The organism is Pseudomonas sp. NFACC13-1 (assembly GCF_900104425.1).
In the GTDB taxonomy this organism is placed as follows: domain Bacteria; phylum Pseudomonadota; class Gammaproteobacteria; order Pseudomonadales; family Pseudomonadaceae; genus Aquipseudomonas; species Aquipseudomonas fluorescens_AA.
In genome coordinates this window covers 57,672-286,180 of record NZ_FMXV01000003.1, presented here as the reverse complement: position 1 = coordinate 286,180, position 228,509 = coordinate 57,672, and the positions used below count along the sequence as shown (strand labels likewise).

The 228,509-nt window shown below is 61.6% G+C and carries 203 protein-coding genes and 1 other RNA gene (2 of these 204 cut by a window edge); 112 read left to right on the top strand and 92 right to left on the bottom strand.

From position 1 onward, the window contains the following. On the bottom strand, window positions 1-1,040 hold the 5' portion of the coding sequence (locus tag BLQ55_RS05985; RefSeq protein ID WP_256326539.1) for an acyltransferase family protein. It extends 64 nt beyond the left edge of the window; the window shows 1,040 of its 1,104 coding nt (coding positions 1-1,040); its start codon is at window positions 1,038-1,040; its stop codon lies beyond the left edge, outside the window. A gap of 387 nt (window positions 1,041-1,427) precedes the next feature. Between BLQ55_RS05985 and BLQ55_RS05980 the strand changes: the two genes are divergently transcribed. Continuing rightward, window positions 1,428-2,279, top strand: a complete 852-nt coding sequence (locus BLQ55_RS05980; RefSeq protein WP_092252900.1) for an urea carboxylase-associated family protein — start codon at window positions 1,428-1,430, stop codon at window positions 2,277-2,279. Window positions 2,280-2,486: 207 nt separating this feature from the next. On the opposite strand, the gene BLQ55_RS05975 is transcribed toward BLQ55_RS05980, so the two are convergent. Together BLQ55_RS05975 and eat are read right to left on the bottom strand one after the other, a co-directional pair. Beyond that, entirely contained in the window at window positions 2,487-2,654 is a 168-nt protein-coding gene (locus BLQ55_RS05975; RefSeq protein ID WP_092252898.1) for a DUF2897 family protein, read from the bottom strand. 120 nt (window positions 2,655-2,774) lie between these two features. Beyond that, entirely contained in the window at window positions 2,775-4,139 is a 1,365-nt protein-coding gene (gene eat / locus BLQ55_RS05970; protein WP_092252896.1) for an ethanolamine permease, read from the bottom strand. A gap of 385 nt (window positions 4,140-4,524) precedes the next feature. Between eat and kdpF the strand changes: the two genes are divergently transcribed. From kdpF to BLQ55_RS05940, 6 genes are all read left to right on the top strand, one after another. Next, on the top strand, window positions 4,525-4,614 hold the full coding sequence (gene kdpF, locus BLQ55_RS05965) for a K(+)-transporting ATPase subunit F (protein WP_003218754.1): 90 nt from the start codon (window positions 4,525-4,527) through the stop codon (window positions 4,612-4,614). Between the two features lie 8 nt (window positions 4,615-4,622). After that, window positions 4,623-6,317, top strand: coding sequence for a potassium-transporting ATPase subunit KdpA (kdpA, locus tag BLQ55_RS05960; protein WP_092252894.1), 1,695 nt, complete (start codon window positions 4,623-4,625; stop codon window positions 6,315-6,317). A gap of 10 nt (window positions 6,318-6,327) precedes the next feature. Further along, window positions 6,328-8,382 carry a potassium-transporting ATPase subunit KdpB gene (kdpB, locus tag BLQ55_RS05955; protein WP_092252892.1) on the top strand — a complete coding sequence of 685 codons (2,055 nt, stop codon included), beginning with the start codon at window positions 6,328-6,330 and terminating at the stop codon, window positions 8,380-8,382. 138 nt (window positions 8,383-8,520) lie between these two features. Continuing rightward, window positions 8,521-9,066, top strand: coding sequence for a potassium-transporting ATPase subunit KdpC (gene kdpC / locus BLQ55_RS05950; RefSeq protein WP_092252890.1), 546 nt, complete (start codon window positions 8,521-8,523; stop codon window positions 9,064-9,066). 131 nt (window positions 9,067-9,197) lie between these two features. Beyond that, a complete protein-coding gene (locus BLQ55_RS05945) occupies window positions 9,198-11,849 on the top strand; it encodes a sensor histidine kinase (protein ID WP_092252888.1) in 2,652 nt (883 codons plus the stop codon). A gap of 64 nt (window positions 11,850-11,913) precedes the next feature. Beyond that, complete coding sequence (locus tag BLQ55_RS05940; RefSeq protein ID WP_060738564.1) at window positions 11,914-12,612, top strand: response regulator; 699 nt, start codon at window positions 11,914-11,916, stop codon at window positions 12,610-12,612. A 104-nt stretch (window positions 12,613-12,716) separates the two neighbouring features. Here the strand turns inward: BLQ55_RS05940 and BLQ55_RS05935 are convergent, their stop codons facing one another. Further along, window positions 12,717-13,754, bottom strand: coding sequence for a patatin-like phospholipase family protein (locus BLQ55_RS05935; RefSeq protein WP_092167582.1), 1,038 nt, complete (start codon window positions 13,752-13,754; stop codon window positions 12,717-12,719). Window positions 13,755-13,961: 207 nt separating this feature from the next. Between BLQ55_RS05935 and BLQ55_RS05930 the strand changes: the two genes are divergently transcribed. The 3 genes from BLQ55_RS05930 to BLQ55_RS05920 all read left to right on the top strand — a co-directional run bounded on the left by BLQ55_RS05930 (window position 13,962) and on the right by BLQ55_RS05920 (window position 16,089). Then, complete coding sequence (locus BLQ55_RS05930) at window positions 13,962-14,252, top strand: hypothetical protein (RefSeq protein WP_060738562.1); 291 nt, start codon at window positions 13,962-13,964, stop codon at window positions 14,250-14,252. Between the two features lie 105 nt (window positions 14,253-14,357). After that, the gene (locus tag BLQ55_RS05925; protein ID WP_092197651.1) at window positions 14,358-15,119 is read left to right on the top strand and encodes a CHAD domain-containing protein; all 762 of its coding nucleotides are present in this window, start codon (window positions 14,358-14,360) and stop codon (window positions 15,117-15,119) included. 172 nt (window positions 15,120-15,291) lie between these two features. After that, window positions 15,292-16,089: an acyl-CoA thioesterase gene (locus BLQ55_RS05920; RefSeq protein ID WP_092252886.1), complete on the top strand. Its 798-nt coding sequence runs from the start codon at window positions 15,292-15,294 to the stop codon at window positions 16,087-16,089. An 11-nt stretch (window positions 16,090-16,100) separates the two neighbouring features. On the opposite strand, the gene BLQ55_RS05915 is transcribed toward BLQ55_RS05920, so the two are convergent. The 3 genes from BLQ55_RS05915 to BLQ55_RS05905 form a co-directional block, all read right to left on the bottom strand. Next, window positions 16,101-16,475: a terminase gene (locus tag BLQ55_RS05915; protein ID WP_092252884.1), complete on the bottom strand. Its 375-nt coding sequence runs from the start codon at window positions 16,473-16,475 to the stop codon at window positions 16,101-16,103. A 232-nt stretch (window positions 16,476-16,707) separates the two neighbouring features. Continuing rightward, entirely contained in the window at window positions 16,708-18,189 is a 1,482-nt protein-coding gene (locus tag BLQ55_RS05910) for a methyl-accepting chemotaxis protein (RefSeq protein ID WP_092252882.1), read from the bottom strand. Between the two features lie 221 nt (window positions 18,190-18,410). After that, window positions 18,411-19,217, bottom strand: a complete 807-nt coding sequence (locus BLQ55_RS05905) for a TatD family hydrolase (RefSeq protein ID WP_092252880.1) — start codon at window positions 19,215-19,217, stop codon at window positions 18,411-18,413. Window positions 19,218-19,452: 235 nt separating this feature from the next. On the opposite strand from BLQ55_RS05905, the gene BLQ55_RS05900 reads away from it, so the two are divergent. The 3 genes from BLQ55_RS05900 to BLQ55_RS05890 all read left to right on the top strand — a co-directional run bounded on the left by BLQ55_RS05900 (window position 19,453) and on the right by BLQ55_RS05890 (window position 21,968). After that, window positions 19,453-20,874, top strand: coding sequence for an MltF family protein (locus tag BLQ55_RS05900; RefSeq protein WP_092252878.1), 1,422 nt, complete (start codon window positions 19,453-19,455; stop codon window positions 20,872-20,874). A 100-nt stretch (window positions 20,875-20,974) separates the two neighbouring features. Beyond that, on the top strand, window positions 20,975-21,409 hold the full coding sequence (locus BLQ55_RS05895; RefSeq protein WP_092167599.1) for a DoxX family protein: 435 nt from the start codon (window positions 20,975-20,977) through the stop codon (window positions 21,407-21,409). A 250-nt stretch (window positions 21,410-21,659) separates the two neighbouring features. Further along, window positions 21,660-21,968: a hypothetical protein gene (locus BLQ55_RS05890; RefSeq protein ID WP_092197641.1), complete on the top strand. Its 309-nt coding sequence runs from the start codon at window positions 21,660-21,662 to the stop codon at window positions 21,966-21,968. 8 nt (window positions 21,969-21,976) lie between these two features. Here BLQ55_RS05890 and greB read toward each other — a convergent pair whose 3' ends face one another. From greB to BLQ55_RS05875, 3 genes are read right to left on the bottom strand one after another with little or no spacing between them, the layout of a single operon-like run. Continuing rightward, the gene (gene greB / locus BLQ55_RS05885) at window positions 21,977-22,474 is read right to left on the bottom strand and encodes a transcription elongation factor GreB (protein WP_003199337.1); all 498 of its coding nucleotides are present in this window, start codon (window positions 22,472-22,474) and stop codon (window positions 21,977-21,979) included. A gap of 34 nt (window positions 22,475-22,508) precedes the next feature. Beyond that, complete coding sequence (locus tag BLQ55_RS05880; RefSeq protein WP_092252876.1) at window positions 22,509-25,013, bottom strand: ABC transporter permease; 2,505 nt, start codon at window positions 25,011-25,013, stop codon at window positions 22,509-22,511. Beyond that, window positions 25,013-25,696: an ABC transporter ATP-binding protein gene (locus tag BLQ55_RS05875; RefSeq protein WP_060738553.1), complete on the bottom strand. Its 684-nt coding sequence runs from the start codon at window positions 25,694-25,696 to the stop codon at window positions 25,013-25,015. Before BLQ55_RS05875 ends, BLQ55_RS05880 begins: the two co-directional genes overlap by 1 nt. Window positions 25,697-25,706: 10 nt before the next feature. Between BLQ55_RS05875 and BLQ55_RS05870 the strand changes: the two genes are divergently transcribed. From BLQ55_RS05870 to BLQ55_RS05860, 3 genes are all read left to right on the top strand, one after another. After that, a complete protein-coding gene (locus tag BLQ55_RS05870) occupies window positions 25,707-26,312 on the top strand; it encodes an arylesterase (RefSeq protein WP_092197638.1) in 606 nt (201 codons plus the stop codon). Window positions 26,313-26,368: 56 nt separating this feature from the next. Further along, complete coding sequence (locus BLQ55_RS05865; RefSeq protein ID WP_003199347.1) at window positions 26,369-26,662, top strand: hypothetical protein; 294 nt, start codon at window positions 26,369-26,371, stop codon at window positions 26,660-26,662. Between the two features lie 252 nt (window positions 26,663-26,914). After that, entirely contained in the window at window positions 26,915-27,886 is a 972-nt protein-coding gene (locus tag BLQ55_RS05860; RefSeq protein ID WP_092197634.1) for a L,D-transpeptidase family protein, read from the top strand. Between the two features lie 123 nt (window positions 27,887-28,009). Here the strand turns inward: BLQ55_RS05860 and oprI are convergent, their stop codons facing one another. Then, entirely contained in the window at window positions 28,010-28,261 is a 252-nt protein-coding gene (gene oprI / locus BLQ55_RS05855) for an outer membrane lipoprotei OprI (RefSeq protein ID WP_003183784.1), read from the bottom strand. Between the two features lie 634 nt (window positions 28,262-28,895). Here oprI and BLQ55_RS05850 point away from each other — a divergent pair. Continuing rightward, on the top strand, window positions 28,896-29,177 hold the full coding sequence (locus BLQ55_RS05850; protein WP_053120470.1) for a GNAT family N-acetyltransferase: 282 nt from the start codon (window positions 28,896-28,898) through the stop codon (window positions 29,175-29,177). Between the two features lie 156 nt (window positions 29,178-29,333). Here the strand turns inward: BLQ55_RS05850 and BLQ55_RS05845 are convergent, their stop codons facing one another. After that, a complete protein-coding gene (locus BLQ55_RS05845; RefSeq protein ID WP_092197632.1) occupies window positions 29,334-30,410 on the bottom strand; it encodes a 3-deoxy-7-phosphoheptulonate synthase in 1,077 nt (358 codons plus the stop codon). Window positions 30,411-30,726: 316 nt separating this feature from the next. Here BLQ55_RS05845 and BLQ55_RS05840 point away from each other — a divergent pair, with 316 nt between their 5' ends. The 4 genes from BLQ55_RS05840 to cysB all read left to right on the top strand — a co-directional run bounded on the left by BLQ55_RS05840 (window position 30,727) and on the right by cysB (window position 34,289). Continuing rightward, complete coding sequence (locus BLQ55_RS05840) at window positions 30,727-31,680, top strand: putative 2-dehydropantoate 2-reductase (protein WP_092197630.1); 954 nt, start codon at window positions 30,727-30,729, stop codon at window positions 31,678-31,680. Between the two features lie 21 nt (window positions 31,681-31,701). Continuing rightward, complete coding sequence (locus BLQ55_RS05835) at window positions 31,702-32,607, top strand: 5'-nucleotidase (protein WP_072408345.1); 906 nt, start codon at window positions 31,702-31,704, stop codon at window positions 32,605-32,607. A gap of 96 nt (window positions 32,608-32,703) precedes the next feature. Next, on the top strand, window positions 32,704-33,204 hold the full coding sequence (locus tag BLQ55_RS05830) for a universal stress protein (RefSeq protein ID WP_060738547.1): 501 nt from the start codon (window positions 32,704-32,706) through the stop codon (window positions 33,202-33,204). A gap of 110 nt (window positions 33,205-33,314) precedes the next feature. Then, window positions 33,315-34,289 (top strand): HTH-type transcriptional regulator CysB, encoded by a 975-nt coding sequence (gene cysB / locus BLQ55_RS05825; RefSeq protein WP_003199376.1) that lies wholly within the window; start codon window positions 33,315-33,317, stop codon window positions 34,287-34,289. 13 nt (window positions 34,290-34,302) lie between these two features. On the opposite strand, the gene BLQ55_RS05820 is transcribed toward cysB, so the two are convergent. Then, window positions 34,303-34,785 (bottom strand): GreA/GreB family elongation factor, encoded by a 483-nt coding sequence (locus BLQ55_RS05820; protein WP_092197628.1) that lies wholly within the window; start codon window positions 34,783-34,785, stop codon window positions 34,303-34,305. A gap of 1 nt (window position 34,786) precedes the next feature. Then, the gene (locus BLQ55_RS05815; protein WP_092252874.1) at window positions 34,787-35,173 is read right to left on the bottom strand and encodes a hypothetical protein; all 387 of its coding nucleotides are present in this window, start codon (window positions 35,171-35,173) and stop codon (window positions 34,787-34,789) included. Between the two features lie 121 nt (window positions 35,174-35,294). Between BLQ55_RS05815 and earP the strand changes: the two genes are divergently transcribed. Continuing rightward, window positions 35,295-36,428: an elongation factor P maturation arginine rhamnosyltransferase EarP gene (earP, locus tag BLQ55_RS05810; RefSeq protein WP_092252872.1), complete on the top strand. Its 1,134-nt coding sequence runs from the start codon at window positions 35,295-35,297 to the stop codon at window positions 36,426-36,428. Window positions 36,429-36,476: 48 nt separating this feature from the next. Then, the gene (locus tag BLQ55_RS05805; RefSeq protein ID WP_003199385.1) at window positions 36,477-37,046 is read left to right on the top strand and encodes an elongation factor P; all 570 of its coding nucleotides are present in this window, start codon (window positions 36,477-36,479) and stop codon (window positions 37,044-37,046) included. A 179-nt stretch (window positions 37,047-37,225) separates the two neighbouring features. Here BLQ55_RS05805 and BLQ55_RS05800 read toward each other — a convergent pair whose 3' ends face one another. The 3 genes from BLQ55_RS05800 to BLQ55_RS05790 form a co-directional block, all read right to left on the bottom strand. Continuing rightward, window positions 37,226-38,236, bottom strand: coding sequence for an alpha/beta hydrolase (locus BLQ55_RS05800; RefSeq protein WP_092197622.1), 1,011 nt, complete (start codon window positions 38,234-38,236; stop codon window positions 37,226-37,228). Window positions 38,237-38,271: 35 nt separating this feature from the next. Beyond that, window positions 38,272-38,691: an organic hydroperoxide resistance protein gene (locus tag BLQ55_RS05795; RefSeq protein WP_092197620.1), complete on the bottom strand. Its 420-nt coding sequence runs from the start codon at window positions 38,689-38,691 to the stop codon at window positions 38,272-38,274. Between the two features lie 357 nt (window positions 38,692-39,048). Beyond that, complete coding sequence (locus BLQ55_RS05790) at window positions 39,049-39,510, bottom strand: MarR family winged helix-turn-helix transcriptional regulator (protein WP_060738541.1); 462 nt, start codon at window positions 39,508-39,510, stop codon at window positions 39,049-39,051. A 146-nt stretch (window positions 39,511-39,656) separates the two neighbouring features. Here BLQ55_RS05790 and BLQ55_RS05785 point away from each other — a divergent pair, with 146 nt between their 5' ends. Beyond that, window positions 39,657-40,406, top strand: a complete 750-nt coding sequence (locus BLQ55_RS05785) for a sulfite exporter TauE/SafE family protein (RefSeq protein WP_092197618.1) — start codon at window positions 39,657-39,659, stop codon at window positions 40,404-40,406. Here BLQ55_RS05785 and BLQ55_RS05780 read toward each other — a convergent pair. Further along, the gene (locus BLQ55_RS05780) at window positions 40,396-41,250 is read right to left on the bottom strand and encodes a LysR substrate-binding domain-containing protein (protein WP_027912697.1); all 855 of its coding nucleotides are present in this window, start codon (window positions 41,248-41,250) and stop codon (window positions 40,396-40,398) included. The genes BLQ55_RS05785 and BLQ55_RS05780 overlap by 11 nt on opposite strands. A gap of 97 nt (window positions 41,251-41,347) precedes the next feature. Here BLQ55_RS05780 and BLQ55_RS05775 point away from each other — a divergent pair, with 97 nt between their 5' ends. Together BLQ55_RS05775 and BLQ55_RS05770 are read left to right on the top strand one after the other, a co-directional pair. Next, window positions 41,348-41,566 carry a DUF1127 domain-containing protein gene (locus tag BLQ55_RS05775; RefSeq protein ID WP_053120494.1) on the top strand — a complete coding sequence of 73 codons (219 nt, stop codon included), beginning with the start codon at window positions 41,348-41,350 and terminating at the stop codon, window positions 41,564-41,566. Between the two features lie 64 nt (window positions 41,567-41,630). Further along, complete coding sequence (locus BLQ55_RS05770; RefSeq protein ID WP_092197616.1) at window positions 41,631-42,860, top strand: winged helix-turn-helix domain-containing protein; 1,230 nt, start codon at window positions 41,631-41,633, stop codon at window positions 42,858-42,860. A 127-nt stretch (window positions 42,861-42,987) separates the two neighbouring features. Here BLQ55_RS05770 and BLQ55_RS05765 read toward each other — a convergent pair whose 3' ends face one another. Next, window positions 42,988-44,334: a class II 3-deoxy-7-phosphoheptulonate synthase gene (locus BLQ55_RS05765; protein ID WP_092252870.1), complete on the bottom strand. Its 1,347-nt coding sequence runs from the start codon at window positions 44,332-44,334 to the stop codon at window positions 42,988-42,990. Between the two features lie 142 nt (window positions 44,335-44,476). Here BLQ55_RS05765 and BLQ55_RS05760 point away from each other — a divergent pair, with 142 nt between their 5' ends. Further along, entirely contained in the window at window positions 44,477-45,232 is a 756-nt protein-coding gene (locus tag BLQ55_RS05760) for a spermidine synthase (protein ID WP_092166839.1), read from the top strand. A gap of 490 nt (window positions 45,233-45,722) precedes the next feature. Further along, window positions 45,723-47,396 (top strand): DEAD/DEAH box helicase, encoded by a 1,674-nt coding sequence (locus BLQ55_RS05750; protein ID WP_014337279.1) that lies wholly within the window; start codon window positions 45,723-45,725, stop codon window positions 47,394-47,396. A 197-nt stretch (window positions 47,397-47,593) separates the two neighbouring features. Here the strand turns inward: BLQ55_RS05750 and BLQ55_RS05745 are convergent, their stop codons facing one another. Next, complete coding sequence (locus BLQ55_RS05745) at window positions 47,594-48,361, bottom strand: DODA-type extradiol aromatic ring-opening family dioxygenase (RefSeq protein ID WP_092197612.1); 768 nt, start codon at window positions 48,359-48,361, stop codon at window positions 47,594-47,596. A gap of 103 nt (window positions 48,362-48,464) precedes the next feature. Between BLQ55_RS05745 and BLQ55_RS05740 the strand changes: the two genes are divergently transcribed. Next, on the top strand, window positions 48,465-49,118 hold the full coding sequence (locus BLQ55_RS05740; protein ID WP_092252868.1) for a thiopurine S-methyltransferase: 654 nt from the start codon (window positions 48,465-48,467) through the stop codon (window positions 49,116-49,118). Window positions 49,119-49,312: 194 nt separating this feature from the next. Here BLQ55_RS05740 and htpX read toward each other — a convergent pair whose 3' ends face one another. Beyond that, on the bottom strand, window positions 49,313-50,200 hold the full coding sequence (gene htpX / locus BLQ55_RS05735; protein ID WP_092197608.1) for a protease HtpX: 888 nt from the start codon (window positions 50,198-50,200) through the stop codon (window positions 49,313-49,315). Between the two features lie 302 nt (window positions 50,201-50,502). Then, entirely contained in the window at window positions 50,503-51,714 is a 1,212-nt protein-coding gene (locus BLQ55_RS05730; RefSeq protein ID WP_018603142.1) for a pyridoxal phosphate-dependent aminotransferase, read from the bottom strand. A 221-nt stretch (window positions 51,715-51,935) separates the two neighbouring features. Here BLQ55_RS05730 and msrB point away from each other — a divergent pair, with 221 nt between their 5' ends. The 3 genes from msrB (at window position 51,936) to BLQ55_RS05715 (ending at window position 53,534) form a co-directional block, all read left to right on the top strand. Continuing rightward, window positions 51,936-52,331: a peptide-methionine (R)-S-oxide reductase MsrB gene (gene msrB, locus BLQ55_RS05725; RefSeq protein WP_060738535.1), complete on the top strand. Its 396-nt coding sequence runs from the start codon at window positions 51,936-51,938 to the stop codon at window positions 52,329-52,331. 259 nt (window positions 52,332-52,590) lie between these two features. Continuing rightward, window positions 52,591-53,076 carry a glutathione peroxidase gene (locus tag BLQ55_RS05720; RefSeq protein WP_092197604.1) on the top strand — a complete coding sequence of 162 codons (486 nt, stop codon included), beginning with the start codon at window positions 52,591-52,593 and terminating at the stop codon, window positions 53,074-53,076. After that, window positions 53,073-53,534, top strand: coding sequence for a MarR family winged helix-turn-helix transcriptional regulator (locus tag BLQ55_RS05715; RefSeq protein WP_072408019.1), 462 nt, complete (start codon window positions 53,073-53,075; stop codon window positions 53,532-53,534). Before BLQ55_RS05720 ends, BLQ55_RS05715 begins: the two co-directional genes overlap by 4 nt. Here the strand turns inward: BLQ55_RS05715 and BLQ55_RS05710 are convergent. Continuing rightward, a complete protein-coding gene (locus tag BLQ55_RS05710; protein WP_092252866.1) occupies window positions 53,518-55,839 on the bottom strand; it encodes a hybrid sensor histidine kinase/response regulator in 2,322 nt (773 codons plus the stop codon). The two genes, BLQ55_RS05715 and BLQ55_RS05710, sit on opposite strands and share 17 nt — an antisense overlap. A 163-nt stretch (window positions 55,840-56,002) precedes the next feature. Here BLQ55_RS05710 and BLQ55_RS05705 point away from each other — a divergent pair, with 163 nt between their 5' ends. Together BLQ55_RS05705 and BLQ55_RS05700 are read left to right on the top strand one after the other, a co-directional pair. After that, window positions 56,003-56,893 carry an ATP-binding protein gene (locus BLQ55_RS05705; protein ID WP_058543216.1) on the top strand — a complete coding sequence of 297 codons (891 nt, stop codon included), beginning with the start codon at window positions 56,003-56,005 and terminating at the stop codon, window positions 56,891-56,893. Continuing rightward, window positions 56,890-57,372, top strand: a complete 483-nt coding sequence (locus BLQ55_RS05700) for a GAF domain-containing protein (RefSeq protein WP_060738531.1) — start codon at window positions 56,890-56,892, stop codon at window positions 57,370-57,372. Before BLQ55_RS05705 ends, BLQ55_RS05700 begins: the two co-directional genes overlap by 4 nt. Before the next feature lie 125 nt (window positions 57,373-57,497). Here the strand turns inward: BLQ55_RS05700 and BLQ55_RS05695 are convergent, their stop codons facing one another. From BLQ55_RS05695 to BLQ55_RS05665, 7 genes are all read right to left on the bottom strand, one after another. Then, the gene (locus BLQ55_RS05695; RefSeq protein ID WP_092252864.1) at window positions 57,498-60,446 is read right to left on the bottom strand and encodes an HD domain-containing phosphohydrolase; all 2,949 of its coding nucleotides are present in this window, start codon (window positions 60,444-60,446) and stop codon (window positions 57,498-57,500) included. A 113-nt stretch (window positions 60,447-60,559) separates the two neighbouring features. Then, window positions 60,560-64,180, bottom strand: coding sequence for a transporter substrate-binding domain-containing protein (locus BLQ55_RS05690; RefSeq protein ID WP_092252863.1), 3,621 nt, complete (start codon window positions 64,178-64,180; stop codon window positions 60,560-60,562). A gap of 9 nt (window positions 64,181-64,189) precedes the next feature. Continuing rightward, window positions 64,190-64,816, bottom strand: a complete 627-nt coding sequence (locus tag BLQ55_RS05685) for a response regulator transcription factor (protein ID WP_014337291.1) — start codon at window positions 64,814-64,816, stop codon at window positions 64,190-64,192. Window positions 64,817-65,307: 491 nt separating this feature from the next. Next, window positions 65,308-66,636: a deoxyguanosinetriphosphate triphosphohydrolase gene (locus BLQ55_RS05680; RefSeq protein WP_053183171.1), complete on the bottom strand. Its 1,329-nt coding sequence runs from the start codon at window positions 66,634-66,636 to the stop codon at window positions 65,308-65,310. Between the two features lie 126 nt (window positions 66,637-66,762). After that, the gene (locus BLQ55_RS05675; RefSeq protein ID WP_092252861.1) at window positions 66,763-67,098 is read right to left on the bottom strand and encodes a hypothetical protein; all 336 of its coding nucleotides are present in this window, start codon (window positions 67,096-67,098) and stop codon (window positions 66,763-66,765) included. Then, window positions 67,095-67,484, bottom strand: a complete 390-nt coding sequence (locus BLQ55_RS05670; RefSeq protein ID WP_092252859.1) for a phage holin family protein — start codon at window positions 67,482-67,484, stop codon at window positions 67,095-67,097. Before BLQ55_RS05670 ends, BLQ55_RS05675 begins: the two co-directional genes overlap by 4 nt. Window positions 67,485-67,486: 2 nt before the next feature. Further along, entirely contained in the window at window positions 67,487-67,801 is a 315-nt protein-coding gene (locus tag BLQ55_RS05665) for an ElaB/YgaM/YqjD family protein (RefSeq protein WP_060738526.1), read from the bottom strand. A 338-nt stretch (window positions 67,802-68,139) separates the two neighbouring features. Here BLQ55_RS05665 and BLQ55_RS05660 point away from each other — a divergent pair, with 338 nt between their 5' ends. Then, the gene (locus BLQ55_RS05660) at window positions 68,140-69,348 is read left to right on the top strand and encodes an ammonium transporter (RefSeq protein WP_092197795.1); all 1,209 of its coding nucleotides are present in this window, start codon (window positions 68,140-68,142) and stop codon (window positions 69,346-69,348) included. 29 nt (window positions 69,349-69,377) lie between these two features. Here BLQ55_RS05660 and BLQ55_RS05655 read toward each other — a convergent pair whose 3' ends face one another. Then, window positions 69,378-71,090, bottom strand: a complete 1,713-nt coding sequence (locus BLQ55_RS05655) for a cation:proton antiporter (protein WP_092197596.1) — start codon at window positions 71,088-71,090, stop codon at window positions 69,378-69,380. Between the two features lie 189 nt (window positions 71,091-71,279). Between BLQ55_RS05655 and BLQ55_RS05650 the strand changes: the two genes are divergently transcribed. From BLQ55_RS05650 to BLQ55_RS05640, 3 genes are all read left to right on the top strand, one after another. Beyond that, complete coding sequence (locus BLQ55_RS05650) at window positions 71,280-71,516, top strand: glutaredoxin family protein (RefSeq protein WP_060738523.1); 237 nt, start codon at window positions 71,280-71,282, stop codon at window positions 71,514-71,516. A gap of 92 nt (window positions 71,517-71,608) precedes the next feature. Further along, window positions 71,609-71,929, top strand: a complete 321-nt coding sequence (locus tag BLQ55_RS05645; RefSeq protein ID WP_060738522.1) for a hypothetical protein — start codon at window positions 71,609-71,611, stop codon at window positions 71,927-71,929. A 72-nt stretch (window positions 71,930-72,001) separates the two neighbouring features. Continuing rightward, window positions 72,002-72,892 carry a pseudouridine synthase gene (locus BLQ55_RS05640; RefSeq protein ID WP_092197594.1) on the top strand — a complete coding sequence of 297 codons (891 nt, stop codon included), beginning with the start codon at window positions 72,002-72,004 and terminating at the stop codon, window positions 72,890-72,892. Window positions 72,893-72,969: 77 nt separating this feature from the next. Here the strand turns inward: BLQ55_RS05640 and BLQ55_RS05635 are convergent, their stop codons facing one another. Both BLQ55_RS05635 and mobA read right to left on the bottom strand, forming a co-directional pair. Further along, entirely contained in the window at window positions 72,970-73,191 is a 222-nt protein-coding gene (locus BLQ55_RS05635) for a YgdI/YgdR family lipoprotein (protein ID WP_092197592.1), read from the bottom strand. A 74-nt stretch (window positions 73,192-73,265) separates the two neighbouring features. Beyond that, the gene (gene mobA, locus BLQ55_RS05630; RefSeq protein WP_092252857.1) at window positions 73,266-73,868 is read right to left on the bottom strand and encodes a molybdenum cofactor guanylyltransferase MobA; all 603 of its coding nucleotides are present in this window, start codon (window positions 73,866-73,868) and stop codon (window positions 73,266-73,268) included. Window positions 73,869-73,946: 78 nt separating this feature from the next. Here mobA and moaB point away from each other — a divergent pair, with 78 nt between their 5' ends. Together moaB and glp are read left to right on the top strand one after the other, a co-directional pair. Continuing rightward, window positions 73,947-74,486, top strand: a complete 540-nt coding sequence (gene moaB / locus BLQ55_RS05625) for a molybdenum cofactor biosynthesis protein B (protein ID WP_053120541.1) — start codon at window positions 73,947-73,949, stop codon at window positions 74,484-74,486. 22 nt (window positions 74,487-74,508) lie between these two features. Next, on the top strand, window positions 74,509-75,696 hold the full coding sequence (gene glp, locus BLQ55_RS05620; protein WP_176814186.1) for a molybdopterin molybdotransferase MoeA: 1,188 nt from the start codon (window positions 74,509-74,511) through the stop codon (window positions 75,694-75,696). A gap of 58 nt (window positions 75,697-75,754) precedes the next feature. On the opposite strand, the gene BLQ55_RS32420 is transcribed toward glp, so the two are convergent. Next, entirely contained in the window at window positions 75,755-76,063 is a 309-nt protein-coding gene (locus tag BLQ55_RS32420) for a hypothetical protein (protein ID WP_256326538.1), read from the bottom strand. A 316-nt stretch (window positions 76,064-76,379) separates the two neighbouring features. On the opposite strand from BLQ55_RS32420, the gene yegS reads away from it, so the two are divergent. Next, a complete protein-coding gene (gene yegS / locus BLQ55_RS05610; protein WP_092252853.1) occupies window positions 76,380-77,297 on the top strand; it encodes a lipid kinase YegS in 918 nt (305 codons plus the stop codon). Here yegS and BLQ55_RS05605 read toward each other — a convergent pair. The 3 genes from BLQ55_RS05605 to BLQ55_RS05595 form a co-directional block, all read right to left on the bottom strand. Further along, on the bottom strand, window positions 77,281-77,940 hold the full coding sequence (locus BLQ55_RS05605; RefSeq protein WP_092252851.1) for a response regulator: 660 nt from the start codon (window positions 77,938-77,940) through the stop codon (window positions 77,281-77,283). The two genes, yegS and BLQ55_RS05605, sit on opposite strands and share 17 nt — an antisense overlap. After that, window positions 77,937-78,830: a sensor histidine kinase gene (locus tag BLQ55_RS05600; RefSeq protein WP_092252849.1), complete on the bottom strand. Its 894-nt coding sequence runs from the start codon at window positions 78,828-78,830 to the stop codon at window positions 77,937-77,939. The genes BLQ55_RS05605 and BLQ55_RS05600 overlap by 4 nt, the downstream gene beginning before the upstream one ends. A gap of 220 nt (window positions 78,831-79,050) precedes the next feature. Beyond that, a complete protein-coding gene (locus BLQ55_RS05595) occupies window positions 79,051-79,521 on the bottom strand; it encodes a hypothetical protein (protein ID WP_072407983.1) in 471 nt (156 codons plus the stop codon). 478 nt (window positions 79,522-79,999) lie between these two features. Here BLQ55_RS05595 and BLQ55_RS05585 point away from each other — a divergent pair, with 478 nt between their 5' ends. After that, a complete protein-coding gene (locus tag BLQ55_RS05585; RefSeq protein WP_053120553.1) occupies window positions 80,000-80,923 on the top strand; it encodes a chemotaxis protein CheV in 924 nt (307 codons plus the stop codon). Between the two features lie 71 nt (window positions 80,924-80,994). After that, window positions 80,995-81,804, top strand: a complete 810-nt coding sequence (locus BLQ55_RS05580) for an MOSC domain-containing protein (protein ID WP_092197578.1) — start codon at window positions 80,995-80,997, stop codon at window positions 81,802-81,804. A 78-nt stretch (window positions 81,805-81,882) separates the two neighbouring features. Here the strand turns inward: BLQ55_RS05580 and BLQ55_RS05575 are convergent, their stop codons facing one another. The 6 genes from BLQ55_RS05575 to BLQ55_RS05550 all read right to left on the bottom strand — a co-directional run bounded on the left by BLQ55_RS05575 (window position 81,883) and on the right by BLQ55_RS05550 (window position 89,773). Next, window positions 81,883-82,167 carry a pyrimidine/purine nucleoside phosphorylase gene (locus tag BLQ55_RS05575; RefSeq protein WP_003183665.1) on the bottom strand — a complete coding sequence of 95 codons (285 nt, stop codon included), beginning with the start codon at window positions 82,165-82,167 and terminating at the stop codon, window positions 81,883-81,885. 91 nt (window positions 82,168-82,258) lie between these two features. Then, window positions 82,259-82,801, bottom strand: coding sequence for a 3'-5' exonuclease (locus BLQ55_RS05570; protein WP_092252847.1), 543 nt, complete (start codon window positions 82,799-82,801; stop codon window positions 82,259-82,261). A gap of 62 nt (window positions 82,802-82,863) precedes the next feature. Beyond that, on the bottom strand, window positions 82,864-84,834 hold the full coding sequence (locus BLQ55_RS05565; protein WP_092252845.1) for an acetyl/propionyl/methylcrotonyl-CoA carboxylase subunit alpha: 1,971 nt from the start codon (window positions 84,832-84,834) through the stop codon (window positions 82,864-82,866). Window positions 84,835-84,959: 125 nt separating this feature from the next. Next, window positions 84,960-86,117, bottom strand: coding sequence for a citronellyl-CoA dehydrogenase (gene atuD, locus BLQ55_RS05560; protein ID WP_092252843.1), 1,158 nt, complete (start codon window positions 86,115-86,117; stop codon window positions 84,960-84,962). 33 nt (window positions 86,118-86,150) lie between these two features. Continuing rightward, window positions 86,151-87,767: a geranyl-CoA carboxylase subunit beta gene (gene atuC, locus BLQ55_RS05555; RefSeq protein WP_092252841.1), complete on the bottom strand. Its 1,617-nt coding sequence runs from the start codon at window positions 87,765-87,767 to the stop codon at window positions 86,151-86,153. Between the two features lie 191 nt (window positions 87,768-87,958). Continuing rightward, window positions 87,959-89,773, bottom strand: a complete 1,815-nt coding sequence (locus tag BLQ55_RS05550; protein WP_092252839.1) for an acyclic terpene utilization AtuA family protein — start codon at window positions 89,771-89,773, stop codon at window positions 87,959-87,961. 180 nt (window positions 89,774-89,953) lie between these two features. Between BLQ55_RS05550 and BLQ55_RS05545 the strand changes: the two genes are divergently transcribed. The 3 genes from BLQ55_RS05545 (at window position 89,954) to BLQ55_RS05535 (ending at window position 92,556) form a co-directional block, all read left to right on the top strand. Further along, on the top strand, window positions 89,954-90,580 hold the full coding sequence (locus BLQ55_RS05545; protein ID WP_092252837.1) for a TetR/AcrR family transcriptional regulator: 627 nt from the start codon (window positions 89,954-89,956) through the stop codon (window positions 90,578-90,580). A 115-nt stretch (window positions 90,581-90,695) separates the two neighbouring features. Next, complete coding sequence (locus BLQ55_RS05540) at window positions 90,696-91,472, top strand: substrate-binding periplasmic protein (protein ID WP_170847548.1); 777 nt, start codon at window positions 90,696-90,698, stop codon at window positions 91,470-91,472. Between the two features lie 70 nt (window positions 91,473-91,542). Continuing rightward, window positions 91,543-92,556 carry a GNAT family N-acetyltransferase gene (locus BLQ55_RS05535; RefSeq protein WP_092252835.1) on the top strand — a complete coding sequence of 338 codons (1,014 nt, stop codon included), beginning with the start codon at window positions 91,543-91,545 and terminating at the stop codon, window positions 92,554-92,556. Window positions 92,557-92,665: 109 nt separating this feature from the next. Here BLQ55_RS05535 and BLQ55_RS05530 read toward each other — a convergent pair whose 3' ends face one another. After that, on the bottom strand, window positions 92,666-93,214 hold the full coding sequence (locus BLQ55_RS05530; protein ID WP_024619408.1) for an RNA polymerase factor sigma-70: 549 nt from the start codon (window positions 93,212-93,214) through the stop codon (window positions 92,666-92,668). Window positions 93,215-93,495: 281 nt separating this feature from the next. Between BLQ55_RS05530 and BLQ55_RS05525 the strand changes: the two genes are divergently transcribed. Further along, a complete protein-coding gene (locus BLQ55_RS05525) occupies window positions 93,496-106,482 on the top strand; it encodes a non-ribosomal peptide synthetase (protein ID WP_092252833.1) in 12,987 nt (4,328 codons plus the stop codon). Between the two features lie 197 nt (window positions 106,483-106,679). Beyond that, a complete protein-coding gene (locus BLQ55_RS05520; RefSeq protein WP_092252831.1) occupies window positions 106,680-107,486 on the top strand; it encodes an alpha/beta fold hydrolase in 807 nt (268 codons plus the stop codon). 168 nt (window positions 107,487-107,654) lie between these two features. On the opposite strand, the gene dsbG is transcribed toward BLQ55_RS05520, so the two are convergent. The 3 genes from dsbG to dsbD are packed head-to-tail and all read right to left on the bottom strand — an operon-like array spanning window position 107,655 to window position 110,994. Then, window positions 107,655-108,422 carry a thiol:disulfide interchange protein DsbG gene (dsbG, locus tag BLQ55_RS05515; RefSeq protein WP_092252830.1) on the bottom strand — a complete coding sequence of 256 codons (768 nt, stop codon included), beginning with the start codon at window positions 108,420-108,422 and terminating at the stop codon, window positions 107,655-107,657. Beyond that, window positions 108,398-109,267, bottom strand: coding sequence for a TlpA family protein disulfide reductase (locus tag BLQ55_RS05510; protein WP_092252828.1), 870 nt, complete (start codon window positions 109,265-109,267; stop codon window positions 108,398-108,400). The genes dsbG and BLQ55_RS05510 overlap by 25 nt, the downstream gene beginning before the upstream one ends. Beyond that, window positions 109,267-110,994, bottom strand: coding sequence for a protein-disulfide reductase DsbD (gene dsbD / locus BLQ55_RS05505; RefSeq protein WP_092252826.1), 1,728 nt, complete (start codon window positions 110,992-110,994; stop codon window positions 109,267-109,269). Before dsbD ends, BLQ55_RS05510 begins: the two co-directional genes overlap by 1 nt. A gap of 174 nt (window positions 110,995-111,168) precedes the next feature. On the opposite strand from dsbD, the gene BLQ55_RS05500 reads away from it, so the two are divergent. The 5 genes from BLQ55_RS05500 to BLQ55_RS05480 all read left to right on the top strand — a co-directional run bounded on the left by BLQ55_RS05500 (window position 111,169) and on the right by BLQ55_RS05480 (window position 115,778). Next, the gene (locus tag BLQ55_RS05500) at window positions 111,169-111,849 is read left to right on the top strand and encodes a response regulator (protein WP_092197548.1); all 681 of its coding nucleotides are present in this window, start codon (window positions 111,169-111,171) and stop codon (window positions 111,847-111,849) included. Next, window positions 111,846-113,171: an ATP-binding protein gene (locus tag BLQ55_RS05495; protein WP_092197546.1), complete on the top strand. Its 1,326-nt coding sequence runs from the start codon at window positions 111,846-111,848 to the stop codon at window positions 113,169-113,171. The genes BLQ55_RS05500 and BLQ55_RS05495 overlap by 4 nt, the downstream gene beginning before the upstream one ends. A 266-nt stretch (window positions 113,172-113,437) precedes the next feature. Next, window positions 113,438-113,959 carry a GNAT family N-acetyltransferase gene (locus tag BLQ55_RS05490; RefSeq protein ID WP_092252824.1) on the top strand — a complete coding sequence of 174 codons (522 nt, stop codon included), beginning with the start codon at window positions 113,438-113,440 and terminating at the stop codon, window positions 113,957-113,959. A gap of 94 nt (window positions 113,960-114,053) precedes the next feature. Further along, window positions 114,054-115,466, top strand: a complete 1,413-nt coding sequence (locus tag BLQ55_RS05485) for an aspartate aminotransferase family protein (RefSeq protein WP_092252823.1) — start codon at window positions 114,054-114,056, stop codon at window positions 115,464-115,466. Window positions 115,467-115,550: 84 nt separating this feature from the next. Then, window positions 115,551-115,778 (top strand): MbtH family protein, encoded by a 228-nt coding sequence (locus BLQ55_RS05480; RefSeq protein WP_092197540.1) that lies wholly within the window; start codon window positions 115,551-115,553, stop codon window positions 115,776-115,778. A 56-nt stretch (window positions 115,779-115,834) separates the two neighbouring features. On the opposite strand, the gene BLQ55_RS05475 is transcribed toward BLQ55_RS05480, so the two are convergent. Next, window positions 115,835-116,779, bottom strand: coding sequence for a LysR family transcriptional regulator (locus tag BLQ55_RS05475; RefSeq protein ID WP_092197538.1), 945 nt, complete (start codon window positions 116,777-116,779; stop codon window positions 115,835-115,837). A gap of 103 nt (window positions 116,780-116,882) precedes the next feature. On the opposite strand from BLQ55_RS05475, the gene BLQ55_RS05470 reads away from it, so the two are divergent. Continuing rightward, window positions 116,883-117,728 (top strand): type 1 glutamine amidotransferase domain-containing protein, encoded by an 846-nt coding sequence (locus BLQ55_RS05470; protein ID WP_092252821.1) that lies wholly within the window; start codon window positions 116,883-116,885, stop codon window positions 117,726-117,728. A gap of 114 nt (window positions 117,729-117,842) precedes the next feature. Here the strand turns inward: BLQ55_RS05470 and BLQ55_RS05465 are convergent, their stop codons facing one another. Further along, on the bottom strand, window positions 117,843-118,661 hold the full coding sequence (locus tag BLQ55_RS05465) for a posphoenolpyruvate synthetase regulatory kinase/phosphorylase PpsR (RefSeq protein ID WP_072407939.1): 819 nt from the start codon (window positions 118,659-118,661) through the stop codon (window positions 117,843-117,845). A gap of 184 nt (window positions 118,662-118,845) precedes the next feature. On the opposite strand from BLQ55_RS05465, the gene ppsA reads away from it, so the two are divergent. From ppsA to BLQ55_RS05420, 8 genes are all read left to right on the top strand, one after another. Then, a complete protein-coding gene (ppsA, locus tag BLQ55_RS05455; protein WP_092197532.1) occupies window positions 118,846-121,221 on the top strand; it encodes a phosphoenolpyruvate synthase in 2,376 nt (791 codons plus the stop codon). Between the two features lie 157 nt (window positions 121,222-121,378). After that, entirely contained in the window at window positions 121,379-122,368 is a 990-nt protein-coding gene (locus BLQ55_RS05450) for an alpha/beta fold hydrolase (RefSeq protein WP_092252819.1), read from the top strand. A gap of 126 nt (window positions 122,369-122,494) precedes the next feature. Beyond that, window positions 122,495-122,986, top strand: a complete 492-nt coding sequence (rraA, locus tag BLQ55_RS05445) for a ribonuclease E activity regulator RraA (RefSeq protein WP_092166765.1) — start codon at window positions 122,495-122,497, stop codon at window positions 122,984-122,986. 25 nt (window positions 122,987-123,011) lie between these two features. Continuing rightward, window positions 123,012-124,007, top strand: a complete 996-nt coding sequence (locus BLQ55_RS05440) for a zinc transporter ZntB (protein ID WP_092197528.1) — start codon at window positions 123,012-123,014, stop codon at window positions 124,005-124,007. 64 nt (window positions 124,008-124,071) lie between these two features. Continuing rightward, complete coding sequence (locus tag BLQ55_RS05435) at window positions 124,072-124,317, top strand: hypothetical protein (protein ID WP_014337331.1); 246 nt, start codon at window positions 124,072-124,074, stop codon at window positions 124,315-124,317. Between the two features lie 2 nt (window positions 124,318-124,319). Next, on the top strand, window positions 124,320-125,144 hold the full coding sequence (locus tag BLQ55_RS05430) for a mechanosensitive ion channel family protein (protein ID WP_003199523.1): 825 nt from the start codon (window positions 124,320-124,322) through the stop codon (window positions 125,142-125,144). A gap of 91 nt (window positions 125,145-125,235) precedes the next feature. Beyond that, entirely contained in the window at window positions 125,236-125,826 is a 591-nt protein-coding gene (sigX, locus tag BLQ55_RS05425; protein WP_092197526.1) for an RNA polymerase sigma factor SigX, read from the top strand. Window positions 125,827-125,933: 107 nt separating this feature from the next. Beyond that, the gene (locus BLQ55_RS05420) at window positions 125,934-126,968 is read left to right on the top strand and encodes an OmpA family protein (protein ID WP_092166763.1); all 1,035 of its coding nucleotides are present in this window, start codon (window positions 125,934-125,936) and stop codon (window positions 126,966-126,968) included. A 212-nt stretch (window positions 126,969-127,180) separates the two neighbouring features. Here BLQ55_RS05420 and cobA read toward each other — a convergent pair whose 3' ends face one another. The 8 genes from cobA to BLQ55_RS05380 all read right to left on the bottom strand — a co-directional run bounded on the left by cobA (window position 127,181) and on the right by BLQ55_RS05380 (window position 139,038). Beyond that, window positions 127,181-127,936: a uroporphyrinogen-III C-methyltransferase gene (cobA, locus tag BLQ55_RS05415; RefSeq protein ID WP_092197524.1), complete on the bottom strand. Its 756-nt coding sequence runs from the start codon at window positions 127,934-127,936 to the stop codon at window positions 127,181-127,183. A 10-nt stretch (window positions 127,937-127,946) separates the two neighbouring features. Beyond that, window positions 127,947-130,664 (bottom strand): nitrate reductase, encoded by a 2,718-nt coding sequence (locus BLQ55_RS05410; protein WP_092252817.1) that lies wholly within the window; start codon window positions 130,662-130,664, stop codon window positions 127,947-127,949. After that, window positions 130,664-130,981, bottom strand: coding sequence for a nitrite reductase small subunit NirD (gene nirD, locus BLQ55_RS05405; RefSeq protein WP_018605256.1), 318 nt, complete (start codon window positions 130,979-130,981; stop codon window positions 130,664-130,666). Before nirD ends, BLQ55_RS05410 begins: the two co-directional genes overlap by 1 nt. Then, window positions 130,978-133,431, bottom strand: coding sequence for a nitrite reductase large subunit NirB (nirB, locus tag BLQ55_RS05400; protein ID WP_092252815.1), 2,454 nt, complete (start codon window positions 133,429-133,431; stop codon window positions 130,978-130,980). The genes nirD and nirB overlap by 4 nt, the downstream gene beginning before the upstream one ends. A gap of 425 nt (window positions 133,432-133,856) precedes the next feature. Beyond that, on the bottom strand, window positions 133,857-135,527 hold the full coding sequence (locus BLQ55_RS05395; protein ID WP_092252813.1) for a bifunctional protein-serine/threonine kinase/phosphatase: 1,671 nt from the start codon (window positions 135,525-135,527) through the stop codon (window positions 133,857-133,859). Window positions 135,528-135,536: 9 nt separating this feature from the next. Then, window positions 135,537-136,748 (bottom strand): nitrate/nitrite transporter, encoded by a 1,212-nt coding sequence (locus BLQ55_RS05390; RefSeq protein WP_092252811.1) that lies wholly within the window; start codon window positions 136,746-136,748, stop codon window positions 135,537-135,539. A gap of 488 nt (window positions 136,749-137,236) precedes the next feature. After that, on the bottom strand, window positions 137,237-137,812 hold the full coding sequence (locus tag BLQ55_RS05385) for an ANTAR domain-containing response regulator (RefSeq protein ID WP_060738484.1): 576 nt from the start codon (window positions 137,810-137,812) through the stop codon (window positions 137,237-137,239). A 14-nt stretch (window positions 137,813-137,826) separates the two neighbouring features. After that, a complete protein-coding gene (locus BLQ55_RS05380) occupies window positions 137,827-139,038 on the bottom strand; it encodes a CmpA/NrtA family ABC transporter substrate-binding protein (protein WP_092252809.1) in 1,212 nt (403 codons plus the stop codon). Between the two features lie 245 nt (window positions 139,039-139,283). On the opposite strand from BLQ55_RS05380, the gene BLQ55_RS05375 reads away from it, so the two are divergent. From BLQ55_RS05375 to BLQ55_RS05240, 28 genes are all read left to right on the top strand, one after another. Continuing rightward, window positions 139,284-140,021, top strand: coding sequence for a helix-turn-helix domain-containing protein (locus BLQ55_RS05375; protein WP_092252807.1), 738 nt, complete (start codon window positions 139,284-139,286; stop codon window positions 140,019-140,021). Between the two features lie 4 nt (window positions 140,022-140,025). Next, window positions 140,026-141,681, top strand: a complete 1,656-nt coding sequence (gene sctC, locus BLQ55_RS05370; RefSeq protein ID WP_092252805.1) for a type III secretion system outer membrane ring subunit SctC — start codon at window positions 140,026-140,028, stop codon at window positions 141,679-141,681. Next, window positions 141,678-142,784, top strand: a complete 1,107-nt coding sequence (gene sctW, locus BLQ55_RS05365) for a type III secretion system gatekeeper subunit SctW (protein ID WP_092252803.1) — start codon at window positions 141,678-141,680, stop codon at window positions 142,782-142,784. The genes sctC and sctW overlap by 4 nt, the downstream gene beginning before the upstream one ends. A 23-nt stretch (window positions 142,785-142,807) precedes the next feature. After that, window positions 142,808-144,859, top strand: coding sequence for an EscV/YscV/HrcV family type III secretion system export apparatus protein (locus BLQ55_RS05360; RefSeq protein ID WP_092252801.1), 2,052 nt, complete (start codon window positions 142,808-142,810; stop codon window positions 144,857-144,859). A 66-nt stretch (window positions 144,860-144,925) separates the two neighbouring features. Continuing rightward, a complete protein-coding gene (gene sctN, locus BLQ55_RS05355) occupies window positions 144,926-146,212 on the top strand; it encodes a type III secretion system ATPase SctN (RefSeq protein ID WP_092252799.1) in 1,287 nt (428 codons plus the stop codon). Beyond that, complete coding sequence (locus tag BLQ55_RS05350) at window positions 146,196-146,651, top strand: type III secretion protein (RefSeq protein ID WP_092252797.1); 456 nt, start codon at window positions 146,196-146,198, stop codon at window positions 146,649-146,651. Before sctN ends, BLQ55_RS05350 begins: the two co-directional genes overlap by 17 nt. Further along, window positions 146,648-147,517 carry a SpaN/EivJ family type III secretion system needle length determinant gene (locus BLQ55_RS05345; RefSeq protein ID WP_092252795.1) on the top strand — a complete coding sequence of 290 codons (870 nt, stop codon included), beginning with the start codon at window positions 146,648-146,650 and terminating at the stop codon, window positions 147,515-147,517. The genes BLQ55_RS05350 and BLQ55_RS05345 overlap by 4 nt, the downstream gene beginning before the upstream one ends. Continuing rightward, window positions 147,514-148,437, top strand: a complete 924-nt coding sequence (locus tag BLQ55_RS05340) for a FliM/FliN family flagellar motor switch protein (RefSeq protein WP_092252793.1) — start codon at window positions 147,514-147,516, stop codon at window positions 148,435-148,437. Before BLQ55_RS05345 ends, BLQ55_RS05340 begins: the two co-directional genes overlap by 4 nt. Continuing rightward, window positions 148,430-149,089, top strand: coding sequence for an EscR/YscR/HrcR family type III secretion system export apparatus protein (locus tag BLQ55_RS05335; protein ID WP_092252791.1), 660 nt, complete (start codon window positions 148,430-148,432; stop codon window positions 149,087-149,089). The genes BLQ55_RS05340 and BLQ55_RS05335 overlap by 8 nt, the downstream gene beginning before the upstream one ends. Window positions 149,090-149,097: 8 nt before the next feature. Beyond that, a complete protein-coding gene (locus tag BLQ55_RS05330) occupies window positions 149,098-149,352 on the top strand; it encodes an EscS/YscS/HrcS family type III secretion system export apparatus protein (protein WP_014337351.1) in 255 nt (84 codons plus the stop codon). A 3-nt stretch (window positions 149,353-149,355) separates the two neighbouring features. Further along, on the top strand, window positions 149,356-150,159 hold the full coding sequence (gene sctT / locus BLQ55_RS05325; protein ID WP_092252789.1) for a type III secretion system export apparatus subunit SctT: 804 nt from the start codon (window positions 149,356-149,358) through the stop codon (window positions 150,157-150,159). Further along, window positions 150,134-151,168: an EscU/YscU/HrcU family type III secretion system export apparatus switch protein gene (locus tag BLQ55_RS05320; protein ID WP_092252787.1), complete on the top strand. Its 1,035-nt coding sequence runs from the start codon at window positions 150,134-150,136 to the stop codon at window positions 151,166-151,168. The genes sctT and BLQ55_RS05320 overlap by 26 nt, the downstream gene beginning before the upstream one ends. 273 nt (window positions 151,169-151,441) lie before the next feature. Beyond that, window positions 151,442-151,924 (top strand): type III secretion system translocator chaperone SicA, encoded by a 483-nt coding sequence (gene sicA, locus BLQ55_RS05315; RefSeq protein WP_092252785.1) that lies wholly within the window; start codon window positions 151,442-151,444, stop codon window positions 151,922-151,924. A 2-nt stretch (window positions 151,925-151,926) separates the two neighbouring features. Further along, on the top strand, window positions 151,927-153,696 hold the full coding sequence (gene sctE, locus BLQ55_RS05310) for a type III secretion system translocon subunit SseC family protein (protein WP_092252783.1): 1,770 nt from the start codon (window positions 151,927-151,929) through the stop codon (window positions 153,694-153,696). Between the two features lie 25 nt (window positions 153,697-153,721). Further along, the gene (locus BLQ55_RS05305; protein WP_092252781.1) at window positions 153,722-154,822 is read left to right on the top strand and encodes a cell invasion protein; all 1,101 of its coding nucleotides are present in this window, start codon (window positions 153,722-153,724) and stop codon (window positions 154,820-154,822) included. 14 nt (window positions 154,823-154,836) lie between these two features. Further along, a complete protein-coding gene (locus tag BLQ55_RS05300) occupies window positions 154,837-155,940 on the top strand; it encodes an IpaD/SipD/SspD family type III secretion system needle tip protein (RefSeq protein ID WP_092252779.1) in 1,104 nt (367 codons plus the stop codon). A 78-nt stretch (window positions 155,941-156,018) separates the two neighbouring features. Further along, complete coding sequence (locus BLQ55_RS05295; protein ID WP_092197480.1) at window positions 156,019-156,276, top strand: acyl carrier protein; 258 nt, start codon at window positions 156,019-156,021, stop codon at window positions 156,274-156,276. 339 nt (window positions 156,277-156,615) lie between these two features. Further along, window positions 156,616-157,797 (top strand): winged helix-turn-helix domain-containing protein, encoded by a 1,182-nt coding sequence (locus BLQ55_RS05290; RefSeq protein WP_256326537.1) that lies wholly within the window; start codon window positions 156,616-156,618, stop codon window positions 157,795-157,797. Further along, on the top strand, window positions 157,794-158,288 hold the full coding sequence (locus BLQ55_RS05285; RefSeq protein ID WP_092252775.1) for a transglycosylase SLT domain-containing protein: 495 nt from the start codon (window positions 157,794-157,796) through the stop codon (window positions 158,286-158,288). The genes BLQ55_RS05290 and BLQ55_RS05285 overlap by 4 nt, the downstream gene beginning before the upstream one ends. A 249-nt stretch (window positions 158,289-158,537) precedes the next feature. Then, window positions 158,538-159,713: a PrgH/EprH family type III secretion apparatus protein gene (locus BLQ55_RS05280; protein ID WP_092252773.1), complete on the top strand. Its 1,176-nt coding sequence runs from the start codon at window positions 158,538-158,540 to the stop codon at window positions 159,711-159,713. Between the two features lie 7 nt (window positions 159,714-159,720). After that, the gene (sctF, locus tag BLQ55_RS05275; protein ID WP_092252771.1) at window positions 159,721-159,981 is read left to right on the top strand and encodes a type III secretion system needle filament subunit SctF; all 261 of its coding nucleotides are present in this window, start codon (window positions 159,721-159,723) and stop codon (window positions 159,979-159,981) included. A 60-nt stretch (window positions 159,982-160,041) separates the two neighbouring features. Continuing rightward, the gene (gene sctI, locus BLQ55_RS05270; RefSeq protein ID WP_092166692.1) at window positions 160,042-160,347 is read left to right on the top strand and encodes a type III secretion system inner rod subunit SctI; all 306 of its coding nucleotides are present in this window, start codon (window positions 160,042-160,044) and stop codon (window positions 160,345-160,347) included. After that, complete coding sequence (locus BLQ55_RS05265; RefSeq protein WP_092252769.1) at window positions 160,344-161,066, top strand: EscJ/YscJ/HrcJ family type III secretion inner membrane ring protein; 723 nt, start codon at window positions 160,344-160,346, stop codon at window positions 161,064-161,066. Before sctI ends, BLQ55_RS05265 begins: the two co-directional genes overlap by 4 nt. Beyond that, window positions 161,053-161,619 (top strand): secretion system protein, encoded by a 567-nt coding sequence (locus BLQ55_RS05260; RefSeq protein ID WP_092252767.1) that lies wholly within the window; start codon window positions 161,053-161,055, stop codon window positions 161,617-161,619. Before BLQ55_RS05265 ends, BLQ55_RS05260 begins: the two co-directional genes overlap by 14 nt. Beyond that, window positions 161,591-162,292, top strand: a complete 702-nt coding sequence (locus tag BLQ55_RS05255; protein ID WP_092252765.1) for an oxygen-regulated invasion protein OrgB — start codon at window positions 161,591-161,593, stop codon at window positions 162,290-162,292. Before BLQ55_RS05260 ends, BLQ55_RS05255 begins: the two co-directional genes overlap by 29 nt. Next, complete coding sequence (locus BLQ55_RS05250; protein WP_092252763.1) at window positions 162,282-162,719, top strand: hypothetical protein; 438 nt, start codon at window positions 162,282-162,284, stop codon at window positions 162,717-162,719. Before BLQ55_RS05255 ends, BLQ55_RS05250 begins: the two co-directional genes overlap by 11 nt. Window positions 162,720-162,760: 41 nt before the next feature. Continuing rightward, window positions 162,761-164,131 (top strand): hypothetical protein, encoded by a 1,371-nt coding sequence (locus BLQ55_RS05245; protein WP_256326536.1) that lies wholly within the window; start codon window positions 162,761-162,763, stop codon window positions 164,129-164,131. 96 nt (window positions 164,132-164,227) lie between these two features. Beyond that, the gene (locus tag BLQ55_RS05240; protein WP_060738457.1) at window positions 164,228-165,247 is read left to right on the top strand and encodes a quinone-dependent dihydroorotate dehydrogenase; all 1,020 of its coding nucleotides are present in this window, start codon (window positions 164,228-164,230) and stop codon (window positions 165,245-165,247) included. Between the two features lie 348 nt (window positions 165,248-165,595). Here BLQ55_RS05240 and rmf read toward each other — a convergent pair whose 3' ends face one another. After that, window positions 165,596-165,811, bottom strand: coding sequence for a ribosome modulation factor (rmf, locus tag BLQ55_RS05235; protein WP_003223300.1), 216 nt, complete (start codon window positions 165,809-165,811; stop codon window positions 165,596-165,598). Window positions 165,812-166,343: 532 nt separating this feature from the next. On the opposite strand from rmf, the gene rlmKL reads away from it, so the two are divergent. Then, complete coding sequence (rlmKL, locus tag BLQ55_RS05230; RefSeq protein ID WP_092252761.1) at window positions 166,344-168,614, top strand: bifunctional 23S rRNA (guanine(2069)-N(7))-methyltransferase RlmK/23S rRNA (guanine(2445)-N(2))-methyltransferase RlmL; 2,271 nt, start codon at window positions 166,344-166,346, stop codon at window positions 168,612-168,614. A gap of 143 nt (window positions 168,615-168,757) precedes the next feature. Continuing rightward, window positions 168,758-171,142, top strand: a complete 2,385-nt coding sequence (locus tag BLQ55_RS05225; RefSeq protein ID WP_092252759.1) for a sensor domain-containing diguanylate cyclase — start codon at window positions 168,758-168,760, stop codon at window positions 171,140-171,142. Window positions 171,143-171,306: 164 nt separating this feature from the next. Here the strand turns inward: BLQ55_RS05225 and dacB are convergent, their stop codons facing one another. After that, window positions 171,307-172,773: a D-alanyl-D-alanine carboxypeptidase/D-alanyl-D-alanine endopeptidase gene (gene dacB / locus BLQ55_RS05220; RefSeq protein WP_092252757.1), complete on the bottom strand. Its 1,467-nt coding sequence runs from the start codon at window positions 172,771-172,773 to the stop codon at window positions 171,307-171,309. A 47-nt stretch (window positions 172,774-172,820) separates the two neighbouring features. On the opposite strand from dacB, the gene BLQ55_RS32130 reads away from it, so the two are divergent. Next, the gene (locus BLQ55_RS32130; protein ID WP_139236193.1) at window positions 172,821-173,015 is read left to right on the top strand and encodes a hypothetical protein; all 195 of its coding nucleotides are present in this window, start codon (window positions 172,821-172,823) and stop codon (window positions 173,013-173,015) included. Next, window positions 173,005-173,349 (top strand): YggL family protein, encoded by a 345-nt coding sequence (locus BLQ55_RS05215; RefSeq protein WP_092197450.1) that lies wholly within the window; start codon window positions 173,005-173,007, stop codon window positions 173,347-173,349. Before BLQ55_RS32130 ends, BLQ55_RS05215 begins: the two co-directional genes overlap by 11 nt. A gap of 169 nt (window positions 173,350-173,518) precedes the next feature. Here BLQ55_RS05215 and BLQ55_RS05210 read toward each other — a convergent pair whose 3' ends face one another. Next, entirely contained in the window at window positions 173,519-174,709 is a 1,191-nt protein-coding gene (locus BLQ55_RS05210) for a benzoate/H(+) symporter BenE family transporter (protein WP_092197448.1), read from the bottom strand. A gap of 355 nt (window positions 174,710-175,064) precedes the next feature. On the opposite strand from BLQ55_RS05210, the gene BLQ55_RS05205 reads away from it, so the two are divergent. Continuing rightward, a complete protein-coding gene (locus tag BLQ55_RS05205; RefSeq protein WP_003183531.1) occupies window positions 175,065-175,829 on the top strand; it encodes a GntR family transcriptional regulator in 765 nt (254 codons plus the stop codon). A gap of 131 nt (window positions 175,830-175,960) precedes the next feature. On the opposite strand, the gene guaD is transcribed toward BLQ55_RS05205, so the two are convergent. The 4 genes from guaD to xdhA form a co-directional block, all read right to left on the bottom strand. Further along, the gene (guaD, locus tag BLQ55_RS05200) at window positions 175,961-177,265 is read right to left on the bottom strand and encodes a guanine deaminase (RefSeq protein WP_092197446.1); all 1,305 of its coding nucleotides are present in this window, start codon (window positions 177,263-177,265) and stop codon (window positions 175,961-175,963) included. Between the two features lie 19 nt (window positions 177,266-177,284). After that, on the bottom strand, window positions 177,285-178,127 hold the full coding sequence (xdhC, locus tag BLQ55_RS05195; RefSeq protein WP_092252755.1) for a xanthine dehydrogenase accessory protein XdhC: 843 nt from the start codon (window positions 178,125-178,127) through the stop codon (window positions 177,285-177,287). 124 nt (window positions 178,128-178,251) lie between these two features. Beyond that, window positions 178,252-180,651 (bottom strand): xanthine dehydrogenase molybdopterin binding subunit, encoded by a 2,400-nt coding sequence (gene xdhB / locus BLQ55_RS05190; protein WP_092197442.1) that lies wholly within the window; start codon window positions 180,649-180,651, stop codon window positions 178,252-178,254. After that, window positions 180,644-182,098 (bottom strand): xanthine dehydrogenase small subunit, encoded by a 1,455-nt coding sequence (xdhA, locus tag BLQ55_RS05185; RefSeq protein ID WP_092252753.1) that lies wholly within the window; start codon window positions 182,096-182,098, stop codon window positions 180,644-180,646. Before xdhA ends, xdhB begins: the two co-directional genes overlap by 8 nt. A 370-nt stretch (window positions 182,099-182,468) precedes the next feature. On the opposite strand from xdhA, the gene BLQ55_RS05180 reads away from it, so the two are divergent. The 8 genes from BLQ55_RS05180 (at window position 182,469) to BLQ55_RS05145 (ending at window position 194,637) form a co-directional block, all read left to right on the top strand. Continuing rightward, window positions 182,469-183,128, top strand: coding sequence for a GntR family transcriptional regulator (locus BLQ55_RS05180; protein ID WP_092252751.1), 660 nt, complete (start codon window positions 182,469-182,471; stop codon window positions 183,126-183,128). 1 nt (window position 183,129) lies between these two features. Continuing rightward, window positions 183,130-186,618, top strand: a complete 3,489-nt coding sequence (gene smc, locus BLQ55_RS05175) for a chromosome segregation protein SMC (protein WP_092197436.1) — start codon at window positions 183,130-183,132, stop codon at window positions 186,616-186,618. 258 nt (window positions 186,619-186,876) lie between these two features. Further along, on the top strand, window positions 186,877-187,722 hold the full coding sequence (gene zipA, locus BLQ55_RS05170; RefSeq protein ID WP_092197434.1) for a cell division protein ZipA: 846 nt from the start codon (window positions 186,877-186,879) through the stop codon (window positions 187,720-187,722). A gap of 186 nt (window positions 187,723-187,908) precedes the next feature. After that, a complete protein-coding gene (ligA, locus tag BLQ55_RS05165; RefSeq protein WP_092197432.1) occupies window positions 187,909-190,272 on the top strand; it encodes an NAD-dependent DNA ligase LigA in 2,364 nt (787 codons plus the stop codon). Window positions 190,273-190,397: 125 nt separating this feature from the next. Next, a complete protein-coding gene (locus BLQ55_RS05160) occupies window positions 190,398-191,558 on the top strand; it encodes a zinc-binding metallopeptidase family protein (protein WP_092197430.1) in 1,161 nt (386 codons plus the stop codon). A 248-nt stretch (window positions 191,559-191,806) separates the two neighbouring features. Then, window positions 191,807-191,903: signal recognition particle sRNA small type (ffs, locus tag BLQ55_RS05155), an RNA gene on the top strand. A 407-nt stretch (window positions 191,904-192,310) separates the two neighbouring features. Further along, entirely contained in the window at window positions 192,311-193,717 is a 1,407-nt protein-coding gene (locus BLQ55_RS05150) for an AAA family ATPase (protein WP_092252749.1), read from the top strand. Next, the gene (locus BLQ55_RS05145; RefSeq protein ID WP_092252747.1) at window positions 193,711-194,637 is read left to right on the top strand and encodes a DUF4435 domain-containing protein; all 927 of its coding nucleotides are present in this window, start codon (window positions 193,711-193,713) and stop codon (window positions 194,635-194,637) included. Before BLQ55_RS05150 ends, BLQ55_RS05145 begins: the two co-directional genes overlap by 7 nt. A 194-nt stretch (window positions 194,638-194,831) precedes the next feature. Here the strand turns inward: BLQ55_RS05145 and BLQ55_RS05140 are convergent, their stop codons facing one another. After that, complete coding sequence (locus tag BLQ55_RS05140) at window positions 194,832-195,299, bottom strand: hypothetical protein (protein WP_143011695.1); 468 nt, start codon at window positions 195,297-195,299, stop codon at window positions 194,832-194,834. A gap of 330 nt (window positions 195,300-195,629) precedes the next feature. Between BLQ55_RS05140 and BLQ55_RS05130 the strand changes: the two genes are divergently transcribed. Beyond that, complete coding sequence (locus BLQ55_RS05130) at window positions 195,630-195,947, top strand: hypothetical protein (RefSeq protein ID WP_092253025.1); 318 nt, start codon at window positions 195,630-195,632, stop codon at window positions 195,945-195,947. Between the two features lie 670 nt (window positions 195,948-196,617). Here BLQ55_RS05130 and BLQ55_RS05120 read toward each other — a convergent pair. From BLQ55_RS05120 to BLQ55_RS05110, 3 genes are all read right to left on the bottom strand, one after another. Next, a complete protein-coding gene (locus BLQ55_RS05120) occupies window positions 196,618-197,244 on the bottom strand; it encodes a recombinase family protein (protein ID WP_092252739.1) in 627 nt (208 codons plus the stop codon). 143 nt (window positions 197,245-197,387) lie between these two features. Beyond that, entirely contained in the window at window positions 197,388-197,603 is a 216-nt protein-coding gene (locus tag BLQ55_RS05115; protein ID WP_092252737.1) for a hypothetical protein, read from the bottom strand. Window positions 197,604-197,891: 288 nt separating this feature from the next. Then, on the bottom strand, window positions 197,892-198,140 hold the full coding sequence (locus BLQ55_RS05110; protein ID WP_092252735.1) for a helix-turn-helix domain-containing protein: 249 nt from the start codon (window positions 198,138-198,140) through the stop codon (window positions 197,892-197,894). 104 nt (window positions 198,141-198,244) lie between these two features. Between BLQ55_RS05110 and BLQ55_RS05105 the strand changes: the two genes are divergently transcribed. Next, complete coding sequence (locus BLQ55_RS05105) at window positions 198,245-198,562, top strand: hypothetical protein (protein ID WP_092252733.1); 318 nt, start codon at window positions 198,245-198,247, stop codon at window positions 198,560-198,562. 20 nt (window positions 198,563-198,582) lie between these two features. Further along, the gene (locus tag BLQ55_RS05100) at window positions 198,583-199,047 is read left to right on the top strand and encodes a hypothetical protein (RefSeq protein ID WP_092252732.1); all 465 of its coding nucleotides are present in this window, start codon (window positions 198,583-198,585) and stop codon (window positions 199,045-199,047) included. A gap of 539 nt (window positions 199,048-199,586) precedes the next feature. Here BLQ55_RS05100 and BLQ55_RS05095 read toward each other — a convergent pair. The 4 genes from BLQ55_RS05095 to BLQ55_RS05080 all read right to left on the bottom strand — a co-directional run bounded on the left by BLQ55_RS05095 (window position 199,587) and on the right by BLQ55_RS05080 (window position 203,386). Further along, window positions 199,587-200,228 (bottom strand): hypothetical protein, encoded by a 642-nt coding sequence (locus BLQ55_RS05095; RefSeq protein WP_092252730.1) that lies wholly within the window; start codon window positions 200,226-200,228, stop codon window positions 199,587-199,589. A 432-nt stretch (window positions 200,229-200,660) separates the two neighbouring features. Beyond that, complete coding sequence (locus BLQ55_RS05090) at window positions 200,661-201,953, bottom strand: site-specific integrase (protein ID WP_092252728.1); 1,293 nt, start codon at window positions 201,951-201,953, stop codon at window positions 200,661-200,663. 412 nt (window positions 201,954-202,365) lie between these two features. After that, complete coding sequence (locus BLQ55_RS05085) at window positions 202,366-202,872, bottom strand: DUF4823 domain-containing protein (protein ID WP_092252726.1); 507 nt, start codon at window positions 202,870-202,872, stop codon at window positions 202,366-202,368. A 199-nt stretch (window positions 202,873-203,071) separates the two neighbouring features. After that, the gene (locus tag BLQ55_RS05080; protein ID WP_092197411.1) at window positions 203,072-203,386 is read right to left on the bottom strand and encodes a helix-turn-helix domain-containing protein; all 315 of its coding nucleotides are present in this window, start codon (window positions 203,384-203,386) and stop codon (window positions 203,072-203,074) included. Window positions 203,387-203,724: 338 nt separating this feature from the next. Between BLQ55_RS05080 and BLQ55_RS05075 the strand changes: the two genes are divergently transcribed. Then, entirely contained in the window at window positions 203,725-205,473 is a 1,749-nt protein-coding gene (locus BLQ55_RS05075; protein WP_092197409.1) for a putative bifunctional diguanylate cyclase/phosphodiesterase, read from the top strand. Here the strand turns inward: BLQ55_RS05075 and BLQ55_RS05070 are convergent. Continuing rightward, window positions 205,419-206,189 carry a substrate-binding periplasmic protein gene (locus BLQ55_RS05070; RefSeq protein ID WP_092252724.1) on the bottom strand — a complete coding sequence of 257 codons (771 nt, stop codon included), beginning with the start codon at window positions 206,187-206,189 and terminating at the stop codon, window positions 205,419-205,421. The genes BLQ55_RS05075 and BLQ55_RS05070 overlap by 55 nt on opposite strands. Window positions 206,190-206,331: 142 nt before the next feature. On the opposite strand from BLQ55_RS05070, the gene dnaX reads away from it, so the two are divergent. From dnaX to recR, 4 genes are all read left to right on the top strand, one after another. Next, window positions 206,332-208,389, top strand: coding sequence for a DNA polymerase III subunit gamma/tau (dnaX, locus tag BLQ55_RS05065; RefSeq protein WP_092197405.1), 2,058 nt, complete (start codon window positions 206,332-206,334; stop codon window positions 208,387-208,389). A 64-nt stretch (window positions 208,390-208,453) separates the two neighbouring features. Continuing rightward, a complete protein-coding gene (locus tag BLQ55_RS05060; RefSeq protein ID WP_003183512.1) occupies window positions 208,454-208,792 on the top strand; it encodes a YbaB/EbfC family nucleoid-associated protein in 339 nt (112 codons plus the stop codon). Between the two features lie 288 nt (window positions 208,793-209,080). After that, the gene (locus BLQ55_RS05055) at window positions 209,081-210,115 is read left to right on the top strand and encodes an NADP-dependent oxidoreductase (protein ID WP_092252722.1); all 1,035 of its coding nucleotides are present in this window, start codon (window positions 209,081-209,083) and stop codon (window positions 210,113-210,115) included. Between the two features lie 66 nt (window positions 210,116-210,181). Beyond that, complete coding sequence (recR, locus tag BLQ55_RS05050; RefSeq protein ID WP_060743061.1) at window positions 210,182-210,784, top strand: recombination mediator RecR; 603 nt, start codon at window positions 210,182-210,184, stop codon at window positions 210,782-210,784. Window positions 210,785-210,816: 32 nt separating this feature from the next. On the opposite strand, the gene BLQ55_RS05045 is transcribed toward recR, so the two are convergent. The 18 genes from BLQ55_RS05045 to ccoN (BLQ55_RS04960) form a co-directional block, all read right to left on the bottom strand. After that, window positions 210,817-211,365: an adenine phosphoribosyltransferase gene (locus BLQ55_RS05045; protein ID WP_003183509.1), complete on the bottom strand. Its 549-nt coding sequence runs from the start codon at window positions 211,363-211,365 to the stop codon at window positions 210,817-210,819. 76 nt (window positions 211,366-211,441) lie between these two features. After that, window positions 211,442-212,176: a fumarate/nitrate reduction transcriptional regulator Fnr gene (fnr, locus tag BLQ55_RS05040; protein ID WP_092252720.1), complete on the bottom strand. Its 735-nt coding sequence runs from the start codon at window positions 212,174-212,176 to the stop codon at window positions 211,442-211,444. Between the two features lie 94 nt (window positions 212,177-212,270). After that, window positions 212,271-213,653 carry an oxygen-independent coproporphyrinogen III oxidase gene (gene hemN / locus BLQ55_RS05035; RefSeq protein ID WP_092252718.1) on the bottom strand — a complete coding sequence of 461 codons (1,383 nt, stop codon included), beginning with the start codon at window positions 213,651-213,653 and terminating at the stop codon, window positions 212,271-212,273. Between the two features lie 220 nt (window positions 213,654-213,873). Further along, complete coding sequence (locus tag BLQ55_RS05030; RefSeq protein ID WP_060738435.1) at window positions 213,874-214,557, bottom strand: sulfite exporter TauE/SafE family protein; 684 nt, start codon at window positions 214,555-214,557, stop codon at window positions 213,874-213,876. Beyond that, window positions 214,550-214,768: a cbb3-type cytochrome oxidase assembly protein CcoS gene (gene ccoS, locus BLQ55_RS05025; RefSeq protein ID WP_003183505.1), complete on the bottom strand. Its 219-nt coding sequence runs from the start codon at window positions 214,766-214,768 to the stop codon at window positions 214,550-214,552. The genes BLQ55_RS05030 and ccoS overlap by 8 nt, the downstream gene beginning before the upstream one ends. Before the next feature lie 24 nt (window positions 214,769-214,792). Continuing rightward, complete coding sequence (locus BLQ55_RS05020) at window positions 214,793-217,243, bottom strand: heavy metal translocating P-type ATPase (protein WP_092252716.1); 2,451 nt, start codon at window positions 217,241-217,243, stop codon at window positions 214,793-214,795. Between the two features lie 161 nt (window positions 217,244-217,404). Then, window positions 217,405-217,944: a FixH family protein gene (locus BLQ55_RS05015; protein WP_092253024.1), complete on the bottom strand. Its 540-nt coding sequence runs from the start codon at window positions 217,942-217,944 to the stop codon at window positions 217,405-217,407. Window positions 217,945-217,955: 11 nt separating this feature from the next. Next, complete coding sequence (gene ccoG, locus BLQ55_RS05010; protein ID WP_092252714.1) at window positions 217,956-219,371, bottom strand: cytochrome c oxidase accessory protein CcoG; 1,416 nt, start codon at window positions 219,369-219,371, stop codon at window positions 217,956-217,958. Window positions 219,372-219,576: 205 nt separating this feature from the next. After that, complete coding sequence (locus BLQ55_RS05005) at window positions 219,577-219,999, bottom strand: type II toxin-antitoxin system VapC family toxin (RefSeq protein ID WP_092252712.1); 423 nt, start codon at window positions 219,997-219,999, stop codon at window positions 219,577-219,579. Beyond that, window positions 219,999-220,253, bottom strand: coding sequence for a type II toxin-antitoxin system Phd/YefM family antitoxin (locus BLQ55_RS05000; RefSeq protein WP_092197389.1), 255 nt, complete (start codon window positions 220,251-220,253; stop codon window positions 219,999-220,001). The genes BLQ55_RS05005 and BLQ55_RS05000 overlap by 1 nt, the downstream gene beginning before the upstream one ends. Before the next feature lie 149 nt (window positions 220,254-220,402). After that, entirely contained in the window at window positions 220,403-221,386 is a 984-nt protein-coding gene (gene ccoP, locus BLQ55_RS04995; protein WP_092197387.1) for a cytochrome-c oxidase, cbb3-type subunit III, read from the bottom strand. Further along, window positions 221,383-221,568 (bottom strand): CcoQ/FixQ family Cbb3-type cytochrome c oxidase assembly chaperone, encoded by a 186-nt coding sequence (locus BLQ55_RS04990; RefSeq protein ID WP_003183474.1) that lies wholly within the window; start codon window positions 221,566-221,568, stop codon window positions 221,383-221,385. Before BLQ55_RS04990 ends, ccoP (BLQ55_RS04995) begins: the two co-directional genes overlap by 4 nt. Before the next feature lie 5 nt (window positions 221,569-221,573). After that, on the bottom strand, window positions 221,574-222,182 hold the full coding sequence (ccoO, locus tag BLQ55_RS04985; protein WP_092197385.1) for a cytochrome-c oxidase, cbb3-type subunit II: 609 nt from the start codon (window positions 222,180-222,182) through the stop codon (window positions 221,574-221,576). Next, the gene (ccoN, locus tag BLQ55_RS04980) at window positions 222,182-223,624 is read right to left on the bottom strand and encodes a cytochrome-c oxidase, cbb3-type subunit I (protein WP_092197383.1); all 1,443 of its coding nucleotides are present in this window, start codon (window positions 223,622-223,624) and stop codon (window positions 222,182-222,184) included. The genes ccoO (BLQ55_RS04985) and ccoN (BLQ55_RS04980) overlap by 1 nt, the downstream gene beginning before the upstream one ends. Before the next feature lie 481 nt (window positions 223,625-224,105). Then, on the bottom strand, window positions 224,106-225,059 hold the full coding sequence (ccoP, locus tag BLQ55_RS04975) for a cytochrome-c oxidase, cbb3-type subunit III (protein ID WP_092197381.1): 954 nt from the start codon (window positions 225,057-225,059) through the stop codon (window positions 224,106-224,108). After that, window positions 225,056-225,256: a cbb3-type cytochrome oxidase subunit 3 gene (locus tag BLQ55_RS04970; protein WP_060743060.1), complete on the bottom strand. Its 201-nt coding sequence runs from the start codon at window positions 225,254-225,256 to the stop codon at window positions 225,056-225,058. The genes ccoP (BLQ55_RS04975) and BLQ55_RS04970 overlap by 4 nt, the downstream gene beginning before the upstream one ends. Window positions 225,257-225,261: 5 nt before the next feature. After that, on the bottom strand, window positions 225,262-225,870 hold the full coding sequence (ccoO, locus tag BLQ55_RS04965; protein WP_053120686.1) for a cytochrome-c oxidase, cbb3-type subunit II: 609 nt from the start codon (window positions 225,868-225,870) through the stop codon (window positions 225,262-225,264). 10 nt (window positions 225,871-225,880) lie between these two features. Further along, window positions 225,881-227,305: a cytochrome-c oxidase, cbb3-type subunit I gene (gene ccoN, locus BLQ55_RS04960; RefSeq protein ID WP_092197379.1), complete on the bottom strand. Its 1,425-nt coding sequence runs from the start codon at window positions 227,303-227,305 to the stop codon at window positions 225,881-225,883. A gap of 96 nt (window positions 227,306-227,401) precedes the next feature. Between ccoN (BLQ55_RS04960) and BLQ55_RS04955 the strand changes: the two genes are divergently transcribed. Continuing rightward, window positions 227,402-228,088, top strand: a complete 687-nt coding sequence (locus tag BLQ55_RS04955) for an alpha/beta family hydrolase (protein WP_092252710.1) — start codon at window positions 227,402-227,404, stop codon at window positions 228,086-228,088. A 153-nt stretch (window positions 228,089-228,241) separates the two neighbouring features. On the opposite strand, the gene BLQ55_RS04950 is transcribed toward BLQ55_RS04955, so the two are convergent. Then, window positions 228,242-228,509, bottom strand: partial view of a methyl-accepting chemotaxis protein gene (locus BLQ55_RS04950; RefSeq protein ID WP_092252708.1) — the 3' end only. It continues 1,298 nt past the right edge of the window; the window shows 268 of its 1,566 coding nt (coding positions 1,299-1,566); the start codon falls outside the window, past its right edge; its stop codon occupies window positions 228,242-228,244.

The window sequence follows — 228,509 nt, the reverse complement described above, 5'->3', positions numbered from 1 at the left end:
CCAAAATTAATGAAGGGCTTTTCGATAAAGTTGTAAACAAAATAACTTAAGATGATCGTGATCGGTAAAGTAATTACGCAGAAAAATTGTAATTTTTCATGCGGTGATGGAGTGCTGTAAACCAAAGGGAGAAAATATTTTGAAGTATAGAAAAAAGCTGCGCCATGGAGCAGGTATGCTGAATATGAAATGTCACCCATAAATTTCAAGATGGGTGTGATGTATTTTTTTGGTTTTATATTAATATTCAAAACGGCCCAGCAAGCAATTCCGCATATGAATGTGAAAAATACTCTATTAAATCCTGTGACGATGTTTATCTGGTTGCCATCGACAGGCCAGTATGTAAAGGCTGTGCATGTGAAAATGAGTGCGATTGTGGGGTGGAGGTTGTTTGTACTTTTATACGACTGTCTCATAAAACCGATGCCCACGCCCATGGAGAAAAGAAATGCTTGGTTAAATGGACTTATATATGTGGTCCATTGCTGTGCTAGAGTCTGGGTGGGCGTTAACAGGTAGCTTGAGAAGTAAAAATATACGGAGCCAAGGGCTAGGCTCGCACAGAGATATGTCCATTTTTTTTTTGCCAATACGATGAGGAATGGAAACAGAGCATAAAAAACCATCTCATTTCCAATTGACCAACCGCCGACTGGTACATAGTTTCTAGGTTGGTAATATCCAAAAGTGAGGGTGAGGTTGGATATGTATTTTTCCCAGTCGATGGTGAAATTTGGAGTCGCGAGATACAGGTACAGTCCTGTTGAAAGCGTGGCGATCCAGTAGAGTGGAGCAATTCTGAAAAATCGCTTTGTGAAGTAGTTGAGTAGATTCTGGCTAGAAAGCTTTAAATCGGAGTATGCGAGGTAGAGTGATATGCCGCTAATGATATAAAATATCGATACTGCATACACTCCCAGTCTTCCTAGTGTAGTGCTGCTGTCGGGAGTTCCTGTACTCCAACTCATAAAATGATAAATAATTACGCATAGGGCAAGAAGGCCTCTCATGTAGTCAATGGAGTGTATTCGATGCATTAGTTTTTTTGTCCGAAAGTTGATCATTCTGACGTTAGGGTGAAAGCTGTTGTGGCGCGTAGTATCGCAGATTCCTAGCTTTCAACCTACATTGATCAGTGTGTGAGGGCGGTATTTGAAAATGTGACGTATAGTCCCATGGACATTAAGTGGTCCAGCTAGCACAAGGTGCGGTTATCTATGCGAAGGACCGACGATTGAACAATTTTAAGGCTTTGAGCATGAATAGCGGACCTTTCTTATCCGCTGAACAATAAGCTACGGGCAGGTATCATCGTTGAGCGCTTGCAGTGTTTTTGCTCGCGTCGGTCTAGGGCGACGAAGTGCTAGCAACTGCTTTTGCAATTGCTGGCTCCCACCCATCACCAATGATCAAGGACCTGCGCCATGTACAAAGACTACCCAGCCGCCTACCAGGTCAGCAAAGGTTCTGCCCTGCAGGTGGATAAACCTTTCTACGAACGAATTCGCGCGCAGCAGGACAAGCGGACCCTGATCGAACAGTTCGAGGTGCCGATCCGTACCGGTCGCGCCTGGCACGTACCGGCCGGTCATGTGTTCCGAGTCACGACCCCGGTGGGCCCGCAGGTGGGAGACTTCAACGTCTGGAACGCCCACGACCCACGGGAACGCCTGTGGGCGGCGCGCACGCGCCAGCTCCAGGGCGCCCACGTCAGTACCCATGATCGGTTGTGGTCGAACCTGCCATTCCTGCGACCGTTAGTGACCATCACTGATGACAGCCTGGCCGGTTATGGCATCGATGAGCATGGTGGACGACTGCATGATCTGTTGGGGACGCGCTGCGATCCGTATGTAAACAGGATGCTGACAGGGGAGGATTTCCACCATCACTGCCATTCGAATCTGACCCGTGCCGTGTTGCCCCACGGCCTGACGGAGTTCGACGTGCACGACGTACTGAATATTTTCCAGTGCACCGGGCTCAACCATGACGACATGTACTTCATGAAGGCCTGTCCGGCGCAGAAAGGGGATTACCTGGAATTCTTTGCCGAGATCGATCTGTTGTGTGCACTGTCCACCTGCCCGGGGGGTGACCTGTCGCTGGCCATGTGGGGGCCGGATGCGCAGGATCCCCTTAGCGTCTGTCGTCCGCTGGGGGTTGAGATCTATCGGTTGGAGGATTCATTGCTGGAGGGCTGGAGCCAACCTGAGCGGGCGGCGTACAACGGGTTGCATGGGTTGCATATTGCCAAGGCGGATTGGGAGAAGTAACTCAGTAGGCGGACAGGACGTGGCCTTCTGTGGCGAGGGATTTATCCCCGCTGGGGCGCGCAGCGGCCCCTTTTAAAACCCACCCAGTCGATCAGATAGACCCGCGTGACAGGTTTTGGGGCTGCTGCGCAGCCCAACGGGGATAAATCCCCTCACCACAAAAGTGTTGTGTCAGGCAATACTCCACAGTGTTGTGCTAGCCAGCACTCAACGATCCTTGGCTTCTTTCGCATCCATTTCCGCGTTGCGCTCGGCAACACGCTTGCGCTGTTCGTCCGTCAATTCGACCTTGTTGGCGGTGTCGCGCAGCATCATCAGACCACCAACGATCGAGCCGATTGCAGCAATCAGAATCAACCAGGCATACCAGGGCATAGGGCTCTCCTTGAGGGTGCGAGGGACGAACGAGTATTTCGCCGTTCCATCGCACCTACCACTTATGAGCGAAGGTTGTTCGCAGTGGTTCCATACTACGCCCGTTCGGCCGGCTTCACCTCAAAGCCCGGTCAGCATCGCATCGGCGGGCGCGTCTGCGCGCAATTGTGCGGTGAGGATGAAGTAGACGAAGCCTGCCGCCATGAAGCCGAGGAAGATCAGCCCGATCAGTGCGTTGAACCAGGCCATCGCCACCAGGCACACCAGCGCCAGCAACAGGGCGATCCCCGGCACGATCGGATAACCCGGTGCGCGGAAAGTACGTTCCAGGTTGGGCTCGGTTTTACGTAGCTTGAACAGGCTGAGCATGCTCATGATGTACATGACGATGGCACCGAACACGGCCATGGTGATCATCGCCGCGGTCAGGGTCATGCCGCCGAGGTTGATCAGACCGTCGCTGTAGATCGCGGCAATGCCGATCAGTCCACCGGCGATGATTGCCCGGTGCGGGGTCTGGAAGCGTGACAGTTTGGCCAGGGAGGCGGGCAGGTAGCCGGCGCGGGCCAGGGCGAAGAACTGCCGCGAGTAGCCCAGGATGATCCCGTGGAAACTCGCCACCAGGCCGAACAGGCCGATCCACACCAGCATGTGCAGCCAGCCGGAGCTTTCGCCGACCACGGTTTTCATGGCTTGGGGCAGGGGATCGTTGATGTTCGACAGGGTGCGCCAATCGCCGACGCCGCCGGCCAGGAACATCACGCCCATCGCCAGGAACACCAGGGTCAGGATGCCGCTGATGTAAGCCTTGGGAATCGTGCGTTTCGGGTCCTTGGCTTCTTCGGCGGCCATGGCCGCACCTTCGATGGCCAGGAAGAACCAGATGGCGAAGGGAATCGCGGCGAACATGCCGGCAATGGCCGGTGCGCCGAACACATCCGAACCGGCCCAGCCGTTCAGGGCGAAGCTGCTGAAACTGAACGCCGGGGCCACGACGCCCATGAACACCAGCAGTTCGGCCACCGCCAGGACACAGACAATCAACTCGAACGTCGCCGCCAATTTGACCCCGAGGATGTTCAGGCCCATGAACACGATATAGGCGCCGACTGCGGCGTGTTTCGGGTCCAGCGCCGGGAACTGCACGTTCAGGTAGGCGCCGATGGCCAGGGCAATGGCTGGCGGCGCGAAGACGAATTCGATCAGCGTCGCCAGCCCTGCAATCAATCCGCCTTTCTCGCCGAAGGCGCGACGGCTGTAGGCAAACGGCCCACCAGCATGGGGAATGGCGGTGGTCAGCTCGGTGAAACTGAAAATGAAGCAGGTGTACATGGCCGCCACCATAAAGGACGTCATCAGGAAACCTAGCGTCCCGGCCACGCCCCAGCCATAGCTCCAGCCGAAATACTCGCCGGAAATCACCAGGCCGACGGCAATGCCCCATAAATGCAGGGTGCCCAGGGTGGGTTTGAGTTGTGTGTTCATCAGTGGCTCCCCTCGATCCATAGCAAAAGCGCTGGGAGGGGCAGTGCAGTGGGCGTGCCAGTGTGGCGGGGGCGGTCGTAATGGGTGAAATCGTGTCGTATCGGGGATGTTCGCTGCCGGATGGCCTGGTTTTGTGCCCCAGTTCAGAGCGTCGGCACCTGTCCAGGCCTCATCGCGAGCAAGCTCGCTCCCACAGGAGGTACAGTGGACAACAGATCAAAATGTGCGAGCGAGCTTGCTCGCGATAGGGCCAGCCCAGCCAACCAACCCCTCATTTTTTACACTTTCTTTATCCCCCACGCCCTCTCTCGATCTCGTTCCTTTACAGCCTCCCTGCCGACAATCACCCCACACACGGCACGACGCCGTACCACGGAGAAATCCCATGAGTGTTCTGGACGGGGTGTCGCTGCTGCTGGCAGTGGCGCTGTTCATTTATCTGCTGGTTGCGCTGTTGCGCGCCGATCGGAACTAGGAGCGGCTATGCACGGTTATGACTACGGGCTGATCCTCGCCTTTTTCGCCCTGGTGCTGATTCCGGCACCGTTTCTGGGGCGTTTTTACTACCGGGTGATGGAAGGCCAGCGCACCTGGCTTTCCCCGATCCTCGGCCCGGTGGAGCGCGGTTGCTATAGCCTGGCCGGTGTCGATTCCAGCGCTGAGCAGAGCTGGCAGAAATACACCCTGGCCATGTTCGCGTTCAACCTGGCGGGTTTTGTGTTGCTGTTTGCGATTCTGCTGCTGCAGGGACATCTGCCCCTCAATACCGAGCAACTGCCCGGCATGGAGTGGACCCAGGCCTTCAACACGGCCGTGAGTTTCATGACCAACACCAACTGGCAGTCCTACAGCGGCGAAGCGTCCCTGAGCTACCTGAGCCAGATGGCCGGCCTGACCGTGCAGAACTTCGTCAGCGCCGCCACCGGACTGGCCGTGCTGGTGGCGCTGTGTCGCGGGATCGGGCGCAAGTCCGCCACGACGCTGGGCAACTTCTGGGTCGACATGACCCGTGCCACCCTCTACGGATTGTTGCCGCTGTGCCTGCTGCTGGCGTTGTTCCTGGTCTGGCAGGGCGTGCCGCAGACCTTCGCGCACTATGTGCACGGGGTCACGATGCAGGGCGCCGACCAGGTCATCCCGCTGGGGCCGGCCGCCAGCCAGATCGCGATCAAGCAATTGGGTACCAACGGCGGCGGTTTCTTCGGCGTCAACTCGGCCCACCCGTTCGAAAACCCGACGGCCTGGAGCAATCTGTTCGAGCTCGCGTCGATCATCCTGATTCCCGCCGCGCTGGTGTTCACGTTCGGTCATTACGTCAAGGACCTGCGTCAGAGCCGCGCGATCATCGCCTGCATGCTGGCGCTGTTCCTGATCGGTGGCGCGACGTCGTTGTGGGCCGAATACCAGCCCAACCCGGCCCTGAACGACCCAGCCGTCGAACAGACCGCGCCGCTGGAAGGCAAGGAAACGCGCTTCGGCACCACCGCCACGGTGCTCTGGTCGGTGACGACCACGGCAGCGTCCAACGGCTCGGTCAACGCCATGCATGACAGTCTCAACCCGCTCAGTGGCATGGTGGCCCTGGTGAACATGATGGTCGGCGAGGTGATCTTCGGCGGCGTCGGGGCCGGGCTCTACGGGATGCTGTTAAACGTGTTGATCGCTGTGTTCCTGGCTGGCTTGATGATCGGTCGCACCCCGGAATACTTGGGCAAGAAGCTGGGCGCCCGAGAGGTGCAACTGTTGGTGGCAACCCTGCTGGTGATGCCCGTCAGTGTGTTGGTGCTGGGGGCCGTCGCCGCGAGCCTGCCCGGGCCTGCCGCAGCGGTGAGCAACCCGGGTGCCCACGGGTTCAGCCAGTTGTTGTACGCCTACACCTCGGCGGGAGCGAACAACGGTTCGGCATTCGGCGGGTTCGGCGCCAACACACCTTTCCACAACCTGATGCTGGGCCTGGGCATGTTGATCGGCCGGTTCGGCTACATCCTGCCGGTGCTGGCATTGGCCGGCAGCCTGGCCTTGAAGAAAACCGCGCCGATTGGCCAGAACAGCTTTCCCACCCACGGCCCGCTGTTCGTGACCTTGTTGACCGTGACCATCCTGCTGGTGGGTGGCTTGACCTTCCTGCCGACCCTGGCGCTGGGGCCGATTGCCGAACACTTGAGCATGGGCTTCTGAGGATCTGATGATGAATATGCCGATGAGCAAAACCGTCGCCGTCAAGGCGCCGGAACAACCGAAGACCCACCTGTCGGCCCTCTGGCGGCCGGCGCTGGTGCAGGCTTTCGTCAAGCTCGATCCCCGCCAGTTGCACCGTGCCCCGGTGATGCTGGTGGTGGAACTGACCGCGATCCTCACCACCGTGTTGTGCTTCATTCCGGACACTACGGTGCCGACCTTCGTCGCCGCGCAGATTGCGCTGTGGCTTTGGTTCACCGTGCTGTTCGCCAACTTCGCCGAAGCCTTGGCCGAAGGGCGCGGCAAGGCCCGGGCCGACAGCCTCAAGGCCGGCAGCGAAGGCCTCAACGCACATCGCCAGACTGCCGGCGGGTTCGAAACAGTCCCCGCCACTCGTCTGCGCAAAGGCGATGTGGTACGCGTCGAGGCCGGCGACATGATCCCCGGCGACGGTGAGGTGATCGAAGGCATCGCTGCGGTCAACGAGGCGGCGATCACCGGCGAATCGGCACCGGTCATCCGCGAGTCCGGCGGCGACCGCTCGGCCGTCACCGGCAATACGCGGCTGGTCTCTGACTGGCTGCTGATACGCATCACCAGCAATCCCGGCGAATCCACCCTGGACCGCATGATCGCTTTGGTGGAAGGCGCCAAGCGCCAGAAAACGCCGAACGAGGTGGCGTTGGATATCCTGCTGATCGGCCTGACGCTGATCTTCCTGTTGGTGGTGGTGACGCTGCAACCGTTCGCCCATTTCGCCAACGCCAGCCTGCCGCTGGTGTTTCTGGTGGCGCTGTTGGTCACCTTGATTCCCACCACCATCGGCGGGCTGCTGTCGGCCATCGGCATCGCCGGGATGGACCGGTTGGTGCGCCTGAACGTGATCGCCAAATCCGGCCGTGCGGTCGAGGCGGCGGGAGACGTGCATGTGTTGATGCTGGACAAGACCGGCACCATCACCTTTGGCAATCGGCGTTGTACGGCGGTCTATGCCGCCCCTGGTGTGAGTGCCAAGGAACTGGCCGAAGGCGCGTTGTTCGCCTCGTTGGCTGACGACACGGCCGAGGGCAAGTCCATCGTCGAGTACCTGCGAGGTTTGCACCCACAGCCCGAGCCAGGCGTCGAGGCACTCACGGCCGTACCGTTCAGTGCCGAAACCCGTCTGTCCGGGGTCGACTATCAGGGGCGCATCTACCGCAAGGGCGCCGTGGATTCGTTGCTGGATTTCATCGGCCTTGCACGCAATGAATTGCCGCCGGCCCTGGCGCGGGAAGTCGACAAGATCGCCCAGAGCGGCGGTACGCCGTTGCTGGTGTGCGCGGACGGCATGCTGCTCGGCGCTATCCATCTCAAGGACGTGGTCAAGCCCGGCATCCGCGAGCGTTTTGCCGAGCTGCGCAAGCTGGGGATTCGCACGGTGATGGTCACCGGTGACAACCCGCTGACTGCCGCCGCGATTGCCGCCGAAGCCGGTGTCGACGACGTGTTGGCGGAGGCCACGCCGGAGAAAAAACTGGCGCGTATCCGTCACGAGCAAAATGACGGTCGGCTGGTGGCCATGTGCGGCGACGGCGCGAACGACGCCCCGGCCCTGGCCCAGGCCGATGTCGGCATGGCAATGAACGACGGCACCCAGGCCGCGCGGGAAGCGGCCAACATGGTCGACCTCGACAGCGACCCGACCAAACTGCTCGACGTGGTGCAGATCGGCAAGGAGCTGTTGGTGACCCGTGGGGCGCTGACCACCTTTTCCATCGCCAACGACATCGCCAAGTATTTCGCCATCCTGCCGGCCCTGTTCGCGTCGATTTATCCACAGCTCGGCGTGCTGAACGTGATGCACCTGAGCAGCCCGCAGAGCGCGATTTTGTCGGCCATTGTCTTCAACGCCTTGATCATCGTCGTGCTCATCCCTCTGGCCCTGCGCGGCGTGCGCGTGCAAGCCGCAAGCGCGGCGGCGCTGTTGCGGCGCAATCTGTTGATCTATGGCCTGGGCGGGATCGTGGTGCCGTTCGTGGGGATCAAGGCGATCGATATGTTGCTGACGGCGTTGCACCTGGTTTGAGTTCACCATTTGTGGGAGCAAGGCTTGCCCGCGATGAACGATGACGCGGCCTTGCTTGGGATCGAAGTGTCTGCATCGCGAGCAAGCTTTGCTCCCACAAGGCGATTCCCAGGATTTACTTCAATCGAGGATTTTGAAATGTCCACTCTGATTCGCCCGGCCTTGAGCCTGTTATTGCTGATGAGCCTGATCACCGGTGTCGCCTACCCACTGGTGGTCACCGGCGTGGCGCAAGTCGCCTTTCCCACCCAAGCCAACGGCAGCCTGATCGTCGATGCCGCCGGCAAGGTCCGTGGCTCGACGCTGATCGCCCAGGACTTCACCGGCGATGCCTGGTTTCATCCACGGCCATCGGCCGGTGCCTTCGCCACGGTCGCCAGCGGTGCCAGCAATTTCTCCCCGAGCAATCCGGCCCTGGCCACACGAGTGATCGATGACGCCCGCAAGCTTCAGGTGCCTGGTCAGGGCCCGGTGCCGCTGGCATCGCTGACCACCTCCGGCAGCGGGCTGGATCCGCACTTGCCTCCGGCGGCAATTGCCTATCAACTGGCGCGTGTCGCCGCCGCGCGCAACCTGCCGGCCTCGACCTTGCAGCAATTGCTCGACGACAACACCGAGCAACCCCTGGTGGGCCCACCGGTGGTGAATGTGCTGGCGCTGAACCTGGCCCTGGAAAAACTGTAGAACTTGTGGGAGCGAGCTTGCTCGCGATGAGGGTGTATCAGTCACCATCAATGTTCGCTGAGCTGCCGCTATCGCGAGCAAGCTCGCTCCCACAGGGGGGCTGAACCATTCGAAACAAGAGAATCCCCAGCATGAGCGACTCCGGCCGCGCCGACGCACTGTTAGCCAATCTGCCCCGTAACGGCCGTGGCCGGCTCAAGGTCTTTCTTGGCGCGGCCCCCGGTGTCGGCAAGACCTACGCCATGCTGCAAGCGGCTCACACCCAACTGCGCCAAGGCGTGACGGTCATCGCCGGGGTGGTGGAGACCCACGGCCGAAGCGAAACCGAAGCGCTGCTCGGCGGCCTGGCGCAGCAGCCGTTGGTGCGCTCGGAATATCGCGGCGTGATACTCGAGGAAATGGATCTCGACGGCTTGCTCGCCGCCCGGCCGCACCTGGTCCTGGTGGACGAACTGGCCCACAGCAACGCCCCCGGCAGCCGCCATGCCAAGCGCTGGCAGGACATTCAGGAACTGCTCGCAGCGGGCATCGACGTCTATACCACGGTCAATGTCCAGCATCTGGAAAGCCTCAACGACCAAGTACGCGGCATCACCGGCGTGCAGGTACGCGAGACGTTGCCGGACTGGGTCCTGCAGGAAGCCGATGAACTGCTGCTGATCGACCTGCCACCCCGTGAGCTGCTGGAGCGTCTGCGCGATGGCAAGGTCTACGTGCCGGAACAGGCCCGGGCGGCGATCGATGCGTTTTTCTCCCAGACCAACCTGACCGCGTTGCGTGAGCTGGCGATGCAGACCGCCGCCGCCCAGGTCGACAATGATCTGGCCCTGGGCTATCGACAACTGGGCCAGGCCGCGCCGGCGGTGCGCGGGCGCTTGCTGGTGGGGGTGGACGGTGATGTGCAGGCTGAACGCCTGGTGCGCCATGCCAGCCGCGTCGCCCAGCGTCGGCATTTGCCGTGGAGCCTGGTGCACGTGGACAACGGCAGCGCCCGTGACGAGGCCTCGCGCCAGCGCCTGCAGAATGCCCAGCAACTGGCTGAACGCCTCGGCGGCGAAGTGGTGCTGCTGCGGGCCGGCGAAGTGGCCAGGACGCTGATCCAGCACGCCAGCGAACGTCGCGCCACGCTGGTGCTGGTGGGCCAGTCCCGGCCGCGCCTGCGCCGACGGCTGTTTGGCGGCGGCCTCGCTTCGCGCCTGCTGCGCGATGCCCGGGGCCTGGAAATCAATGTGTTGGACAGCGATGAGCAACCGCGTCCCGCCCGCGTGCACTCAGACGCCGTCCAGACCAGATTCGATTATGTGCTGGCGTTGCTGGCGACCGTGGTGGCCAGCGCATTGGCCTGGGGAATCTCGGGATTGCTGGCCTTGCCCAATATCTCCCTGGTGTTCCTGATGGCGGTGTTGCTGGTGGCCGTACGCAGCAGCCTCGGCCCGGCGCTGGCCTGCGCGGCGCTGTCGTTCCTGGCCTATGATTTCCTGTTCATACCGCCGAATTTTTCCCTGACCATCCAGCGCGAAGAAGACGTGCTGACGCTGGTGTTTTTCCTGCTCATGGCGGCCCTGACCGGCAACCTGGCCGCTCGCCAGCGCCGCCAGTTGCAGGCCCTGCGCGACACCCAACAGGAAACCGGCGAACTGCTGGACCTGTCCCGCAAGCTCACTGCCGCCACCGACCGCCAGGCCGTGATCAGCGCCGCCGCGCAGCACCTCAACGGTTGGCACGATTTGCAGCTATGCCTGCTCGACCGCGACAGCCAGGGCGGTTGGAAAGTCGAAAGCGGCGAGCCGTTGACCCTCACCGAGGCCGAGCGCGCGGCGGCCGACTGGTCCTGGCAGCACGATCAGTCGGCCGGCGCCGGCACCGGGACACTGCCTTCCGGGCGTTGGTGGTGGTGGCCGTTGTCGGCGGAGGGCGGGCCGCTGGCCTTGCTGGGTGTCTGTCCGAAAGAAGGCCAGCCCCTGAGTGGTCAGCGTCGCCGTTTGCTGGCGGCCCTCAGCCAGCCATTGGCCCAGGCGCTGGCTCGGGCGCAACTGGCCCAGGACCTGGAAGCGGCGCGCCTGCATGGTGAAACCGAGCAACTGCGCAGCGCTTTGCTGGCGTCCGTGTCCCACGATCTGCGCACACCGCTGACCGCCATGCGCGGCAGCATCGACAGCCTGTTGGCGCTGGGGGAGGCGATCCCGCTGGCCGATCGTCGCGAGCTGCTCGAAGGCACCCGCGATGAAGCCGAGCGGTTGGATCGCTACATCCAGAACTTGCTGGACATGACTCGTCTCGGCCACGGCGCCCTGAAGCTGGCGCGGGACTGGGTGGCGCCGGCTGACATCGTTGGCAGTGCGCTGAATCGCCTGCGAGCGGTGTTGGCGCCCCTGGCGCTCACGGTCGAGGTGCCGGCTGAATTGCCCTTGCTGTATGTTCACGCGGCGTTGATCGAACAGGCCCTGGTGAACGTGCTGGAGAACGCGGCGCGGTTCTCGCCAGCCCAAGGACGCCTGCTGCTGTGTGCCGGGGCGACCGCCAATGAGGTGTTTTTTGCCGTGGCCGATGAAGGCCCCGGGATTCCTGAAGAGGAGCGGGAGAAAATCTTCGATATGTTCTACACCGCCGCGCGCGGTGATCGGGGCGGGCAGGGCACAGGCTTGGGATTGGCGATCTGCCAGGGCATGGTCGGTGCCCACGGCGGGCGAATCAGCGTGGCCGATGGCCTCGACGGACGCGGCACCTGCATCACGTTGCACTTGCCGTTGCAGGCGCAACCGGGCATGGACGATGAAGCTTGAGCCTGGCTGAGATACTCTCTTGTCACTTGCGTGCCTTTCCACTGGATTGCAACGAACGAACCCCATGAGCCAGACCGCGACCCTTTTGGTCATCGATGACGAACCGCAGATCCGCAAATTCTTGCGCATCAGCTTGAGCTCCCAGGGCTACAAGGTGCTGGAAGCCGGCACCGGCGCCGAAGGGCTGGCCCAAGCGGCGCTGAACAAGCCCGATCTGCTGGTGCTCGACCTGGGCCTGCCGGACATGGACGGCCAACAGGTGTTGCGCGAATTTCGCCAATGGTCGACGGTGCCGGTGCTCGTGCTCTCGGTGCGGGCCAGCGAAGCGCAGAAAGTCGAGGCGTTGGACAACGGCGCCAACGATTACGTGACCAAGCCGTTCGGCATCCAGGAATTCCTCGCCCGTATCCGCGCGTTGTTGCGCCAGGCCCCGGCCGGCGAGCCACAGGAGGCCGCGCTGAAATTCGGCCCGCTGACGGTGGACCTGGCCTATCGACGGGTGCTGCTGGACGGCACCGAAGTGGCCCTGACCCGTAAGGAATACGCCGTCCTGGCGCAACTGGCGCGGCACCCGGGGCGGGTCATCACCCAGCAGCAATTGCTCAAGGACATCTGGGGCCCGACCCACACCGAAGACAGTCACTACCTGCGGATCGTGGTCGGTCACCTGCGCCAGAAGCTGGCCGACGACCCGACCCGGCCGCGGTTCATCGTGACCGAGGCGGGGGTGGGGTATCGGTTGTTGGGGGAGGGTGGGCTTTAGTTCTGTGTTGTCCGGGCTGCCGTCATCGCGAGCAAGCTCGCTCCCACAGGGTTCAGTGGGAGCGAGCTTGCTCGCGATGAGGCCCCCACAGCCAGCGCAAATGCCTAGTTCTGTTCACGCTCATAGCGATCCAGGGTATCGCTGGCAATCTCCCGCCCCAGGGCGATCAACTCCGGCGCCTTGTAGAACTCGAAAAAACGGCACACCCGTTTCGGCACGTTGATCAGCACATCCGGCGGGTAACCGGCGATCTTGTACTGGGCCAGCGAGGTCTGCATCACTTCGAAACTCTGGTTGATCAAGTCCAGCAACGAAGCCGGGCCGACGTTATCGATGATGAATGAACCGGTGGCGGATTTCGGTGCGCCTTCGTTCTCTGGCGCGGCAGCCGGTTGTTGGCCCTCGGGCTCGGCCGAGTCGATCCACGGGTTGATCTCGGCGGCCTCGGCCTTCAAGGCTTCTTGCTCCAGCAGCAACAACTGCTCGGCCTGCTTGCGGCGAAACGGCAGGCGCGAGCCCAGGGAACTGACCAGGGTGTCGAAGCGGCGCCTGAACGCGGCGGGGCGCGGGATCACCGGTAATCGGTACTGTTTCTGGTTGGTGGCGTTGAGGTTGACCGCGATGATCAAGTCGCAGTGGCTCGACACCACCGGCACGATCGGCAACGGATTGAGCAGGCCGCCATCCACCAGCATGCGATTGCCTTGCATCACGGGTGTGAACAGGCTGGGAATCGCCGCTGAGGCGCGCATCGCCTGGTGCAGGCAGCCTTCCTGGAACCAGATTTCCTGCTGGTTGGTCAGGTCGGTCGCGACGGCGGTGTAGGGGATGCGCAGCTCTTCGATGTTGAGCTCGCCGACGATCTTGCGGATCTGCCCAAAGACCTTCTCGCCACGAATCGCCCCCAGGCGAAAACTGACGTCCACCAGGCGCAGGACATCCAGGTAATCCAGGCTTTCGATCCAGTTGCGATACTCATCGAGCTTGCCCGCCGCATAGATCCCACCCACGACAGCCCCCATGGAACAGCCAGCGATGCAGGCAATGTCGTAGCCACGTCGTTCGATTTCTTCGATCACCCCGATATGGGCATAGCCCCGGGCGCCACCCGAGCCCAATACCAATGCGACACGTTTTGTCATGACCCGGCCTCTTGTCGAACAGACTTCAACAATGCACTCATCGACGGCTCGGCTCAATCGTTGTGGCGCGGACGTCGTTTTTTGACACGCTGCGACGGCATTTGCGTATGCTCGGCCACACTTGAATTTACGCGGTCAAGCAAGGCACTTTTCGCCGTTGCCACCGTCTTAACAGCACGACTGTTGACCTGACCTGAGGTGTTATTGATGAAAGCCCGGATCCGCCTGCCTTTGGTGGCATCTTTGATGATTTTGGCCCTGGCCGGTTGCGCAGGTAAAACCGCTTACCGCGACAGTTGCGGCAGCCAGCTCGACAGCGCCTGGCGTGAACTGGACCTGGCCAAGGCCGAAGGCTTTGCCGGCACCGTCAGCTACTCCAAGGCCTTGTCCCTGCTGACGGGCGCCAAGACCCAGCAGCAATTCGAAGCGTTCGAAGGCTGCTCCAAGAAAGCCGAGAAGGCGCGTTTCTACATCCGCGAATCCCGCGCGGGACGATAAAGGCAGCGACAAGCAATCGGCTGCAAGCTACAAGGGAAGGGGGCAGAATCTTTTTTCACGGGTAGCTTGCGGCTTGACGCTCAACGCTGTGTACGGAGTACGTCCATGATCGATCGGCTGGTGGCCCGCATATTGGGCCTGGAAGTCCGCCTGTTGGCCTGTCAGGCCCGCTTGAATGCCCACACCGACAGCGAAGCGCTGCATGACCTGCGGACCACGGTGCGCCGTTTGCGCAGCCTGCTTCGTCCGCTGCGTGGGTTGCCCGGTGTCGAACAACTGGAAACGGCGGCTTCGGCGGTGGGCACCCTGACCACGCCCCTGCGCGACCGGGAGGTGTTGGCGGCCTACCTTGAACAACATGGCCTGGCCGAGGCGGCGCGGCGACGCCAGATACAAATGGCCGATGCCTATCCCGCCGTGGCCGCGAGTGTTGAGCTGGCCCAGTTGCTTATGATGCTCGATGCCTTTCCGCGCTTCGTTCGCGCCGCCCAGCGTGAGGGGCTGCTGAAGGGCTTGCGCAAACGCATCGAAAAGCGCCTGGACAAACAGTGGAAGAAACTCGGCGAAGCCCTGCGTGATCCCGCCCATGATCGCCACCGGTTGCGCCTGCTGATCAAGCGCGTGCGCTACGCCATCGAAGCTTACCCTGAGCTCGACCGCTTGCCCGAAGCCGCCATGCCACGGCTCAAGTCCGCCCAGGGTGCGCTGGGTGACTGGCACGATTGCTGGCAATGGCTGGCCAGGGCCAAGGAAGAAACCGATCTGCAAGCTTGCGTGCCCACCTGGCACGCCACGATGGAAAAGGCCGAGGCCAAGTCCGACAAGGTGCTCGACAAGCTGATTGCCAGTTGCTTCGAAAAGTCCTGAATCCACCTCATTTCCACTTGTGGGAGCGAGCAAGCTCGCTCCCACAAGTGGGGTGGGGGTGATTCGAGATCCTCGGCTTTTCTGCCAGCCTCTTTGGCCGGAATGAGCCCTGTGCCACCTGCCTGGGCTGGTTAAGATGCCGTCATCCCCTCCCCCTGTTTTCGAGGTCGTCATGCGCTTTTCCGAGTTGATCGATGCCGTGCGCCGGCAGCCAGGTGCGGTGACTATCGCGCCAGAGTGGGGCCAGGGCCGTGCCAGTTTTGGCGGGTTGGTGGCGGCGCTGCAATATGAGGCGATGCGTGCCCAGGTGCCGGCGGATCGCCCGGTGCGTTCCCTGGCGATTACCTTCGTCGGCCCGGTCGAGCCCGACGTGCCGGTCAGTTTCGAAGTCGACGTGTTGCGAGAAGGCAAGGCGGTAAGCCAAGTGCTGGGGCGCGCGGTGCAGAACGGTCAGGTGGTGACCGTGGTGCAAGGCAGCTTTGGTGCCTCGCGCTCGTCCGTGGTGGCGGTGCAGGCCGATCCCGCGCCGGAATTCAAGAGCGTGGAGCAGTCCCAGGAGCTGCCTTACGTCAAGGACATGACCCCGGAGTTCATGCGGCACCTGGCGATGCGCTGGAGCGTCGGCGGCGTGCCATTCAGCGGTAATAAATCCCGAAGCATGGGCGGCTGGGTGCGCTTGCGTGGCGATGTGCAGGAGGAGCCGCTGAACGAAAGCCATATCCTGGCCTTGGTGGACGCCTGGCCTCCGGCGTTGTTGCCTCACCTCTCGCAAATGGCCCCGGGCAGCACGCTCACGTGGACCATCGAGTTCGTCCAGCCGCTGCTGGACCTCACGACGCTGGACTGGTGCAAGTACCTGGCCGAGATCGAACATGCCCAGGACGGCTACGGCCATGTTGCCGCGAAGTTCTGGAGCGCCGATGGCCGCTTGATCGCCCTGAGCCGGCAGACGGTAACGATCTTTGGTTAAGGCCGCTTCGGCTAAGGTTTACGGTTGTGACGGTGGCGATCACGCCAGGCGCGCCACCAGCCACCGCTGAGAAAGAACCGCGGAAAAGTCAGGAACTGTTCCACCAACAGGCGTGACACGGCATCCTTGCGATCGCTGAACGGCTCGGAGGCCTGGGCCTCGAGGCTGTGTCCGTGACGCTGCAGGCCGAGTGCCGCGAGCAGGCCGATGACGCCGATGGCGATGTCCCCCAGGCTCAAGCTGAACACGCCCGTCACAATCAGCAGAAAGGCGATGATGAACAGTGGCACGGCAATCAGGTGCAACACCAGGTTGGTGGGGTGACGATGATTGTCGGGGTAGGCGCGCCATTGCCAGGCTGGAAGATTGGGGTGACGTTTGCCCATGATGCTATTCCCTCGATTCGTGTGCGCTGATGCTTGAAGAATAGGTGCCTGCAAGGGCGACTGCGAATCGAGGTTGGTTATCGAGGCGATAGCGTTTCAAAGGTTACATTTGAGTTGACTGTACTGGCCTCTTCGCGAGCGAGCTCGCTCCCACATGAGGGGCTGTCGGGCTCACAAACTTTTGTGTCCGACTCGATCCCATGTGGGAGCGAGCTTGCTCGCGAAGGCGTCCTCAAAGTTTGAGCTGCCCGATCGCCTTGCTCAACTCGCCCGCCAACGTTGCCAATTCATCGCTGGTGGTGGCTGAATCGACGGTCTGGCGCACGGTGTTTTCGGTCACATCGCGAATGCTCACCACCGCCCGGTTCATTTCCTCGGCGACGTGGCTTTGTTGCTCGGCCGCGACCGCGATCTGGGTGTTGCTCTCGCGCATTTGGGCCACCGCTGCGGTGATCTGTGCCAGCGCGTCGCCGGCCTCGCGGGCCTGTTGCACGCAATCGTCGGCCTTGAGCGAACTCTCCTGCATGAAGTCCACCGCGTCCCGGGTGCCGGCTTGCAGGGCCGCGACCATGAGGGTGATTTCATCCGTGGAGGCCTGTACCCGCTTGGCCAGGTTGCGCACCTCGTCGGCCACCACGGCAAAACCTCGGCCCATTTCCCCGGCCCGCGCCGCTTCGATGGCCGCGTTCAGGGCCAGCAGGTTGGTTTGCTCGGCGATGCTGTGGATCACATTGACCACGCCGTTGATCTTCTGACTGTCTTCGGCCAGGCGCTGGATCATTTCGGCAGTCTGCTGCACGCCCGACGACAATCCGGTGATCGACAGTTGCACCCGACCAACCACTTCGTGACCGTTGCCAGCCAGGGTGTCGGCGGTTTTCGACAGGTCGCGGGTGGCGCCGGCGTGCTGGGCGATGTGATAAACCGTGGCGGACATTTCGTTGATCGCCGTGGCTGCCTGATCGGTTTCGCTTTGCTGGCCGAGCATGCCGTGGCGAACATCGTTCATGCTCGACGCCAGGCGCGCCGCACCACTGTCCAGCTGTCGGGCAGTACTGGCTACGGTGTCGACCACCCGTTGATAGCCGGCCTGCATGGCGTTGAACGCCGCCGCCATCTGGCCCACTTCGTCCTTGCAGGCCAGAGGCACGCGGGCGGACAGGTCGCCGGTTTTTTCCACATGCAGCATCACGTCTTTGAGCGTGTTGAGTTGGCTGAGCAAAAAGCGGATCAACAGCTGCGACGCGCCCAACATTGCCAGCATCAACACGAACACGGCCATGGCGTATTGGCTGAAGCGTTCCCCGAACACTTGGCTCAGGCTTACACCTCGGGCCAACACCGCGAGTGACTGTCCGTCATCTCGACGGATCACTTGGGCACCCAGCAACGGATCGTCGCCAAGCAGCGGCCCGGCATCGAGTTCGACCCAGCCATCGGCCTGAGCCAGCGAAGGCAACGGTCGTTCGTTGAACACCGGGACCTGGTCGCGCCGGAAGGCCAAGAGACCGTCAGCTCTGGGCAAGGGTTGCCCGGCAGGCCAGGCCTTGAGCACCTGTGCCTGTGCCTGGGCGTTCGCCAGGGCGGCGTGGTTGCGCGCCTGCTGTTCAAGGTGCACCGCGTAGAGCACCAGCAGCAAGGTGGTGATGAAGGCGACCGCATTGACCGCCCAGAATTTGTATTTCAACGAGATATTGCTAAGCCAGGCACCCATGGAAGGTCTTCTCTGATAGCGGAAACAGCATTGGCAAGGTGCCATTATTCTGCCGCTATTCAGGTGCCGGGATTTTGATGTGGGTCAACAGAGGGCTGACAGACAACGAAGTCCTCTTGTGGGAGGGAGCTTGCTCGCGATAGCGGTGTGCCAGTCAGCCAATGTGCAGGCTGATACGCCGCTATCGCGAGCAAGCTCGCTCCCACAGGGATTTGCAGGGGTCAGGAGATCGTGGGTAGTCCAAAGAACGCCCGGGCGCAGGCGCTGCTGTGGGCTGCCAGGTCTTCCTGGGTTTCGCCCCGGTGCAAGGCCACTTCGCGCAGGACTTCCGTCAGGTAGGCCGGCTCGTTGCGCCCGTTCTTGGGTTTGGGCCGCAGCGTGCGGGGTAGCAGGTAGGGCGCGTCGCTTTCGAGCATCAGTCGGCCACGGGGTATTTCGCGCACCAATGGGTGCAGGTGCGTGCCGCGGCGTTCGTCGCAGATCCAGCCAGTGATACCAATATGCAGGTCGAGATCGAGGTAGCTGAACAACGCCTTTTTTTCCCCGGTGAAGCAGTGCACCACGGCCGCCGGCAATTGATCGCGAAACTCCCGGAGGATGTCCAGCAAGCGCTGGTCGGCGTCGCGCTCATGCAGGAAGACCGGTAATTGCAACCGGACCGCCAGGGCGAGGTGTTCCTCCAGGACCTTTTCCTGCTGGGGGCGGGGCGAGAAGTCTCGGTTGAAATCCAGCCCGCATTCACCCACCGCGCGCACGCGGCTGTGCGTCAGCAGGTCCTCGAGGTGCCGGGCGCTGTCGGCGGTCCACTCGCTGGCGCTGTGGGGGTGAATGCCAGCGGTGGAAAACAGTCGTTCCCCGGTCTCGTCGAGGTGTTGGCACAATTCCAGGGCCTGTTCGCTGCCCTCGATACTGGTGCCGGTCAAGACCAGTTGGCAGACCCCGGATGCATAGGCGCGCTCGAGCACCGCCTGGTGTTTGTCGGTGAAACTGGGGTTGGTCAGGTTGACGCCGATATCGATGAGTTGCATGGTGCTACCTCGGCCCAAAGGCCGGAAAGCATATCAGAGCTGTAGATTTATAAGAAAAGCCAAGAACTACAACGAGTTGAGGCTGTCTGTTAAGGTCGCGAGACACATAGAATTGGTATAAAAGCCATCACTGTGCCAGTCTTCCGCACTTTTTCAGCGTCCAAGGCGCTCTGTTTCTGTCGACTCAGCCTCGTTTTTCACGGAGGCGGTCCGCAGTATTCCTTCCGGAGAGTGGATGACACGTCCCCAGGTATTGTTACTGTTGTGTTGTTCGCTGCTGTTGCCGATACCGGCCGAAGCACGGCTGCCCGGGCCGGTGCAGGCGGCGGCACCGGGTACGGTGCGCGACCTGGCGCAGATCCGCAGCAGTCGTGTGTTGAAGGTTTTGGTCAACCAGAGCCGCAACAGTTCCGGTGAAGTCCAGGGGCAGCCCATTGGCGTCGAATACCATCGGCTGCGCGCCTTCGAGCAATACCTCAATGGCCACGCCCGGGACGGCCAGGAAATTACCCTCAAGATCATTCCCAAGGCCAAGGACCAACTGCTCGGTGCCTTGCAGCGCGGGGAGGGCGACCTCGTCGCGCCGGGTGAGCTGCTTGAGCCTCAGGCCGGCCATGCCGTCAGCGCCAGCAACCCGATCCGTACCGACGTGCCTTTGCTGTTGGTGGGCATCAAGGGAGAGAAGCGTTACACGCGCGTGGAACAGCTTTCCGGCAAGACCCTGGCCCTGCCCAACGGCAGTGCGGCGGGGGATGCCGTGAGCCAGATCAATCAGAAACTGGCGCTGCTCAAGCTGCCGCCGGTGAAGATCGAATGGGTCGATCCTACCCTGGCTGTGGAAGATGTCCTGGAGATGGTCCAGGGCGGGATTTTCCATCTGACCATCGTCGAGCAACCCATTGCCGAGCGCTGGAGCAAGATCCTGCCTAAGCTGCGCTTCGACCGCCAGGTGCTGATCGGCGAGCCGAGTGACGAGTATTGGTTCGTTCGTCGTGACGCCGCCATGCTGCGGGCGAGCATCGACCGATTCCTGGTGACCTACAAGGTGCCCTCCAACCAGGACGCGGCATTCCTGCGCATCTACCGGCGTTTGTACCAGGTCCACTATCCGCTGGCCCGGGCCAACCGCCAACGCTTGGAAAACCTGCGTCCGGTGCTGCAAAAACATGCCGATGCCCAGGGCATGGACTGGCTTAACCTCGCGGCCCTGGCTTTCAAGGAGTCCGCTCTGCAACCCAACGCCCGCAGTGGTGCAGGCCCCACCGGCCTGATGCAGATCACCCCGGCGGCAGCCCAGCGGGTCGGGGTCGATAACATCCAGAACCTGGATGCCAACGTGCAGGCCGGCGCCAAGTACCTGGCCCTTATCCGCCGCAAGTTCTTTGCCAGCCCCAAGCTCAACGAGCGTGAACGCATGGCCTTCGTCCTGGCGGCCTACAACATGGGCCCGGAGCGCGTCCAAGGCATGCGAGCCGAGGCCCGGCGGCGGGGGCTGAACCCCAACCAATGGTTTTTCCAGGTCGAACGCATTGCCATGGAGCAGGTAGGAATGGGCGCCGTCAGCTATGTTAATAGTGTGAATAAGTACTACCTGGCGTTTGATCGTGAACGGGAGTCCTTGGAACCGAAGGAGCAAAAGGTTGCATTGCGTAAGTGATCGAATAAACTGATTGGTATTACGGATTTTTTCCGCTTTTAGCATGAATTTTATTGATTAATATAGCGGCCACTCTCTACTACTCCCAAGGAATGACTTCATGAGCACTCTCATCAACAAAGTTCTGTTCACCCGCGCCGGCTATGGCTTGACTGTCCTGCGCATCGCCGTCGGTGTCATATTTGCCGCCCATGGCTCGCAGAAACTCTTTGGCCTGTTCGGTGGCTACGGCCTGGCAGGTACGGCGCAGTGGATGGAAAGCATCGGCCTGACCCCGGGCTATGTGATGGCGACACTGGCGGGCGGTACGGAGTTTTTCGCCGGGCTGGCGCTGATCGTCGGCCTGCTGGCGCGTCCTGCGGCACTGGGCCTGGCCTTCCTGTCGCTGGTGGCGATTTTCTCCGTGCACATCGGTAACGGCTTGTTCATGGCCAACAACGGTTATGAGTTCGCCCTGGCGTTGCTGGCAGGCAGTATCGCCGTGCTGATCGAAGGTGCGGGCAAGCTGTCGGTCGATCGCGCCATCGCGGGTTGAGTGCACCGTTGGAACCCGAGGCCCGTCTTGTACGGGCCTTTTTTATGGGGAGTGATTCTTGACACTGGCCGGTCAGCTTCTCTAGGATGCCGCTCATGCGCCGATTTAAACAGCTACTTGCGGGGCGCCAGGTGACTCCTCCCGTTGCCGATAGAAGCCGGAAAGACACGGCTTCGAAATACCGCTAAAGCGCTGGTTCGGTGTTGCCTCTCACCTGCCATGCAGACTTTCGAGGCAGAGACACGACACGATGAACGCACCCAGTCCCCTTGTACGTCTTGCGCCGATCACGGCGAACCTTGTGCAACGCAACCCGAAAATTCTCCTGGGTGGCACTCACCAGCCAACACTCCTGCGTTACCTCGACGGCTGGCCGCGTCGCAACCACGGGCCTGCCGCTTTCCTGATCCAGTTTGTCGAAGACGGTGAGTCACTGGCGCGTTTTGCCAATGACAGCTTCGACCTGGCTGTCATCCAGTCCCCCAGCGCAGCGCACGCTCCTGAAATGATCCGGCAACTGACCCGTGTCGCACGGCAGGGCTTGATCACGCGCCGTTGAGGTGAGGGTCACGGATAAGCGATGTCCACGATGTAGACCCGTTTCTCGCCTGTGGGCGTCTGGACGCTGACTTCGGCGTCCAGGGCCTTGCCGATCAGCGCCCGTGCCAACGGCGAGTCGATGCTGATCAGGTTCTGTTTCAGGTCCAGCTCGTCCGGGCCGACGATGCGGTAGCGTGATTCCTTGCCATCCTCATCTTCAACCGTGACCCAGGCGCCAAAATATACCTTGTTCGGATCGCTGGGTTTTTCGCTGACCACTTTGAGCGCTTCGAGGCGCTTGGTGAGGAAGCGCACGCGACTGTCGATTTCCCGCAGCATTTTCTTGCCGTAGGTGTATTCGGCATTTTCCGAACGATCACCCTGGGCCGCCGCCTCGCTGACAGCCTGGGTCACCTGGGGACGGCGCACATGCCACAGCTCATGGAATTCAGCGCGCATCCGCGCCTCACCCTCGGGGGTGATCAGCGCGGTGCCGGCGGTGCGGGGTGGGCGATAACGGCTCATGGCAACTTCTTGTGATAGCGAAGCCGGGAGTCTATCAACCCTCGCGCAATACTGTCAGCGGGCTGGCGTTGAGCGCCCGACGGGTGCCGAACACCCCGGCCGCGCCGATCAGCAAAGCCCCCAGCAACGGCAATACCAACAGCCAGGGATGCGGATGCCAGGGCAGGTCGAAGGCGTACCGGTAAAGCACCAGGCTCACCAGTTCCGAACCCAGGGCCGCCAGCAGGCCACTGACGGCGCCCAGTAGGCCGAACTCGATGCGCCGGGCCTTGACCAGCAGGGGCCGTTCGGCGCCCAGTGCGCGCAACAGCGCGCCTTGGCGAATCCGTTCGTCGAGGGTCGCCTGCAGGCCGGAGAACAACACCGCCATTCCCGCCGCCAGCACGAACAGCAACACGTACTCCACGGCCAGGGTCACTTGGGCCAGGATGCTTCGCAGTTGTTCGAGCAGGGCCTCGACCTGCAGGATCGTCACCGCCGGAAAGGCCCGGGAAAGGTCGACGATCTGTGGGTCGTGGCCCGGTGCCAGGTAGAAACTGGTGAGGTAGGTCGCCGGCAGGTCTTTCAATGTACCGGGCTGGAAGATCATGAAGAAGTTGGGTTGGAAATTGTCCCAGTTGATTTCCCGCAGGCTGGTGACCTTGGCTTCACGGTTGACCCCGCCCACGCTGAAGACCAGGCGGTCGCCCAACTTGATCTTGAGGTTCTCGGCCACTTTGCCTTCCACCGAAACCCCCGGGACATCGTCCGCAGGTTGCTGCGACCACCAGGTCCCTGCGGTGACGACGTTGCCCGCCGGCAGGTCCGCGGCCCAGGTCAGGCTCAGGTCGCGCTGCAGCGCCCGGTCACCCGCCGAGTCCTTGGTGACGAACTCCGTGGCCGGTTCGCCGTTGATGCTGATCAGGCGCCCGGGGACTACGGGATAGAGCGGGGCCGATTGTGCGGACAATTCCAGCAGTTTGTCGGTGAAGGCCTGCTTGTCGTTGGGCAGGATGTTCAGGGCGAAGTAATTCGGCGCGTTTTTGGGCAACTGGTTTTGCCAGGTGTCCAGCAGTTCGCCGCGCAGTAGCGCGATCAACGCCATGGACAACAGGATCAGGCCGAACGCCAAGGCCTGGCCGGCGGCTGCCAAGGGATGACGCAGCAATTGGCCGAGGCCCAGTCGCCAGGGCAGGGCGGCGCGGGCCAGCAGGCGACGCAGGCTCTGGAGCAGTAGCAACAACAAGCCGCCGAGCACCAGCGCGGCAACGACGCCACCGCCCAGCAGGGCGAAGGTCAGGACCAGGTCCAGGCTCAGGCGCCACATGATCAGGCCCAGGGCACCCAGTGCGGCACCGTAGATCACCCAGGAGCTGGAGGGGATCGGCAGCATGTCCCTGCGCAGCACGCGCAACGGAGGTACTCGCCCCAGCGCAGCCAGTGGCGGCAGGGCGAACCCCGCCAGGGCCACCAGCCCGGTGCCGATCCCGGCGATCGCCGGCAGCAGTCCGCCCGGCGGAACGGTGGTGGGCAGCAGGTCATGCAGCAGGGCGAACAGGCCCAGTTGGGCGACCCAGCCGAGCAGGGCGCCGCTGATGCTGGCGAGCAGGCCCAGCACCGTCAATTGCAGGCTGAACAGCGCCATGGTTTCCCGGCGTGAAAGGCCCAGGCAGCGCAGCAGCGCGCTGGCATCGAAGCGTCGGGTGGCAAAGCGGTTGGCCGAGAGCGCGACGGCGACCCCGGACAGCAACACCGCCACCAGGCTGGCCATGTTCAGGTAGCGCTCGGCCTTGCCCAGGGCGCCGCCGATCTGACGGTTGCCGTCGCGGGCATCCTGCAGGCGCTGGTTGGCTTCAAGGCCAGGCTTGACCAGGTCTCGGTAGGTTTGCAAGGCCGGTGCCGGACCGCGCCACAGGTCGCGATAGCTGACACGGCTGCCCGGTTGCACCACGCCGGTGGCCTCCAGGTCCTTGAGGTTGATCAGCACGCGCGGGGTGAGGCTGTAGAAATTGCCGGCACGATCCGGTTCATAGGTCAGCACTCGGGCCAACCGCAGGGTTTGGTTGCCAACGTCGATGCTGTCGCCGATCTTCAGGTCCAGTGCCGTCAGCAGTCGTGCCTCGACCCAGGCCTCGCCGGGGTTCGGACGTCCGCCGGTTTCTTCCGGCGCGAACGGGGCGGGGCTGCTTTTCAGCTCGCCGCGCAATGGGTAACGGTCATCGGCCGCCTTGACGCTGGACAGCTGGATGCCATTGTCGGTGGCCACGACACTGGAGAACTCCACCACCTGGGCGTGCTCCAAACCCAGTTCGGTGCCGCTGCGGATCTGCTCGGGGCGGGCCGGCGAGCTGCCTTCGAGCAGCAGGTCGGCGCCGAGGAATTCGGTGGCGCGCATCATCATCGCGCCGTTGAGGCGGGCACCGAAGTAACCGATGGCGGTACTCGCCGCCACCGCCACCAGCAGGGCGAAGAACAACACCCGCAACTCACCGGCGCGGGCATCGCGAAGCAATTGGCGGACAGCGAGACTGAACAGGCGCAACAGCGGCAAGCGTGCCATCAAGGCTCCAGAGGGGCGACCATCTCGCCAGCTTCAAGTCGGATCAGGCGCCGGCAGCGATGGGCCAGGCGTTCATCGTGGGTGACCAGCACCAGGGTCGTGCCGCGTTCCTTGTTCAGTTCGAACAGCAGGTCGCTGATGCGCTCGCCGGTGTGGCTGTCGAGGTTGCCGGTGGGCTCGTCGGCAAACAATACGTCGGGCTCGGCGGCAAAGGCGCGGGCAATCGCCACACGTTGCTGTTCGCCGCCGGAGAGCTGGCGCGGTGAATGGGTCAGGCGCTGGCCCAGGCCGACGCGCTGCAACAGCTGCGTGGCGCGTTCACGGGCATCCTTGCGGCCGTCCAGTTCCAGCGGCAGCATGACGTTTTCCAGTGCATTGAGGCTGTCGAGCAACTGGAACGATTGGAAAACGAAACCGACATGCTCGGCGCGTATCCGCGCACGCTGGTCTTCATCCAATGCGCTGAGGGCCTGGCCGGCGAGTGTGACCTCGCCGCTGCTGGGCAGGTCGAGGCCGGCCAGCAGGCCCAGGAGGGTGGATTTGCCGGAACCGGATGCGCCGACGATGGCCAGGCTGTCGCCTTTGTTCAGTTCCAGGCTGAGTTCGTGCAGGATGGTCAGTTCACCTTCCGCGCTGGCGACCACTTTGCTAAGGTCCGTCGCGGTGAGAATGCTTGAGCCCATGGAGAATCCGATGCGTGTGTGGTTTTTGAGTGCCGGCCTGGCCTTGATGTGCATGGCCCAGAACGCAGCGGCGGGTACAGTCCTGATCGTTGGCGATAGTATCAGCGCGGCTTTCGGCCTGGATACCCGGCAAGGGTGGGTGTCGTTGCTCGAACAACGGCTCAAGGCCGAGGGTTTTGACGATAAAGTAGTCAATGCTTCCATCAGCGGCGACACCAGCGCCGGAGGCCAGGCGCGGCTGCCGGCGCTGCTTGCAGCCCATAAACCGGATCTGGTGATCCTGGAGCTGGGCGGCAACGATGGCTTGCGCGGACAACCACCAACACAATTGCAACAAAACCTTGCAGCGATGATCGACAGTTCCCGCGCAAGCGGTGCCAAGGTGCTGTTGCTGGGCATGCAACTGCCGCCCAATTACGGGCGCCGATATACCGATGCCTTCGCCCGGGTCTACAGCTCCTTGGCCGAGGAGAAAAAAGTGCCGCTGGTGCCGTTTTTCCTCAAGGACATCGGAGGTGTTCCCGGAATGATGCAAGGCGACGGATTGCACCCGTCCGTCGCGGCCCAGGGCAAGTTGCTGGAAAATGTCTGGCCTACGCTAAAACCGCTGCTTTGACGCTTTTCTACAGGCGGGCTTTCGGCTAATGTGGCGCCCCCGATTTGGAGCCCTCGATGCCGCGTCCCGCCTGGTCCCTGTTTGCCTACCAACTGATCGAGCCTGACGAGCAGCTGGATCTGTTCGCCTGCCAGGAAGTGCGGGTGCATCTGGTGACCCGGCAGCTGGAACTCGGTGGCTCGGCCGACCGGACCCTCTGCGGTAGCCTGCTGCCGGCCCAACCGCGCTGGTCGAGCGTCGATCGCAAGATCTTCCAGGATCATCGCCTGTGCTCGCTGTGCCGGGCGATCCTGGAATCCCAGAAGCGCGGCACCTCGCCGATCTGGCCGGAACTGCGGTTCGAGTTGTAATCCCTCAGCGCGTGCCATGACCCGCGCCCCTGAGGGAGCCGAGCCTGCTCGCGATAGCGGTGGCACTGCTTGCATCGAGGGTGAATGTACCGCCGTCATCGCGAGCAAGCTCGGCTCCCGCAGGGCGCGGGGTGAATGCCCGAAAAAATGCTGTGCATCGGACGCCGCCTTGCCGCTCTCCCCGAAATAACGGGTGGCAGTGTACAATCGCCGTTTTAATACCCCTTGTTCGATCTGCGAAGGATTTCCCGGATGTTGCCGCGCTTGCCTGCCGTCGCCCGCTGCTTGTCTCTTGCCGCCCTGTGTATGGCGGGCCCCGTTGCCGCACTCGAGCTGCCTCTGCCACCGCCGGGTGAAGACATCGTTGGCCAGGTGCAAGTCATCAAGGCCAAATACGAAGACACTTTCGCCGACCTGGGCACCACCTATGACCTGGGCTACAGCGAGATGGTCGCCGCCAACCCTGGAGTCGATCCCTGGTTGCCGGGCGCTGGCACCGAGATCGTGCTGCCCACTCGCTTCATCCTGCCGCCGGGCCCGCGCGAGGGCATCGTGATCAACCTGGCCGAGTACCGTCTCTACTATTTCCCCAAGGGGCGGAACGTGGTGTACACCTTCCCGCTGGGGATTGGCCGTGAGGGCTGGGGCTCGCCGATCGCCCACACCAGCATCATCGCCAAGACACCGAACCCGACCTGGACTCCGCCTGCGTCGATCAAGGCCGAACACGCTGCCGACGGCGACCCGTTGCCGAATGTCGTGCCCGCCGGCCCGGATAACCCGCTGGGCCCTTTCAAGTTCACCCTGGGCACCCCGGGCTACCTGATCCATGGTTCGAACAAGAAGTTCGGTATCGGCATGCGGACCAGCCACGGTTGCTTCCGGATGTTCAACAACAACGTACTGGAAATGGCCAGCATGGTGCCGGTGGGCACGTCGGTGCGGATCATCAACGATCCCTACAAGCTGGGCTTGAGCGGTGGCAAGGTGTACCTGGAAGCGCATACGCCACTGGACGACAAGGGCAACCCCTCGGTGGTGGACAAGCACACCGCGGTGATCAATGCGATGCTCAAGCGCGAAGACATCACCAGTAACCTGCGCATGAACTGGGACGTGGTGCGGGACGTGGTAGCGGCCGAAGATGGCCTGCCGGTGGAGATTGCCGTTCCCAATACCTCGGCACCGATGGTCTCGAGCGCGCCGATCGACTTGCAGCAGTAAAACTCGAAAGCAACCCGCCGACGCTTTGCGATGTCGGCGGGTTTTTTATCGCCTGCTAAAACACCAGACAATAAAAAAGCCGACCCAAAAATGGGTCGGCTCGATAACAATCCCGAAGGACTATTACTTGCGGCTAGCTTTTTCCAGCATGCGCAGAGCACGCTCGTTAGCTTCGTCAGCAGTCTGTTGTGCTTTTTGAGCAGCAGCCAGAGCTTCATCAGCTTTACGGTAAGCTTCGTCTGCACGAGCCTGAGAGCGAGCTGCTGCGTCTTCGGTAGCAGTCAGACGTGCTTCGGTTTCTTTCGATGCGCTGCTGCAACCGGTAGCCAGAACTGCGGCCAGGGCCAGAGCAGAGAATTTCAGAACGTTGTTCATCGTGTTCCCCTTCAAGGACTTTCTATTAGTGACTGTCTCCCCAGACTGAGGAGTTAGCCGGCGTATATACTACCCATTACTTGTAGTAAGTAAACTGACGTAGCGCAAGAAGCAAAAAAATTGTAGGCGGTGATTCTTTTTCGAGCAACTTTTCCAGGAGCGGTTGAAGAAATATGCAGCTTCAGGCCTTGTCCGGAGCGCGTCAACGAAGAAAAGTTCCGTTCAGGGATGAACTCTTGCAGCCTGGGCTAACGTCGTTGTTTATTGATTCGTCTAAACTTTTGTTCATTTTTTGTGCAGCGACTCAGGTATCTTTATTGGTAATTGGCGGTGACTTTAACTACGCACGCTCGTCTCAAGACTCAACAACTGGCGATGTTCAGCTATTGCACCGTGACCGACTACCGCTTGACGATGGCGCTCAATCGATAAACCCGACCAGGTTTACCGCTTCGATGACAGGCGTGCCTTGAGCATTTGCGTCATTGGTGCCTACTATTCACGACGTGCTCGGGTTTGAGCGGATCGGTTTTGGTGCTCGGTGACCGGGAAGGCACGGGGTGGCGTAGATGTTCCTTCGCCGGAAAAACATCGGTAAGGTAGGGGTCGGCATTCAGACCCGCGAGGAGTAGTGATGAGCGAGGCGGTTACCATCCACCATGACCAGGCTGGTCATCAGTTCGAGACCAATGTGGACGGTCATCGTGCCTATCTGACCTATATGGACCTGGGCAAGCAGACCCTGGATATCTATCGCACCTTCGTGCCCAACGCCTTGCGCGGGCGGGGCATCGCGGCAGCGCTGACCGAAAGGGCGCTGCAGTACGCTGAAGAGATGGGCTACACGGTGATCCCCTCCTGCTCCTACGTGGAGCGTTACATGGAGCGCCACCAGCGGCACGCGGCGAAGCTCTGAGAAAACGGATTCCCCAATAAAAAACGCCGGACTGAAAAGTCCGGCGTTTTTTTATGCCTTAAAGATCGCAGGCTTCGCCAGCTCCTACATCCCCACTCAAATACGTGTAGGAGAGCTGTGTAGGAGCTGTCGAGTGAAACGAGGCTGCGATCTTTATTAACTACGCTGCCGCTTCGGCAACACGTCCTTGAGTTTGGCGTGCATGCTGCGCAGGGTATTCTCGGTCGCGCTCCAGTCGATGCAGGCATCGGTGATGGAGACGCCGTACTGCAAGTCGGCGAGGTCTTTCGGGATTGCCTGGCAGCCCCAGTTCAAGTGGCTTTCGACCATCAGGCCAATAATCGACTGGTTGCCCTCCAGGATCTGGTTGGCCACGTTCTCCATCACCAACGGTTGCAGTGCCGGGTCCTTGTTGGAGTTGGCGTGGCTGCAATCGACCATGATGTTCGGCTTGATCCCGGCTTTGTTCAACGCCTGCTCACACAGCGCGACGCTGACCGAATCGTAGTTCGGCTTGCCGTTGCCACCGCGCAGCACCACGTGACCGTAGGCGTTGCCCTTGGTGGTGACGATCGACACGCCACCTTCCTGGTTGATGCCCAGGAAACGGTGCGGGCTGGAAACCGACTGCAAGGCGTTGATCGCTACGGTGAGACCGCCGTCGGTGCCGTTCTTGAAGCCCACCGCCGACGACAGGCCGGAGGCCATTTCGCGGTGGGTCTGGGATTCGGTGGTGCGCGCGCCGATGGCCGACCAGCTGATCAGGTCCTGCAAGTACTGCGGCGAGATCGGGTCCAGGGCTTCGGTGGCGGTGGGCAGGCCCATTTCCGCCAGGTCCAGCAGCAGCTGGCGACCGATGTGCAGGCCGTCCTGGATCTTGAAGGAGTCATCCAGGTACGGGTCGTTGATCAGGCCTTTCCAGCCGACGGTGGTCCGCGGTTTCTCGAAATACACGCGCATGACCAGGTACAAGGTGTCGGAGACTTCCGCCGCCAGCACTTTCAGGCGCTCGGCGTATTCGTGGGCAGCCTTGATGTCATGGATCGAGCAGGGGCCGATGACCACGAACAGGCGATGGTCGGTGCCGTCCAGGATGTTGCGAATGACCTCCCGGCCCTTGGTCACGGTGCGCAGGGCAGCGTCGCTCAGGGGGATATCGCGCTTGAGCTGGTCAGGCGTGATGAGGGTCTCGTTGGAGGCGACGTTAAGGTCATTGATCGGTAAATCAGCCATCGTGTTACTCGTCAGGTCACGGGTGCCGGCCGCCAGCGATCCCCGCGCGGCGGTGCACAGCGGATTTTAAGCGCGTCGGGGAGCCGAACCTTATCGCGTTACGAGGTGGCTCGACAATGGGCAGGGCTCGGTTTAATTGTGGCAAGGGCTTGCTCCTATTGGTCTCGTAGGAGCTGTCGAGCGAAGCGAGGCTGCGATCTTTCCACAGCCGATTGAGTCGAGAGCGAAAGATCAAAAGATCGCAGGCTTCGCCAGCTCCTACAGAACCAGGCTGTGTAATGATGTGCAGGGGCTTTTTACCAGGGGAGTTGCAACGATGCAGGCAGGGGTTAAACCGCGGATCGGGATGATCGGCACCGGGGCGATTGGCGGGTTTTATGGCGTGATGCTGGCGCGTGCCGGTTTTGACGTGCACTTTTTACTGCGCAGCGAGTTTGCTGCCGTGGCCGAAGCCGGTTTGCGAATCGACAGCGCGGTCCATGGCGCGCTGGCCCTCGACCCCGTCCAGGCCTATCGCTCGGCAGCCGATATGCCGCCCTGTGACTGGCTGCTGGTCGGCGCCAAGACCACCAGCAATGCCGACCTGGCGCCGGCCATTGCCCAGGCTGCCGCTGACGGGGCAAGAGTCCTGTTGCTGCAGAACGGCCTGGACGTGGAGGACGATCTTCGACCGTTGTTGCCCGATTCGCTGCATCTGCTGGGTGGCCTGTGCCTGATCTGCGTGCATCGCATCGGTCCTGGCGTCATCGCCCACCAGGCACTTGGCGCGGTCAACGTCGGTTATCACAGCGGTCCCTGTACCGATCAGGCGCAACGCATGGCGATCGTCGAAGAGGCGGCGACGTTGTTCCGCAGCGCCGGTATCGAGGCCCAGGCCATGCCTGGCTTGCAACAGGCCCGCTGGCAGAAGCTGGTGTGGAATGTGCCCTACAACGGTCTTTCGGTTTTGTTGGGCGCCAGTACCACGCCGTTGATGGCCAACGATCATAGCCGCGAACTGATCCAGGCGCTGATGGCGGAGGTGGTCCGCGGTGCGCAAGCCTGCGGGCATCACATCGTGCCGGGTTATGCCGAGTATCTGTTCACGATGACCGAGAAGATGCCCGATTACTGGCCGAGCATGTACCACGATTATTCCCACAAGCGAGCGCTGGAACTGGATGCGATCTACGGCCGGCCATTGGCGGCGGCGAAAGCGGCAGGGTGTGAGCTGCCGAAAATAGAAGCTTTGTATCAGGCGTTGGCGTTCATGGATCGCTGTAACCGCTGAGCGGGGCGAAAGGGGAGTGGCATGGCAAACAACATCGACGACAAACTGGTGCTGGCGATTTCGTCGCGGGCGTTGTTCGACCTCAGGGAAAGCCACAAGGTATACCTGTCGAGTGGCGTCGAGGCCTATCGGCAATACCAGATCGAGCATGAAGACGAAGTCCTGGCACCCGGTGACGCGTTCGCCCTTGTGCAGAAACTGCTGGACCTCAACGAACACCTGGGGCGTGCCCGGGTCGAGGTGATCCTGGTGTCGCGCAACAGTGCCGACACCGGCCTTAGGGTGTTCAACTCGATCCATCATTATGGGCTGGCGATTTCGCGTGCGGCCTTCGTTGGCGGCCGCAGCCCTTACCCGTACCTCAAGGCATTCGGCTGCGACCTGTTCTTGTCCACCCACGCTGAAGACGTGCGCAGCGCCCTGGACGCCGGATTTGCCGCGGCCACCATCCTGTCGGGTGGGGCCAGTCGCGCCGCCAGCGCAGAACTGCGCATTGCCTTCGATGGCGATGCCGTGCTGTTTTCCGATGAGTCGGAGCGTGTCTATCAGGCCGGTGGCCTGGAAGCTTTCCAGGCCAGCGAGCGACAGGCTGCCCGTGAGCCGCTGCGAGGCGGGCCGTTCAAGGGCTTCCTGGCGGCGCTCAACGCGCTGCAGCGCGAGTTCCCCGAGGATGCCTGCCCCATCCGCACGGCCTTGGTGACCGCCCGTTCGGCACCGGCCCATGAGCGGGTCATCCGGACTTTGCGTGAGTGGGATATCCGCTTGGACGAGTCGCTGTTTCTCGGTGGCCTGACCAAATCGGCTTTCCTGGAGGCCTTTGCCGCCGATGTGTTTTTCGATGACCAGACCGGCCACTGCGAATTGGCCCGGGAGGTGGTCGCCACCGGTCACGTGCCCCATGGCATCAGTAACGAAATAAAGCCCTGACTGCCGCTGAGTCGGGACGTCAGGCCGCACGTCGCAGTCTCCGAGGCGCTGCTAAGCTGAATCAATCTCCGCCATTCTGGCACGTGAGGAGGTCACATGATTCGTTCGATGCTGTACGCCACAGACCTGGGCCTTTATGCCCCTTATGTGATGCAGCATGCCTTGGCGCTGGCACGGACGTTTGAAGCCGAGTTGTATGTGGTGCATGCGGTGGAACCGATGGGGCTGTTCGCCGAATCGGTGTTGCAAAGCTATCTCGATGAGCAGGCGCTGAACGAATTCCATCGCCAAGGTCTGAATACGGTGATGGCCAATATCGAACAGCGGGTGCTCGACAGTTTCCGTGAGGAATTGGGGGAGGGGCAACAGGACTTGAAACTGATCAGGTCGGTCAGGGTGTACCAGGGCGATCCTTCCCAGGTCATTCTGGAGCAGGCTGCGAAACTCTCCGTTGATTTGCTGATCGTAGGCAGTCATTGCCAAGGGGCGAACGGTGAAACCCCCTTGGGCAGGACCGCTGCCCGGGTATTGCAGTTATCCCGGGTACCGGTCTACCTGGTTCCGCTGGTCCAGCGTCGACGTCAGGGCGAAGCTTGAGGCTAAATGATGGCGTTTTATAAAAAGTTCTAGATTTATTGTCGTGACCTTCCATATAGTTATATACCGTCGCTGATGCCCGTGGCGTCCAACTGCTTTGAGGGATACATATGAAGCTTCAACAACTGCGCTACATCTGGGAAGTGGCGCACCACGACCTCAACGTTTCCGCTACTGCCCAAAGCCTCTACACGTCGCAACCCGGCATCAGCAAGCAGATCCGCCTGTTGGAAGACGAACTGGGCGTCGAAGTCTTCGCCCGCAGCGGCAAGCACCTGACCCGCGTGACCCCGGCCGGTGAGCGCATCATCACCACGGCTGGCGAGATCCTGCGCAAGGTCGAAAGCATCAAGCAGATCGCCCAGGAATTCTCCAACGAGAAAAAAGGCACCTTGTCGATCGCTACCACGCACACCCAGGCCCGCTATGCGCTGCCGCCGGTGATCAGCAATTTCATCAAGCAATACCCCGACGTGGCGCTACACATGCACCAGGGTTCGCCGATGCAGATCGCCGAGATGGCTGCCGATGGCACGGTGGATTTCGCCATTGCCACCGAGGCCCTGGAGCTGTTCGGGGACCTGGTGATGATGCCGTGCTATCGCTGGAATCGCTGCGTGGTCGTGCCCCAGGGCCACCCGTTGACCAAGCTGCCGAAGCTGACTCTCGAAGCCCTGGCCGAATACCCGATCGTCACCTACGTATTCGGTTTCACCGGTCGTTCCAAGCTCGACGAAGCCTTCAGTCATCGTGGCCTGACACCGAAAGTGGTGTTCACCGCCGCCGACGCCGACGTGATCAAGACTTACGTCCGCCTGGGCCTGGGCGTGGGCATCGTCGCGAAGATGGCCGTCGATACCAAGCTCGACAGTGACCTGGTGGTGTTGGATGCCAGCGAATTGTTCGAATCCAGCGTGACCAAGATCGGTTTCCGTCGTGGCACTTTCCTGCGCGGTTTCATGTGCGATTTCATCGAGAAATTCGCGCCGCACCTGACCCGGGAAGTGATGGCCAAGGCCATCCAGTGCCACAACAAGCAGGAACTCGAAGAGTTGTTCGACGGCGTCGAACTGCCGGTGCACTAAAAACGTTACCTGCCTAGATCGCCTCGGTGACAGTGAACTGTTGCCGGGCGCCCGCGACCACGATCTCCACCTCATCCCCTTCGAACTTGCCCAGCAGGCCTCGGCCCAGCGGTGAGCGAGGGGTGATGACGGTGATCGGCTGGCCTACCAGCGAGACCTTCAAGCCTGCCGCATCCGGCCCGAGGAAGAGCCATTGCTGGCGGCCGTGCTCATCCTCCAGTCCGATCAATGTGCCGACCTGAACGCCGCGCTGCTGATCGTAAGGCCTCAACGTCAGGTTTTGACAAAGGGTGAGCGCCTGGCGGATTTCTTCCACGCGCCTGGCTTGTCCGGCGGCGAGGTAGGACGCCTCGAGGCCCAGGGTGTCGTATTTGTTCTCGGCGATGTTTTCTTCGTGGGTCGCGGTTTCGTAGGCGGTTTGCGCGGCGCGTTCGGCGATATCGAGATCAATCTCGAGCTTGGCGAGAATCAACTGGTGGACGGTCTGTTTGTTCATGTCATTCGCAGAATTGCAGCACGTTGGCGCGGCTTTTTTCACTGGGTGCATTCTGGTCCTGTTGCAGCCAGAACTGGCACTTGGGGTTGGACAGGTTGCGAGGATTGCTGCGAGCCTGATCAAGCGCCTGACGTTGTTCGTTTCTTTGCAGGTTCTGCTGATACTGCTCGAACATCGGCGTAGGCGGCTCGGGGGCCGGTTGCACCGCCGGTGGTTGCGCCAGTTGATGGACGGCGGCGGCCACCGGTGCCAGTTGTTCGTTGAACAGTAATCTGGACAGTAGCCAGCCCGTCAACACGATGGCGAGGAACCCCAGCCACAGGCCCAGGGCGATGCTGAAGGTCAATTGCAAAGCCGTAAGGCGCGAGGATGTCGAGTGATCGGGCATGGCTGCTTCCTGGCAGGGTCATGGGCAGGCGCTGATTGTCGCATGAAGATTAATCGCCGTCGGCTCTTCTGCGCGATCGGTTTATTCGGGACAATCGGGCCTTTATCACAGGGAGTCGGGAATGGCTGTGCGCTGGGATATTTTTTGCACCGTCGTCGATAACTATGGCGACATCGGTGTCACTTGGCGCCTGGCTCGGCAATTGGTGGCCGAGCACCAATGCGCGGTGCGGCTGTGGGTCGACGACCTGCGTGCTTTCGAACGGCTGTGTCCGCAAATCGATATCACCCTGTCCGAGCAATGGCAGCAGGGCGTGCAAGTGTGCCACTGGCCTGCGCACTGGCAGCCCACTGAGGCCGCCGAGGTGGTGATCGCCGCGTTTGCCTGCCGGTTGCCGAGCGCCTACATGGACGCGATGGCCGAGCGCCAGACGACTCCCTTGTGGATGAACCTCGATTATTTGAGCGCCGAAGACTGGGTGATCGGTTGCCATGGCTTACCGTCGGTCAAATTCAAACACGTGCAGAAATATTTCTTTTTCCCGGGCTTTCGGGAGGGAACGGGTGGCTTGCTGCGGGAGGCCGGTCTGCTGGAGCGCTGTCGGCAATTCCAGCAGGATGCCGAAGCGCAACGCAGTTTCCTGCAAGGATTGGGCGTCGAGCGGGCGCCGCAAACCTGCCTGATCTCGCTGTTTGCCTACGAGAACGCCGGGCTGGCGAGCTGGTTCGATGCGATGGCAGCCGATACCCAGGCATTTCATGTGCTGGTTCCCGAAGGGCGAGTGTTGGGCGACGTCGAGCGTTGGCTCGGTGTCGAAGGCCTGGAGGTCGGTGCGCTGCATCGACGTGGCGCACTGACGGTGCAGGTGCTGCCGTTCGTTCGCCAGGATCAGTACGACCAGTTGCTGTGGTGCTGTGATTTCAACGCCGTGCGTGGCGAAGACTCCTTCGTGCGTGCGCAATGGGCCGGTCGGCCGCTGCTCTGGCATATCTACCAGCAGGAAGAAGACGTCCACCTGGAAAAGCTCGAGGCATTTCTCAGGCTCTACAATCAGGGGCTTTCACCGGCCGCGCAAAAAGCGACCAGTGGTCTCTGGCGGGCCTGGAATGCCGGCCAGGACATGGCCGAGCATTGGAAAACCAGCCGCGAACACCAGCGGGAACTGGCCGAACATGCCCAGGCGTGGTGTCTGGAACAGGCCTCGCGACCCGATCTTGCCGCAGCGCTGGTGAAGTTTTATGTAAATTGGATATGATACGCGGCCTAGATTTTTGTAAATCCCATCCAAATTCGGATATTCGCAATGAAAACTGGTAAAGAACTGAAACCCGGGACCGTGATCCGTCTCGAAAACGATCCTTGGCTGGTTCAGAAAGCTGAGTTCACCAAGTCGGGTCGTAACAGCGCGATCATGAAGACCAAGCTGAAGAACCTGCTGACCGGTTACAAGACCGAGATCGTCTACAGCGCCGACGACAAACTGGACGACGTGATCCTCGACCGCAAAGAAGCGACCCTGTCCTTCATCAGCGGTGACACCTACACGTTCATGGACACCACTGACTACACCATGTACGAACTGAACGCCGAAGACATCGAAAGCGTTCTGCCGTTCATCGAAGAAGGCATGACCGACGTCTGCGAAGCCGTGTTCTTCGAAGAGCGCCTGGTTTCCGTAGAACTGCCGACCACCATCGTGCGTCAGGTTGACTACACCGAAGGTTCCGCTCGCGGTGACACTTCCGGCAAGGTCATGAAGCCTGCCAAACTGAAGAACGGTACCGAACTGTCGGTCGCTGACTTCATCGAAATCGGTGACATGATCGAGATCGATACCCGCGAAGGCGGTTCCTACAAAGGTCGCGCCAAGTAAGCGAAGCCTTCTGTATGAAAAAGCCCGACCATTGAGTCGGGCTTTTTTATTTCAGGACTGAATACCAGCTCCCGCTGGTCTGCGCTGTAGGAACTGCCGAAGGCTGCGATCTTTTGACCTTTCGCTTGAGACTCAAGTGCCTGGGGAAAAGATCGCAGCCTCGCTTCGCTCGACAGCTCCTACAGGTGCTTCTTGAGCTCTTCGGACACCTGCAACATCGCCGAACGCACTGCTGGCACCTGGCTGACCACGTTGAGCAAACCATAGTCGTGGATCATGCCGTTGTAGCGCACGGCCGTGACGGGCACACCGGCCGCGTCCAGTTTGCGGGCATAGGCTTCGCCTTCATCGCGCAAGACATCGGCCTCGGCGGTCTGCACCAGCGCTGGCGGCAGACCCTTGAGTTGTGCGGTGCTGGCCCGCAGCGGCGAGGCATAGATCTCGCCGCGTTGCCCGGCATCGGTGGTGTAATTGTCCCAGAACCACTTCATCATGTTTTTACTGAGGAAGTGCCCTTCGGCGAACTGGTTGTAGGACGCCGTCTCGAAGCTGGCATCAGTCACCGGCCACAGCAATGCCTGGAAACGGATCGCCGGCGTGCCTTTGTCCTTCGCCATCAAGGCCACGACCGCTGCCATGTTGCCGCCGACGCTGTTGCCCACCACGGCCAGGCGCTTGCCATCGACGTTGATTTGCTTGCCGTGCTCGGCCACCCACTTCGTCGCGGCGTAAGCCTGGTTGATCGCCACCGGGTAATGCGCCTCGGGTGAGGGCGTGTAGTTGACGAACACCGCGACGGCACCGGACCCCGCCACCAGATCCCGGACCAGTCGTTCGTGGGTCGGGAAGTCGCCCAGTACCCAGCCACCGCCGTGGAAGAACATGAACACCGGCAACTCACCCTTGACCCCGGCGGGGCGAACGATGGTCAGGTTGATCGGCTGGCCATCGACCTGGATGGTTTTCTCGCTGACGTCGGCCTTGGGCAAGCTCAACTTTACTCCCGCCTGGGCGCCCACCAGGACGGCGCGGGCGTCCTTGGGCGACAGCTGCTCCAGTGGCTTGCCGGTGCCGGCATTGAGCACGTCGAGAAACGCTTGGGTGTTGTGTTCGACAATGCCATCGGCGAAGGCGCTGCTGACGCTGAGGGCGAGAAGGGTGCCGGTCAGGGCTTTGCTGAATGTGTTCATGTGCATCTCCTTAAATTCGGGGCCAGGGTTGGTGGTCAGACGGTCACGTGCAGGCGCACATCCACGTTGCCGCGGGTGGCGTTGGAGTACGGGCAGACGTGGTGAGCCGCGTCCACCAGGCTTTGCGCGTCGGCCTGGTCCAGGCCTGGCAGGCTGATGTGCAGGTCGATGTCGAGGCCGAAACCACCGGGGATCTGGCCGATGCCGACGTGGGCGGTAATCGAGGCGTCGTCCGGGATCTTGCGTTTGCTCTGGCCGGCCACGAATTTCAGGGCGCCGATGAAGCAGGCCGAGTAGCCGGCTGCGAACAATTGCTCAGGGTTGGTCGCCGCACCGCCCGCGCCGCCGAGTTCCTTGGGCGTAGCGAGTTTGACGTCGAGGACGTTGTCACTGGAAATCGCACGACCGTCACGGCCGCCGGTGGAAGTTGCGATTGCGGTGTAGAGCGTTTGCATGATGGGAGCCTCGTTTCAGGGTTATTTATTTGCGCTAAATGTTTGTGCGCTAAGTAGGTGTGAGGAGAATGTATAGCGCTAATATTTTGTGCGCAAGATAAATTTTCGAGGCGAGTAAAAAATCAAACTGAAAGGGTTTGAAACTATTGATCTAGAGCGGTTACTTGATGTTAAAAATTTTTTAGCTGTGGGCTGGTAGGGAGGCCGCTATCGCGAGCAAGCTCGCTCCCACAGGGGGCTGTGTGAGCACTGCAAATCCAATGTGGGAGCGAGCTTGCTCGCGATAGCGGTGGGTCAGTAGGCGGGGATATCGGGTGTACCGGCGCCTTCGCGAGCGAGCCCGTTCCCACGGGGGAGTCAGAGGCTGTCTTGCAAATGGCCGCGTAGCGCTTGCAGGTCATGTTGCAGCTTCTTCAGCTGTTCCAGGGTCTGGCCGCTGGCGGCGAGGATGCATTGGGGGATGTCGAGGGCTTTTTCCCGCAGGGCGCGGCCCTGTTCGGTGAGTTCGACAATGACCACACGTTCGTCCTCACGGCTGCGGGTGCGGCTCAACAGGCCTTCGGCCTCCAGGCGCTTGAGCAATGGGGTCAGCGAGCCGGGGTCGGTAAGCAGGCGTGTGCTGATTTCACCGACGGTCAATCCGTCCTTTTCCCACAGCACCATCATCGCCAGGTATTGCGGATAGGTCAGGCCCAGGGCCTGTAGCAGCGGCTTATAGACCTTGGTCATCAGCAGCGACGTGGAGTGCAGGGCGAAACAGACCTGGTTGTCGAGCAGCAGGGCTTCGCAGGCTTCGGGGGTGTCGCGCAGGGTGTTCATGGCAAAACCTTCAATCAATGATCGTTACGAATCTAGCGGGCGAATCTTTAATGCGCCAGATAATTCTGACATTTCGGATAGATGTGACGTTTCCCCGCTGGCGCCGACTGCGTAGGATAAGCGCCTGAGGAAAAGGGGAGTCTTCTGTGTTCGAATTTGCACTGTTCTTGGTGTTTGGTGCCTTGTTGGGCACCTTGGGGGGATTGTTCGGGATCGGTGGCGGCCTGATTGCCATTCCGGTGCTGGGTGTCTGGTTCGGCCTCGACCAGCAAATGGCCCAAGGGACGGCGCTGGTCATGGTGGTGCCCAATGTCATGCTTGCGTTGTGGCGCTACCACCAGCGCAATCGCATCGAATTGCGCCATGTCCTGCCGTTGGCTTCCATGGGATTCTGCTTTGCCTGGCTTGGCTCGATCTGGGCCGTGGGGATCGATGCCGATAGCATGCGGATCGGCTTCGTGGCGTTCCTGATCGCGCTGACGCTCTACAACCTGGTTCGCATGTTCGCCGCCACCGCACCTGCTTCGGCGCAAATGCGGTATGGCTGGCCGTGGCTCGGCGTGCTGGGAGCCGCATCCGGCACCATGGGCGGTCTGTTCGGTGTCGGTGGGGCCGTTGTCGCCACCCCGATCCTGACCAGCATTTTTGGCACCAGCCAGGTGGTTGCCCAAGGCTTGTCCCTGGCACTGGCCTTGCCCAGTACCGGCGTGACCCTCGCCACGTATGCGTTTCACCACGAAGTGGACTGGAGCATCGGCCTGCCGCTGGCGGTCGGAGGCCTGCTGAGCATCAGTTGGGGAGTGAAAGTCGCCCACGCCTTGCCGGAGCGGCTGTTGCGCGGGCTGTTCTGCGGTTTCCTGGTGCTGTGCGCGGTGTTGCTCGCCTTTAAAGTTTGAAACCTTCGACGATGTGTTCGGCCAGGCACTCGGTGATCGGCGACGGGTTATGCAGGTTGCGGATCAGCATGATGCTGGCCTCGGGCAGTTCCGGCAGGTCTTCGGCCTCGCCCAGTACGCGCATATCCGGGGTCAGCAGGCTTTCCAGTTGTGCCGTGATTGCCAGTCCGGCGCCCACCACCGCCATGAGCGCCGACAGGCTCGAGCTGTTGTACGCCACGCGATAATCGCGGCCCATGGCATCCAGCGCATTGCAGGCCCATTGCCGGCAGAAACAATCGCTGTTGAACATTGCCAGCGGCAGCGGCGTTTGTTCATGGACATTGAAGCAGGCGGCTTCGGCCCAGACAAAACGCTCCTTGCGCAGCAACTGGCCGATTTCGTCCCCCGGTTTGCGGGTGACGATGGACAGGTCCAGGTCCTGGCGCAGCAGCAACTGCTTGGACGACTCGCAGTGCACTTCGATTTCGATCAGCGGATAGAACTGGGCGAAGCGTTGCAGGATGCCCGGCAGGAAGCGCATCACGTAATCGTCCGGTGTGCCGATGCGCACCGTGCCGACCATGTGCGGTTCGCGCAGGGTATTGAACACCTCGCTGTGCAGCTTGAGGATCCGCCGGGCGTAACCCAGCAGCACCTGGCCTTCGGCAGTGAGCTTGACCTGGCGTCCGTCGCGTTCGAACAACCGTCGCTGCAAGACGTCTTCTTCCAGCCGTTTCATCTGCATGCTGACGGCAGACTGGGTGCGATTGACCAATTCCCCGGCCCGAGTGAAACCGCCCTGGTCGGCGATGGCGACAAAGGTACGCAGCACTTCCGTATCGATGCTCGGGTAACTCGACAATTGATCAATCTCCGAGATGTATTGCATAAGAAACATTCGTTGGATTGATCTTAGCGTTAGCGCGAGACTTGAGCCATCCCCAACGGAGGACATCACGATGAAAGGTCAAAAAGGTTATCTACTGATAGACAAACTCTCCCACGGCTTTTCCATCAGCGCCTTGCTGCACAAGTTTAGCCGCTGGTATGAATTGCACCACGAACGCGAACTGCTGGCCGGAATGAGCGACGAGGCGCTCAAGGACATCGGCGTGAGTCGTGCCGACGTGGAGCAGGAAGTGGTTCGGCCATTCTGGGATGACCCAATGCACAAATGAGCCATCCTTTCCTACACAAACCCCTTATTGGTGAGGTAGGTTGCGAGCAGACAAGGAGATCTCCATGCCCGCGACTGTGTCCTTTACCCTCAAACAGGCCCGGCGTCTGGCGTTGGCCGCCCAAGGATTCGATGGGCGGTCGCCGCCAGCTTCGGTGCAACCCTCGCGCCTCAACCGTCTGATCGAACGCCTTGGCGTCCTGCAGATCGACTCCGTCAATGCGCTGGTGCGCTCGCATTATCTCCCGTTGTTCTCCCGCCTCGGCCACTACCCTCGCGATTTGCTCGATCAAGCCGCCTGGAGCCAGGGCCGACGCCGCACGCTGTTCGAATATTGGGGCCATGAAGCGTCGCTGCTGCCGCTGTCCATGTATCCGCTGATGCGTTGGCGCATGGATCGGGCGTCCCGTGGCGAGGGCATCTACCAGCAATTGGCGCGTTTCGGTCATGAACGCCAGGATGTCATCCGTCGCGTTCTGGCGTCGGTCCAGGAGCAGGGCGCCCTGGGCGCCGGTAGCCTGTCCACGCGCCAGGAGAAGGCCGGGCCGTGGTGGGACTGGAGCGCAGAGAAGCATGCGCTGGAATGGCTATTCGCGGCGGGCGAAGTCACGGTGGCGGGGCGGCGTGGGTTCGAGCGGCTCTACGACTTGCCGGAGCGGGTGTTCCCGGCTTCGGTCCTGCAACAGCCTCGGCCGGACGAGGCCCAGGCCCAGCGCGCCTTGTTGCTGCATGCCGCCGAGGCCTTGGGTGTCGCTACCGAGAAGGACCTGCGCGACTACTTTCGTCTGGGGCCGGCCGACAGTCGCGGGCGACTGGCCGAGTTGGAAGAGGCCGGCGAACTGTTGCGCTGTGAGGTGCAAGGCTGGAAGCAACCGGCCTGGTGCCGACCCGCGGCGAAGATCCCTCGCAAAGTAGCGACCAGTGCCTTGTTGTCGCCGTTCGATTCGCTGGTCTGGGAGCGCGACCGTACCGAACGACTGTTCGATTTCCGCTACCGGCTGGAGATCTACACCCCTGTCCACAAGCGGATGTACGGCTATTACGTATTGCCGTTCTTGCACAATGAACGCATCGCGGCTCGGGTGGACCTGCGGGCGGAGCGTGCCCTGGGGCGATTGGCGGTGCATGCGGTGCACGAGGAAGAGCCGGGGCTGGACGAGGAGGGCGTGCAGGCCTTGGCGATCAACCTGCGGCGCATGGCCGATTGGCTGGGGTTGGAGCAGGTTCAGCTTAACTGCCAGCGGGTGGGTGGGGTTCGGTTGGCGGTGGCGTTGGCCCAGTTAAGTGGTGACTGACCCGATGTTATCGCGAGCAAGCTCGCTCCCACATTGGATCTGTTGTGAACACAAAACCTGTGGTCACCCGGGACCCCTTGTGGGAGCGAGCTTGCTCGCGATAGCCGTCCAACTGGCGAAGAAGAACCTACCGCCGAACCTGTTTCAACGTCTCCGCAATCAGGAACGCCAGCTCCAGCGATTGATCGGCATTCATCCGCGGGTCGCAATGGGTGTGGTAGCGGTCCGACAGCCCGTCCTCGGTGATCGGTCGTGCACCGCCGATGCATTCGGTGACGTTTTGCCCGGTCATTTCGATGTGAATCCCGCCGGCATAGGTGCCTTCGGCTTCGTGGACCTGGAAGAACTGCTTCACTTCACCGAGGATCTGTGCGAAGTCCCGGGTCTTGTAGCCGCTGCTGGCCTTGATGGTGTTGCCGTGCATCGGGTCGGAACTCCACAGCACCTGCTTGCCTTCACGTTGCACGGCGCGCAACAGCGGCGGCAAGTGTTCGCCGACCTTGTTGGCGCCCATCCGGGCGATCAGGTTCAGCCGGCCGGGGTCGTTGTCCGGGTTGAGCACGTCGATCAGGCGGATCAGGTCGTCCGGGTCCATGCTCGGGCCGACCTTGACCCCGATCGGGTTGTTCACCCCACGCAGGAATTCGACATGGGCACCGTCCAACTGACGGGTGCGGTCGCCGATCCAGAGCATGTGGGCCGAGCAGTCGTAATAGTCGTTGGTCAGGCTGTCACGGCGCACGAAGGCTTCTTCGTAATTGAGCAGCAGCGCTTCGTGGGCGGTGAAGAAACTGGTTTCGCGCAATTGCGGCGAGCTGTCCATGCCGCAGGCGCGCATGAATGCCAGGGTTTCGTCGATGCGGTCGGCCAGGTGGCTGTATTTTTCCGCCAGGGCCGAGTTGGCGATGAAGTCCAAGTTCCACTTGTGCACCTGGTGCAGATCGGCGAACCCGCCCTGGGCGAAGGCGCGCAGCAGGTTCAAGGTGGCGGTGGACTGGTGGTAGGACTGCAACAACCGCTCCGGGGCCGGTACGCGGCTTTTTTCGTCGAAACCGATGCCGTTGACGATGTCACCCCGGTACGCCGGCAGGGTCACGCCGTCGATGGTTTCGTCGTTGGCCGAGCGTGGCTTGGCGAACTGCCCGGCCATGCGCCCGACCTTGACCACCGGGCAGCCGGCGGCAAAGGTCATGACGATCGCCATCTGCAAGAGCACCTTGAAGGTGTCGCGGATCTTGGCCGCCGAGAACTCGGCAAAGCTTTCGGCGCAGTCGCCGCCTTGCAGCAGGAACGCCCGGCCCTGGGTCACTTCGGCGAACTGACGGCGCAACTCCCGGGCTTCACCGGCAAACACCAATGGCGGATAACTGGCCAGGGTCTGCTCCACCTGCAACAGGTGCGTGGCGTCGGGGTAACGGGGTTGCTGCTGGATCGGCAGGGCGCGCCAGCTGTCAGGGCTCCAGGGTTGGCTCATCATGATCTCTAGGTGATTTACGCTCGGACGGCCATGTTATCAGCAAATTAGTACGTGACCTGTTCCGGTTGCTTCGCGGACAATCGCGTCCTTGTCCCGTATCCGCAGGCTCATGCCGGCACGGCAACCATCAGGAGATGAAATGACAGAGGAGCGCGTCGAGCATTTGCTCGCCGAGGTGCACGACGAGTTCGGCATGATCCGCGTATTCGAAGTGGCCGATTACCGGTTTCTGGAGTTTGGCGACGCCATCGAGCAAAGCTGTGTGTTCACAGCGGATCCGAGCTGGCTCGAATATGACTACACCCGTGCCATGCTCATCGGTGCGTTGTGTCACGAGCAGCCGGAAAGCGCGCTGTTCCTGGGGCTGGGTGCCGGTACGCTGACCCAGGCCTGCCTCAAGTTCCTGCCGCTGGAAGACGTCGAGGCCATCGAGCTGCGTCCCGACGTGCCGCGCCTGGCCATCGAATACCTGGGGCTGGACGACGATCCGCGACTGTACATCCGCGTTGGCGATGCCTTGCAATTGCTTGAAACGGCGGAGCCGGCGGACCTGATTTTCGTCGACCTCTATACCGATGTCGGCCCAGGCGTCGGGCATCTTGCCTGGGGGTTCCTGGAAAACTGCCAGAAACGCCTCAACCCGGGCGGCTGGCTGGTGATCAACCAATGGGCCACCGACGATGGCAAGCCATTGGGCGCGGCGCTCTTGCGCGGTTTGTACCACCGGCATTATTGGGAACTGCCGGTGAAGGAGGGCAATGTAATCCTGATTGTGCCGGCGGACCTCGATCAGGAGCTGGACATGCAAGGACTGGTCGCCAGGGCCGAAGGGCTGGCGCCACGCTTGGGGTATTCGTTGCAGTCACTGATCAAGGCGATCCGGCCGGCGACCTGATCAAAGGCCCCCAAAACCTTTTTACAAGTGAGTTCCCCTGTGGCGAGGGAGCTTGCTCCCGCTGGGTCGCGAAGCGGCCCCCTTCGATTTCAGCTATCAACCCAGGCGTCTGCTTCGCAGCCGAGCGGGAGCAAGCTCCCTCGCCACAAGGGCAAAGTCGTCTGGAGATGAACCGTTTTAGCTGGCTGCCCCAAGGCCTTCTGACGGCGAGCCCCATAACGGGGTTTGGCAATAAAAAAAGCTCCCTTTTCGGGCGAATTCCGGTATAGTGCGCGCCGGCCTTTAGCCGGGCCGCGTCAAGGTAGCGCAATTCTCCGAAGTCAGCTTCGGTTGCATGTCCGCACAACGGATGCTTCCGCGACGTTCTTTTTCCATTCATTCGTTTTCGCAAATCCCCGCCGACAAAGCAGCCAGGGCGACTCTTGAGTCTCAACACGGCATGCGCAGCTTTGGAGCATGGGTCTTTGCGGATGCACTTAGAGGCAGACCCATGACCCAGGAAACCGGCGGCTTCGCCGCTTTTAATCTCAACCCGAACATTCTTGCTGCCGTCACCGCGACCGGCTACGAAGAACCTTCGGCGATTCAGCAGCAATCGATCCCGATCATCATGGCCGGCCACGACATGATTGGCCAGGCGCAAACCGGTACGGGTAAAACCGCTGCGTTCGCCCTGCCGATCCTGCATCGCATCGATCCTGCCAAGCGCGAACCGCAAGCCCTGATCCTGGCGCCAACCCGTGAGTTGGCGCTGCAAGTAGCCACCGCTTTCGAAACCTACTCCAAGCAAATGCCTGGCGTTACTGTTGTGGCCGTTTACGGCGGCGCCCCGATGGGCCCACAACTGAAAGCCATCCGTAATGGCGCGCAGATCGTTGTCGCCACTCCGGGGCGTCTGTGCGACCACCTGCGTCGTGACGAAAAAGTCCTGGCTACCGTGAACCACCTGGTTCTCGACGAAGCCGACGAGATGCTCAAGCTGGGCTTCATGGATGACCTGGAAGTCATCTTCAAGGCTCTGCCAGCGACCCGCCAGACTGTCTTGTTCTCGGCCACCCTGCCGCAATCGATCCGTGCCATTGCCGAGCGCCACCTGCGCGATCCGCAACACGTGAAGATCCAGACCAAGACTCAGACCGTCACCGCGATCGAACAAGCTCACCTGCTGGTTCACGCCGACCAGAAGACTTCCGCCGTTCTCAGCTTGCTGGAAGTGGAAGACTTCGACGCCCTGATCATGTTCGTGCGCACCAAGCAAGCGACCCTGGACCTGGCCAGCGCCCTGGAAGCCAAAGGCTACAAAGCCGCCGCGCTGAACGGTGACATTGCCCAGAACCAGCGTGAGCGCGTGATCGACTCCCTCAAGGATGGCCGCCTGGACATCGTTGTGGCGACCGACGTCGCTGCCCGTGGCCTGGACGTTCCGCGTATCACCCACGTGTTCAACGTGGACATGCCGTACGATCCGGAATCCTACGTTCACCGTATCGGCCGTACCGGCCGTGCCGGTCGCGAAGGCCGCGCGCTGCTGCTGGTCACTCCCCGTGAGCGCCGCATGCTGCAAGTGATCGAGCGTGTGACTGGCCAGAAGGTGGCTGAAGTTCGCCTGCCGGACGCCCAGGCCGTTCTCGATGCCCGCATCAAGAAACTGACCAACAGCCTGTCGCCCCTGGTGGCTGACGCCGAATCGACCCACGGTGATCTGCTCGATCGCCTGACCGCCGATATTGGTTGCACCCCACGTGCCCTGGCCGCGGCACTGCTGCGCAAGGCCACCAATGGCCAGGCGCTGAACCTGGCTGCGATCGAGAAGGAACGTCCCCTGGTGCCGAACAACGCACCGCGTGGCGATCGTCCCGAGCGCACCGGTGATCGTCCGGACCGTGGTGATCGCGAGCGTCGTGCACCGATCCCGCTGGCCGAAGGTCGTGCGCGCTGCCGTACTGCGCTGGGTGCCCGTGACGGCATCGCCGCCAAGAACCTGCTGGGTGCCATCCTCAACGAAGGCGGCCTGGCCCGCGAAGCGATCGGCCGCATCCAGGTGCGTGACAGCTTCAGCCTGGTCGAGCTGCCGGAAGATGGTCTGGAGAAGTTGCTGACCAAGCTGAAAGACACCCGCGTCGCTGGTAAGCAGCTCAAGCTGCGTCGCTATCGCGAGGATTGATCGGCTCTTGGGCTGATTGATCGAACATGAAAAATCCCCGACTGGTTCGGGGATTTTTTTGCCTGTTGTTTGGTGTGTCTTCAGGGGAATGGGTGGAGGCCAATCGCGAGCAAGCTCGCTCCCACATTGGGCTTGCGGCGTTCACAAAACCCTGTGGGAGCGGGCTTGCTCGCGATTGAAGCGACGCGGTCCATTGGTCAATCGAACCGATAAATGTCCATCCCCAGCGTCCCCATCGTGAACCCCGCATGGGCAACACTGAATGTCCCGCCGGCACCTCGGGCAAAATACAGTGGCAACAAATGTTCGTCGCTGGGGTGGCTGCGCACGGCGTTGGGTGCCTGGCGACGGTAATCGTGCAGCGCGGGCTCGTCGTCGGCCGCCAGTTGCTCGACCATCCAATCACGAAAGGCCTTGGCCCAGGGTTCGATGCTGTCAGGGCCGGCGTTCCAGTCCAGGTCGCGCAGGTTATGGGTGATGCTGCCGGAGCCGATCAGCAAGACGCCCTCTTGGCGCAGGCTCGCCAGGGCCTGGCCGACCTGTGTCTGCAACACCGGTCCCTGGTGGCTGGGCAGGGAAACCTGCACCACCGGAATATCGGCCTCGGGGTACATCAACGACAACGGCACCCAGACGCCATGGTCGGACGGCCGTTGAGGGTCGAGGCGGGCCGGCAGGTGCGCGGCGTTGAGCATGTTCGCTACTTGCGTCGCCAGTCGCGGATCGCCAGGTGCGGGGTACTGCACCTCATACAGCGCCGGTGGAAAGCCGCCGAAGTCATGCCAGGTGCGCGGCTGCGGATTGGCGCTGACCAGCAGTTCGTCGCTTTCCCAATGGGCGGACACGATGACGATGGCCTTGGGCTTGGGCAACTGACCGGCCAGGCGAGCCAGTGCCGGGCCACTGGCGCCGGGTTCCAGGGCGAGCATCGGTGAGCCATGGGAGATAAACAGGCTGGGCAGCATGGACGGACTCCTGAGCGTTAAGATGGGCTCATCTTCCGTCAGGTCTATGATCTAAATCTAATATAAGTTTTAGCGCGTTTTGATCGATTTTTTGGAGCGAATCATGGAGCCCGAGTTTTGGCACAAGCGCTGGTCAGCGAACCAGATCGGTTTTCATTTGCCGGAGGTGAACCCCTACCTGCAACATTTCTGGCCGCAACTGGGGGTGGAGCGGGGTAGTCGAGTGCTGGTGCCGTTGTGTGGCAAAAGCCTGGATCTGCTGTGGCTTGCCCATCAGGGGTATTCGGTGTTGGGCGTGGAATTGTCGGAAAAAGCCGCCACCGATTTTTTCCTTGAGCATCAGCTTGAGCCGAGCGTGAGCGAGGAGGGCGTATTCAAGGTCTTTCGTGCGGCTGATGTCGAGATTCGCTGCGGTGATTTCTTTGCCCTGGATCGGGAGGATGTGGCCGATTGCACGGCGTTGTACGACCGCGCGGCGCTGATCGCCTTGCCAGCACCGATGCGAGAGCGGTACGCGGCTCATCTGCAGAGGATCTTGCCCAACAGCGTCGGGTTGTTGATTACCCTGGATTACAACCAGGATGAAATGCCTGGCCCGCCTTTCTCCGTGGGAAACGATGAGGTGCAGCGGCTGCTGGGGGATGCCTGGCGGCTGGAGATCCTGCAGGAGCAGGATGTGCTGGGGGAAAGCTGGAAGTTCTTGCAGGCCGGGGTGACACGGCTGGATGAGCGGGTGTATCGGATTTCCAGTCGTTGATGCTGTGCGTCTATGCTGGCGCCATCGCGAGCAAGCTCGCTCCCACAGGAATCTTCGGTGGACGCAGGCTTTTTATTCACTGCCGATCAACTGTGGGAGCGAGCTTGCTCGCGATGGCGCCAGCCTAGTCGCCCCATGGACCCCAGGATAAAAAAAGCCCGCATTGCTGCGGGCTTTTTTACAAGGCTTAGCGGTTAGCCGCGACGACGCAGTGCGTCGATACGCTCTTCCAGCGGCGGGTGGCTCATGAACATGCGTGCCAGGCCCTGCTTGATGCCACCGTTGATGCCAAAGGCATTCAGGGTATCGGGCATGTGCACCGGCAGGCCTTGCTCGGCGCGCAGGCGTTGCAGGGCGCCGATCATGGCGCCGGTACCGGCCAGGCGTGCACCGGCGTCGTCGGCGCGGAACTCGCGTTTGCGCGAGAACCACATGACGATGGCGCTGGCGAGGATGCCCAGTACCAGCTCGGCGAAGATCGTCGCCACGTAGTAGGCGATACCCTGGCCTTCTTCGTTCTTGAAGATCACCTTGTCGACGAAATTGCCGATGATCCGGGCGAAGAACATCACGAAGGTGTTCACCACACCCTGGATCAACGCCAGGGTCACCATGTCGCCGTTGGCGACGTGGCCGATCTCGTGGGCCAGCACAGCCTTGACTTCATCGGGCGAGAACCGTTCGAGCAGGCCCTGGCTGACGGCGACCAGGGCGTCGTTCTTGTTCCAGCCGGTGGCGAAGGCGTTGGCCTCGTAGGCCGGGAAGATACCGACCTCCGGCATCTTGATACCGGCTTCGCGGGACAACTGCTCGACGGTCTGCAGCAGCCATTGTTCGTGACGCGTGCGCGGCTGGCTGATGATCTGGGTACCGGTGCTCATCTTCGCCATCCACTTGGAGATGAACAGCGAGAACAGGGAACCGGCGAAACCGAACACCGCACAGAAGATCAGCAGCTGATTGAGGTTGAGGTCAACCCCATTGGCCGCCATGAACCCGTTGAAGCCAAAGAGGCTCAGGGTGATGCTGGCAATCAGCACGACCGCCAGGTTAGTGGCCAAGAACAGCAGGATGCGCATCATGGTTGTGAAAATCTCCTCATGCTAAAGATGTAGCGTTATGCGGGGTATATAAGGTGCTGCCGCAGGCTATTCAACTCGCCGACTATTTCAAACTGTGTCCTACAGGCGTCCTAAATGTTTGAAAGACTTTTCTGAAAGTGACCAGGGAAAAGAAATGCGCTGCCTGCCCCCCGTGAACGTTGAGCCCAGATGCATGGTGACCGTCCAATTCCCAGTGTAGAAGGCCCGACGGAGTCGGCGGAACGGATATGTTGCTGAATCAAACAGCGTGCGAGGTGAGGGCGCCTCGCACGCTGCCCGGCTTATTGACGGTAGGACTTGAGGAAGTTGCCGATCCGGCCAATGGCCTGATCGAGGTCATCGACCCGCGGCAGGGTCACGACGCGGAAGTGGTCCGGCCATGGCCAGTTGAACGCGGTACCCTGGACCACCAGCAGCTTCTCGGACAGCAGCAGGTCGAGGACGAACTTTTCATCGTTGTGGATCGGGCAGACCTTCGGGTCGATCCGTGGGAAGGCATACAGCGCGCCCATCGGCTTGACGCAACTGACGCCGGGAATGTCGTTGAGCAATTCCCAGGTGCGATTGCGCTGTTCCAGCAGTCGGCCCTGGGGCAGGACCAGGTCGTTGATGCTCTGGTAACCGCCCAGCGCCGTCTGGATCGCATGCTGGCTCGGCACGTTGGCACACAGGCGCATGTTGGCCAGCATGTCGATGCCTTCGATGTAGCTCTGGGCATGGTGCTTGGGCCCGGAGATGGCGATCCAGCCGGAGCGGAAACCGGCGACTCGATAGGACTTGGACAGGCCGTTGAAGGTCAGGCACAGCAGGTCCGGCGCCAGGGAAGCGGTGCAGACGTGCACGGCGTCGTCGTAGAGGATCTTGTCGTAGATCTCGTCGGAGAACACCACCAGGTTATGCTGGCGGGCCAGTTCCAGCATGCCCAGCAGTACTTCCCGGGAATACACGGCGCCGGTCGGGTTGTTCGGGTTGATGATCACCAGTGCCTTGGTATTGGGCGTGATCTTGGCCTTGATGTCCGCCAGGTCGGGAAACCAGTTGGCCTGTTCGTCGCACAGGTAATGCACCGGGTTACCGCCGGACAGGCTCACGGCGGCGGTCCACAGCGGGTAGTCCGGCGCTGGCACCAGCACTTCGTCACCATTGTTGAGCAGGGCCTGCATGGACATCACGATCAACTCGGACACGCCATTGCCCAGGTAGATGTCCTCGATGCCGATCCCTTCGACCTGCTTCTGCTGGTAATACTGCATCACGGCCTTGCGCGCACTGAACAGGCCCTTGGAGTCACTGTAGCCCTGGGCGGTCGGCAGGTTGCGGATGACGTCCTGGAGAATTTCATCGGGCGCTTCGAAACCAAAGGGGGCCGGGTTGCCGATGTTCAGCTTGAGGATGCGATGACCTTCCTCTTCCAGGCGCTTGGCGTGCTTGAGCACTGGGCCGCGAATGTCGTAGCAGACGTTGGCGAGCTTGTTCGATTTGCTGACCTGCATGGCGATGTGTTCCCGAAAATGAACGATCCAGGCGGCGTATGAACTACCGTAACTGGGAATCCTGCGTCTGTGCCCAGGCCTGACGCGGTATAGGCGCCACAATCCGTTTGAATGCGCATGACGTGACTGCCAGACTGGCGTCTGACGAGGCGCAATCATACGTGCCGCCCGATCTGCGGAAAAGCGTCGGATCGGGCTTTTTCAATTGCCGAGGTAGGACGATGGAAAAGTTGGAAAAAACCCTTGAGGAATGGCGTGCCATGCTCGACCCGGAGCAGTACAACGTCTGTCGGTTGAAGGGCACCGAGCGGCCTTTCTCCGGCAAATACAACGCCACCAAGACCGACGGTGTGTATCACTGCATCTGCTGCAACGAGCCGTTGTTCGATTCGCAGACCAAATTCGATTCGGGCTGTGGCTGGCCGAGTTTCTACGCGCCGATCGAAGGCAGCGCGGTGGTGGAGGTGCGGGACGTCAGCCACGGCATGATTCGCACCGAGGTGGTCTGCGCCAAATGCGATGCCCACCTGGGCCACGTCTTCCCCGATGGCCCGCCGCCCACGGGGTTGCGGTACTGCATCAACTCGGTGTGCCTGGATCTCGTGCCCCGCGATTAAATTGGCCGCCGCTCCTGTGGCGAGGGGATTTATCCCCGCTGGGCTGCGCAGCAGCCCCAAGAACGGCAACTTCGGTGTCTCAGGTTGATCGCATTCAGCCTTTTGGGGTCGCTGCGCAACCCAGCGGGGATAAATCCCCTCGCCACAGGTCTGTTCGGTTGGAGCATCATCGATGCCCGTACCGATCTCCCTAATTAAATTGCACGCAATTCAATTGATCGCTATCTTCAAGCCTCCAACCTTTAACCGGAGCCTTGCCATGAGCGACAACCTGCTGAGCATCCCGTGCACCACCATCAAGGGTGAGCAAAAGACCCTCGCCGATTTCGCCGGCAAGGCCGTGCTGGTGGTCAACACGGCCAGCAAGTGCGGGTTCACCCCGCAATACAAGGGACTTGAGGCGTTGTGGCAGACCTACAAGGACCAGGGCCTGGTGGTGCTGGGCTTTCCCTGCAATCAGTTCGGCAAGCAGGAGCCGGGCAATGAAGGGGCGATCACCGAGTTCTGCGAGCTGAACTTCGGCGTGAGCTTTCCGCTGTTCAAGAAAATCGAAGTCAACGGCGCCAACGCCCATCCGCTGTTCGTCCAGCTTAAACAGCGTGCACCCGGCGTGCTGGGGTCCAAAGGCATCAAGTGGAATTTCACCAAGTTCCTGATCGGCAAGGACGGTCAGGTGGTCAAGCGGTTTGCCCCGACCACCAAGCCCCAGGACCTGACCGGCGAGATCGAAGCGCTGCTCAAATGAATGACCTGTCAGCCGATTCGCTGAAGCTCGACAGCCAGTTGTGCTTCAAGCTGTACGCCGCTTCACGTGCGGTGATTCGTGGCTACAAGCCGATGCTCGATCAGCTTGGCCTGACCTATCCGCAATACCTGGCAATGCTGGTGTTGTGGGAATGGCAGGACACGGCGCCGCCACAGCCGACGGTCAAGGCCCTGGGTGAACGTTTGCTGTTGGATTCCGGCACACTGACGCCGCTGCTCAAGCGCCTGGAACAGTTGGACCTGGTCCAACGCCAGCGTTCGGCCCGGGACGAGCGGGAGGTACACTTGAGCCTGTCGGCTGCGGGGCGGGCTTTGCGCGAACAGGTCGGCCCGCTCAAGGCGCGCCTGTTATGCGACAGCGGGGTCGATCTGGACCGCCTGGGCGCGTTGCGAGACGGTCTCGATCATCTGCTGGGCCAGATCAAAGCGCTGACGTAGTGCGCACCCACTGGTCCAGCACGGCTGCCAGCTCTTCGCGGCGGAACGGCTTGGACAGGTAATCGTTCATGCCAGAGGCCCGGCAGCGCTCGCGTTCTTCGGGCATCGCGTTGGCCGTCAGCGCAACGATCGGCAGGTCCGACCAACGCCCGCTGCGGCGAATCTGCCGGCTGGCTTCGTAACCGTCCATCACCGGCATGTTGCAGTCCATCAACACCAGGTCGAACACCCGCTGTTCCAGTTGATCCAGGGCTTCGACGCCATGGGCCGCGACGGTGACCTCGCAGCCCAGTTTCACCAGCATGCCCTTGGCCACCAGTTGGTTGACCGGATTGTCTTCCACCAGCAGCACCCGTCCACGCTTGGACGGCGTCGGGGTTTCGATCTGTGCGTCGTTGATGGTGGTCGCCTCGCTTTGCATGGCGCGCCGCACAATCTGGTACAGCGCATGGCGCGCCAGCGGTCGAGCCTGTTGTATCAGCGGGGCGAGGGCGGCGGCCTCTTCGCCGGGCATGAAACTGCCATAGGCGGTCACCAGCAGGATCGGTGCGTCAAAGGTCGGCCGCAGGTTGAACAGGCATTCCGGACAGTCGGTGATCAGCACGTCAGGCTTGAGTCCCAGCAGCCCGTCATCGATGGAGCGCTGCACATAATCCAGGCCCCAGCCCGGCAACAACATGCCCAGCAATTCGGCCAGGCCGCTGCTGCTGGCGGTGATGGCGACGACGTTGCCGCGCAACGGTTCGACAGGCGTGGCAGGCAGATGGCAGGGCAGGGGCAGGTCTGCGCAGAACTGGCTGCCGAAGCCGGCTTCGGAACTGATCGTCAATCGGCCCTGCATGGCTTCGCAGAGGTTGTAGGTCAGTGCCAGGCCCAACCCGGTGCCGCCAAACTGACGGGTAATACCGGCGCCGGCCTGGGTGAACGGCTGCAGGATTCTCGCCTGGGCTTCCTGGGGAATGCCGATACCGGTGTCGCAGACTTCGATTCGCACGCCGCCTTCGTAATGGCTCAACTTCACGTCGACCCGGCCAAAACGTGTGAACTTCAGAGCGTTGGACAGCAGGTTGCTGACGATCTGGCGTACCCGGGTCGGGTCGCCGAGTACCTGCGCCGGGAACCGGGGATCGATCAGGCAGGCCAGCTCGACACTGGGGGCCGCGTTCTGGGAAAGCAGGTTGGCGGTATCCTCCACCAGGGCGCCGAGGTCGAACGGGATGCGTTCGAGCTCCAGTTGCCCGGCGTCGAATTTCGACAGGTCGAGGATGTCGTTGAGCAACTCGACCAAGACCTTGCCCGAGTCATGGGCGATCGAGAGCTGCTGCTGTTGCTCGGCCGTCAGGGGACCGTCCAGGGACAGGGCGATCATTCCCAGCAGGCCGTTGAGTGGCGTGCGGATCTCGTGGCTCATGTTGGCGAGGAACACGGAGCGGGCTTCGGCCATATCCAGGGCCGTGCGCCTGGCCACCTCCAGCTCTTCGTTGGACTGACTGAGGCGGGCGTTGATGGCCTTGAGTTCGGCGGTGCGTGCCGAGACGATGTTTTCCAGTTGCGCCAGGTATTCGGTGAGGCGATTTTCGGCGGTGCGCCGCTGTTGGATTTCCATGGAGATATTTTCGAACTGCTGGTTGGCGACGGACACCAGCACGCCGATTTCATCGGACTGGTGGCCGGAAGGGCATTCCAGGCGGTTCTGTTCGTTGCTGCTTGGGTCGCGGCTGCTCAGTTCGCGGATGACCCGCACCAGGGGCTTGGTCAGCATCACGTAGAACAGTGCCAGCAACAGGCCGGTCAGGATCAGGCTGCGGGCGAAGCCGTTGAGCAAGGTGACCTCGGCGCGGCGCAGGAAACGACTGCCGAACGCATAGGTGTCGACGTCCAGTCGCAGCAGGCCCAGGGATTCGCCGGGCAAATGGTCCAGGTAGAGCCGGTCCTCGAACTGGCGCTGGGCACCGAACAGGAAGTCGCTGATGAACCGGTAGCTGCTTTGCAGCTCGGGCCGCTTGACGCTGGCCAGCACGGTATTGTTGTTGTCGAGCAGCTCGGCGCCGACGATGGCCGGTGAGCGCAACAGGCCCATGGCCAGTTCCTGGGCGAGTTCGGCGTCGATGTTGTAGGCGATGCGCGAGGCCGGGTTGTGGCTGATTTCCAGCAGCGACAGGATTTCACGGTTGATCGACGCGTCTTCGCTGGCATAATCGATGCCGATCTGCATCAGGCTGAGCAAAGTGCCCAACACGAAGCCCACGAGGACAGTCAGGCGGGCCTGCTTGTAGGAAAGCCGTTGGGTGAATCTGATGTCCATTGAGTGATGAACCACTTACGTTTCCCTTCGCCGGTCAAGCATAGCTGATCATCTCTGAATTCCGGTGCGGCCGGTGTGTATTGTGTGAAGTAGACCCGCCATTGGATAAGGCGTTTCGTTGTTGGAGCGCCATCATTACTGTGAACCTGTCCGAGGAAAAGACGTGGACTCGCGATTGAATGCTTTTCTTGAGCGTGCCGATGCGGTGCTGGCCCGGATCGAGCCTTTGCTGCCGGCGCCCCGGCCCGCCATCGATTGGACCCAGACCCTGGCCGCCCGCTGGCAGCGTGATGGGCGCAGTGGCTACCTGTTGCCACTGCAGGTCAGTCTCGACATGCGCTTGTCGGACCTGATCGGCGTGGATCGCCAGGTCGAACAGTTGGGCCGCAACACCCGGCAGTTCATCGATGGCATGCCCGCCAACCATGCCTTGCTCTGGGGCTCGCGTGGCACCGGCAAGTCGTCCCTGGTGCGCGCCCTGCTGGCCGAACATGCCCCGCATGGCCTGCGGTTGATCGAGATCGAACGCGATCACCTGGCCGATCTGCCCCGGGTGGTCGAGCAGGTTGCGAAACTGCCGCAGCGCTTCGTGTTGTTCTGCGATGACTTGTCGTTCGAGTCCGGCGAAGGCGATTACCGCGTGCTCAAGAGTGTGTTGGATGGCTCCTTGGAGCAGGCACCGGACAACGTGTTGCTGTATGCCACCTCCAACCGTCGCCACCTGGTGCCGGAAAAGGAGAGCGACAACGAGAATTGGAAACGGGTCGACGGCGAACTTCACCCCAGCGAAGCGGTGGAGGACAAGATCGCCTTGTCCGACCGCTTCGGCTTGTGGCTGTCGTTTTATCCGTTTACCCAGGAGCATTTCCTCAACGTCGTGGAGCACTGGATCGGCGAACTGGCAGCCAAGGCCGGGCTGGCCTGGCAGCGCGACGAAGCGCTGGATGTGCTGGCGGTGCGTTGGGCAACCGGTCGCGGCAACCGCAACGGACGTTGCGCTTATCAGTTTGCCCGTTATTGGGTAGGCCTGAAATTGTTGGAGCACAAGGCATGATCGATTTGAAGGGCAGCGGTGTTGGCCTCGATGGCTACGACTTGTTATCGGCACAGTTGGAATCCTTGCTGGCCGATGAGCGTGACTTCATCGCCAACGCCGCGCAGTTCTCGGCCTTCCTGTCCAGTCAGTTGGACGACCTGAACTGGGCCGGCTTCTACCTCAATCGCAACGAAGAGCTGGTCCTGGGGCCGTTCCAGGGCCAGATCGCCTGTGTGCGGATTCCCTTTGGCCGTGGCGTGTGTGGCACGGCGGCAGCGACCCGGCAGACCCAGCGCGTCGAAGATGTCCATGCCTTCGCCGGGCACATCGCCTGCGACAGCGCGTCGAACAGTGAACTGGTGGTGCCGCTGGTCAAGGACGGGCGCCTGATCGGCGTGCTTGACCTGGACAGTCCGAAACTGGCGCGTTTTACCGAGCATGATCAAGCCGGCATTGAAGCATTGGCTGCGATATTCCTGCGCCTGACGGATTGCTGACTCGCTTTCCGTAGGAGCTGTCGAGCGAAGCGAGGCTGCGATCTTTCCCCAGACAATTGAGCCTCGAGTGAATAACCAACAGATCAAAAGATCGCAGGCTTCGCCAGCTCCTACGGGGATAGCATTCATGCCTTCAGCCCGGCCTTGACCAGCAGGCTGTCGGGGTCGACCTCATCGATCTGGCGCGGGTCGAGGAACTGCTCGGCGTAGCTCAGGTAGATCTTTTCTTCGATGAACAGCCAGAACAGCTCGGGATCGATATGGGCATCACGGCACATGGTGGCCATGATGCCCAGGGCCTCGCTCAGCGTCTTGGCTTTCTTGTAGGGGCGGTCGGCCGCCGTCAGTGCTTCGAAAATGTCGGCGATGGCCATCATCCGTGCCGGCAGGCTCATCTCCTCGCGCTTGAGGCGCTTGGGGTAACCGCTGCCGTCCATTTTCTCGTGATGGCCGCCGGCGATCTCCGCCACGTTGTTCAGGTGGCTGGGGAAGGGCAACTGACTGAGCATCAGGATCGTCTGCACCATGTGATGATTGATGACGTAGCGTTCCTCGCGCGTCAGCGTGCCTCGCGTGATACTCAGGTTGTAGAGCTCGCCGCGGTTGTATTTCCAGGCCGGCACATCGAGCTGGAAGCCCCACGGGTTGTCCGCCGGGATCAGTTCGGCCGCGTGGCGCTCGAACAGGTGTTCGGGCTTGTCCGCCAACAGCGGCTCGGTGACCGGCAGTGTCGGCCTGGGCGTGCGGGCCTGGCGCCGGTTTTCTTCCCAGGAAACCCCCAGGCGATCATCGAGGGTCCGGGTCCACGGGCGTTGCGCGATGTGTCGCAGGCGTTGCAGATCGGCCTCGGCCATGGCTTCGGAGCCCAGGTTGCAGCGGGCGACGAACGCAAAGTCGTCATCCAGTGCCGTCAATGTCGCATCACGCTGTCGTGCCAGGGATGACGACTCGCCGCCGTTTGCCACGGCCTGCCAGTAATCGACCCAGGCGTCGCGCTTGAGTACTTCGAAACGGGTGCGTATCTCGTGGATCCGGTCGTTCAGGGTTTCCAGCTTGGTGGCTTTGTCGACGACGTACTCGGGGGTGGTGACCTTGCCGCAATCGTGCAGCCAGGCGGCGATGTGCAGGGCTTCCCATTCATCCTCCGTGGGCCGGTAGGCGCTGAACGCCGGGGCCTGGCTGGCAGCTGCGGCCTGGGCGAGCATCAGGGTCAGGACCGGGACCCGCTGGCAATGGCCGCCGGTGTAGGGGCTCTTGGCATCGATCGCGCCGGCCAGCAGTTGGATGAAGGCGTCCAGCAGTTGCTTTTGCTTGGCTTGCAGGCGCTGACCCTCGATGCTTACGGTGGCGGCGCCGGACACGGCTTGCAGGAAGGCGATGCGGTCGGGCTGGAGTTTTTCCAGGTCGGCTTCGGTGCCGCTGTCGGTGATCAGCAACACCAATACGCCGACGGTTTCCTGGTGGCGATTGCGCAGGCGGATGCCGATCAGGTGGACCCGAGGCGAGTCCAGTGCCTGCAGGATGCCTTGCAGGTCCGCCGCCTGCTCGAAGCCCAGGGAGGTCACGAGATTGTCCGAGACGGCCAGTTGCTGGAGCCATTGCGGGCTGTCGCCCGCCTGCAACTCATGACTGCGCAGCTTGAAGGCGTCGAGGTCCCTGGGGGTTCCATCGATCACCAGCCCATGGGGCTTGAGCCGGTTTTCGTCGTTCTCGCGCAGGTAGATCAGGCCGGCCTGGGCCTGGCCGATTTTCACGGTTTCGAACAACACCCGCTCCAGCAACGGGGCGAAGCGGGTTTCGGCGCGCAGGCTGGCGGTGATTTCAAAGAAACTTGCCAGGGTCTCTTTCATGCGTGCCATCGAGACGCTCAACTGATCGACCTCCAGCACCGGGGAGCGACGGGACACCGGGTAGTTGAAGTCAAAGCTGCGAATGGCGTCGGCTTCCCGCACCAGTTCGCGCAAGGGCTTGACCAGGATCCTGGACGTCAGCCAGCCCAGGGGCAGGCACAGCAACAGGGTGGCAAGGGTGATGAGCGCGCCTTGCCAACGCATGCGATAAGCGTTGTCCAGCAGCTCGTCCTCAGGCACCAGCAACGCCAGTTCCAGGCCTTGGGGCCCGCCTTCCTGCATGTGGCTGCGCGAAACGATCCATTGGCGCCCGGCCGCTTCCAGGCGGGTCGTGTCAGTGTTGTCGTCGAGGACGGCGGCGATGGCCGGGCTGAGGTCGCGGGCCTTGATCAGGCGCGCCGACTGGGCGTCGGCGAGCAGCCGGTCGCTGTCGGGATACCCCACCGCGTTGCCCTTGGGATCGAGTAGCACGATCTCGGTGCCGGTGGTCACCTTGTGCTTGGCCAGCGTCTGGGACAGGGCCGCCAGGGTCAGGTCGGCGCCGATGACCGCCTGCTCGCCGCTGCGCCGGGCGAGGGTGGTGCCGACGTTGTGCGTGGAGAAGAAAACGTACGGCTCGGTGGTGATCTGCTCGGCGCTGCCGGCGGCGCTGCGAAACCAGCCGCGGCTGCGCGGATCGTAGGTTTCGTCGGCCATGTTCCGGCGATCGATGAGTGTCAGGGTCTCGTCGTAGAACAGCGACTGGGAATGGACCGGGCCTTGCTCGCTGGCCCGCTCGACGGTCCAGACTTGATAGGCCGCCTCGGCGGGGGCCCGCAGGGCGGTTTTCAGGGCCGGGGTGCGCAATGGCCGGACCATCAGGAAATTGCCGCGCTGATCGCCCAGGTACAACGACGCCAGGTTCGGGTTGTCCCGCAACGCCTGGCTGAAGGGCACGAGCAGGGCCATGCGTTGCGCCATCTGCGGCGTGCGTGTCGCCGGGTAGTCGGCCAGCAGGCTCAGCAGGTGGCGGATGGGTTCGTAGGTGTCATACAAGTCCAGGCGCACCTCCTGTTCAATGCGGTTGAACAGTTTTTCACTGCTGGACAGGATGATTTGCGTGGTTTGCCGGTAGTTGAAAATACCCAGCACCACCCCGGTCAACAACAGAAGCAGGGTAAACATCACGCTGATGTGGACATGCAGGGGGAAGCGGCGTTTGTCCGGACGCGGTGCGCTGGGCATTGCAGTCACTCCAAGTGTCAGGGGGGCTCGATGGGTGTTCCCGCGTGCAAGGGAAACCGATCGAGAACCCCCCAGGTACGCACTGCTGAGCGAACAGCATAGTAAACGCTGGATTATTTTGCCTTGGCGATCTCCGTTTCCAGAGCCCGCTCCAGTTCGGTCATGGCGCGGTCGAGGGCGTCGATGCAGGCGCTGATTCGTTCAGGAGCCTGTGCCAGATGACACGCCTGCTCCAGCGCCTCGCACCGCTGGATCAGCGTGCTCGCCTGGACGATGCGGGCGACGCCTTTTATCTTGTGCGCCGTTTCGGTGAGCGCCTGTCGGTTCGCGCCTTGGGCGACGTGGAGCAACTCCTGGCGGTCCGCGCGGCTGCTGCTGAGTAACTCCGCCAACAGGCGCCGGTTGGACGAAGGGTCGCCGCCGGTCAACGCCTGGAGACTGTGCACGCTGAAAGCCGCTGGGTGACCGACGGGTTTGACCGTCTTGATCCACTGGCTCAAGGCGCTCAGGCTGATGGGTTTGAACAGGCAGTCATCCATTCCGGCGTCCAGGCAGCGTTGTTTTTCCTCCGGTTGAGCATTGGCGGTGAACCCCAGGAGGGTGCAGGGCGGACGTCGCTGTTCGGACTCATCGCGACGAATCGAGCGGGCCAGTTCGTAACCGCTCATGATGGGCATGTTGCAATCGGCAATGACCAGGTCGAAATGGCCTTTGCGCCAGACCTCGAGCCCGTGGGCGCCATCGTGGGCGACCTGGTAGTGATGGCCGAGGTATTCCAATTGCTGGGACATCAGCAGGCGATTGGCGGGATGATCGTCCACGATCAGGACGTTCAAGGCGGTCCGCGCCGTTTCGATGACCGGTTCGAGTGGAACGTCAACCGGCGCCGTCGCCAGGACGGTCAGTTGCAGATGGACCTGGACCTGGGTGCCGACGCCGGGTTGGCTGCTCATGTGCAGGTCGCCGCCCATCATCCGGCACAGGTTGCGACTGATCACCAGCCCCAGTCCCGCGCCTTTGCGGGCCATTCGGCTGGTGTTATCGACCTGGGCAAACGGCTCGAACAAGCGTTGCAGGTCTGCCGGGCCGATGCCGATGCCGCTGTCGTTGACCTCCAGATGCATGTGCAGGACGTCGTCCCGCTCGGTTGGCGATAGCCGGACCTTGACCACGACCTGGCCCTGCTCGGTAAATTTGAGGGCATTGCTGATCAGGTTCGACAGCACCTGCTTGAATCGCAAGGGGTCTATCAACACGTCAGGGTTGCCCTCGGCCGCATCGAACCGCAGCGACAATGCCAGGTTCTTCTGTCGGGCCACGCCCTCGAAGACCCGTATGACCGATTGCAGCAGGGTCCTGAGATTGACGCGTTCGGGAGCCAGGCTCAGATGGCCGGATTCGATACGGGCGATGTCCAGGATATCGCCGATCAGTTCGAGCATGCCGGAGGCCGATTCGTAGGCGACTTCGATGGTCGAGCGGTCCACGTGGCCCTTGTCGGCGTGTTTCAGGGCCAGCTCGAGCATGCCGATCACCGCGTTCATCGGGGTGCGGATTTCATGGCTCATGGTGGCCAGGAACGTGCTTTTGGCGCGGTTCGCGTCATCGGCTCGTTGCTTGGATGCACGCAGTTCCTCGAACAGCTGCCGTCGTTCACTGATGTCGATCCAACCGCCGATGATGCCTTGCACTTGCGCGGCGGAGTTTCGGTAGGGAAGGATCCAGTGATAGATCGTCAGCTTCCGGTTACCGATGTGCAGGGGACGGTCCACGATCAGGGCAGTACCTTCGGCCATGACGCGCTGGTAGTCCGCCTGGTACTCCTGCGCTTCGAAGGCGTTGCTCATGGAACCTGGCATCAAGTCCTTGCCAATGACGTCTTCGCGCCTGGCGTTGAACGCTTCCAGGTAACTGTCGTTGCAGCTCTGCAGGATGCCGTTGCGATCCCTCACGTAGATGGGGTGGGGAGTGCCATTGAGCAGCGCATGCATGAATTCGAGTTGATCGTTGAGGGCCAGTTCCGCTCGTTGACGTTGCCTGATCTGGCGCTGCATGTAGGCGTTCCACGCCAGGGAAAGCAGCAGTAACAGGCCGACGCCCGCGACGATTTGGAAGAACAGGCGGTTATAAGTGCGCCAGGTATGTTCCGAGGGCGAGACGTAACCGCGCCAGCGGTTGTTGATGATGCCCAGTTCGTCGGGGTCGATGCTGATCAGGGCCTTGTCGAGGATGGCGTTCAACTCGCTGGCGTGTTTGGCCGTGGCCAGCGCGAACAGCGCCTGTTGGGTGCCCACCGTGCTGCTGATCTGCAATCTGTCCCGCCACGCATGGGAGGAGATGAAGTAGTTGGCCATCACCTGCGAGTTCACGCTGCCGTCGACCTGGCCATGGGCGAGCATTTCCACGGCGCGCAAGGGGCCGTCCGTTTCGATGATCCGGATGCTCGGGTACTGGCTGCGTAGCCATTCAATGAGCGGATTGCCCGTGGCGATCGCCAGGCTGGCGTGGCCGAACTGATCGAGCGTGGTGGGCGTGTCGGACGACTTGCGGGTCAGCAGGACGAACGCACTGTCGACGTAGGGGCGGCTGAATTTCAACTGGCGTTGCCGTTCACTGCTGGGTAACAGCGCGGCAATCATGTCGGCTTGATCGTTCAGGACCGCGGCAATCATTTCACTGTCGTTCTGGCGGCGTTGGATGTCCAGGCGCAGGCCGGTGCGTAGCCGGATCAGCTCCAGCAGGTCGGCGCTGATGCCGCGAAAATCGCCGTCCGGATCGAAGAAGGTGAAGGGGGCCGAGGTTTCGTTCACCACCACCCTGACCACCGGATGCCTGGCCAGCCAGCGTTGCTCGCGGTCGGTCAGTTGTACCCGGTGGTCCGCGAGGTACAGGTCGCTGCCTGCACTCCAGCGCTTGGCAATCGCCGTCTGTTCGGCGATGGGGACTTGGTTCAGCGTCGCGTTGATGACCTCCAGCAAGCGGGTATCGCCACGGCGTACGGCGAAACCGAATCCATAGGATTCATGTTTGCCGAAGCTGGCCATGCGGATATTGCTCAAGTAGCCCTTGCTGATCATGTAGTGGGTGGACAGGGTATCGCCGAGAAATACATCGGCCTGGCCAAAGGCGACGGCGTTGATGGCGTTCTGGTAGGACGGGTAGGTGGTGATGATTGCTTTGGGGTAGAGTTTTTCAATTTCCCGCAGCGGCAGGTAGTGATAGACCATGCTCAGCCGCAAACCCTCCAGGTCTTCATTCAGGGATCGGCTTTCATTCGTTCGGGTGACGAGAACGGGTTGGTCCACTGCGTACGGCGTCGAAAGGGCAATGTCGGGGTCGCGGGCCTCGAAACCGTTGGCGGTGCCAAGCATGTCGATCTGCCCGTCCTTGAGCGCCGCCATGGCTGCCTCACGGGAGGCGAAACGCAGGACTCTCATGGGCAAGCCGGTGGACTTGGCGAGGATGTCGGCATAGTCGGCGGTCAGGCCTTCGTAGTCGCGTCCGCTGGCGGAGAGATCGAAGGGCGGGTAATCCGGTGCGGAAGTGCCCAGGACCAGTTCCTGCCGGCTTCTTAGCCAGGCGCGGTGAACATCATCGAGCTTGATCTCGGCCTGAGCCATGGACGAGCGCCCCAGCAGCGTGTATTGCCCGGGCGCATCCGGTGTCGCCGCGAGCACTCCTGTATATAACACTGCGCTGATCAGCAGGAGACATTCGGTTATGCGTCTGAGCATCCTGTCTTCTCACACCAGCGCGTTGCGCTTCGCCATTTCAATCAGCTCGACCAAGGACTTGACCTTGAGTTTCTGCATCAGGCGTTTTTTATAAGTACTGACGGTTTTATTGCTGAGAAACATCCCCTTGGCTATTTCCTTGTTGGTTCGGCCCTGGGCAAAAAGTTGCAGTACCATCAGTTCCCGATCATTGACGCTTTTGAACAGGTCCAGCTCTATACTGCGTGGATCATCCGGGCGTACCGGGTTCAGCGCCTGGCTGGGGAAATAGTTATAGCCGGACAATACCGCTTTGATCGCGCTGACAAGTTCGCTGAGGTCTTCCTGTTTGCAAACGTAGCCGGAGGCACCGGATTGCATGCATCGGATACCGAAGAGCGTCGGCGACTGTGCCGTGAGCACCAGTGTCTTGAGCGGCGTGGTCATGGCGTTGAAGCGTGACAGAATTTCCAGCCCGTCAAGTTTGGGGATGCTGATGTCCAGGATAACCAGGTCTGGCATGCATTCGCGCACCATTTGCATCGCGTCGACGCCGTTGTCAGTTTCTCCTACGACCTTATAGCCCTCATGTTCCAGGAGCATGCGAACGGCGAGGCGGATGACCGGATGATCGTCGACAATGAAAACGGAGTTCATGAATAAATTACCCTGCGAACTTGAATAAAGCGCGCACCTTAGCCCACTTACAGCCAGGGTCGTACGAAGAGACGGGCATGCAACTTCAATTTCAGAAGTTTCCTACAAAAAAAGAGGCAAGATATTACGATGCAATCGGTTTTTTAGTAGGTGGATGACAATAAGAGGGAGGAAGAGTTAGCCGTGTGTGAAGGGATATTTCTTTGATTGCGTTGTTTGTGCAAACAAAGGAAACGTTTTAATCGAGGTTGGTGTGAGCCATACATTTATTTATCTACTTCAAACTCCTTGTGGGGTGGCGCTACAAAATCCACATGCACCGCCAGTCCCCGGTGGGAGCGAGGTGGCTGCACGATCCATGTCCACCGCACCCTGTGGGGGCGAGCTTGCTCGCGATGACGGTGGATCTGTGCGCATCGATGCTGGATGTGCCTGCGTCATCGCGAGCAAGCTCGCTCCCACATTTTTTCGAGGTGCTGCAAAGGGGCCTTTTATTGGCGCGTGCGGCCTGTCATCTCCTGGGCCATTTCGCTGGCGTAGCTGTCGGTCATGCCAGCGATGAAGTCGATCATTCGTAGGAACGCGCCATGCAAAGGGCCATTGGGATCCGGCGCATTGTTCCCCAGCAGGTCGAGAATGCGGCGATTCTTGAACGAAGGCGTGCGGCCGCCGTGCTGTTCGAGGGCTGCGCCGCAAAAGCCGTTGAGCAGGATTTCCAGCGTGGTGTAGGCGCCGATTTCATGCAGGGTCTTGCGCTTGTCCTGGAAGATTTTCCGGCGCGCCATGTCCTTGGCATTCAACACGCAGCGTTTGGCCGGGCCGTGCATATGTTCCACCAGGTCCCCTGGCAGCGTGCCGGCAAGCAACGCTTCCTGCTGCTCGACAAACGCCCGGGCGGCGGCGTTGGTCAGGTGTTCGATGGCCTTGCCTCGCAGGATCGCCAGTTTGCGCCGCCGCGAGTCCAGTGGCCCCAGTTGCCGGTAGGTGTCCGGAAGATCGTCGCCCACCAGGTCCAGGAGCAGCGATTCCACCTGTGGGTATTCCAGAAGATCCATCTCCACGCCGTCTTCAAGGTCGATCAGCGCGTAGCAGATGTCATCGGCGGCCTCCATCAGGTACACCAGTGGATGTCGTGCCCAACGTTGATCCTCGATCTGTGGCAAACCGAGCTTGTGGGCAATCTGCTCCAGCAGTGGCAGTTCGCTCTGGTAGCAACCGAACTTGTGTTTCTTGTAGCCCAGGGAATCGGCATGGCGGGCGGTCCAGGGGTATTTCAGATACGTACCGAGGGTGGCATAGGTCAGCCGGGTTCCGCCGTCGAACTGATGGTATTCAAGCTGGGTGAGGACGCGGAAGCCTTGGGCGTTGCCTTCGAAATTGAGGAAGTCGTTGCGCTCGGCCTCGCTCATCGCATCAAGCCAACCCCGTCCGGCTGCCTGCTGGAACCAATAGCGAATGGCGTCCTCGCCGGAATGACCGAACGGCGGGTTGCCAATGTCGTGGGCCAGGCAAGCCGATTGCACCACCATGCCCAGGTCGCTGGGCTCGCACCAGTCGGGCAGGGCATTGCGGATGGTTTCTCCCACGCGCATGCCCAGGGAGCGCCCGACGCAACTGACTTCCAGGGAATGAGTCAGGCGCGTGTGGATGTGGTCGTTGCTGGAAACCGGATGCACTTGCGTCTTGCGCCCCAGGCGGCGGAAGGCACCGGAAAAGATGATGCGGTCGTGGTCCTTGTGGAAGGGACTACGGCCCAGTTCCTGCGGGCTGTGCAGCGGTTTTCCGAGACGTTCGCGAGTCAGCAGGGTATGCCAATCCAAGGCCGGTTGCTCCGTTCGATGATGTCGATGCCCTAGCTTCCCGGTTCGTGGGACGCCCTGCAAGGCCTATGGGCTTGCACGGACCGGATACATAACCCTGTGGCGCTCGCCACAGGGTGTCGGTCGTCAGGGTTTGCGCAGGCCCTTGGCCAGCTTGACCAACGGCAGCAATGTCGTTGCCAGACGGATCAGGCCTGTCAAGCCACCGCCACCGCCATGGCGGGTCCGCTTGCCGGTAAGGAAGCCGAGCAGGGACACTGCCGCCACGCCCCACAGTGGCGCATGCTTGATGCCGAAACCTTCGTGCCAGCTTTGCGTCAAGCCGCGCACCCGATGCAAGGGTTGCAGCAATTGGCGTGTCTCCTGACGGATTTCCTGGCGATGCATTTCCATGCGCAGGCGCACCAGTGCCTTGCGCATTTCCTGTCGTGTCCGGGCTTGAGGAATATCAGGCAGGCTCATGGCAGCAGGCGCTCCCGGTCATTGGCCAGTTCTTCGAGGGTGGCGTTGAAAGGAGAGGACTCGTCGTAGATCGCTGCCTTGAGCCGCAGACCGCAGAACAGGGCCGCCAGCAGGTAGAACAGGCACAGGCCGATAATGCCCGACAGACGATAGGTGTCCCATACCAGGATCAGCACCAGCGCCGAAAGCCCGACCAACAGCAGCAGGCCGAACACCAGCGCAAGGCCGGCGAACAGCAGGAGGCTCACGGTGCGTGCCTTCTGTTCCTGCAACTCCATGCCGAACAGTTCGACGTGGCTGTGCAGCAAGCCAAGAAACGCGGCGCCCAGGCGGCGCGCTGTGGGTTGTGTGCCCGCTTCGGACGAGCCGGATTCGTCGATAGCCATGATCAGCGCCGTGTCGCCAACAGACCGATCAGAAAACCGACGCCCGCGGCAATGCCCACCGATTGCCAAGGGTTGGCCTGTACGTATTCCTCGGTGGCGACTACGGCAGCCTGGCCGCGTTCGCGCATGGAGTCTTCGGTCAGCTTGAGCGTTTCGCGGGCGCGCAGGAGGGTTTCGTGGATCTGGCCGCGCAGCGCATCGGCCTGATCGCCTGCCAGCGTCGCGGTGTGATCGAGCAAACGCTCCGTGTCGCTGACCAGCGTCTGAAAATCTTCCATCAGGATTTCTTGAGCAGTCTTTGCCTGGGTTCTGGCCATGGGTGAATCTCCGTAAGTGACGTCTGAAGCGTTCGAGTATGAGCCTTGCCGGAAGGTTCAGTGCAAGTGGCTGGTACAACTTTTGCTCAGGCTTCTGCCATGTACTGGTGCGTCAGCCTGTGCCAGTGCGCTGAAGCTGGGCGAAAGCCCGTAAAACCTTAACCAATAAATCAAAACCCGCGAAGCACCTCGAAACGGGACTTCGTTCTTGCCCGATCTACGCACCAAAGCAGTTCATTGGCCTGCTCGCGGCCAATGAGTCGTTTCAACTTGGTGCGCTCATGGGGCAGGCGAACCGGTTTGGTGCTTTTTTCAACTTTTTCAGGTCTGCCAACACCATGGAAAATATGCAAAGTGCCGTGGACAGTCTCGTCCACAGCTCCAACACCCTGTTCATCCTGATCGGCGCGGTCATGGTCCTGGCCATGCATGCCGGCTTCGCGTTCCTTGAAGTGGGAACGGTCCGTCAGAAGAACCAGGTCAATGCGCTGTCGAAAATCCTCAGCGATTTCGCGGTCTCGACCCTGGCCTACTTCTTTGTCGGATATTGGATTTCCTACGGTGTGACCTTCCTGCAGCCAGCGTCGGTACTCAGCGCCGATCATGGCTACAGCCTGGTGAAGTTCTTCTTCCTGTTGACCTTTGCCGCCGCGATCCCGGCCATCATTTCCGGCGGTATCGCCGAGCGTGCGCGGTTCGCGCCGCAGTTGTGCGCCACGGTGTTGATCGTGGCGTTTGTCTACCCGTTTTTCGAAGGCTTGGTCTGGAACGGCAATTTTGGCTTGCAGGCTTGGTTGCAAGCTCGGTTCGGTGCTGGTTTCCATGACTTCGCCGGTTCCGTGGTGGTGCATGCCATGGGCGGCTGGCTGGCGTTGGCCGCGGTGCTTTTGCTCGGCCCGCGTAATGGCCGCTACCGGGACGGTCGCCTGGTGGCGTTCGCGCCTTCGAGCATTCCATTCCTGGCCTTGGGCTCGTGGATCCTGATTGTCGGCTGGTTCGGTTTCAACGTGATGAGTGCCCAGACCCTGCCTGGGGTGAGCGGGCTGGTGGCGGTCAATTCGTTGATGGCCATGGTGGGCGGTACCGTGGCGGCATTGATTGTCGGGCGCAATGACCCAGGCTTCCTGCACAACGGCCCGCTGGCCGGGTTGGTGGCGGTCTGTGCCGGTTCCGACCTGATGCACCCGGTGGGCGCGCTGGCCACCGGTGCCATTGCCGGTGCCTTGTTCGTCTGGTGCTTCACGGCGGCCCAAGGCAAGTGGAAAATCGACGATGTGCTCGGCGTCTGGCCGCTGCACGGGTTGTGCGGGGTCTGGGGTGGAATTGCCTGTGGCGTCTTTGGCCAGGGTGCCTTGGGCGGCCTGGGTGGGGTCAGCCTGATCAGCCAGTTGATCGGCACGGCGCTGGGCGTTGTCGTCGCCTTGGCCGGTGGGTTCGCGGTCTATGGCGTGATCAGGGCCGTGCTGGGGCTGCGCCTGACCCAGGAAGAAGAGTATTACGGCGCCGACCTGTCGATCCACAAGATCGGCGCGGTCAGCCAGGACTGATCGTTGCACAGTATTTGTGATACAGGACACTAGGGCTCCTTGTCCTGGTTGCCAGGGTAAAAACCGTGGAGCAGGCGATAGCGATCATGACGGACCTGATCCACATGATGCCGGACCTGTTGTTCGGGCAGGCCGAGCATGATCAGGGCGTGGGACGCCAGCATCAGGCTCGACTCCAACAGTTCCGGGACCACTTCGCTGGCCCCGGCTGCCTGCAACTCGGCCAATTGGCTGTCGTCTCGGGTGCGCACCAGGATCGGCACCTGTTGGTTGACCCTCCGAGCCGCCTTGAGCACGGTGATGGCGATGTCGGTCTTGTCCACCGCGATCACCAATAGCCTGGCGCGGCTCAAGCCAACGGCCGCGAGCAGGTCACCCCGTCGCGAATCGCCGTAATGCACGCAGTTTTCCCCGACGGTGGCTTCCCGGATGATCACCGGGTCGTCATCCAGGGCAACGAACGCCTGGCCTTCGCGGCGCAGGAAGCGCCCGATGGACTGGCCGACGCGCCCGTAGCCGCAAATCACCACGTGATCCGACAGGCCGGCATTGAGTGCGCTGATCTGGTCCAGTTGCGCCTCTTCGTTGGGTTTGCGATGCAGGCGCGCGGCGATGCGTGGCGCCGCACGCAGCAACAGTGGGGTCAGCAGCATCGAGCAGAATGTCGCGGCCAGCAGCAGGCCGCTGATGTCGGCGGGCATGAGACTGTTCTGTTGCATCTGTGCCATCAAGGCAAAACAGAATTCGCCGCCCTGGGCCAGGGCCAGGCCACTGCGCCAGGCGGTTTCCCCGTCACTGCCGCGCCATTTCACCAGGGCGGCGACCACGCAGCCCTTGAGGAGCATCAAGGCGAGGGTCAATCCCAGGATCAAAAGGCCATCGTCGCGGAACAGTTGCAGATCGATCAGCATGCCGATGCTGACGAAAAACAGCCCCAGCAGGATGTCGCGGAACGGGCGTATGTCGGCTTCGATCTGATGCCGGTAGTGGCTTTCCCCCAGCAACATGCCCGCCAGGAAAGCCCCCAGGGCCGGCGACAAGCCGAGCAAGTGGGTCAGCCACGCCGTCAGCAGCACGATCACTAGGGCCAGCAGCACGAACAGTTCCGCGGACCGGGACGCCGCCACCTCATGGAACAGCCGGGGCAACAGCAGCCGGCTGGCCAGCAGCAGGCCGCCGAACAACACCAGGGTCTTGCCCAGGGTCAGCGGCAGCGCCCAGTACCACGGATGCTCGCTGCTGCCGGCGAAGACCGGCACCAGGGTCAACAGCAGCACCGCGACGACGTCCTGGAACAACAACACGCCAATGGCGTTCTGGCCGTGGCTGCTGAAGATCTCGCCCAGGCTGGTCAACTCCTTGCTGACAATGGCGGTGGAGGACAAGGCCAGCCCCGCACCGAGCAGCAGCGCCGCGCTCACCGGCGCGCCGCACACGGCCAGCAATCCCGCCAGCAGCGTCCCGGAACACAACACCTGCAGGCTGCCGAGGCCGAACACGACCCGACGCAGTTCGAGCATTTTCGACAGGGAAAACTCCAGCCCCAACGAGAACAACAGGAACACCACCCCAAGCTCGGCCAGGTCTGGCAGTTCTTCGCTGTCGTTGACCCAGTCCAGCGCGGTAGGCCCGACCGCCAGCCCGACGCAGAGATAACCCAGCACGGGCGGCAGGCGCAGCCGCCTGAAGAGGGCGATGACCACCAGGGACGAGGCAAGGATGATCAGCAGGTTGGCAAACAAGGGGAACTCCGTTTCAAGGCTACAACGCACAGCGTAGAGGGGAAAACGTGATCAGCGTCGCTGGAAAAGCATTTATGTTCAGTGATTTGCATCAGCGTTTTACCGAAACACCCGGAAGCGAGCCAGCGACTCGACGGTTTTCCGAGGCGGGCCTAGAATGACCGTCTATGTTTTTTGGGTCTACCTGCCATGCTTCCTGAATGCCAGTTGTTCGGCACCCTGGGGTGTCATCTTTGCGAGGTCGCCGAAGCTGAACTGATACCTTTCGTCGAACATGGATTGTTGGTGGAGCTGGTGGACATTTCGGAACGTCAAGCCTGGGTGGACGATTATGGCCTGCGTATCCCCGTGCTGCGCAGGCTGGATACCGGTGCCGAGCTGGACTGGCCCTTCGAGGCTGAACAGATCGTGACCTTCCTCCGTTGAGCGGTTCGTCCTTCGGTTCCCAAGACAGCGGTTGGCGAAAGTAGCGAGCTTCGGTTACTGTATGTTCATACAGCTATCTGGAGTGCACCCCCTTGGTCAATGTCGAACAACTGAAAAGCAGCGTAAACAGGATGTCCGCGGACGTTGTGCGTGAGGCGGTCCTGGAGCTGCGCCTGGATGGCCTGGTGACCGAAGGCAAGACGCCCTTCAATAAACTGCATTTCAACACCTGTTTCGCCGAGATCGAAGCGTTGTTCCAGCGTGCCGGCTATCACAAACAGTTGGATGTGGTGGGTTACCAGGGTTTGCTGTACGCACTGTACGATCCAGGCCGCTGGGAGGCGGTGGACGTGCTGCGCTGGTTGAAGGAGTTCACCGAAGCGGCGGCCAAATCGACGTCGGTCACGGCGTAAAGCAATCATCGCTGGGCTGACCGGTGCGACTGTCGGATAATGCCGCCCTGCAAAAACGCCTGAGAGTTTTCAATGTCCGGTTCATCGTTTTCCGCCGCTCATCATCAGGCCAGTACGCTGTATCTGCCGCCCGGGTCTTGGCCGACGGTGCTGGAGTGCCTGTGCGAGCATTTCAGCGCCATCAGTCGCGAGCAGTGGCTGGACCGGATCGCCCGGGGCCGGGTATTGGACGGGGAGGGCAAGGCCATCCATGTCGACTTGCCGTACCGCGAAGGCCTGCGCATCCACTACTTCCGTGAAGTACCCGACGAGAAGCCGATCCCGGTGGTGGAGTCGATCCTGTATGCCGACGAGCATCTGGTGGTGGCAGACAAACCGCATTTTCTGCCTGTCACTCCGGCGGGCGAATACGTCGAGCAAACCTTGTTGCGGCGGCTGATCCGGCGGCTGGACAACCCGCATCTGGTGCCCCTGCACCGCATCGACCGGCACACGGCCGGGCTGGTGTTGTTTTCTGCCAATCCGCACACCCGTTCGGCGTATCAGTCGTTATTCCCGACGCGGCAGATCGAGAAGCGCTACCAGGCCATCGCCCGTGCGTTGCCTGGAGTGACCTTTCCCCGGGTGCATAGAAGTCGGATGATCGATGGTGAGCCGTTCTTTCGGATGCAGGAAGGGCCGGGCGAGCCCAATACCGAAACGACCATCGAAGTCCTGGAAAGACACGGTGACCTGTGGCGCTACGGGTTGTCTCCGGTCACGGGTAAGAAACACCAGTTGCGGGTGCATATGAATGCCCTGGGAGCGGGTATCTGCAACGATCCGTTTTACCCTGACGTGCTTCGGGACGCCGAGGATGACTACGCCAACCCGCTCAAGCTGCTGGCGCAAGGGCTGCGTTTCATCGACCCGGTCACTGGCCAGGAGCGTGTATTCCAGAGCGAGATTACATTGCAGTGGTAGCGCCCATGATTTTTGACCAGGCATAAAAAAGCCCGCAAATGTTGCGGGCTTTTCGTATCTGGCGGTAGCGCTGAAGATTACAGGTCTTTAACGGTACGAACCTGATCCTTGTTCACGCGAGTCTGCTTGCCATCCAGTTGCTCGAACTCGTAGAAGCCGCTTTCTTCATCGTAATGGGGGGTATCGACGGCCTGGATTTCGCGACCGTCATTCAAGGTGATCACTGTTGGCGAAGCGCACCCGGCAAGGGTGGCGAGGCCCAGAGCGAGCATGAACGTGGCGAGGGTCCGTTGTATCATGGTGTTTCTCCGAATGGATTCTTCAAGTTACTGACCTTCAGACGTATACATTGCGCGCAAGTTCCTGGCTAGTGTCAATCTGACACGCCTTTATGTCGGGCCAGTAACTCCGGGGTGTTCAGATTGGCCAGCCGCGGATCGTCGGCAGGGCATTGCAAGGCAACGGCGTGCAGCGCGCGCATGATTCGACCGGGGCTGCGTTCGCCTTCGCTCCAGGCTTTTTCGAAGCTCGCTGCCAGGGCCAACGGGATGACACACAGCAGCGGTTCCCAATGCTCGCCGTGCCGCACCATCAATGGCTGATCGGGGTGCTGGCTGGCCGTCCTGCGCATGTTATCGAGCAGGCTGGCGTCGACCTGCGGCACGTCGCACGGCAGCACCAGCAAATATGGGTGCCTCGCAGCCTTGAGACCCGCCCGGATGCCCGCCAATGGCCCGGGAAAGTCGCTTTCCTCGTCATGCACCAACTGATCGGCATACGCTGCATATCGTTGCGCATTACGGTTGCAGGAAATGATCAGGTCATCGCTCAGGGCGCGGGTCTGGCGATGGATATGGGCAATCAGCGGTTCGCCTTGCCACTGCACCAGGCCTTTGTCCTGGCCGCCCATGCGTTGCCCACGGCCACCCGCCAAGAGCAGAATGGAGCAGGATGGCAGCGGCGTAATCGAGGTCATGGCGTGTCTCCGCACGGGCGAAAAAATAAGGCGCTGTGATATAACACCGGGCTGTTTCCTCCACAACTGGACGAGCCTATGAAAGCCAAGGCTGATGTACCTTTCGTGCCGCTCAATATCGCGGTGCTGACAGTCAGTGACACCCGTACCCTGGAAACCGATACGTCCGGGCAGGTCTTCGTCGATCGGCTCACGGCGGCCGGTCACAACCTGGCGGCGCGGGTCCTGCTCAAAGATGATTTGTACAAGATCCGGGCGCAAGTCGCGACCTGGATTGCCGAAGACGTGGTGCAAGTGGTGCTGATCACCGGCGGCACCGGTTTCACGGGGCGTGACAGCACGCCGGAAGCCGTCACGTGTCTGCTGGACAAGCAGGTCGATGGGTTTGGCGAGTTGTTCCGCCAGATCTCAGTGGCCGACATCGGCACTTCCACTGTGCAGTCCCGCGCGCTGGCGGGCCTGGCCAATGGCACGCTGGTCTGTTGCCTGCCGGGATCGACCAACGCGGTGCGTACCGGATGGGATGGGATCCTGGCCGAACAATTGGATGTGCGGCATCGTCCGTGCAACTTCGTGGCCCATTTGAAACAGGCAGCCCCTTGTGAATCCCGTGGGTAAACCGGGCAAGGCCGGCGCCTTGATGGCTGTTGAAGTGGCGTTGGAGCGGCTGCTCGAGATGGCGGCGGCCGCGCCGATCGTTCAGCGCGAACATTTGCCTTTGGCCGCGGCGTCAGGGCGAGTGCTCGCCGAGGATCTGGTATCGACCCTTGATTTGCCGCCATGGCCCAACAGCGCCATGGATGGCTATGCCTTGCGGCTGGCGGACTGGAATGGCGAGCCGTTGGTGGTCAGCCAGCGGATTTTCGCCGGCCAGGCTCCGGAGCCGTTGGCCGCTGGTACCTGCGCGCGGATCTTCACGGGGGCGCCAGTCCCTGCCGGCGCCGATTGCGTCGAGATGCAGGAACACGCCGTGGTGGAAAGCGACCAGCGGGTGCGGTTTACCGAGCTCATGGTCAGTGGGCAGAACATTCGTCCCCAGGGGCAGGAGACCACCGTTGGCGAGCAAGTCCTTTCTGCCGGGACTCGTCTGGGGCCGATCGAGCTGGGCTTGGCGGCGTCCTTGGGCTGTGCATCGCTGGAGGTGGTGCGCAAGGCCCGCGTCGCCGTCCTGTCCACGGGCGATGAACTGGTCGAGCCCGGTCAGGCGTTGGGGCCTGGCCAGATCTATAACAGCAACCGCGTGCTGCTGTGTGGCTGGCTGCAACGCATGGGCTGCGAGGTGGTTGACGCGGGTATCCTGCCCGACGATTTGTCGGCCACCCGTGAGCGCCTGGCACAGTTGTCGGATGTCGATCTGATCCTGTCCACTGGTGGGGTATCGGTGGGAGAGGCGGACTTCCTGGGTATCGCCTTGCGCGAGGAGGGCGAGCTGGCGCTGTGGAAACTCGCCATCAAACCGGGTAAGCCGTTGACGTTCGGGCATTACCGTGGCGTGCCGGTCATAGGCCTGCCTGGAAACCCCGCTTCGACCCTCGTGACGTTCGCCCTGCTGGCAAGGCCTTACCTATTGCGACGCCAAGGCGTTCAATCGGTGGCGCCACTCAAGTTCAAGGTGCCGGCCGGTTTCGCCTGGCCAAAGGCGGGCGGTCGCCGAGAGTACCTGCGAGGCCGTATGGAGAATGGTCGAGCGATCATCTACCGAAACCAGAGCTCGGGTGTCCTGCGCAGCGCGGCCTGGGCCGACGGGTTGGTCGAGGTGCTCGAGGGACAGACGCTGGTGGAGGGCGACGAAGTGGGCTTCATTCCCTTGAGCGAAGTCCTGGGCTAGCACCTGGCAGCTGTTCTCCGGCCCGAGTTGGACGCCCGGGCCTTTGCGCGTCTCACCGCTATCGCGTGAGCAGCATCACCAACTGGTCGAATCGATTGTTGGCGATCCAGCCCAGCAGACCGAGCACCACCGCCGCGGCGCCAGCCGAATAGGCCAGCCTGTGGCGGATCACCTTGACGTCGGTGCGTATTTCATCCATGTCTTTGCGGATGTATTTGAGGTGGGTTTCCAGTTCAACGACGCGCGGTTCCAAATCAATTCCTCCAACGGGATTACTGCAACTTTTGCATTCGTTTCGAGTATCGGCGCGCCCGCTTCCAAAGGACGCGAGCTGCCGGGGCGACAGCTTGTATTCACGGTTATGCATGGGACGGTCCATCCCCTTGGCCATAACTGTTCGAGCGACTGATCCGGCCCCTGCGGGCCGTGACGTATCCATCCATGGGAGAATGCTTCCTTGTCTGATGAGGGTTTAAGCGATCCAGCAAAACATGAAGCCAAGGTGTCTCAATACCGCTAGAGGGTCAATTGAGCTGATTCGCCAGATCTTGTAAGAAAACTCTTCGAATCGGGGCATGTCGATCGGGCCATCCATCCTGCTCGTCTAATAAATTGAGACGCGCCGGGCTTTTTCGCGCCAATGAGAGGTCCCATGCCTGAACCTTCCAATGACGGAGACCACGATGAGCAAAGGCAAGGCGCTGTTGATTCTGCATGGCAAGCAAGCGCTCAACGAAGAGGTGCGCTCGGCAGTGATGCTCAAGCGCGAACAGGGATGGGAGCTGGCGGTGCGGTTGACCTGGGAAGCCGGTGATGCCCAGCGATGCGTCGATGAAGCCCTGGATGCCGGTTATACGCGACTGATCGCCGGCGGCGGTGATGGAACCTTGCGTGATATCGCCGAAGCGATCGCCCAGAGGTCCAGCGATGCCAGCCTGGTATTGCTGCCGCTGGGCACGGCCAATGATTTCGCCCGGGCGGCGGGTGTTCCGTTGGAACCCGCGCAGGCCCTGGATCTATTGGACGTTGCGCCGCAGGCCGTTGATGTGGGTGAAGTCGGCGGGCGGATTTTCCTGAACATGGCCACCGGCGGTTTTGGCAGCCAGGTGACCGCGAACACCTCCGAAGATCTCAAGAAGGTCTTGGGCGGCGCCGCCTACCTGTTCACGGGCCTGTCTCGATTCAGTGAACTGAGTACCGCCTATGGTGAGTTGCAGGGCCCCGATTTTTACTGGCAGGGCGATTTGCTCGCGCTGGGCATCGGTAATGGCCGGCAGGCGGGGGGAGGTCATGTGCTGTGCCCGCAAGCGTTGGCTGATGATGGGTTGCTGGACATCAGCATCCTGCCGGCGCCCCAGGAAGTGGTCAGTACGTTGAAGGACTTGCTGGCGGGCGGCCTGGGCATCGACAACATGTTTGTCCGCGCGCGCTTGCCATGGGTGGAAATCAAGGTCGCGCAAGGCCTGGACATCAATCTCGATGGCGAACCGTTGCAGGTCGACACCCTGCGCTTCACTGTCCGCCCGAAGGCGTTGCGGCTGCACCTGCCGTCCGATTCGCCGCTGTTGGGCGGCGCGACGGCGGTCAGTCATCCAGGCTGATGATTTGCTCACGCACCGCGAACAGCACAAGGCCGGCCACGTCATGGATCTGCAAGCGCTTCATGACTTGCGCCCGGTGGGTTTCCACGGTCTTGACGCTCAGGTTCAGCCCATTGGCAATTTCCCGGGTGGATTTGCCGCGTACGATCAGCCGCAGGATTTCCAGCTGGCGTGCCGTCAGGTTATGGGCCTGGGCAGGGTCCGGCTGATGTCTCTGGACGCGGGTCAGCGCCTGGTTGATCACCGTGTGGGCGATGGCCGGGCTCAGGTAGCGTTCGTCATTGCGCAGCGCTTCCAGGGCGTGTTTCAGCTCGGTGGCGGTGGTGTCCTTGAGCAGGTAGCCATGGGCGCCTGATTCCAGCGCCTGCATGATCAGCGCAGGATCCGTATGCATCGACAGGATCAGTACCTTGCTGTGGGGGCGCACCCGCTTGAGCTGTTGCAAGGCATCCAGGCCGCTGGTGTCCTTCATGGAAATGTCCAGCAGCACGATGTCGGGGTTCAGCCGTTCCACCAGCTCCAACAATTGTGTGCCGTCATTGGCTTCGCCGATCACGGCATAGTCCGGGATATCCATGACCAGGGCGCGTACGCCGGCCCTGATCAGGGAGTGGTCATCGACCAGAAGTAAATTACAAATCAAAGGAGAACCTTATTCTTGCTGGCTCGCTCCAGGGCACGCGGTGCCCAGGGAAAGCGTGCTTCGATGTGCGTGCCCTTGCCGGCTTCGCTCACGACCTTGAGGGTGCCGCCCAGTTGTTCGACCCGTTCCGACATGCCGGCCATGCCCCGTTGACCTTCGCGAGCGGGGTGGCTGGCCGGGACAAATCCCTGGCCGTCGTCGCTGATCAGCAGGGTCAGGCCGTCGGGCAGGCGTTGCAGGCGTACCAGCAGATTCGTCGCCCGGGCATGGCGCAAGATATTGGTGACCGCTTCCTGGGTGATCCGGAACACCGCGACCGACATCTCCTCCGGGATACCCGTCATGCGCTGCTGGCAATCGAGGCTCCACTTCACCGGGACGTTGGCCAGGGTCTTGAGCAGGTGCGCCCGCAGGCTGGCCTCAAGCCCGAGGCTGGTCAGTTCCCTGGGGTTGAGGATCGCCGATACGTCGCGGACCTTGTTGAGGGTTTCGTCCAGGGTCTCGCACAGGAGCGCGCACTGACCTTGCAATTCTTCCGGCATCCGCCGCTTGAGCCATTCGCCTTGCAGTTTCGCCGCGGTCAGCAATTGGCCAATGTCGTCGTGCAATTCGCGGCTGAGCCGATGGCGCTCATTCTCCTGGACCTCGAGCAACCGGTCGGCCAACTCCTGGGGCTGGAACTTGATGGACTTGCGCGACAATCGATGGTGGATCCAGACACAGCTCAAGGCCGCGACATTCAGGGCCAGCAGGCCCAGCGGCACCGTATGGGCGTACAGGTAGGTCAGCAGGCAGCCGAGGGTCGAGCACATGCACAATAATAATGTGAAGCGACGGGCGTTTTCTCGGGAGGGAGGCCAGGTGATGAATGACTTGAGGCTGGCGTGCATAGCGGATGGAGCCAATGAATGTTCGCTGCGGGCAGGCCGGTCAGCTCATCTGACAGGCCGGGTCGGGTAAACGTCTCAGGTCGAAGGCAGCTTCGGTTGGCGGCTATTACGGCGCTGCCTGGAAGTGGCTGACGCGGGAGATAGTACCACTTCGCCTATCGTTGGTCGCGCTCGGCATGGTGCCGTGAAAGCACTAGGGAGCAGGCGCATTGCCATCGTATCAGGCTTGTTTCTGGGGATAGGAAACCAACGCCAGCGGACGTGACGCTGCCAATGCCTGGTCGGGGCTCTGGCCAACCTGGAAAGCGAACGCCTCGATCAAGGACGTTTGTTCGCTGTTGTCCAGGCTCAACTGGCCGGTGGTGTGATCGACCAGTTCCAATTGCCAGGCCATCAGGGTGAAGCAATCCTTCAAGGCATCCAGGGCCTGGTCATGCAATTCCATGTGGTTTTGCGCGTGGCTGAGCAAGCCATGGATATGCAGGGAAAACTCCGAAACGGCTTCCAGCGCCAGGGCATTGGCCTTGTTTGCCAGTTTCAGCAAGGTGCTGAGCATGCAATCGATGGCGTCCTTGTCATTGTTGATCAATTGCAGATGACTCAGGCATTCCTCCGATTTGGCCAGCAGTGTCTCGGCCTCGATCAGAAATTCGGGAAGACGTTGATTCCAGTTCCTACGATCGTTCGGCATGCTTATCTCCACAACATCATGTCAGGCGAAAGGAAACCGCGTATGGCGAACGGCTGGATCTCAAGGTCGACCGCGGACGGACGCGCGACGACACTCCCGTGCCGTTTAACGAAGGTGAATTCGTAAACGATTACACGGGTGGGATCGGCCGAAAGGCTGCAGGTCCGATGTCCTGTGGTCGCGTACAAAGGCCTGACTCCGTTCAGCAATGAGAATGGCGTCACATTAATGGCTATTGGATAACGGGAATATCAGGTTGGACCTGATTGTGCCTAGGGGAATCCCTTAGACAGGGGAACTTAGTGCGCAAACCGGAGTCGCGCAGCGGGGTAAATGCCAGATGAAATCGTGAAGCCAGTAAAACATGATGTTAATGTGATATCAATTCCCTGTGTGTATTTTATCCGGGGTCAAGATTCGGTTCATACGGCCGATATCGGTTTTATTGGATTCATCCGAACAAGCCCAGGAGTCATCGATGGCCGGCATTCTCGACACAGTAGATCAACGAACCCAACTGGTGGGTGAGAATCGCCTGGAAATTCTCATGTTTCGCCTGGCGGGTCGGCAGTTGTTTGCCATTAACGTGTTCAAGGTCCAGGAAGTCCTGCAACTGCCGAAGTTGACCCTGATGCCGCAACGCCACCCGTTCGTGTGCGGCGTGGTCAATCTGCGAGGCCAGACGCTGCCGGTGATCGACCTGTCCCAGGCCATCGGCATGCGTCCGCTGGTGCCGGGCGCCAACAGCACCATTATCGTGACCGAGTACAACCGTTCGGTTCAGGCGTTCCTGGTGGGCGGCGTCGACCGCATCGTCAACATGAACTGGGAAGCCATCCTGCCACCGCCGACCAGCGCCGGCCGTGAGCACTACCTGACCGCCATCAGCAAGGTGGACGATCAGTTGGTGGAAATCATCGACGTGGAAAAAGTCCTGGCCGAAATCGTGCCTTACAACGCCAAGGTCTCTCGGGACAAACTCGAAGACCCGGTGCTGGAGCGCGCCCGTGGACGCGAAGTGCTGCTGGTGGACGACTCCAACGTCGCGCTCTCGCAATTGCGCGACACCCTGGGCCAACTGGGTGTGAAAATGCACATCGCCAGCGACGGCCTGAAGGCCCTGAACATGCTCAAGGCCTGGGCCGATACCGGCGAGGTCATGACCGACAAATTGCTGATGATCTTCACCGATGCGGAAATGCCGGAAATGGACGGCTACCGCTTGACCACCGAAATCCGCAACGACCCGCGTTTGCGTGGGCTCTATGTCGTACTGCACACCTCGCTGTCCGGCAGCTTCAACGATTCGATGGTCAAGAAGGTCGGTTGCGACAACTTCCTCTCCAAATTCCAGCCGGACAAGCTGGTCGACGTGGTGCGCCAGCGGTTGATGCTCGACTGAAACCGATGGTGGTTTGCTTCAATGGCCGGCTCGTATAAGGTGGCATTTTTTTGCCACCGGGGAAGTTGACCATGTTGCGGCTGAGCGCGCTGTATCGGTATCCGTTGAAGTCCGGCAAGGGCCAGCCCCTGCAGCAGATTGGCCTGGACAAGCTGGGACTGGACGGTGATCGGCGCTGGATGCTGGTGGATGAGGGCACGGGGCGGTTCCTGACCCAGCGCGCCGTGGCGAAGATGAGCCAGCTTTCGGCCTTGTGGAACGAGGCGGGTGGCCTGACGCTCAGTGCGCCGGGCCATGGCGCCATCGATGTGCCGCTGCCACCCACCCAGCAAGAGCAACGGCGCGGCGTGATCATCTGGCGTGACACCTTGCGTGTGCCGGATGCCGGTGATGAGGCTGCGGCCTGGGTCAGCGAATTCATCGGCAACCCCACGCGGCTGGTGCATGTGCCGGTGGAACTGGCGCGTACCACTGCCGCCGGTTATGGCAAGGATGACGACAAGGTCGCCTTTGCCGACGGTTTCCCCCTGTTGCTGATTGGCCAGGCCTCATTGCAGGACCTGTCGAGCCGGGTCGGCCGCTCGCTGGAGATGTTGCGCTTTCGTCCCAACCTGGTGGTGGAGGGCGGCGAGGCGTTTGCCGAGGACGGTTGGAAGCGTATTCGTATCGGCGAGGTGGAGTTCCGGCTGGTCAAGCCCTGCTCGCGTTGCATCATGACCACGGTCGATCCGCACACCGGCGAACGCGATCCTGGTCGCGAACCCTTCGCCACGTTGCAGCAATACCGTTCGACGCCGGACGGTGCGATGTTCGGCCAGAACCTGGTCAACGACAGCAACGGTCGACTTGAAGTCGGCATGCCGGTTGAAGTGCTCGAATAAAAGGAACCGTGAACAAAAATCTGTGGCGAGGGGATAAATCCCCTCGCCACAGATGAGCGGCATATCTATGCCACAGAATCAGCCGCGGTATTCACACAGGTAAGCGGTGTCGACGGCCACTTTGAGCTGGAACTTGCTGTTGGCCGGCACATTGAACTGGCTGCCGGCCGCGAAGGTTTCCCAATCGGTGCTGTCGGGCAGTTTCACGGTCAGGGCACCGGAGACGACGTGCATGATTTCCCGCTGGGCCGTGCCGAATTCATATTCGCCCGGTGCCATGACGCCGATGGTCGCGGGGCCTTCGGCAGTGCCAAAAGCGATCGACTTGACGGTGCCGTCGAAGTACTCGTTGACTTTAAACATGGCGATTCCTCGAAAAAGGGGCTGAAAAAGGCCGGCCAGTATGCACAAGGCTGCAACATTCGTCATCTGCCGCGCCGGGAGGCGAGCCCGCTCAACCCGGAAGCACCAGGGGCAACAACCGCGCGGTATTGCGGGCATCTTCCAGGGCGCGGTGCTGTTGCCCGTAAAATTGCAGGCCCGCCAGTTGCAACGCGCCATTGAGCCCCAGCGGCCGTTCCAGCCGGCGGGCCTTGGCGAAGCGTTGCTTGAGGTTCATGTGCGGCACCTGGGCGAGGACACTGTGCAACTGCTGGCGTTGCCATTCCTGAAGCAGTTGCTTGCGGTCGTAATCGCCCCAACTGACCCAGCTTTCCAGCCTCGGCTGATACGGCGCCAGCCAGCGCTCGAACGCCGGCCAGACCTCGGTCAAGTGCGCGGCGCCGTCGATATTGGCCTGGGTGATGTGGGTCAGTTCGCGACAGAAAGGCGTGAGCAGCGGTCGTCTCAGGGGCCGCACGAAGCGCTGGAAATGATCCACTTCGCGGCCGTCACGACTCACCAGCGTGGCGCCGATCTCGATAATTTCCATTTCGGTTACCGGCCAGCCACCTTCATCGGTAGTGGCCTCCAGATCAATCACCAGCCAGTGAGGCATCGCAGTGTTCCCGGTATCGGCGTGCTGATGGGTTTGAGCGTAGTCAAACCCCAGGCATCCGACTAGTGGGCTGTTTCAACGCATAACAAAACCTGGCGTTTTCTCACCTGATCACCCTGCGTGACCTGCAATTGCCTGACCACTCCGTCGACGCCTGCCTTGAGTGGGTGCTCCATTTTCATCGCTTCGAGCACCATCAGCAGTTGGCCTTGGCGCACCGGGCAGCCTTCGCTGACCAGTACCTCGACAATGGCACCGTCCATGGGCGCCAGGAGCGTACTGGCACTGGCACTGGCCTTGCTGGCGACGGGGGCCAGGGTCCGATCTTGCAGGTGCAGGCCGCCGGGGCGGGTGGACAGCCAGAGATCATGGCCTTCGAGGCGCCAGGCATGGCGCTGGCCAATCCCGTCGATGACCAGCGTTGCGCCCTGCGCATCAATGTCGAGCAGCCTCAGTTCGATCAAGCGCCCGGCACTGCGGATGTGCAGTGTCCCGTCGGTTTCGGTTTCAAGGCTCAGCACCCAGTCGCGCTCCCCGACGCCGATCCGATAATGCAGCGCCGTGCCGATGCTGTTGCGCCATCCGCCCAGGCCGGGTGCATGCCGTGCCTGCGATGCCTGATAAAACGCCGCCGTGGCGATGGCCAGTTGTTCGGCCGAGGGCTCAAGGGGCAGAAGCGCCGCATGATTGGCGAAATGCTGGCCGATGAAGCCGGTGTGGAAGTCGCCGTCGATGAACTGCGGATGCGCCAGCAAGCCGGCGAGCAAGCGCTGGTTGCTCTGGACCCCAAGCAGTACGCAATCCTCCACCGCTCGCAACAGTTTGCGGCGTGCTTCGTCGCGGGTGGCGCCGTGGACGATGAGTTTGCCCAGCATCGAGTCGTAGAACGGCGTGATGGCCTGGCCCTGCAGCAGACCATGGTCGATTCGAACACCGTCGCGGATAGGGGGCTCCCAGCCAATCAAGCGCCCGGTCTGGGGCAGGAAATCCGCCGCTGGGTCCTCGGCGTACAACCGCACTTGCAGGGCATGGCCGCTGAGCGTCACCTGCTCCTGGCGCAGGGGCAGCGGCCTGCCGGCGGCGACGTCCAATTGCCAGGCCACCAGGTCCAGGCCGGTGATCGACTCTGTGACCGGGTGTTCGACCTGCAGGCGCGTGTTCATCTCCAGGAAGTAAAACCGACCGTCGGTCGCGAGCAGGAATTCCACGGTCCCGGCACCGACGTAATTCACTGCGCGCCCCGCCTCGAGTGCCGCCTCGCCCATGGCCCGGCGCAGGTCGGCGGTCATGACCGGGCAGGGCGCTTCCTCGATGATTTTCTGGTGGCGCCGCTGGATCGAGCAGTCCCGTTCGCCCAGATGGATCAACTGGCCGTGGTGGTCGCCGAAGATCTGCACTTCCACATGCCGCGGATCGATCAAGGCTTGTTCGAGGATCAACTCGTCGCTGCCGAAGCCGTGCAGGGCTTCCGAGCGTGCGCTGCGCAACTGCTCCAGCAGCTCCTCGGCGCGCTGGACCAGGCGCATGCCGCGGCCGCCGCCACCGGCGCTGGCCTTGATCATCAGCGGGTAGCCGATGCGCCTGGCTTCGCGCCGCAGCGTGTCGTCGTCCTGGGCAGTGCCCTGGTAACCGGAGATGCAGGGAACACCGGCTTGGATCATGGTGATTTTTGCGCGGCGCTTGCTGCCCATCAACTCGATGGCCTCGGGGCTGGGGCCGATGAAAACCAGGCCGGCCTGTGCGCAGGCGCGGGCGAACCCTGCATTTTCCGAAAGGAAGCCGTAGCCGGGGTGGATCGCATCAGCGCCGCTGCGCCGGGCCGCCTCGAGAATGGCCAAGGGGTCGAGATAGGACTGCTGCACCGGGGCCGGGCCGATCAGTACGGCTTCATCGGCCATGCGCACATGCAGCGCATCGGCGTCGGCCTCGCTGAACACCGCCACCGTGCGATAACCCAGGGCCTGGGCGGTGCGCTGGATGCGACAGGCGATTTCGCCGCGGTTGGCGATGAGGATTTTGCTGAAGGCGGGCATGGGGGTATTCCTGGTTTTTTTGTGATGTCCGTTCGGGCCTCATCGCGAGCGAGCTCGCTCCCACAGTGAACGGTGAAAATGTGGGAGCGAGCTTGCTCGCGATAGCGGCCTGTCAGGCAAACCGCTCATTTGTTCTTCCCCGGCAAAATGCCCATGAGCTTGCAGATGATGCCCAGCATGATTTCGTCCGCGCCGGCGCCGATGGACACCAGCCGTACGTCGCGATAGGCGCGGGTGACCGGGTTGTCCCACATGAAGCCCATGCCGCCCCAGTATTGCAGGCAACTGTCGGTGGTTTCCCGGGCCAGGCGTCCGGCCTTGAGCTTGGCAATCGAAGCCAGTCGCGTGACATCCTGGCCGTGGATGTACTGTTCGGTGGCCTGGTAGACCAGCGCCCGCAGGCATTCGATTTCGCTGGCCAGTTCCGCCAGGCGGAAGTGAATCACTTGGTTGTCGATCAGGGCCGCGCCGAAGGTCTTGCGCTCCTTGCAGTACTCGATGGTGCTGTCGATGCAATGTTCCAGGCCCTTAAGCATGTTGGCCGCGCCGAACAGGCGTTCTTCCTGGAATTGCAGCATCTGCATCATGAACCCCGCGCCTTCCTGGCCGATGCGATTGCGTTGTGGCACCCGCACGTCGTCGAAAAACACCTGGGCGGTTTCCGAGCTGCGCATGCCGAGTTTGTCCAGGGGCTGGCCGAGGCTGATGCCGGCGCTGCGCATCGGCACCATGATCAGCGATTTGTTGACGTGGGGCTTGTCGTCCGAGGTATTCGCCAACAGGCAGATGAAGTCAGCGCTCGGCGCATTGGTGATCCACATCTTGCTGCCGTTGATGACGTAGTCGTCGCCGTCCTTGCGCGCCGTGGTCTTGAGGCCCGCGACGTCGGAGCCGGCACCGACTTCCGAGACGCCAATGCAGCCCACCTGTTCGCCGCGAATGGCCGGGCGCAGGAACGCTTCACGCAACTCATCGGAGCCGAAACGGGCCAGGGCCGGGGTGCACATATCGGTCTGCACGCCGATGGACATCGGCACGCCGCCGCAATGAATCGTGCCGAATTCCTCGGCCGCGACGATCGAATAGCTGTAGTCCAGGCCCATGCCGCCGAAGGCCTGCGGCTTGGAAATACCCAGCAGGCCCAGCTCGCCGGCCTTGCGGAAAATCTCGTGGATGGGGAAGCGCCCGGCCCGCTCCCATTCGTCGACGTAAGGATTGATGTCATGGTCGACAAACTGGCGGACGGTGCGCCGCAGTGCTTCGTGTTCCTGGGTGAAGATCATTTTTATTGTTCTCCTGTGAGCCGTGGAGCGTCCTCAGAAACGGGCCACGCCGAAGCTGTTGGCTTGCAAGGGGCGCTGCTCGGCTTCGTGACAGATGTCCAGCAGATAACCCAGCAGTGTGCGGGTGTCACGCGGGTCGATAAGCCCGTCGTCCCACAGGCTGGCGCTGCCGTAGAGGGCGGTGGATTGGCTGTCGAGTTTCTGCGCGGTGGTTTGCTCAAGCAGATCCAGCATATTCGGGTCGGGGTTCAGGCCGTTCTTGAGTTGCGTGGCCTCGGTGACCATTCGCAGGACCTTGCCGGCCTGGGCGCCGCCCATCACGGCGGTGTGGCTGTTGGGCCAGGCGAAGATGAAGCGCGGGTCAAGCCCGCGGCCGCACATGGCGTAGTTGCCGGCACCATAGGAGCCGCCCACCACGACGGTCAGCTTGGGCACCCGGGCATTGGCCACGGCCTGGATCATCTTGGCGCCATGCTTGATCACCCCTTGTCGCTCCGACTCGGTGCCGACCATGAATCCGGTGGTGTTGTGCAAGAACAGCAGCGGCGTGCGGCTCTGATCGCACAACTGGATGAATTGCGCGGCCTTGGCCGCACCCTGTGGCGTGATGGGGCCGTTGTTGCCGATCAGGCCGCAGGCATGGCCGCGAATGTGCAGGTGGCCGCAAATCGTCTGGGTGTCGAATTCGCTTTTGAAGGCCAGGAAATGTGAGCCGTCGGCGATGCGGGCGATGATTTCCACCACGTCATAGGGTTTCTTCGGGTCGTCGGGCACCAGTCCCAATAATTCCTCGGCGGGGTAGAGCGGCTCCGTCCAGGTCCGTTCGGGCTGGGGCGGCAATTGTGCGTTCCAGGGCAGCGAGGCGAGGATTTCCCGGGCCAGGCGAATGCCATCGGTGTCGTTCTCCGCCAGGTATTCGGCGGTGCCGGCCACCTGCACGTGCATCAGTGCACCGCCCAGTTCCTCCTCGCTGGCCACTTCGCCGGTCGCGGCCTTGAGCAACGGCGGCCCGGCCAGGAACAGTCGCGCCTTGTCGCGCACCACCACCACGTAATCCGACAAACCCGGCTGATAAGCGCCACCGGCCGTGGCCGAGCCATGCACTACGGTAATCTGCGGCAGGCCCATGGCTGACATGCGTGCCTGATTGGCGAAGCAGCGCGCGCCTTCGACGAAAATCTGCGCCGCGTAATTGAGATTGGCGCCGCCACTTTCGGCGAGGGTAATGACCGGCAGTTTGTTTTCCATGGCGATCTGTTGCAGGCGCAGGGTCTTGTGCAAACCACTGGGGGAGATCGTGCCGCCCTTGATCGCGCTGTTGTTGGCCACCACCAGCGCCCGCACCCCGGACACGTAGCCGATCCCGGCGATCAGGCCGCCGCCGGCCTGGCTGCCGTCCTTGTCGTCATGGAGTTTGTAGCCGGCCAGGCTCGCCAGCTCGAGGAACGGTGCGCCGGGGTCAAGCAGCAGGTTCAGGCGCTGGCGTGGCAACAGTTGGCCGCGCTGGTCGAACTTGTCCTGGGCCTGGGCGGCTTTCGCCAGCACGGCCCGTTCGAGTTGGCGCAGTTGCTCGACACCGGCCAGCATCGCCGCGTGGTTGCGTGCGAAGTCAGCGCTGTGGGGATCCAGGTGCGATTCGATGACCGGCATGCAGACTCCTCGTGTTGGAGCGGATTGGCGAAAAACCTTGGGGCAAGGTTGTGTAGGAGCTGCCGAAGGCTGCGATCTTTTGATCTTGATCTTGATCTTGATCTTGATCTTGATCTTGATCTTTCGCTTGAGATCTAACTGTCTGGGACAAGATCGCAGCCTCGTTGCACTCGTCAGCTCCTACGGGTTGGTCATGCGTCAGGGTGGTGTGGGGATGAATTGACCTGATCGGCAATGTGTTGCGGCACCGGGATCTGAATCTCCAGCAGTTGCTGGGCGAACGCCTTGCCCTGGGGATCGATGCGCAGGCTGGCGACACCGCCGCCAGCGAGGGCGTTTTCCAACAGGAAATTCAAACTGTGGGTGCCCGGCAGGTACCAGCGTTCGACCCGGCCCAGCAGCGGGTCGAGCACATGGTTCATCCAGTCGACCATCACCTCCGGGGTCAGCGCCTCGGCGATCCAGGGCAGGTATTCGGGTTCCCGGGCGATCACGCCAATGTTGCTGTGGTTGCCCTTGTCGCCGGAGCGCGCCACCGCCAGTTTGATCAGCGGCACGCTGGCGTCGGCCCGGCCCTGGGGTTTGGGCGGGACCGGGGCGACCGGCAGATCGGTGGTGTGCAGCGGTTCGAAAGCGGGCAGGGGGCAAGGGTGGCGCTGGCCGTCGAGTTCGATGGCCAGCCGGCAGGTGGTTTTGTCGATCAGGAACGAGAACAGGCGAATCAACGGCGACACCGTCGGCCGGCCACCGACCAGGCCGGTCAGTCCCGGCGCCATGCCAGTGGCGGCCTGGGCGATTTCCCTGGAAAACAGCACCAGCGGTTGTTTATCCGGGTGCCGTACCGCCAGCTTGATCACCACCTCACGGCTGTCCCGGCGCCGGCCGTGCTGGCCATAGGTGGCTTCGCTGCCCAGCAGTTCGACGTTCACGTCGCTGTAGGGCGCCCAGCCACGTTGGCGCAACAGTTGCGAAGTCTTGGCGATGATCGCCTGGCTGACCCGTTCAGCCTTGGCCACCGCATCGATGCCGGCGATCAGGCAGGTGGCGGTGCAGCGCCAGCCGTCCAGCCAGGTGGCGCAGACCTTGTACCGGTCGTCGGGCGGCAGGCCCCTGGCCCCATGGACGCGCACGGCGTGCTTGCCTTGTTGGGTCAATCTGACCTGGCTGAAATCGCAGATCACGTCGGGCAGCAGGTAACCTTGCGGGTCGCCGATTTCGTAGAGCAACTGCTCGCCGACCGTCAGCGGCGTGACCAGCCCGCCGCTGCCTTCGGTCTTGGTGACAATGAACTGGCCATCGGCGCTGACTTCGACGACGGGAAAGCCGATGTGCTCGTAATCCGGCACTGCCTGCCAGTCGGTAAAATTACCGCCCGTGCACTGGGCGCCACACTCGATGAGATGCCCCGCGAGTGCGGCCTGGGCCAACCTGTCGTAATCGTCCCAGGCCCAGCCGAACTCATGCACCAGGGCCGCGCTGACCACGGCACTGTCCACCACGCGGCCGGTGATCACCACATCGGCGCCCAGGCGCAGCGCCTCGACGATGCCGGGGGCGCCGAGGTAGGCGTTGATGGACACACACGTGGGAGGCAGGGGCTCGCCGCTGAACATCTCGCCGATGCCCTGGGCGGCGAGCCGTTCGTGTTGCGGTTGCAGGTCATCACCCAGCAGCACGGCAATCTTCAGCGCTATGCCGGCCTGATCGCAGGCTGCTTGCAAAGCCCTTGCACAGGCCTGGGGATTGACCCCGCCGGCGTTGCTGATGACGCGGATCCCATCGTCGTGCAAACGCTGAAGCAGTGGGGTGAGGACCTCGATGAAGTCCGTGGCATAGCCGCTCGAAGCGTCTTTCAGGCGCGCCCCGGCCATGATCGACATCGTGACTTCGGCCAGATAGTCGAACACCAGGTAATCCAGCGCACCGCCCTCGACCAGTTGCGCCGCCGCCGTGCAGGTATCGCCCCAAAAGGCGCTGGCGCAACCGATTCGGATCGTTTTGGGCATGGCGTTCCCTCCGGCAAAGGTGATTCGAGACTACCAAGCAAGCGCTTGGTTTGTAAACGGCCGCCGGTTCTTCTGGCCGAGCGCTTGCTTGGCTGCTTCGCTCGGCTTAAATTGCCCGCGCCACCGATGGTTTGCTGTGCAGTGGCGGCGCGTTGGTTGATCGACTGTAGGAGAGAATGGGTGGACGAGCAAAAAGCCCTGGGCGTGATGCGTGAGCTGGTCGACAACGGGCAACTGACCGACCCGGACAGTGCGCGCGGCAAACTGCTCCAGACCGCCGCCCACCTGTTTCGCAACAAGGGCTTCGAGCGCACCACGGTACGCGACCTGGCCAGTGCCGTGGGCATCCAGTCGGGCAGCATCTTTCACCATTTCAAGAGCAAGGACGACATCCTGCGGGCGGTGATGGAAGAAACCATCCGCTACAACACCGCGTTGATGCGTGCGGCCCTGGCCGAGGCCGACAGCGTGCGCGAGCGGGTGCTGGCGCTGATTCGCTGCGAATTGCAGTCGATCATGGGCGGCACTGGCGAGGCCATGGCGGTGCTGGTCTATGAATGGCGTTCGCTCTCGCCGGACGGACAGCGGCACGTGCTGGCCCTGCGTGATACGTATGAAGACTTGTGGCTCGAGGTCCTGGGCCAGGCCAAGGAGGCCGGGTATATTCGCGGGGACGTGCCCATTACCCGGCGGTTCCTCACGGGGGCGTTGTCCTGGACCACCACCTGGTTTCGCGCCGAAGGCAGCCTGAGTCTCGATGAACTGGCCGAGCAGGCCCTGATCCTGGTGCTTGAAGAAAAACAATAATCGAACGGCGCTTTAAATGGCCGCATGGCTGGCTAAGCGGCTGAAACCGCCTAGCTTGATTGTAGTGATGGGGACTTTTGGGGAGTGGGTTATCTTGACGTTTTCGCCGATGGGGATGACCTCCCGTGTGCTGCTGGCCACTCTGGCCGTTTTCCTGGCGTTGCCGATCGAGGCGGCGCAACTGGTACGGATCGGCGCGGCACATTTTCCACCCTATACCGTTCGTCCCGAGAACGGTGCCGACACCGGCCTGCTGCCGCAGATGGTGGAGGCCTTGAACCAGTCGCAAAACGACTACCAGTTCGTCCTGGTGCCGACGTCGATCCCGCGCCGGTTCAATGATTTCAAGCAGGGCCGGGTCGACATGGCGATTTTCGAGAACCCCGAATGGGGTTGGCAGGATGTGCCGCACACGTCGGTGGACATGGGCCTGGAAGATGCCGAAGTCTTCGTCGCCCAGCGCCAGCCGGAGCGCCAGCAGAGTTATTTCGCCGACCTGAGGGGCAAGCGCCTGGCGCTGTTCAGCGGTTATCACTACGCCTTTGCCGAATTCAACGCCGACCCCAAGTTTCTCGCCGGTCAATACAACGCCACGCTGACGTATTCCCACGACAGCAATCTGCTGATGGTGCTGCGCGGGCGGGCGGATATCGCCCTGGTGACCCGTTCGTACCTCAACGATTACGTGCTGCGCAATCCCGAAGTCGGCCCGCAATTGCTGGTGTCTGAACGCATCGATCAGGTTTACCACCATTACGCGCTGATCCGGCCACAGGCGCCCATTTCCAGCGAAGCGTTCGCACAGTTGCTGCAAACCCTGCGGGATAACGGTCAGATGCTGAAGATTTTCCAGCCCTATCAGATCCAACTGGTCTCCATGCATTCCCGTTGAAGGCGACCCTAAATTTCCCGCCCCGGCTCACGTCACAGGTTGACTACCGACAAATACGCGAGCCGCTCCCATGTCCAACCTCAATCACCCGACGACGCTGCCCTTGCCCGGTGGCCGTCGCCTTGGCGCCGATGAAACCGAACGCCACCTGAGCCTGATGCTCGAAGGCGCGCCGCTGATCCGGTTGCGCCTTTTGCGCGGTCCCGAGTTGCATGTGCATTTGCAGGAAATCAACGATCGCCCGGTGGGGCCGGCGCTGTGGGCGGCCTGCTATTGGCTGTTTGCCCGGGATCCCGAGTGTCAGCACCTGACCTGGCACCTCGACGAGCGCCCCGGCGAAGCCTTGCTCAGCGGTTTATTGACGGTCACGGAGCGTGCCGGTGAATACCGCTGCGAGCGCACGATGTTCTGGCAATTGCCACAGCCCTGGCTGGGGGAATCGTTCAGCGGCAGTTACCCGCGACAGATGGTCATCACCGATGGCCGCCGCCATCCACGCCGGCCCATGAAACCGCATGGCGAGGTGTATCGACGTTTCGATGCGCGGCTGGGGGCCTGGGTGTCCTTGCGTACCCTGGAAATCGAGCAAGACCTGGAGCGTTTCAACCGCTGGCAGAACAGCCCGCGGGTGGCGAGCTTCTGGCAGGAGGAGGGCAGCCTGGAACAGCATCGCGAGTACCTGGGCAAGCTGCAGGCCGATCCCCGGGTCTTGACCCTGATCGGTTGCTTCGATGACCAGCCGTTCGCTTACTTCGAAGCCTATTGGGCCAAGGAGGATCGGATCGCGCCGTTCTATGAGGCCGACCACTATGATCGCGGCATCCACATGCTGGTGGGCGAAGAACAGCACCGCGGGCCGCACAAGGTGGCGAGCTGGTTGTCGGCGCTGGTGCATTACCTGTTCCTGGATGATCCGCGCACTCAACGCGTGGTCGCCGAGCCCCGGGCCGACAATGCGCGGATGATCGGGCACCTGCACAACCAGTGCTTCCATTGTGAAAAGGAATTCGATTTCCCCCACAAGCGCGCGGCGCTGATGATCCTGGGGCGTGAACGGTTCTTTGATCGGTGTGGGTTGATGTAAGGCCTTATGGCCTCATCGCGAGCAAGCTCGCTCCCACAGTTTTGTGGTCACTGAAGATCCACTGTGGGAGCGAGCTTGCTCGCGATGAGGCCGGCAAAACCACCGCAAGTTACCGCCGGGCGAAAGTATCCCCCCGAACCCCCGACACCTTGCGGCAATGCACCAGGGCGTCGCGGATCATGAAGTTCACCAGGGTCGGCGAGACCCCCAGTTCCTTGGCGATGTCCTTCTGTGGCACGCCGTGCAGGCGGTACATCTCGAAGGCATAGCGGGTGCGGCTGGGCAGTTCGGTCAGCGCGTCGGCGATGTGCTCCAGCGTGGAGAAGTTGATATGGGAGGTTTCTGGCGAAGCCCCCTGGATCACCACGTTCAACCCTTCCTCCTCCGGCCCCGAGTATTTCTGTTCCAGCGCCTGCTTGCGGTAGTGGTCGATCGCCAGGTTGCGCACGATCTGGAACAGATAACTGAGTTGCGCCTTGAACGAGGAGGTGATCTGTGGGGCCGATTGCAGCCGGAAAAAAGCGTCCTGCACCACATCTTCCGCGCGGGACCGGCAACCGGTAATACGCGCCGCGATCTTGACCAGGATCAGTCGGTTATCGACGAACGCCTGGAGTAACGGTGAGTCGCACCTGCTTGTGGATACTTGTTCCGTCATGGAATTCACCTTGCTGCAAAAAGTTAGCGGGACGTCCGGATGCCGGACCCGTCCTACACATCGAGCGCCAAATTAGGCTTAATGATAATGATTGTCAATTGAGAAGAAGAATTATTGATGTGAGAAAGTCCAGCCTCGGCGCGGCGACCCATTGCCGCGGTGCCTGGCCGCTGGCTGCTTGGCTGCATGCCTCGGTGGGTCGGCTGCCCGACTAATTATTTGCCGCGGCTATCCGTTCCATGGGGGACAACTTGCAAGCCGAATTCAGGCAGGAAACCCCCATGACCGACGCGTTCGAACTCCCCAGCACCCTGGCTCATGCCCTCCAGCGCCGCGCCGCGTTGACGCCGGACCGGGTGGCCCTGCGCTTCCTTGCCGACACCCCTGGGCAGAGTGTGGTGTTGAGTTATCGCGACCTGGACCTGCGCGCCCGGACCATCGCCGGCGCCTTGCAGGCCGAAGCGGCGCAGGGCGATCGCGCCGTGCTGTTGTTTCCCAGTGGCCCGGATTACGTCGCGGCGTTCTTTGGCTGCCTCTACGCCGGGGTGATCGCGGTGCCGGCCTATCCGCCGGAATCCGCCCGTCGGCACCATCAGGAGCGCCTGCTGTCGATCATCGCCGACGCCGAACCGCGCCTACTGCTCACCAGCAGCGATCTGCGCGAGCCGTTGCAAGCCATCGAGTCGGCGCCGCCGGTGTTGTGCGTCGATACCCTCGACCCGGCCCACGCCGGGCAATGGCGGATGCCGACGCTGCAGGACGATGACATTGCCTTCCTGCAATACACCTCCGGCTCCACCGCGCTGCCCAAGGGGGTGCAGGTCAGCCACGGCAACCTGGTGGCCAACGAACTGCTGATTCGCCATGGCTTCGGCATCGACCTGAACCCCGACGACGTCATCGTCAGCTGGCTGCCGCTGTACCACGACATGGGCCTGATCGGCGGTCTGTTGCAGCCGGTGTTCAGCGGCGTCCCCTGCGTATTGATGTCCCCGGCTTACTTCCTGGCCCGACCCCTGCGTTGGCTCGAAGCGATCAGCGAGTACGGCGGCACCATCAGCGGCGGCCCGGATTTCGCCTATCGGTTGTGCAGCGAACGGGTCAGTGATTCGGCCCTGGAACGTCTCGACCTGAGCGGCTGGCGCGTGGCCTATTCCGGCTCCGAGCCGATCCGCCTCGATACCCTGGAGCGTTTTGCCGGGAAATTCGCTCCGAGCGGTTTCACGCCGGACAATTTCATGGCCTCCTATGGCCTGGCCGAAGCGACCTTGTTCGTCGCCGGCACGCCGCGCCGCCACGGCATTCCTTCGTTGCAAGTGGATGACGCGGCGTTGGCGCAGAACCGGGCCGAGCCGGGGCAGGGCAGCGCGGTGATGAGTTGCGGTGTCAGCCAGCCCGGGCACGCGGTGCTGATCGTCGAGCCCGCCACGTTGCAGCCGTTGGCCGACAATCAGGTCGGTGAAGTCTGGGCCGCCGGGCCGAGCATCGCCCTGGGTTACTGGCGCAACCCTGAAGCCAGCGCCAAAACCTTTGTCCAGCACGACGGCCGGACCTGGCTGCGCACTGGCGACCTGGGTTTCCGGCGCGGCGGCGAACTGTTCATCACCGGTCGCCTGAAAGACCTGCTGATCGTGCGCGGGCACAATCTCTATCCCCAGGACATCGAGCAAACCATCGAGCGCGAAGTGGAGGTGGTGCGCAAGGGCCGGGTGGCGGCGTTCGCGGTCAACGACAACGGCGAGGAGGGCATCGGCATCGCTGCGGAAATCAGCCGCAGCGTGCAGAAAATCCTGCCGCCCGAAGCCTTGATCAACGCCATTCGCCAGGCCGTGGCCGAGGCCTGCCAGCAAGCCCCGAGCGTGGTGGTGCTGCTCAATCCCGGCGCGCTGCCCAAGACCTCCAGCGGCAAGTTGCAGCGCTCGGCCTGCCGCATCCGGTTGGCCGACGGCAGTTTGGACAGTTACGCACAGTTCCCGTCAGCCACAGCAGATGTGGTTGACGAACCCGCGCCGGCCTCCGGGTTGCAAGCCCTCATCGGTCAGGTCTGGCGGGAGCAGTTGCAGGTCGAGCAAGTCCGGGCCGACGATCATTTCTTCCTGCTGGGCGGCAACTCCATCGCCGCCACTCAGGTGATCGCACGCCTGAGCGAAACCCTCGGGCTGGCGCTCAACCTGCGCCTGCTGTTCGAAGCGCCGACCCTGGCTGCGTTCGCGGCGGCGGTGGCGAACCAGCAGCAGGATGGCGGCCAGGCCCAGGGCGCGATCAGCCCATTGTCGCGCCATGCGCCACTGCCGCAATCCCTGGCGCAGAACCGTTTGTGGATCACCTGGCAGCTCGACCCGGCGAGCCGTGCCTACAACATTCCCGGCGCCTTGCACCTGCGCGGCGAGCTGGACGAAGACGCGCTGCGGGCCAGTTTCCAGCAACTGATCGAGCGTCACGAGTCCTTGCGCACGCGGTTCCTGGAGCGGGATGGGGTGGCCTTGCAACAGGTCGATCCGGCCGGCGAATTCAAGCTGCAGGTGATCGATCTCAGTGACGAACCTGCCAACCGGCGCGAAGCCCGGGCGCGGCAGCTTCGAGAAGACGAAGCGGCCACGCTGTTCGATCTGGAGAAGGGGCCGCTGCTGCGGGTCACCCTGTTGCGCCTCGACGAGGACGACCATCAACTGCTGGTGACGCTGCACCACATCATCGCCGACGGCTGGTCGATGAATGTATTGATCGAAGAATTCTCCCGCATGTACGCCGCCGCGTCCCAAGGCCAGGTTGCTGAACTGGCGCCATTGCCTTTGCAATACGCCGACTACGGCAGTTGGCAACGCCAGTGGCTCGCCCAGGGCGAGGCCGAGCGCCAACTGAGCTACTGGAAGCAACAACTGGGCGCTGAACAATCGGCCCTGGTGCTGGGCACGGATCATCCACGCAGCGCTCAACGCCAGCGTAGCGCCGCGCGGCACAGCCTGCGCCTGGACAAGGACCTCGGCGAGGCCCTGCGCCACGTGGCCCAGGCCCATGACGCGACGCCGTTCATGCTGTTGCTGGCAGCCTTCCAGGCGCTGTTGCAGCGTTACACCGGGCAATCCGACATCCGCGTCGGTGTGCCCAACGCCAATCGTCCGCGCCTGGACACCCAGGGGTTGATCGGCTTCTTCATCAACACCCAGGTGCTGCGCGGGCAGGTCGATTCCCGTCAACCGTTCGCCGCGCTGCTGGCCCAGGCCCGGGAAGCCACGCTGGGGGCCCAGGCTCACCAGGACTTGCCATTCGAGCAACTGCTCGAAGCGTTTCCCGAGGCGCGCGAGCAAGGCCTGTTCCAGGTGATGTTCAACCACCAGCAGCGTGACCTGAGTGCCTTGCGCCGTCTGCCGGGGCTGCTGGCCGAGGAGTTGCCGTGGCACAGCCGCGAAGCCAAGTTCGATCTGCAATTGCACAGCGAAGAAGATCGCAACGGTCGGTTGACCCTGTCGTTCGACTACGCCGATGAACTGTTCGAGGCGGCGACCATCGAGCGGATGGCAGCCCATTACTGCAATCTGTTGCGGGCGGTCTGTGCCGATCCGCAGCAAGCCATCGGCGACGTAGCGTTATTGACCGCCGATGAACACAGCCAACAGCAGCAGTGGAGCGCGGCTCCGTGCGCGCCGGCCAGCCAATGGCTGCCGGAGCTGTTGAACGAGCAGGCCCGCGGCACGCCGCAACGGATCGCCCTGCGCTGGGACGGTGGTCAACTCGATTATGCCGAGCTGCACGCCCAGGCCAACCGCCTGGCCCATTACCTGCGGGACAAGGGTGTTGGCCCGGACGTGTGCGTGGCGATTGCCGCCGAGCGTTCGCCACAGTTGCTTATCGGCGTGTTGGCCATCATCAAGGCCGGCGGTGCCTATGTGCCGCTGGATGCGGACTACCCGGCCGAACGCCTGGCCTACATGCTCGACGACAGCGGCGTCGACCTGCTGCTGACCCAGACCGCGTTGCTGGAGCGCTTGCCAGCCTGCGACGGCGTCAGTGTCATCGCCATGGACGCCCTGCACCTGGAACAATGGCCGAGCAACCCGCCGGGCCTGCACCTGCACGGCGATCACCTGGCCTACGTGATCTACACCTCCGGCTCCACCGGACAGCCCAAAGGCGTCGGCAACACCCACGCGGCTTTGGCCGAGCGCCTGCAATGGATGCAAGCGACCTATGGGCTGGATGCCACCGATGTGCTGATGCAAAAGGCCCCCATCAGCTTCGACGTGTCGGTCTGGGAATGCTTCTGGCCCCTGATCACCGGCAGTCAACTGGTCCTGGCCGGGCCCGGCGAGCACCGTGACCCGCACCGCATCGCCCAGTTGGTGCAGCAGTTTGGCGTCACCACGCTGCACTTCGTGCCGCCGCTGCTCAGCCTGTTTGTCGAAGAGCCGCTGAGCGCCCGCTGCATCAGCCTGCGCCGGCTGTTCTGCGGTGGCGAAGCCTTGCCGGCGGAATTGCGCAACCGGGTGTTGGCGCAACTGCCGTCGGCGCAATTGCACAACCGCTACGGCCCGACCGAAACCGCGATCAACGTCACCCATTGGCATTGCACCGAAGCTGATGGCGAGCGCTCGCCCATCGGCCGTCCCCTGGGCAACGTGCTGTGCCGGGTGCTCGACAGCGACCTCAATCCCGTGCCGGCCGGTGTGCCGGGCGAGCTGTGCATTGGCGGCCTGGGCCTGGCCCGGGGTTACCTCGGGCGTCCGGGCCTGAGCGCCGAGCGTTTCGTCGCCGACCCGATGGGGCCGGCCGGTGCGCGGTTGTACCGCACCGGCGACCGGGCGCGTTGGGGCGCTGACGGCGTGATCGAATACCTCGGCCGCCTCGACCAGCAGGTCAAGCTGCGCGGCTTCCGGGTCGAGCCGCAGGAAATCGAAGCGCGCCTGCTGGCCCAGGACGGCGTCGCCCAAGTGGCGGTGCTGGTGCGTGACACCTCGGCCGGCCCGCAGTTGATCGGTTATTACACCGCGCCGGAGCTCGCCCACGGCCAGGACGAATTGAACACCCGGCTCAAGGCCTCCCTGGCCGCCGAACTGCCGGACTACATGGTGCCCGCCCAACTGCTGCGCCTGGACGCCATGCCCTTGAGCCCGAGCGGCAAGCTCGATCGCCGCGCCTTGCCTGAACCGCAATGGCAGGTGCGCGAGCATGTCGAGCCGGTCAGTGCCCTCCAACAGCAAATCGCCGGCATCTGGCGCGACGTGCTGGGACTGGCGCGCATCGGCTTGCGGGACGATTTTTTTGCCCTCGGCGGTCATTCGCTGCTGGCGACCCAGATCATTTCCCGCACTCGCCAGGCCTGTGACGTGGAACTGCCATTACGGGCGCTGTTCGAGGCGAGCGAGCTGGGCGCTTTCGCCGAACAAGTGCGCTTGATCCAGGCCAGCGGCCAGACCAATCGCCAGCCGCCCATCGAGAAGGTCGACCGCAGCCAACCGGTGCCGCTGTCGTATTCCCAGCAGCGCATGTGGTTCCTCTGGCAGATGGAGCCGGACAGCCCGGCCTACAACGTCGGCGGCATGGCGCGGTTGCGCGGGGTGCTGGATGTCGGGCGCTTCGAGGCGGCCTTGCAGGCGTTGATCCTGCGCCACGAAACCCTGCGCACCACGTTCCCGAGCGTCGACGGCGTGGCCTGCCAACAGGTGCACGGCGAGACGGGCCTGCGCATGGACTGGAAGGACTTCTCGAGGCTGGCCGCTGACATTCGTCGGCAGCGGGTGCAGCAACTGGCCGACAGCGAGGCCCACCAGCCCTTCGACCTGGAAACCGGGCCGTTGCTGCGGGCCTGCCTGGTCAAGACCGCCGAGCATGAGCATTACTTTGTGCTGACGCTGCACCACATCGTCACCGAAGGCTGGGCGATGGACATTTTCGCCCGTGAACTGAGCGCGCTGTACGAAGCCTTTGTCGATGACCGTGAATCTCCGCTGGAGCCGTTGCCGGTGCAGTACCTGGACTACAGCGTCTGGCAGCGCCAGTGGCTGGAATCCGGCGAGCGTCAACGGCAGCTGGACTACTGGACCGCGCAACTGGGCCGCGAGCATCCGCTGCTGGAACTGCCCGGCGACCGCCCGCGTCCTTCGGTGCAAAGCCATCGCGGTGAACTGTTCCGTTTCGATCTCGGTGATGAGCTGGCCGCGCGGGTGCGCGCCTTCAATGCGCAACAGGGCCTGACCCTGTTCATGACCATGACCGCCGCCCTGGCCGTGTTGCTCTACCGCTACAGCGGCCAGACCGACCTGCGCATCGGCGCGCCGGTGGCCAACCGCATCCGCCCGGAAAGCGAAGGGTTGATCGGTGCGTTCCTCAACACCCAAGTGCTGCGTTGCCAGCTCGACGGGCAAATGTCGGTGGGCGAACTGTTCGAACAGGTGCGCCACACCGTGATCGAAGGCCAGTCCCATCAGGACCTGCCGTTCGATCATCTGGTGGAAGCCCTGCAACCGCCGCGCAGTGCGGCCTACAATCCGTTGTTCCAGGTGATGTGCAACGTGCAGCGCTGGGAGTTCCAGCAGAGCCGCACACTGGCCGGCATGACCGTCGAATACCTGGTCAACGACGCCCGGGCCACCAAGTTCGACCTGAACCTGGAGGTCACCGACCTGGATCAGCGCCTGGGTTGCTGCCTGACCTACAGCACCGACCTGTTCGACGAACCGCGCATCGCGCGTATGGCCGGGCACTGGCGCAACCTCCTGCAAGCGCTGCTGGACGATCCGGGCCGACGGCTGAGCGAGTTGCCGTTGCTCGATGCGGGTGAGCAGCAACACCTGCTCGACAGCCTGGGCGTCGAGCCCGGTGAGCATCGCCTGGACCAATGCATCCACCCACTGTTCGCCGAACAGGCCCGGGCGCGTCCCGACGCGCCGGCCCTGACGTTCGCCGGGCAGACCCTGACGTATGCGCAACTGGACAGTCGCGCCAATCGCCTGGCCTGGCGCCTGCGCGAGGCAGGCGTCGGGCCGCAGGTGCGGGTGGGCCTGGCCCTGGAGCGTTCGCTGGAAATGGTCGTTGGCCTGCTGGCGATTCTCAAGGCCGGCGGTGCCTACGTGCCGCTGGATCCGGAATACCCGCTGGATCGCCTGCACTACATGATCGAAGACAGTGGCATCAGCCTGCTGCTCAGCGACCGGGCGATGCTCCGGGCTCTCGGTGCATTGCCCGACGGCGTGGGCCGCTGGTGCCTGGAAGACGATTCGCCGGCCTTGGCGCAGTACCCGGATCACCCGCTGCCGTTGATCAACCTGCCGCAACACCAGGCCTACCTGATCTACACCTCCGGCTCCACCGGCAAGCCCAAGGGCGTGGTGGTGTCCCACGGTGAAATCGCCATGCATTGCCAAGCGGTGATCCAGCGCTTTGGCATGCGCCCGGACGACTGCGAGCTGCATTTCTATTCCATCAACTTCGATGCGGCCACCGAACGCCTCTTGGTGCCGCTGCTCAGTGGTGCCCACGTGGTGTTGCGGGCCCAGGGCCAGTGGGACGCCGAGGAAATCTGCGGGCTGATTCGCCAGCATCGCATCAACATCCTGGGGTTCACCCCCAGCTACGGCAGCCAGTTGGCGCAGTGGTTGGCGACCCAGGGCCAGACCTTGCCGGTGCGCATGTGCATCACCGGCGGCGAAGCCCTGACGGGAGAGCATTTGCAGCGCATTCGCGCGGCGTTCAGCCCGAGCCTGTTTTTCAATGCCTATGGCCCGACCGAAACCGTGGTCATGCCCCTGGCGAGCCTGGCCCCCGAGCAATTGGAGGAGGGCGCGGCCAGTGTGCCGATTGGCAGCGTGATCGGTGCCCGGGTGGCCTACATCCTCGACGCCGACCTGGCGTTGGTACCGCCAGGCGCCATGGGCGAGTTGTATGTAGGCGGCGCCGGTCTGGCCCAGGGGTATCACCAGCGTCCGGGGATGACCGCCGAGCGTTTCGTCGCCGACCCGTTCGCCACCGACGGAGGACGCCTCTATCGCACCGGCGACCTGGTGCGCCAGCGCCCCGACGGGCTGGTGGAGTACCTGGGACGGATCGACCATCAGGTGAAGATCCGTGGTTTCCGCATCGAACTGGGGGAAATCGAAACCCGCCTGCTGGAACATGAGGCGGTGCGCGAGGCCGTGGTCCTGGCCCTCGACACGCCTGGCGGCAAGCAGCTGGCCGGCTACCTGGTGAGCGACATCGCCAGCCAGGACGACGAGCGACAAGCGGCCCTGCGCGACGCCTTGAAAAACCACCTCAAGGCCCAGTTGCCGGACTACATGGTGCCCACGCACCTGATCCTGCTGGCGAGCATGCCGCTGACCGCCAACGGCAAGCTCGACCGCCGCGCCTTGCCGTTGCCCGATCCTGAGCTCAATCGCCAACACTACGTGGCGCCGAGCAATGCCCTGGAACAGACCTTGGCGGCGATCTGGTGCGACGTGCTGAACGTGGCGCAGGTGGGCCTCAACGATAATTTCTTCGAATTGGGCGGTGATTCGATCCTGTCCATCCAGGTGGTCAGCCGTGCCCGGCAACAGGGCATTCATTTCACGCCCCGGGACTTGTTCCAGCACCAGACCGTACAGACCCTGGCCGCCGTCGCCACGCGCAGCCAGCACGTGCATGCCGAGCAGGGCCTGTTGCAGGGCGAGTCCGGGTTGACGCCGATCCAGCACTGGTTTTTCGACCGCCCGATCCCCAACCGCCATCACTGGAACCAGGCGTTGCTGCTGGAGCCGACCACGGCCCTGGACCCGCAACGGCTGGAACAGGCGCTGCGTAGCGTCTTCCAGCACCACGATGCCTTGCGCCTGGGTTTCGACGAAAGCGCCGGACGTTGGCGCGCCGAGCACCAGTCGCTGGCTGACGCTGTGCTGCTGCAGCAGGTCTGCGTGGACACTGCCCAGGCGTGCGAAGCGTTGTTTGCCGAGACGCAGAGCCGTTTCAATCTAGCCTCCGGGCCGTTGCTGCGTGCCGTGCTGGCGCAGTTGCCGGATGGCCGGCAACGGTTGTTGATCGTCATTCATCACCTGGTGGTGGACGGTGTGTCGTGGCGGGTGCTGATGGACGATCTGCAAACCGTCTACCGCCAGCTCGTCGCCGGGCAGGCGGCGCAACTGCCGGCCAAGACCAGCCCGTTGCGCGACTGGGCCGCGCGTTTGCGGGCCTACGCCGGCAGCGAGTCCCTGCGCGAGGAGCTGGGTTGGTGGCAAGCGCAGTTGAGTGGCGCACAAGTGCAACTGCCGTGCGCGAATCCTGACGGCGGGTTGCAGGAGCGCCACGGGCAAACCGTCAGCGTGCGCCTGGACGCCGAGCGTACCCGGCAACTGCTGCAACAGGCGCCAAGCGCTTACCGCACCCAGGTCAATGACCTGCTGCTCACGGCGTTGGCCCGGGTGCTGTGCCGTTGGAGCGGCCATGATTCGGCCTTGGTCCAGCTCGAAGGCCACGGCCGCGAAGCGCTGTTCGACGACCTCGACCTGACCCGCACCGTCGGCTGGTTCACCAGCGTCTATCCTGTGCGCCTGAGTCCGGCGGTTGAAGATTTCAGCGTCTCGATCAAGGCCATCAAGGAGCAACTGCGCGCGGTGCCCCACAAGGGCCTCGGTTATGGTGTGCTGCGTTACCTGGCGGACGCGCCGACACGCGAGGCGATGGCCGGTCTGCCGCAGGCGGCGATCACCTTCAACTACCTGGGGCAGCTCGACCAGACCCTGGGCCAGGAGGCGCTGTTCCAGCCGCTGGATGCGCCGTTGGGGGCCATCCACGATCCCGATGCGCCGCTCCCCAACGTGCTGAGCGTCGACAGCCAGGTCAGCGGTGGCGAGCTGGTGCTGCGCTGGACTTTCAGTGCCCAGCGCCATGAGCACCAGGCCATCGCCGCCCTGGCCGAGGCTTACCTCGATGAGTTGCAACGCCTCATCGAACACTGCCTGACGGACGAGGCGGGCGGGCTGACGCCATCGGACTTCCCCCTGGCGAAGCTGACCCAGGGCCAGCTCGACAGCCTGCCCGTGCCGGCCGCGCAGATCGAAGACGTCTACCCGTTGACGCCCATGCAGGAAGGCATGCTGTTGCATACCCTGCTGGAGCCGGGCACCGGCCTGTACTACATGCAGGATCGCTACCGCATCGACAGCGCACTGGACCCGCAGCGTTTTGCCCAGGCCTGGCAGGCGGTCATCGCCCGTCACGAAGCCTTGCGCGCGTCGTTCTGCTGGAACGTCGGCGAAGACATGCTGCAAATCATCCACAAGCCAGGCCGCACGCCGGTGGATTACCTCGACTGGTGCGAGGTGCCTGAAGACGCCCAGGAAGCCAAGCTCCAGGCCCTGCTCAAGGATGAGCGTGAGGCCGGTTTCGATCTGTTGAACCAGGCGCCATTCCACCTGCGGCTGATTCGGGTCGGCGCGGCGCGCTACTGGTTCATGATGAGTAACCACCACATCCTCATCGATGCCTGGTGCCGTTCGCTGCTGATGGACGACTTCTTCGAGATCTACACCGCCCTGGGCGAGCAGCGCGAGCCGCAGTTGGCCGTGCCGCCGCGCTATCGCGACTACATCGGCTGGCTGCAACACCAGAGCCTGGATGAAGCCCGGCAGTGGTGGAAGCGCAATCTGCAAGGCTTCGAGCGGACCACGCCGATCCCTGGCGACCGGCCGTTCCTGCGCGAGCACGCCGGTGACAGCGGCGGCATGATCGTCGGCGACTGCTACACCCGTCTCGATGCCCGGGACGGCGCACGGCTGCGGGAACTGGCCCAGGCCCATCAACTGACGGTCAACACCTTCGCCCAGGCGGCGTGGGCCCTGGTCCTGCGCCGGGTCAGCGGCGACCGCGACGTGCTGTTCGGCGTCACCGTGGCCGGGCGCCCGGTGGAACTGCCGCAGATGCAACGCACCGTCGGGCTGTTCATCAACAGTATCGCTTTGCGCGTGCAGATGCCCGAGGACCATCAGCGCTGCAGCGTGCGCCAGTGGCTCAGCGATTTGCTGGACAGCAACATGCAACTGCGCGAGTACGAATACCTGCCGCTGGTGAGCATCCAGGACGTCAGCGAACTGCCCAAGGGCCAACCGCTGTTCGACAGCCTGTTCGTGTTCGAGAACGCGCCGGTGGAAGTCTCGGTGCTGGACCGTGCCCAAAGCCTCAATGCCACCTCCGACTCGGGCCGTACCCACACCAATTTCCCGTTGACGGCGGTCTGCTACCCGGGGGATGACCTGGGGCTGCACCTTTCCTACGACCAGCGCTACTTCGATGAAGCCACCGTCCAGGGTTTGCTGAGTGAGTTCAAGCGGCTGCTGCTGGCGCTGATGGAAGGCTTGCACGGTGACATGAGCGAGTTGCCGCTGATCGGTGCCCAAGAGCAGGACTTCCTGATCGAAGGCTGCAACCAGAGCGAGCATGCCTATCCGCTGGAGCAGAGCTACGTCGAGCTGTTCGAGGCGCGGGTCGCGGTCCATCCGCAACGTCTTGCGGTCAGTTGCCTGGACACGACCTACAGCTACGCCGAGTTGAATGCGCGCAGCAACCGCCTCGGCCACGCGCTGATCGCGGCCGGGGTCGGTCTGGATCAGCCGGTGGCGTTGCTGGCTGAACGGGATGCGCAACTGCTGGGCATGATCATCGGCAGCTTCAAGGCTGGTGCCGGCTACTTGCCGCTGGATCCCGGCCTGCCGAGCCAGCGCCTGAGCCGCATCATCGAATTGAGCCGCACGCCTTTGCTGGTCTGCACCCAGGCCTGCCAGGCCCAGGCCCAGGCGTTGCTGGACGAGTTCGCCTGTTCCGGACGGCCGAAGCTGCTGGTGTGGGAAACCGTCCAGGCCGGCGACTTTTCGCCGCAAAACCCGGGCGTCTACAGCGGGCCGGACAATCTCGCCTACGTGATCTACACCTCCGGCTCCACCGGCCTGCCCAAAGGCGTGATGGTGGAACAGCGGGGCATGCTCAACAACCAGCTGAGCAAAGTGCCGTACCTGGCGCTGAGCGAGGCGGATGTCATCGCCCAGACGGCGTCCCAAAGCTTCGATATTTCGGTCTGGCAGTTCCTGGCCGCGCCGTTGTTCGGCGCCCGGGTCGACATCGTGCCCAACGCCATCGCCCACGACCCGCAAGGGTTGCTGGAGCATGTGCAGCAACAGGGCATCACCGTGCTGGAAAGCGTGCCGTCGCTGATCCAGGGCATGCTCGCCCAGGAGCGCATCGGTCTGGACGGCCTGCGCTGGATGCTGCCCACCGGCGAGGCGATGCCGCCGGAGCTGGCCCATCAATGGTTGCTGCGCTATCCGGACATTGGTCTGGTGAATGCCTACGGGCCGGCGGAATGCTCCGATGACGTGGCGTTCTTCCGCGTCGACCAGGCGTCGACCCGTGGCACTTACCTGCCGATTGGTACGCCCACCGACAACAACCGTTTGTACCTGCTCGACGGCGCGCTGGACCTGGTGCCGCTGGGGGCGGTGGGTGAGCTGTGCGTGGCGGGCACCGGGGTCGGGCGCGGTTATGTCAGCGATCCGTTGCGCACCGCCCCGGTCTTTGTGCCCAACCCGTTCGGGGCACCGGGAGAGCGGCTGTACCGCACCGGCGACCTGGCGCGGCGGCGCAGCGACGGGGTGTTGGAGTACGTCGGGCGCATCGACCATCAGGTGAAGATTCGCGGCTACCGCATCGAGCTGGGGGAAATCGAAGCGCGCTTGCATGAACAGCCGGAAGTGCGCGATGGGGCGGTGGGCGTGCAGGAGGGCGCCAATGGCAAGCATCTGGTGGGCTACCTCGTGGCCTCCGACTCGGCACTCAAACCCGCCGAACGCCTGGAGCGCATCAAGCAGCGCCTGCGGGCCGAACTGCCGGAATACATGGTGCCGCTGCACTGGCTGTGGCTCGATCGCCTGCCCCTCAACGCCAATGGCAAGCTCGACCGCAAGGCCTTGCCGGCCCTGGAGATCGGCCAGTTGCAAAGCCAGGACTATCAGGCACCCGGCAATGAACTGGAGCAGACCCTGGCAGACATCTGGGCCCAGGTGCTGAAAGTCGAGCGGGTGGGGGTACGGGACAACTTCTTCGAACTGGGCGGTCATTCCTTGCTGGCGACGCAAATCGCCTCACGGGTGCAAAAGGCCCTGCAACGCAACGTGCCGCTGCGGGCAATGTTCGAGTGCAGCACGGTGCTGGAACTGGCCGATTACATCGAGGGGCTGGCGGCCAGCGAAATCACTGAGGAGAAGGTGGATCGGTTGAATGATTTGATGGCGGAGTTGGAAGGGTTGTAGTTTTGCGGCGTCTATGAAGACCTCTTCGCGAGCAAGCTCGCTCCCACAGGATTTTGTGAACGACGCAAATCCCATGTGGGAGCGAGCTTGCTCGCGATGGCGTCAGTCCTGACACAGCAAAGCCCAAGGTTGACGCCTCGCCCTGCACGGCTCAGTCTTCCCAAGCTTTTTTCCAGACTCAAACAAGGAGGTCACCCATGCCCTTTGCAACGATCGACGGACAACCGCTTCACTACCTGGACCAGGGCCAGGGCCCGGTGGTGCTGCTGGGCGGCAGCTACCTGTGGGACCACAGCATGTGGGCGCCGCAGATCGAGGTGTTGTCCAGGCATTACCGGGTGATCGCTCCGGACCTTTGGGGCCATGGCCAGTCGGGGCAGATGCCGGAGGGCATGAGTTCGCTGAACGATCTGGCCCGCCAGATGATGGAGCTGCTGGATTATTTGAGCATCGACTGCTTCCACCTGGTGGGGCTTTCGGTGGGCGGGATGTGGGGGACGCGGCTGGCGCTGGCGGCGCCCACGCGGATCCAGTCGCTGGTGCTGATGGATACTTACGTCGGCGTCGAACCGGAGCAGACCCGTCAGTACTATTTCTCGCTGTTCGACAAGATCGAAGCCAGCGGCAGCATTCCCGAGCCGTTGCTGGACATCGTCGTGCCGATCTTCTTCCGGCCGGGTATCGACCCGCAATCGGCGCTCTACCAGCAGTTTCGCGCCACATTGGCCGCGCTGCCGGCCGATCGCCTACGCGCCAGCATCGTGCCGCTGGGGCGGATCATTTTCGGTCGCGACGACATGCGGGGGCGTTTGCATGAGCTCAACGCTCAGCGCACCCTGGTGATGTGCGGCGACCAGGATAAACCAAGGCCACCGTCCGAGGCCCTGGAAATGGCCGAACTGATTGGCTGCCTGCATGTGCTGGTCCCGGACGCGGGGCACATTTCCAATCTTGAGAATCCGCAGTTCGTGACCGAGGCGTTGCTGAAGGTCCTGCGTAGCTGATCTGCCGCATCGCGAGCAGGCTCGCTCCCACTGGGATTTTGTGACCGATGCGCATCCCCTGTGGGAGCGAGCTTGCTCGCGATTGCAGTGTGCCTGTCACATCAATGCTGACTGATCTGCCGCCATCGCGAGCAAGCTCGCTCCCACGGGGGCTGCAGTGGTTGTCGGTCACTTCGGCCCGAGAATCTTCACCAGCTTGTCCGGTGACGGCGCGCCTTGCTGCTGTTGCAGGTCGCCTTTGTCATCCAGATAGAAAATCGCCGGGGTGGCGGACAGTTCCAGTTCGTCCATCAACTGCTGGTTAGCGTCCAGTTTGGCCTGGATGGTGGGCGGTATGTCCTTGAGCGGCTTGAGCGGGCTGCCCTTGCCGGCCTTTTCATGCTCGGCCAGGGCTTTTTCCGGGTCCTTGGCGGCCAGCAAGGCGGCGGATTTACCCGGGCTGTCTTCGCGGATGATGCCCACCATGATGTGGCGCAACTGCACCTTGCCAGCCTTGACCCAAGGCCGGGCCTGTTCCCAGAACATGTTGCAGTACGGACAGTTCGGGTCGCTGAACAGGTATACCGTGCGCGGTGCGTCCTTGTTGCCGTCGGCGATCCAGTTGCTCGCTTCCATCTTCGTCCAGATGGCCTTGGCCATCGGTGCATAGACCAGTTTTTGCAGCGGTTCGGCGCTCAGGTCCTTGCCCTCGGCGTCGTACAGGTTGCCCAGCAGGACGTGCTGCCCATCCGGGGTCAGGTACAGCGCCATGCCGCGGTTCTGGTATTGCGCCGCGTAACCGCGCAGCCCGTCCGGGGCCTCGAAAGTGCCGACGATTTTCGCGCCCTTGGCTTCGATCTTCTTGATGGCCGCAGGCAATTCTTCGGCCTGCAGCAGCGGGGCCTGCGACAGTGCGGCGGCGACGGCCAGGGTCAGCAGGTGGCGGAGGCGGGGCATGGCGGTTTCCTTGTGGCGGAGTGGGGCGTCGTGGACGAATCCGGCGTTTCGAAGTTTTCCAGGGCGCGGGCCAGGCTCGCTTCCGACAATTCGCCCAGGTGGCTGCCCAGCAGGCGGCCGTCGGCGCTGTAGAACAGGGTGGTCGGCAGGGCCATGGAACCCACGGCCTGTCCGAGGCGGCCGCTGCCATCGAACAATACGTTGGTCAGGCTCAGGCCCTGGGTGGCCAGGTAGGTGCTGACGCTTTGCATGCTTTCGGCCTGGTTGACGAACAGGAAGGTCAGGTCCGGACGCTGTTGCTGGGCTTCTTCGAGCACCGGCATTTCACGTCGGCAGGGCGGGCACCAGGTGGCCCAGAGGTTGATCACCAGCGGGCCGCCCTGGTAGTCGGTGAGCTTCACGGTCTGGCCGTCGGCGGTGCGCAGGGTGATGTCCGGCAGCCGGGTGCCTTGTTCATAAATCGTCAACGACAGGCTCGCCACCAGCCAGAACAGCAAGCCGCTGCCGACGCCGAAGCCCAACGGGCGGCGCAGGGCCGGGCGGCGCCGGGCCCACAACAAGGCGCCCATCAGCAGCGCCACGATCCCCGGCCAGGCGAGGAAACCGCCGTCCCGCAGGTCGACGATCTGCCACGGGTCGTCCCGGTAATGTTGCCAATAGGCGACGACGAAGCCGATCCGTGCGGCCAAAAGCCCCAGTAGAAACAGCACGAACAGCACCGACTCAGGGTTCTCGCCGCCGCGCCTGGCCACCCGCCAGCCGACGAAGGTCGCCAGGGCCAGGGCGCTGATCAGCAACAGATGGTTAAGGGCGATGGCGAAGGTGCCCAGGGTGAACGTCAGCATCAGCGCGCGTCCCGGGTGAGGTTCCAGCGCTCCAGGAACGCCCTGGCGTCGACTTCCCCAGTGATCCGCTGGCTGCGGCGCTCTTCACCGTCGGCGCCGATCCACAGCAGGCTCGGCGGCCCCGGTACCTGGTAACGGCTCAGCAACGCGCGGCTGGCGGGGCTGTCGGCGGTGACGTCGAGGCGCAGCAGGCGCACGCCTTGCAGGGCGTCCAGCACCTCGGTGCGGCCGAATACCTGTTTTTCCATGATCTTGCAGGACACGCACCAGTCGGCGTAATAGTCCAGCAGCACCCACTGGCCCTGGGCCTTGGCGGCGTCCAGTTCCCGTTGCAAGGCCGCGGGCTCGCTGACGGTGACGAACGCATCGTGGGCGCTGACGGTCGCGCTACCCTCGTTGCCAGCGTAGACCTTCAAGGGTTGGAAGAGATCATCGCCGCCGCCCGCCGCACCAATCACCAGCAGGCTGCCCCACAGGCCGAACAGCAGCGAGGCGCTGCCGCAGAGGTAGGCCATGCGGCCGAAGCCTCCGGTCTGGCGCCAGGCGCTGTAGGCGGCGATCAACAGCAGCACACCCCACAATCCGATCCACAGTGAGCCGTCGATGATCGGACGAACCATCAACAGTGCGGTGCCCAGGAACAGGAAGCCGAACACGCCCTTGAGCAGGTTCATCCAGGCGCCGGGCTTGGGCAGGAAGCGGTTGCCCACGGTCACCAGGAGCAACAGTGGCAGGCCCATGCCGATGCCCATGGTGAACAGGATCAACCCGCCGTGCAGCGCATTGCCGCTCTGGGCGATATACAGCAGGGCGCCGGCCAGCGGGGCAGTCATGCACGGGCCCACCAACAGGCCGGACAGGGCGCCGAGCACGCCGGCGCCCACCAGGCTGCCACCGCGTCGCTGGCGTCCGGCGTTTTCCAGGCGGTCACGCAGCGCCGCCGGCAATTGCAACTCGAAGAAGCCGAACATCGGCAGCGCCAGCAACACGAATACGGCCGCGAAGCTGCCCAGCAGCCATGGTTGTTGCAGCAGTGCCTGGAGGTTGGCCCCCAGCAGGGCGGCGAGCACGCCCATGGCCGCATACACCAGGGCCATGCTGATCACGTAGCTGCCGGCCAAGGCCAGGCCGCGTCTCGGCCCGGCGCCGCTGCCCACCACCAGCCCGGCCAGGATCGGCAGCATCGGCAGCGAACAAGGGGTGAATGCCAGCAGCAGGCCCAGGCCGAAGAACACCAGCAGGCTCCAGCCCAAGGCCCGTTGCTGCAGGCCGCTGGCCAGGGCCTGGTCCGGCGCCTCGCCGGTGGCCGCCGCCGGTGCGCTGCCGCCCAGGTCAATCACCTGGGTCTGGGGTGGATAGCACAGGCCGGCGTCGGCACAGCCCTGGAAACCCACCTTGATCTTGCCCGTGGCACCGGCGGGGATCTTCAGTTCCAGCGCCTGGCGATAGACTTGCTGGTCGCCGAAAAACTCGTCGCTGTGGGCCTCGCCCTCCGGCAACTTGGGTTTCTGCGCCTCGGCCAGGCCCTCGAACTTGAGCCGCTGCTTATACAGGTAGTACCCATCGGTAATCTGCCAGAACAGCTGCGTTTCACCGGAGTCCAGGCGTTCGGAGGTCAGCACGAACGCTTTTTCCACCGGCAGGAAATCGGGTTTGGTTTCGAAGGGATTGGCGGCCTGGGCCAGGCCCGAGATCAGCAGCAGCCACAGCAAAAACAATCGACGCATGGATAAAGCCTTAGAACGAAGCGAGTGGAAAACACAATGGCGACTGGCGATTAACCGTCGATTAACCCGGCGGCGACCGGCAGGCCGCAATGATCGCCACGTTTGCCGTACTCGTCGCATAATGTCGGCTTAATCGGCCAGCGGCCTAATGTACCTTTTTCCACGGGGCTTACCATGCGCGTACTGGTCTGCGAAGACGATGAGTTGATTGCCAGCGGGATCGTTGCCGGCCTCACGGCGCAGGGCCTGACGGTCGAGCACGTGGCCACCGCATCGGCGGCGCGGGCGATGGTCGGCGTGGCGGAGTTCGATGTCATGGTGCTGGACCTGGGGTTGCCCGATGAGGACGGTCTCAAGCTGCTTCGGCAACTGCGCCAGCAGGGGCTGGAGACGCCGGTGCTGATCCTCACCGCCCGTGACTCGGTGACCGACCGGGTCGACGGCTTGCAGGCCGGGGCTGACGACTATCTGCTCAAACCCTTCGACCTGCGCGAGCTTGCGGCGCGCCTGCACACGTTGCTGCGGCGCGTGGCGGGGCGCAGCGTCAACCTGATCGAGCACGGTCGCCTGACCTACGACCCCAGCAGCCGGGAAACCACCCTGGACGGCCAGCCGGTGGATCTGTCCCGGCGCGAACAATCGCTGTTGCAGGCGCTCTTGCACAGTCGCGGCCGGGTGCTGTCCACCGAGCAACTCAAGGACAGCGTCTACGGGTTCAACGACGAGCTGGAAAGCAATGCCCTCAACGTCCATATCCACCACCTGCGGCGCAAGCTGGGTAACGGCATTGTCGAGACCGTGCGCGGCCTGGGCTATCGCTTGGGGCCGGCCGACGGCGGAGAACCCTCCAAGTGATGAGCCTGCGACTGCGCCTGAGCCTGACCCTCGGCGCGGCCTTCGCCCTGATCTGGGCCCTGGCCGCGGCGTGGATGCTCAGTGACCTGCGCAACCAGATGATGTTCTCCCTCGACCAGCGCCTGGTGGCGTCGGCGCGGATGGTTGCCGGGTTGCTGGAACAGATGCCGCCGTTGCCCAGCAAGGGCGACGGCACCCATTTGAGCTCCGAGCAATTGAGCATTCCCGGCGGCATGGCCTGTCAGGTCAGTTCCTTGCGCGGCGAGATTCTGGCCCGTAGCCACGGCACCCCAGAACAGGCCCTGGAAGCCGAGAAAATGGGCTTCCATGACCAGATGATCGACGGTGCGCCCTGGCGCAGCTTCACCCTGGCCCGAGGCGACTTGCGCATCACCACCGCCGACCGCCAGATCGAGCGCGAAGCCCTGAACCTGTCGATACTGCTGGCCGCCTCGGTGCCGGTGGGCGTGGCGTTGCTCGGTTGCCTGTGCCTGTTGTGGCTGGGCATCGGCCAGGGCCTGGCGCCGCTCAATCGCATGCGCGATGCGCTGATGCGGCGCAATGCCGATTCCCTGGAGCCCTTGCAGATCCATCCGCTGCCCAGCGAGTTGCGGCCCTTGCTGGAGACCCAGAACCAGCTGTTCCAGCGCATCGGCAAGACCATCGAGCGCGAGCGACGGCTGACCGGCGACGCTGCCCACGAGCTGCGCAGTCCGCTGACCGCCATCAAGACGCACCTGCAAGTGGCGCGCATGACCGAGGGCGCCGCCCGCGACCAATCCCTGGCCCGGGCCGAGGAGGGCGCCGACCGCATGCATCGCACACTCGAACAGTTGCTGCTGCTGGCTCGGGTCGAAGGCAGCCTGTCGTTCGACGATGGCGTGCACTGCAACGCCGAGCAGGTCGCGCGACTGGCGATCCAGGACGCGGCCAGCAGTGAGTCCCGGCGAATCAAATTGCATTTGGCCCCAGGGCTGTCCGATGCGCCGGTGCAGATGCCGGCGGTGCTCTCCATCGCGGCCTTGCGCAACCTGCTGGATAACGCCCTGCGCCATACCCCGGACGACACCGACGTGGAATTGAGCCTGGAAATGATCGGCCAGCGCGTGCGTTTCCAGGTCCGCGACCACGGCCCCGGCATTGCCGCCGACGACATCCAGCACTTGACCCAACGCTTCTGGCGCAACGGCCAGAGCACCGGCTGCGGGCTGGGACTGGCGATCGTCCAGGCCATCGTCCAGCGTTGTGGTTGCGGACTGCATTTCGACAGCCGCCCGGATGGATTGCGGGTCGAATTGACCATGCCGGTGCAGCACCCCTGATCCAATGAGGGGTTCCGTGGCGAGGGAGCTTGCTCCCGCTGGGTCTGTAGGAGCTGGCGAAGCCTGCGATCTTTTGATCTTGAGCTTTCGCTTGAGATCTAACTGTCTGGGACAAGATCGCAGCCTCGTTGCACTCGTCAGCTCCTACAGGCGCGCTTGGCGGGAGGTCGTTGTACATTTGCTGTAACGACCTGCCATTGGCGCCCTGGCCTTATCCGGGTCTATGTTTTTTTCAGCTCGACTCAAGGACTGAGGAAAACCGCGCCATGGACACCTTCATCGAAATCTGCACGGCCACGCCCAGCGATGCCGGGATCATCAGCCGGATCGCCGAACGCTGCATCCGGGTCGGGTGTGCCGCCGAACACCGCAACGACCCCACTGTCGTCGCCGCCTGGGTACGCAACAACACCCTCGCGCATATCCGCCCCTGGCTGGTCGACCCACGCTTGCGCCTGACCCTGGCCCGTTTGCAGGGGCGGCCGGCGGGTGTCGCCATGGCCTCGGCCAGTGGCCGTATCGCCTTCTGCTACGTACAGCCGGAGTCCTTCCGCCGCGGTGTCGGCCAGGCGCTGGTGCGGGACATCGAGGCCTGGCTGCGCGGGCGCGGGGTGGCCCGGGTGCGGCTCAACAGCACCCGTAGCAGCCAGGCGTTCTATCGACACCTGGGGTTCGAACAAAGCGCTGACGCCTTCGCCATTGGCGGGGTCAAGGCCATTGCGATGCACAAGCCATTGATCGCGTCACCGGAGAAAGTGCTGCACAGGAGTAAATCCCCCCGTGGCTGATGCGTTTCCACAACAGGAAACCTGCATGTGCGCCCCGACCGGATGCGCACCTGCCCGGTGTGTCGTTTTGGGTCACGTACTGCGGGGTCGAGAGATGTCAGTCGCCAACAGCCTTATCGAAGCACAGCCGGCCAGGGTCAACCCCGTGCCGGCCGAGACGCTCTACCAGTTCAATGAGTCGCCGCTGCTGGCTCGCCAGAGTCGGCAGGAGTCCAATGCCCGCAGCTATCCACGGCGCATACCCCTGGCCCTCAAGCGCGCCAAGGGGTTGTATGTCGAGGACGTCGAGGGCCGCACCTTCATCGATTGCCTGGCCGGCGCCGGCACGCTGGCGCTGGGGCATAACCACCCGGTGGTGATCGACGCGATCCAGCAGGTGCTGGCCGACGAGCTGCCGTTGCACACCCTGGACCTGACCACACCGGTCAAGGACCGCTTCGTCCAGGACCTGTTCGGCCTGTTGCCGGCGAAGCTGGCCGCCGAGGCGAAGATCCAGTTCTGCGGCCCCACCGGTACCGACGCGGTGGAAGCCGCCCTCAAGCTGGTGCGTACCGCGACCGGACGCAGCACCGTACTGTCGTTCCAGGGCGGTTATCACGGCATGAGTCAGGGGGCATTGAGCCTGATGGGCAGCCTGGGGCCGAAGAAACCCTTGGGCGCCTTGCTCAGCAGCGGCGTGCAGTTCATGCCATACCCCTACGATTACCGCTGCCCGTTCGGGCTGGGCGGTGTCGAGGGCGTGAAGGCCAACCTGCATTACCTGGAAAACCTGCTGAACGACCCGGAGGCCGGCGTGCAGTTGCCGGCGGCGGTCATCGTCGAAGTGGTGCAGGGCGAGGGCGGAGTCATTCCCGCCGACCTGGATTGGCTGCGCGGCTTGCGACGGATCACCGAGCAGGCAGGGGTGGCGTTGATCGTCGACGAAATCCAGAGCGGCTTCGGCCGTACCGGCAAGATGTTTGCCTTCGAACATGCCGGGATCATCCCGGACGTGGTGGTGTTGTCCAAGGCCATTGGCGGCAGCCTGCCGCTGGCGGTGGTGGTTTACCGCGACTGGCTCGACACCTGGTTGCCGGGCGCTCACGCCGGGACCTTCCGTGGCAATCAGATGGCCATGGCCGCCGGCTCCGCGGTCATGCGCTACCTGCGCGAGCACGACCTGCCGGCCCACGCGGCCGCCATGGGCGAACGCCTGAGCGAGCACCTGCACATCCTGCAGCGGGACTTCCCGCAACTGGGCGATATCCGCGGTCGCGGGCTGATGCTCGGTGTCGAGTTGGTGGACCCGGCGGGCAAGCCGGACGCCCTGGGCCATCCGCCAGTGCATGCCCAGCTGGCGCCACGGTTGCAACGCGAATGCCTCAAGCGCGGGCTGATCCTGGAGCTGGGCGGTCGCCAGGGCGGCGTGGTGCGGTTCCTGCCACCGTTGATCATCACCCGGGCCGAAATCGACCGGGTCGCCGAGATTTTCGGGCGAGCCCTGCATGCGGCGGTCAAAGGCAGCTAATTTTCACCCGGCCCCGTACGTTCCTTTCATATCCTGGCTGCGCATGTGACGCAGCGAACCTCGAGCAAAGATGGAGAGACACCCATGACTTCAGTATTCGACCGCGAGGACATCGTCTTTCAGGTCGTGGTCAACCACGAAGAGCAATATTCGATCTGGCCAGACTACAAGGCCATCCCCGAGGGCTGGCGTACCGTCGGTAAAAGCGGCTTCAAGAAGGAGTGCCTGGCCTACATCGAAGAAGTCTGGACCGACATGCGCCCGCTGAGCCTGCGCAAGAAAATGGACGAGCAGGCGGCATTGGCGCAGTAGCCCGGGGACGTTGTGGGAGCGAGCCCGCTCGCGATGCAGGCAACTCGGTCTGTCAGTCAGGCCAAGGTGCGGCTATCGCGAGCAGGCTCGCTCCCACAGGTGGCTCCCGCTTTCGCCATGAAATCAATCAACGCCCGTGCCGCCGCCGGCAATTGACGATGGGGCGGGTAGATGATTGAAAAGGGGCGGCTGCGCCCGCCAAAGTCCTCCAGCAAAGCCACCAGTTCCCCACGCTCGATTCGCTCCCGGACAATGAATTCATAGGTCTGGCAGATTCCCATCCCGGCCTGCGCCAGGGACACGATGCCCAATACATCATCGGACACCTGCACATTGCCCGCCGGCAGCCATTCCCGGTCTTCATGATTGTCGCGAAACAGCCAGGGCGCGATGCGTCCGCTGCTGGGCATTACGAAGGTCAGGCAGGCGTGGGCAGCCAGTTCATCGACGTGCCGGGGCGTTCCGGCGCGTTCCAGGTAATGCGGCGCGGCGACCAGGCACAGGCGGGCGTCTTCGAGTTTGCGTCCGACCAGGCCGCTGTCCGGCAGCGGCCCAAGGCGGATCGCCAGGTCATACCCCTCGGCCACCAGATCGACATTGCGGTTGGTGATACTCAGCTCGACCCGAACTTGCGGGTAAGCCTCGGCGAAACGCGACAGCAGCGATGGTAGGCGGTAGTGGCCGTAGGTGGTCGGCACGCTCAAGCGCACGCGACCGGTCAAGACACCGTCCTGGCCCTGGATTCGCCGCTCGGCGTCGTCAATCAGGGCAAAGGCCGAGCGCGACTGTTCCAGGTACAAGGTGCCGGCATCGGTCAGGTTCAACCGCCGGGTCGTGCGTCGTAACAGTTGCACCCCGAGCCGGGCTTCGAGGCGGGAGATGGCGCGGCTCAGGACCGAAGGCGTGGTCCCCAGCGCCACGGCGCCGGCGCTGAGCGTGCCTTTTTCCACGACCGTGACGAAGGCTTCCACGTCGGCCAGATAATCGAATCGGCGTGCCATTGTTGCCTCCAGAGGCCAAGTGATGTTCCGGTACGCCAGTTTATCGCCGGTGAGGGCATCAATACAGTGAGCGCATCTTTTATCGAAACATCCTGGAGTCATCATGAAAAAGCTCACGACCTTGGCAACGTCTGTTGTTCTGGCAGGTATTGGTGTCGCGGCCCATGCCGATAACGTGCTGGTGGTCCTGTCGGATTCCGATCATCTGGATCTGAACAATGGCAAGGTCTTCTCCACCGGGTTTTACCTCAACGAATTGCTGCAACCGGTGAAGCTGTTGCTGGATGCCGGTCACCACGTGACGTTCGCCACCCCGCAGGGCAAGGCGCCGACGCTGGACCGGTCCTCGGTGGACAAGATGTACTTCAACAATGATCCGGCGGAGCTGGAGCGCTACCAGGCGTTGCTGGCGCAACTGAACATCACTTCGGCCAAGGACTCACCGGTGATCAGCCTGGCCCGTGTCGAGCAGATCGGTCTGGAACAGTTCGATGCCCTGTACATTCCCGGCGGGCATGCGCCCATGCAGGATTTGCTCACGAGCGCACCGCTGGGGCGGGTGTTGACGCACTTCCATGACAAGGGCAAGACCACCGCGCTGGTCTGCCACGGGCCGATCGCGTTGCTGTCGACCCTGCCTGATGCCAAGGGCTTCGTTGGCCAGTTGGCTGCCAAAGGCCAGGCCTCGGCCAAGGCCGGCTGGATCTATGCCGGGTACAGGATGACGGTGATCAGCAATCAGGAAGAAGAGCTGGCAAAGGGGCTGCTGGGTGGCGGGAGCATGAAATTCTACCCACAGACCGCGTTGCAGCAGGCTGGTGGGCAGTACAGCAGCAACACCACGCCGTGGACTGCCCATGTGGTGACGGATCGGGAACTGATTACCGGCCAGAATCCAGCCTCGGCGCTGGCGGTGGGGCAGGCGTTGGTCAAGCGTCTGGCGCAGTAGCCAGCAGCACTACAAATCCCTTGTGGGAGCGAGCCTGCTCGCGATAGCGGTGGGTCATGACACTCCGCTATCGCGAGCAGGCTCGCTCCCACAGGGTTTTGTGTTGTTGCGGGTTCACTTGAACCGCCGCTCCACCCCTTTCTCCACCAGGATCTTCGCCGAAATCTCTTCCACGGAAAAATGCGTGGAGTTGATATGGGGAATGTTCTCGCGCCGGAACAGGTTTTCCACCTCGCGCACTTCGAACTCGCACTGGGCATAGCTTGAATAACGACTGTTGGGCTTGCGCTCGTTGCGGATCGCCGTGAGGCGGTCCGGGTCGATGGTCAGGCCGAACAGCTTGTGCTGGTGGGCGCGCAGGGCGCTGGGCAGTTGCAGGCGCTCCATGTCGTCTTCGGTCAGCGGATAGTTGGCCGCGCGGATGCCGAATTGCATCGCCATGTACAGGCACGTCGGAGTCTTACCACAACGCGACACGCCCACTAGGATCAGGTCGGCCTTGTCGTAATAATGCGTGCGGGCGCCGTCATCGTTGTCCAGCGCGAAGTTGACCGCCTCGATCCGCTCCATGTAGTTGGAGTTGTGGCCAATGGAATGGGACTTGCCGACCGAGTAGGAAGAGTGCTCGCTCAGTTCCTGTTCCAGGGGCGCCAGGAAGGTGGAAAAAATGTCGATCATGAAACCATTGGACGTTGCGAGAATCTCACGAATGTCCTGATTGACGATGGTATCGAAGATGATCGGGCGAAAACCGTCGGTTTCGGCGGCTTTATTGATTTGCTGTACCATGGCCCGCGCCTTGTCGACGCTGTCTATGTACGGACGTGTCATCTTGGCGAAGGTAATGTTTTCGAACTGTGCCAACAGGCTTTGGCCTAGCGTCTCGGCCGTGATGCCGGTGCCGTCGGAGATAAAGAAAGCAGATCGTTTCATTTGCGCCTTGGGCCTTAAGCTAGTGAGCTAGTGACGATTCTTGGATATGATAGGCGCGATTTGCCGGCCGCCAGTGGCCAGCATTCTCACTTATTTTCCAGGTCCAGGCCATATCGCCGGCGAGCGCTCCCCTGGAGCCGCCGGTGCCTTGAGCTTTTCCAACACAGTCAGTGGAGAGATCACCTTGGTAGAGTACGTAGTTTCCCTCGATAAGCTCGGCGTCCATGATGTGGAGCATGTGGGGGGCAAGAACGCATCCCTGGGCGAGATGATCAGCAACCTCGCCGGTGCCGGCGTATCGGTGCCAGGTGGCTTCGCCACGACCGCCCAGGCTTATCGTGATTTCCTGGAACTGAGTGGCCTGAACAAGCAGATCCACGATGCGCTCGATGCCCTGGACGTCGATGACGTCAATGCCCTGGCCAAGACCGGTGCCCAGATCCGCCAATGGATCATGGAAGCCGAGTTCCCCGAGAAACTGAACGCCGAGATCCGCACCGCTTTCGCCAAGCTGTCCGAAGGCAATCCCGATATCGCCGTCGCCGTGCGTTCCTCGGCCACCGCCGAAGACCTGCCGGATGCCTCCTTCGCCGGCCAGCAGGAAACCTTCCTGAACATCCGTGGCGTGGAAAACGTCATTCGTGCCGCCAAGGAAGTTTTCGCCTCCCTTTTCAACGACCGTGCCATTTCCTACCGCGTGCACCAGGGCTTCGACCACAAGCTGGTCGCCCTGTCCGCCGGTGTGCAGCGCATGGTCCGCTCCGAAACCGGCACCGCCGGCGTGATGTTCACCCTCGACACCGAGTCTGGCTTCCGTGACGTGGTGTTCATCACCGGCGCCTATGGCCTGGGTGAAACCGTCGTGCAGGGCGCAGTGAACCCGGATGAGTTCTACGTTCACAAGGGCACGCTGCAAGCCGGTCGTCCGGCCATCCTGCGCCGCAACCTGGGCAGCAAGGCCATCAAGATGATCTACGGCGACGAAGCCAAGGCCGGTCGCTCGGTGAAGACCGTCGAGGTGGACAAGGCCGAGCGCGCGCGTTTCTGCCTGACCGACGCCGAAGTCAGCGAGCTGGCCAAGCAGGCGATGATCATCGAGCAGCACTACAAGTGCCCGATGGACATCGAGTGGGCCAAGGACGGTGACGACGGCAAGCTGTATATCGTGCAGGCCCGTCCGGAAACCGTGAAAAGCCGCACCCAGGCCAACGTCATGGAGCGCTACCTGCTCAAGGAAACCGGTACCGTGCTGGTGGAAGGCCGGGCCATTGGCCAGCGCATCGGCGCGGGCAAGGTGCGGATCATCAAGGACGTCTCGGAGATGGACAAGGTCCAGGCCGGCGACGTACTGGTCTCCGACATGACCGACCCGGACTGGGAACCGGTGATGAAGCGCGCCAGCGCCATCGTCACCAACCGCGGCGGGCGTACCTGCCACGCGGCGATCATTGCCCGTGAACTGGGGATCCCGGCAGTGGTCGGTTGCGGCAACGCCACCCAACTGCTCAAGGACGGCCAGGGCGTGACCGTTTCCTGCGCCGAAGGCGACACCGGCTACATCTTCGAAGGCGAACTGGGCTTCGACATCAAGAAGAACTCCGTGGACGCCATGCCGGAGCTGCCGTTCAAGATCATGATGAACGTCGGCAACCCGGACCGCGCCTTCGACTTCGCACAGTTGCCGAACGCCGGTGTGGGCCTGGCCCGCCTGGAGTTCATCATCAACCGCATGATCGGCGTGCACCCCAAGGCACTGCTGAACTACGACGGCCTGCCCCAGGAAATCAAGGACAGCGTCGACAAGCGCATTGCCGGCTACGACGATCCGGTCGGTTTCTACGTCGAGAAGCTGGTGGAAGGCATCAGCACCCTGGCGGCGGCGTTCTGGCCGAAAAAGGTCATCGTGCGCCTGTCGGACTTCAAGTCCAACGAATACGCCAACCTGATCGGCGGCAAGCTCTACGAGCCGGAAGAAGAGAACCCGATGCTGGGCTTCCGCGGTGCGTCGCGCTACATCAGCGAATCGTTCCGCGACTGCTTCGAACTCGAGTGCCGCGCCCTCAAGCGCGTGCGCAACGAGATGGGCCTGACCAACGTCGAGATCATGGTGCCCTTCGTGCGGACCCTGGGCGAAGCGAGCCAGGTCGTCGACCTGCTGGCGGAAAACGGCCTGGCCCGTGGTGACAATGGCCTGCGCGTGATCATGATGTGCGAACTGCCGTCCAACGCCATCCTGGCTGAAGAGTTCCTCGAGTTCTTCGACGGTTTCTCCATCGGTTCTAACGACCTGACCCAGCTGACCCTGGGCCTGGACCGCGATTCCGGGATCATCGCCCACCTGTTCGACGAGCGGAACCCGGCGGTCAAGAAGCTGCTGGCCAATGCCATCGCCGCCTGCAACAAGGCCGGCAAGTACATCGGCATCTGCGGCCAGGGTCCTTCGGATCACCCGGACCTGGCCAAGTGGCTGATGGAGCAGGGCATCGAAAGCGTTTCGTTGAACCCCGACTCCGTGCTGGAAACCTGGTTCTTCCTGGCCGAGGGTCAGGCGGCGGTCTGATCGAGTGAAGGGGCCTCACCGGTAATGTAAGCCGGGTAACCTTTGTGGGAGCGAGCTTGCTCGCGATAGCGGCGTGTCAGCCAAGATTATTTTGCTGATCCATCGCAATCGCGAGCAAGCTCGCTCCCACAGTCGTCTTTTTTTGTGCAAGAAGATTATGCAAAGCAGCAGCAACCTTTTTCCTGTCGCCCTGATCAGCGCCGAGCGGCGCGGTGATCTGAGCGAAGATGTCTATCGCTTGAAGCCCGGCAACAGCCCGGATGCCAGTGTCGAACTGGCCGTCACCCGGCTGGGTATGGCCGACGCGGGTGACACCCGTGGCGTCCCGGTGATCCTGTTGCACGGCAGTTTCTCCAATCGGCGTTTCTGGTATTCACCCAAGGGCCTGGGCCTGGGGGCGTACCTTGCACGCCTGGGATTCGACGTGTGGATTCCCGAGATGCGCGGCCATGGGCTTTCCCAGCGCAACCAGGGCTATCGCCACAATCGGGTGGCCGACTACGCCCGCTACGACTTGCCGGCCATTGGCGCCTTCGTGCGCGAGCAGAGCGGGCAAGTGCCCCACTGGATCGGCCACTCCCTGGGGGGCATCACCCTGGCGGCAGCCTTGGGCGGCCACTACCTGGGCAAGCCTGCCGTGGCGTCGGCGGCATTTTTCGGCACCCAGGTCAGCCGCACCTACTGGCCACTGAAGATCCCTCCGGTGGAATGGAGTGGCCGCTTCATTCTCAAACGCTTTGCCCAACTGTCAGGCTCAAGGCTCAAGCGCGGCCCCGAGGACGAGCCCATCGGCCTGGCCTTGGAAAGCATGCGTTGGTACGGTTTGTTCGGACGTTTCGGCGATGCCGAGAAGAACTGGTGGGCCGGGTTGGCCGATGTCTGGTTGCCTGTGCTGGCGGTGAGTGCCGCGGGCGATCACCAGGACCCGACCTGGGCTTGCCGCAAGCTTTTCGATCAGATCGGCTCGGTGCACAAGCAGTTTGTCTGCCTGGGCCGGGGACAGGGTTTCACAGACGATTTCGGTCATGTGGAGATGCTGGTCAGCAAGGCCGCTCACCTTGAGGTCTGGCCGTTGGTGGCGCGTTGGCTTAAGGATCAACAGGTCCCCCTGCTGGCAGGACAGCCCCAGTTGGCCGAGGCGGTTTGAGGCGAAGGCTCTGACAAGGGCATTTCGCTCCGGTCGGCTTGCGGCTAAGATATGACGCTTCAAGCAGTTCCAGTCACAAACGGTTGCTCATTCAGTCTGACGTTCCAGCCTTTCAGGAGTTGTTCGATGAACCATTACCTCACGCCCGATCTGTGCGACGCCTACCCGGAACTGGTGCAGGTGTTGGAACCGATGTTCAGCAATTTCGGTGGCCGCGATTCCTTCGGCGGTGAAATTGTGACCATCAAGTGCTTCGAGGACAACTCGCGGGTCAAGGAGCAGGTTGAACTCAAGGGCAATGGCAAGGTGCTGGTGGTCGACGGCGGCGGTTCCCTGCGCCGGGCACTGCTGGGGGACATGTTGGCGGAAAAAGCCGCGAAAAATGGCTGGGAAGGGCTGGTGATCTACGGTTGCATCCGCGACGTCGACGTCATCGCCCAGACCGACCTCGGCGTCCAGGCCCTGGCCAGCCATCCAATGAAGACCGACAAGCGCGGTATCGGCGATCTCAATGTGGCGGTGACCTTTGCCGGTGTGACGTTCCGCCCGGGCGAGTATGTCTATGCCGACAACAACGGCGTGATCGTTTCGCCAAGCCCGCTGAAAATGCCTGAATGAAGCGCCACAGCCATAAGGGATGAGGATGTTCGAGGAAGAAAACGCGCAATGGGGGCTGGTGCATGCCCTGGTGCTGGACGGTAAAGGCGGCGCGCGTTCCATAGCCCGGACCGAACTCGACGATTTGCAGTTGCAGGCCCACGAAAGCCTGTGGCTGCACTGGGATCGCAGTCATCCGCAAACCCACACCTGGCTGCGCAAATCCAGCGGCCTGAGCGAATTCAACTGCGACCTGCTGCTCGAAGAGAACACCCGGCCGCGCTTGTTGCCGTTGCCCAATGCTGAACTGCTGCTGTTCCTGCGGGGGATCAACCTCAACCCGGGTGCCGAGCCGGAAGACATGGTGTCGGTACGGATCTTCGCGTCCGCCCAGCGGGTGATCTCCCTGCGCCTGCGTCCGTTGCGCGCCACCGATGAATTGTTGGCGCAACTGGCCGAGGGCAAGGGGCCGAAAACGGCCTCTGAACTCATCCTTTATATGGCGCAATACCTCACCAACAAGGTGCAGGACCTGGTCACTTGCCTGTCCGAAATCGTCGACGGGGAGGAAGAAAAGCTTGATACCGACGAACGGTATACCCCCGAGCACGACGCCATTTTGCACATCCGTCGAAGGGCCGCCGGACTCAAGCGATTCCTGGCGCCACAGCGGGACATTTTCGGCCAGATGACGCGGCTCAAGCTGCCCTGGTTTTTCGATGACGACGGCGACTATTGGAACGAATTGAACAACAGCCTGACCCGTTACCTCGAGGAGCTGGAACTGACTCGAGAGCGCGTGGGGCTTGTGCTGGAGGCCGAAGACCGGCGCCTTTCGGTGCGCATGAACCGCACCATGTACCGCTTCGGCATCGTCACCGGGATTTTCCTGCCAATGAGTTTTCTCACCGGCCTTTTGGGTATCAACGTCGGCGGCATTCCGTTTTCCGCAAGCCCCTACGGTTTCATGTTCGCGTGCCTGTTGATGATCTGCGTGGCACTGGGACAGTGGTGGTTGTTCCGTCGTTTGCGCTGGGTATGACAGGGGTTTCATGTGACCCGACGAAATTTGATCGCGTCTTCCACAGACATCACGAGAGGTGCGTATGCACGATCCGTTTGAACAGTCTTTGCGCGACATGCTCAAGGCTTCGCCGTCCAGCCGGGACGACGATGCATGCCTGGGACGTGTACTGAAAACCGCCAACCGCCAGGTCGGCGCGGGCGATCTGTTCAGCCTGCTGGGCCGCTGGTTGCCCGCGCTGATGATCGCCCTGAATAACGGATCGGCCCATGTCTCGCCGGTTTCCCGTCGTAAACCTGTTACTCGCACCGCTGATAAGGCTGATTGAATATGGAACTTGATCTCTGGACCCAGAGCCTCGTCACGGCAATGACTGCGTTGTGGACCAAGGTAGCCAACTTCATCCCGAACCTCTTCGGGGCGCTAGTGGTGTTGTTGCTGGGTTTTGTCGTGGCCAAGCTGCTGGATACGTTGCTGTCCAAGTTGCTCGCCAAGCTGGGCCTCGATCGCCTGATGGGCGGCACCGGCCTGACCAAGTTGCTGTCCCGTGGCGGCATCCAGGTGCCGATCTCGACCCTGGTCGGCAAGATCGTCTATTGGTTCGTATTGCTGATTTTTTTGGTTTCCGCAGCGGAATCCCTTGGCCTTGAGCGAGTTTCAGCTACGCTCGATATGCTTGCATTGTATTTGCCGAAGGTTTTTGGTGCCGCGCTGGTGTTGCTGGTGGGTGTCCTGCTGGCACAACTGGCCAATGGGCTGGTACGCGGTGCGGCCGAAGGCGTCGGGCTGGACTATGCCGCTGGCGTGGGGCGTATCGCCCAGGGCCTGGTGATTATCATCAGTATTTCGGTGGCGATCAGCCAGTTGGAGGTCAAGACCGACCTGCTCAACCACGTGATCGTGATCGTATTGATTACCGTTGGTCTGGCGGTTGCGCTGGCAATGGGATTGGGAAGCCGGGAAATCGCCGGTCAGATTCTTGCGGGAATCTATGTGCGTGAATTGTATGAGGTTGGGCAACAAGTGCGTGTTGGCGAGGTCGAAGGCCAGATCGAGGAGATCGGCACGGTGAAAACCACATTGCTGACCGAGGAGGGCGAGTTGGTGTCGCTTTCCAATCGGATCCTGCTGGAACAGCATGTGAGTAGCCGCTAACCCGGCAAACCCTGCTAATGTATGCCGCCGCGAAATGCCTGCTAGCACAGGCTGCGGCGCACATTGACCTAGACTGTCGGCCCGACTTGTTTTGAACAAACCCCAATCGCTATCCACGCGCTACGACCCCCGTGATCTCTCCGATGAGGAGTTGGTCGCGCGCGCGCATACGGAGCTGTTCCACGTAACACGCGCCTATGAAGAGTTGATGCGTCGCTACCAGAGAACTTTATTTAACGTTTGTGCGCGTTATCTCGGGAACGATCGTGATGCTGACGATGTCTGTCAGGAGGTGATGTTGAAGGTGCTGTATGGCCTGAAGAACTTCGAGGGGAAATCGAAGTTCAAGACCTGGCTCTACAGCATCACGTACAACGAATGCATCACGCAGTATCGCAAGGAACGGCGAAAGCGTCGCTTGATGGACGCGTTGAGCCTGGACCCTCTCGAGGAAGCGTCGGAAGATAAGGCGCCCAAGCCCGAGGAAAAGGGTGGGCTCGATCGCTGGCTGGTCCATGTAAACCCGATCGATCGGGAAATTCTGGTGCTACGATTTGTCGCAGAGCTGGAATTCCAGGAGATCGCAGACATAATGCACATGGGTTTGAGCGCGACAAAAATGCGTTACAAGCGCGCTCTTGACAAATTGCGTGAGAAATTTGCGGGCATTGCTGAAACTTAGTTCGGCGCAAATATCTCTTACGCGTAGGCAAGTTCTGATAGACTTGCCGCCGAGTTGTCCCCCGGTTTGCGGGACTGCTTCACAATCACCAGATGGGGATTTAACGGATGAAACTGAAAAACACCTTGGGCTTTGCCATTGGTTCTTTGATTGCTGCCACTTCGTTCGGCGCTCTGGCACAAGGCCAAGGCGCAGTTGAAATCGAAGGCTTCGCCAAGAAAGAACAATTCGACAGCGCTCGTAACTTCAAGAACAACGGCAACCTGTTCGGCGGTTCGGTTGGTTACTTTCTGACCGACGACGTTGAACTGCGTCTGGCCTACGACGAAGTGCACAACGCACGTACCGACGACGGCACTAACGTCAAGGGCGCCAACACCGCTCTGGACGCCCTGTACCACTTCAACAACCCAGGCGACATGCTGCGTCCTTACGTTTCGGCCGGTTTCTCCGACCAGAGCATCGACCAGAATGGCAGCAACGGTCGTAACCGTTCTACCTTCGCCAACGTTGGTGGCGGCGCCAAGCTGTATTTCACCGAGAACTTCTACGCCCGTGCCGGCGTTGAAGCTCAGTACAACATCGACCAGGGCGACACCGAGTGGGCGCCAAGCGTCGGTATCGGTGTGAACTTCGGTGGCGGCTCCAAGCCTGCTGCTGCTCCAGTTCCAGCTCCGGCTGAAGTCTGCTCCGACAGCGACAACGACGGCGTGTGCGACAACGTCGACAAGTGCCCTGACACCCCAGCCAACGTAACCGTTGACGCTGATGGCTGCCCAGCAGTTGCCGAAGTCGTTCGTGTTGAGCTGGACGTCAAGTTCGACTTCGACAAGTCGGTCGTCAAGCCTAACAGCTACGGCGACATCAAGAACCTGGCTGACTTCATGAAGCAGTACCCATCCACCACCACTACTGTTGAAGGTCACACTGACTCCGTCGGTCCTGACGCTTACAACCAGAAACTGTCTGAGCGTCGTGCAAACGCCGTCAAGCAAGTTCTGACCAACCAGTACGGTGTTGAATCGTCCCGCGTTCAGTCTGTTGGCTACGGCGAAACCCGCCCAGTTGCCGACAACGCCACTGAAGCTGGTCGTGCAGTTAACCGTCGCGTAGAAGCGCAGGTTGAAGCTCAAGCTAAGTAATTAGCCCACAGCTTTGGAAAAGCCCGGCCCAGGCCGGGCTTTTCTTTGCCTGCGATTTATGAAAAGGGGCGTTGCCGCAAAAACAGTTGGTTAAACACAAAACCTGTGGGAGCGAGCTTGCTCGCGATAGCGGTGTGTCAGCCAGTATGGATGCTGCTGACCCGACGCTATCGCGAGCAAGCTCGCTTTCACATAGGGTTGGGTGTTGTTGGTTACAGCGCCGAAGCCTGAACCCACGCCGGCTGTGAGGCGGTGAGTTCGGCAGCACCGGCCACCGCGCCAATCACCAGGATCGCCGGGCTCTTGAGCTGGAAGGCGCTGGCATCGGCTTCCATCGAGGCCAGGTCGCTGCGGCAATCACGCTGGTGGGGCAGGGAGGCGTTTTCGATCATGGCCACGGGCGTGTTCGCCGCCAGGCCACCGGCCAGCAACTGCTCACGGATCTCGCTCAGTTTCGCCACGCCCATGTACACCACCAGTGTCGTGCCGCTTTGGGCCAGGGCTTGCCAGTTCAGGCGGCTACCGTCCTGGGTGTGGGCCGTGACGAGGGTCACGCCCCGGGCAATCCCGCGCAAGGTCAGTGGAATATCGCACTGGGTGGCTCCCGCGAGGCCGGCGGTGATGCCGTTGACCAGCTCCACCTCGACGCCATGCTCGCGCAACCACTGTGCCTCTTCGCCGCCGCGGCCGAAGATGCACGGGTCGCCGCCCTTGAGGCGCACCACGCATTTGCCCTGGCGGGCATACCGCAGCATCAGCCGATGAATGAAGGCCTGGGGGGTGGAACGACAGCCGCCGCGCTTGCCCACGGCAATGATGCGCGCCGCGGGGCAGTGTTCCAGCACCGCCGCATTGACCAGGTCGTCGATCAACACCACGTCGGCCTCGCCCAAGGCGCGCACGGCTTTGAGGGTCAGCAATTCAGGGTCACCGGGACCTGCACCCACCAGCCAGACTTTTGCGTTCATAGTGTTTTCCTCACGAGATAGCCGCCAGCGGTTGCGCAGTGGTAACCAGCAGGCGTTTGATTTCCGGTACGCAAGAACCGCATTGCGTGCCACAGCCCAGTTCCTGTTTAAGCCCCTGCAAGTCCAAGCCACGTTCAATGCCTGCGCAGATTGCACGCTGGCTGACGTTCATGCAGTTGCACAGCGTTTTGCTGCCACCCGTTGCGGCGCCGACATTGCCCGGCGGTGCGCTCAAAGGCGCCAGCAGCCAGCGCCGCAGCTGTTCATCGGCACGGCCTTCCAGCCACAGGTTCTGCAGCCAGTGTCGAGCCAGGGTTTCGCCGGCCAGGCGAATGGCGGTGATGCGGCCGTTTTCGATGCGCACCCGTTTGCCGATGGCGCGACGCGGGTCGTCATAGGCCAGCACCGGCCCGTCGATCAGGCCCAATTGCTCGTCGATGGCCTGGAGCAGTTGCGGTTCGGGCGCGACGGCGCTGGCAGCGCGAATTAGCAACGCGGGACGCTCACGGCCGGTCAGGCTCAGGCTGACGTAGGAAAACGCCTCGCACAGGGGGCGCAGCGCCTCCAGATGCTGTTGAACATCGCCTTCGATCAAGGCGAAAAGCTGCCAAGGCAGGTTCACCGGCTCCAGGCGCACGCCGCTGTGCTTGAGTTCCGGTTGTTTCGACAAGGGGTCGAAAGCCGGTTGAGTCAGGGTATTCACGCCGCCCTTTAGGAATCGATCCCCCCAGTGCATGGGCAGGAACGCTTGGCCGGGGCGTACGCTGTCGTCGCTGTCCACCGCCACGATCACGCTGCCGCGACGGCTCTTGAGGCTGACCAGGTCGCCCGCTTGCAGGCGATGCCGCCGCAGTTCATCGGGGTGCAGGCTGAGTACGGCTTCGTTCACATGCCCAAACAGCTGCGCGGCGGTACCGGTACGGCTCATGCCGTGCCACTGGTCACGCAAGCGGCCCGTGTTGAGGGTCAATGGGTAGCGGGCGTCACGCAGTTCCTGGGCGGCGCGATAGGGATCGGCCACGAAGCGCGCTCGGCCATTGTCGGTCGGGAAAATCCCGTCCACGTACAGGCGCGCCGTCCCGACCGTGGCGCCATCCGGGAAGGGCCATTGCTGGGGGCCGAGCCGGTCGATCAGGGCATGACTGATGCCGGACAAGTCCAGGTCGCGGCCACGGGTCAGCTGCTTGTATTCATCGAACAGTTGGGCCGGGGTGTCGAAGGCGAACAGGCTGGGTTGGCCCGGGCGCAGACGTTTCTCCAGGCGTTGTGCGAAATCCACTGTGATTGCCCAGTCCGGCCGTGCTTCACCCGGTGCGCCGATGGCCCGACGGACGTGGGAAATACGTCGTTCGGAGTTGGTCACCGAGCCTTCTTTCTCGCCCCAGCTGGCTGCCGGCAGCAGCAGGTCGGCAAAGGCGGCGGTTTCGGTGGTCCGGAAGGCTTCCTGCAACACCACGAACGGACAGGCTTGCAGGGCCTCGCGTACCGCTGTCTGGTCCGGCATCGACTGGGCCGGGTTGGTGCAGGCGATCCACAAGGCCTTGATCTTGCCGCTGCGCACTTGCTCGAACAGCTCGATGGCGCTCAAGCCGGTGGTGGCGGGCAATTGCTCGACCCCCCAGTAACGGGCGACGTCGGCGCGATGCTCCGGATTGGCCGCTTCGCGGTGGCCCGGCAGCAGGTTCGACAGGCTGCCGGTTTCCCGTCCGCCCATGGCATTGGGTTGGCCGGTCAGCGAGAAGGGGCCCGCCCCCGGCCGGCCGATTTGCCCGGTGGCCAGGTGCAGGTTGATCAGTGCGCTGTTTTTCGCGCTGCCGGCGGTGGACTGGTTCAGGCCCATGCACCACAACGACAGGAAGCTTGGCGAGGTGCCGACCCATTCGGCGCACTGGTGCAGTTGTTCGACGCTGATGCCGCACAGCTGGGCAACCATCGCCGGGGTGTAGTCGCGTACCAGGTTCTTCAGGTCCGCCAAACCTTCGGTGTGGGCCTTGATGAAGTCGCGGTCGACCCAGTCTTCCCACAGCAGCAGGTGCAAAATCCCATGGAACAAGGCGACATCGGTGCCTGGCAGGATCGCCAGGTGCAGGTCCGCCAGGTCGCAGGTGTCGGTGCGCCGGGGATCGATGACGATGATTTTCATCTGCGGCCGGCGGGATTTTGCCTCTTCGAGTCGGCGAAAGAGGATGGGATGGGCGTAGGCCATGTTACTGCCGACGATCATCACACAGTCGCTCAGCTCCAGGTCTTCATAGCTGCAGGGCGGGGCGTCGGCGCCTAGGCTGCGCTTGTAGCCCACCACGGCGGAGGACATGCACAGCCGGGAATTGCTGTCGATGTTGTTGGTGCCCACCAACGCCCGGGCGAGTTTGTTGAAGGCGTAGTAATCCTCGGTCAGCAACTGGCCGGAGATGTAGAACGCCACGCTGTCGGGGCCGTGCTCGACAAGGGTCTCGGCGAAGACACTGGCGGCGTGATCCAGGGCGCTGTCCCAATCGGCGCGGGCCCGTGCCAGGCCTTTGCCCAGGCGCAGCTCCGGGTACAGGGCGCGGGCGGCGAGGTCGCCGGTCAGGTGCAGGGTGGAACCCTTGCTGCACAGTTTGCCGAAGTTGGCCGGGTGGGCGGGATCGCCGCTGACGCCGAGGATGCGCTCGTCGTCATGCTCGATCAGCACGCCGCAACCGACCCCGCAATAACAGCAGGTCGAGGCCGTGATCTGGCGGTTCATCAGCTTGCGTCCCGCAGGGCCAACTGCACCCGGCCGTTTTCGACCCGGGCCGAATGATGATGGGCGCAGCCCACGTCGGGGGCTTGGGCCTGGCCGCTTTCCAGGTCGATCTGCCAGTTGTGCAGCGGACAGGCCACGCGCTTGCCGTAGACCAAGCCTTGGGACAACGGACCGCCCTTGTGCGGGCAACGGTCATCGAGGGCGAACACTTCATCGTCGCTGGTGCGGAAAATCGCGATATCGCCTTTGGGGCCATTGATGATGCGCGAGCCCAAGATGTTGATCTCTTCCAGTGCGCAGATATCCAACCAGTTCATGCCGGCACCTCCAGGTTTTTCACGGGGATGACCTCGAACTCTTTCTTCAAATGCGGTTGTTCCAGGCGTTGCTTCCAAGGGTCCTGCTCCAGCGACAGGGAAAACTTCAGGCGTTCGTGGAGGGCCTTGCGCCGCACGGGGTCTTCCAGCACGGCCTTCTTGATGTGCTCCATGCCAACGCGCTGCATGTAGTGCACAGTGCGTTCGAGGTAGAAGGCTTCCTCGCGGTACAGTTGCAGGAAGGCGCCGTTGTATTCGCGCACTTCCTCTGCGGTCTTGAGCTTGACGAAGAATTCGGCGACCTCGGTCTTGATCCCGCCGTTGCCACCGATGTACATCTCCCAGCCGGAGTCGACGCCAATGATGCCGACGTCCTTGATCCCGGCTTCCGAACAGTTGCGTGGGCAGCCGGAAACGGCCAGCTTCACTTTGTGGGGCGACCACATGTTGAACAAGTCGTGCTCCAGCTCGATGCCCAGTTGGGTCGAGTTCTGCGTGCCGAAGCGGCAGAACTCGCTGCCCACGCAAGTCTTCACGGTGCGGATGGATTTGCCGTAGGCGTGGCCGGACGGCATGTCGAGGTCTTTCCAGACGCCGGGCAGGTCCTGCTTCTTGATCCCCAGCAAATCGATGCGCTGGCCACCGGTGACCTTGACCATGGGCACGTTGTACTTGTCGGCCACGTCGGCGATGCGCCGCAGCTCGGAGGGATTGGTCACGCCGCCCCACATCCGCGGAACCACGGAGTAGGTGCCGTCTTTCTGGATGTTGGCGTGGGCGCGCTCGTTGATCAGGCGCGACTGCGGGTCATCCTGGGCTTCGCCGGGCCAGGTGGAGATCAGGTAGTAGTTCAGCGCCGGGCGGCAGGTGGCGCAGCCGTTCGGGGTACGCCAGTTCAGGTAGCTCATGGTCCCGGCGATGGTCAGCAGGTGCTGGTCGCGGATCGCCTGGCGGATCTGGCCGTGGTTGAGGTCGCTGCACCCGCAGATGGCTTTTTCGCTTTTCGGCTTGACGTCCGCCGCGCCGCCGACGGTATTGATCAGGATCTGCTCCACCAGGCCGGCGCAGGAGCCGCAGGAGCTGGCGGCCTTGGTGTGTTTTTTCACGTCATCGACGCTGAACAGCCCGTGTTCCTGGATCGCCTTGACGATGGTGCCCTTGCACACGCCGTTGCAGCCGCAGACTTCGGCACTGTCGGCCATGCTCATGGCTTTGTCCTGGCCTTGGTGGCCGACATCGCCCAAAGCGTTTTCGCCGAACATCAGGTGATCGCGGATTTCGCCGATGGCGTGGTTTTCACGGATCTGGCGGAAGTACCAGCCGCCATCTGCGGTATCGCCGTACAGGCAGGCACCGACCAGCACGTCGTCCTTGATCACCAGCTTTTTGTAGACGCCGCCGATGGGATCGGAAAGGGTGATGGTCTCGGTGCCTTCGCCACCCATGAAGTCCCCGGCGGAGAACAGGTCGATGCCGGTGACTTTCAACTTGGTCGACGTGACCGAGCCCTTGTAAGTGGCGAAGCCTAGTTGGGCGAGGTGGTTGGCGCAGACCTTGGCCTGTTCGAACAACGGTGCGACCAAACCGTAGGCGGTGCCGCGATGGTTGGCGCATTCACCGATGGCGTAGATGCGCGGGTCGTAGGTCTGCATCGTGTCGTTGACCAGGATCCCACGGTTGCACGGGATGCCGGATTTTTCCGCCAGTCCGGTGTTGGGACGGATGCCGGCGGCCATCACCACCAGGTCGGCGGGGATGATGTCGCCGTTCTTGAACTGCACCGAGCCGACCCGGCCGTTGCCGGCGTCGTGCAAGGCCTGGGTCTGCTCGCTGAGGCGGAATTTCAGGCCACGGTTTTCCAGGGCGGTTTGCAGCAATTGGCCGCTGGTCTTGTCCAGTTGCCGTTCCAGCAGCCATTCGCCCAGGTGCACCACGGTCACGTCCATGCCCCGCAACTTCAAGCCATTGGCGGCTTCCAGGCCCAGCAGGCCGCCGCCGATGACCACGGCGTGCTTGTGGGTCTTGGCGGTGTCGATCATCGCCTGGGTGTCGGCGATGTCGCGGTAGCCGATCACGCCGTCCAGGGTGTTGCCGGGAATCGGCAGGATGAACGGGGTGGAGCCGGTGGCGATGAGCAGGCGATCGTATTCGGCTTCGCTGCCGTCTTCGGCGATGACCCGACGCTTGACCCGGTCGATTTCCACCACTTTGCGGTTGAGCAGCAGCTTGATGTCGTTGTCCAGGTACCAGCTCAGGTCGTTGAGCACGATCTCTTCGAACGTCTGCTCACCGGCCAGCACGGGCGAGAGCAGGATGCGGTTGTAGTTGGTGTGGGGCTCGGCGCCGAACACCGTGATGTCGTACAGCTCGTTGCTCAGCTTGAGCAGTTCCTCAAGGGTTCGAACCCCGGCCATGCCGTTGCCGATCATCACCAGTTTGAGTTTTTTCATCAGGGTTCTCCGCAAGCCAGGCCCGTTTCGTCACGGCGATCGGACTGGCTCGGCAATTTTTACGAAAACAAAAAAAGGCGTCCCGCTAGCAAGCTAGCGAGGACGCCTTTGTCCTGGTCCCGTTCTCTCGGGAAGCACCGCCTTCATCGTTGGAGGCGTTGCTTTATGTATGGTGAGAGCGGTTATGCAGTGGTTGTGCCAAGTGGCTGGAAGGCGCGGATTTGTTGAAGGGCGGGCGGGTGAGTCGAGTTGAAGAGCGATTTATTGCACCGAATCAAAGCGGGTTGCCCGGTAATGGAGCGTGGGGCGATAGATGTGTAGTGACAGGCAAGCCGCCATCGCGAGCAAGCTCGCTCCCACACTGGATCTGTGGTGGACACACAACCTGTGGGAGCGAGCTTGCTCGCGATAGGCGCGACCGGGTCTCAGCTGTGAAACACCAAAAACAGCAGCACAACATTCACCACCAACGACACCAGCGCCAACGTCCGCCAGACCTTCAGCGGCTCGCGCTCCAGCAATGGCCTGGGCCTTACGCTCAAGCTGCGGCGCTCGCCCTGTTCCAGCAGCAACAGCCACTCCTCGGCGGTTTCAAAGCGTTGTTCCGGGTCTGCGGCGACGGCGCGTTCCAGGCTTTGCCCGAGCCATTCGGGCAGGTCCGGCCGATAGCGGCTGGCACTGACCGGCACACCGAAGCGCGGGCGCTGGAAGGCTTCGATTTCGCCGTAGGGATAATGCCCGGTCAGCAGGAAATACAAGGTCACGCCGACGGCATACAAATCCTGTTGGGCCGTGGGCGCGGTGCCGCCGAAGGCTTCCGGGGCGATGTAGCTGGGGGTGCCGGGCAGCACGTTGGCCTGGTCTTCGGACAGGCCCGGGCAATACGCCAACCCAAAGTCCAGCAAGCGCAATTCCCCGTCGTCGCCCAGGTGCAGGTTTTCCGGCTTGATGTCGCGGTGGTAGATCTGCCTTCGATGCAACAGGCCCACGGCCCGCACCAGGCGTTGCGCCAGCTCCAGCCATTGGGCCAGGGGCAGCGGCCCGCCCTGGTTGAACCGCTCGGCCAGGGTCGCCCCCGGGTATTCCCGCATCACGTAGTACAAATGCTGCCGCTGGGGAACGCCATGGACTTCGGGAAACTGCCGCCCGGCGACCCGCTTGAGAAACCATTCTTCCGAGAGCAAGGCCTGTCCGGCCCGGCTGTCGTCCCGTAGCTGCACGGGCAAGGTTTTCAGCAGCCAGGGTTGGCCTTGGCCGTCATGTACCCGGTAGAGCAACGATTGCTGGCTGTGGCCGAGCAGGCTTTCGATCTGCCAGCCCTCGAAGACCTGGCCCGGTCTAAGCGCAGGCGGCAGGGGCCATTGCTGCAACTGGATCAGGGCATCGCCGATGCTGGCTTCGCCCACCGCATCGACCCGCACCAACAAGGCGCTGGCGTTGTCCTGGCTGCCGGCCAGGTGCGCGGCGTTGACCAGCGTCTGCGCGGCCAGGTCCAGGTCCGGCTGGTCACGCAGGATGCCGGCGATGGCCGTGTCCCCCAGGACCGCCCAGACACCATCGCTGAGCAATACGAAGGTTTCGTCGGGGCGCAGTTCACCGTCGAGAAAGTCGAGGATCAGGTGCTGATCCAGGCCCAGGGCGCGCTTGAGCACATGTTGCATGCCCGGCTGTTCCCAGACGTGGTCTTCGCTGACCCGTTGCAGGTGATCGGCGTGCCAGCGGTAGACCCGGCAATCGCCGACATGCGCGAGGGTGAAGCGTCGGCCCCGCAGGACCAGGGCACTGACGGTGGTGAGCAACGGTTGCCCGCCACCGTTGGCCTGCAGCCAGCGATTCTGGGCCAGCAGCAATCGATCCAGTGCCTGGGCCACGCCCCAGGTTTGCGGTGTGGAGTAGTAGTCCAGGGCTAGGGCCTGCAAGGTCGAACGGGCGGCGAGCCCGCCATCGGCGCATTGGCTCACGCCGTCGGCGATGGCGAACAGGTAACCCTTGCTGGCGGCCAGGGCCGGCGCCGGGGTGACCAGGCGCAGGGCGTCCTGGTTTTCTTCCCGCGGGCCTATGGCGCTGGCTTCGGCGAAGCTCAATCGCAGGCTCATGGTTGCAGGTTATACCCGAGCCGCGGTGACGGCGGCCGAACCCCAAGTGGTTCTCCAGCGACGCTTGACGCCGTGCAGGCCGAACCAGGCCAGGACACCGAGGCTGGCGAACAGCCACAGGGCCAGTTGATAGCTGCCGGTGCTTTGCTTGATCGCGCCCATGCCGGCCGCCAGGACGAAGCCGCCGATGCCGCCGGCCATGCCGATCAGCCCGGTCATCACGCCGATTTCGCGGCGGAAGCGTTGGGGCACCAGTTGGAACACTGCGCCGTTGCCCGCACCCAAACCGAGCATGGTGCAAACGAACAGGGCGAGGGCCGCATAGGAACTCGGCAGGTTGAAGCCCACCGCCGCGATGCAGACCGCCGCCACGGTGTACATGCCCAGCAAGGTGCGGATGCCGCCGAAACGGTCCGCCAGGGCACCGCCCAAGGGACGCATCAGGCTGCCACCGAAGACGCAGGCGGCGGTGTAGTAGCCGGCGGTGACCGGGCTCAGGCCGTATTGGTCGTTGAAGTAGCCGGGCAGGGCGCTGGCCAGGCCGATGAAACCACCGAAGGTCACGCTGTAGAAGAACATGAACCACCAGCTGTCACGATCGCCCAGGGCCTTGAGGTAGTCGGCCATGGATTTGGCTTTCGGCCGCTCGGGGGCGTTCTTGGCCAGCCAGGCGAAAAGGACCAGGGTCAGCACCAGGGGGATCAGCGCGAAGCCGAACACGTTGGTCCAGCCGAAGGCCACCGCCATCACCGGAGCGATCAACGCCGCGAGCACGGTGCCCGAGTTACCGGCGCCAGCGATGCCCATGGCCTTGCCCTGGTGCTGTGGCGGATACCACTGGGAGGCCAGCGGCAGGGCCACGGCGAACGACGCGCCGGCCACACCCAGGAACAAGCCCAGCAACAAGGCTTGCTCGTAGCTGTGGATGCCCAGTTTCCAGGCGCAGAACAGCGCACCGATCACAATCACCTGGCCGATCATGCCGGCAGTCTTCGGTGAAATCCGGTCGGCCAGCAGGCCCATGAACAGGCGCAGTACGGCACCGGCCAGGATCGGCGTCGCCACCATCAGGCCGCGTTGTTGGGTGGTCAGGTGCAGGTCGGCGGAGATCTGCACCGCCAGTGGACCGAGCAGGTACCAGACCATGAAACTCAGGTCGAAATAAAGGAAGGCCGCGAACAGTGTCGGGGTGTGGCCGGATTTCCAGAAGCTTGAATTCATCGCGCACCTCAGCTGTAAAAGTCTCGAGAAATGAGTCAGTGCTTAGGGCAGTGCGCCGTCTGTGGTCGCACCACCGGCTCCGAAGAGCCAAAACAAAAAAACGCCGCAACCCGGATCGCCAGAGAGGCAAGGAGGGTGTGCGACGTCTTTGTCGTAGGTGGGGCAACCGCCGTTGGTTACCTGTGGGTTTGCTTAAGCGAGATCTGTGCCAACAGTAGGGATTGGCGTGAGGGCTATCGCGAGCAAGCTCGCTCCCACAATGGATTTGCGGTGTTCACAGAAGCTGCGGTCACCCTCGGATCCAGTGGGAGCGAGCCTGCTCGCGATAGCGGTAGGTCAGTTAAAGGTGATGTTGAATGCAGGGCCGCCATCGCGAGCAAGCTCGGCTCCCACAGTTGGTTGGGGGTGTTCGCAAATATTGTGTTCACCCCTGGACCTGTGGGAGCGAGCCTGCTCGCGATGGCGCCAGGCCAGGCGCTACAAGGCTTTCAGCCGAGCAACTCGTTCATGGCAATGATCTGCTCCGCCACCTGGATCAGCTTCTGCTGGCGGCTCATGGCCTGGCGGCGCATCAAGGTGTAGGCCTGTTCTTCGTTGCAGTCCTTCATCTTCATCAACATGCCCTTGGCCAGTTCGATGCGCTTGCGTTCGGCCAGTTGCTGGTCCCGGGCCAGGAGTTGGGCGCGCAGGGCCTGGTCGCTTTCGAAGCGGGCCATGGCCACGTCGAGGATCGGTTGCAGGCGCGCGGCGTGGATGCCTTCGACGATGTAGGCACTGACGCCCGACTTGATCGCCTGGCGCATCACATTGGGGTCGTGCTCGTCGGTAAACATGACGATCGGTCGTGGTTGGTCGCGACTGACCAGCACCACTTGTTCCATCACGTCGCGCCCGGGTGACTCGGTATCGATCAGGATCACATCCGGACGCACCGTTTCGACGCGCGCCGGCAGGTCGATGGTCAGGCCGGATTCGTCGATCACTTCGAAGCCGGCTTCAATCAGGGCGGCCTTGAGGCGGCCGACTTTTTTCGCGGTGTCGTTGATCAGCAGGATACGCAACATGGTCGTGGCTCCTGTCAGCGGCTGGCGAGAAGGGGAGCCGCATCGCTCAAGGCGTGCAGTTTGAAGCTGCGGGCGTACCCGGCCGGGTCCGAGCCGTCCCAGGTGATGCCGTCGATCAGTTGGCTGCTGCGCATGTCCTGGCCCGGGGGCGCGATGTCCAGCGCCGCACAGGCTTCACGGTACAGCTTGAGCTGCTGGACGTCCCGGGCCACGGCCAGGTAATCCGGGTCTTCGCGCAGCAGGCCCCAGCGACGGAACTGGGTCATGAACCACATGCCGTCGGACAGGTATGGCAGGTTCACCTCGCCATTGCCGTGGAAGCGCATGGCGTGGGGATCCTGCCAGCTGTTGCCCAAACCGTCGGCGTAGATTCCCAGCAAGCGCGGCTCGATGCAGTCCAGCGGGGCGTCGAGGTATTCGGGTGCACTTAACAGTTGCGCGGTGCTGCGACGGTTTTCGCTGCTTTGTTCGATGAAGCGGCTGGCTTCGAGGATCGCCATCACCAAGGCCCGGGCGGTATTGGGGTATTGCTCGACGAACGCCCGGGTGCAGCCCAGGACTTTTTCCGGGTGGTCGGGCCAGATGGTCTGGGTGGTCGCCAGGGTGAAACCGAGGTTCTGCTTCACTGCGCTGGCACACCACGGTTCGCCGACACAAAACCCGTCGATGCGCCCGGCTTGCAGGTGCGCAATCATTTGTGGCGGCGGCACCACCACGCTGTCGACGTCCGACAAGGGGTGGATGCCCTGGGCGGCGAGCCAGTAATAGAGCCACATGGCGTGGGTGCCGGTGGGGAAGGTCTGGGCGAAGGTCAGTTTCGGGCGAGTTTGGTGCACGTGCCGTTCCAGTGCCTCAGGACTGGTCACGCCCTGGGCCTGCAAGCCATGGGACAGGTTGATGCTCTGGCCGTTCTGGTTCAGCCCCATCAGTACCGCCATGTCGGTCGCTGCGACCCCGCCGATGCCCAGGTGCACAGCGTAGACCAGGCCATACAGGCTGTGGGCGGCATCGATTTCACCGCTGACCAGTTTGTCCCTCAGGTTGGCCCAGGATGCCTGGCGCTTGAGGTTCAGGGTCAGGCCGTAGGGTTGGGCGAAGCCCTGGGTGGCGGCGACCACCACCGGGGCGCAGTCGCTCAACGCCATGAAACCGAGGTTGACCGCGCTCTTTTCCGGGGCATCGCTGCCATTGACCCAGGCCAGGGGGGTGGCTGGAACTTCATTCATCGCGCTTCACCTTTACACATAAAAAAAGCGCCGTGTCCGAGCCAAATGCCAGAGCCGGGCCGGAAACGCCGCGATTGTCCCTTCAATCAGTCTGGCACTCATTTGGCCACCGGCATGGGCGCCGATGAACAGTAATGGTGCAAGGCATATGCCAGCCCGGCCCTCATCACCTTTCCATCAAGATTCCAGGCGTCGGGTCTTTCATCCTGTCGTTCCTTCCAACGCCGCGTCGCAAAGGAGACGGTATGCAGGACAAATCAATTCGCGCCACGGTCTTGCCTGATCTGGGCGAACGCGTGCTGCACCTGCGCGTGGCCCAGTCCCCGGTTCAGCTCAATGCTGCACAGGTGGGCCGCAGCCACTGCCTGCCCGTCGGTTGGGAGGGTTTGGTGGTGCAGGGCGATTCGCTGCGCTTCAGTGGCGGCAAGTTGCAGGTCACGCCGGTGTGCGAAGCGACGCTGGTCAAGCTGCAGGCGTTCCTGGATATGAGCGATGCCCTGGTGGATGTCGGGCAACGGCTGGACGCGCTGCCATGGGCCTTGTTGCCGGTGGCCGGCGAAACCGTCCGCTCGCGCCAACGGCTCGAACGCTGGTACATCGGGCAAGCGATGGACGGCACCGAGGCCTATCACGCTGTCGCTCGCCTGTTGCGTCATCACGAGAGCTATGGGCTCGTGCGTTTTTTGCTGGAGCAAGGCACTCACAGTGAAAAACTGACCACCCTGGCGCAGCGTTATGGCGTCTCGGTCTCGCATTTTCGCCGGCTCTGCCACCAGGCCCTGGGTAGCGCGGCCAAGCCGGCCTTGCGCGGTTGGCGCACGGCCCAGGCGTTGTTGAACATGAGCCTTGGGGACGGCTCGCTGACCGATGTCGCGCTGGAGTTCGGCTTCGCCTCGTCGTCCCATTTCTCCAAGGAGATTCGCGAGCTGGTGGGTTTTACCCCCAGCAGCCTGGCCGATATCACCTACTTGCCAGGCAAGTGAGTCGATGATCCCTGGTTCGTTATCCCGGGTCCTGTTATTCCTCTGCTTGAACGGCGCGTGGCTGCTGGCACCCGTTGCCGCTGCGGCCAATGTGTATACCTTCGAGGCCCGGGAGCAGAGCGCGCGCACGTTTTTCAGCGAGTTGTCCGGGTCCTTGGGCAAGCCGGTCATCGTCAGCAAGGCCGCAGCGGCCAAGCGCATTGGCGGGACGTTCGATCTGCGCACGCCGCAACGGACGTTCGAGCGAGTCAGCGCGCAGATGGGGTTGATCTGGTACAGCGATGGCCAGGCGATCTATCTGTATGACGCCTCGGAAATCAAGAGCGCGATGATGTCGCTGCAGACCTTGACCGTCGCCAAGCTCCAGGCGTTCCTCGGGCGTTCGGGCTTGCACGATGGGCGTTATCCATTGCGCCACGACGGGCTGCGGACGTTCCATGTGTCGGGTCCGCCGATGTATGTCGACCTGGTGGTACAGGCGGCCGGGTTGATGGACAACCAGCGTTCGGAACTGCTGCTGGGCAAGCAGCAGATTGGCGTCATCCATGTGCGCAACACCTTCGTCAGCGACCGCCAATATGAGCTGCGCGACGACAAGGTGACCATCCCCGGGCTGGCCACCGTGATCGAAGCGTTGTTGCGTGGCGAGCAGCAACAGGTCGAGCCATCGGTGGCGCAAACCCCCGAACCGCGACCGCGGGGGACGATGCCGGTGTTTCCCCTCGAAGGCCTGGCGAACACCTCTTCGGACCTGGACCCGACGGCCCCACGTATCATTGCCCGCGAGGTGGCCGCCGGCAACATTCGGGTGGTGGCCTACCCGGATACCAACAGCCTGCTGGTCAAGGGGCTGCCGGAGCAGGTGCGTTTCATCGAGAACCTGGTCAATGCCCTCGACACGCCGAAACGCCACGTCGAGTTGTCGCTGTGGATCATCGACCTGCACAAGGATGAGCTCAACCAGTTGGGCATCAACTGGCAGGGCGCGGTGAAGTCAGGCGGGCAGTTCAGCGCCTCGCTCAACGCTGGCTCGGCCACCACCCTCGACGGCGCCTCGTTCGTGACCCAGGTCATGGCGCTGGAACGCACCCACCGAGCGAACGTGGTCTCACGACCGGTGATCCTGACACAGGAAAACGTGCCGGCGATCTTCGACAACAACCGCACGTTCTACGCCCCGCTGGTGGGGGAGCGCAGCGTCGATCTGCAGCACATCACCTACGGTACCCTGGTCAACGTGCTGCCGCGTTTCGCCCAGGCCGACGAGATCGAGATGTCGCTCAATATCGAGGACGGCAACGAAGTCGAGAATCCCGGCCGGGGGGAGCAGCACGGTGCGTTGCCGACGGTCGGGCGCACCCGCATCAGTACCGTGGCGCGGGTGCCCCAGGGCAAGAGCCTGCTGGTGGGCGGCTTCACCCGTGACGATCACGGCGAGCAGATCGGCCGCGTGCCGGTGCTGGGGTCGATTCCGTGGATCGGCCGATTGTTCAGCTATCGCCAGGGCCGCTCGGCCAACACGGTGCGGGTGTTTCTGATCCAGCCCAAGGAGATCCGCGACGCCTTAGAATCCGCCACGGTGGAGTTGGGCATGCCGTTGCTGACCCCTGAGCAGCACGAGCGCGTGCGGCGAATGTACTTCCGGATGTCCGAGCAATGATTCTGCCGCCGGTTTCCATGGGCGGCCGGGCCGCCCAGGCCCGGTTGAATGCCGAGAAGGCCGCCGAACATCCACAACCGCAAGTCGATGCCGAAGTGGCGCTGGACGACAGCGCAACGGCGGCCGTGGCGCAGCGCATCGTGCAGATCAGCGACGAGTTGTCGGCGGCGCTGACGCAGTTCCGTGCCCGACGGTTGTTCGAACTCAAGTCCGAGACCCTGACCGATACCTTCGAGCGCGTGCTGGAGGACGACACCTTGCCCAAGGCCCGCCAGGTGCTGGGTCTGGCGCGGCTGGCGGACAAGCCCGTGGCCTGGTTGCTGCAGATGGCTCGCCGCCTGTTCCCCGATGACAGCGACCTGGCGCTGGTGCTGCGGGCGTTGTTGCGCCGCCGCAACCTGGAAACCCACACCCGCCAACGCCTCGAAACACTCTTGCAGACGGTGGTTGCCCAAGGTTCCCCCAAGCGCATGAACGCCGGGATCAACGCCGCGCTCAAGGCCAGGATGTTCGGCAAGAGCATGGCCGTCAGGGCCGGGCTGTTGCGCGAGACCTACCGGGATTTCCTCGAGTCCGACGAAGGCCCGCTCGGTTGCTACCAGGACTGGATCGCCCTGTATGGCCCGGCACAGCGCATGAATGTGCTGGCCTTCATCGAAGCCGCGTTGCTCACCGACATCAGCGCCCAGGACCCCAGTTGCTCGCGCCTCGAGTTCGGCCAATTACTGACCCGGGTGACCGACCTGAAGCGCTTGCGTTCGGCCGATGGGCTGTTTATCGGCGCCGTGCTCGGCGATGCGCTGATCTGTCGGCACAACCCCCATGAGGCCGAATGGCTGGTGTTCCTGCTCGGCGTGTTGACCTACCCCGACGACCTCGACCAACTGCTGCTCGGGGCGTTGGGCGAGCCTGTGCTGCTCAGTGCCCACCGCGAGCGTTCGACGTTGCTGCAAACCCTGCGGCGGCTCAGCCTGCAATTGCCGCCGCCACTGTTTGCCGATGAAGAGGCGCCACAACGCCTGGCCATTCAGTTCACCCGCCTGGCCGACGTCGCCTATGCCCACGAATGCATCGAACAGCGCCAGTGCGGCGGTCAGCCATGATCTTGTTTCGGAGCCAGGCCTGAATGCTCAATGTATTCCTGCGAAGTGTCGGCGCGCGTCCGGAGCTGCTGATCCTGACCTTGATGGTGATGATCATCGCCATGCTGATCATCCCCCTGCCGACGGTGCTGGTGGATTTTCTCATCGGCCTGAACATCGTCATCTCGTTGTTGGTGTTCATGGGCTCGTTCTACATCGAACGCATCCTCAGTTATTCGACGTTCCCGGCGCTGCTGCTGTTGACGACCTTGTTTCGCCTGGCCCTGTCGATCAGTACCAGCCGGCTGATTCTCAGCCAGGCCGACGCCGGCGAGATCATCGCCTCCTTCGGTGACTTCGTGATCGGCGAAAACCTGGTGGTGGGCTTCGTGATTTTTTCCATCGTCACCATTGTCCAGTTCATCGTGATTACCAAAGGCTCGGAGCGGGTGGCCGAAGTGGCGGCGCGCTTCTCCCTGGACGGCATGCCCGGCAAGCAAATGAGCATCGACGGCGACCTCAAGGCCGGCGCCATCGATGCGGCCCAGGCCCGCGAAAAACGCAGCGTGCTGGAACGTGAAAGCCAGCTGTACGGTTCTTTCGACGGGGCGATGAAATTCATCAAGGGCGATGCCATCGCCGGCATCATCATTATCTTCGTCAACTTCATCGGCGGCATGGCCATCGGCGTCGGGCAACTGGGCATGGACCTGTCCACGGCCCTGTCGACCTACACCCTGTTGACCATCGGCGATGGCCTGGTCGCCCAGATTCCCGCGCTGCTGATCGCCATCGGCGCCGGTTTCATCGTCACCCGCGTCAACGGCGATGACAGCAACCTGGGGCGCAACATGCTCACCCAGATGCTCGGCAACCCATTCGTCCTGGGCGTCACCGCGTTGCTGGCGGTGGGCGTGGGCCTGTTGCCCGGTTTTCCACTGCCGACATTTCTCTCGATCGCCGCGGTGTTGGGGCTGGTGGTGTTCGTGCGCCATCGCCGCGCCTCGCGCCCGGCTGGATCGGGGGAAAGCCGCAGCGAACCTGCCGAGGCCGGTGCGGGGCCGGGGGCGTCGGGATTGATCGATGACGTCGACAACGTTGCGACCGAAACCATCGCCCTGATGCTGCTGGTGCCCCCGGCGCGCTTGCAAGCGTTGGAGAAGGAGCGTTGGGCGGCGCGCTTTCGCAGCCAGTTTTTCGTCGATTACGGCTTGCGCATTCCCGAACCGCGGCTGCGGGCCAGCGAGGCGTTGCCGGCCAACCAGGTGGCGGTGCTGATTAACGAAGTGCGCGCCGAGCAGTTCGATATTCATTTCGATCACTGGCGCCTGCTGGATTATTCCCCCGAGTTGGAACCGTTGGGCTTTGCCCTGGTGCGCGGCACCGACAGCAATCGCCTGGGCGGCGTCTGGGTTACGGCCACCGACCGGGAGCGGGTGCAGCAGTTGGGCTATCAACTGCGGCCTGCCGACGAAGAATGTTATCGCTGCCTGGTCACGCTGCTGGCGCGCAACATCCAGGAGTTTTTCGGCGTGCAGGAAACCAAGCAGTTGCTCGACGAAATGGAAGCGCGTTACCCCGACCTGCTCAAGGAAGTCTATCGCCACGTCACGGTGCAGAAGATCGCCGAGGTGCTGCAACGCTTGATCGGCGAGCGCATCTCCGTGCGCAACATGAAGCTCATCCTCGAATCCCTCGCCCATTGGGCCTCCCGGGAAAAGGATGTGCTGGCGCTGGTGGAGCACGTTCGCGGCGCGATGGCTCGCTACATCAGCAACAAGTTCGCCCAGGGCAACGACCTGCGGGTCTTGCTGTTGTCGGCGGAGTTCGAAGACGTGGTCCGCCGGGGTATCCGGCAAACCTCGGGCGGCAATTTCCTCAACCTGGAACCGGCCGACTCGGAAGAGCTGATGGACCGTCTCAGTGTCGGCCTGGACAGCGTTCACATCGCCCACAAGGACATGGTGCTGCTGTGTTCGGTCGACGTGCGGCGCTACATCAAGAAACTGATCGAGGGGCGTTTCCGGGAGCTGGACGTCATGTCGTTCGGCGAGGTTTCCGAGCATGTCTCGGTCAATGTCATCAAGACGCTTTGAGGAGATCTGCCCCATGTCGCACGCCTTTTTGCAGGCTGTTGAAACGCTGGATGAGCAGCCGTGACCATGCATGTCCATCTGGAAAGACGGGCGGCCCATCCCTTGCGTTTGAGCGGTCCATTGATCGAAGCGGCGCTGAGTGAGGTGGTGGTGGGCGAAATCTGTGAAGTGCGCCGGCATTGGTGTTCGCCTCATGTCGCAGCCAGGGCGCAGGTCATCGGCTTCAAGCCCGGCGCGGTGCTGCTTAGTTTGCTGGGCGAGGCGAAAGGCTTGTCCCGGGAATCGATGATCGTGCCCACCGGCTCGACATTGCAGTTGACGTGCAGTGACGCCTTGCTCGGCAGCGTGGTCGACCCCCAGGGCGTTATCGTCGAGCGCCTGGCGCCGTCGACGGCGGTCGCCCAGCGCGATTGTGCGGTGGATGCCGACCCACCGTCGTACCAGCAGCGGCGCCCGGTGGTGGAGCCGTTGCGCACCGGCATTCGCGTCATCGACGGCTTGCTGACCTGCGGCGTCGGCCAGCGTATCGGCATTTTCGCCGCCGCCGGTTCCGGCAAGACCACCTTGATCAACATGCTGATCGAACACTCGGACGCGGAGGTTTTTGTCATTGGCCTGATTGGCGAACGCGGGCGCGAAGTCACCGAGTTCATCGAGCATCTGCGCCAGTCGCCCAAGCATGCCCGTTGCGTGGTGGTGTTCGCCACGTCGGATTTTTCCTCGGTGGATCGCTGCAACTCGGCGCTGCAGGCCACCACCATCGCCGAGTACTTTCGCGACCAGGGCCGGCGCGTGGTGCTGTTGCTGGATTCGTTGACCCGCTACGCCCGTGCGCGCCGCGACCTGGCCTTGGCCGCCGGTGAAGCACCGGCGCGGCGGGGTTATCCGGCCTCGGTATTCGATGCCTTGCCGCGCCTGCTGGAACGTCCGGGCGTGACCGCGTCGGGCAGCATCACGGCCTGGTACACGTTGCTGCTGGAAAGCGACGACGAGCCGGATCCGATCGCCGAGGAGATTCGCTCCATTCTCGACGGTCACGTCTACCTGAGCCGGGCCTTGGCCGCCAAGGGGCATTACCCGGCCATCGATGTCTTGCGCAGCGTCAGTCGGGTGGCGACGCAGGTCACCACGCCAGAGGTCCGGCAATTGGCGGCCGCGACTCGCGACACCTTGGCGCGCCTTGAACAGCTGCAGGTGTTTCTCGACATGGGCGAATACAGCCCGGGCGCGGACGCGGCCAATGACCACGCGCTGCAACGTCGCGAAGCCCTCGGCCAATGGTTGCGCCAGCCGACGGATCAATCCAGTGAGCCAGATGAAACCCTGCGGAGCCTGCATGAAATCATTGCTTGATCAACGACGCTTGCTGGCCTTCAGTCAGTTCCGTCGGCAACGTGGCGAGCAGGCCGTGTTGCGTGTCCAGCGTCAATTGCCGCCGCTGCGCCAGGAACAGTCCGCTTTCGAGGAACAAGAGGCGGCGCTGCAACGCTTGTTGAGCAGCCATCAAGCCAATGATTGTGTGCTGGATCACGGCCAGTTGTTGGCGCTGTTGCGCACCCAGGCGGTCATCCGGCGACGCATCGATCTGCTGCGTGTCGAGCGTGATCGCGTGGATCAGCAGTACCGGCAGGTCGAGCAACAGTTGCAGGCGCAGCGCGAGCAACTGCGTGGGCTGCAACGCAGACACGACAAGTATGCGCGGGGCATTCAACAGCTGTTGCGTGGGCAGCGGCTCGAGGCGGTGCGCCGTGAAGAACGGGAGCTGGAAGAGATGATCGGAGTGCGGCGATGAACGAGGTCTTTGCAGTGCCCACCGGGCCGGTCCAGGCTCTGGAACCCGTCGACGAAGGTCCGCTGGATGAGCTGCTGGACCAGCTCGTCCCGGTGCAAGAGGATGAACTGCCACAAGGTGTGCTGGAGCTGATGGCGGCGCTGATCCTGCCTCGGCGCCCCCTGATGGAAGCCGCCCTCACGCTGACCAGGCAGGCGATAAAGGTGGGGCAGGAGGCGCTGGTGGTTGAGCGCGATGAAGCCCGGCCAGTTGTCCGAGGTACGGAGGGCGCTGAGCCCGCTGGCAGGCGATGGGCTGCCCGGGAAACCCAGGCTTTTCCACAGGCAGGCGCGCCGTTCGGCAAGTTGACTCAATACGCGTTGCCGCAACGCCTGGAGCCTGTGGCCTCTGGCGTCGATAAAGCTGCGGTGTCGGCATCGATTGAACCGCTGGCGGTGGAGCCTTTCATTGCCCCCCGTCTCGACGAACAACCGTTGCCCCTGGCGCCGATGAGCGCTCAAGGCCCGCGCCAGACGCCGGCCGTCGCCCCGGCGGCCCTCCTTTCACCGGCGTTACCGTCGGCGCCGCCAATGCTTGATGTGATGATCGAGGTGCTACCGGACACGGGCCCTGGTGTGCTGCAAGTACCGTTCAAGAAAGGCGCTGCCAGTGGACAGATAACGATTACCCGGGTGCCCGAAGAATCCCCCCGGAACCTGACGCTCAACCCCAGTAATGCCTTGGTATTCGAACAACTCAAGGGGCCTTTCGAGCTGGCCCGGGAACCGGCCTGGCGGCTGGCCGACAGTGGCGAGGAGCAGCCACGCCAAGGCTCGCATCAGGCGCCGGATGAGGAGCAGGACGAGCAGGCCGGGGGGCCGGCATGAGCGCGTTGCCGCTACGACGGGTCGAGCCGTTGGCCCATGCCCAGGCCCAGGCGATTCAACGTTGGCGGCGCGCCGGTCGGGACACGGGGTTGGGTCAGGTGCCAGGGCATGACGGCTATCTGTGTTTTTGCGCCCAGGGTGACGGCGGCCACTGGCAAGGGTTGATCGCGGCCCATGACTGGCTGTATCGCGCGCTTCCACAATTGCAATCGTTACTGAAGGTGGAAACGTCGTTGATGAACATCGTCGAGTTGTTTCGGGCGCTGCCACGTCCCTTGCTGCTGGAGGTGGAGGAGCTGCAGTACCGGGCGCTGTCCGACATCGAATGCGTCGCCCCGGCGCGATTGCCTACCTGCGAGCTGCCCTGGCTCGAAACCCCGCGGGGGCGCCTGTGGTTGCTGCAACTGCCGCCGACGCCCGTTGCCAGCGAGGGCTTGGGTGTCGATTCATGGCTGGACGAATTGCCGTTGCGCCTGGAGTTGATGCTTGGCGTCAGCCACCTGAGCCGTGCCAGCCGGATGCGCCTGGAAGAGGGCGATGTCGTGCGCATCGTCCAGCGTTCTCAGTGCTGTTGGCTGGCCGACTACTGCCTTGGCACTTTCACCTTTACCCAGGAGGGTCTACACATGCAACCGAGCGTGACCGATGCCAATGCGGATAACCCGCCAGAAACCGACGCGACGATCGACCTGGGAGCGCTCCCGGTGCGCCTGGAGTTCCTGCTCCCCAGTCATGAAACCGACCTGGCCACATTGTCGCGCATCATCGGCGGGCAACTGATCCCGTTGACCGAGGACGCGGCGCGGCACATCGAGGTGCGGGCCAACGGCAAGCCGGTGGCCCGCGGGGAGCTGGTGCAGTTGGACGGTCAGTTGGGTGTCGAATTGCTCCAGGTCTATCGGGCCAGCGCCAATGAATGATGTCTCGCTGATCGCGCTGCTGGCGTTCGCGTCGCTGCTGCCGTTCCTGGTGGCGGCGGGCACGTGCTACCTCAAGTTTTCCATTGTGTTCATCATCGTGCGCAACGCGTTGGGCCTGCAGCAGGTGCCGTCGAACATGGCGCTCAATGCGATTGCCCTGATGCTGGCGATTTTCGTCATGACACCGGTCATGAAGCAGGGCCATGACTACTACAAGCGCGAGGCGGTGGCCTTTACCGATATCGAGTCGGTGGTGAACTTCGCCGAGAACGGCCTGGACAGTTACAAGGATTACCTGCGCACGTACACCGACCCGGAGCTGGCGCAGTTTTTCGAGCGGGCCCAGGCGCTCCAGGATGAAACCGACACGGGCCTGCCTGCCGATGAAGAACTAGTGCCCTCGCTGTTTGCGCTGCTGCCGGCCTACGCCCTGAGTGAAATCAAGAGTGCCTTCAAGATTGGCTTCTACCTGTACTTGCCCTTCGTGATCGTCGACCTGGTGATCTCCAGCATCCTGCTGGCGCTGGGCATGATGATGATGAGTCCGGTGATCATTTCCGTGCCGATCAAACTGGTGCTGTTCGTCGCGCTGGACGGTTGGGCGCTGCTGTCGACCGGGCTGGTCAAGCAATACCTGACCTTGCTGGCCTAGGTGCACCGATGAACGATCTGGTCTATGCCGGCAACAAAACCCTGTACCTGATCCTGCTGATGGTGGCCTGGCCGATCATCGTCGCCACCGTGGTCGGCCTGGTGGTCGGGTTGATCCAGACCGTGACCCAGTTGCAGGAGCAGACGCTGCCGTTTGGTTTCAAACTGTTGGCAGTTGCCGCTTGCCTGTTTTTGCTCTCGGGCTGGTACGGCGAAACGCTGCTGGATTTCAGTCGTGAAGTCATCCGCCTGGCGTTGAGCTAGCCAATGTCGGTGGCGTTGTTTTTCGACCTGTACGCCTGGTTCGCCGCAGCGGTCCTGGGTGTGGCGCGCCTGGCACCGATTTTTTTCATGTTGCCGTTTCTCAACAGCGGGGTGCTCACCGGTGCCCCGCGTCAGGCGGTGATTGTGCTGGTGGCGCTGGGGTTCTGGCGTTATATCGGTGTGCCTACACCCGCCCTCGACAGCCTGGCGTTCCTCGGCCTGGTGCTGCGCGAGGCGAGTATCGGCGTGCTGTTGGGGATGCTGTTGGGCTGGCCGTTCTGGGTGTTGCACGCCATGGGCAACCTGATCGACAACCAGCGCGGGGCCATGCTCAGCAGCACCATGGATCCGGCCAACGGTGTCGACACCTCGGAGCTGGCGAATTTTCTCCAGTTGTTCGCGGCGGCGGTGTATCTCGCCGGTGGCGGGATGCTGTTGATGCTCGAAACCGTTGGCCACAGTTATCGCTTGTGTGCGCCGGCGAGCGGTTGCCAGCTCCATGTGCCGGCGGTGCTGGGGTTGCTGGATGCGCTGGTGAGCAAGACGCTGGTCATCAGTGCGCCGGTGGTGGCGACCTTGCTGGTCAGCGAGGCGCTGCTGGGTTTGCTGTCGCGCTATGCGCCGCAAATGAATGCCTTCTCCGTGTCGCTGACGGTCAAGAGCCTGGTGGCGTTGGTGGTGCTGATGCTGTACTTCGGCGTGCATCTGCCGGACGAAGTCTTGCGCATGGGCACGATGGCCGACGGCGTGGCGCAGGCGTTGGGCGGTGGGGAGGAGGGCTATGTCATCCAGCGCCTCGAAGACTGAGAAACCCACTGCCAAGCGCCTCCGGGATGCCGCCCGCAAAGGCCAGACGTTCAAGGCCAAGGACCTGGTCATCACCTGCCTGACCCTGTGTGGCGTCACCTACATGGTGTTCAACAGCTCGTTGATCGAGATCATGGAGGTCTACCGGCGCATCATCGCCAGCGATTTTGACACGCCGTTGCAAGCCTACTCGGCGATGCTGGTGTTGGTCGGCCTCAAGGCGTTGCTGCCGTTGTTGTTGGTGTGCGTGCTGACCAGCGCCTTGCCGGCCTTGCTGCAAAGCGGTTTTGCCTTGGCCAGTGAGGCGTTGAAGTTGAATCTCGGCGCATTGAATCCGGTCAACGGTTTCAAAAAACTGTTCAGCCTGCGCACGGTCAAGGACACGTTCAAGGCGCTGTTGTACCTGGGCTGCTTCGTCATGGCGCTGTGGATCGTCTGGGCCACGCAACGGCAATTGCTGTTTGCCCAGCTCTTCGCCCAGGCACCGGATCTGCTCGCGATCTGGGGGCATCTGTTGCTGGTGCTGGTGCTGGCGTTCCTGGCCTGCATCCTGCTGGTCGTGGTACTCGATGCCCTCAGCGAGTACTGGTTGTTCATGAAAGACCAGATGATGGACAAGGACTCGGTCAAGCGTGAACACAAGGAGCAGGATGGCAACCCGCAGATCAAGGGACGCCGTCGCGACCTGCACATGGAGCTGCTATCGGAGCAGGTCAAGTCCGACGTGCGCAGCTCGCGCATGATCATCGCCAACCCCACGCACATTGCCATCGGGGTGTACTTCCGCCCGGAAATCACGGTGCTGCCGTTCATCTCCGTGATGGAAACCAACCAACGTGCCCTGGCCGTCCGGGCGTACGCCAAGGAGGTCGGTGTGCCGGTGATCAACGATATCGCCCTGGCCCGACGGATCTTCCAGACCCATCAGCGCTACAGCTTCCTCCAGGTTCAGGAGATCGAGGAGGTGCTGCGCCTGTTGATCTGGCTGGAGCAGGTCGAACAGGCCTGAGGCCGACGCTTCTTCGAGACTATTCCCTATCAACTATGCCGTACACCTGTGGCGAGGGGATTTATCCCCGTTCGAGTGCGCAGCGCTCGCCGCTTTTTTGGGGCTGCTTCGCAGCCCAGCGGGGATAAATCCCCTCGCCACATGTCGCAGGACAGCCTTGCCAGTCCAGGGGCGAAACCCACGCGGATGAGCGCAATTTGGCAGCGTGATCCATCGGTGTTTTGGCCCAATGCACCGGTCAGCGACGCTGACGTTTTTTCAGGAGTGTGGCTGATGAGTCGTGACAACAAACAAGACGAGCAGGTGGCCCTGGACGTCGTCGACGCGGTGCTCGGTGGCGCGCCGTTGAAAGACGTGCAAGGCCTCAGTGACGAGCACATGGACAGTCTCTATGCCTTCGCCTTCCAATTCTACGAACAGGGGCGGCTGGATGACGTGGAAAAGTTCTTTCACTTCCTGTGCATCTACGACTTCTACAACAGCCATTACTGGATGGGACTGGCGGCTGTGCACCAGCTCAAGCAAAACCACCAGAAGGCAATCGACCTGTATGCCATCGCGTTCGCCCAAGGCAAGGACGACTACCGGCCAATGCTGTACGCCGGCCAGTGTCACCTGGCCCTGGGCAAGGTCGGCAAGGCCCGGTTGTGTTTCGAGTACGTGCTTGAACAGGCCGCGAAAGACGACCTGCGCGAGCAGGCCAAGGTGTATCTCGACACCCTGGCCAACATGGAACTGCATGGTTCGGAGGACTGAACATGACTGACATTGGAAACACCCGTAGCGCTCTATTCCCAGGGGGGATGAGCCGCACCGAAGCCTTTGAAAAATATGGCCCGGCTGCCAGCAAGGCCGCCAGGACCACGGATTATCAGGAAGCCGGTCGCAAAGCCCTGGCGGACCTGATGTCAGTGAAGTACGAGGGGCACGATGGCTCGTTCGCCGCCGGAACTGGCCGCCCCGTGTTGCATCCGCCACCGCCGCGAGCCGATGGCAACAAACAGGAAACCAATGGCGACCTGTTCACGCTGTTGATGGCGATGATCAGCGAGTTGATCGGTGAGGTCGACGTCAACAAACTGAAAAACCGCCTGGCGATGCTGCAGAGCATGGCCAGTGCCAGGCAGCAAGGCCAGGCCAACCTCTCGGCGGAATACGCCGCCGCTGTCCAGGCGCTGGCCGATGCCGAAGGCCAGGTCGGGAGCAGTCAGGAACAGCTCGACCAATTGCACGAGCGCGTCCTGCACTTCCAGGGGCTGCTGGCCGACAGCGAGGCGCGACTGGCGCGGCTCGATCCCGAATCGCCTGAGTACGTCCAGGAGCTGGCCCGCCGCGAGCAACTCCAGGGCGAGGTGGCGAGCCACACCCAGGCTCTCGACACGGCCGTGGATGCGCACTTGAAGCTGATCGAGGTCGCCAATGCCTTCGCCAGGACGTTGAGCGGGGTCGTCGCCAGAGTGGTGGTTTCCAGCGTCAGTGATTCGGCCAACAAGGAAACTGACGAGAAAGCCCTTAGCAGCAGTGCCCTGGCATTGCTCAACCGCTTGAAGATCATCGAATTGCTCGGTGAGTCCGCGCAGAACAAGGAGGAACTCAGCCAGGAGCTGTTCCAAGAGCTGCAAGCCAGGCTTCAGGAGCACATGAAGCGTGAGTCGGATAAATACCTGGAAGAAGTCCGCAAGGCCGAGGCCTTACAAAAGACCATGGGCTGCATCGGCAAGATCCTCGGCGCGGTATTGTCCGTCGTCGCCATCGTTGCCGGGGTCCTGACCGGCGCACTGCCGCTGATCGTGGCAGGGGTGGTTGGCATTGCGATTATGTCTGCCGATGCGGTGGTCGAGAAGGAAACCGGCAAGTCGTTCACGGCCGAAGCCATGAAGCCGTTGACGACCGTCATGCAGGAAGCCATCAAGCGGTTCTCCGAGATCTACACCCAGCTGCTGATAGATGTGGGGGTCGACGAGGAAAAGGCCAAGGAAATCGGACAGATCGGCGGCATGATCCAGGGCGTTGTCTCGACACTGGCGGCGGTCTCCCTGGTGGCCGTCGCCGGGGCGCAGGTGGCCGGGCCGGCGGCCAGCGCCGTCGCCTCGAAACTGGCCTCGGTGGCCTCCCAGGCCACTCCTGCCGCGATGCAAGCCATGAGGCAGGTGGCGACGTCGGTCGGCAAGACCCTGACGCAAATGCTCACGCAACTGCGCGGGTTCATCACCAACGGCGCCGATGCAGCCAAGCTGGCCGGTTACGCCGCGAAGCTGGAAATCGCCCAGGCCGTCACCGAATTCGGTCATGTCGCCGCGCAAGGCGCAATGCAGATCAAAAGCGGCCACCACCAGGCCCGGGCGGCCGTGCACCTGGCGGATGTGCGCGTGCGCATGGCGATCAGCGAGGAAATCAGCGCCTACCTCACTCAGGTGGTCGAGAACTACGGCCAGGCGATGCAGGAACGAACCCGCCAGATCGAACAGGTATTCGCCGATCTGCAACGCAGCCATTCCGCCAGCCTGCAAATGGCTCGGCGTATTTGAAACCCATTGGTAACAGGTATCTACGATGACCACTATTCATGCACCAACCCCCAGCGTTTTGCTTAAATCTGATTCAGTCAGTGGCGCAGGGCTGAGCGAGCTGATTACTCAGGAACAGTTTGCCAAGGGGCTTAAAAGTAAGTCCCATTTGAGCCCGGCGGTCCTCGACCAAATCACCAAAAAGCAAATCCTGCGCAACGAGAGTTTCATCGCGCCCTCAGCGCTGGAGCTGGAAAATGCAATCGATGCCTACCAGCCCACTCAATCGGACTGGGAAGACATGACTTCTGCCCTGACGCTGCTCAGCGATGAAGTACGCAACGACCTGATATTCGACCCCGGTGCCTGGGAAAAACACGCCAATGTATTGGTGGCCGCGATTATTGCGCTGAACGTTGCTCGCGTGATCAACGCGCAACTGCGCGGCCATTTCACCGTCATGGCTTCCGAGGCGGCCAAGGCCCAGGGTGCGGCGATTATCGAGTCCGGCGAGGCAGCGTTGAACAGCGCCATCACCGGGGCAGTCGTCTCCGGTGCCGTTGCCGGGTTCGCCATGGTCAAGACCTTGCACGGTCATAGCCTCAAGCATGCGGATATCAATCTGCACAAACGCAACGCGATGGAGGCCGGCAACCTTGAGCGCGACCTCAAGCGTGATCGCTATCGTGACGACTGGGATCCGCAAACCCAGTACAAGATCAACACGTTCGATGATTTCGGCCGCCTCAAGACGGTCGATTTCCAACCCAAGGGCTCGTCACTGACGACGGAGCAACAGGCTTGGTTCGACGCTGAAATCCTCAAGGCCCAGAAGGTCGCCCAAACCTCCGACTGGCTGAGCCAGATGGGCAGCAAAGGCATCGAAAAGAAGCTGGAGATTGGCCGCGCCCTCAGCGCCATGTCGATGAACCTGGGGCAAGTGCTGTCCAAGCTCGTTGGCTTGAGCGAGCACACCGCCCGTGAGAAGGATGTTCTGCAACAAAGCGCACAGAACAGCCAGAAAGCCCTGAGCGACGAAGTCAGCCAGAAGGACGCAGCCGAAGCGGCGTTGTTGCAAAAACTGATGGAGATTGTGATGCAGCTGTTCCAGTCCCGTGCCGACGTCATTCGTAGCCTGACGGCTTGAGAGGACCTGACCTGATGATCATTCACGGTTCCACATCCACCCACCCGCAGCCCATCGAGCTGGACACTGCGAGCCCTGCACCGACATCGCCTGAAATGCCGGCTGTCAATCCAGTCGTCGCAAACCCTGCGGCGTCTTTGGAGCGCTCGCTCAAGACCCTCGATCGTCATCTGGTGCGTGCGCTGATCTGCTCGCAGGAAATCACCCGGGCCGCCGACCGCCTGGCAGCCGAGGGGCCGGAGAAAGGCGCCCTGGCGAGTTTCGTCAAACAGACCCACGCCAAGCGTATTCGCGCCGAAATGTGGACCCTGCAATTGCGCCAATGCTGCGCCGTGATAGCCCACACCCTGGAAACGGCGCCGCTGAATGAAACACAGCGCCAGCAACTCGATGACCAACAAAGCGAAATATTGCGCAGCCTCAAGCAGTCCATCGAGCAGAGCGCACCTCCGGAAATCGCCGAGGCCCTGGATGCCTCGATCAATTCCTCGAATGACTTCTTCGAAAAGCTCCTGGAACTGATCGACCTGATCAAGAACGGCTACCTCGCCGGCTACGAGCACATCATCTCGGCCTATTCGGACTTCTTCTCCGACTTCAACACCGAAATCACCGCGATGATGAAGGATTGGGTCGAAGGGGTTAACGACGGCAAAGAGGTCGAGTTAAGTGCGGGCCCGTTGCGCGAGGCACTGGAAAAACTGATTGCGAAATATTCCCTGCCCAACCCGGCTGCCATGCTCTTTCCGGCACCCCCCGATACCGGAGCGAGCAAGGAAGACGCGGAAAAATGGCTCAAGGCGCTGGGCCTGCCTGACTGTTGCCTTCAGCAGAATCCCAAGCCGAACGGTCCCTGGTGCGTGGTCATCGACATCGGGCCTTTGAATGTGATGCACGACGGGCTGAAGGATTATGGCGACAAGGTAAAGCTCGATACGGCCGCATTCAACGCCTGGCAAACCGGCTTCAACGCCCAGGAGGAACTTCTGAAAAACAGATTGCAGTCCTTCACGCAGAAGTATTCGAATGCCAACGCTTACCATGACAATTTCAATAAGACCTTGTCGGCGCATTTGAATCAGTATGCGGATATGTTGAGGGCGATGTTGAACTTCTAAGATCGAGCAACGGCTGCATATTCAATCTGGCATGGCGTGTACTGTTCCGCGCCTGCCAGATTTTTTCAGGAAAGAAAAATGTCAGAAAGTCTGAGCGAAAGCATTCAGGCCGTCATCAAGTCATTGGCGCTTGGTATTCCCCGTGGTGATCGGGTCATTGGCGGTTTCTCGCGGTTGGTCGAGGACCTGTTTATCGATTCCATGAGCCTGGTCGAGCTTGTCCTGGAGTTGAATAACGCGTTCGGTATCGAGCTGTCCGAAGATGAGGTGGAGGCGTGGAGGACAGTGCAGGATGTAGTCGATTCGGTGCAGAGGCATATAGGGAATAGCCCTTGATGGGATCTATACGGGGGGCAAAGCGTTTTGACTATTCATTGCCGTGTTTATTCGCCCTTTCCGATGTGCTTAAGTTTTATATCTTTATTTTATTGAGTGCCTCCTACGGTTCTCGTCGCTGTTTCCTACGTTAATAACGTTCAGTGGCCTACGGAATCCTCCTACGCATCTTCCTATAGTCAAGCAGCTCGTCATCCCGAGCCTGTCTACCCGACAGGCTCGATCGCGCTTCAGTAACTTTCTATAGAGAAGTTTCAAAGTATGGACAGTGCAACTGATCAACCGCCGGTCAAGTCATTCGTTTTTGACCACTGGCTATTGCAAAGCGATGGAACGCTGATGCGAGATGGACAAGGCGTTCATGTTCCACCCAAAGAGCTGCACGTGCTGCGCCTGTTGTTGATGTCGGCGGGCACGGTGGTCAGCAAGGATTGTTTGCTGGACCGGGTCTGGCCCCGGATGGATGCGGCGGAGGAGTCTTTGACCCGTTGTATCTATGCGTTGCGCAAGTTGTTCAAGGAGAACAAGGGCTACATTGCGACGGTTTACGGCCAGGGTTATCGGTTCACCGGTTCCGTGGTCGAGCTCGACGTACCGGGCGAGGCGAGGGCGGTGGCGCCTTCGCTGGCGGTTTTGCCGTTTCGCAATCTGGACGAGATCGCGGCGCTGGATCTGCAGGATCTGATGATCCGCCAACTGACCACGGCGTTCGGCGAGGCATTGCATGTCATTCCCTCGGGGCTGATCGCGGCTTGCGGGGCTTCGGACGACCTGCGGTCGTTGGCCGGACAGTTGTCGGCGGATTACTGCTTGAACGGTCGTTTTATCGGTGCGGGCGGGTTGCAGCACTGGTCGATCGAGTTGATTCGGGGACGCGACCAGGCCTTGCTGCACGGTCAGACGCTGGATGCCTGGGATCCGGGGGAGGCACTGGGTGCGTTGACATGCCTGGTTGCCCAGCACGTACCGGGGCTGCGCCCTGTCGGTGATCGCTGCGGGTCCTATCCGGTGGCGGTGGCGTATCTCAATGGGTTGTGCAGTGTGCAACAGCACACAGTACAAAGCCTGCGCCATGCCCAGGTGCTGTTCAGGCAGTGTTTGAAACTCGACGCCGGGTACGCGCCGCCCTGGTGTGGTTTGGCGGATGTGTGGCTGGGGCAGGCGATGATGGGCCTGGGGGACCCAGAGCGCGCAATCGAAGAGGCGAATTCGGCGGTTTCCAATGCCTTGGCGCTGGACCCGGGCAGCATCCCGGCATTGATGCGCCTGGCATTGCTCACCAGTTTGCGCGGCTGCGAGCAAGCGGCCCAGGTGCTGTTCCGTCGCTGCCTGTGGTCGGCCGATCAGGTTGACGTGCTGTATTTTCAGGCCTGGCATCACTGGTTCTGGCAACGCAACGAGCAGGCGGCGCGGATGATCGAGCAGTGTCTGCAACTTGATTCGGGCTGTGTCCGGGCGCAGATCCTGCGAGTGCGCATTCATGAACAGCTGACGTGGATCAGCGAGCGGCGCCTGGCATGAAGCGGCGCCGGAACAAATGGCTATGCCTGCCGATGTACCTTGGCCTGGGACTGGGCATGACCCAGGCGCAGGCCTGGTGCTGGAGCGAGGCGGGGCAATTGCATGCCATCGAACCCGAGTTGCTGCAAGCGATTGCCGCAGTCGAGTCGGACATGCTGCCGGATGCCGTCCACCACAACAGCAATGGCACCCGCGATATCGGCCTGATGCAGATCAACAGTATTCACCTGCCTCGATTGAAGGCCCAGGGCATCACCGAGCAGCGTCTGTTGCAGGAGCCTTGCCTGTCGGTGGAAGTCGGTGCACAGGTACTGGCCGGATTCATCGCACGCTACGGCTATAACTGGACGGCGGTCGGCGCCTACAACGCCGGCAACTCACCTCATCGCCAGGTCGCGCGATTGCGCTACGCGCGCAAGGTCTGGCGGCGCTATCGAGTGCTGACCCAGGGCCAGCCAGAGCGATCGTTGGTCGATGTGTCAGGTGGATGAGCGAACAGCCCTCCCAAAATCACTTAACAGGTGGCCCTATTGTGTCGCCAGGTTCTGTGGCCGCTTCGCGCCCCAGCGGGAGCAAGCTCCCTCGTCACAATGAGCCTGCCGCAGGGGCGTGATACTTCCTGAAAAGGTCGACACGGGAATCTGATCCCCTGCAAGGCGCAACCGGCAGATTTCGATCAGGAAGCCTGTTTTCGGGGTGCCTACCATGGCGGCTCATTCCATTGCCCTGGAGCTTGGACGGTGACAGTCCCGACGGCCACCACGCTACAGCCTTGCGTTCTGCGGATACTCAATGGTCCGTTGCAAGGCTGCGAATTCCCGCTTGGCGAAGGCCCGACCCTGTTCGTGGTCGGGCCTGTGGATTGGCTCGGGAACGGCGCGCCAGGGGCCAGCGTTCCCGAGGAAGCCATCTTCGTTCCTCTGGAGGCGGGCGGCTGTAATTTCGAGGTGCTGGCCGACCAGGCCACGGCGGACGGCTTGCCGGTGCGGCTGCTCGGCGATTCAGTCGCGGTACGCCACTGCGGGTTTCAGACCCGGGTGCAGATCGGTGCCTTGCACATTGCCTTGCGTCCCGAGGATCAAGCTTGGCGTGCCGAGTGTCTCGACCCATCCCCCTTGTCGCCAACCGCTGCCACTGCGTTCATCGATGGCCGTGGTCACTGGCTGCGCTGGGCCGGCTGTGGGCTGGCATTGATGGCGTCGGTCGTAGTGGTCGGTCTCTGGACCGTGCCGTGGACCGTGCCTGAAACCGATGTCCGTGCGTTGATTGGCGGCGCCAGTGCGCAGGTCCAGGTGCTGCCGGGGCGTGATCGTTCGGTCTACGTGTTCGTGGCTTCCGAGCGTGATGCCGGTTGGAGCCGACAGGTGCTGGCGCGCCACGGCACCCTGGACGGCAGGGTGTTGGTGACGGATCAGGAGCGCCGCCGACTGGAGCAGGTGTTGATCGACCACGATCCGCAATTGGCCTGGCATTTCCTCGATCTCAGGGATCCAGCGTTGCCGCGCCTGCTACTCAGTGGGCAACGCAACCTGCTGACGCCCGACCGGCAGGCAAGCCTGATTGATACGTTGCGCGCGGCGGCGCCTTATGCCCGCGGCGTCCTGCTGCAAGAACAGGATGACCAACTGCTGGTCGGTCTTGCACAGGCCGGTTTGCAGCGTCTTGCACTGGCCTTCAATCGGGTCGAGCACGAGGACGGCGTCACATTCGCCGTCGAGGGCAACCTGCAGGATTCCGAACTGGCCGCCGCTCGCCAGTATGTCGACAGTTTTTACCGGCAATGGGGTGATCGCTACGTGCATTTCACTGTCGCGCTCAAGGACGACTCGCTCAAAGGCAAGTCGTTTCAAACCGGCCCCCAGGGCTACGTCAAGACGGGGTCCTCGTCCTGGCATTTTCTAAATCAGACAGAGTAGGTGACGCATGGCTGGTATCGGACTCCCCATCACATTTCCCGATGATTTTCTCGGCGACCAAGCGAAGGCATTTGAAGACGGCGCGCAGAAGCTCAAGGAGGCCTTGGACACTGCGCTGGAAAAGCTCAAGAACGATGCTTCGGACCCGGGGCTACTGGCGGCCTACCAGACGGCGTTTTCGTCGTACACGGTTTTTCGCAACGCCCAGACCAACACGATCAAGGGTTTCAAGGATATCGACATGGCGATCATCCAGGCGGCTCGTTGACGCGGGTTACTTTCGACCGGCCATCGCCCGAGACGATGGCCCTTTTCATGAGTGCATCGTATGTCTACCAATTTTTCTCCTGCCCTTGTCCACGGTGCGAGCCTCGTTGAACTGGACGGTCCGCAGGAAGGCCCAGTCGTTTCCCTTGAAGCGCGGTTGATCGGGGCGTTTGCCGCTTCGGCCGTGGACAGCGGGCGCGAGGTCGCGGCCATTAACCAGTTGCTGCAGCGTCCGGACATCGGCAACCCCGAGGTATTGGCCCAACTGCAGGAGCTGACAGGGCAATACAACGTGGATATTAATTTGCTCAACGTGCTGGTGCGCAAGGCGGTCGGCACCGCAGAAACCCTGTTGCGTGCGTCATGAGGCCGGTTGTCTTGCTGCTGTTGTCGTGCCTGCTGCTGTCGGGCTGTCGCCAGCCGACTCTGCTGGAAGGGCTGGACCAGCACCAGGCCAATGAAGTGCTGTCGGTCCTGCAACGCAACAACATCACGGCGGTGAAAATCGACACCGGCAAAGCCGGCTACGCGGTGAAGATCGACCCGTTGGATTTTTCCGCCGCCGTCGACCTGCTCAATCTCTATTCGCTGCCTTCCCGGCCACGCCTGCAGGTGGCCGAAATGTTCCCCAGCGACGCCTTGGTGGCTTCGCCCCGTGCGGAAAAAGCCCGGTTGTACTCGGCGTTGGAGCAGCGTATCGAACAGTCGCTGGCGATACTCGAAGGCGTGGTTTCAGCCCGGGTCCATGTCAGTTACGACCTGGATGCAGGCGAGGGTGGGCGCAAGTCGCCGCCTGTTCATCTCGCGGCGCTGGTGGTGCATGAGCGGGATGTCGAACCGCAGTTGCTCATTACCGACATCAAGCGCTTCCTCAAGAACAGCTTTGCCGCCGTGCAATACGAGAACGTTTCGGTGGTGCTGTCCAGGCGCTCCGAGACCCAGCATGTGGCGCCGACCGCGATCGTCTCCCGGGGTGCGTCGAATTGGCCGTGGCTGCTGGCCGCGACGGGGGGATTGCTGTTGGTTGGCGGCGGTGCCAGGGCTTATCGACAGGCCAGGGCAGGGCGGCGTGATGTCGGACATTGACCGCTTGCAAGGGATTCTCGCCGAGCCCCTGGGGTATCTGCACCCTCGGCACCTGGTGCTGCCGTCGGGATTCGACGGGCCCCAGGCGCGCAGCGTGCTCAACCGGATCGTGCTCGAGGGGCTGCAACTGCAAGGGCCGTGGCCGTCGATTAGGTTAAGTGGCGTGGCGAAACAATGGGTTCGTCATTGGTGGCAGTTGCCCTACATCGCCTGGCTGCTGGGCGCCTATCGCTTGCGGCACGGTTTGGCTCGGGGCGCGGCGTTGGCGTGCCTGCCAATGCCGGTCCGGCGATTCGCCAGTTACAGCCTGGGCCTTCGAGGCGACCTCGCACTCCAGTGTCCCGCCGTTTCAATGGAGCAGGTCGAAGCGGCCGGCCTAAATGCCCTGTGGAGCTGGCACGAACAGGTCCCCGCGCCGTTGCTCGAACGCCTGGCCCTGCAATTCTCCGCGCCTGTCGTGCAATTGCAGCGGCACTGGCCGCTCACGCAACCCGACCCAACCCTTTTCTTTCTGGCGGTACAGCATGCTCGATTCCATCCGCTCCCTGGCTGACCTGCCTGTGGGCGAAGACGTGCGCCTGGCTCGCGAAGACATCGTCGCCGCCCGTCGTCGCCATGCCTTGCAACTCGAAGCCCGGCGTCGGGCGCGTGAGTGCATCGAGCAGGCTCAGCGCGATGCGCAAGCGCTGCATGCCGAGGCATTCCAACGGGGGTATGCCGAAGGCATTCTGCGCGCCACCGGGCATCTGGCCGAAGGCTTGCGGAACGGACAATCGCTGGGCCTGCAATTGCGCAACGCGCTGGCTCAGGCTGCCCGGGACCTGCTCGCCCAAGCCCTGGAGCAACCCCAGTGGCTGGATGAAATGCTCCAGCGCTGGCTTACCGCGCAACCGGGCGAGACGGGCGCGGTACTGCACCTGCTGTTGCCGCAGCATTGCCGGGAACGCGGCGATGAATGGCGCGAACGCCTGCGCCCGTTGTGGACCGGCGACCTGCTCGTGCACTACCACCCGCACAACCGCTACGTGCTGCGGCTTGGCGATCAACTGCTGGAGTTCGACGTTGAAGCCACCCGGCAACGCCTGGAGCCCCGCTTGATGGCGCGCATTGCGCAGTTGCCGGAGACGGTTCGCGTCCTGGATCAAGGGGCGACCCAGGCGCTTGAAGCGTTGTGCTCAAGCTTCACCGGGCAGGCAGCCGAGGCGATGCACGACCATGAAGATTGAATCGTCGATCGCTCCAATCGCCTTTGAGCGCGGCGCGGATGCTGCGGTGCAGAGCCTGGAGTCGCGCCTGTTGGCGGCCCATCAGGGGACGCGCCAGGGCAAACGCCCGGACCCTGAGTTCGAGCATCTGTATCAGGTGCTGCTGGCGATGGAAGGGCAGGGTGAGAAGGCCATCCATGAATTCCTCCGCGCCCTGCGGGGAGCGGACGGAGAAACGGCGGCCTATCCCACCGCGCAAGCGCTGATGGCGGTCACGCTGCAGGTGCTGGTTCGGTTGAAGGACCAGGGGTTGGAAAAGTCGCAGCTTTACCGGGAGGTCAGCGGTGCCAATGGCCTGGCGTTTGCGGTGGATCTGTTTGTTAAAGGGTTTATGCGGGATGTGTTTCAGCCTATGGGGGATGAGGCTTGGGAGATGAGTGAGTGGTGAAAAATTATTGATGGTTTACATGAAAATAAGGAGAAACAACCATGCGAATTGGACAAGAGGCGAGAACTTCTACGAGCGCAGCCCAGAGCGACTTCGTTTCATCTTCAAATGCTTCGGCAGGGGCGTTAGCGACGCTTGACGCTGGAGCGCTGGACACTTCGAGTTTTGAACTGAACCAATTGGGATCGCCTAAGCATATCGCAGTGGGTTTTGAACAGTTAGATCGTGCAGTAGACACTGAACTGGGGAGCCTCTCCATTCATCTGGGGCAGAAAGATCTGGATATAGACTTCCAAATTAACGACTTCGTTAACGAGGGCACGTTGCCCCCCAAGTCTGAAAGAAGCGAGATTTTTGACTTCATCGATGAAGGAACCGCAAGCACCGGAAACCTTAAAGATCGCTTGAAGGTAGTGCTTGAGGCTGGCATGGAACTGCTCGAGGCCGCCAAAGGGCCAGGGCTCAATCTGCTGAATGTCGCTGGGCACACGGGCTTGATCATTGCGCTGGCCACCTGTTTGCGCCAGTACGTTGGCTATCACGTCGAACACGCTCTGCGCGAAGGTGATACACCTGAGGCCACGCGGGCATGGGCGACCGTTGCGCTGGCGATGACAGGACCAGCGTTGACGCTGATGGGGGCTATCCGCAGGGAGGTTGCGGGGGAGGCGACCTGGAAGTCTCGGCTGGGGAGTTTATGCATGGCGATTGCGGTGATGGGAAGCACAGTTGGAGCCGTTCTCACGGGAGCGGCGTCAAAGCTTTTCCCAACATTGACCGGTGGAGTCGTCTACATCATGGCTCGGGCGGTGGCTCAATCCTTCTTTCCTTTGAAAGACAACGCAGGTCCGGCGAACGCAGCGTCAACCGCGGTGACAGCAGCGGCTTATGGCGCAGGTCAATTTGCTTTGGCGGAACTGGGAAAGGCCATGCCATTGAGTGGGCCTGCCAGGGCAGCCGGGGAGCTTGGTCACGATTTCGGGGCGGACGCTATTCAAGCCGGGCTGAACGCGCTCGGAATGGTAGCCGATGTGGCTACCTTGATTGTCTGCAAAAGTTGGCATGTGCTTTCGCCCCAACGAGGACTGGATTCGGTCTTTCCTGATCCTGAGTCTTTACAACAAGTGGCCTTGGAGGTGCGCGCTGGTGTTCAGTGGCCCACCAGAACGCAATTGGCCGATGCATTCGTGAATGTTGCGGGGGTACGTCTATCGTTTGGGCATACTCTCACCCTGTTCCTAGGTGCGATAGCGGCCATATTGAGTGAATCCCAGTTCGGAGACGATACCCAGGGCCGTATGCTCAATGGCTGTTTCGCCATAATGATGACGGTTCTTTATTTTCCACTCATCTTTGCCAACCTGAAACAAACCGGCAATACCTATACTCTGCAGGAAACGACCACGTCTTGATTCAACCCGGGAGCAGCCGCCATCGGCTGCTCGCTCCCATCCCTTCACCCCGGCTATAATCCGCGCCTCATTTCGTCGATCGAGTCAAACCCGCCCATGTACACCCTGGCCCGTCAGCTGTTGTTCAAACTTTCCCCGGAAACCTCCCACGATCTGTCCCTGGACCTGATCGGCGCGGGCGGACGTTTGGGCCTCAACGGTTTGCTGTGCAAGGCGCCGGCGAAGTTGCCGGTGACGGTCATGGGCCTGGCGTTTCCCAACCCGGTCGGGTTGGCGGCGGGCCTGGACAAGAATGGCGCGGCCATCGACGGCTTCGCCCAGTTGGGTTTCGGTTTCGTCGAAATCGGCACCGTTACCCCACGACCACAGCCGGGCAACCCCAAGCCACGGATCTTCCGCCTGCCGCAAGCCGAGGCGATCATCAATCGCATGGGTTTCAATAACCTGGGTGTAGACAACCTGCTGGCTCGCGTCGCAGCGGCCAAGTACCAGGGTGTGCTGGGCATCAACATCGGCAAGAACTTCGACACGCCAGTGGAGCGGGCCGTCGACGACTACCTGATCTGCCTGGACAAGGTCTATGCCCACGCCAGCTACGTGACCGTCAACGTCAGCTCCCCCAACACCCCGGGGCTGCGCAGCCTGCAATTCGGTGATTCCCTCAAGCAATTGCTGGCCGACCTGGCCCGGCGCCGCGCGGAACTGGCATTGACCCACGGCCGGCATGTGCCACTGGCGATCAAGATCGCCCCGGACATGACCGACGAGGAGACCACCCAGGTGGCCCAGGCCCTGATCGAAACGGGCATGGACGCGGTGATCGCCACCAACACGACCCTGGGGCGCGAAGGTGTCGAAGGGCTGGAACACGGTGACGAGGCGGGTGGTTTGTCTGGCGCGCCGGTGCGTGACAAGAGCACCCACACCGTGAAGGTGCTGGCCGCTGAATTGGCGGGGCGCTTGCCGATCATCGCGGCGGGCGGGATTACCGAAGGCAAGCATGCCGCCGAGAAGATCACCGCCGGGGCGAGCCTGGTGCAGATCTATTCGGGCTTTATCTATAAAGGGCCGGCGCTGATCCGTGAGTCGGTGGATGCCATTGCGGCGTTGGGTTGACTTAAGGCTGGGTGGAACCCTGTGGCGAGGGAGCTTGCTCCCGCTGGACTCTGTAGGAGCTGGCGCAGCCTGCGATCTTTTGATCCTGATCGTTCGCTCTCGACTCAATTGTCTGGAGCAAGATCGCAGCCTCGTTGCACTCGTCAGCTCCTACAGGGCACAGCCCAGCGGGAGCAAGCTCCCTCGCCACAAAGGTGTTCGCAGCTCAGGCAATGACATAAACCCCAAGCATTAAAAAGGGCTCCTCGAAGGAGCCCCCTGGGCCGTAGCCCGCCGTCCGGATGGGACGTGCGTGGTTAAATCGATATGGGTGTCAAATTGTCGAGTTCTTGAGTATTAAGCCCTGTGTCAGCCGACGGCGTGAAGTTCGTTGAGTCTGTGGATACCCGCAGTGCCGGTCATACCGTCCCAGTTGTCGCCGCGTCCTTCTCGCCAGCCATTGATCCAGGCTTGACGTACCGACGGTAGAGTAAAGGGGCAAAGCTCACGGGATTTACCACCAACGCCATATTGGTAACCACGTAAAAATGCTCTTTCCAACGGATCACGCTTAAGTCTTCTCATAGGGTGTTTCCCTCACTTGTTGACTGTTACTTAGCGTCGACCTCTATCGAGGCCGGGGCAGAATCATTCTGCCGTTGGTGGCTCGTTGCCGGCGTGACGAGCCGAGGTTGTTGACGCCGTTGCGACGTCAACCTGTGTTGAGTTCTAACCAAAGCGTCACAGGGATGGAATGATCGTTTTGTCATAAGCACGTAACAATAAAGATGTTAGGGCGATAAGTAACTTCATGTTCGTTGACCGCTTTTGAGCAAGACCCCTGTATGATCGGCCCTGCGCCAAAGGGGACTGGTTTCCCTTGAATGAGAATGTCCTCCCGTTGCACTCGGGTACTATTCGACGAAAGGGGCGAGTTTTCACAATTTGTTGCACAGAATTTTTTACCTGCCTTCGCATCAAAGCTCTTTTAACCTGAGCGGCGAGGGCGGCACGGCACACATTCGTGCCACGCGGGTGCTCTTGAGAAAAGCACCTGACTGAACCCGGCCCGGCAATGCGTTGCCCGGCCCACTTAGCCAAAGGCTCTGGAAATCCCATGTCCGATCGTTTCGAACTCTTCCTCACCTGCCCCAAGGGCCTCGAAGGCCTGCTGATCGAGGAAGCCGTCGGGCTTGGCCTTGAAGAGGCGCGCGAGCACACCTCGGCCGTGCGCGGCATGGCCGATATGGAAACGGCCTATCGCCTGTGCCTGTGGTCGCGCCTGGCCAACCGCGTGCTGCTGGTGCTCAAGCGCTTCCCGATGAAGGACGCCGAAGACCTGTACCACGGTGTGCTGGATGTCGACTGGCAAGACCATATGCTGGCCGATGGTACCCTGGCGGTGGAGTTCAGCGGCCATGGCTCGGGCATCGACAACACTCACTTCGGCGCCTTGAAGGTCAAGGACGCCATCGTCGACAAGCTGCGCACCCCGACGGGCGAGCGGCCGTCCATCGACAAGCTCAACCCGGACCTGCGCATCCACCTGCGCCTGGACCGCGGTGAAGCGATCCTCTCCCTCGACCTTTCCGGCCACAGCCTGCACCAGCGCGGTTATCGCCTGCAGCAAGGCGCAGCGCCGCTGAAGGAAAACCTCGCCGCCGCGATCCTGATCCGCGCCGGCTGGCCGCGCATTGCCGCTGAGGGCGGCGCGCTGGCCGACCCGATGTGCGGTGTCGGCACGTTCCTGGTGGAAGCAGGCATGATCGCCGCCGACATGGCGCCGAACCTGCGTCGCCAGCAGTGGGGCTTCACCGCCTGGCTGGGCCATGTGCCGGCGTTGTGGAAGAAACTCCACGAAGAGGCCACCGCCCGCGCCGCCGCCGGGCTGGCCAAGCCGCCGCTGTGGATTCGCGGCTACGAAGCCGACCCACGGCTGATCCAGCCGGGCCGCAACAACGTCGAGCGTGCGGGCCTGAGCGAGTGGATCAAGATCTACCAGGGCGAAGTCGCCACCTTCGAGCCGCGTCCGGACCAGAACCAGAAAGGCCTGGTGATCTGCAACCCGCCGTACGGCGAGCGTCTGGGCGACGAAGCCAGCCTGCTTTACCTCTACCAGAACCTCGGCGAGCGTCTGCGCCAGGCCTGCCTGAACTGGGAGGCGGCGGTGTTCACCGGCGCGCCAGACCTGGGCAAGCGCATGGGCATTCGCAGCCACAAGCAGTATTCGTTCTGGAACGGCGCCTTGCCGTGCAAGCTGCTGTTGATCAAGGTCCTGCCGGATCAGTTCGTCACCGGCGAGCGTCGCACCCCGGAGCAACGCCAGGCCGAGCGCGAACAGGCCGCCTACGATCAGGCCCCTGAAGTACCGCAAGAGCGCCAGTACAACAAGAACGGCAACCCGATCAAACCGGCTCCGGCACCGGCCCCGGTGGTCGAGCAGGCGCGGTTGAGCGAAGGCGGGCAGATGTTCGCCAATCGCCTGCAAAAGAACCTCAAGTTGCTGAGTAAATGGGCCAAGCGTGAAGGTGTGGACTGCTACCGGGTCTACGATGCCGACATGCCGGAGTATTCCATGGCCATCGACCTGTACCACGACTGGGTTCACGTCCAGGAGTACGTCGCGCCCAAGTCCATCGACCCGGAAAAGGCCTCGGCCCGCTTGTTCGACGCCCTGGCGGCCATTCCCCAGGCACTGAACGTCGACAAGAACCGTGTGGTGATCAAGCGCCGCGAGCGTCAGAGCGGCACCAAGCAGTACGAGCGCCAGAGCGCCCAGGGCAAGTTCACCGAGGTCAACGAAGGCGGCGTGAAGCTGCTGGTCAACCTCACCGACTACCTGGACACCGGGCTGTTTCTGGATCATCGGCCGATGCGCCTGCGGATCCAGAAAGAGGCGGCCGGCAAGCGCTTCCTCAACCTGTTCTGCTACACCGCGACCGCCAGCGTCCACGCTGCCAAGGGTGGCGCTCGGAGCACCACCAGTGTCGACCTGTCGAAAACCTACCTGGACTGGGCGCGGCGCAACCTGTCGCTCAATGGTTTTTCCGACAAGAACCGCCTGGAACAGGGCGACGTGATGGCCTGGCTGGAAGCCAGTCGTGACGAGTACGACCTGATCTTCATCGACCCGCCGACCTTCTCCAACTCCAAGCGCATGGAAGGCGTGTTCGATGTGCAGCGCGACCACGTCCAGTTGCTGGACCTGGCCATGGCACGCCTGGCCCCGGGCGGTGTGCTGTATTTCTCCAACAACTTCCGCAAGTTCCAGCTCGAGGGCAATCTCGGTGAGCGCTACGCGGTGGAGGATATCACCGCCAAGACCATTGATCCGGATTTTGCCCGCAACGGCAAGATCCACCGTGCCTGGAAGATCATGGCCCGTTGATCGAAGGCTGATTGGATCCATGAAGCCTTGTAATTCAAGGCTTCCAGCCGCATTTTGGGGCTGGTCAAAGTAATGGCTAATAGCTATAACTTAGGCAGTGTCCAGGGCTGTGCCTATGCCTGGCTCCATTCTGAGTTGTGTTTATGGCATTGCATCAGGTGCGCCCCAGGATCCTGGGCTTTATCAGCGAAGATGTGTCGGCCTGGCTGGTGGCTTTGCTGGTGCTGCTGGCCGGCATTTTCCTGACCGGCTTGCTGAGCTGGGCGATGACGAACCTGTTCAATCAGCAACTGCGCCAGCGCTTCGAGTTGCAAGCCGAGGAGCGCTTCAGCCGCATCGAAGAACGCTTCCAGGACGAGGAACAACGTCTCGATGGTTTGCGGCGGTTCTTTGCCAATTCGGTAGAGGTTTCCAACGCGGAGTTTCACGGCTACGTCGAACCGCTGTTGCGGCGCACCCTGGCCTTCGCCTGGGCGCCCCGGGTCTCTCGGGACCTGCGACAATCCTTCGAACAAGAGACGCGAGGCCAGGGAGACGACACCTTTGCCATCCGCGAGGCCGACGAGAGCGGCGGCCTGCGGCGTGCCGCCGAGCGGGACGAGTACGTGCCGGTGCTGTACCTCCAGAGCCTGCCGCTCTCGATGTCCCCCCTGGGGTTCGATCTGCTTTCCCATCCATTGCGTCGGGCCGCGCTCGAGCGAGCGCGTTTGCTTGGCACCGTGGTGGTCTCGCAGCCGTTGGACCTGATGGGGGTCGGACCGGACTTCGCCCGTGGCGTGCTGCTGGTGGCGCCGGTCACCCGAGCGTCGGCCAAGGAACCGTTCGGTTACGTGGTGGCGGGTATCGACATGCGCCAGCTGGTGGGCGATGGCTTGCCGACCGCAGGTCATGACAACCTTTCGATGCGTGTTCTGGACCCGTCCACGGACGACCCGGGGGATGTGCTGTTCGATTCCCTCGACGCGCCGGGTGACGGTGGTTTGTCGTCGATCCGCCTGTTACGCCTGGCCGATCGCGACTACCGGGTGGAGTTGCGGCCCAGCCGGGTGTTCCTGTCGACCAATCGTTCTTCGGTCACCGGCACGGTGGTACTCGGCGGCTTGCTCAGCCTGCTGCTCAGTGCCTTGCTCTATGTGCTGGTCAGCCAGCGGCAGCGGGCCTTGAAGCTGGTCGAGCAACGTACCCGTGAACTGCGCGCCCGGGAGCAGGAGCTGCGCGGTACTCATGGCCAATTGCGCGGCGTGCTGGATGCCGCGACCCAGGTCGCGATCATCGCCACTGACCTGCGCGGAGTCATCACCACCTTCAACGTCGGCGCCGAACAGATGCTCGGCTACCCGAGTTGCGAGGTGCTGCAAAGCATGACCCTGGAGAGCCTGCATGTGCCGCGAGAACTCCAGGCCCGGGCCGCCCAGCTCGGCGCACGTTTTGGCAAACCGATTCCCACCTGCCATGCGATGCTGCTCGAGGGCGGTGAGCAGGGTGGGCAGCAGGCGCGGGAATGGACCCTGGTACGCCGCGATGGCAGCCACCTGACCGTGAACATGCTCGCCACCCCCATGCTCGATGAGCAGGGGCTGTGGGTCGGGCACCTGGCAATCTGCATCGACGTCACCGAACGCAAGCGCGTCCACGAAGCGCTGGCGGCCCGTGACCTGTTGTTGAAAAAGCTCAGTGCTCATGTGCCTGGGGGGATCTACCAGTTCAAGATGGACTTCAATGGTCGCTTCAGCGTGATCTATGCCAGCGACGGCATCCGCGACATCTATGAGTTGGAGCCCGATGTCCTGGTGCAGAACGCCGAGGCGATTTTTTCGCGTATCCACCCTTTGGACAGTGCGCGCGTCCGGGCTTCGATCGGTGCTTCGGCCCACACCTTGAGCCCGTGGCGTGAAGAGTACCGGGTGCAATTGCCTTTGCGCGGCCTGCGTTGGGTGCGTGGCGAGGCCACGCCCGAGGAGTTGCCTGGCGGGGGCGTGTTGTGGCACGGCTATATCTCGGATATTTCCGACCTCAAGCGCGTGGAAGAAGAACTGCGAGCGTTGTCCGTGACCGACGCCCTGACCGGCATTCGCAATCGCCGCTATTTCCAGGAGCGCCTGACCTCGGAAATGGCCCGGGTCGAGCGCGGTTCCGGTGGGCTGGCGGTCATCATGCTCGACATCGATCACTTCAAGCGCATCAATGACCAACACGGCCATGCGGTGGGCGACCGGGTATTGCAGGCGGTCTGCCAGCGCATCGCCCAACGGTTGCGCCGCACCGATGTGTTCTGCCGGTTGGGTGGGGAAGAGTTCGTGGTGCTGTGCCCGGACACTGACAGCGACAGCGCCTATTCCCTGGCCCTGGAACTGTGGGAAGGCTTGCGGGCTGCGCCCATCGAGGAGGTGGGGGTGGTCACCGCCAGTTTCGGCATCGCCACCTGGCGCGCCGGGGAGGGTGCCGATGCGTTGCTGCTCAGGGCCGACTCGGGTGTGTACGCGGCCAAGCAGGCCGGGCGGGATCGGGTCGAGACGCAGCTGGGTTAGCTATTTTGGCTGGGCCCATGGGGTCAAAGTGGGCGCAGAATTTGTGTACGACGCAAATCCCCTGTGGGAGCGAGCTTGCTCGCGATAGCGCCAGGCCAGTCACATCCCTATCTGGCCGACCGAATCGCGAGCAAGCTCGCTCTCACATTGGGTTTTGCGCTGGGTCAGAGCACCGAAGCCGTCTGCGGCAGTTTCGGCTGGCGGTACAGGTCCAGCAGCACTTGGTCCAGCACCGATGAAGCGCCCCATGGCTTCGGATCGTTGAGGATCGCGACCACCGCCCAGGTGTTGCCATTGATGTCGCGGCTATAGCCGGCGATGGCGCGGACGGTGTTCAGGGTGCCGGTCTTGACGTGGGCCTCGCCCGCCATGGCAGTGGTCTTCAGGCGTTTGCGCATGGTGCCGTCGGTGCCGGCAATCGGCATCGAACTGATGAACTCCGCCGAATACGGGCTGCGCCAGGCGGCTTGCAGCATCGCCGCCATTTCCCGGGCGCTGACCCGTTCGGCGCGGGACAGGCCGGAGCCGTTCTCCATCACCAGGTGCGGCGCAGTGATGCCTTTCTTGGCCAGCCACTGGCGCACCACCCGTTGCGCCGCCTTGGCGTCATCACCATCGGCTTCGTTACGGAACTGCGCGCCGAGGCTCAGGAACAGTTGCTGGGCCATAGTGTTGTTACTGTATTTGTTGATGTCGCGGATGATCTCCGCCAGGTCCGGGGAGAACGCCCGGGCCAGCAACTTGGCGTTGCCCGGAGTCGCCGCCAGGCGGTCCTTGCCCTGGATGCTGCCGCCCAGTTCCTTCCAGATCGCCCGCACCGCGCCAGCGGTGTAGGTGGCATGGTCCAGCAGCGACAGGTAGGTCTGGGAGCTGCAACCGTCACCGAGCTGGCCCCCGACGGTCACCGTCACGCTGCCGTCCGCCTGTGGCACCGGGTTGTAGCGCACGCCGCCGGCGCATTGCTTGGAATTGACCGCCTTGACCTGGTTTTCGATGCGAATGCTGGCGATCGGCGGTTCCACCGACACCAGCACCCGGCCGCCGTCATTGCGGGCGACGAAGCGCAGGGCTTTGAGGTTGACCAGCAGCGAGTCGGGCTTGACCAGGAACGGCTTGTTTTCGTCGTTGCCGTCGTCGTTGAACTCGGGCAGTTGCGGCTGGATGAAGAAACTGCGGTCCAGGACCAGGTCGCCAGTGATCTGCTGCACGCCGTTGGCCCGCAGGTCGCGCATCAGCAGCCAGAGTTTTTCCATGTTCAGCTTGGGATCGCCGCCGCCCTTGAGGTACAGGTTGCCGTTGAGAATCCCGCTGCTGAGGGTGCCGTCGGTGTAGAACTCGGTTTTCCACTGGTGATTGGGGCCGAGCATTTCCAGGGCCGCGTAGGTGGTCACCAGTTTCATGGTGGACGCGGGGTTGACCGAAACGTCGGCGTTGTACAGCGTCGGAGTGCCGGGGCCATTGAGCGGCACCATCACCAGGGACAGGGCGTCATCCTGCAGTTTGCTGGCCTTGAGGGCCTTTTGCACATTGGGCGACAGGGCAGTGTTGATCGTGGCGGCGTGGGCGGTGACAGGGAGGGCCAGGGGAAGAAGAAGGCTGGCCAGAAGCAGTGGACGCAAAGATTTGATCATTTGAAATAGAACCCTACGGGCGAGGGGGAAAAAACGAGGACATGAAAATGAACGTCCTCAACGGTCATGAAAGTGTCGGCATTATGCCCCAAGCCGCGACGGCTTGGGCCGTGCCTGAGCCCTTCGGCTGCTATTTTTTACCGACGGTAGGCCGATACGCCCGATCAGTCGGGCAATCGACGCATCAAACTGGTAAAGTGCCGGCCGTTATTACTTATGAGGATTGTTCCAATGGCGACTAACCGTTCCCAGCGTCTGCGCAAAAAACTGTGCGTGGATGAATTTCAAGAGCTGGGTTTCGAACTGAACCTGGATTTCAAAGAAGATCTGGCCGATGAGGCTATTGACGCTTTCCTCGACGCGTTCCTGAAAGAAGCCATGGAAGCCAACGGCCTGGGTTACGTCGGCGGCGACGACTTCGGTCTGGTTTGCCTGCAGAAGCGTGGCTCGGTCACCGAAGCGCAGCGCGCTGCCGTCGAAGCCTGGCTCAAGGCCCGTCCTGAGCTGACCAGCGTGGAAGTCAGCCCGCTGATGGACGTCTGGTACCCGGAAAAGCCGATCAATCCGGTCGCTTGATGGTTCGATGATGTTCCGAAACCGGCTGCCCGTCTGGGGGCCGGTTTTTTTGTGCCTGTCTGTTGGGTATTGAGTGACCTTCAGGCCGCCTTCGCAAGCAAGCTCGCTCCCACAAGGGGCGCATGAACACCCCAAATCTCCTGTGGGAGCGAGCTTGCTCGCGATGCTTTCAAGCGCTACGCCAGTTCAGAATCACCAGGGTCAACACCCCCGCCACAATCCCCCAGAACGCCGAACCGATGGAGAACAGCGTCAGCCCCGACGCCGTGACCATGAAGGTGATCAGCGCCGCTTCCCGTTCCTTCACTTCGCTCATGGCGATGCTCAAGCCATTGATGATCGAGCCGAACAGTGCCAAGGCCGCGATGGACAGCACCAGTTCCTTGGGCAGTGCCGCGAACAACGCGGCCAGCGTCGCGCCGAACACCCCGGCAATCCCGTAGAAAATCCCGCACCAGATCGCTGCCGTGTAGCGCTTGTTGCGATCTTCATGGGCCTGGGGCCCGGTGCAGATGGCTGCGCTGATGGCGGCCAGGTTGATGCCATGGGAGCCGAACGGCGCCAGCAGCAGCGAGGCAATGCCGGTGCTGGTGATCAGTGGCGAGGCCGGTACGTTGTAGCCGTCGGCCCGCAGTACGGCGATGCCGGGCATGTTCTGCGAGGTCATCGCCACCACGAACAACGGAATGCCGATGCTGATGGTGGCCGCCAGGGAGAAGTGCGGCGTGGTCCAGACCGGCGTCGCGACTTCCAGGGCGAAGCCGCTGAAGTCCAGCAGCCCCAGCAGCCCGGACAGCGCCGTGCCGATCAACAATGCTGCCAATACCGCGTAGCGAGGGGACAGGCGCTTGACGATCAGGTAAGTGAAAAACATCCCCAGCACCAGGCCGGTGCGATGCTGGGTGGCGACGAAGATCTCGCTGCCGATCTTGAACAGGATGCCCGCCAGCAACGCCGCCGCCAGCGAGGCCGGAATGCGCTTGACCAGGCGCTCGAAACTGCCGGTCAGGCCACAGATCGTCACCAGGACCGCGCAGGTCATATAGGCGCCGATGGCCTCGCCGTAACTCACACCGCCCAGGCTGGTGATCAGCAGCGCCGCGCCGGGTGTCGACCAGGCGATAGTGATCGGCGTGCGATAACGCAGCGACAACCCGATGGAGCACACGGCCATGCCAATGGAAATCGCCCAGATCCACGAGGAAATCTGCCCGCTGGTCAGCCCGGCCGCCTGTCCGGCCTGGAACATCAGCACCAGGGAACTGGTGTAGCCGGTCATCATCGCGATGAACCCGGCGACGATGGCCGAAGGCGAGGTATCGGCCAGTGGGCGAAGTGGCGTGGTCGTGACTTCGGTCATGGTGGGTGATGTTCCTTGTTATAGATTATGCGTGTGGGAGCAAGGCCTGTGGGAGCAAAGCTTGCTCGCGATGCAGACGATTCGGTCTGTCAAAGGACCGCGTTGTCGTTCATCGCGGGCAAGCCTTGCTCCCACAAGTCTTGCTCCCACAGGTGTCACAGAATGGTGGGTTTAAGCCTAAACTCAACCCAACTGCCGATTGCAATACAGCTATGCCCGCAAACAGTCGTACAGTCGTGTTGCCATCAGAGGTTGTGTACAATCGAGCTGTTTTTTACGCGATACTTGCCAGCGACCCGCTGTGCCGTATTACAGTCACGGTCAATTCGCCGCAGTTCTCCCGACTCGAGTGCCCATGAACGAACAGTTGCAGCCCCTCAAGAAACAACCGCGAGCTGGTAAAGCCGGCCGCAGCGGAACCCAGGACGATATTGTCTATGCACATATCTTCGAGGCCATCCTCGAACAACGCCTGGCGCCCGGTACCAAGTTGAGCGAAGAGGCGCTGGGGGAAATTTTCGGGGTCAGCCGCACGATCATTCGCCGGGCATTGTCACGCCTGGCCCACGAAGGCGTGGTGTTGCTGCGGCCCAATCGCGGTGCCGTAGTGGCGAGCCCCAGTGTCGAGGAGGCCCGCCAGGTGTTCATGGCGCGGCGCCTGGTGGAGCGGGCGATCACCGAACTGGCGGTGCAGCATGCCACGGCCGAACAGCTGGCTGAGCTGCGGCAGATGGTCAGCGATGAGCGCGACAGTTTTTCCCGTGGCGACCGCGGTGCCGGCATCCGTTTGTCGGGCGAGTTCCACCTCAAGCTGGCCGAAGCGGCGAAGAACGCCCCGCTGATCAGTTTCCAGCGCAGCCTCGTGTCCCAGACGTCGCTGATCATCGCCCAGTACGAAAGCGGCAACCGCTCCCACTGTTCCTACGACGAACACACCCAGTTGATCGACGCCATCGAGGCGCGCGATGCGACGTTGGCGGTGGACCTGATGATGCATCACATGGACCACATCGACAGCAAGCTCAACCTCGACGAAGAAAGCGCGTCGGATGACTTGCACGCGGTGTTCTCGCATTTGTTGCAGAGCAAGAAACCGGGGCGGTCGACGGCCAAGCTCTGATGGGTTGAGCCAGTTATACCGAGTCGCCTTCATCGCGAGCAGGCTCGCTCCCACAGTGGATTTGTGTTGTACACATAACCCCTGTGGGAGCGAGCCTGCTCGCGATTGGCGATTTGGCAGGCAATAAAAATCTACCGCTGATGCACCAATTTACCGGCCGCATACGTCTGCGCCACCGTCCGGTCATCCCCCAGCGTCATCAACACGAACAACCGCTCGGCAATGTCCTTGGCCTGCTTGAGGCGATAGCTCAGCAGCGGTGTGGCGTTGTAGTCCAAAACCAGGAAGTCCGCGTCCGTCCCCGGCTGCAACGTGCCGATCTTGTCCTCCAGGCGCAGGGCCCGGGCGCCGCCGAGGGTGGCCAGGTACAGCGACTTGAACGGGCTCAGCCGCGCCCCTTGTAACTGCATCACCTTGTAGGCTTCGTTCAGGGTGTGCAACAGCGAAAAACTGGTGCCGCCACCGACGTCCGTGCCCAACCCTACGTTCACCTTGTGCTTCTCGGCCATCGGCAGGTTGAACAGGCCGCTGCCGAGGAAAAAGTTCGAGGTCGGGCAGAAGGCGATGGCCGAACCGGTCTCGGCCAGGCGCGCGCATTCGTCGTCGCACAGGTGCACGCCGTGGGCGAACACCGAGCGCTCGCCGAGCAATTGGTAATGATCGTAGACGTCCAGGTAACCCTTGCGCTCCGGGAACAGTTCCTTGACCCACTGCACTTCCTGCAGGTTCTCGCTGATGTGAGTCTGCATGTACAAGTCGGGGTATTCCCCCAGCAACTGACCGGCCAGGGCCAGTTGTTCCGGGGTGCTGGTGGGCGCGAAGCGTGGGGTCACGGCGTAGTGCAGCCGGCCCTTGCCGTGCCAGCGCTCGATCAGCGCCTTGCTCTGGGTGTAACTGGATTCGGCGGTGTCGGTCAGGTAGTCCGGGGCGTTGCGGTCCATCATGACCTTGCCGGCGATCATCCGCAGGTCGAGCTTCTGGGCCACTTCGAAAAACGCATTCACCGACTGCGGATGTACGCTGCCGAACACCAGCGCGGTGGTGGTGCCGTTGCGTAGCAATTCCTTGACGAAAATGTCCGCCACCGCATCGGCGTGGGCCTTGTCGGCGAACTGGCTTTCGCAAGGGAAGGTGTAGGTGTTGAGCCAGTCCAACAGTTGCTCGCCATAGGCGCCGACCATGCCGGTTTGCGGCAGGTGGATGTGGGTGTCGATCAACCCTGGCGTGATCAGCGCGTCCGGGTAATGGGCGATTTCGATATCCGCCGCCAGGGTCGGCAGCAGGTCATGGGCGTGGCCGACGGCACTGATCTGGCCGTTCTCCACCACCAGCAAACCGTCTTCGAAGTATTCGTAGGACGCTTCGATACCCACTTCGGCCGGGTCGGCGAGGCTGTGGAGCAGGGCGGCGCGGTAGGCTTTGCGTGTCAGGGGCATGGGGATTCTCAACGAGTGTTCAACGGTTCGCCTGGCTGCGGCGCGAGGCCGGCAGCAGCTTGGCAATCGGTTCGGCGCGCACGGTGTGCTGGCCGAAATCGGCGTTATAGGTGGCGATGATTTCGCCAGCGATGGAGATGGCGATTTCCACTGGCAGCTTGCCTTTGACTTCGCCGATGCCCATCGGGCAACGCATGCGTTGCAAGGTGGCGCTGTCGAAACCACGATCGCGCAGGCGATGTTCGAACTTGACCCGTTTGGTCTTCGAGCCGATCAGGCCGAAGTAGGCAAAGTCGTTGCGCTTGAGGATCGCGGCGCTCAGTTCCAGGTCGAGCTGATGGTTGTGGGTCATGACGATGCAGTAGCTGCCGGCGGGCAATTCGTCGACTTCATCCAGTGGTTCTTCGGTGACGATCTTGTGCACGCCGTGGGGCAAGTGTTCGGGGAATTCCGCTGCCCGCGAATCGATCCAGCGCACCTTGCAGGGCAGGCTCGCCAGCAGTGGCACCAGGGCGCGGCCGACATGGCCGGCACCGAACACGGCGATCTGCGCCTGGACCTGGCCCATGGGTTCGAACAGCAACACGGTGACGCCGCCGCAGCACTGGCCCAGGCTCGCACCGAGGCTGAAGCGCTCCAGATGGGTATTCCGCTGGCCGCTGGCGAGCATGTTCCGGGCGATTTCCATGGCCTTGTATTCCAGGTGGCCGCCACCGATGGTGTCGAACGTCTGGCTGGCGCTGATGACCATCTTCGAACCGGCGTTGCGCGGGGTGGAGCCGAGTTCTTCGATGATCGTCACCAGCACACAGGGTTCGCCGCGGGTTTGCAGGTCGGCGAGGGCGCTGATCCAGTTGTACATATTCCACCTCGACATCTTTGTTGTCTGTTCGGGCCTCATCGCGAGCAAGCTCGCTCCCACATGGGGTTGGTGTTCACAAATACCCTGTGGGAGCGAGCTTGCTCGCGATCGGCCGCGCCACGGTCTAGAGCGAAGCCACTTCGACTTCAGCTTCCTCAGCCTTGACCGCCTTCAACCCTCGCATCTGCTCACACCCCCACAACACCCGCTCCGGCGTGGCCGGGGCGTCGATGTTCGGTTGATGCCGGTAATCCCCCAGGCTCGCCACGGCGTCCTTGATGGCGCACCACGCGGCGATACCGAGCATGAACGGCGGTTCGCCCACGGCCTTGGAGTGAAACACCGTGTCTTCAGGGTTCTTGCGGTTTTCCACCAGCTTGACCCGCAGGTCCAGTGGCATGTCGGCCACGGCGGGGATCTTGTAGCTGGCCGGGCCATTGGTCATCAGCTTGCCCTTGTCGTTCCACACCAGCTCTTCCATGGTCAGCCAGCCCATGCCCTGGATGAAACCACCCTCGACCTGGCCGATGTCGATGGCCGGGTTCAGCGAGGCGCCGACGTCGTGGAGGATGTCGGTGCGCAGCATCTTGTACTCGCCGGTGAGGGTGTCGACGATCACCTCGGCACAGGCTGCGCCATAGGCGTAGTAATAGAAGGGGCGGCCACGGGCCTGGCTGCGGTCGTAGTAGATTTTCGGGGTCTTGTAGAAGCCGGTACTCGACAGCGAGACCTGGGCGAAATACGCCTGCTGCACCAGCGCCTCGAAGCTCAGGATGTGATCGCGCACCCGAACATGGCCGTTGTGGAATGCCACGTCTTCTTCGCTGACCTTGTACTGCCGCGCGGCGAACTCCACCAGGCGTCGCTTGATGGTTTCGGCGGCATTCTGTGCCGCCTTGCCGTTCAGGTCGGCGCCGCTGGAGGCCGCGGTGGGCGAGGTGTTCGGCACTTTGTCGGTGTTGGTCGCGGTGATTTGCACGCGATCCATTTCCACCTGGAACACCTCGGCCACCACCTGGGCGACCTTGGTGTTCAGGCCCTGGCCCATTTCGGTGCCGCCATGGTTGAGGTGGATGCTGCCGTCGGTATAGACGTGGATCAAGGCGCCGGCCTGGTTGAGGAAGCTGGCGGTGAACGAAATGCCGAATTTCACCGGGGTCAGCGCCAGGCCTTTTTTCAGGATCGGGCTGTTGGCGTTGTAGCGGCGGATCGCTTCACGGCGCTCGGCATACTGGCTGCTTTCTTCAAGCTCGGCGGTCATTTCCTCGAGCATGTTGTGCTCGACGGTCTGGTAGTAGTGGGTGACGTTGCGTTCGGTCTTGCCATAGTAGTTGGCCTTGCGCACCGCCAGCGGATCCAGACCCAGGTGCCGGGCGATGGCATCCATCACCTCTTCGATGGCGACCATGCCTTGGGGCCCGCCGAAACCCCGGTAGGCGGTGTTCGACGCGGTGTTGGTCTTGCAGCGGTGGCCGTTGATGGTGGCATCGCCTAGGTAATAGGCGTTGTCGGCATGGAACATCGCCCGGTCGACAATCGATGCCGACAGGTCCGGCGAGCAACCGCAGTTGCCGGCCAGTTCCAGGGCGATGCCGTGCAAGCGCCCGCGGCTGTCGAAGCCCACGTCGTATTCGATGTAGAAGGGGTGGCGCTTGCCGGTCATCAGCATGTCTTCGACCCGGGGCAGGCGCATCTTGGTCGGTTGCCCGGTGAGGTGGGCGATGACCGCGCACAGGCAGGCGGGGCTGGCGGCCTGGGTTTCCTTGCCGCCAAAGCCGCCGCCCATGCGGCGCATGTCCACCACGACCTTATTCATCGACACGCCCAGCACTTCGGCCACCAGTTTCTGCACTTCGGTGGGGTTCTGGGTCGAGCAGTAGACGATCATGCCGCCGTCCTCGGTGGGCATCACCGAGGAGATCTGGGTTTCCAGGTAAAAATGCTCCTGGCCGCCGATGTGCAGCGAGCCCTGGAGGCGATGTTCGGCGCTCGCCAGTGCCGTGGCCGAGTCGCCACGTCGGTGGGTGTGGCTGTCGAGCACGAAATGCCGCTTGCGCAGGGCTTCGACCACATCCAGGACCGGTTCCAGGTCTTCGTATTCGACGATGGCGGCCATCGCCGCCTTGCGGGCGGTTTCCAGGTCCCTGGCGGCGACGGCCAGCACCGGTTGGCCGACGAACTGCACGTCATCGATGGCCAGCAGCGGGTCGCCGGGCAGCAGCGGGCCGATGTCCTTCAGCCCCGGAATGTCGGCATGGGTAATGGCGATGCGCACGCCTTCGAAGGCGTAGCAGGGCGCGGTATCGATGCGGATGATCCGGGCGTGGGCGCGGTCCGACAGCCGGGCGTACACGTGCAACTGGTTCGGGAATTCCAGGCGGTCATCGATGTACTGCGCTTCGCCGGACACATGCTTGGCGGCGCTGTCATGCTTGACGCTGCGGCCCACGCCAGTGGTCAGGTCACGGGCGAACAGCTCGGCCAGTTCGGCCTGGGTCTTTTCTACGGCGTGATGGTTAGACATAAGCGGTCACCCGAGTCTCGATGTGCGGCGTTTGCAGTTCGATGAAGTATTTGCGCAACAGGTTGCGGGCGCTGAGCAAGCGGTATTCCTTGCTGGCGCGGAAGTCCGACAGCGGCGTGAAGTCCTCGGCCAGGGCCGCGCAGGCGCGTTCGACGGTGCTGTCGGTCCACGGCGCGCCGATCAATGCCGCTTCACAATGCTTGGCGCGCTTGGGTGTGGCGGCCATGCCGCCGAAGGCGACGCGGGCGTCGCGGACCACGCCGTTGTCGATGCGCAGGTTGAACGCCGCGCACACCGCGGAAATATCATCGTCCAGGCGTTTGGACACCTTGTAGGCGCGGAACGCCTGTCCGGTGCTGGCCCGGGGCACGATGATCTTTTCGATGAATTCGCTTTCCTGGCGCGCAGTGACCCGGTAGTCGATGAAATAGTCATCCAGGGCCAGGGTGCGCCGGGTCTGGCCCTTGCACAGCACGATTTGCGCGCCGAGGGCGATTAGCAGGGGCGGCGAGTCGCCAATCGGCGAGGCGTTGCCGATGTTGCCGCCCAGGGTGCCCTGGTTGCGGATCTGCAGCGAGGCGAAGCGTTGCAGCAGTTCGCCAAAGTCCGGGTATTCGGCTTTCAGGGCTTCGTAGCAATCGGAGAGGGCGGTGGCGGCGCCGATCTCCAGGCGATCGTCGAAACGCTCGATGCGCTTGAGTTCGGCGACGTTGCCCACGTAGATCATCACCGGCAGGGGGCGGTGAAATTGCGTGACCTCCAGGGCCAGGTCCGTGCCGCCGGCCAGCAGGCGCGCCTGGGGGTAGGCGTCGTAGAGATCGGCCAGGTCGGCCACGGTCAGCGGTACCAGGCAGCGTTTGTCGCCGCTGTTGAGCTCGCCGGTCTCGGTCGGTGCGATGGCTTTGAGGCGGGCGATGGTCTCGGCCTCGCGGGCGTCGAACTGGTCCGGTTGCTTGTCGCAGCAGGCCTGCTCGGCGGCGGCCAGGATCGGCCGGTAGCCGGTGCAACGGCAGAGGTTGCCGGCCAGGGCTTCGTGGGCCTTGTGGGCGTCGGGCTGCTCGTTGTTTTTTTGCAGGGCGAACAGCGACATGACGAAGCCCGGTGTGCAGAAACCGCACTGCGAACCGTGGCAATCGACCATCGCCTGCTGGACGCTGTGCAGCTGGCCCTGGTGCTTGAGGTCTTCGACGCTGATCAACTGCTTGCCGTGCAGGGACGAGACGAAGGTCAGGCACGAATTGAGGCTGCGGTAGCGAATGCGTTCGCGGCCATTCGCGTCCGTTTCCAATTCGCCCACCACCACAGTGCACGCACCACAGTCGCCGCTGGCGCAGCCTTCTTTGGTGCCCGGTTTGCCAACATGTTCGCGCAGGTAGTTGAGCACGGTCAGGTTCGGGTCCAGGGCGTGCTCGCTACGGAGTTCCTGGTTGAGTAAAAACTGGATCACGGAAGGCCTCGCAGACTCATTATTGTTGTATCGACATGGGCCTGAATTTATCAGGTCTGACTTTTCGGTCAATGATTTTCTGACTTAAAGGTCAGGAAAATTCGTTTGGTCGATCAACTGCCGTGTTTGGTCAGTATGGACCCATTGTGGGAGCGAGCTTGCTCGCGATAGCGCCGGGTCTGTCGATGCGTTCATCGGCTGGTGCACCGCCATCGCGAGCAAGCTCGCTCCCACAGGTTTGGTTCAGGATGAAAAGCTCAAACTTTTTTGCTTATATCGTGCCAAAAACCCCCTGCAGGCCCTGCGCCATGACGTATCGAGTGCGCTACACTGCGCCGCCTGTGCAGATCGAAGAGTTTGAAGGACAACCATGACGTTCAAGGCCCCGGACAGCCTCGCCGAGCAAATCGCCCACCATCTCGCCGAACGCATCATTCGCGGCGAAATGAAGCCGGGAGAGCGCATCCAGGAACAGAAGGTCACGCTGGCGCTCAATGTCAGCCGCGGCTCGGTCCGCGAGGCCTTGCTGATCCTGGAACGACGCCATTTGATCGCGATCCTGCCGCGCCGTGGCGCCCACGTCACCGAACTCACCGAGCACAAGGTGCGCAGCCTCTGCGCGCTGATGAGCGAGTTGTACATCCTGCTGGGCAACGCCGTGGCCCATGGCTGGAAAGAACAGGCCGACATGGCGCCGTTCGTGGCGATCCAGCAGCGCCTCCAGGACGCCTACGCGCGCCAGGACATCCGCACCTTCGTCGATGAAAGCTTCAGTGTGATGCGCGCGGCCTATCCCTTTGCCAACAACCCGTACTTGCAGGAAACCGTCGAGAACCTGCAACCGGCCATGAGCCGTGCCTATTTCCTGGCCCTGGAACAGCGCAAGGCGGAAATGAGCGAATTCCTCGACCTGTTCCAGCGCTTGCTCGCCGCCGTGCTGGCCCGTGATTTGCCGCAGATCCGCATCGTGCTCACGGCCTACGCCCAGCGCAGTTGCGATCTGGTGGTTTCTGCCCTGACGGCGGCCTGACGTGCGGCTCAAGTGCATCAAGTTGGCGGGGTTCAAGTCCTTCGTCGACCCGACCACGGTGAACTTCCCCAGTAACATGGCGGCGGTGGTCGGCCCCAACGGTTGCGGCAAGTCGAACATCATCGACGCCGTGCGCTGGGTGATGGGCGAGAGCTCAGCCAAGAACTTGCGCGGCGAGTCGATGACCGACGTCATCTTCAACGGCTCCACCAGTCGCAAACCGGTCAGCCAGGCGAGCATCGAATTGGTGTTCGACAACTCCGACGGCACCCTGATCGGCGAGTATGCGGCTTATGCGGAGATTTCCATTCGTCGCAAAGTGACCCGCGACAGCCAGAACAGTTATTTCCTCAACGGCGCCAAGTGCCGGCGTCGCGACATCACCGATATTTTCCTCGGTACCGGCCTGGGCCCGCGCAGCTACTCGATCATCGAACAGGGCATGATCTCCAAGCTGATCGAAGCCAAGCCCGAGGACTTGCGCAACTTCATCGAAGAGGCTGCGGGAATCTCCAAATACAAGGAGCGGCGCCGCGAAACCGAAAACCGCATTCGCCGCACCCACGAAAACCTGGCGCGCCTGACCGACCTGCGCGAAGAGCTCGAACGTCAGCTCGAACGTCTGCATCGCCAGGCCGAGGCCGCGAAGAAGTACCAGGAATACAAGGGCGAGGAGCGCCAGCTCAAGGCCCAGCTTTCGGCCCTGCGCTGGCAGGCGTTGAACGAGCAGGTCGGCCAGCGTGAAGCGATCATCGGCAACCAGGAAGTCAGCTTCGAAGCCCTGGTGGCCGAGCAGCGTAATGCGGACGCCGCCATCGAGCGCCTGCGCGATGGCCATCATGACCTGTCCGAGCGCTTCAATCTGGTGCAGGGACGCTTCTATTCCGTGGGGGGCGACATCGCCCGGGTCGAGCAGAGCATCCAGCATGGGCAGCAACGGCTGCGGCAGTTGCAGGATGATTTGAAGGAAGCCGAGCGGGCGCGCCTGGAAACCGAATCGCACCTGGGCCACGACCGTACCTTGCTGCTGACCCTCGGCGAAGAGCTGGACAGGCTCACGCCGGAGCAGGAAATCACCAGTGCCGCCGCCGAAGAGGCCGCCGCGGCCCTGGAAGAAGCCGAACTGACCATGCATGGCTGGCAAGAGCAGTGGGACAGTTTCAACCTGGCCTCGGCCGAGCCGCGGCGCCAGGCTGAAGTCCAGCAGTCGCGCATCCAGCAGTTGGAAACCAGCATGGAGCGCCTGGCCGAACGTCAGCGCCGCCTGTCCGAAGAGCGCGCCTTGCTCGCGGCGGACCCGGAAGACGCAGCGATCCTGGAACTGAGCGAACAACTGGCGACCAGCGAAGCCACCCTCGAAGACCTGCAGGCCAGCGAAGACGCCCAGGTCGAACGCCTTGAGCAACTGCGCCAGGCCTTGCAATTGGCCTTGCAGAACCAGCAGCAGGGCCAGGGTGAGTTGCAGCGGCTCAATGGGCGCCTGGCTTCGCTGGAGGCTTTGCAGCAAGCGGCGCTGGACCCGGGCACCGGCACCGCCGAATGGCTGCGCGACCAGCACCTGGCCGAGCGTCCGCGGTTGGCCGAGGGGCTGAAGGTCGATGCCGGTTGGGAGCTGGCGGTGGAAACCGTGCTGGGGGCCGACCTGCAAGCGGTACTGGTGGATGACTTCGGCGGCTTCGACCTGTCGGGCTTCACCCAGGGCGACCTGCGCCTGCTCAGCCCGGCTGGCGACGGAGTGCGAATGCCCGGCAGCTTGCTGGACAAGGTCGAGGCCCAGGTGGACCTGTCGCCCTGGCTGGGACAGGTCAAGCCGGTGGACAGCCTTGAGCAGGCCTTGGCCCTGCGCGGGCAATTGGTGGCCGGCGAAAGCCTGATCAGTCGTGACGGGTATTGGGTCGGCCGGCATTTCCTGCGAGTGCGCCGGGCCAGCGAAGCCGAGAGCGGCATGCTCGCCCGTGGCCAGGAAATCCAGCGCCTGGGCGCCGAACGCGAAGAGCGCGAAGCCAGCGTCGAAGCCCTGGAAACCGAATTGCAAAACCTGCGGGCGCAACAGCGTCAACAGGAAAACGGCCGCGAACACCTGCGGCGGCTGTTGCAGGATGAGGCGCGCCAGCAAGGCGAGCTCAAGGCGCAGTTGTCGGCCGGCAAGGCCAAGGTCGAGCAACTGGCGCTGCGTCGCACCCGCCTGGAAGAAGAAATCGCCGAACTGGGCGAGCAGCGGGCGCTGGAGCACGAACAGATCGGCGAGGCGCGCTTGCAACTGCAAGAAGCCCTCGATGCCATGGCGCTGGACACCGAGCAGCGTGAACTGCTGCTGGCCCAGCGCGACAGTTTGCGTGAGCGCCTGGATCGGGTGCGCCAGGAAGCACGCCAGCACAAGGACCACGCCCATCAGTTGGCGGTGCGCCTGGGCTCGCTCAAGGCTCAATACGATTCCACGCGCCAGGCCTTGGAACGGCTGGAAATGCAGTCCGAACGCCTGACCGAGAAACGCGAGCAGTTGAGCCTCAATCTGGAGGAGGGCGAGGCACCTTTGGAAGAGCTGCGCCTCAAGCTCGAAGAGTTGCTCGACAAGCGCATGAGTGTCGACGAAGAGCTCAAGACGGCGCAGATCGCCCTGGAGGACGCCGACCGCGAACTGCGTGACGCCGAGAAGCGCCGCAGCCAGGCCGAGCAGCAATCCCAACTGATCCGCGGCCAGATGGAACAGCAGCGCATGGAATGGCAAGCCCTGACGGTGCGGCGCAAAGCCTTGCAGGACCAATTGCTGGAAGACGGCTACGACCTCGACGGCGTGCTCGCCACCCTGGTGGCCGGGGCGAACGAGAAAGACGCCGAGGAAGAGCTGGAGCGCATTGCCCAGCGTATCCAGCGCCTGGGGGCAATCAACCTGGCGGCCATCGACGAGTACCAGCAGCAGTCCGAGCGCAAGCGCTACCTGGACGCCCAGAACGATGACCTGGTGGAAGCCCTGGAGACCCTGGAAAACGTCATCCGCAAGATCGACAAGGAAACCCGCAACCGCTTCAAGGATACCTTTGATCAGATCAACGGTGGTTTGCAGGCCCTTTTTCCAAAAGTTTTCGGTGGCGGCAGCGCCTATTTGGAACTGACGGGCGAAGATTTACTCGATACAGGGGTGACAATCATGGCGCGTCCTCCCGGCAAGAAGAACAGCACCATCCATTTGCTCTCCGGTGGCGAAAAGGCACTGACCGCGTTGGCTCTGGTCTTTGCCATCTTCAAATTGAACCCGGCGCCGTTCTGCATGCTCGACGAGGTCGACGCGCCACTGGACGACGCCAACGTAGGCCGTTACGCACGGCTGGTGAAGGAAATGTCTGAAACGGTGCAGTTTATCTACATCACCCACAACAAGATCGCCATGGAAATGGCTGATCAGTTGATGGGGGTGACCATGCATGAGCCCGGCTGTTCGCGACTGGTGGCAGTGGATGTGGAGGAGGCCATGGCCATGGTGGATGCCTGAACAACCGGTTGTAGGGCTTCTACTTCGAACGCTGTAGGTATTTTTTACTCGGGGGGTTGATGTTCAATTCACAGATTGGGCACAAGCCTATGCGACAGACGGTGTAAAGTTATCTTTGGTCGTGCTAGTTTAATGTCAATTTTTCGTATGCGTGGGCAAAACGCCATTCAGAACATAGAGTTGGCGCCACGTTTTAAAGCGGTTTGCAAATAGCTAAGCCCCTTATTTTTCAGCATTTTTATAGAGGCACGGGATTACATGGAAATCGGTCTGCGCGAGTGGCTGATCGTCATCGGCATCATTGTCATTGCCGGTATTCTTTTCGACGGCTGGCGTCGTATGCGCGGCGGCAAGGGGAAACTGAAGTTTCGCCTGGATCGCAGCCTGTCGAACCTGCCCGATGAGGATGACAGCGCCGAACTGCTGGGCCCGCCGCGGGTGCTGGACACCCACAAGGAGCCGCAACTGGACGAGCACGACTTGCCGTCGATGAGCGCCCCTGTCCGCGAGCCACGGGAGTCGGGTTCCAAGCGCGGCAAGCGCAACAGCGAGCCGTCCCAGGGGGATTTGAACCTGAACCTCGACCTGGATGGTGGGCCGAGCTTCAGCAGTCGCGACGGCGACTTCCCGGACGAGACCAAGACCCCGAGCGTCGACAAGGACCAGGCCCAGGCTGAAGAAGTGCTGGTGATCAGCGTGATCTGCCGCGACCCGGCCGGCTTCAAGGGGCCGGCGTTGCTGCAGAACATCCTCGAAAGCGGCCTGCGTTTCGGCGAGATGGACATTTTCCACCGCCACGAAAGCATGGCCGGTAATGGCGAGGTGTTGTTCTCCATGGCCAATGCGGTCAAGCCCGGTGTGTTCGACCTCGATGACATCGATCATTTCAGCACGCCAGCGGTGAGCTTCTTTCTCGGCCTGCCGGGCCCGCGTCATCCCAAGCAGGCCTTCGACGTGATGGTGGCCGCGGCTCGCAAGCTGTCCCAGGAACTCAATGGCGAGCTCAAGGATGACCAGCGCAGCGTGCTGACCGCCCAGACCATCGAGCACTACCGCCAGCGCATCGTCGAATTCGAGCGCCGGGCGCTGACCCAGAAGCGCTGAGGCCAAGATCGCTGGCCTGTAGGAGCTGCCGAAGGCTGCGATCTTTTGATCTTTCGCTTGAGATTCAAGTGTCAGGGGAAAGATCGCAGCCTCGTTGCACTCGTCAGCTCCTACAGTTCCTACACGCGATCAAAGTATTGAGAATGAGCAGCCCAGGCTGCTCTTTTGCTTTATGAGAGAACACCCATGAACGCAGTCGAAACCCGCATCCAACAGCTGCGCACAGAGTTGGACCAGCACAACTACCGCTACCACGTCCTCGATGAGCCAAGCATCCCCGATGCCGAGTACGACCGCCTGTTCCACGAGCTCAAGGCCCTGGAAGAGCAACATCCGGACCTGGTCACCAGCGACTCCCCGACCCAACGGGTCGGCAGCGTGGCGCTGTCGGCGTTCAGCCAGGTGCGCCACGAGATCCCGATGCTCAGCCTGGGCAACGCCTTCGACGAAACCACCATGCGTGAATTCGACCGGCGGGTGACCGAAGGTCTCGACCTGCCCATGGGCGACTTGCTGGGCGGTGGCGCGGCGGTGGAGTACAGCTGCGAGCCGAAGCTCGATGGGCTGGCGGTCAGCCTGTTGTATCAGGACGGCATGCTGGTGCGCGGCGCCACACGCGGTGACGGCGCCACGGGCGAGGACATCAGCGTCAATGTGCGCACCGTGCGCAACATTCCCCTCAAGTTGCAGGGCACTGGCTGGCCACCGCTGCTGGAAGTGCGCGGCGAGGTGTACATGTCCAAGGCCGGCTTCGAGCGCCTCAACGCTACGCAGTTGGAGGCGGGCGGCAAGACGTTTGCCAACCCGCGCAACGCGGCGGCCGGCAGCCTGCGTCAGCTCGATTCCAGGATCACGGCCAACCGGCCCCTGGAGTTCTGTTGCTACGGCATCGGCCAGGTGACATCGGACATCGCCGACACCCACATCGGTAACCTCAAGCAACTCAAGGCCTGGGGCCTGCCCATCAGCCGTGAGTTGAAGCTGGCCCACGGTATCGATGAATGCCTGGATTACTACCGCGACATCGGCGAGCGGCGCAACGCGTTGCCCTACGAGATCGACGGTGTGGTGTTCAAGGTCAACAGCATCGCTTCCCAGCGCGAGCTCGGTTTCCGCGCCCGGGAACCGCGTTGGGCCATCGCCCACAAGTTTCCCGCCACTGAAGAACTCACCGAACTGCTGGACGTCGAGTTCCAGGTCGGCCGCACGGGCGCGGTGACTCCGGTGGCCCGCCTCAAACCGGTGAAAGTCGCCGGCGTGACCGTGGCCAACGCCACCCTGCATAACATGGACGAAGTGGCGCGCCTGGGCGTGATGATCGGCGACACCGTGATCATCCGCCGTGCCGGGGATGTGATCCCGCAGGTGGTGCAGGTCGTCACCGAGCGCCGTCCGGAAAACGCCCGCCCGGTGGAGGTGCCCCAGCAATGTCCCGTCTGCGGCTCCCACGTCGAGCGCACGCAATTGATCAAGCGCAGCAAGGGCCGCGAAACCGTCAGTGAAGGCGCGGTGTACCGCTGTGTCGGTCGCCTGGCCTGTGGCGCCCAACTCAAGCAGGCGATCATTCACTTCGTCTCGCGTCGGGCCATGGACATCGAGGGCCTGGGCGAGAAGAGCGTCGAGCAACTGGTGGATGAGGGACTGGTGGGTTCGCCTGCCGATCTGTATGCCTTGACCTTCGAACAGGTGGTCGACCTGGAAGGCTTCGCCGAGCTGTCGAGCAAGAACCTGCTGGCCGCCATCGTCGACAGCAAAAAGCCTAGCCTGGCGCGTTTCATCTATGCCCTTGGCATCCCGGACGTGGGCGAAGAGACCGCCAAGGTCCTGGCCCGCTCCCTCGGTTCGCTGGAGCGCGTGCAGGCGGCCTTGCCCCAGGTGCTCACGTACTTGCCGGACGTCGGTCTGGAAGTCGCCCACGAGATCCACAGCTTCTTTGAAGACCCGCACAACCGCCAGGTGATCAAGGACTTGCTGCGCCATGGCCTCGAGATCCAGGACCAGGGCGAGTTGGGCGCCGAGTTCTCCGCCAGCACCACCCTGGGTGGCTTTCTCGACAAGTTGCACATTCCTTCGGTGGGGCCGGGCGGGGCGCAGAAACTGGCGGACAAGTTCGGCTCGCTCGAAGGCGTGATGAACGCCGATTGGCTGGACATGCGCCAGGCGCTGCCGGAAAAGCAGGCCAACGCCGTACGGGAGTTCTTCGCCATCGCCGCCAACCGTCAGCAGGCAGAAGCGGCGCAACAGCAGTTGCGCGATTTCGGTATGCACTGGCAAAGCGAGAAGAAAGTCGTCGAAGGCTTGCCCGAGGCCGGGCATACCTGGGTGCTGACCGGTTCGCTGGAGCTGATGAGTCGTGACGTTGCCAAGGACAAGCTGGAGAGTCTGGGGGCGAAGGTGGCCGGTTCCGTGTCGGCGAAAACCCATTGCGTGGTGGCCGGGCCGGGGGCGGGTTCGAAATTGACCAAGGCAAACGAGCTGGGGCTCAAGGTGCTCGACGAAGCGGCGTTCGTGGCTTTTTTGAGTCAGCATGGCATCACGGTTCAATCGTGAAGGCACCCTCTGTGGCGAGGAAGCTTGCTTCCTCGCCACGGTTTATTCGGTGTTGTGACGCAGTGCGGGGGAACGATCCGACACGGAGCATGATCTAGTCTTGCAGGCTCCAGGGAGAGATCGCCATGTACCGCTTCTTCGAACAATTGAGTTCACGCATCGCCGCGCCGTTCATGGGCGACCGGTCGCGCAACAGCAAGGTGTGGCCGTGTCGTTGCGGCCAGTCCCTGTTTTTTCGCAACAGCCAATGCCTGGCCTGCCTGGCGGCCCTGGGGTATCAACCCGAGCAGAGTCGCCTGTCGTCCTTGCAACCCGGTGAGCAGCCCGACACCTGGACGCTGGATGCCGACCCGCAAGCCGGGCTGTTCCGCCGTTGCGCCAATCTCGACACCCCGGCAGCCTGCAATTGGCTACTGCCGGACAACGGGCGCGATACCCTGTGCATTGCCTGCAGCCTGAACCGCACCATCCCCGACCTGTCGATTCCGGAAAACCCTGAGCGCTGGCGCAAGGTCGAGACCGCCAAGCGTCGGCTGGTCGCGCAACTGATTACCTTTGGCTTGCCGGTCATCCCGAAAGCCGTCGACGAAAATATCGGCCTGGCTTTCGACTTCATCGGTGTCGACCCCGACGGCAAATCGCCGATGACCGGCCATGCCAGCGGGTTGATCACCCTCGACATCAAAGAGGCGGACGATGCCCATCGTGAGTACGTGCGCCAGCAGATGCGCGAGCCGTATCGCACCTTGCTCGGGCATTTTCGTCATGAGGTGGGGCATTACTACTGGGATCGACTGATTGCCAACAGCCACTGGCTCGAGGCGTTTCGCGAGTTGTTCGGTGATGAGCGCGCCAGCTATGCCGAAGCCCTGGAGCGCCACTACCAGCAAGGTGCGCCGCTGGATTGGCAAACCCGCTACGTCAGTGCCTACGCCACCATGCACCCTTGGGAAGACTGGGCGGAAACCTGGGCCCATTACCTGCACATGATGGACGCGGTAGACACCGCCCTGGGCTTCGGCATGAGTGCCCGGGAAATGGATTTCGACTACCAGCCGTTCCCGCCCGAGACCTTGTACGACCCCGAACACACTGGCGGCGCGGCTTTCCTCTCGTTCGTCAACGCCTGGATCGAACTGGCTGGCATGCTCAACGAATTGTCCCGCAGCATGGGCCAGCCGGATTTCTACCCGTTCGTCGTGCCGGCGGCGGTGATCACCAAACTGCATTTCATCCATCTGGTGATCCAGGAAGAGGGCGGTCGGGCGGATGAGGTGTTGTTGTAGTCTTCTGTGGCGGCAGCTTGCAACCCTGTTGACGCGCAGATCCCCCTGTGGGAGCGAGCTCGCTCGCGATAGCGCCAGGTCAGCTTGCAATCATGCCGGATGTGTCGACTTCATCGCAGACACGCTTTGTTCCATAGCAAGTGCTTGAACATCTTCAGTTTTTTAATCCGCCGCGAACGGTTGTAACTTCTTGCCAGATAGGTACAATGGCGCGGCTCGCCGTCAGGCGGGCGTCGTTATGGTGACCCCATCGGTCCCCCCGCAACGATTACCCGTGAACCTGGTCAGATCCGGAAGGAAGCAGCCACAGCGGGAACATTGTGTGCCGGGGTGTGGCTGGTGGGGGCACCACCTATCTCTAAGTCCTTGATTCTACAAGGATTTGTCAGTCAAAAATCTCGAAGTGTGACAGCGTTTAGGTACACCTAAGTGGTGCACCGTACCAATCTAATCGCCTTTATCCGCCTTCCAATGCGCTTTTGCAAAACACTCGAAGCAATCGTGTTTTAGTGGCTATTTGATATCATCCTGTTTGTGGATCATGTGGCACTGGATCGCGGATTGGTCATTCTTCACGATCAGCGTGGGCATCCGTTGCCATAGATCATTTTGATCTGCTATATGGTGAGCAGCTTTGGCTCCTATCCTCATGCTGGGCGATTGCTCGTTATGGCTCAACAGATGTCTGCCAAATCAGTTCGCGGATTGGGCTGACCACAATCGTTCCGAAAAATTGAGCTTGACCTAGGTGGATGAATTTTCAGATTGGTAATCAAGGAATAGATATGTTCTTGCGAAAGGTTGATTCTGGCGGTAGAACCATTGTACACAGCGCTAATATAAGGTTGGATCGTATTAAGTTTGTAGGTTTCCAATCTTCTGATAGAACAGCAGAAGTTCATTTTTCAAAAGATTCTGCTTCGGTCATTTATGGCGATAATGGTTGTGGAAAAACCACCTTCTTAAAGCTGATATATGCTTTGCTTAATAAGGACTCTTTGGCCTTTCGTAAAGAGGGTGTGACAAGCGCGGAGGTGGATTTTCGCGTCGATGGCGGGCAGCTTCAGACAGTTTCGGTTGTCAGAGTTTCGCTGGATGAAGACGTTGACAATGGTGCCCAAGATGCACCTGAAATTGCTTATGATTGGTCTGAGCTATCAGAGTCATTACTTTCGGCGTCATCATCCTTATCGCTCGGTGTTGAGCGGGGCGTTACCACGTTAGCATCTCGGATTGAAGTGAGTGACGTAATTAGATATATGCAGAGTTCTAATATGCGAGAAATTTCGCGATTTCGAACTCAGGAGTTTGCGGAGGGGCTTGTTCTTCATCTTCGAAAGTATCAGTCCGTTAGGCAGAGAAATTCGCGTGATGATTTCGAATTGGATGATCAGCACGTATATTTACAAAACGTGAAAATGAGTAATATCGAAAACTTGCTTCTTGAACGCTATCGAGTAGCTAGGAATATTGCAACCACAAAAATTCAGAATGCCCTTTTTGATACTTTGGCAGTAGCGATTGAGCAAAGTCAGCAAGGTGTTAGCTCGTTTAAGGCTATGCCCGATAATTTTGGTGACTTGGTTCTTAAAAGCAAAGAGCGAATCATTGAGGCGTTGAAAGACGGTACGGAGAATAAATTTAAAAGTCATGTGATATCCGTGTTGGAGGGTTTCAAAAAAAAAGAGGATGTGCCTAACCTCACACAGAATAGAATTCTGTGTCAGCTCATTATAAACATGATTAGCGAGTTGCAAATTGAAAAGCAGCTGCTTAGTGCTATTAATGTGTTGGTGGATACGTTCAATGACTTCCTTATTGATGGCAAAGAACTGAAGATCACCAAGGATGAGCTTGCTATTGAGGTTGGCGGGAGTCACCATCCTATCGATGTTCTTTCGAGTGGTGAAAGGCATATCTTAACGTTTTTGGCACTGATTGTAGTGACCGGTCGCAATAAGGATTTTATCATTATTGATGAGCCTGAAATTTCTCTGAATATGAAGTGGCAGAGATCGCTTTTGGAGTTATTAAAGAGGATTGCACCGGATACGCAAATTATTGTGGCGTCTCATAGTCCTGCGATTGCTAAGCGACATCCATTGTCTCTGGTTGAGCTGAAGCCGGAGTTGAAGCCAGTGGCGCCAGAGTTATGGTAAGTCATCTTCCCGTAGGCTTGACTTTCGAGGCTGACGAGCTTCTTAACTCGGCAATCATGAATAAGCTACCTGTTATCATTGTGGAGGGGTGTGACGATGTCCCGATTTACGAACGCCTTGCTCTAGATATGGGGCGTGATTGTGAGGTCTATGCGAGCGAAAACATACTTTCTGGGACGGCAGGATGTAGCGGAGTTTTGGAGCATCTGACTACCATTCGAGATAATTCTGAAGGTATGGATATATCTCCGTATATATTGGGTGTAATTGATCGGGATGCGAGATATTATCGTGGGGAGGTTCCCGCCGATAATGCATTACTCGTTTTGGAGTTCTATTCTATTGAAACTCACTTTGTGAGTTCGGAGGCGGTACGCTTTCTCGTAGAGCGCACTACGCGGGCGACAGGCCATCTGACATCGGAGGCTGATGCTGCAATAATTTTTGACAGTATTAAGTCCGAGCTGGAGAAACTTAGGATCTTTTCTTTAGAGGCTTTGCGAAAAGCTTGTGATCAAGGTTATGATGCCTGTATTGGATATGGTGATAGAGTTCGAGCAGTATTGCGGTCAGGTCATGAAGAGGCTCTCCGAAGCAAAGAGGTCGATCTTGAAGCGTTTGGAGCCGCGATAGGGGTCGAGAGCGGATGGGGTGGTTTGCTGGCTATATGCAAAGGTAAGTGGCTTCTAGAAATTTTTATTGATGAGTTTAAGAAACAGGTCGCACTATTGCCTCAGCTTTGTGCGGATAGCTTAATCAGTCAGTGCCAGTCTTGCCTCAGGCAAGTGCATAAAAATTGTCTTTATAAGATGACCGCGAACTTTGATGTTACCCATTTGCAACAATTGCTCTTGCAGGACGTGGGTCAGCCTAGCTTTGACTATATTCGTGCTCGTTTCGAAGGCTTAGTCCATGCATGAGTTGATTCACCTTGCTAGTCTTCCGTTCTACGCATGAGACAGAATTTTTAAACTGTTTTTAGATTTAGGTTCTAGCGGCTCTGAATTTATTCCGAGCTGCTAAAACTTCTTTCTAGTATTAGCGTGTTAGCGTAACTCTGCGATAAATCGCCGTGTTACGAGTGTGATGCACGGGACGCGCTCCGTTCCAGGTTTCAGGAAATCTTGGTGTTATCAGCTTGCTTTGCATCTTTTGCATTCTTGGAGCGAAAATTTAGTACGTACTCCTTTCCCTTCAAGGTTAACTGCGGGGTACTTTGTCTGGTGGGTGATTCAGTTTTTTGAGTGTGCACAAATCCCATTGCCGCTAACTGCTCAATTATTACCTCAACTTGAAGCTGACTCATGCCGGAGCCCGTACTGAAAAGCAAAAGACTCGGGTGTATTCCTGTCTCCGCCATGCGTGCAATACTCTGCATAATATTAATGTGTGAGCGATTGAGTGGAGGGGGTTCGGGGTTTCTTAGTTTGTGAATTACATCTTCCGCTTTATGTAGCTCGAAGAAAAGATTGCTTGAGGTTCGATGGTAGTAGTCTACTGTCCAGAATGAATAAAGCAGCAGAGCCGCAAGCGCCATTACAGACCAATTTTGTAGTGGTGAGGTAAGCAGCTCCAGTCCCAAAACACTAGCAGCCAGCTTCTAACCGTCGCTAATAATGTTGTATCGAAGTAAGTGTCTAGCAGTTTTGTGGCCCCCCAAGCGGCAAGGAAGCTCCCGACCGAGTATGTCAAAGTCCTGAGAGTGAAGGGGGAGTGCTTGCCTTCCGCTGCCATGCTGCGTGTCTCCAATGTGGGAGGCAGATGTTATCAGTAAAGCGTGGGCAAAATGGCAAATTGGCATTAACACGTATGGCTACTGCTCGGGCTGTGATCCTGAGTGCGCTTGCTGCATCGGGCGTGCTTCTGTAATGATGCTGGCTATATGGTGTTACCCCTCAAGAAAGGACTCTGTATGAAACTTTCTGCATCATTGTTGTGCTTGCTCTCATTGCTGGCCTCTTCTGCGTTCGCGAGCGATTACCCCCAGAAGACACTTAAGCCCAATTCGGTGATCTGTTTCGACTTTAGTGATTGGAGGGAAATGCTCGCCGCCTATACCGATGACGATGAAGCGGGCGCTGATCGTTTGGTTTCTTCTGGTGCTTGCCGATTCATTACGAAGGCTACAAGAGTTAGCTACCTCGATCCTGCTGCTAGTGGCACTGGGGCACTGATTCAGCTTCCGAGCGGTAAGACTGCTTACACGGCTGACGGATTTCTCAAGAACTGAATAGTTCAAGCAGTGGCCAAAGCATTAGATGGTACGGGGAGGATGTGTTAGCGATGATCCGGTCCTTAGTGATATGCACAGCTCTCTCGCTTTTGGTTTCTGCTCAAGCTGCGGAATCGCCAGAGACGTTTGGCCCTACTGTTGCCGTGTATGGGCAAGGAGGAAAGAGCACCTGCGGGGGGGGGGCATCCGTTCGCTGAATACGCCGGAATACCTCAATTACTTTGAATACGCCGCTGGCTTCATAACCGGACAAAACATGGCGTTACCCTCGGGAGGCAACGTGTTGGGCACCGCTGACCTAAATGACGCCATGCTAGTTGTGGAGAAATTCTGCCGGGAGAACCCTATGAAGACATTTCTAGGCGGGCTCCATGTATTGGTCATAGGGGTTGCCAAAGAGCGGTAGACGCTCGTTGTTCTTACCTCTGGGCACCTTGCATTAGGGCCATTTCTGCACGAAAACCAATCCCGCGCCAAAATTTTCAACCTCATCGTTATGATGTCGGGTTTTCCAGTCTGGAATATAAGATGGGGCGTTCCCCCTGAAATCTCGGTGTGAAAGCCAGAGCTATCAAGCAACGAAATCCGGCCTCAGCCAGAAAGGTCCAAGCGGAACCATAAATAAGTTGGGGGCACACAGCCCCACACACCTAGACCAGAAACGATATTAGGCTGCCGCAGCTTCTCGCTTGATCCTGTACACCGTGGCGACACCGCAATCAGCCAGTTTGGCAATCTGATCAGCTGACATTGTTGGATGCTTCCGCATCAGTGCCTGTACCTCTGCCCACTTGGCAGCGTTCCTTCCTTTTCCAGATGGCTTCCAATCAGGGTCAGCAGCTTTCTTGTTCTCCAAGCCCTGCTTGATGCGTTCCACGCGTTTCTCTTGATCCAGTCGTGCCATGGTGGCCATTAAATCAATCAACATGTTGTTGATCACATCCATGATTTGACCAGTAATTCCCTTCGCTTCAACCAGCATGTGACTGGTAGGCAAATCAGCTACAACCAACCGCAATCCCTTGGCCTTGATAGTGGCCTTGAGATTGTCCCAGTCAGCCTGTGAGAGGCGACTCAGGCGGTCTACGGACTCAACCAATAGTACGTCGCCACTATCGGCAGTATTGAGCAGGGAGAGCAGCTCAGGGCGGTTGAGCTTGGTGCCACTGACGTTCTCGGCATACACGCCAACGATGCTCAAACCCTTCTCGGTAGCGAACAACTCCAGAGCCACTTTTGCACGGTTGGCGTCTTGATCTTTGGTCGATGCTCGGAGGTACAAGTGGGCGTTCATGGGCGACTATCCTTTGGAGTCTTGATTTGATAGAGCAATGATAAATTATCGTTAAGCTATTTTAAAGACTTTAGTGATAGTTTTTTTGGGCCGCTGCGGAGCGTCCGCTGCACTACCGGATAGGTCTACTGCTTTGATAGCGATTATTGTCGGAGCTTGAGGATTCCAGCGGTGATAGCGGACGCATTCACATCTAGGGTTTCCAATGCGGTGATCGCGTTTTCATGGGCTTCGCTTGAACCGGTGGATTTTGCCCATAGGGCCAGCTCTTCAATTGCAGCGGCCAAAGAGTGCTGGTTGTGAAGGAGGAGGGTTAACACATCTACTGTGGCTATGTGGGCTTCTGAGTTGTCTGCCATGGCGGTCGTCCATGAAGGTGTGAGGGAGCCTAACGACACCCCCACGGTGAAGCTATTTACCCTTTGGCTTCGTTGGTTTCTTCGGCGGTGGGATCGTCTCTACCGTTGTAGTGTTGGGACGCCGCTTTGCTTCGTCGATAGGGATGAACTCCCCGGTCTTTGAGTCCCGGCCGCGCTTGTTAACCATGTGCAGCTCCTTAATAGTCAATCGCCACGCTGGCGACACCATCAACGCTAGCTTAGGCCAGTAGTTCCGCAAGGGTTCAGGCTGAGGGGGAAAACGTCCTGTCATTCATCCGGCAATGACTTTTCAAACTCAACGACCAGTTCTGCAAGACCAATCCCCAGAACTTTGCACAGATCGCGAAGCTGCACGATATCCAAGCGGCGTGTCCCGCTTTCAACGTCACTCATGAACGACTGTGGACGTCCCAGAGCCTTTGAACACTGTACTTGAGTCAGACCAGCCGCTTTCCTGTGCTTCTTCAGCAACGACAAAAGCACAGCGTTTTCGGGTCTATAGATCGTCTTGGACATGGATGGCTGGCTATGAGTGGGCAGCCTTACAACCTATATCTGGTTTTCAGATATCTGAATTTGGGATATTGTTGCGTCTATCTGTCGTCCCCAAGGAATGCTTTATGAACACCGTTGCCCGTATGCTGTGCCTCCTGCCCTTGTTCGCATCTGCCGCGATGGCAGAAACCTATCCTAAGAAGACCTTGGTTGCTGGTTCGATGGTTTGTTACAAAGCAGGTGACTGGACCAAGATGGTGGAAGCGTCGCTTGATCAGGATGAGGATGAGGCTGGACGTCTGATTGAATCGGGTAAGTGTCGAACAATCTCAACGGCTACCAAGGTCAATTTCATCGAGGGTCCGAAAGAAGGAGACAAGTCAGCATTGATTCAGCTACCAAGCGGCAAGACTGCCATGACAGCCAATGGTTGGTTGCGTTGATAGCAGGAAAAGGAAAACACATGAACCGTATGTTTTTGAAAATTGCACCCTGCTTTGCGTTCCTATCTGCATTCGCCTATGCGGGAGAAAATCTGAGTTCAAAATACTGGTCCCTTGGCTGGTCCAATAAAGCTACTGTCGTCAGTAAAGAAAGCGAACACGACTACATTCGAGTCATTCCCTACGGGCAGGATATGCGCTTAGCGTATCTCATCAGTGGTGAGGGTGCTTGTCCTGAAGGGGAGTCGAGTTTTAAGGTTCAGGGAAAAGTTAACGGTAAAAGCCTGAGTTTTACTGGCATGTGTTCGGACGAGTACTACAAAGAACTTGCACCAGCAACGAATCAAGATCAGTCAATCTTAAAACATGAATTTTTGAGAGCTAAGTCAGTGGTGCTGAAAATCGACAATCTTCCCAAGAGGACCTTTGCGACTGCCAAATTTAGGTCTATCACTGAGTCCGTTGGACTTGTCATTGACGAGTAGCCAAGAGATTGACCTCTCAAACTTCGTTTGGAGTATTCGCACTGTAAGCGTCAGCTTTCAATCGTACTCAGCTACGGCGTGACCGCCATCATTCCTTCGGGTGTACTCCAGTAAGTAAAAGAGATTTACACAAATCCAGCTCTTGCTTTTGATCTTGACTGCTAGTGCAAGGTGGTTAGCGACAGCTAACGATGGTATCCCGATCAAGCTCCGCTTGGCTGGTTGCACGTCAAGGCGGCGAGCCTTGGAGGTGAGGGGGATGATATTTACATATCATTTCATCCCCTAACTTTACCGGTTGAGTCAGGCTGTAAGCGGCGCTTACGTGAATATCCACCATGCTCCGCATATCAAGTACCTCAAGATCAAAAGCGAGGAGCTTTGATTTGTGTTGATACTATATTAATTAATTGGTGTGCTGATCCAGAATCGGGACGATACAACTATTGTCTTCAAAGCGGGTTATCCCACTCAGACGTCAGCGTCTGGTATTTACTAGTGAACAAGTGAACTTTGTATAGTCTTTATAGACAAAAGGTTCACATGCACAGACTGTCGTACTCGTGATCAACCTCTTGAGCAGGTGCTTCAGCTTGTGATCGCTGAGGTACGCGCTCCTCCATTTTGCTCACTGCGTCCAGCATCTGCCGCCCTTGAATGATTGGTCCAGCCGGATGACTACCTGTGACCATCGACAAAACTGCATCGCGAACATGCCAAGATGAGGCATTGGGATACAGTGCACAAATTTCCCCATGCAGTTCATCGAGTCGGTCCCTCAGGAGGCTTGCAGCTTCGACAATTGCTGCTTGGCTTGATCTGGCTGCTTCAGGCTCCATCCAATCAGGACGGACAAAAGCATCATCGGGAAGACCTCGCTTGGTTTTCCGTTCGATGGCCTCAGGGATCATCTCCCCAAAAGGAATACCATACGCGGCTTTTATCTTGGTGCGGAACTCAAGGCGGGATATGCCTTCAGGACGAAGCGCCAGCGGAGTCAGCTCTTCCATCAAAAAGTAGTGAGTATCGTAGACGGCAACGGAACTCAGATTCTTCTTGCACCAGTTGATGGTTATGCCGTCATCGCTCAAGGCTAGGACGATCTCCGCATAAGTGTCACCTTCAGTGCGCATCTGTATTGCTTTGGTGCGAGTTGTAGGCGTGATTTTGCTTCTTGTCATTTCGTTCTCCTTCGTCAGTTCATTGCATAGGCATTCCTCTCGGGGTTGTGCCGGTTTGGTTTGGTAAATGACGCCCACAAAAAAGCCCCATCTAAAACGCTGCATGAACAGTGTTCGCGTGAGGCTCTTCGAGGTGTCGGTCTGTCCGCCGAGACAGGGGAGCATAATGCACTTTTATACCGTTTCTGTCAATCTTAGTATTGACGTGATGTGAAAGTATTGATCTAGAAATGGCTGTTTGAGTGCTTCCGTGCGTTGTACCTTTTCTGCGAGAGCAAGGCTGTAAAAACTGGTTTCAGCGAGAGAGAAAGCACCCTGCTTAGTCCAGACAGCCATGTAAGCCTGTAAACACTGGACTGAGCGACAGTTGTTCCTCAGAGCATGACGAATCCAGTGCAGGTTATGCTCGGGTTTATCGATGGTTATTCGGGGTTATTGAATGTGCGTCAACGCCTCGGCCATCGCTTTGATCGGGATTCTGCTGCCATAGATGCCGAAGGTGACGGAGCTGTCTTCATGTCCCACCATTCGTTTGATCAGTGAGTCTTGCACGCCTGCATCACGCAGATCATCTATGAAGGTGTGGCGGAAACTATGGAAGGTTTTGCGTGGATCGGTGATACCCAGTTTCGCCTTATAGCGGCCAAACCATTTCGAGGCTGCGTGCCCGAGCTTTCCTCGCACTGCTTCCAGTTTGGGGAATAGGCGATCATCCCCATTTGCCCTGACTGAGTCAGCGTATTGCAACAAGCCCTGCTCGATCAGAGAAGGGTGCAGGGGAAGAACACGACGGCTGCTGGAGTTCTTGAGGTTCTGGCCTTCACGGCTGTCATCGATGCGGATGCACTGCATGCCCTGTTGCTCGATGAAGTCATCCACCCGCAATTGGCAGAGTTCTTCCAATCGTGCCCCAGTGGCTCGCCCTAGGAGCGGCAACCAGTAGCGCCATGGATGCTTTCGGGCTTCTGTTTTGAGTGCATCCAGATTGAGCAGGGTGGTCAGATCGTGTCGATCAAAGGACAACCGTGCCTCCTTGGCCGATCCAGTCATCACCTTCATGCCCACCAGAGGATTATCCGCTACATATCCATTTGTCTTGCACCAGTTTAGGAAGGCGGAGAGTTTGCGTAATCGATTGTTCACGGTAACGGCGGTGATGGTCTTGTAAGTGGCGCCTGACTCAACCACCTGCTTTAGGGTCTTGCCCTCGTACTCGGGGCGTAGGCCGAAGTATTGCGGGCAGCGACTCAAACGATCTTTCAACAGGCGGGCTTGCTGGACGTCGAATGCTTCCACGGGCATGTCACCCATCAGTTCGAACAAGTCTCGTAATGAGCGTTCGACTTCGTGCGTGCTGACCTCACGCCACGTGCCACCACGTTTTCCTTCTTCTATATAGAGCTTGGATAAGCTGGCGAGTGTAGGGCCGTCGCTGTTCCGCTTCATGGTGGCCGCTGGCGCCTTCCTTGGAGCAGTCTGGATTGGCTGTGTTGGGGTAGCATCTCGCCATTTCGAACACAGCCTACGCAGCGTCTGAAGGTCGTCCATGGGGTGGGCCTTCAAGTGGCTGTGGACTTGCTGGGCGAGTGAAGCAGCGAGGAACAGGGCGCTCTGCCGCTGCCGGATGTTCAGGCTCAAACGTAAAGTGTGACACCTCGGGAAGAGATGCTTGGGTAGCTTGAGATTGAGGTAATAGAGCGCCCCGCGCTTGATCATGTAAGCCATGGGTGTGACACCAAAGTGTTACAGCAAAGTGTGACAGTGCTGGCTACACCCCGAGTTTTTACTGCCCGTGCAAGGAGTTTTCACGGTAGAGATATTGCAACCAAAAGAGCCTGAAACCCTTGCCCCGTAAGGCCCGCAACGATTGCCGAGCATGCTTGCATGCTACCTGGTCAGATCCGGAAGGAAGCAGCCACAGCGGGAACATTGTGTGCCGGGGTGTGGCTGGTGGGGTTGCCTCCATAACGCCCAAGCCTTCGTTCGCAAGGTTTGCCAACTTCAAAATTTCTTGTTGTTTTGCTGATCGATACCGATCGGTGCTTTCTGCTGCCCAGGCTTTGGCCGGACAGGGCAATCGGGCGTCAACGTCTACAAGGAAGCCGGTCCTGTGCATCGACAGGACCGGCCCCTGCGGTCAGTACTGAGCCTTCACATATTCAGCAATCGGCTCTTGCAAAAGATCCTGTGGATGATCCCCGCCGAAAGTTGCCCATTTGCTTTTACCGGACAAGATCGCAGACCCCAGCGGCTGTGCGCCAGTCGGGCCATAAATAGCGAGCTTCACTTCAATCTTGTCGGGGAGGCCCGACCATTCCGTGGCGCGTTCTTCCCAGTGCAGGATTTCCGGGATGACGTAGTAGCCCGAAGGGCTGTTCTGTCTCAGGCAGCTCAATTCACGGCACGCGCCCACTACCGTCACACGGTTGGTGTAATAAGAGAAGGCCGTCTTGACAGCGGCAGCTGTCATATCGCCGGAAGCTGGGTAGGGTGTCGTTTCGTAGCGACCGTCGACCGGTATGGCGATGGTGACGGGCATTTGCCGATCAAGTTTTCCCGGGTTGGGGAATACGTCTTGTTGCGCGTATTTGGCGGTGCAGCCGGTGGCGAGTATCGAGACAAGAATGATCGAAAGTTTACGCACGGAGTCCCCTGGGATTTTGTTGTGTCGACGAGTCGGTGGGCGTCATCGGGACGCAGGAATCAGTGCGTTGATAGTCCGGGTTCGTGGCAAGAGATGTCAACGTGACATTGCGTCGTGTGTCATCCTCGGAATTGGGCGGGCGAGCAAAGAGAAGCCTGGCTTGTCTCGCCTCGACAGGCCAGGCTGCTCTTTCACTGCGTCAAGGCTTGGACAAGGCCTGGTCGACCGCTGCGATCAGCTTTCCCAGGTCCTTCGGGGTGGCTTTGTGTATGACACCGAACAGGTACGCCCGCTGTTCGTCCTCATCGGCCATGTCGGCAAAAAAGGCCTTCAGTTGCACATCCAGCACATTGGCAAGCAGGAACAAGGCTTCGACACTGGGGGTGTAGGCGCCGGTTTCGAAGCGGCTGATGGTTTTAGGGTCAAAACCGGTTTTTTCGCCAAGTTCAGCCTGAGTAAGCCCCGCTACTTTGCGGTAGCGTCTGATGGCCGGACCCAAACTTGAAATTCGCATCGCTTAATTCCCATTTAGAATCAAGAACTTAACGATAGATTTTCGCATTAGGCAACCGCGTGATCCATCACCTTGCTTTGCAAAATGTGATGTGTTTCGTAGAATCTGCCTTTGGCACGGGTATTTGGTGACCTGCTTTTCGAAGCCGAGGTGTGTGCAGGGGCCGGGCCTTGTGTTCTTGCCACGATACAAGGCAAGGGCTGAAGCTCCCCCTTGGCATCGCCAGGGCCCGCGCTCCAGCTTCTCTCAGAGTGTTTGAGCCTAGTTGATTTTCGCCTGTCTTGAAGGCGGTGCAACCGCGCGCGACAAATGAGCCTGACTCATGGATGACTGCTTCGATGGATAAGAAGTACCGCAGGGCCGTTGACGCCGCCGCGATTTTTTCCGAGACCGATCTGAGCGGGCGCATCACCTACGTCAACGATCAATTTTGCAGTCTTTTCGGTTACCGGCGCGATGAATTGCTGGGCGCGAATCATCGTCTGCTCAATTCCGGCCAGCACCCTGGCGAGTTCTTCAGCGCCATGTGGCGCACCATTGCCCTGGGCCAGGTCTGGAAAGGGGAAATCTGCAATCGGGCCAAGGACGGTACGCTGCACTGGGTCGACACCACCCTGGTGCCGGTGATCGACGACCAGACTGGCCAGATCGAGCGTTACCTGGCGATTCGCTTCGACGTCAGCGAAAAGCGTCGGCTACTGCATTCGTTGCAATGGCGGGTCGGTCACGATGTGCTGACCGGTCTGCCCAATCGTACTTATCTGTCGGATCTGCTGGACCAGGCCCTGGAGTTTTCCCGCGCGGAAAACCTGCCCCTGGCGGTGTGCATGCTCGACCTCGATGGCTTCAAGGCGGTCAATGACGGTTATGGTCACGCCAGCGGTGATCGACTGTTGGTGGAGGTTGCCAGGCGCCTGCGCAGCATTGTGCGTGGCGAGGACGTGGTGGCGCGGCTGGGCGGGGACGAGTTCGTGCTGGTGTTGCGCCATGTACGTGGGATGGAAGAGCTGCATGCGGCGTTGAACCGGGTGTTGATCGCCGTCTCGATGCCGTATGCCATTGATGGCAAGGACATCAAGGTTTTCGCCAGTATTGGCGTCACGTTGTTCCCGTGGGATAACGAAGACGCCGAGACCTTGCTGCGTCATGCCGACCAGGCGATGTACGTGGTCAAGCAAAGCGGTCGCAATCGTTTCCACTTGTTCGATGTGTCCCGGGACAAGGAGGTGCGGGCCACTTACCAGACGGTCGAGCGGGTCCGCCAGGCACTGGCCGATAACGAACTGCGGCTGCATTTCCAGCCCAAGGTCAATATGCGTCATGGCACCGTGGTCGGCCTGGAGGCGCTGCTGCGCTGGAAGCATCCGCAACGTGGCCTGGTGCCGCCTCGGGAATTCTTGCCCCTGGTGGAGGAGACTGACCTGATCGTCGAGATCGGCGAATGGGTCATGGAGCAGGTCTTGACCCAGTTGCAACAATGGCAGCAAGCGGGGCAGGGCTGGCCGGTGAGCATCAATATCTCGGCGCGGCATTTCCAGCGGGCGGATTTTGTCGAGCGGCTGCGACAGGTGCTGGAGCGGCATTCGGCGGTGCCGCCACGGCTGTTGGATCTGCAGATTGTCGAGTCCGTCGCCGTGGAAAACCTGGCCCACGTCAGCGCCTGTCTCCAGGCATGCCAGGCGCTGGGCGTGGGTTTTTCCCTGGGCGGTTTCGGTACCGGCTACTGCTCGCTCAACGACCTCAAGCACCTGCGCACGCAAACCATCAAGATCGACAAGACCTTCGTGCGCGACATTCTCGATGACCGCGACGACCTGGCGCTGACCGAAGCGGTGATCGGCCTGGCTCGGGCGTTTGGCCGCGAGGTGGTCGCCGAAGGGCTGGACAGCCTGGAGCATGGCCAACTGCTGCTGAGCCTGGGCTGCGAGGTGGCACAAGGTTATTTCATCGCCCGGCCCATGCCGCCCGAACAGATACCTGGCTGGGTGCAGGGGTTCGTCCCGCCGTCGCAATGGCGACAGCGGCCAGGCGATCAGGGCGAGGGCGCCTCGCTTTCGGCCCGCGATGCTTCACTGCGGCCGGTGTAGAGTTGGATGATCGCGTCGATTTCTCCGGACATCTTCATGTTCAGCAATGTCCTCAGAATGCGTTGTGCGGGAATGTTCGGATCGTCGCGCACGTAACAGCTCAACAGTTGTTCCTGCAGGACAGCCACCTCATGGAGTTGGCGATCAGCGATATGACGTTGATTGAACCAGTCCAGCGCCCATTGGTTGCTGATCCCGTAGCGATAACGCCCGGCCAGCAGTTTCGCCAGCACTTGTTCCTGGCTGCGGGCATCGTCGCGACGCAGTTGACCGGCGTCGAACAAGGGTTGCAAGGTCGGGTAGCTATAGCCGAGCACCGTGCCGATGGGTTGGGGCGACAGCGTTGTTGGCGTTACCGTCGCTGATGCGCTTGCCGTGGCGACGAGCAGGTCACGATGGAAAAACAACGGGATGCTCCACAGGTAATCGCTATTGTCCTTCACCCAGTCAGGGCTGACATAGCAACGCATGTCGATCTCGCCGTGTTGCATGGCACCGTCGAGCCGGGCGCGGGAGAGGACGTGGAATTGCGCCGGCTTTCCTATCTGGGTCGCCAGGCTGGTCATGATGTCGGGAATGATGCCCTGGGTCGGGCGGCCTCGTTCGATCTGCACCATGGGCATCGACCAGCCGTCGGTAATGGCGAAACGCAGGGGGCCTTCCTCGGCAAGACAACCGGTACTCAACAACAGCAAAGCCCCCATGGCTGAGCGCATAAACTCTCCTGACTGTGTAAAAACCGTGTCGACAACGAGCCCCTGGCCTAGCTTAGTCACATTAGACGAGCGCACCGGATGCAATTTCGCCCCTGCTCCGCTAGCATTAGCCGCTTATGTTCCTTCGTTGCGACGGTTTTCGATGAGTTATCAGGTTCTTGCACGTAAATGGCGTCCGCGCTCGTTCCGCGAAATGGTCGGCCAGACCCATGTGCTCAAGGCTCTGATCAATGCCTTGGACAGCCAGCGGCTGCACCACGCCTACCTGTTCACCGGTACCCGGGGCGTGGGCAAGACCACCATCGCGCGGATCATTGCCAAGTGCCTGAACTGTGAAACCGGTATCACTTCGACACCTTGTGGCGAGTGTTCGGTCTGCCGGGAAATCGACGAGGGCCGCTTCGTCGACCTGATCGAGATCGACGCCGCCAGCCGCACCAAGGTCGAAGACACCCGTGAACTGCTCGATAACGTGCAGTACGCCCCGAGCCGTGGGCGCTTCAAGGTCTACCTGATCGACGAAGTGCACATGCTCTCCAGCCATTCCTTCAATGCGCTGCTCAAGACCCTCGAAGAACCGCCGCCTTACGTCAAGTTCATCCTGGCGACCACCGACCCGCAGAAACTTCCTGCAACGATTCTGTCGCGGTGCTTGCAGTTCTCCCTGAAAAACATGACGCCGGAACGGGTGGTCGAGCACCTGACCCACGTATTGAGCGTCGAGAACGTGCCATTCGAAGACGATGCGTTGTGGCTGCTGGGTCGCGCCGCCGATGGTTCGATGCGCGATGCCATGAGCCTGACCGACCAGGCCATCGCTTTCGGTGAAGGCAAGGTCATGGCCGCCGATGTCCGAGCCATGCTCGGCACCCTCGATCACGGCCAGGTCTATGACGTCCTGCATGCGCTGATCGAAGGCGATGCCAAGGCGCTGCTCGAGGCGGTGCGTCACCTGGCCGAGCAGGGCCCGGACTGGAATGGCGTACTTTCGGAAATCCTCAACGTGCTGCACCGTGTCGCCATTGCCCAGGCCCTGCCCGAAGGCGTCGACAACGGCCATGGCGACCGTGATCGCGTACTGGCCTTGGCCCAGGCACTGCCGGCGGAAGACGTGCAGTTCTATTACCAGATGGGCCTGATCGGCCGTCGTGACCTGCCCCTGGCGCCGGATCCGCGAGGCGGCTTCGAAATGGTCCTGTTGCGAATGCTGGCGTTCCGGCCAGCCGACACGGCGGACGCCCCGAGGCAAACGCTAAAGCCAGTGGGGATCAGCCAGGCCACAGCTGATTCCGCCAAGCCAGTGGCTGCCGCGCCCGTCGTTGCGCCGGCAGTGGCTCCGGCAGCGGTGGCACCTGTAGCCCAGCCGGTGCCGGCGCCTGTTGTCGCGACGCCCGAGCCGGTCGTCGAGGCGCTGCCCGAGCCCGTCGCCGAAGAAGTCGTCGACCTGCCTTGGAACGATCCGGTCGAGCCGCAAGTGGTCCAGCAGCCGGTCGTCGAGCCCGTCTTGGAAACCGTCGCCGAGCAGCCCGAGTTGCCGCCGATGCCCCTGCCGACGCCCGACAGCGTGGTGCCCGATGCGCCGGAATGGGTCGCCGCGCCCGTGCCCGAGCCGACGGTGGCCGACGTCGATATCGCCACGCCGGGCATCGACCCGGACGACGAGCCGCCGCTGGATGAGGATTACATCGAGCCGGACATGGATTCGGCGTACAGCTATCTGGACGACCTGGCCAGCGAGCACGCCGCTGAGCCGGCCCCGGAGCCCGAGCCGGAACCGGCGGCGATGCCGGCCACCGGGCTGGCCCTGCAATGGCTGGAACTGTTCCCTAAACTGCCGATCAGCGGCATGACCGGCAGCATCGCGGCCAACTGCACGCTGATGGCCGTGGAAGGCGACCACTGGCTGCTGCACCTGGACCCGGCACACAGCGCACTGTTCAACGCGACCCAGCAACGTCGCCTCAACGATGCACTGAACCAGTACCACGAGCGCACCCTGACGCTGACCATCGAGCTGATCAAGCCCGAGCAGGAGACCCCGGCCCAGGCCGCGTCCCGCCGCCGTGCCGACCGTCAGCGCGAAGCCGAGGAGTCGATCCACGGTGATCCATTCATCCAACAGATGATGCAACAGTTCGGCGCCGTGGTCCGTCACGATACTATCGAACCTGTCGAGGCCCCGGTCACCCAGGGCTCATAACTGAAGGCGCCGGGCCGAACGGGCCGGGCGTGTTGTTTATCCAAGTACTTTCGAGGTGATTCCCATGATGAAAGGTGGCATGGCCGGCCTGATGAAGCAGGCGCAGCAGATGCAGGAAAAAATGGCCAAGATGCAGGAAGAACTGGCCAACGCCGAAGTCACCGGCAAATCCGGTGGCGACATGGTGACCGTGGTCATGACCGGTCGTCACGACATCAAGCGTGTCAGCATCGACCCAAGCGTGGTCGAAGGCCTGAGCGAAGACGACAAGGAAATGCTCGAAGCCCTCTTTGCCGCCGCCGTCAATGACGCGGTGCGCAAGATCGAAGCCAACAGCCAGGACAAGATGTCCGGCATGACCGCTGGCATGCAACTGCCACCGGGCATGAAACTGCCGTTCTGATTCGCCATCCCGGTCGGGATGGGCTACACACAATGCCAGGCATCGCGCCTGGCATTTTTATTTCCGGCCCAGATACGGCGTTGGATGTTCGGCCGCTATCGCGAGCAAGCTCGCTCCCACACTGGATTGAAGTGTTCGTCAATTGTGAGGTTCGTCGCAGGTCCTATGTGGGAGCGAGCTTGCTCGCGATGCGACCCCTGCGGTCCAACCGAACAAACATCGAACGCCACCCCCATGGCCATGGTCTGCTCCCTATACGTGCCACTCAACGATCAAGGAGACGCTTCCATGTCACAAGCATCGACCACCAGCCAGCGCATCGTCCTGGCCTCTCGCCCCCATGGCGCCCCGACCCCGGAGAATTTCCGCCTGGAGCAGGTGACCCTGCCGGACCTGGCACAAGGGCAGATCCTGCTCAAGACGCTGTTTCTGTCCCTGGACCCCTACATGCGCGGGCGCATGAGCGATGCACCTTCCTACGCCGCGCCGGTGGAAATCGACGAGGTGATGACCGGCGGCGCTGTCAGCCGCGTGGAGCGTTCGATGCACCCGAAATTCCAGGAAGGTGATCTGGTGGTGGGCGCCACGGGGTGGCAGAGCCACAGCATCAGCGATGGGCGCAACGTGATGCCCATCCCCTCCGGGCTGCCCAGCCCGTCGATGGCCTTGGGGGTGCTGGGCATGCCGGGCATGACCGCTTACATGGGGCTGATGGACATTGGCCAGCCCAAGGCCGGGGAAACCCTGGTGGTCGCGGCCGCCTCGGGTGCCGTGGGCTCGGTGGTCGGCCAGGTGGCGAAGATCAAGGGCCTGCGTGTCGTCGGGGTCGCTGGCGGCAGCGAGAAATGCAAGTACGTGGTCGATGAGCTGGGCTTCGATGCCTGTGTCGATCACAAGAGCGCGAATTTTGCCGAGGAACTGTCGCGGGCCTGTGACAAGGGTATCGATATCTATTACGAAAACGTCGGCGGCAAGGTCTTCGATGCCGTCGTGCCGTTGCTCAACGCTAAGGCGAGGATCCCGCTCTGTGGCCTGATCGCCTCCTACAACGATCATCAAGCACCGAGCGGCCCGGATCGCCTGCCGCAGCTGCAGCGCACCTTGCTGACCAAGCGCTTGCGGATCCAGGGGTTTATCGTGTTTGACGACTATGGTGACCGCCAGCCGGAGTTCATCAGTGCCATGGCCCCTTGGGTGCGCGATGGCAAGGTCAAGTTTCGTGAGGACGTGGTCGATGGCCTGGAAAATGCGCCACAGGCGTTTATCGGCCTGTTGGAAGGGCACAACTTCGGCAAGTTGGTGGTGCGGGTCGCGCAGGATTGAGTATTTGACGCTAACCGGAGGCGCGGGTATAAACCGCGTCTCGTTGTTATGTCGGACATTTCCTCCATGAGCTTCAGCCCTTTGATTCGCCAACTGATCGATGCCCTGCGAACGTTGCCGGGTGTGGGTCAGAAAACTGCCCAGCGCATGGCGTTGCAATTGCTCGAGCGTGATCGCAGCGGCGGTTCACGCCTGGCCCAGGCCCTGAGCCAGGCCATGGAAGGCGTAGGGCATTGCCGTTTATGCCGCACCCTCACCGAGGATGACCTCTGCCCGCAATGTGCCGACCCGCGTCGGGACGACACCTTGCTCTGCGTAGTGGAGGGGCCGATGGATGTGTATGCGGTGGAGCAGACCGGTTTTCGTGGCCGTTATTTCGTGCTCAAGGGCCATTTGTCCCCGCTCGACGGCTTGGGGCCTGAAGCCATCGGCATTCCACAGTTGATCGCGCGGATCGAAGAAGCGGGCACGTTCACGGAAGTCATCCTCGCCACCAACCCGACGGTCGAAGGCGAAGCCACTGCCCATTACATCGCCCAACTGCTGAACAACAAGGGCCTGGTCGCCTCCCGCATCGCCCACGGCGTGCCACTGGGAGGGGAGCTTGAATTGGTGGATGGCGGGACGCTGGCGCATTCGTTTGCGGGGCGTAAACCGATCGCGTTATAACCGCTCCCACAGGTTCGATGGTTGCCTGCCCTTTATTTTTCGCTGAGGGAGAACTGCGTCAGGCAGAACGTCGGGATCCCCATGTCTTCCAGGCGCTGGGAGCCGAGCAGTTCCGGCAAGTCAATGATCGCTGCGGCCTCGTGGACCTTGGCGCCCATGCGGCGGATCAGGTTGGCGGCGGCGATCAGCGTGCCACCGGTGGCGATCAGGTCATCGAACATCACCACCGAATCCCCCTCGCACAGGCTGTCGGCATGCACTTCAAGGAAGGCTTCGCCGTATTCGGTCTGGTATCCCTCGGCCAGTACGTCGGCCGGCAGCTTGCCTTGCTTGCGGAACAAGACCAGCGGTTTGTTCAACTGATAGGCCAGGATCGAACCGATCAGGAAACCGCGCGCATCCATCGCGCCAATGTGCGTGAACTCGGCCTCGACATAGCGGTGGGCGAAACTGTCCATGACCAGGCGCAGGGCGGTCGGGGATTGGAACAGCGGGGTAATGTCGCGAAAGATCACGCCGGGCTTGGGGAAATCGATCACGGGGCGGATCAGGGATTTGATGTCGAAGGAGTCAAAGACCATCGTGGAGGTGTCCTGGCAGGGCTGCAAACGCGGCAGTATAGCGCGGCGGGGCAAATCCCTCAGCCGCACTCGTCCATCAGCCCTCGATCGAGCCGCCGGCCAGGGCGCAGAGCTGGATCGGGTCGAGGATGTGAATTTCCTTGCCTTCGGCGGCAATCAATTCGTTCTGCTGGAAACGGGTGAACACCCGGGACACGGTTTCCACCGCCAGGCCCAGGTAATTGCCGATTTCGTTGCGCGACATGCTCAGGCGGAACTGGTTGGCCGAGAACCCGCGGGCGCGGAAGCGTGCCGAGAGGTTGACCAGGAACGTGGCGATGCGCTCGTCGGCGGTTTTTTTCGAGAGCAGCAGCATCATCTGCTGATCGTCACGGATTTCCCGGCTCATGACCCGCATCAACTGGCGACGCAGTTGCGGCAACTGTATGGCCAGCTCGTCCAGGCGGTCGAAGGGGATTTCGCACACCGAGGTGGTTTCCAGCGCCTGGGCCGAGACGGGATGGCTCTCGGTGTCCATGCCGGACAGGCCCACCAGTTCGCTGGGCAGGTGGAAACCGGTGAGCTGCTCTTCGCCGCCATCGCTCAGGTTAAAGGTTTTCAAGGCGCCCGAGCGCACCGCGTAGACGGAATCGAAGGTGTCACCCTGGCGGAACAGGAATTCACCTTTTTTCAACGGACGGCCCCGTTTAACGATTTCGTCCAGCGCCTCCATGTCCTCCAGATTCAATGAAAGTGGCAGGCACAGGGGAGCCAGGCTGCAATCCTTGCAGTGGGCCTGGTTGTGGGTGCGCAGTTTGACTGGCTCGGACATTTCTTCAATCCTTGTGGGAAAACACACATAGGCCGTAAGGGTACCCCAGCGTAGGCACTCCGGCCAGTGCGGTTTCGTCGTCAAATTGTCGCGCTCAGATAACCCGAGAGAAGCGCTGCCGGTTGTGCTGCTCCAGATAGGCATCGAAGACCATGCACACGGATCGCACCAGCAGGCGCCCGGCGGGCAGGACTTTGATGTGCGTGTTGTCGAATTCGATCAGACCGTCCTTGGCCATGGCCTGCAATTGCGGCCATAGCGGCGCAAAATATCCGCCAAAATCGATATTGAAGGTTTGCTCGATCTCGGCGAAGACCAGGTTGAAATGACAAATCAATTGTTGGATCACCGCACGCCGCAGTCGGTCGTCGGCGTTGCATAGCCAGCCCCGACTGGTCGCCAGTTGCCCGTCGGCGAGGGTGTTCTGGTAATGATTCAGGTCGCTGCTGTTCTGGCAGTACAGGTCGCCGATCTGGCTGATGGCCGATACGCCAAGGCCGATCAGGTCGCAATGGCCATGGGTGGTGTAGCCCTGGAAGTTGCGCTGCAACGTGGCCTCTTCCTGGGCGATGGCCAACTCGTCGTCGGGCAGGGCGAAGTGGTCCATGCCCACGTAGCGGTAGCCGGCGGCGGTCAGTTGTTCGATGGTGCCCTGCAACATCGCCAGTTTCTGCTCCGGGTTGGGCAAGTCCTGGCTGTTGATGCGCCGCTGGGGCATGAAGCGCTCCGGCAAGTGGGCGTAATTGAACACCGAGAGCCGGTCCGGTTGCAGGCGGATGACCTCCTCGACGGTGCGGGCGAAGTTGTCCGGGGTCTGCTTGGGCAGTCCGTAGATCAGGTCAATGTTGATCGACCGGAATTGCAAGGTTCGGGCGGCCTCGACCACCGCGCGGGTTTCTTCCAGGCTTTGCGGGCGATTGACGGCACGCTGCACCGCCGGGTCAAGGTCTTGCAGGCCGATGCTGACCCGATTGAACCCCAGTTCACGCAATAGCCCCATGGTCGACCAGTCGGCCTCCCGGGGATCGATCTCGATGCCGTAGTCGCCGGAGTCATCGTTCAGCAGGTTGAGGTGCTTGCGCAGCGTGGCCATCAGTTGGCGCAGCTCGTCGTGGCTGAGGAATGTCGGGGTGCCGCCACCAAAGTGCAACTGTTCCACGGGCTGGGCTGGGTCCAGGTGGCAGCCGATCAGCTGGATTTCCTGTTCCAGGCGTTGCAGATAGGCGTGGGCGCGGCCACGGTCCTTGGTGATGACCTTGTTGCAGGCGCAGTAGTAGCAGATGTTCGCGCAGAACGGCACGTGCACATACACCGACAGTGGCCGCCGCGCCTTGCGGCTGTCACGCAGGGCATGGAGCAGGTCGAAGGTGCCCACCTGGCCGCCGAACTGCGCCGCAGTCGGGTACGAGGTGTAGCGTGGTCCCGCCAGGTCGTAGTGGCGGATCAGGTCTGAGTCCCAACGGATGGCGTCGAGCATGCGGGTGTTCCCCGGGTAGGCTGGCATGGGGCGAGTCTAGGGGGGTAGGCGCGGGGTGGTCTTGATTTGCGTCAACAGGCTCGCTGCGCAGAAGGGTGTGCAAGGCTTTTGAAGACGATACATGACCTGTGGGAGCCGAGCTTGCTCGCGATGACGGCGGCACAGCCAGCGCGGATGTCAGCTGACACACCGCCATCGCGAGCAAGCTCGGCTCCCACATTCAGTGACCCATGAGCCAATGCTGATGCGGCCCCGGCAGTGTCCAGATCCCGAAAACAATCACCAACAGCCCGCCGGCCATGCGCACGCTGCGTTTGCGCAGCAGGGCGGTGATGCGCTCGGCGGCCAGGCCAGTGGCGAGCAGCACCGGCCAGGTGCCCAGGCCGAAGGCGAGCATCAGCAGGGCGCTGTCCAGGGCATTGCCCTGGCTGGCGGACCATAGCAGGGTGCTGTAGACCAACCCGCACGGCAGCCAGCCCCACAGGGCACCGAGCAGCAAGGCCCGGGGCAGGCTCGACACCGGCAGCAAGCGGTTGGCGACGGGTTGGATGTGCCGCCACAAGCCACGCCCCACGCTTTCGATGCGGGTCAGGCCGCTCCACCAGCCCGCCAGGTACAGGCCCATGGCAATCAACAGCAAGCCGGCCAGCACCCGCATGATCATCGCTGCCGGACTGTTGGACACGGCCCAACCGGCCAGGCCGATCAGCAGCCCGGCGGTGGCGTAGCTCAGGATTCGTCCCAGGTTGTACGCCAGCAGCAACCGGAAGCGGCGGCTGCGCTGGTCCTTGGGAATCGCCAGGGTCAGGGCGCCCATCAGGCCGCCGCACATGCCCAGGCAATGGCCGCCGCCCAGCAGGCCAAGGATGACGGCCGAAACCAGCAGTGGCGCCAGGTCAAGCATGGGGTGGGGCCTTGTCGTCCGGCTTGCGGGCCTCGCCACTGGCTTCGTCCACCGCCGCCTTGTGGTTCGGGTCCTGATCGTCGAACAGGATGCTATGGGCCGGACCGTCGAGGTCGTCGTACTGTCCGCTGTCCACGGCCCAGAAGAAAATGTACACGGCGATGGCCACGATCAGCAGCGCGGCCGGGATCATCACGTAAAGAGCTGGCATGTTGGAACTCCATGCCCGCGCGGCTCAGGCCGGCAGCGGGCGGGTATCGGGCGTGGCGGTGAAAACCTGCGCCTTGGGCTGACGCGTCAGCCTCAGGGCATTCAACACCACGGTCAACGAACTGATGGACATGCCGACCGCGGCCCACACCGGTGTAATCCAGCCGAGGGCGGCGAACGGCAACATGAGGCCATTGTACAACCCTGCCCACACCAGGTTCTCGACGATCACCCGGCGAGTGCGTCGAGCCAGGTCGAAGGCGTGGATCAGGGCGTCGAGGCGGTTGGACAGCAGCACGGCGTCGGCGCTGGTCTTGGCCAGGTCGGTGGCCGAGCCCATGGCGACACTGATGTCCGCCGCCGCCAGCACGGGCACGTCGTTCACGCCATCGCCGAGCATCAGCACCTTGCGGCCCTGTTGGTGCAATTGCTGCAACACCGCCAGTTTGTCGTCCGGGCGCAGGCCGCCCCGGGCCTCGTCGATGCCCAGCTCGGCGGCGACGCTGGCAACCATCGGCGAACTGTCGCCCGACAGCAGCAGCGTTCGCCAGCCCCGCGCCTTGCAGGCCGCCAGCAGGGCCGGGGCGTCGGCACGCAAGCGGTCATCGAGGACGAACCAGGCCAGCGGCCCGATCTCATCGCCCAACAACAGCCATTGCCCGGCTTCGTCCGGCATCTGCGGTATGGCCGCGCCACTCAGTTCGCAGACAAAACCGGGCTGGCCGATGCGCAGGCGCTGTTCGGCCACGAGGCCTTCCAGCCCCAGCCCCGGGGTGCTTTGCACCTGCTCGGCGGCCATTGGCGCGCGGCCAAAAGCACGGGCGATGGGGTGTTCCGAGCGGTTTTCCAGGGCCGCGGCCAAGCCCAGGCAGTGATCGCTGTCGAGGGTCGCCAGTGGCCGAATGGCGCGCAACGCCAGGCGGCCTTCGGTGAGGGTGCCGGTCTTGTCGAAAATGACCGTGTCGATCTGGTTCAGGCCCTCCAGTACATGGCCGCGCGTCAGCAGCAGGCCAAGTTTGTGCAAGGTGCCGGTGGCTGCGGTGAGGGCGGTCGGCGTGGCGAGGGACAATGCGCAGGGGCAAGTGGCGACCAGCATCGCCAGGACGATCCAGAAGGCCCGCGAGGCATCCAGTTGCCACCACAACAGGCCGATGGCCGCCGCCGCGACGAGGGAGAACAGCAGGAACCACTGGGCGGCGCGATCGGCGATCTCCGCCAATCGCGGTTTCTCGGCCTGGGCCCGCTCCAGCAGGCGAACGATGGCCGACAACCGGGTGTCTTGCCCGAGGGCCAGCACCTCGACGGTCAAGGCGCCTTCGACGTTCAGTGTGCCTGCGGTGACCGCGTCGCCCACCTGCCGAGGTTGGGGCAGGTATTCACCGGTCAGCAGGGATTCGTCGATGCTGGACTGCCCCTCGAGGATTCTGCCGTCAGCTGGCAGGACCGCCCCGGGATGCACCAGCACCCGGTCACCGGTGCGCAATTCGCCGAGCAGGATGCGTTCGCTCTGGCCATCATCCGCCAGGCGCAGGCACGAGGCCGGTAACAGATTGACCAGTTGGGCGGTGGCGGCGGCCGTGCGCTCCCGGGCCCGGCGCTCCAGGTAACGGCCGGCCAGCAGGAAAAGGGCGAACATGCCCACGGCATCGAAGTACAACTCGCCAACGCCAGTGATCGACGTCCAGATCCCGGCAATGTAGGCGCTGCCAATGGCCAGGGACACCGAAACGTCCATGGTCAGGTGGCGGGTGCGCAGGTCGCGCATGGCGCCTTTGAAGAATGGCGCGCAGCTGTAGAACACGATGGGCGTGGTGAGAAACAAGGCGACCCAGCGCAGGATGGTGTGCATCTCGGGGCTCAGGTCGATGTTGAATTCCGGCCAGGTGGCCATCGTCGCCATCATCGCCTGGAACCACAACAGGCCAGCCACGCCCAGCTGGCGCAGGGCCAGGCGGTTTTGTGCGGCGAGTTGCTCGCACGCCTGGTCGGCCTGGTACGGGTGGGCGACGTAGCCGATCTGGCGCAACTCGGCGAGCAGCGTGCTCAGCGGCAACTGGGCGTCGGCCCAGCGCACATGCAGGCGGTGATTGGACAGGTTCAACCGCGCTTCGGCCACGGCCGGCAGGCTGCGTAGCTGTTTTTCGATCAACCAGCCGCAGGCGGCGCAACTGATGCCTTCCATCAACAGGGTGGTTTCGGCCAATTCGCCCTCATGGCGCACGAACGACTGTTGCACGTCAGGGCGATCGTACAGCGCCAGTTCATCGATCAACTGGACGGGCAGGGTCTCGGGATTGGCCGACGCTTCACTGCGATGCAGGTAATAGCTTTCCAGGCCACCGGCGACAATGGCCTCGGCCACCGCCTGGCAGCCCGGGCAGCACAGCTCGCGGGTTTCACCGAGGACAACGGCGGTGAAGCGACTGCCGGGAGGGACGGGCAGGGCGCAGTGGTAGCAGGGCTGGGGAGTGGTCATGGTTGTCGCATGAAGGCCTGGCATGATGGGCTTGCAAGAGGTACACGGGCTGTAGGAGCTGCCGAAGGCTGCGATCTTTCCCCTGGCACTTGAGTCTCAAGCGAAAGATCAAAAATCAAAAGATCGCAGCCTCCGGTAGCTCCTACAGGGCTGTGAGCAGCTTATTTTTTCAGGTCTTCAGCGCCTTGCAGCGGTTCATCACCGAGCAGGATGGCCTGGTCGTGGTTGATCTGTTCTTCTTCGAACAGGCGCCAGGTCTTGTCGTTCTCCACCCCCAGCAATTCGACAAAGCGCCGGCCTTCGACCTTGTCCGTCAACTGGCCGATATAGCGCCCCGGTTCGCTGTCGTTGCGGGTCAGGACGATCTTGCGGTCCTTCTCCGGCTGGGTCGGCGAGATCAGGCTCAGTTCCAGGGTCTGGGGGCGGCTGTTGCCGTTCAGGCGCAGGTTCACTTCGCCGGTCACGTCATCCAGTTGCACGTTGGCATGCAGTTGCAGGGTCTGGGCCAGCAGTTCGCGCTCCAGCGAGCGGTTGATGCCCTTGCCGGCTTCGTAATAGTTGTCGTTGACCAGGTTGTCCGGGTTTTTCACCGCAATGGTCACCATTGTCAGGCTCAGGGTTACCGAACAGCTCAGGATCGCGATGATGATCCACGGCCAGAGGTGCTTGTACCAAGGGCTGGTGGCGGTTGCTGCAGGCATGTTCATTTCTCTCAACGAGTTTGTGGGCCGATGAACCGGCTCTTGGCTTCGACATGTACGCTTTCGTCATCGGCGTCCTTGAGGATGAACGTCACCTCGTTGGTGCTCGATGGCAGTTGCTCCGGTGCGCTGGACAGTTCGAACGGCTGGCTGTAGATCTCGCCGGCCGCGACCTTGATTTCCCGACGGCCTTGCAGCTTGAGGTCGGGCAGGCCGGCGGCGTCCAGGACGTACGTATGGTCGCGCTGGTCCTTGTTCATGATCTTCAGGCTGTAGACGTTCTCAATCCGGCCCTCGGCGTTTTCGCGATACAGCACGCGGTCCTTGCTGACATCGAAACCCACCAGCGAGCGCATGAAGAACGCCGTCACCAACAAGCTGATCATGGCCAGCAGCACCAGGGCATAGCCGATCAGGCGCGGGCGCAGTTTATGGGTTTTCTGCCCCGAGAGGTTGTGTTCGGTGGTGTAGCTGATCAGGCCGCGCGGGTAGTCCATCTTGTCCATGATGCTGTCGCAGGCGTCGATGCAGGCTGCGCAGCCGATGCATTCGATCTGCAGGCCGTCGCGAATGTCGATGCCGGTCGGGCAGACCTGGACGCACATGGTGCAATCGATGCAGTCCCCCAGTCCCAGGGCCTTGTAGTCCACACCTTTCTTGCGCGGGCCACGGCTTTCGCCACGACGCGGGTCGTAGGACACGATCAAGGTGTCCTTGTCGAACATCACGCTTTGGAAGCGCGCGTAAGGGCACATGTAGATGCACACCTGCTCACGCAGCCAGCCGGCATTGCCGTAGGTGGCCAGGGTGAAGAAACCGACCCAGAAATACGACCAGCCATCGGCCTGGCCGGTAAAGAACTCGAACACCAGTTCACGGATCGGCGTGAAGTAACCGACGAAGGTCATGCCGGTGACGAAGCCGATCAGCAACCACAGGCTGTGCTTGGCGAACTTGCGCAGGAATTTGTTGGCGCCCATGGGGGCCTTGTCGAGCTTGATGCGCTGGTTGCGGTCGCCTTCGGTGACTTTTTCGCACCACATGAAGATCCAGGTCCACACGCTTTGTGGGCAGGTGTAGCCGCACCACACCCGTCCGGCATAGACCGTGATGAAGAACAGGCCAAATGCCGCAATGATCAGCATCCCCGACAGCAGGATGAAATCCTGGGGCCAGAACGTCGCACCGAAAATGAAGAACTTGCGTTCCGGCAGGTTCCACCAGACGGCCTGGTGGCCGCCCCAGTTCAACCAGACCGTACCGAAATACAGCAGGAACAGGAACGCTCCGCCAAGCATCCGCAGGTTACGGAACAGGCCAGTGAAGGCGCGGGTGTAGATTTTTTCCCGAGAGGCATACAGGTCGACGCTTTTGTTCGCGTCCTTGGCAGGCGGGGTAACGTCATGTACCGGAATCTGGTTGCTCATCAATTGCATCCCACGGCAGTGGAAAAGTGCCGGGGCCAGTGCGTGCCGACCTCGGTCAGAAAGGGTGTTGCAGTGGCGCAATGATACGCCTGTCGCTCTGGCTCAAGGGTGCGACCTTTGGTCGCGTTGGGCGTCTGCACAGAATGGTGTAGCGGATGTAACAAGTCATGACCCAGATCAATTGACTATTGTAGGAGCTGCCGTCTCAAGCGGGTGGGCTGGATGACCAGGGGTTGAGCACCGCCACGCCGCTGCTCTGGAAATCATTCACGTTGCGGGTGACTACGGTCAGTCCGTGGACCAACGCAGTGGCGGCAATCAGTGCATCGCATTCATTGCTGCGATCCGGAACGTGCAGGCGAGCGCAGCGCAGCGCGACGGCGCGGTCGACCGCCAGGATTCTTCCAGCGAATGCGGGCATGACATGGTTGTCCAGCCATGCGCGCAGGCGGCCGCCTTGCACCGGGTCCTTGCGTTCGAAGCGCAACACGCCGGTTTCCAATTCCAATACGGTAATCGCCGAGAGGTAAAGGCTGGGGGCGGGCACGCCACGCGCCCAGGCCTGTACGTTCTTATCGGCTTGAGGCTTGCGCAGTTCCGAGATGACGTTAGTGTCGAGCAGGTACATCAGGACAGGTCCACCGGTCGAGGAGAGATGACGGCACGTTCGGTATCGAAAGCGATATCCGGCGTGTCGGGCATGACCAGCAACTCGACAATGCTGGTGCCGATGCCGGTCAGTTTCTGGTACTCCTCAATGCTTAGCAGCACATGGGCCGGCTTGCCACGGTCGGTAATGATGACCGGCCCCTGGCGGCTGGCTTTTTTGGCACCACTTGTGTCGTGGTTGAATTCGCGGCTGGAAATAGTGGTGATGGACATGGCGGCGTCCTCGATAGAACTGAATGTAGGCACGTTACTACCACTGCTGGTTACGGGCAAGATAAAACAATTTCGTCCTGTGGCACCGGCAAACGAAAAGGCCCCGTCAACGTTGGTTGACGGGGCCTTGGGTGCATCAGGCGTTGGCTTTACTGGGCGTCAGCCGCAGGTGCCTTTTCGCCGTGAGACAGGCTGTAGACATAGGCGGCCAGCAGGTGGACCTTGTCGTTGCCTTGCAGGTCGGCCTGGGCAGGCATCTGGCCCTGGCGACCGTAGCGGATGGTCTGCTGCAGTTGGGCGAAGCTCGAACCGTAGATGAACGCCCCAGGATGCGTCAGGTCAGGTGCGCCCATGGCGGGCGTGCCCTTGCCGGCAGGACCGTGGCAGGCCACGCAATTGGCCGCGAACAGTTTCTGGCCGTTGGCCGGGTCGGCCTTGGCGCCTTCCGGCAGCTTGCGACCGTGCAGGCTGGTCACCAGGTAGGAAGCCACGTCGGCCACGCCCTGTTCGCCCACCACGGCAGCCCAGCCCGGCATCACGGCGTGACGGCCGCCCATGATGGTGGTCTTGATGGTTTCCGGCTCACCGCCCCAGCGCCAGTCGGCGTCGGTCAGGTTAGGGAAGCCATAGGCACCCTTGGCGTCGGAACCGTGGCAGACCGAGCAGTTGGAGGCGAACAGGCGGCCACCCATCTTCAGGGCTTGCGGGTCCTTGGCGACTTCTTCGATCGGCATGGAGGCGAACTTGGCGAAGATCGGACCGAACTTGGCGTCCGAGCGAGCCATTTCCTTTTCCCACTCGTGAACGCCTGTCCAGCCGGTCTGGCCGTTGGCGAAGGCGGTCTGCTTTTCGTTGTCCAGGTAGTTATAGCCTGGCAGCAGGCCTTTCCAGTTGCCCAGGCCAGGGTAGAGCGCCAGGTAACCGAGGGCGAACACGATGGTGCCCACGAACAACATGAACCACCATTTCGGCAGCGGGTTGTCGTACTCCTCGATCCCGTCGAAGGAGTGGCCAACCGTCTCTTCGGTGGCTTCGCTGCGCTGGCCCTTGCGGGTCGACAGCAGCAGCCAGGTCAGGGCGAAGATCGTACCCAGACTGAGGACTGTGACGTACAGACTCCAGAACGTAGTCATTCTTTGTTACTCCTAGAAGCTTGCTCGACGTGCTTGATGGCCTCGGGATCATCCGCGAACGGCAGCAAGGTCGCGTCGTCAAACTCCGACTTGCGCTTGGGGCTGAACACCCACAAGGCCAGGCCGATAAAGGCCACCATCACGACGACGGTGCCCAGGCCACGAATCATCCCGATATCCATCCAGATCACCGTTTGCTTTTGATGATGGTGCCCAGGCCTTGCAGATAGGCCACCAGCGCGTCCATTTCAGTCTTGCCCTTGACGGCATCCCTGGCACCGGCGATGTCTTCGTCGGTGTAAGGCACGCCCAAGGCCCGCAGGACTTCCATTTTCTTGGCGGTGTCTTTGCCGTCGAGCTTGTTTTCTACGAGGAACGGGTAGGCCGGCATCTTCGACTCAGGCACAACGTTGCGCGGGTTATACAAGTGCGCACGGTGCCAGTCGTCGGAGTAGCGGCCGCCAACGCGGGCCAGGTCCGGACCGGTGCGCTTGGAACCCCACAGGAACGGGTGGTCCCAGACGCTTTCACCGGCGACCGAATAGTGGCCGTAGCGTTCGGTCTCGGCACGGAACGGACGGATCATCTGCGAGTGGCAGCCCACACAGCCGTTGGCGATGTAGATGTCGCGGCCTTCCAGTTCAAGGGCGGTACGCGGCTTCATGCCTTCGACCGGCTTGTTGGTCACGTCCTGGAAGAACAGCGGAACGATCTGGGTCAGGCCGCCGATGCTCACGGCGATGACCATGAAGAAGGCCAGCAGGCCGATATTCTTCTCTACTGCTTCGTGCTTCATCAGTGAGCTCCAACTACGGCGATCTTGGCGGCGGCTTCAGCTTCAGCCGGGTCAGAGGCACGAACGGTGCGGTACACGTTGTAGGCCATGAGCAGCATGCCGCTGGCGAAGAACGCACCACCCAGGGCCCGGACGATATAGCCCGGATGGCTGGCTTGCAGCGCTTCGACGAACGAGTAGGTCAGGGTGCCGTCGTCGTTGATCGCACGCCACATCAGGCCTTGGGTGATGCCGTTGACCCACATCGAGGCGATGTAGAGCACGGTGCCGATGGTCGCGAGCCAGAAGTGCGCGTTGATCAGGCCGGTGCTGTGCATCTGCGCACGACCGAACAGTTTCGGGATCATGTGGTAGATGGCGCCGATGGAAATCATCGCCACCCAGCCGAGCGCACCGGCGTGTACGTGGCCGATGGTCCAGTCGGTGTAGTGGCTCAGGGAGTTGACGGTCTTGATGGCCATCATCGGGCCTTCGAAGGTCGACATGCCGTAGAACGCCAGCGACACCACCAGAAAGCGCAGGATCGGGTCGGTGCGCAGCTTATGCCAGGCACCCGAGAGGGTCATCATGCCGTTGATCATGCCGCCCCAGCTTGGCGCCAGCAGGATGATCGACATCGCCATGCCCAGGGACTGTGCCCAGTCCGGCAGCGCGGTGTAGTGCAGGTGGTGCGGACCGGCCCAGATGTACAGGGTGATCAGCGCCCAGAAGTGGACGATGGACAGGCGATAGGAATAGATCGGACGCTCGGCCTGTTTCGGCACGAAGTAGTACATCATCCCCAGAAAGCCGGTGGTCAGGAAGAAACCCACGGCGTTGTGGCCGTACCACCACTGGATCATCGCGTCGGTCGCGCCCGAATAGGCCGAGTACGACTTGAAGAAGCTGACCGGCAGGGAGGCGTGGTTGACGATGTGCAGCATGGCGGTCACGACGATGAAGGCACCGTAGAACCAGTTACCGACGTAGATGTGCTTGGTCTTGCGCTTGACGATGGTGCCAAAGAACACCAAACCGTAGGTTACCCAGACGATGGCCAGCAGGATAGCCAGGGGCCATTCCAGCTCCGCGTATTCCTTGGTGGTGGTGAAACCCATCGGCAAGGTCACGATCGCACCGACGATGACCGCTTGCCAGCCCCAGAAGGTGAAGGCGGCGAGGCTGTCGGAGATCAGTCGCGTTTGGCAGGTTCGCTGCACGACGTAGTAAGAAGTGGCAAACAACGCACAACCACCGAAGGCGAAGATCACCAGGTTGGTGTGCAGCGGGCGCAGGCGTCCAAATGTCGTCCATGGCAGATCGAAGTTCAACTCCGGCCAGACCAGTTGCGAGGCGATGAAGACACCGAGCCCCATGCCAAGGATCCCCCAGACCACCGTCATGATGGCGAACTGGCGGACTACCTTATAGTTATAAGCAGTCGGACTGATTGCTGTGCTCATTCTAAGGTTCCACGGTTTGGGTGTTTTATTAGGATAAAAATCGGTCGCAAGTATGGAGAAAGCGGGGGGTCATTGCAACGCGCCATGACCTGGGTCAATGCTTTCCAAAGCTGATTCTGCGGCCTTTCCATATGCTGAGTAGGGACAAAATTGGCCCTCGGCAAAATGTCGCAACGAAGGAAAGAGGCGAGGGGGTCAGGTCGGTTGTAACGGGGTGTGTTCGAACACGGCGTTCGGGTGATGCCAGGCAACTGTCGCAACAGCCGGTATTCACCTGCCTTTGCGGCCTTTTTGTCGAACGATTGTCGAACGCATCGGGTCGGGTCGACCTGAAACCGGCAGCCGCCAGCGCACGCAGAGGCAAGCTTAGACCCGATTCCGGGGAACCGAAAGGAAGACGATGGGAGGGTGCGACAATGCGTCGCGCAGGGGCACGAAACAGCCGCATCCAGACGAATGCGGCTGTTCGTGTGGTCAGGATTTAGTCGCTTTTGTGTTCCGCTTGCAGGCGTTCGGCGCGGGCATCTTGGGACAGGCTGTAGACGTAAGCCGCGAGCAGTTGCACCTTGTCATTGCCCAGCAACTCATTCTGCGCCGGCATGTGGCCCTGGCGACCATGGCGAATGGTCTGCTGCAACTGGGCCAGGCTGGTGCCGTAGATGAAACCGGCCGGTTGCGTCAGGTTCGGCGCGCCCATGGCTTCGGTCCCTTGGCCGTTGGCGCCGTGGCAGGCGACGCAAGTGGTGTTGAAGGCTTGCTGGCCGGCTTGCAGATCGGCACCGCTGTCTGCCGGCAAAGGCAGGCCGGCCAGGTCGTGGCGTACGTACGCGGCCACGTTCTTGACCCCGGCGTCCCCCAGCACTTCGCCCCAGGCCGGCATCGCCGCCATGCGGCCGCCCATGATGGTCGCCTTGATGGTGTCGGCGGCGCCACCCCAGCGCCAGTTGCTGTCAGTCAGGTTCGGGAAGCCGAAGGCACCCTTGGCGTCCGAGCCGTGGCAGACCGAGCAGTTGGAGGCGAACAGGCGACCGCCCATTTTCAGTGCCTGCGGGTCCTTGGCGACTTCTTCCACGGGCATGGCGGCGAACTTGGCGAAGATCGGCCCGAACCTGGCGTCGGCCTTGGCCATTTCCTTTTCCCATTCATGGGCGCCGGTCCAGCCGTTCTCGTAGCCGGGCAGGATGCCTTTCCAGTTGCCCAGGCCCGGATACAGGACCAGGTAACCGACGGAAAACACCAGGGTGCCGGCGAACAACAGGAACCACCACTGCGGCAGCGGGTTGTCGTACTCCTCGATGCCGTCGAAGCTGTGGCCCATGGTCTGGTCGACGCTGCCCTTGGTCTCGCCCTTGCGGGTGCCGATCAGCAGCCAGGTCAGGCCGATCAGGCTGCCGATGGTCAGTACGCAGATCCACGTACTCCAGAAGGTGGTCATGGCCGGGTACTCCTTGTCGCAGGGTCTTGGGGGGTGATGTCGGCGGGCGGTTCGTCGGCGAACGGCAGCAGGCGCGCCTGGGCGAATTCCGGGCCGCGCTTGCTGCTGAATACCCACAGGGTCAGGCCGATGAAGGCGATGAACACCACGACGGTGCCCAGGCCACGGATCATTCCAGTGCTCATTTCAAAGAACATCAGGCTCACCTCTTGCTCTTGATGGCAGTGCCGAGCACTTGCAGGTAGGCCACCAGCGCGTCCATTTCGGTCTTGCCCTTGAGCGAGGCCACGCTGCCGGCGATGTCGTCGTCGGTGTACGGCACGCCGAGGGTGCGCATGGCGCGCAGCTTGCCTTCGGTGTGGCTGCTGTCCACCGCCTGGGCTACCAGCCATGGGTAGGCCGGCATTTTCGACTCGGGCACGACGTTGCGGGGGTTGTACAGGTGGGCGCGGTGCCAGTCATCGGAGTAGCGCGCGCCGACCCGTGCCAGGTCCGGCCCGGTACGCTTGGAGCCCCACAGGAATGGGTGGTCCCAGACGCTTTCGCCGGCGACGGAGTAGTGGCCGTAGCGCTCGGTCTCGGCGCGGAACGGACGGATCATCTGCGAGTGGCAGCCGACGCAGCCTTCACGGATGTAGATGTCGCGGCCTTCCAGTTGCAGGGCGGTGTAGGGCTTCATGCCGTCCACCGGTTTGTTGGTCACGTCCTGGAAGAACAGCGGCACGATCTGGGTCAGGCCACCAATGCTCACGGCCAGGACCATCAGCAGCATCAGCAGGCCGACGTTTTTTTCGATTGTTTCGTGTTTCATGGTGGACTCCTCAGGCCATCTGCGCGGCAGCGGCGGCTTCGGCAGGCTGGTAGGCCCGCACGGTGCGCCAGGTGTTGTAGGCCATCAGCAGCATGCCGAGAAGGAAGATCGACCCACCCGCCAGCCGCACGACGAAGCCTGGGTGGCTGGCCACCAGGGTTTCGACGAAGGAGTAGGTGAGGGTGCCGTCTTCGTTCACCGCGCGCCACATCAGGCCCTGGGCGATGCCGTTGACCCACATCGAGGCGATGTACAGCACGGTGCCGATGGTCGCGAGCCAGAAGTGCGCGTTGATCAGGCCGATGCTGTGCATCTGTGGCCGGCCGAAGACTTTCGGGATCATGTGGTACAACGCACCGATGGAAATCATCGCCACCCAGCCGAGCGCACCGGCATGCACGTGGCCGATGGTCCAGTCGGTGTAGTGGGAGAGGGCGTTGACGGTCTTGATCGCCATCATCGGACCTTCGAAGGTCGACATGCCATAGAACGCCAGCGATACCACCAAGAAGCGCAGGATCGGGTCGCTGCGCAACTTATGCCAGGCACCCGAGAGGGTCATCATGCCGTTGATCATGCCGCCCCAGCTGGGTGCCAGCAGGATCAGCGACATCACCATGCCCAGGGACTGTGCCCAGTCCGGCAGCGCGGTGTAGTGCAGGTGGTGCGGACCGGCCCAGATGTACAGGGTGATCAACGCCCAGAAGTGCACGATGGACAAGCGATAGGAGTACACCGGGCGCTCGGCCTGCTTGGGCACGAAGTAGTACATCATCCCCAGGAAGCCTGCGGTGAGGAAAAAGCCCACGGCGTTGTGGCCGTACCACCATTGCACCATCGCATCCGTGGCCCCGGCGTACACCGAGTAGGATTTGGTGAAGCTCACCGGCAGTTCCAGGTTGTTGACGATGTGCAGGATCGCCACGGTGAGGATGAACGCGCCGAAGAACCAGTTACCGACGTAGATGTGCTTGGTGTTGCGCTTGGCCACGGTGCCGAAGAACACGATGGCGTAGGCCACCCAGACGATGGTGATCAGAATATCGATCGGCCATTCCAGTTCGGCGTATTCCTTGGAACTGGTGTAGCCCAGTGGCAGGCTGATGGCCGCCAAAAGAATCACCAGTTGCCAGCCCCAGAAGCAGAACGCGGCGATTTTTGGCGCGAACAGCTGGGTCTGGCAGGTGCGTTGCACCGAATAAAACGAGCTGGCGAACAGGGCGCAGCCCCCAAAAGCGAAGATGACTGCGTTGGTGTGCAGCGGGCGCAGGCGGCCGAAGCTGGTCCAGGGCAAGTCGAAATTGAGCTGAGGCCAGACCAATTGGGCGGCGAGAAAAACCCCGAGCCCCATGCCGACGATGCCCCACACCACCGTCATAATGGCGAATTGGCGGACCACCTTGTAGTTGTAGGCGGTACTGATAGAAGTGTTCATGGTTCCCCATCCACGGTTCAGCCGAAGTGAGCGCCTGCGCAAGGCAGTGCGGCGTTCTTCGCCTGGAGTTATAGGCAGACTAAAAGCGAGGCAAGCATGGACAAACAGCACAAGGCCAGTATTGACGGGGATCAATGGGCGCGGTGCGTGGCCGAACACGGTTGGCTATGGACGGCCGCGCAAACGGACGTGGGCGTCGTCTCGCCCACCCTGATCCTGGCCCATGGTGCGGGTGCGCCGATGGACAGCGGCTTCATGGAGGAAATGGCCGCACGCCTTGCCGCGCACGGCGTCAACGTGTTGCGCTTCGAGTTTCCCTACATGGCGCAACGGCGCCTGGACGGTGGCAAACGCCCACCCAATCCAGCTCCCAGGTTGCTGGAATGCTGGCGTGAGGTGTACGCCACGGTGCGGCCTTATGTCGCTGGGCGGCTGGCTATCGGCGGTAAATCCATGGGTGGGCGGATGGCGAGTCTGCTGGCTGATGAACTGAGCGCGGATGCGCTGGTGTGCCTGGGGTATCCGTTCTACGCAGCAGGCAAGCCGGAGAAGCCGCGGGTCGAGCACTTGGCGACATTGAAGACCCGGACCTTGATCGTCCAGGGCGAGCGCGATGCGTTAGGCAATCGGGAGGCGGTGCGGGGCTATACCTTGTCACCGAGCATTGAGGTGTCGTGGTTGGTGGCGGGGGATCATGACCTCAAGCCGCTGAAGGCGTCGGGGTTCAGTCATGAGCAGCATCTGGAGGCGGCGGCGGGCAAGGTGGCTGCGTTTCTTCATTGAGCGCTTTTTTGATTGTCAGGGCCTCATCGCGAGCAAGGGGTTGTGAACGCCACAAATCCACTGTGGGAGCGAGCTTGCTCGCGATGGCGTCTGCTCAGGCAATAAAAAACCCGGAAGCGTTCGCTGTCCGGGTTTTCAGTTTGCCAATGGAAGTCAGCGGTTAAATCGCTCCACCAACGAATACTGCGAATTCGCCGTGCGGGTCAGCTCTTCGCTCAGCAGCGCCGAGCTGTGGGCCTGGCCGGAGGTCTGGTCGGCCAGTTCCGAGATGTTGCTGATGTTGCGGCTGATCTCCTCGGCCACCGAGCTTTGCTCCTCGGTGGCGGCGGCGATCTGGGTGGTCATGTCGGTGATGTTGGCCACCGCTTCGCTGATGCCCACCAATGCCTGGTCCGCTTCCATCACCCGCGCCACGCCTTCT

Bases quoted from the DNA above. Each gene is read 5' to 3' on its own strand.
- BLQ55_RS05980 (WP_092252900.1), top strand. From the start codon at position 1,428: ATGTACAAAGACTACCCAGCCGCCTACCAGGTCAGCAAAGGTTCTGCC.
- BLQ55_RS05975 (WP_092252898.1), bottom strand. From the start codon at position 2,654: ATGCCCTGGTATGCCTGGTTGATTCTGATTGCTGCAATCGGCTCGATC.
- eat (WP_092252896.1), bottom strand. From the start codon at position 4,139: ATGAACACACAACTCAAACCCACCCTGGGCACCCTGCATTTATGGGGC.
- kdpF (WP_003218754.1), top strand. From the start codon at position 4,525: ATGAGTGTTCTGGACGGGGTGTCGCTGCTGCTGGCAGTGGCGCTGTTC.
- kdpA (WP_092252894.1), top strand. From the start codon at position 4,623: ATGCACGGTTATGACTACGGGCTGATCCTCGCCTTTTTCGCCCTGGTG.
- kdpB (WP_092252892.1), top strand. From the start codon at position 6,328: ATGAATATGCCGATGAGCAAAACCGTCGCCGTCAAGGCGCCGGAACAA.
- kdpC (WP_092252890.1), top strand. From the start codon at position 8,521: ATGTCCACTCTGATTCGCCCGGCCTTGAGCCTGTTATTGCTGATGAGC.
- BLQ55_RS05945 (WP_092252888.1), top strand. From the start codon at position 9,198: ATGAGCGACTCCGGCCGCGCCGACGCACTGTTAGCCAATCTGCCCCGT.
- BLQ55_RS05940 (WP_060738564.1), top strand. From the start codon at position 11,914: ATGAGCCAGACCGCGACCCTTTTGGTCATCGATGACGAACCGCAGATC.
- BLQ55_RS05935 (WP_092167582.1), bottom strand. From the start codon at position 13,754: ATGACAAAACGTGTCGCATTGGTATTGGGCTCGGGTGGCGCCCGGGGC.
- BLQ55_RS05930 (WP_060738562.1), top strand. From the start codon at position 13,962: ATGAAAGCCCGGATCCGCCTGCCTTTGGTGGCATCTTTGATGATTTTG.
- BLQ55_RS05925 (WP_092197651.1), top strand. From the start codon at position 14,358: ATGATCGATCGGCTGGTGGCCCGCATATTGGGCCTGGAAGTCCGCCTG.
- BLQ55_RS05920 (WP_092252886.1), top strand. From the start codon at position 15,292: ATGCGCTTTTCCGAGTTGATCGATGCCGTGCGCCGGCAGCCAGGTGCG.
- BLQ55_RS05915 (WP_092252884.1), bottom strand. From the start codon at position 16,475: ATGGGCAAACGTCACCCCAATCTTCCAGCCTGGCAATGGCGCGCCTAC.
- BLQ55_RS05910 (WP_092252882.1), bottom strand. From the start codon at position 18,189: ATGGGTGCCTGGCTTAGCAATATCTCGTTGAAATACAAATTCTGGGCG.
- BLQ55_RS05905 (WP_092252880.1), bottom strand. From the start codon at position 19,217: ATGCAACTCATCGATATCGGCGTCAACCTGACCAACCCCAGTTTCACC.
- BLQ55_RS05900 (WP_092252878.1), top strand. From the start codon at position 19,453: ATGACACGTCCCCAGGTATTGTTACTGTTGTGTTGTTCGCTGCTGTTG.
- BLQ55_RS05895 (WP_092167599.1), top strand. From the start codon at position 20,975: ATGAGCACTCTCATCAACAAAGTTCTGTTCACCCGCGCCGGCTATGGC.
- BLQ55_RS05890 (WP_092197641.1), top strand. From the start codon at position 21,660: ATGAACGCACCCAGTCCCCTTGTACGTCTTGCGCCGATCACGGCGAAC.
- greB (WP_003199337.1), bottom strand. From the start codon at position 22,474: ATGAGCCGTTATCGCCCACCCCGCACCGCCGGCACCGCGCTGATCACC.
- BLQ55_RS05880 (WP_092252876.1), bottom strand. From the start codon at position 25,013: ATGGCACGCTTGCCGCTGTTGCGCCTGTTCAGTCTCGCTGTCCGCCAA.
- BLQ55_RS05875 (WP_060738553.1), bottom strand. From the start codon at position 25,696: ATGGGCTCAAGCATTCTCACCGCGACGGACCTTAGCAAAGTGGTCGCC.
- BLQ55_RS05870 (WP_092197638.1), top strand. From the start codon at position 25,707: ATGCGTGTGTGGTTTTTGAGTGCCGGCCTGGCCTTGATGTGCATGGCC.
- BLQ55_RS05865 (WP_003199347.1), top strand. From the start codon at position 26,369: ATGCCGCGTCCCGCCTGGTCCCTGTTTGCCTACCAACTGATCGAGCCT.
- BLQ55_RS05860 (WP_092197634.1), top strand. From the start codon at position 26,915: ATGTTGCCGCGCTTGCCTGCCGTCGCCCGCTGCTTGTCTCTTGCCGCC.
- oprI (WP_003183784.1), bottom strand. From the start codon at position 28,261: ATGAACAACGTTCTGAAATTCTCTGCTCTGGCCCTGGCCGCAGTTCTG.
- BLQ55_RS05850 (WP_053120470.1), top strand. From the start codon at position 28,896: ATGAGCGAGGCGGTTACCATCCACCATGACCAGGCTGGTCATCAGTTC.
- BLQ55_RS05845 (WP_092197632.1), bottom strand. From the start codon at position 30,410: ATGGCTGATTTACCGATCAATGACCTTAACGTCGCCTCCAACGAGACC.
- BLQ55_RS05840 (WP_092197630.1), top strand. From the start codon at position 30,727: ATGCAGGCAGGGGTTAAACCGCGGATCGGGATGATCGGCACCGGGGCG.
- BLQ55_RS05835 (WP_072408345.1), top strand. From the start codon at position 31,702: ATGGCAAACAACATCGACGACAAACTGGTGCTGGCGATTTCGTCGCGG.
- BLQ55_RS05830 (WP_060738547.1), top strand. From the start codon at position 32,704: ATGATTCGTTCGATGCTGTACGCCACAGACCTGGGCCTTTATGCCCCT.
- cysB (WP_003199376.1), top strand. From the start codon at position 33,315: ATGAAGCTTCAACAACTGCGCTACATCTGGGAAGTGGCGCACCACGAC.
- BLQ55_RS05820 (WP_092197628.1), bottom strand. From the start codon at position 34,785: ATGAACAAACAGACCGTCCACCAGTTGATTCTCGCCAAGCTCGAGATT.
- BLQ55_RS05815 (WP_092252874.1), bottom strand. From the start codon at position 35,173: ATGCCCGATCACTCGACATCCTCGCGCCTTACGGCTTTGCAATTGACC.
- earP (WP_092252872.1), top strand. From the start codon at position 35,295: ATGGCTGTGCGCTGGGATATTTTTTGCACCGTCGTCGATAACTATGGC.
- BLQ55_RS05805 (WP_003199385.1), top strand. From the start codon at position 36,477: ATGAAAACTGGTAAAGAACTGAAACCCGGGACCGTGATCCGTCTCGAA.
- BLQ55_RS05800 (WP_092197622.1), bottom strand. From the start codon at position 38,236: ATGAACACATTCAGCAAAGCCCTGACCGGCACCCTTCTCGCCCTCAGC.
- BLQ55_RS05795 (WP_092197620.1), bottom strand. From the start codon at position 38,691: ATGCAAACGCTCTACACCGCAATCGCAACTTCCACCGGCGGCCGTGAC.
- BLQ55_RS05790 (WP_060738541.1), bottom strand. From the start codon at position 39,510: ATGAACACCCTGCGCGACACCCCCGAAGCCTGCGAAGCCCTGCTGCTC.
- BLQ55_RS05775 (WP_053120494.1), top strand. From the start codon at position 41,348: ATGAAAGGTCAAAAAGGTTATCTACTGATAGACAAACTCTCCCACGGC.
- BLQ55_RS05770 (WP_092197616.1), top strand. From the start codon at position 41,631: ATGCCCGCGACTGTGTCCTTTACCCTCAAACAGGCCCGGCGTCTGGCG.
- BLQ55_RS05765 (WP_092252870.1), bottom strand. From the start codon at position 44,334: ATGAGCCAACCCTGGAGCCCTGACAGCTGGCGCGCCCTGCCGATCCAG.
- BLQ55_RS05760 (WP_092166839.1), top strand. From the start codon at position 44,477: ATGACAGAGGAGCGCGTCGAGCATTTGCTCGCCGAGGTGCACGACGAG.
- BLQ55_RS05750 (WP_014337279.1), top strand. From the start codon at position 45,723: ATGACCCAGGAAACCGGCGGCTTCGCCGCTTTTAATCTCAACCCGAAC.
- BLQ55_RS05745 (WP_092197612.1), bottom strand. From the start codon at position 48,361: ATGCTGCCCAGCCTGTTTATCTCCCATGGCTCACCGATGCTCGCCCTG.
- BLQ55_RS05740 (WP_092252868.1), top strand. From the start codon at position 48,465: ATGGAGCCCGAGTTTTGGCACAAGCGCTGGTCAGCGAACCAGATCGGT.
- htpX (WP_092197608.1), bottom strand. From the start codon at position 50,200: ATGATGCGCATCCTGCTGTTCTTGGCCACTAACCTGGCGGTCGTGCTG.
- BLQ55_RS05730 (WP_018603142.1), bottom strand. From the start codon at position 51,714: ATGCAGGTCAGCAAATCGAACAAGCTCGCCAACGTCTGCTACGACATT.
- msrB (WP_060738535.1), top strand. From the start codon at position 51,936: ATGGAAAAGTTGGAAAAAACCCTTGAGGAATGGCGTGCCATGCTCGAC.
- BLQ55_RS05720 (WP_092197604.1), top strand. From the start codon at position 52,591: ATGAGCGACAACCTGCTGAGCATCCCGTGCACCACCATCAAGGGTGAG.
- BLQ55_RS05715 (WP_072408019.1), top strand. From the start codon at position 53,073: ATGAATGACCTGTCAGCCGATTCGCTGAAGCTCGACAGCCAGTTGTGC.
- BLQ55_RS05710 (WP_092252866.1), bottom strand. From the start codon at position 55,839: ATGGACATCAGATTCACCCAACGGCTTTCCTACAAGCAGGCCCGCCTG.
- BLQ55_RS05700 (WP_060738531.1), top strand. From the start codon at position 56,890: ATGATCGATTTGAAGGGCAGCGGTGTTGGCCTCGATGGCTACGACTTG.
- BLQ55_RS05695 (WP_092252864.1), bottom strand. From the start codon at position 60,446: ATGCCCAGCGCACCGCGTCCGGACAAACGCCGCTTCCCCCTGCATGTC.
- BLQ55_RS05690 (WP_092252863.1), bottom strand. From the start codon at position 64,180: ATGCTCAGACGCATAACCGAATGTCTCCTGCTGATCAGCGCAGTGTTA.
- BLQ55_RS05685 (WP_014337291.1), bottom strand. From the start codon at position 64,816: ATGAACTCCGTTTTCATTGTCGACGATCATCCGGTCATCCGCCTCGCC.
- BLQ55_RS05675 (WP_092252861.1), bottom strand. From the start codon at position 67,098: ATGAGCCTGCCTGATATTCCTCAAGCCCGGACACGACAGGAAATGCGC.
- BLQ55_RS05670 (WP_092252859.1), bottom strand. From the start codon at position 67,484: ATGGCTATCGACGAATCCGGCTCGTCCGAAGCGGGCACACAACCCACA.
- BLQ55_RS05665 (WP_060738526.1), bottom strand. From the start codon at position 67,801: ATGGCCAGAACCCAGGCAAAGACTGCTCAAGAAATCCTGATGGAAGAT.
- BLQ55_RS05660 (WP_092197795.1), top strand. From the start codon at position 68,140: ATGGAAAATATGCAAAGTGCCGTGGACAGTCTCGTCCACAGCTCCAAC.
- BLQ55_RS05650 (WP_060738523.1), top strand. From the start codon at position 71,280: ATGCTTCCTGAATGCCAGTTGTTCGGCACCCTGGGGTGTCATCTTTGC.
- BLQ55_RS05640 (WP_092197594.1), top strand. From the start codon at position 72,002: ATGTCCGGTTCATCGTTTTCCGCCGCTCATCATCAGGCCAGTACGCTG.
- BLQ55_RS05635 (WP_092197592.1), bottom strand. From the start codon at position 73,191: ATGATACAACGGACCCTCGCCACGTTCATGCTCGCTCTGGGCCTCGCC.
- mobA (WP_092252857.1), bottom strand. From the start codon at position 73,868: ATGACCTCGATTACGCCGCTGCCATCCTGCTCCATTCTGCTCTTGGCG.
- moaB (WP_053120541.1), top strand. From the start codon at position 73,947: ATGAAAGCCAAGGCTGATGTACCTTTCGTGCCGCTCAATATCGCGGTG.
- glp (WP_176814186.1), top strand. From the start codon at position 74,509: ATGGCTGTTGAAGTGGCGTTGGAGCGGCTGCTCGAGATGGCGGCGGCC.
- BLQ55_RS32420 (WP_256326538.1), bottom strand. From the start codon at position 76,063: ATGCATAACCGTGAATACAAGCTGTCGCCCCGGCAGCTCGCGTCCTTT.
- yegS (WP_092252853.1), top strand. From the start codon at position 76,380: ATGAGCAAAGGCAAGGCGCTGTTGATTCTGCATGGCAAGCAAGCGCTC.
- BLQ55_RS05600 (WP_092252849.1), bottom strand. From the start codon at position 78,830: ATGCACGCCAGCCTCAAGTCATTCATCACCTGGCCTCCCTCCCGAGAA.
- BLQ55_RS05595 (WP_072407983.1), bottom strand. From the start codon at position 79,521: ATGCCGAACGATCGTAGGAACTGGAATCAACGTCTTCCCGAATTTCTG.
- BLQ55_RS05585 (WP_053120553.1), top strand. From the start codon at position 80,000: ATGGCCGGCATTCTCGACACAGTAGATCAACGAACCCAACTGGTGGGT.
- BLQ55_RS05580 (WP_092197578.1), top strand. From the start codon at position 80,995: ATGTTGCGGCTGAGCGCGCTGTATCGGTATCCGTTGAAGTCCGGCAAG.
- BLQ55_RS05575 (WP_003183665.1), bottom strand. From the start codon at position 82,167: ATGTTTAAAGTCAACGAGTACTTCGACGGCACCGTCAAGTCGATCGCT.
- BLQ55_RS05570 (WP_092252847.1), bottom strand. From the start codon at position 82,801: ATGCCTCACTGGCTGGTGATTGATCTGGAGGCCACTACCGATGAAGGT.
- BLQ55_RS05565 (WP_092252845.1), bottom strand. From the start codon at position 84,834: ATGCCCGCCTTCAGCAAAATCCTCATCGCCAACCGCGGCGAAATCGCC.
- atuD (WP_092252843.1), bottom strand. From the start codon at position 86,117: ATGATCTTCACCCAGGAACACGAAGCACTGCGGCGCACCGTCCGCCAG.
- atuC (WP_092252841.1), bottom strand. From the start codon at position 87,767: ATGCCGGTCATCGAATCGCACCTGGATCCCCACAGCGCTGACTTCGCA.
- BLQ55_RS05550 (WP_092252839.1), bottom strand. From the start codon at position 89,773: ATGCCCAAAACGATCCGAATCGGTTGCGCCAGCGCCTTTTGGGGCGAT.
- BLQ55_RS05540 (WP_170847548.1), top strand. From the start codon at position 90,696: ATGACCTCCCGTGTGCTGCTGGCCACTCTGGCCGTTTTCCTGGCGTTG.
- BLQ55_RS05535 (WP_092252835.1), top strand. From the start codon at position 91,543: ATGTCCAACCTCAATCACCCGACGACGCTGCCCTTGCCCGGTGGCCGT.
- BLQ55_RS05530 (WP_024619408.1), bottom strand. From the start codon at position 93,214: ATGACGGAACAAGTATCCACAAGCAGGTGCGACTCACCGTTACTCCAG.
- BLQ55_RS05525 (WP_092252833.1), top strand. From the start codon at position 93,496: ATGACCGACGCGTTCGAACTCCCCAGCACCCTGGCTCATGCCCTCCAG.
- BLQ55_RS05520 (WP_092252831.1), top strand. From the start codon at position 106,680: ATGCCCTTTGCAACGATCGACGGACAACCGCTTCACTACCTGGACCAG.
- dsbG (WP_092252830.1), bottom strand. From the start codon at position 108,422: ATGCCCCGCCTCCGCCACCTGCTGACCCTGGCCGTCGCCGCCGCACTG.
- BLQ55_RS05510 (WP_092252828.1), bottom strand. From the start codon at position 109,267: ATGCTGACGTTCACCCTGGGCACCTTCGCCATCGCCCTTAACCATCTG.
- dsbD (WP_092252826.1), bottom strand. From the start codon at position 110,994: ATGCGTCGATTGTTTTTGCTGTGGCTGCTGCTGATCTCGGGCCTGGCC.
- BLQ55_RS05500 (WP_092197548.1), top strand. From the start codon at position 111,169: ATGCGCGTACTGGTCTGCGAAGACGATGAGTTGATTGCCAGCGGGATC.
- BLQ55_RS05490 (WP_092252824.1), top strand. From the start codon at position 113,438: ATGGACACCTTCATCGAAATCTGCACGGCCACGCCCAGCGATGCCGGG.
- BLQ55_RS05485 (WP_092252823.1), top strand. From the start codon at position 114,054: ATGTCAGTCGCCAACAGCCTTATCGAAGCACAGCCGGCCAGGGTCAAC.
- BLQ55_RS05480 (WP_092197540.1), top strand. From the start codon at position 115,551: ATGACTTCAGTATTCGACCGCGAGGACATCGTCTTTCAGGTCGTGGTC.
- BLQ55_RS05475 (WP_092197538.1), bottom strand. From the start codon at position 116,779: ATGGCACGCCGATTCGATTATCTGGCCGACGTGGAAGCCTTCGTCACG.
- BLQ55_RS05470 (WP_092252821.1), top strand. From the start codon at position 116,883: ATGAAAAAGCTCACGACCTTGGCAACGTCTGTTGTTCTGGCAGGTATT.
- BLQ55_RS05465 (WP_072407939.1), bottom strand. From the start codon at position 118,661: ATGAAACGATCTGCTTTCTTTATCTCCGACGGCACCGGCATCACGGCC.
- BLQ55_RS05450 (WP_092252819.1), top strand. From the start codon at position 121,379: ATGCAAAGCAGCAGCAACCTTTTTCCTGTCGCCCTGATCAGCGCCGAG.
- rraA (WP_092166765.1), top strand. From the start codon at position 122,495: ATGAACCATTACCTCACGCCCGATCTGTGCGACGCCTACCCGGAACTG.
- BLQ55_RS05440 (WP_092197528.1), top strand. From the start codon at position 123,012: ATGTTCGAGGAAGAAAACGCGCAATGGGGGCTGGTGCATGCCCTGGTG.
- BLQ55_RS05435 (WP_014337331.1), top strand. From the start codon at position 124,072: ATGCACGATCCGTTTGAACAGTCTTTGCGCGACATGCTCAAGGCTTCG.
- BLQ55_RS05430 (WP_003199523.1), top strand. From the start codon at position 124,320: ATGGAACTTGATCTCTGGACCCAGAGCCTCGTCACGGCAATGACTGCG.
- BLQ55_RS05420 (WP_092166763.1), top strand. From the start codon at position 125,934: ATGAAACTGAAAAACACCTTGGGCTTTGCCATTGGTTCTTTGATTGCT.
- cobA (WP_092197524.1), bottom strand. From the start codon at position 127,936: ATGAACGCAAAAGTCTGGCTGGTGGGTGCAGGTCCCGGTGACCCTGAA.
- BLQ55_RS05410 (WP_092252817.1), bottom strand. From the start codon at position 130,664: ATGAACCGCCAGATCACGGCCTCGACCTGCTGTTATTGCGGGGTCGGT.
- nirD (WP_018605256.1), bottom strand. From the start codon at position 130,981: ATGAACTGGTTGGATATCTGCGCACTGGAAGAGATCAACATCTTGGGC.
- nirB (WP_092252815.1), bottom strand. From the start codon at position 133,431: ATGAAAAAACTCAAACTGGTGATGATCGGCAACGGCATGGCCGGGGTT.
- BLQ55_RS05395 (WP_092252813.1), bottom strand. From the start codon at position 135,527: ATGAGCCTGCGATTGAGCTTCGCCGAAGCCAGCGCCATAGGCCCGCGG.
- BLQ55_RS05390 (WP_092252811.1), bottom strand. From the start codon at position 136,748: ATGAATTCAAGCTTCTGGAAATCCGGCCACACCCCGACACTGTTCGCG.
- BLQ55_RS05385 (WP_060738484.1), bottom strand. From the start codon at position 137,812: ATGTTGCGTATCCTGCTGATCAACGACACCGCGAAAAAAGTCGGCCGC.
- BLQ55_RS05380 (WP_092252809.1), bottom strand. From the start codon at position 139,038: ATGAATGAAGTTCCAGCCACCCCCCTGGCCTGGGTCAATGGCAGCGAT.
- BLQ55_RS05375 (WP_092252807.1), top strand. From the start codon at position 139,284: ATGCAGGACAAATCAATTCGCGCCACGGTCTTGCCTGATCTGGGCGAA.
- sctC (WP_092252805.1), top strand. From the start codon at position 140,026: ATGATCCCTGGTTCGTTATCCCGGGTCCTGTTATTCCTCTGCTTGAAC.
- sctW (WP_092252803.1), top strand. From the start codon at position 141,678: ATGATTCTGCCGCCGGTTTCCATGGGCGGCCGGGCCGCCCAGGCCCGG.
- BLQ55_RS05360 (WP_092252801.1), top strand. From the start codon at position 142,808: ATGCTCAATGTATTCCTGCGAAGTGTCGGCGCGCGTCCGGAGCTGCTG.
- sctN (WP_092252799.1), top strand. From the start codon at position 144,926: ATGCATGTCCATCTGGAAAGACGGGCGGCCCATCCCTTGCGTTTGAGC.
- BLQ55_RS05350 (WP_092252797.1), top strand. From the start codon at position 146,196: ATGAAATCATTGCTTGATCAACGACGCTTGCTGGCCTTCAGTCAGTTC.
- BLQ55_RS05345 (WP_092252795.1), top strand. From the start codon at position 146,648: ATGAACGAGGTCTTTGCAGTGCCCACCGGGCCGGTCCAGGCTCTGGAA.
- BLQ55_RS05340 (WP_092252793.1), top strand. From the start codon at position 147,514: ATGAGCGCGTTGCCGCTACGACGGGTCGAGCCGTTGGCCCATGCCCAG.
- BLQ55_RS05335 (WP_092252791.1), top strand. From the start codon at position 148,430: ATGAATGATGTCTCGCTGATCGCGCTGCTGGCGTTCGCGTCGCTGCTG.
- BLQ55_RS05330 (WP_014337351.1), top strand. From the start codon at position 149,098: ATGAACGATCTGGTCTATGCCGGCAACAAAACCCTGTACCTGATCCTG.
- sctT (WP_092252789.1), top strand. From the start codon at position 149,356: ATGTCGGTGGCGTTGTTTTTCGACCTGTACGCCTGGTTCGCCGCAGCG.
- BLQ55_RS05320 (WP_092252787.1), top strand. From the start codon at position 150,134: ATGTCATCCAGCGCCTCGAAGACTGAGAAACCCACTGCCAAGCGCCTC.
- sicA (WP_092252785.1), top strand. From the start codon at position 151,442: ATGAGTCGTGACAACAAACAAGACGAGCAGGTGGCCCTGGACGTCGTC.
- sctE (WP_092252783.1), top strand. From the start codon at position 151,927: ATGACTGACATTGGAAACACCCGTAGCGCTCTATTCCCAGGGGGGATG.
- BLQ55_RS05305 (WP_092252781.1), top strand. From the start codon at position 153,722: ATGACCACTATTCATGCACCAACCCCCAGCGTTTTGCTTAAATCTGAT.
- BLQ55_RS05300 (WP_092252779.1), top strand. From the start codon at position 154,837: ATGATCATTCACGGTTCCACATCCACCCACCCGCAGCCCATCGAGCTG.
- BLQ55_RS05295 (WP_092197480.1), top strand. From the start codon at position 156,019: ATGTCAGAAAGTCTGAGCGAAAGCATTCAGGCCGTCATCAAGTCATTG.
- BLQ55_RS05290 (WP_256326537.1), top strand. From the start codon at position 156,616: ATGCGAGATGGACAAGGCGTTCATGTTCCACCCAAAGAGCTGCACGTG.
- BLQ55_RS05285 (WP_092252775.1), top strand. From the start codon at position 157,794: ATGAAGCGGCGCCGGAACAAATGGCTATGCCTGCCGATGTACCTTGGC.
- sctF (WP_092252771.1), top strand. From the start codon at position 159,721: ATGGCTGGTATCGGACTCCCCATCACATTTCCCGATGATTTTCTCGGC.
- sctI (WP_092166692.1), top strand. From the start codon at position 160,042: ATGTCTACCAATTTTTCTCCTGCCCTTGTCCACGGTGCGAGCCTCGTT.
- BLQ55_RS05265 (WP_092252769.1), top strand. From the start codon at position 160,344: ATGAGGCCGGTTGTCTTGCTGCTGTTGTCGTGCCTGCTGCTGTCGGGC.
- BLQ55_RS05260 (WP_092252767.1), top strand. From the start codon at position 161,053: ATGTCGGACATTGACCGCTTGCAAGGGATTCTCGCCGAGCCCCTGGGG.
- BLQ55_RS05255 (WP_092252765.1), top strand. From the start codon at position 161,591: ATGCTCGATTCCATCCGCTCCCTGGCTGACCTGCCTGTGGGCGAAGAC.
- BLQ55_RS05250 (WP_092252763.1), top strand. From the start codon at position 162,282: ATGAAGATTGAATCGTCGATCGCTCCAATCGCCTTTGAGCGCGGCGCG.
- BLQ55_RS05245 (WP_256326536.1), top strand. From the start codon at position 162,761: ATGCGAATTGGACAAGAGGCGAGAACTTCTACGAGCGCAGCCCAGAGC.
- BLQ55_RS05240 (WP_060738457.1), top strand. From the start codon at position 164,228: ATGTACACCCTGGCCCGTCAGCTGTTGTTCAAACTTTCCCCGGAAACC.
- rmf (WP_003223300.1), bottom strand. From the start codon at position 165,811: ATGAGAAGACTTAAGCGTGATCCGTTGGAAAGAGCATTTTTACGTGGT.
- rlmKL (WP_092252761.1), top strand. From the start codon at position 166,344: ATGTCCGATCGTTTCGAACTCTTCCTCACCTGCCCCAAGGGCCTCGAA.
- BLQ55_RS05225 (WP_092252759.1), top strand. From the start codon at position 168,758: ATGGCATTGCATCAGGTGCGCCCCAGGATCCTGGGCTTTATCAGCGAA.
- dacB (WP_092252757.1), bottom strand. From the start codon at position 172,773: ATGATCAAATCTTTGCGTCCACTGCTTCTGGCCAGCCTTCTTCTTCCC.
- BLQ55_RS32130 (WP_139236193.1), top strand. From the start codon at position 172,821: ATGAACGTCCTCAACGGTCATGAAAGTGTCGGCATTATGCCCCAAGCC.
- BLQ55_RS05215 (WP_092197450.1), top strand. From the start codon at position 173,005: ATGGCGACTAACCGTTCCCAGCGTCTGCGCAAAAAACTGTGCGTGGAT.
- BLQ55_RS05210 (WP_092197448.1), bottom strand. From the start codon at position 174,709: ATGACCGAAGTCACGACCACGCCACTTCGCCCACTGGCCGATACCTCG.
- BLQ55_RS05205 (WP_003183531.1), top strand. From the start codon at position 175,065: ATGAACGAACAGTTGCAGCCCCTCAAGAAACAACCGCGAGCTGGTAAA.
- guaD (WP_092197446.1), bottom strand. From the start codon at position 177,265: ATGCCCCTGACACGCAAAGCCTACCGCGCCGCCCTGCTCCACAGCCTC.
- xdhC (WP_092252755.1), bottom strand. From the start codon at position 178,127: ATGTACAACTGGATCAGCGCCCTCGCCGACCTGCAAACCCGCGGCGAA.
- xdhB (WP_092197442.1), bottom strand. From the start codon at position 180,651: ATGTCTAACCATCACGCCGTAGAAAAGACCCAGGCCGAACTGGCCGAG.
- BLQ55_RS05180 (WP_092252751.1), top strand. From the start codon at position 182,469: ATGACGTTCAAGGCCCCGGACAGCCTCGCCGAGCAAATCGCCCACCAT.
- zipA (WP_092197434.1), top strand. From the start codon at position 186,877: ATGGAAATCGGTCTGCGCGAGTGGCTGATCGTCATCGGCATCATTGTC.
- ligA (WP_092197432.1), top strand. From the start codon at position 187,909: ATGAACGCAGTCGAAACCCGCATCCAACAGCTGCGCACAGAGTTGGAC.
- BLQ55_RS05160 (WP_092197430.1), top strand. From the start codon at position 190,398: ATGTACCGCTTCTTCGAACAATTGAGTTCACGCATCGCCGCGCCGTTC.
- BLQ55_RS05150 (WP_092252749.1), top strand. From the start codon at position 192,311: ATGAATTTTCAGATTGGTAATCAAGGAATAGATATGTTCTTGCGAAAG.
- BLQ55_RS05145 (WP_092252747.1), top strand. From the start codon at position 193,711: ATGGTAAGTCATCTTCCCGTAGGCTTGACTTTCGAGGCTGACGAGCTT.
- BLQ55_RS05130 (WP_092253025.1), top strand. From the start codon at position 195,630: ATGAAACTTTCTGCATCATTGTTGTGCTTGCTCTCATTGCTGGCCTCT.
- BLQ55_RS05120 (WP_092252739.1), bottom strand. From the start codon at position 197,244: ATGAACGCCCACTTGTACCTCCGAGCATCGACCAAAGATCAAGACGCC.
- BLQ55_RS05115 (WP_092252737.1), bottom strand. From the start codon at position 197,603: ATGGCAGACAACTCAGAAGCCCACATAGCCACAGTAGATGTGTTAACC.
- BLQ55_RS05110 (WP_092252735.1), bottom strand. From the start codon at position 198,140: ATGTCCAAGACGATCTATAGACCCGAAAACGCTGTGCTTTTGTCGTTG.
- BLQ55_RS05105 (WP_092252733.1), top strand. From the start codon at position 198,245: ATGAACACCGTTGCCCGTATGCTGTGCCTCCTGCCCTTGTTCGCATCT.
- BLQ55_RS05100 (WP_092252732.1), top strand. From the start codon at position 198,583: ATGAACCGTATGTTTTTGAAAATTGCACCCTGCTTTGCGTTCCTATCT.
- BLQ55_RS05095 (WP_092252730.1), bottom strand. From the start codon at position 200,228: ATGACAAGAAGCAAAATCACGCCTACAACTCGCACCAAAGCAATACAG.
- BLQ55_RS05090 (WP_092252728.1), bottom strand. From the start codon at position 201,953: ATGGCTTACATGATCAAGCGCGGGGCGCTCTATTACCTCAATCTCAAG.
- BLQ55_RS05080 (WP_092197411.1), bottom strand. From the start codon at position 203,386: ATGCGAATTTCAAGTTTGGGTCCGGCCATCAGACGCTACCGCAAAGTA.
- BLQ55_RS05075 (WP_092197409.1), top strand. From the start codon at position 203,725: ATGGATAAGAAGTACCGCAGGGCCGTTGACGCCGCCGCGATTTTTTCC.
- BLQ55_RS05070 (WP_092252724.1), bottom strand. From the start codon at position 206,189: ATGCGCTCAGCCATGGGGGCTTTGCTGTTGTTGAGTACCGGTTGTCTT.
- dnaX (WP_092197405.1), top strand. From the start codon at position 206,332: ATGAGTTATCAGGTTCTTGCACGTAAATGGCGTCCGCGCTCGTTCCGC.
- BLQ55_RS05060 (WP_003183512.1), top strand. From the start codon at position 208,454: ATGATGAAAGGTGGCATGGCCGGCCTGATGAAGCAGGCGCAGCAGATG.
- BLQ55_RS05055 (WP_092252722.1), top strand. From the start codon at position 209,081: ATGTCACAAGCATCGACCACCAGCCAGCGCATCGTCCTGGCCTCTCGC.
- recR (WP_060743061.1), top strand. From the start codon at position 210,182: ATGAGCTTCAGCCCTTTGATTCGCCAACTGATCGATGCCCTGCGAACG.
- BLQ55_RS05045 (WP_003183509.1), bottom strand. From the start codon at position 211,365: ATGGTCTTTGACTCCTTCGACATCAAATCCCTGATCCGCCCCGTGATC.
- fnr (WP_092252720.1), bottom strand. From the start codon at position 212,176: ATGTCCGAGCCAGTCAAACTGCGCACCCACAACCAGGCCCACTGCAAG.
- hemN (WP_092252718.1), bottom strand. From the start codon at position 213,653: ATGCTCGACGCCATCCGTTGGGACTCAGACCTGATCCGCCACTACGAC.
- BLQ55_RS05030 (WP_060738435.1), bottom strand. From the start codon at position 214,557: ATGCTTGACCTGGCGCCACTGCTGGTTTCGGCCGTCATCCTTGGCCTG.
- ccoS (WP_003183505.1), bottom strand. From the start codon at position 214,768: ATGCCAGCTCTTTACGTGATGATCCCGGCCGCGCTGCTGATCGTGGCC.
- BLQ55_RS05020 (WP_092252716.1), bottom strand. From the start codon at position 217,243: ATGACCACTCCCCAGCCCTGCTACCACTGCGCCCTGCCCGTCCCTCCC.
- BLQ55_RS05015 (WP_092253024.1), bottom strand. From the start codon at position 217,944: ATGCCTGCAGCAACCGCCACCAGCCCTTGGTACAAGCACCTCTGGCCG.
- ccoG (WP_092252714.1), bottom strand. From the start codon at position 219,371: ATGAGCAACCAGATTCCGGTACATGACGTTACCCCGCCTGCCAAGGAC.
- BLQ55_RS05005 (WP_092252712.1), bottom strand. From the start codon at position 219,999: ATGTACCTGCTCGACACTAACGTCATCTCGGAACTGCGCAAGCCTCAA.
- BLQ55_RS05000 (WP_092197389.1), bottom strand. From the start codon at position 220,253: ATGTCCATCACCACTATTTCCAGCCGCGAATTCAACCACGACACAAGT.
- ccoP (WP_092197387.1), bottom strand. From the start codon at position 221,386: ATGACTACGTTCTGGAGTCTGTACGTCACAGTCCTCAGTCTGGGTACG.
- BLQ55_RS04990 (WP_003183474.1), bottom strand. From the start codon at position 221,568: ATGGATATCGGGATGATTCGTGGCCTGGGCACCGTCGTCGTGATGGTG.
- ccoO (WP_092197385.1), bottom strand. From the start codon at position 222,182: ATGAAGCACGAAGCAGTAGAGAAGAATATCGGCCTGCTGGCCTTCTTC.
- ccoN (WP_092197383.1), bottom strand. From the start codon at position 223,624: ATGAGCACAGCAATCAGTCCGACTGCTTATAACTATAAGGTAGTCCGC.
- ccoP (WP_092197381.1), bottom strand. From the start codon at position 225,059: ATGACCACCTTCTGGAGTACGTGGATCTGCGTACTGACCATCGGCAGC.
- BLQ55_RS04970 (WP_060743060.1), bottom strand. From the start codon at position 225,256: ATGTTCTTTGAAATGAGCACTGGAATGATCCGTGGCCTGGGCACCGTC.
- ccoO (WP_053120686.1), bottom strand. From the start codon at position 225,870: ATGAAACACGAAACAATCGAAAAAAACGTCGGCCTGCTGATGCTGCTG.
- ccoN (WP_092197379.1), bottom strand. From the start codon at position 227,305: ATGAACACTTCTATCAGTACCGCCTACAACTACAAGGTGGTCCGCCAA.
- BLQ55_RS04955 (WP_092252710.1), top strand. From the start codon at position 227,402: ATGGACAAACAGCACAAGGCCAGTATTGACGGGGATCAATGGGCGCGG.